Here is a 230058-nt window from a genome sequence, read left to right as displayed (position 1 = left end):
CGCTGTGCCTCGTCGGCCTTGGCAATGTTGCCTTCGATCGCCTCGGCACGCTGGTCGAGCATGACCTGCATCTTCGGCAGTCCGAACTTCCAGAAGAAGAACAGGATGATGAAGAAGCAGACGGCCGACCAGATGATGTCGTACATCTCCGGGATAAGCGGGTTCTTAGCCACTTCCTCGGTTGCAGTTGCGAGCACTGCGTGAAGCATCAGGCCTCCTTAGAGAGCGAAAAGAGGATTAGAAGCCGAAGATGAAGGCGGTAGCGATACCGATGAAGGCGAGCGCCTCGGTGAAGGCGATACCGATCCACATCAGAACCTGCAGGCGGCCGGCGAGCTCGGGCTGGCGGGCGACACCCTCAATGGTCTTGCCGACGACGATACCAACGCCGATGGCCGGGCCGATTGCTGCGAGGCCGTAGCCGACCGTCGCGATGCTGCCGCTGATCTCGGCGAGAACGGTTGTTGCGTCCACGTTTGTGTTTCCTTCCGTTGGGCGAATTCGGCGGTTGCCGAGTTCGTTTTAGTGTTCTTCTGCGACCGCGAGCTGGATGTAGACCGCGGTAAGTAGGGCAAAGACGTAGGCCTGGAGCACGGCGACCAGGATCTCGAACAGCGTGAACGCGAGTCCGAATGCGAGGGAGCCGACACCGAGGATTGACCACAGCCCGCCGGCTGTGAAGAAGAAGAACTGGGTTGCCGCGAAGAACAGCACCAGCAGCAGGTGGCCGACCATCATGTTCATCAGAAGACGAAGGCTGAGCGTGACCGGGCGGATGATGAACGTCGAGATGAACTCGATCGGCGTCACGATGATGTACACCGGCAGCGGAACGCCGGCCGGGAACAGCGAGTTCTTGAAGAACTTGCCCGGGCTCTTCTTGATACCGGCGTAGATGAACGTCACGTAGGCGACGATCGCAAGCACGATCGGAACACCGATAACCGCGGTTCCGGCGATGTTGAGGCCGGGGATGATTCCCGTCAGGTTCATGAAGAGGATCATGAAGAAGATCGTCGTCAGGATCGGCAGGAAGCGCTTGGCGTCCTTGCGACCCAGCAGGTCTTCGGCGATGTTGACGCGGACGAGGTCCAGGCCCATCTCGATGAGGCTCTGGAATCGGCCGGGAACGATCTGCATCTTGCGCGTGCCGAGCCAGAACAGCAGCAGCAACACCGCCATCGCGAGGAAGCGCACCAGAATGATGCGGTTGATCTCGAACGGGGTGCCCGCCAGGAAGATTACTTCAGGAAAGAATTCGTCGATGGACGGAGCGTGGAAGCCGCCATCATCGGTTGAGGATGTGACCAGCAGGTTCACAGCGGTAGCTAACAGCGCTATCTCCTGTTTCGGGGCGGGGAGCTCTGCTCTCGCGGCGACGAACGGTGGGAACGGATTTCAGACACGATCAAGCCGCATCGAAAGCCGGGGGGAACTGCACTTACTCTAGCAAGAGATGCGGCTGAGACCGAATCGAGATCTAGGGTTATGGCAATTATTTGTTGTCTGATTTATTCTCGGCGGCCGGCGCCTCGGGCGACTGGTTCGGCAGCACGACATCGCTGACGTATGGCATGCGCGACTTGAGCATGACCATGACATCGACGACGAGCGAGCCGATGACTCCAGCGATCAGCGAGAGGAACAACACGACCGGGTTGATCCAGCTCTGGTCCTTGAGGACGATCACGACGACGAGGAACACGATGAACTTCAGCAACCATCCGCCGAGGACGATGCCGAAGAACGCGCCGACGAACATGTCGGAGCCGCTGAACCGGTTCGCGAGCAGGATCGTCGCGGCGGTGACGCCCATGAAGATCACGGCGAGGGCCGTGCCGATCAGCGCACTGACGAGCCCGACTCCCCCGTCGACGACCCAGCCGATGATGCCGCCGACCACCGCGATCCCGAGGGCGACGAGACCGCCGAGCACGAGCGCGCGGCGCAGCACGGGGTTCGACGACGGCGTGTTGTTGGCTGGCTGGCTGGCTGGCGTTGTGCCGGTCATGATGGGTCCTTGGATGTCGATGATGTGGCGATGGCGTCGAGGGCTTCCGATGCCTCGTCGAGTGGGTCAAGCGATGCGGATGCCGCGGCATCCGGAGAGTTGGCAGGCGCGGCCTGGCTGGCCACCTCGAGCGCCTTGCGCTTGCTGAGCGGGGCCAGGGTGACGACGGCGCAGACGACGAGGCCGATGACGATGAAACCGGTCGCGTACATGGTCGACAGGCCGAAGTAGACCGGGAGCACGAAGTAGAGCAGGCAGCCGATGGAGGCGACGGCCGTCCAACCGTAGAAGATCAGCACGGCGTGCAGGTGCGAGTGGCCCATGTCGAGCAGGCGGTGGTGGAGGTGCTTGCGGTCGGCGCTGAACGGCGACTTGCCTGCCCGCAGCCGGCGGAAGACGGCGAGGCTGAAGTCGAGCAACGGGATCAGCAGGACGGCGAACGGCAGGATGATCGGGATGAACGCAGGCAGCAGCTCGGATCCGGCGAGCGAGGCGGGGCTGATCTGCGCGGTGACGGCGATAGCGGATGTCGCCATCAGCAGGCCGATCAGCAGCGCGCCGGCATCCCCCATGAAGAGCCGCGCCGGGTGCCAGTTCAGCGGCAGGAAGCCGACGCAGGCGCCGACGAGCAGCGCGGCGATGAGGGAGGCGAGGTTGAAGTAGTTGCTCGGCGAGGTCTGCTGCACGAGGAGGTACGTGTACAGGAAGAACGCGCCGTTGCCGATCAGGGCGACGCCGGCGACGAGGCCGTCGAGGCCGTCGATGAAGTTGATGGCATTCATCACGAGGACGATCGCGAAGACGGTCATCAGCAGCGAGATCCACGAGGAGCCGATGGCCGTCACCCCGCCGAGCGGGAGCGAGTAGACCTGGACGCCCTTCCACGCGATGAGCCCAGCGGCCAGGAACTGCCCGGCGAGCTTGGTCATCCAGTCGAGATCCCAGATGTCGTCCGCGACGCCGATCGCGACGATCAACAGTGCCGCCCCGAGGATCGCGAAGATCTGCTCCGGATTGTCGAAGATGATCTTGAGCGGCGGGAACTGTGCGGAGATCAGCCAGGCGACGAGGAAGGCGATGACGATGCCGAGGAACATCGCGATGCCGCCGAGCCGCGGGGTCGGCCGCGTGTGCACGTCCCTGGCCCGGATCTTCGGGTAGAGCTTGTAGCGGTGCGCCAGCCGGTAGACCAGCATCGAGAGCCCGAAGGTGACCAACGCCGAGATCAGCGAGAGCACCACGAACAGCGTCACGCGCTCGGCTCCCGGGCCTCTGGGGTTGCGGGCTCGTCGTCGGGTATCGCCTCAACGGGCGCCACATCCTCGGGTGCTGCGTCGGCGGGCGCCTCGTCGGCTGGCACCGCGGGCACTGCTGGCGCCTCGGCATCCGGGTCGGCGAGGAGATCGCCGACGACCGCGCGGATCTGTTCGCGCGAGATGACGCCTGCGCGCACGATGCGGAGCTGTCCGCCCGGCTCGCCGAGGCGGGTCGCGTCGACGATCGTCGATGAGGTGTCGCCTGCACGTTCACCGATCGCCTCGTAGTCGGCGCCGGCCTCCCCTCCATCGAGGTAGACGTCGACGCTCTCCTCGAGCATGGCCGCTGCGCCTGCCGCGTCCGTCGCGGCCGGCATGCCGGTGAGGTTGGCGGAGGAGACGGCGAGCGGGCCGGTCTCGCTGAGCAGTTCGAGGGCGATGGGGTTGCGCGGCATCCGCAGCGCAACCGTGCCGCGCGTCTCGCCGAGATCCCAGCTGAGGGACGGCTGAGCCCGGAGGATCACGGTGAGTCCGCCCGGCCAGAACACGTCGACGAGCTCACGGACGGCCTGCGGCACTTCGGCGGCCAACGCATCGAGCGTCGCCACCCCGGGGATGAGCACGGGTGGCGGCGAGCTCCGCTCACGGCCCTTGGCGTCCAGGAGTCGCTGCACGGCGTCGCGGTTGAAGGCGTCGGCGGCGAGGCCGTACACCGTGTCGGTGGGCATGACGACAAGCGCGCCACGGCCGATCGCCGAGCGCGCCAGCCGCATTCCGGACATGAGTTCGGTGTCGACCGAGCAGTCGTAGATGTGTGGAGCCATTTCCGACGATTCTACTGCAGGCTTGCTGCAGGCTTGCTGCAGCGCAGCTCGGCGCCAGGCGAGCCTGCTGCATCCGCTCGCCGAACCCGAAGAATCGGTCGCTTTTCGCGCCGACAGGCAGCAGGACCGTCGAGTTCGGGGACGAGCAGCCGTCAGCGCAACGCGGTTGTGGCCCGGTCGCGCGTCGTGAAGTCCCGGTGCGAGGCGACGGCGCGCCAGCCGTCGGCCGTGAGCAGGGCGGCGATCTCCGCGGCTTGCAGCTCGCCGTGCTCGATCACGAGGGTGCCGCCGGCGTGCAGCAGGCGCAGCGCGGTCTGCGACACGTGACGGACGACGTCCAGCCCGTCTTCTCCGCCGTAGAGCGCGTGTTCGGGGTCGAACAGCCGCACCTCCGGGTCGCGCGGGATGGCGTCCTGCGGAATGTACGGCGGATTCGAGATGACAACGCTCACCGTGCCGTCGAGCTCGTGCAAGGCGTCGGCGAGGTCGGCGAACTGCAGGGTGGCGTTGTCGGCATCCGTCTCACGGAAGTTGCGGCTCGTCCAGACGAACGCCTCCGGCGAGTTCTCGACCGCCCAGATTCGTGCGCGCGGCACTTCGGTGGCCATCGCGAGGGCGATGGCCCCGCTGCCCGTGCCGAGGTCGACACCGATCGGGCTCTGGACCGCTGCCGCGTGCAGCGCGTCGATGGCCAGCTGGGCGACCTGTTCGGTCTCCGGTCGCGGCACGAACACGCCAGGCCCGACAGCCAGCTCGAGCGAGCGGAACGGAGCAACACCGGTGATGTGCTGCAGCGGCTCCCGTGCGGCGCGGCGCTCGACCATCTGCTTGACGGTCGCCGCCTCCGTCGCGCCCAGGGTGGAATCGGTGACGATGCGCGCCTGCAGTTCGCCGCGCGAGAGGCCGAGCACGTGACCGATCAGCAGTTCGGCGTCGATATGAGCGTCGAGGATCCCCGCGGCGCCGAGCCGCGCGGCTGCGGTGTCACGCAGCTCTCTGAGGATACGGGCGGCGTCATTATCGGAAACATTCACGTTAGGGAATGTAACGCACTCGCCTGTGTTGACTCAGAGGCCTAGTGTTGATCGCGCTGTGCCGATGATGGCCCGGCGCTGTGTAACTCCCTGTTCCGCCCGTGGTTTCTCCCCCGTGCTCTCCCCGTCGAATCTGCACCGAAAGGCCCAGCTCATGGCATCCCGAATTTATGACAGCATCGTCGACACCATCGGCAACACACCTCTGGTGCGCCTCAACCGGATCACGGATGGCGCAGGCGCCACCGTGCTGGCCAAGCTCGAGTTCTACTCGCCGGCCGCCAGCGTGAAGGACCGCATCGGCGTCGCCATCATCGACGCGGCCGAGGCCTCCGGCGAGCTGCTGCCGGGCGGAACCATCGTCGAGGGAACGAGCGGGAACACGGGCATCGCGCTCGCGCTGGTCGGCGCCGCCCGCGGCTACCGCGTCGTGCTCACCATGCCGGAGACGATGAGCAAGGAGCGCCGCGTGCTGCTGCGCGCATACGGGGCCGAGGTCGTTCTCACCTCCGGCGCCGACGGCATGCGTGGTGCGGTCGAGAAGGCCAACGAAATCGTGGCCGCGACGCCTGGCGCCATCCTCGCCAGCCAGTTCGCCAATGCCGCCAACCCGGCCATCCACCGTGCGACGACCGGCGAGGAGATCTGGGCCGACACCGAGGGATCCGTCGACATCTTCGTGGCCGGCATCGGCACAGGAGGAACCATCACCGGAGCCGGCGGCCTGCTCAAGGAGCGCAACCCCGACATCCAGATCATCGCCGTCGAGCCACTCGACTCCCCGATCCTCAGCGGCGGCACCCCCGGCCCGCACAAGATCCAGGGCCTCGGCGCCAACTTCGTTCCGGCGATCCTCGACACAACCGTCTACGACGAGGTCATCGACGTGGCCACCCCGGATGCCATCGCAACCGCCCGCCGCCTCGCCACCGACGAGGCCATCCTCGGCGGCATCTCCTCCGGCGCGGCCGTGTGGGCCGCCCTCGAGGTCGCCAAGCGCCCGGAGAACGCCGGCAAGACGATCGTCGTGATCGTTCCCGACTTCGGAGAGCGCTACGTCAGCACCGTGCTCTACGAAGACCTGCTTGACTAGGCAGATGACCTTCTTCGCAGCGCTCCGGGAAGACGTGGCAACGGCCAGGGCCCACGACCCGGCTTCCCGGAGCAATGCGGAGGTGTTCCTGGCCTATTCCGGCCTGCACGCCGTGTGGAGCCACCGGCTCGCACACCGGCTCTGGGAGGGCGGGTTCCGCCTGCCGGCCCGGCTGCTCTCGCAGTTCACCCGCTTCCTGACGGGCATCGAGATCCACCCAGGCGCAACGATCGGGCGCCGGCTCTTCATCGACCACGGCATGGGCGTCGTCATCGGCGAGACGGCGGTGCTCGGCGACGATGTGATGCTGTACCACGGGGTGACGCTCGGCGGAAAGAGCCGCCACGGCTTCATGCCAGGGCAGAAGCGGCACCCGACGCTGGAGGACGGCGTGACCGTCGGCGCAGGCGCGAAGGTGCTCGGCGACATCGTGATCGGCGCGTGGAGCACGGTCGGCGCGAACGCGGTTGTGAGCAAGGACGCTCCCCCGCACTCCCTGGTCATCGGCATCCCTGCACACATCCGACCGGTCAAGCCCGAGACGACGGATGCCGCCCGCGGCGTGCACGACTGGAGCATCTAGCCCGAGGGCCCGCCAGCGGCATCCGCCCGCCGCGCGTCCGCGCCCGAGTCTGAATCTCGGGGCCCGCGTTCTGTGCACGGGCCAGGTGAATACCCCGGGCCGGCGCGCAGAATCCGGGCCGCGAACGCCATTCGCGTGGCAGCTGACGCGGTGGCGCTGAACGCAGCAGTGGCGCAGAGCGGCCTGAGCCGTCTGCGCCACTGTCTGGAGTGTTGCGCGGGTGCGTTGCTGTTTAGCCCTGGTCGCCGATGTCGGCCAGGCGCGCCTCCTCGTCGGCGTGGATCGCCGATTCGATGACGGGCTCGAGCGCGCCGTTCATGACGGAGTCGAGGTTGTACGCCTTGTACCCGGTGCGGTGATCCGCGATGCGGTTCTCCGGGAAGTTGTACGTGCGGATGCGCTCTGAACGGTCCATAGTGCGGATCTGCGTCTTGCGCTTGGCGCTGTCCAGCTCTGCCTGCTCCTCCTGGCGGCGGGCCAGGATGCGGGCGCGCAGCACGCGCATGCCTGCCTCGCGGTTCTGCAGCTGGCTCTTCTCGTTCTGCATGGCGACGACGATGCCGGTCGGGAGGTGGGTGATGCGCACGGCGGAGTCGGTCGTGTTGACCGACTGGCCGCCTGGGCCGCTCGAGCGGTAGACGTCGATCTTGAGGTCGTTCGCGTGGATCTCGACCTCCTCCGGCTCGTCGACCTCTGGAAAGACGAGGACGCCGGTGGTGGAGGTGTGGATGCGCCCCTGCGTCTCGGTGGCCGGCACGCGCTGCACGCGGTGCACGCCGCCCTCGTACTTGAGGTGCGCCCAGACGCCCTGCGACGGGTCGGTCGCGTTCGACTTGATAGCGATCTGCACGTTCTTGTAGCCGCCGAGGTCGCTCTCGTCGCTCTCGAGCATCTCGGTCTTCCAGCCCTTGGATGCCGCGTACTGGATGTACATGCGCAGCAGGTCCGCGGCGAACAGCGCGCTCTCCGCGCCGCCCTCGCCACCCTTGATCTCCATGATCACGTCGCGGCCGTCATCCGGGTCGCGCGGGATCAGCAGACGGCGCAGCTTCTCCTGCGCGGTCGCCAGCTGCTCCTCCATGGCCGGGAGCTCCTCGGCGAAGGCGTCGTCCTCCTTCGCCAGCTCCTTGGCCGCGGCGAGGTCTTCCTGGGCCTGGACCCAGCCCTCGTGCGCCGCGACGATCTTCGACAGCTCGGCGTAGCGCCGGTTCACCTTCTTGGCGCGCGCCGGGTCCGCGTGCAACGCGGGGTCGGCGAGCTGCTCCTGCAGTTCGGCGTGTTCCTTGAACAGAACCTGGACAGATTCAAACATGACTTCCTCCGTGACTCATTCTCTCTCAACGGCAAGAACCCGCCTGCGCCAGCGTGTGCACGATCGTGCACATGGTGGCCCAGACGGGTTCTGACGGAGAGCTAGCGGTGGTCGTTCTCGTGGCTCGCGCCACCGGCCGGCATCGTCTTCTGCACCTGCATGAGGAACTCGACGTTGGACTGGGTCTCCTTGAGACGGCCGAGCACGGCCTCGAGGGCCGCCTGCTGGTCGAGACCAGCGAGGGCGCGACGCAGCTTCCAGGTGATCCGGACCTCGTCAGCGCTCATCAGCATCTCTTCGCGGCGGGTGCCGGACGCGTTGACGTCGACGGCCGGGAAGATGCGCTTGTCAGCGAGCTGACGCGAGAGGCGCAGCTCCATGTTGCCGGTGCCCTTGAACTCCTCGAAGATGACCTCGTCCATCTTGGAGCCGGTCTCGATGAGCGCGGTCGCCAGGATGGTGAGCGAGCCACCGTTCTCGATGTTGCGGGCAGCGCCGAAGAAGCGCTTGGGCGGGTAGAGCGCCGAGGCGTCGACACCGCCGGAGAGGATGCGACCGGATGCCGGGGCAGCCAGGTTGTACGCACGGCCGAGGCGCGTGATCGAGTCGAGCAGCACGACGACGTCGTGGCCGAGCTCGACGAGGCGCTTTGCACGCTCGATGGCGAGCTCCGCGACGGTGGTGTGGTCCTCTGCCGGGCGGTCGAAGGTGGAGGCGATGACCTCACCCTTGACGGTGCGCTGCATGTCGGTGACCTCTTCGGGGCGCTCGTCGACCAGAACGACCATGAGGTGGACTTCGGGGTTGTTGATGGCGATGGCGCTGGCGATCTGCTGCAGCACGATCGTCTTACCGGCCTTCGGCGGCGCGACGATCAGGCCGCGCTGGCCTTTGCCGATCGGGGCGACGAGGTCGATGATGCGCTGCGTGAGCTTGCCCGACTCGGTTTCGAGGCGCAGGCGCTCCTGCGGGTAGAGCGGGGTCAGCTTCTGGAACTCGACGCGGGCGGCAGCCTCGTCGACGGTCTGGCCGTTGATCGAGTCGACCTTGACGATCGCGTTGTACTTCTGTCGACCGCTGGCGTCACCCTCGCGCGGCTGGCGGATGGAGCCGACGACGGCGTCACCCTTGCGGAGGTTGTACTTCTTGACCTGGCCGAGCGAGACGTAGACGTCGCTCGGTCCCGGCAGGTAGCCGCTGGTGCGCACGAAGGCGTAGTTGTCGAGCACGTCGAGGATGCCGGCGACGGGAACGAGCACGTCGTCGTCGCTGAGCTCCGGCTCGAAGTCCTCGTCGCTCGCTCCGCCGCGACGCTTGCGGTCACGGTAACGGCTGCGGCCGCCGCGCTCACCGTCGAGCAGCTCGCGCTGCTCGCGGGCGCTGTCACGCTCGCCGCGGTTCTGACCCTGCTGGGCGCCCTGGCCGTCCTGCTGCTGGCCGCGCTGACCGCGCTGGTTGCCCTGACGCTCGCCCTGCTGACGGTCGCCCTGCTGGCGCTCGCCCTGCTGGCGGTCCTCCGACTGCTCTGCGTTGTTCTGCTGCTTGTTGCGGTTGCGGTTGCGACCGCGGCCCTGGCGGGGCTCCTCGGCTGCCGGCGCCGCGGCGTCCGATTCGGCCGGCTCGGCTGCGCCGGCGGCGTCGCCTGCTGCCTCTGCGGCGGGTGCTGCCTCAGCGGTTGCCGTGGCATCCGTTGCGCGGCCGTTCTTGCGACGGTTGCGACCGCCACGCTCGTTCTGGCCGGCCGGCTTCTCTGCGGCTGCCTCGCCCGACTCGGTTTCTGCGGCCTTCTCGGTCTGCTCGACCTTCTGGGCCTGCTCGACCTTCTGGGCCTTGTTGGCGGCGACGGCGTCGAGCGCGGGCACGAGGCTGTCGAGCCCGGTCCCGCCTTCGATGTTGATGTGGCCGGCTGCCGCGGTCGAGGTGCTCGCGCGACGCGGTCCACGCTTGGCGCGGGCCGGCTGCACTGCCGGAACCTCGTCAGCGGCCGGAGCGGCGGGCGACTCTGCGTGAGCGGCCGGAGCCTCAGCGACGACCGGTGCGGCGACCGGTGCGGCCGGGGCCTCCACCGGCGCGGAGGCCGCTGCGGCCTGCGACTCGGTGATGGCGTCGACGAGCTCGCCCTTGCGGAGCTTGCCTGCGCCGCTGATGCCGAGCTCGTTCGCCAGAGCCTGGAGCTCGGCGACGCGCAGGGCGTTCAGTGCGGTGCGGGTGTGGGCGCCGGTGGCGCCGGGTGTGACATCAGTCATGGGGTTGTGGTCCTTCCGCCTGTGCACAACATGAGGGAGTGCCAGGGAGCTGATCGTTCGAGCTTCTGAAAGCGAGTATCAAGAGAGATGACGCGCAGAGCAGTGGGCGCGAGCGGAAGCAATAGTTGCTAGAAATACACCGGGTTCTGGTTCGCTTGTGAGCGTCGTTTACCGGGTGCGATGTCAGCCTAGCACCCCGAACCGGGCGTTCCCGCACAGCGGCTCTACGTGGAACATCCGGCGTGTCGCGCAGCGACACGAAAGGCGGCAGCCCATCCCAACGAAACCCACGAAACAGATACCGATGCTCGCCACGCTGTGACTCGCACCCGCCAGCAACCGCGAGAACCGGCCCGCAGAGACGAGACGAGCGGATGCCGGCAGCGCGAGGCTGCGGCATCCGCTCGAATCTGCAACACGTGCAGTGTGACGCTGGGCGGTGCTAGCTGACGCTGAGCACCGTTCCCTTGACGTCGACGGCGAGCATGCGCGCCTGCCACGGGGTCTCCGCGTGCTGCGCGACGAGCTCCGCCGCAATCAGGCGCTGGCTGGGGTCGCTCGCCAGCACCAGAATCGATGGACCAGCACCGGAGACGACGGCCGGGAGGCCAGCCTCACGCAGCAGCGAGATGAGACGGTTCGTCTCCGGCATCGCGGCCGCACGGTAGTTCTGGTGCAGTTTGTCTTCTGTGGCCGCGAGCAGCAGCTCGGGGCTCTGGATGAGGGCCGCGATCAGCAGTGCCGAGCGCGAGACGTTGAACACGGCGTCCTCGTGCGGGACGGACTCCGGCTGCAGGCTGCGCGCCAGCGCCGTCGACATCTCGGCCTCCGGAACGAAGACGACCGGCGAGACGCCGCGGTGCACCATCAGCTTCTTGTGCTGCGGTCCCTCTGGCGTCATCCACGCGATCGTCAGTCCGCCGAAGAGGGCGGGCGCGACGTTGTCTGGGTGGCCCTCCAGCTCGGTGGCCAGCACCAGCGCGTCGGCATCGCTCATGTCGACGATGCCGGCGAGCAGACCGCGGGCGGCGATGACGCCGGCCGAGATCGCCGCACCGGAGGATCCGAGGCCACGACCGTGCGGGATCGTGTTGTGCGCCTCGAGGTGCAGACCGGGCAGGGCGTAGCCGTAGTGCGCCAGCGAGTGCGCGATGGCGCGGACGACGAGGTGCGATTCGTCGGTCGGCACCTCGCCGGCACCGACACCGCTGACATCGACGGAGACGCCAGGGGTCGCGGATGCCGTGACGACGAGGTCGTCGTACTGGGCCAGCGCCAGGCCGAGGGTGTCGAAGCCGGGGCCGAGGTTCGCGGTGGTGGCCGGAACCTTGACCTCGACGCGGCGGCCGTCGATGAGTGCGCCGAGCTCGGTCAACGGAGTGTTCCGCTGCGCGTTCTCGGCGCCGGGCATGTCGCCGCTCGTCATGCCTTGGCCAGGCCGAGCACGCCGGCGATCTCTGCGGTGTCGACCGGGACGATCGTGGGCTGGACGGCCGAGCCGTCTGCGGTCTGCAGTGCCCACTGCGGGTCCTTCAGGCCGTGTCCGGTGACCGTGAGCACGACGGTGGCGCCGGCGGGGATCTTGCCGGCATCCGCCTGCTCGAGCAGGCCGGCGACGCTGATGGCGGAGGCCGGCTCGACGAAGATGCCCACCTCGCCGGCGAGGATGCGGTACGCCTCGAGGATGCGCGCGTCGTCGATGGCGCCGAAGTAGCCGTTGCTGACCTCACGCGCGTTCAGGGCGAGCTCCCACGATGCCGGGTTGCCGATGCGGATGGCGCTCGCGATCGTCTCGGGGTTCTTGACGACGTGGCCGAGCACGAGCGGCGCGGAGCCCGCGGCCTGGAAGCCGAACATGCGCGGCAGCTTGCTGGTTGCGCCACGCTCGAGCTCTTCGCTGTAGCCGCGGAAGTATGCCGTGTAGTTACCGGCGTTGCCGACGGGAACGATGTGGAAGTCCGGGGCGTCGCCGAGCGCCTCGACGACCTCGAATGCCGCCGTCTTCTGGCCCTCGATACGGTCGGGGTTGACCGAGTTGACCAGGTGCACCGGGTAGTTGGCCGCGAGGTCGCGGGCGATGTCGAGGCAGTCGTCGAAGTTGCCCTGCACCTGCAGCAGCTGTGCGTTGTGCACGACCGCCTGGCTGAGCTTGCCCATGGCGATCTTGCCCTCCGGCACCAGCACGGCGGCCGTGATGCCCGCGTGGGTGGCGTACGCGGCCGCGGATGCCGAGGTGTTGCCGGTCGACGCGCAGATGACGGCCTTGGCTCCGGCCTCGACGGCCTTGGAGATGGCCATGGTCATGCCGCGGTCCTTGAACGAACCGGTCGGGTTCATTCCCTCGAACTTGACCCACACCTGTGCACCGGTGCGGGCGGAGAGCGCCGCGGCCGGAATGAGCGGGGTTCCACCCTCACCCAGGGTGATGACGGGGGTGGCATCCGTCACGTTCAGGCGGTCCGCGTATTCACGCAGCACGCCGCGCCATTGCCGTGAAGTGGGGCTGGGCTGGGCGTTCATGGGCGCTGGGCTCCTTCAACTCTGATGACGGATGCGACGGATGTCACAACACTGTTTGACGACAAGGCGTCGACCGTTGCGGCGAGGGCCGCCTCGGGGGCTTTGTGGGTTCCGATCACAAGGGTAGCCGTGCCGGAGTCTCCGCGGACCGACTGCTCGACGAGCTCGACCGAGACACCGTGCTCGGCGAAGACGCCGGCGATCGTTGCGAGCACACCGGACTCGTCGGCGACCTCGAGGCTCACCGAGTAGCGCGTGCTCACGCTGCCGATGTCGAGGATCGGGAGTTCGGAGTGGGTGGATTCGCCGAGGCCGGGGCCTCCCGCGACGTGGCGGCGGCCGAGCGAGACGAGGTCGCCGAGCACCGCGGATGCCGTCTCGACCCCACCGGCGCCAGCACCGTAGAACATCAGGCTGCCTGCTGACTCCGCCTCGACGAAGACGGCATTGTTGGCGCCGCGCACGGCGGCAAGCGGGTGCTCGCGGGGAACCATGGCCGGGTGCACGCGGGCGGAGACGCCCTCAGCGCCGGTGGCCGGATCGGTGACCCGCTCGCACACGGCGAGGAGCTTCACGACGTAGCCGGCCTTCTGCGCCGAGGCGATCTGCTCGGCCGACACCTCCGTGATGCCCTCGCGGTAGACCGATTCGATCGGAACAGTGGTGTGGAAGGCGAGGCCGGCGAGGATCGCGGCCTTCTGCGCCGCGTCGAAGCCGCCGATGTCCGCGGTCGGGTCGGCCTCGGCGTAGCCGAGTTCCGTCGCCGTGGCGAGGGCGTCCTCGAGCGTCGCGCCTGTCGAGTCCATCTGGTCGAGGATGAAGTTCGTCGTGCCGTTGACGATGCCGAGGATGCGGTGGACGGTGTCACCGGCGAGGCTGTCACGCAACGGCCGGATGATCGGGATCGCGCCGCCGACGGCTGCCTCGTAGTTGAGCTGGGCGCCGACCTGCTCCGCCAGCGCGAACAGTTCGGGGCCGTGCGTTGCGATCAGCGCCTTGTTGGCTGTGACGACGTCGGCTCCGGAGCTGAGCGCCTGCAGGATCAGCGTGCGGGCCGGCTCGATACCGCCCATCAGCTCGATCACGACGTCAGCGCCGAGGATCAGGGACTCGGCATCCGTGGTGAAGAGCTCCTGCGGGAGGTCGACCGTACGCGTGGCGGTGACGTCACGCACGGCGATGCCGATGAGCTCGAGCTTGGCGCCGACGCGCAGTGCGAGCTCGTCCTGCTCTTCGAGCAGCAAGCGGGCCACCTGGGCGCCGACGGAGCCGCCGCCCAGGAGGGCGACGCGCAGGGAACGGTAGGCGATCATCGGATGCGCTCCTCGTTGGTTGTTGTTGGGGCGACACCGGTGTCGCGGGCCAGCAGGTCGGTCTCGGTCTCGCCGCGCACGATCACGCGGGCAACGCCGCGTCGCACGGCGACGACGGGCGGGCGGCCGAGGTAGTTGTAGTTGCTCGCGAGCGAGAAGCAGTATGCGCCGGTCGCGGCGACGGCCACGAGGTCGCCTGGGGCGACGTCGCCTGGCAGGTAGTCGGCATCGACGACGATGTCGCCGGACTCGCAGTGCTTGCCGGCGACGCGCACGAGGCGCACGGATGCCGCAGGCGCCCGATTGGCCACCCGCACCGTGTAGTCGGCGCCGTAGAGCGCTGGGCGGGCGTTGTCGCTCATGCCGCCGTCGACGCTCACGTAGAGGCGGGTGACATCGTCACCGTCGTTCGACGCGGCATCCGGAACCGTCACCTGCTTGGTCGTGCCGACCTCGTAGAGCGTGATGCCGCCTGGACCGACGATGGAGCGGCCAGGCTCGATGGCGATGTGCGGCAGCGGGATCTGCAGGCGCGCGCACACGGCGGCGACGGCCGCCGCCATGCCGGCTGCGAGCTCCTCGAGCGGGGTCGGGGTGTCTGCGGCCGTGTACGCGATGCCGAAGCCGCCGCCGAGGTTGAGCTCGGGGACGGGGCCGTCGGCCAGCAGCTCCGCGTGCAGGGAGAGCAGGCGGGCCGCCGACTCGGCGAAGCCGGCCGCGTCGAAGATCTGCGAGCCGATGTGGCAGTGCAGGCCACGGAAGTCGAGGCTGCTCTGTGCCCGGATCGCGGCGACGAGCTCGGCGGCGTCGGCGAGCGTGATGCCGAACTTCTGGTCCTCGTGGGCGGTCGCCAGGAACTCGTGGGTGTGCGCGTGCACGCCGCTGTTCACGCGCAGGCGCACGGCCTGCGTGCGGCCGAGCCGCGTGGCGGCCGCGGCGACGCGCTCGATCTCGATCGCGCTGTCGATCACGATGGTGCCGAGGCCGAGGCCGACGGCGCGCTCGATCTCGGCGATCGACTTGTTGTTGCCGTGGAAACCGAGCTGGGCGGCATCCGCGCCACCGGCGAGGGCGACGGCCAGCTCGCCGCCGCTGCACACGTCGACGCGGAGGCCGGCCTCGCGCACCCAGCCGACGACGGCGGTGCTGAGGAAGGCCTTGCCCGCGTAGTAGACGGAGACAGTGGTGCCGACGGCTGCGAAGGCGGACTCGAATGTTACGCGCATGTGCTCGGCGCGCGCGCGGACGTCGTCCTCGTCGAAGACGTAGAGCGGGGTGCCGAACTGGGCGGCGAGCTCGGAGGCGCTCACCCCGGCGATGCTGATCTCACCGCTCGCGGTGCGCTCGGCGTTCTCCGGCCAGATGGCTGGATCGAGCGCATTGGCGTCGACCGGAACGGTCAGCCATTCGGGGGCAAGGGCGAATATGGCCACGGTGAAGACCTCACGAAGAGAACGAGTGGGAGTCACACTGCGCGGCGAGCGAACCCGGATTGGTCCCTGAAGCCAGCAAACAGACAACGCCGCCGACGGTGGGGCGAGGTACCGCAAATACTAGCGAGAACAGCGCGGCCCCAGCGAATCGGTTACGGCGTGCAACTCCCGAGCGTCTCGAGCGTGTTCTCGTCGATCACGAGATCGCTCGCGGCCAGGCGCACGGTGACGCTGCCGGGGGCGACGTCGATGTCGGCGACGTCGACGCCCTCCGGCAGGTACTGCGCAGTGCACACGCTGACCGGGTCCGAGCCGACGATCATCTCGACGAGGTTGCTGAGGTCGAGATTGCCCCCGCCCGCCGTGACATCGGCACCCGTTGGCGTGATGAGCACGTGGTCGCCCGCCGCCTCGAGCTCGCCGGTGACCCGGTAGCCGACGGTGAAGCCGAAAAAGGTCGCGGATGCCGCGTAGCTCAGTTCCCCATCGCCGAGCTGCACGGCCGAGTTCGGCGCCGTCCGCTCGATCAGCTGGTTGAGGGCGTCCTCGCTGAGCGTCGCCGTTCCGCTCACCGCCGTCACGGGCTGGCTGTCATCGACGGGGTAGCCGGTGGCGTGCAGGGTGACATCGGCCGGAATGCCGTCGAGGACGGCATCCGGGGCCGAGATCGTGATGTCCTCGAAGCTGCCGCCGAGGTACTGCGCGATCACGCTGGTGCCGCCGATGGTGACGGTCGGGGTTGCCGTGACGTTGTCGGGGAACTGGCTGACGATCTCGTCGGCGACCCGCTGTTCCGCGACGCCGCGCACGATGGCGTCGGCGACGAAGAAGAGCCCGATGAGCACGGCGATGCCGACGACGATGCTCACCACGATCACGAGCGGCCGTCGGCTGCGCGTCACACCGCCCGCCTCGGCCGGCGTCACTGTGTTCGCCTCCATGTTGCCTCCCCCAGACATGTTGCCTCCCCCAGACACTGTGTTACATCCGTTCCGGTGCGCTGACGCCGAGCAGGCCGAGCCCGTTGCGGATGACCTGGCCCGTCGCGTCGTTCAGCCAGAGGCGGGTGCGGTGCACATCGGCCACGGGCTCGTCGCCCAGAGGGGTGACGCGGCAGTTGTCGTACCAGCGGTGGTAGAGGCCGGCCAGCTCCTCGAGGTAGCGGGCGACACGGTGGGGCTCTCGCAGCGTGGCCGCCTGGGCGACGATGCGCGGGAACTCCTGCAGACCGCCGAGCAGCGCGGACTCCGTCTCGTGGTCGAGCAGCTCGGGCGCGAACACGCTGCGATCGACGCCGGCGGCCAGTGCATTGCGCGCGACACCCGTGGTGCGGGCGTGCACGTACTGCACGTAGAAGACCGGGTTGTCGTTGGTGCGGCGCTGCAGGATCTCCGGGTCGATCGTCAGCGGAGAGTCGGCCGGGTAGCGGCCGAGCGTGTAGCGCAGGGCGTCCGTGCCGAGCCAGGCCTGCAGGTCGTCGAGCTCGATGATGTTGCCAGCGCGCTTGGACAGCTTGGCGCCGTTGATGCTGACGAGCTGCCCGATGAGCACCTCGACGTCCTTCTCCGGGTCGTCTCCTGCGGCGCCGGCGAGGGCCTTGAGACGGTGCACGTAGCCGTGGTGGTCGGCGCCGAGCAGGTAGATCTTGTGCTGGAACCCGCGGTCGCCCTTGTCCAGGTAGAGGGCGGCATCCGCGGCGAAGTAGGTGTAGATGCCGTTGCCGCGGCGGATGACACGGTCCTTGTCGTCGCCGAAGTCGGTCGTGCGCACCCAGACAGCGTCGTCCTCCTCATAGACGTGGCCCTGGGCGCGCAGGCGCTCCACGGCGGTGTCGATGTCGGAGAGGCCGTCCTCGCCCGTGGCGTGCAGACGGCGCTCACTCGTCCACACGTCGAACTCGACGTTGAAGCGGTCGAGCGAGGCCCTGATCTCGGCGAGCTGCAGCTCGTAAGCGATCTCGGTGGCGGTGTGCAGGGCGATGGCGTCGTCGAGCTCGAGCAGCTTCGGCTCGCGTGCGAGCACCTGCTCGGCCAGCGTGGCGATGTACGCGCCGGGGTAGCCGCCCTCCGGAGTCGGCTCGCCCTTGGCCGCGGCGAGCACCGATGCGCCGAAGTTCTGCATCTGGTTGCCCGCGTCGTTGATGTAGTACTCGTTGGCGACGGTCGCGCCGGCGGCGCGCAGCACGCGGCCGATCGAGTCGCCGAGGGCCGCCCAGCGGGTGTGGCCGATGTGCAGCGGTCCGGTCGGGTTGGCCGAGACGAACTCGAGGTTGATGGTGTTGCCGGCGAGCGAGTCGCTCGTTCCGTAGGCGACGCCGGCCTCGACGATGGTCTTCGCGAGCACACCGGCCGCGGCGGCGTCGATACGGAAGTTGATGAAGCCGGGCCCGGCGACCTCGGCACTGGCGATGCCGTCGATGCCAGCTGCGGCCGCGGCGATCTCGGTGGCGAGCTCGCGCGGGTTCACGCCGAGCGGCTTGGCCAGCTTCATGGCAATGTTGGACGCCCAGTCGCCGTGTTCACGGTTCTTCGGGCGCTCGAGGACGACGTCGGCCGCGCTCAGTGCTGGCGCGGCATCCGCTGCGGTCTCGCCGCTGTTCTCGCCACCGCGCTCGCGTCGGGCGTCGACGATGTTCTGAACGATGCCGACGAGGGACTGGGAGAGTTCTGCGGGAGTCACGAGGCTCAATCTTAGTCGCGCCTCCTGATTGCTAAAGTCGCCTACATGCCTCTTGCCTCCACTGCCGCTGGCCGCGCCCGCCTGCGCCCTGTTCTCACTGTCGGATCCCTTGCACTCCTGGCCGTCATCGGCCTCTCCGGGTGCGCCGCAGAGGCGAGCCCGAGCCCGGATCCGAGCACATCGGCCAGCGCAGAGCCGACGGCTGCCCCGAGCACGGAGCCCACCGCCGAGCCGACCGAGACGGCCGAGCCCGGCACCCCGATCGCGCTCAGCTGCGAGGAGCTGCTGACGCCGCAGGACGTCTACGATTTCAACCCGAACGTCAGCACCGACCCCGGCTTCGCGCCTGCGGAGGGTTCGCTCGCCGCCGCTGCGGTCGCCGACAACGGCATCGCGTGCGGCTACCTGCACCAGACCAGCGGCGAGCTGATGACCTTCGCGGTGTCACAGCCGAGCCCCGAGCAGCTCACGCTCGCGCTGAACGCCGCGGCCACCGCGAGCCAGCCGGTTCCGACCTATGGTGCTCCGCCCGCCGTGACCGGCTTCTTCCGGGTCGTCGGGGGTGCTGGCGAGGTGCAGGTGTTCACGCCGACGTTCTGGCTGACCGCGAGTTCCACCATGTTCTTCGAGCCGGGCGACGCCGACACGCTCGTGCGCGCGGCTCTCTCCCACCTGCCGCAGTAGCCAGTCGGGCTCGGCGGCCGACCGTGGTCTCGCCGCCCTGCCCGAATGGGGTAATCTCGTTCAAGCGCCTCCGTAGCTCAGGGGATAGAGCGCCGGTTTCCGGTACCGAAGGTCGGGGGTTCGAATCCCTCCGGGGGCACAAGCACGCAAGCGGTTCACGACAGTGGGCCGCTTTCGTCGTTAACGCATCCACTCGCCAGAGAAGGTTGAGAACCAGGCTGGTTCTGAGCCTTCTCTGGCGAGTGGACGAGGCGTTGCCCGCTTCGCTTAGAAGACGAAGAGCTGGCCGAGCACGAGAATCAGGATGATGAACACGGCGATGATGGCGCCGGCGATCGCGAGCCCCTTCGAGCTCAGCTTGGCGATGCCGAAACCGACGAGGAACGGCAGCGAGGCGATGAGCAGGACCATCAGCCACCAGAACAGCGAGTAGCCGAACTGCGACGTCTCCTCGAGCCGGCCACCGAAGAGCTTCTGCGAGGTCGGGTGCGTTGCGAAGGCCCACGCCGCCGAGAGCGGGAAGGCGATCAGCACCGCGACGATCAGGCCCGCGAACGCACCCCAGAGACCCTGCTTGCTCCGCATGCTCTCGGAGTCGGCGATGGAGTCCTCGTTGTGGCTGTTGGTGGTGTGGTGGCCGTTGTTGTGGTTGTTGTTGGATTTGCCGCTGGACATCGGATTCCTTGCAGTAAAGGCCGCGCGGAGCTGGGCTCTCGCGGACACGAACGGGCGAACAGTGACGGTGGGCGGCTGGCCGCCATAATTCGAAACTCTAGCGGCGGACGGCATCCGCGGGCCACGGACAGGACGAGGTCGCGCAGATTTCGCTTGTGGGTCATTTGACCCAGACGCTTGACTTACTTCCCGGTATCGACCAGCCTCGTAGCAGCACACCCCGGACACCGCCGTCGAGAGGTCACCAATGAACCAGCCGCCCACCCTGCCCCTTCTGCCGAGTGACTTCCTCTGGGGCGTGTCGACGGCCGCATATCAGATCGAGGGCGCCGTCGCCGAAGACGGCCGTGGGCCGAGCTCGTGGGACGCGTTCTGCGCCGAGCCCGGTCGGGTGCTGAACGGCGACAGCGGCGAGGTGGCCTGCGACCACTACCACCGCTACCCGGAGGACATCGCGCTCATGGCGGGGCTCGGCGTCGACGCCTACCGCTTCTCCTTCTCGTGGAGCCGCATCCAGCCGGCCGGCTCCGGCGCCGTCAACCCACTCGGCCTTGACTTCTACGACCGCCTCGTCGACGGACTGCTCGCGGCAGGCATCACGCCGTCGCCGACGCTTTTCCACTGGGACACCCCGCTGCCGCTCGAGCAGGCTGGCGGGTGGCTGAACCGCGAGACCGCGCTGCGCTTCGGCGAGTACGCCGGCATCGTCGGCGAGCACTTCGCCGACCGGATTCCGCGCTGGATCACGATCAACGAACCGGTCGTGCTCACGATGCTCGGCTACGGCGCGGGCATCCAGGCCCCCGGCCTCCAGCTCGGCTTCGATGCGCTGCCTGCCGCGCACAATCTGCTCCTCGGCCACGGCCTGGCCGTGCGGGCACTCCGTGCGGCCGGTGCGTCGAACATCGGCGTCGCCAACAACCACGCCCCGAGCTGGGCCGCCAGCGAGTCGCCTGCCGATCAGCAGGCGGCCGGCCTCTACGACAACATCGCCAACTGGATCTTCGCCGACCCGATCCTCACCGGCCGCTACCCGGAGGCCCTGGCCGGCCTGCTGCCCGACGCACCGGCCGAGGTGCTCGAGCACGACCTCGCCATCATCTCGAGCCCGATCGACTGGTACGGCATCAACTACTACAACCCGACCATGGTCGCCGCCCCCGGCCACAGCGCGAGCCAGGGCGACGGTCCGGCGCTCATCGACGGCCACGAGCTCGATGCGAGCCTGCCGTTCGAACTGGTCGACATCGACGGTTACCCGCGCACCGACTTCGACTGGCCCGTCGTGCCCGACGCGTTCACCGAGCTGCTCGTGTCATTCAAGGAGCGCTACGGCGACGCCCTACCGCCCGTGTACATCACCGAGAACGGCGCGGCCATCAACGACGGGCCGGATGCCGCAGGCCGCGTCGAGGACCAGCGCCGCATCGACTACACCGACGCGCACCTGCGCGCCATCGCCGATGCGATCGATGCCGGTGTCGACGTGCGCGGCTACTTCCACTGGTCACTCATGGACAACTTCGAATGGGCGGTGGGCAATTCACAGCGTTTCGGGCTCGTGCACACCGACTTCGACACGCAGAAGCGCACGCCCAAGGACTCCTATCACTGGTACCGCCGGGTGATCGAGGCCAACCGCGGCCAGGCGTAACGCGCGAGGCTGCGGCCGTAGCGCGGCCGGGCAGCCGGTGCTGTACTGGAGGGGTGAGCGAGTTCGCGTCTCGGCGGGCGGAGATGCTCGAGTGGCAGCTAGCCCGCCGCGGCATCCGTGACAGATCGGTGCTCGAGGCCATGGGCTCCGTGCCCCGCGAGGAGTTCGTGCGGCCGCGCGACATCGACGATGCCTACGGCGACCACCCGCTGCCAATCGGCGACGGGCAGACGATCTCGCAGCCGTACATCGTCGCACTGATGGCCGAGGCCGCGCAGATCGGCCCGCGCAGCCGGGTGCTCGAGGTCGGCACCGGTTCCGGCTATGCCGCGGCCGTGCTGGCCGCGATCGCCGCGGAGGTGTGGAGCGTCGAGCGGATGCCGGAACTCGCCGCGACGGCATCAGAGCGGCTCGCACGCCTCGGCTACGCGAACGCCCACGTGCTCTGCAGCGACGGGAGCATCGGCCTGGCGGCCGAGGCCCCGTTCGACGCGATCATCGTCTCGGCCGCCGGTCCGACGCTGCCCGCCGCGCTCCGCGAACAGCTCACCGACCGCGGCCGGCTGGTGATGCCCATCGAGGAGCGCCGCGGCTGGCAGGAACTGGTCGCGGCGAGCAGACACGGCGACGCGTGGCGTCGTGAAAGCCTCGGCGCGGTGCGCTTCGTGCCGCTGATCGGCGAGCAGGGCTGGGCGCCGCGGCCCGCTCCGCGGCGCTGATGCCCGGCATCCCCTGACCGGGCTCGGCCCACGCGAGAGCAGCGGCGAAAATCTTCGGCTGATCGCTTTCTATTAAGAAACTTTCCTGTTACATTCATCTCACGGCGCCGGTGGCGGCCCGCCAGCGAAAGCGGCACTCGCGTGCAAGACTCGCAGCGGAACCCCGCACCGGCACAGCACTCACAGGAGAGATCGTGGCAAGCAAGAACGCCCAAGGCACCCCCGGCTGGCTCGGCGCCGTCAACGACCGCACGGCCATGACGCTCCTGCTCGACCACGGCGTGCTCACCCGCAACAGGATCGGCGAGCTCTCCGGCCTCTCCAAGCCGACCGCCGCGCAGATCGTCTCCCGCCTCGAGGAGGCCGGCCTCATCTACGAGGCCACCCAGATCTCCGGGGGGCGCGGTCCGAATGCCGCCGCCTACTCCGTGCACACCGACAGGGCCATCGGCGTCGCGGTCGACATCACCGCGACGGCGATCAACGCGACGGTCGCCGATGTCAGCGGCGCGGAACACCCCGTCGTCACACTCTCCGTTCCGCGCTCAGGCGGCGAGCGCAGCGCGCTCGGCGACATCCGCTCCGCCATTGACGCCGCCTGCGCGGTGGCCGGCTTCGAGCCGAGCGCCGTTCGCTCCGTGCTCATCGGCGTGCAGGGGGCCGTCGACCCCCGCACCGACGAGCTGAGCTTCGCCGAGTCCCTCCCGGGTTGGCCGCGCCGCGGCCTGCGCGCCCACCTCGAGGAGCATCTCGGCCTCACGGTCGGCATCGACAACGACGCAAACCTGGCCGCCATCGCCGAGCGCACCAGGGGCGCCGGCGTCGACTCCCCCGGCTTCGCCCTGCTCTGGATGGGCAACGGCCTCGGCGTCTCCATCGACCAGAACGGTGCGCTGCTGCGCGGTGCGGCCGGCGGTGCCGGTGAGATCGGCTACCTCCCCGTGCCGGTCACCGCGGCGGCGATCGACCCCGCGGCCAACGACTTGCAGGATCTGATGGGCGGCCCAGCCGTCTCCCGTCTCCTGCGCACACACGGCGTGCAGGGGCGCACGCTCGGCGACCGACTCGACAGACTCGTTACGGCCACCTCGGCCGTGCGCTCCGCCGTGTTCGCCGAACTCGCCCCCCGCATCGCTCACGGCGCGCTTCCGGTGCTCGCCGTGCTCGACCCCGGCACGATCGTGCTCGGGGGCCCGATCGGCACGGCAGGCGGCAGCCAGCTGGCCGAACTCGTCCGAACCCACATCCGCAGAAGCAGTCGCTGGTCTCCGGATGTCGTCGCGACGACCGTTGGGGCGCATCCGGTGCTCCGCGGTGCTCACGACGCCCTCGTCGCGGATGTGCGCACATCCCTGCTCGACGACATCACCGCTCTCTCCGCCTAAGCGTTCCTCTGTCCGCCCGTTCCACGGGTGCACGATCGCCCGCGCCCGCCTTCGGCGAGCGCGGTCATCCGGCGTGCGCTCGAACGACCCAATTTCCGGCAACCGCCGACACCACGCCCAGCACAACACAGCCACAACACCCACCGCCACCACGAGAAATGAGATCAACGATGCCTCTCCACTCCTCCCAACACGCCCGCCGGCTCGCCGCCGTCGCCGCGCTGGCGACCGCAACAGCGCTGGCACTCTCCGGCTGCAGCGCCGGTGAGACAGGCAGCGACTTCGAGGCGAGCACACCGACCTCGCTCGAGGGCACCGTGTCGTTCTGGCACTTCTTCTCCGACCGCGAGGCCGGCGTCATCCAATCGGTCGTCGACGACTTCGAGGCGGCCAACCCCGGCGTGACCGTCACGGTGCACGAGGGCCAGGACGACGAGAAGCTCCGCAAGGCCATCGCGACCGGCGACAAGGTCGACCTCGGGCTCAGCTACTCCACCGACATCGTCGGCAACTTCTGTTCCACCGGAGCCTTTCGCGACCTCGGCGAGGTGATCACGCGGGACAAGGTCGACCTCGATCAGTTCTCCGACACCGTGCGCAGCTACACCGAGTTCGACGGCGTCCGCTGCACCATGCCGGTGCTGGCCGACGTCTACGGCCTCTACTACAACAAGGATCTGCTCGCGGCCGGCGGCTACACCGCGCCGCCGACGACGCTCTCCGAGCTGCAGGACATGGCGATGAAGCTGACCACGTTCAATGACGACGGCTCCATCAAGACGCTCGGCTTCAACCCCATGATGGGCTGGTACGAGAACTCGGCTGCCCACCTCGGTCCGCTCGGCGCCGCCGAATGGCTGAACGCCGATGGCACATCCGCCATCGCCGGATCGCCGGGCTGGACAGAGCTGATGGAGTGGCAGAAGGGCTTCATCGACGAGCTCGGCTACGACAAGGTCAACGCCTTCACCGCCGGTCTCGGCCAGGAGTTCTCCGCCGACAACGCGTTCCAGCGCGGCAGCGTCGCGATGAACCTCGACGGCGAGTACCGCACGGCGTTCATCGCGGACCAGGCGCCAGAGCTCAACTACGGCACGGCGCCGATGCCCGTCATCGACAGCGACCCCGGGCTCTACGGCGGCGGCTACATCACCGGAAACATCGCTGGCATCTCCAAGGGTTCGAAGAACCCGGAGTTGGCCTGGGCGCTGCTCAAGTACCTGACCACCGACACGGATGCCGTCGTCAAGCTCTCCAACGGTTTGAAGAACGCCCCGACGACGGCAGACGCCCTGGCGTCACCCGACCTCGAGGTCTCCGAACAGTTCCAGACCTTCCTCGACATCATGGGAGACCCGAACTCCGCCACGACCCCGCCGAGCCCGCTCGGCGCCGGCTACCAGCAGACCTTCGAGGACTTCTGGCACAGCTACCAGAGCGGAGCGGTCGACGATCTGCCGGCGGGCCTCGCTGAGGTCGACACCCAGATCAACGATTCGCTCAGCCTGGTCAGCGGTCCCTGATGAGCTCAACGACCACCACAGCGGGGCAGCCGGTTCCGGCCGGCCGCCCCGCGCCACCCCGCCCTCCGCGCCCGCCTGCCGGCCGTCTTCGCGCCAGCCGTTCCCGCCGCAGACGCACCCTCACCGTGCTCGCGCTCCTCGCCCCGGCGCTGCTCGGCCTCGCGATCTTCTTCGTCTACCCGCTGATCGCGTCCGTGTACTACTCGTTCACCCGTTACGACCTCGTCTCGGCCCCCGAGTGGATCGGCCTGCGCAACTACGAGTACCTGTTCACCCAGGACCCGAAGGTGTGGATCTCCACGCTGAACACGCTCTGGTTCGTCGTGTTCCTCGTGCCGATCAAGATCATCTTCGCCCTCGGTATCGCCGGCCTGCTCGTGCGGGCCAAGCGCGCCAGCGGCGTCTGGCGCACGGTGTTCTACCTGCCGGCGCTCGTGCCGCCCGTCGCATCCGTCGTCGCCTTCGTGTTCCTGTTCAACCCGGGAACCGGCCCGGTCAACCAGATCCTCGGCTTCTTCGGCATCCAGGGTCCGCTCTGGTTCAACGACCCGGCCTGGTCCAAGCCGTCGCTCGTGATCCTCGGGATCTGGGTGATGGGCGACATCATGATCATCTTCCTGGCCGCGCTGCTCGACGTCCCGCGCGAGCAGTACGAGGCCGCGTCGCTCGACGGGGCGAACGGACTGCAGCAGCTGCGCTACGTCACCTTCCCGAGCATCACCCCCGTGCTGATGTTCGCCGTGATCACGGGTGTGATCGCCGCGCTGCAGTACTTCACGGAGGCGGCGGTGGCCTCCGGCGTCGCCAACGGCAAGGCCGTCGTCGGCGAGGGAACGGGCGCGGCGCTCGGCTACCCGGGCAACTCGCTCCTCACCTACACGCAGTGGCTCTACGTGCGCGGCTTCAGCAATTACCAGCTGGGCTACGCCTCCGCGCTGGCCGTTCTGCTCTTCGTCGTGGCGAGCATCTTCTTGATTGTGTTGTTGCGCCGGTTCAAGGCGTTCACCCCGGAGGGAACCTCGTGATGCGCCGCACCCTGTACTGGATCGGAGAGAATGCGATCCTCCTGGCGCTGGCCGTCATGTTCGTCTCCCCCATCGTCTTCGTCGCGCTCACCTCGCTGATGTCGAGCAATCAGACGCTGACGGCCGCGCTCTGGCCGCAACCATTCGAGTGGTCCAACTACGCCACCGTGTTCACGCAGGCGCCGCTGCTGCGCTGGTTCGCGAACTCGGCGACGTACGCCGTGCTGGCCACGGTGTTCATGCTGCTCTCCAGCGTTCCCGCCGCCTACGTCCTGGCCAAGATCAAGTTCCGCTTCGCGAACGTGATCTTCACGGCGATCATCATCGCGATGCTGCTGCCGCCGCAGGTGACGGCGATCCCGATCTACGTGATGTGGTCGAACCTCGGCCTGACGGGAACGCTGTGGCCGCTGATCCTGCCGAACCTGCTCGGCGACGCGTTCTCGATCTTCCTGCTGCGCCAGTTCTTCCTCACCATCCCGAGCGAGTACGCCGACGCGGCACGCATCGACGGGAACGGCGAGGTCGGCGTGCTGACCCGCGTCATGGTTCCGATGGCCAAGCCGGGCATCGCCGCGACGGGCATCTTCATGTTCTTCCACTCCTGGAACGACTACTTCGGGCCGCTGCTCTACACCTCGGAGAATGCGGATGCCTGGCCCGTCGCATACGGTCTGGCCTCCTTCCGCGGGATCCACGGCACCGATTGGGGCCTCACGATGGCGATGACGATCCTCGTCACCGTGCCCGTCGTGCTCATCTTCTTCTTCGCCCAACGCGTCTTCGTCGAGGGCATCACACTGACCGGAGTCAAGGGATAGCAATGAAACTCACTGTGATCGGTGGCGGTTCCACCTACACCCCCGAACTGATCGACGGCTTCGCCAGGCTGCGGGATGTCCTGCCCATCGACGAGCTCTGGCTCGTCGACCGCGACCCAGAGCGTCTCGCGCTCGTCGCCGGAATGTCCCAGCGCATGTTCGCTGCGGCCGGCCACCCTGGCCGTATCGTGCCGACCACGGACCTGATTGCCGGGGTCTCCGATGCCGACACCGTGCTGCTGCAGCTACGGGTGGGCGGTCAGGCCGCCCGGCACGGGGATGAGACCTTCCCGCACGAGTGTGGGTGCATCGGCCAGGAGACGACGGGGCCAGGCGGCTTCGCCAAGGCGCTGCGCACGGTGCCGGTCGTGCTCGAGGTGGCCGACGCGGTGCGCAGGCACGCGAAACCGGACGCCTGGATCATCGACTTCACCAATCCCGTCGGGATCGTGACCCGGGCCCTGCTGAACGAGGGCCACCGCGCGGTCGGACTGTGCAACGTCGCCATCGGCTTCCAACGCCGCTTCGCCGCGATGCTCGGCGTCGACCACCGCGACGTCGCGCTCGACCACGTCGGCCTCAACCACCTGAGCTGGGAACGCGGGGTGCGGGTGCGCTCGGCATCCGGCCAGCTCGACCGGCTGCCGGAGCTGATCGCCACCCGGCTCGACGAGCTCGCCGACGACGTCCATCTGCCTGCCTCGCTGATCGGGATGCTCGGCAGCGTGCCCAGCTACTACCTGCGCTACTTCTACGCCCACGACGTCGTGCTCGGTGAGCAGCGCGTCGAACCGACGCGCGCGCAGGCCGTGCTCGAGGTCGAGCGTTCACTGCTCGAGCTCTACGCCGACCCGACGGTCACAGGCAAACCCGCGCAGCTGGAGCAACGCGGCGGCGCCTTCTACTCCGAGGCGGCCGTCGAGCTCATCGCGTCGCTGCTGAGCGATCGCGGCGACGCCCAGGTCGTCAACATCGCCAACAACGGCACCCTGCCGTTCCTGCCGGATGACCACGTGATCGAGGTCCCGGCGACCGTGCGCAGCTCCGGGCTCGTCGCCCTGCCCGTCGCGCCCCTGCCCGACGACATCGCCGGGCTCATCGCGAACGTCGCCGGCTACGAACGGCTCGCACTCGACGCCGCCATCCACGGCGGTCGCGAGCGGGTGCTGCGGGCCATGATGGCGCACCCCCTCGTGCTGCAGTACGACCGCGCGGAGAAGCTCACCGATCTGCTGCTCGCTGGCAACCGCGAGCACCTGGCCTGGGCCCGATGACCCGGGTGCTCATCGCCGTCGACGGCGGAGGGTCCAAGACGGATGCCGTCGCGCTCAGCGCGGACGGGGAGGTCCTCGCGCGCGCGTCCGGACCGAGTTCAAGCCCGCAGAATCTCGGCCTCGGCGCGGCCGTCGACGTGCTCGACACCGTGGTGCGCGAGGCGATCAGTGCCGCTGGCTCACCGCCGGAGCACGTGGCCTGCTACCTCTCCGGCCTCGACCTCCCCGAGGAGATCGACGACTTCACCGCGGCGATCTCCGGGCTCGACTGGGCGCGGAACACAGCACGGCCGCCCGTCGTCGACAACGACCTCTTCGCCCTGTTGCGGGTGGGGACGGGCGAGCCGAACGCGGTCGCCGTGGTCTGCGGGACCGGTATCAACGCCATCGGCGTCCGGGAAGACGGCGCCACCGTGCGCTTTCCGGCGCTCGGTTCGATCTCCGGCGACTGGGGCGGCGGGGGCCACCTCGGCCAGGAGGCGCTCTGGCACGCTGCCCGCGCCGAAGACGGGCGAGGGCAGGAGACCGTGTTGCGCACCGCCGTCCCCGAGGCGCTCGGGCTGCCGACGGTGCGCGCCGTGACGGAGGCGCTGCATTTCGGCCGCCTTCCGGGCGCGGCTCTGGCCTCGCTGCCGCCCGTGGTGTTCGCGGCGGCCGACGCCGGGGACAAGACCGCGCTCGCGCTGCTCGATCGCCAGATCGAGGAGATCGTGGTGATGGCGGTGACCGCGCTGCGACGGCTCCGGCTGCTGCAGAGCCCGGTGCCCGTCGTGCTCGGCGGTGGCGTCATCGCGGCTGGCAACGCACGGCTGCTCTCCGGCATCCGGAGCGGGCTGGCCGAGGCGGCGCCGCTGGCCAGGCCGGAGGTCGTCATGGCGCGCCCGGTCGTCGGCGCGAGCCTGCTCGTTCTCGACCAGATCGGGGCGGATGCCGCAGCGCACGAACGGGTGCTGGCCACGCTGGCCTGAGGCGCGCAGCCTGCCGCGGCCGCCGAGTTCCGATCGGTCAGACGGACGCGTGCGCGGCTTGCTCGGCGCGTCACGGACGCGGGGGTCGCGCCGCGCGACGGTATGCTCGTCAGGACTCCTTACAAGACGGCCACGGCCGCACGAAAGCACGAAGGCGGCCCCCGTGGCAGTGAACTCCTCACAGGGAACTCCTGCATGGCTCGGAGCGGTGAACGACCGCACGGGGCTGGCCATGCTGCTGGAGCACGGACCACTGACGCGCAACCGCATCTGTGAGCTGGCCGGCGTCTCCAAGCCGACCGCCTCGCTCATGATGACCCGCCTGGAACAGTCCGGTTTCATCGTCCAGGCCGGACGGCAGACCGGCACCCCCGGCCCCTCCCCGATCATCTACGCGGCGCGCGTGGACGGCGCCATCGGTGTTGCCATCGACCTCGACGCCGATGAGATCCGCTCGAGCGTCGTCGACGCGGCCGGAACACCGCACCCCGTCGTCTCCGCGCCTCTGCCTGCCGACCTCACCGAACGCGATCCGGTGCGCGACGTGCGCGGTGCCATCGAGCGTGCCTGCGCGGCCAGCGGCGCAGACCCGGCGGCCGTGCACAAGCTGTGCATCGGAATCCCCGGCTACGTCGACCCGCGTCACGACGATGAACTGTTCACCGAGGCATTGCCGAAATGGCCGGTCACCGGCGTGCGCGAGCTGCTCGAGGCGGAACTCGGCGCACAGGTGCGCATCGAGAACGACGTGAACCTGGCGGCAACGGCCGAGCGGGTCGCCGGTGCCGGCCTCGGCCGCGAGGTGTTCGTGACGATCTGGCTCGGAAACGGCGTCGGCGCCGCGTTCGACATCAACGGTTCCCTCCACCGCGGAGCATTCGGCGGAGCGGGCGAGATCGGCTTCACGCCGATCCCCCACGCGGCCAGCCACTACGGCGAGTCGCTGCGCGAGGTGCAGGACCTGATCGGCGGTCGCGCCGTGCTCGCCCTCTTCAACAGCTACGGGATCACCGGCGACGGCTTCGCCGCCACACTCGCGGCGCTCGACGCCGCGCCGAATCGCCGTGCGGTGCTCGAGGATCTCGCACCGCGCATCGCGCTCTGCCTGACCCCGCTGCTCTCGGTGCTCGACCCGGAGCTCATCGTGCTCGGCGGGCCGACGGGCAGTGCCGGTGGGGCCGACATGGCGGAGCTCGTGGCCGAGCACATCCGCACGGTGAGCCGCTGGTACCCGGAGGTCGTCGCGACCACCGTGCGCGACAACGCTGTGCTGCAGGGTGCACGCGAATTGCTGGTGACCGAGGTCAGGGCCGAGTTGCTCGATCGCGTCGCCCTCGTCGGCGGCTGAGTGAGTCGCGGCTGACTCACAGCTTCCGTCTAGACTCGCCGGACGCGCTCACCCTAGACTGCGAAGACTGCTCCGCAACGGGTGGTTTTCGGTGCTTCTACGTGGGGGCGTTCACACCGGATGAGACGGCGTAGAGGAAAGTTGGCTGATGCGAACTCGCTGGGTTGCCGGGGCCGCGATGGCAGTCATCGCCCTGGTTTTCGGAGCTCCGCTTGCGGCATCCGCGGCCGAGCCCGTCTCGTTCGGGGCCGGCCAGATCGTCGACACCGTCGACGCGCTCGGCAACCGCACCGGCGAGGTTGAGAAGGCGATCGACACCCTCTACGAGAAGGAGCGCATCCAGCTCTACGTCGCCTACGTCGACACCTTCACGAACCCGAGCGACGCCGTCGCGTGGACAGAGGACACGGCCAACGCCAACGGCATGGGCAGCAACGACTACCTGCTCGGCGTCGCCATCGACGGCCGCACCTACTACCTGTCCGCCGCGCCGGATTCTCCGCTCAGCGACGAACAGCTCTCGGAGATCGACCAGAACTACATCGAACCCGCCCTGCGCGACGGCGACTGGGCCGGGGCGGCCATCGGCGCCGCGACCGGGCTCGAGCGCGCGGCGGGCGGGGGGTCGCTCGATGGCTCCACCTCCGGCGGCGGCTCCGGATTCGTGTGGTTCGTCCTGATCGCCATCGTCGTCGTCGGTGTCGTGCTGTTCGTCGTGTTGCGCCGCCGCACGAAATCGCCCGCGGCCGGCGGGCAGCCAAGCGAGGGAATCGGCGCGCTCAGCACCGCAGAGCTCAAGCAGCGTGCCGGCAGCGCACTGGTGCGAACGGATGACGCTGTCAAGACGAGCGAGGAGGAGCTCGGCTTCGCGATCGCCTCGTACGGCAGCGAGGCGACCTCCGGATTCCAGCAGGCGCTGGCCGATGCGAAGGCCCAGCTCTCCAACGGCTTCACTCTGCAGCAGAAGCTCGACGACTCGGAACCGGACACCGAGGAGCAGCAGCGCAGCTGGTACGCCCAGATCATCGAGCTCTGCGAGAAGGCGAACGCTGTGCTCGACGAACAGGCCGAGGCCTTCGACGCGCTCCGCGCGCTCGAGAAGAATGCCCCGCAGGCCGTCGCAACGACGCGGCAGGCGGCCGCGACGCAACAGGCACGGCTCGACGGCGTGCGTGCGGTTCTCGCCACGCTCTCCGCCCACTACACGGATGCCGCGCTCGCCACGATCGCCGACAACCCGCAGCAGGCAGAGGACCGTCTCGGCTTCGCGGCGCAGGCGCTCACCGAGGCCGAAGCTTCACTGACCGCCGGCAACACGAGCGAGGCCGCCGTGGCCATCCGCGCCGGCGAGGAGGCCGTCGACCAGGCGAAGCTCCTGCTCGACGCCATCGACCGGCTCGACCACGACCTGACCGAGGCCAGGGCCAGCTTCTCCGCCGCGATCAGCGATCTGCAGCGCGATGTCGCCGAGGCGAAAGCGCTGCCGGCCGGGGCAGACAGCTCAGGCCGACTGGCCGCCGTCGTCGCCTCGACGGAGCAGGTGCTCGCCGACGTCACCGCGAAGCTCACGGCCGACCGGGTGAACCCGGTCGAGGTCGTGCAGCGTCTAGAGGAGGCGAACACCCAGATCGATTCCGTGCTCGGCAGCGTCCGCGATGCGCGGGCGGCCGAGCAGCGGGCAAGCGCGGCCCTCTCGCAGACTCTGCTCGCGGCGCGCAGCCAGGTGTCGGCGGCCGAGGACTTCATCACGGCGAGGCGCGGGGCCGTCGGAGCCGAGGCCCGCACCCGCCTCGCCGAGGCCGGGCGGCTCATCGTGCAGGCGGAGTCGATCGCCGGCGCAGACCCCGTGCAGGCACTCACCCAGGCGCAGCGCGCGAACCAACTCGGCGCGGAGGCCATCCGGCTCGCCCAGAACGACGTCGGCGCATTCGGCGGTTCGGCCGGAGGAGCCGGCGACCTCGGCGGCCTCTTCGGCGGCGGCTCCGGCGGTGGGTCCGGCGGCAATGTGATGGGCGCCGTCCTCGGCGGAATCCTGATCAACTCGGTGCTCGGCGGCGGCGGAAGCTCGCGCGGTTCCGGCGGCGGCAGCATCTTCAGCGGAGGCGGCGGCGGCGGAGGACGTCGCAGCCCTGGCAGCTTCGGCGGCAGCGGGACGCGCTCCCGCCGAGGCTCTGGAGGACGCTTCTAGGCCGCGCCAGCGGCGAGCACGTCATCCGCACGACCCATCCGGCACGACGACCCAGCAGTACCGCAACGAACCACACCTTGGGAAGGGAACACACAATGGCTAAGCAGTCCATCTTCGGTCGCATCGCCCAGCTCGCGAAGGCGAACATCAACGCTCTGATCGACTCGGCAGAAGACCCAAAGCTCATGCTCGACCAGATGGTGCGTGACTACACCAACAGCATCGCCGACGCCGAGAGCGCGATCGCGGAGACGATCGGCAACCTCCGACTGCTCGAAGACGACCACCGCGAAGACGTGGAGGCCGCCAGGGAATGGGGCAACAAGGCCATCGCGGCCAGCCGCAAGGGCGACGAGCTGCGTGCGGCAGGCGACGCGGCTGGTGCGGACAAGTTCGACGCCCTCGCCAAGGTCGCGCTCGGGCGTCAGATCACCTCGGAGAACGAGGCCAAGGCCGCAGAGCCGCAGATCGCCTCGCAGACCGAGATCGTCGACAAGCTGAAGTCCGGCCTGAACGCGATGAAGGACAAGCTGGGCCAGCTTTCGTCCAAGCGCGATGAGCTGATCGCCCGCTCCAAGACCGCCGCGGCGCAGGCGCAGGTGATGGACGCCGTCAAGAGCATCGACATCCTCGACCCCACCAGCGAGGTGTCCCGCTTCGAAGAGAAGATCCGCCGCGAGGAGGCGAAGGTGCGCGGCGCCAGCGAGCTCGCCGCCTCGAGCCTGGACGCCCAGTTCAACGAGCTCGAGGACATCGGTGAGCTCACCGAGGTCGACGCCCGCCTGGCGGCGCTGAAGGCCGGCGGTTCAGCCGGCGCGATCGGCCAGTAGGCGGCCAGTCGCCCAACATCGCGAGCGGCCGGACGTTCGCCCCACCACAAGTGGGGTGGGTGTTCGGCCGCTTCCGTCACCGTTCTGCACCCGTCGGGAGGATACTGAGATCGTGGCCGTGACTTTTCTTGTGGTTCCCCAGTGGCAGGGCTCCGTTTCAGCCCGCGCGATGCGCCTGGCCGACGGGGCCGAGGCCATCCGCGGTGATCTCCCCACGTCGTCGACGGTGATCGTCGATGTGCCCGTCGAGAGCGGTGAGGCACTCGATTCCGGGATCCTGCGCTTCTCCTCACTGTTGCGGGTGCGCGAGCGCCAACTCCATGCCCTGAACCACGTACCGGACTGGGCTCTGACGATCGGCGGCGACTGCGGGGTCTCGCTCAGCTCGATCGAGCACGCCGTTGGGCGCGCCTCCGACGATCTGGCCGTCGTCTGGTTCGACGCCCACCCCGATCTGAATGCGGCGGAGGACTCGCCGTCCGGTGCGTTCACGGGCATGGTGCTCCGCGCCCTCTGCGGCGAGGGCGCGTTGGCGCCGGATGCCGCGCACACCCTCGATCCCGCGAAGCTCGTGCTCGCCGGCATCCGTGACATCGACCCGGGCGAGGAGCGCTTCATCGCAGAGAAGCGGCTCACCCAGATCGACAGCGCGGCCCTGGAGACGCCGGCGGCGCTCGTCGAGGCGGTGCGGGCGACGGGCGCCGGCAGCGTGTACCTGCACATCGACCTCGATGTGCTCGACCCCGCCGTCATCTCCGGGCTCGCCAACCCGCTGCCGTTCGGCCTGACGCTGGAGCAGCTGACCGGGGCGATCACCGCGCTGCGCGCCGAGTTCACGCTGGCAGGGGCCACCATCGCCGGATTCTCCCCCGTCTCCCCGCTCGACGCCGAGGACGATCTGCCGAGCATTCTGCGCGTGATCGGCTCACTGACGCGCTAGCCGTCTGCGCGCAAGGCGTGGCCGCGCGGATGGGCAGCGTCTAGGCTGCCGCCATGACGCAGCGCGACTATGACGTGATCGTGATCGGTGCCGGCCCCGTCGGCGAGAATGTCGCTGACCGTGCGACGGCCGGCGGCCTGAGCGTGGTGATCGTCGAGGCCGAGCTGGTCGGCGGCGAGTGCTCCTTCTGGGCATGTGTGCCGTCGAAGGCGCTGCTCCGGCCGGCGGCCGCGCTCAGCGCCGCCCTGGCCGTGCACGGCGCGGCTGCCGCCGTCACGGGCACGCTCGACGCGGCAGCGGTGCTGCGCCGCCGGGATGAGTTCGTGGGCGACTGGGACGATTCCTCCGGCGAGGACTGGCTCAGGCAGACGGAGATCGACCTCGTCCGCGGCCACGGCCGCATCAGCGGTGAGCGCACGGTGGTCGTGAGCCAGGCGTCGAGTGCGGATGCCGAGAGCCCGGACGGCGCGTCGATCACGTTGCGCGCCCGCCACGCCGTCGTCGTCTGCACGGGCACCGATCCCGTGATCCCCGACATCCCCGGTCTTGCAGAGGCCGCTCCGTGGACGAGCCGTGAGGCGACCTCCGCCGGGGAGGTGCCGCGGCGGCTCGCCGTGATCGGCGGCGGAACCGTCGGCTGCGAGATGGCGACCGCGTTCCGCTCGCTCGGCGCGGAGGTGACCCTGATCGCGCGCGGCGGGCTGCTCGGCGGCATGGAACCCTTCGCGGGCGATGCGGTGCGGGAGGCGCTCGTGGCCTCCGGCGTCACGGTGATGAACGGCACATCCCCCACCGCTGTGCGCCGGGGTGCCGGCGGTGTCCGGATCGACGTCGGCGCCGACGCGCGGGATGGGCAGGAGGCGGCCAGGCAGCGTGCCGTGGTCGAGGCGGACGAGGTGCTCGTCGCCACCGGGCGGAAACCGCGCACCGGCGATCTCGGCCTCGACTCCATCGGCCTCGAGCCGGGTTCCTGGCTGGCCGTCGACGACACGATGCGCGTGGTGGTCGATGGCAACTCCGCCCTGGCCGGCGGCTGGCTCTACGCGGTCGGCGACGTGAACCACCGCGCCCTGCTGACGCACCAGGGCAAGTACCAGGCGCGCGCCGCCGGCGATGTGATCGCGGCGCGGGCGAACGGCACGCGGGTCGACGACGGGCCCTGGGGCGCGCACGTCGCGACGGCCGACCACGCAGCGGTGCCGCTGGTCGCGTTCACCGATCCGGAGGTCGCCGCCGTCGGGCCGACGGCCGCGATGGCGGCCAAGGAGGCGGAGACGGTCGGCCGCGGCATCCGGGTGATCGACTACGGGCTCGGCGGCGTCTCAGGTGCGACGCTGCACCGCGACGGCTACACGGGGCGGGTTCGCGCCGTCATCGACGTCGAGCGTGAGGTTCTCATCGGCATGACGCTGGTCGGCCCGGATGTCTGCACGCGGCGACGATCGCCGTGGTCGGCGAGGTGCCGATCGCCCGGCTCTGGCACGCGGTCCCCGCGTTCCCGACGATGAGCGAGTTCTGGTTGCGGCTGCTCGAGGAGTACGGCCGGCCGAGCGTGCGCTGAGACTCGTCTACGCGTGGCGCGGATCGCGTCGGTGCTGCGGCTACGCTGAGGCTGTGCGCACGCTCCTCCTGGACTCCCCCTTCAGCCGGCTCGGCTACCTCTACGCGACGGCCGTCGGCCTGGTCTGGGGCTTCATCTGGAGCACCGGACGCGTCGAGCGCGTCGATGGCCTCTTCGTCTTCCGCGGACTGCCGAAGTGGGCGTTCGGCCGCGGCGGCTCCTGCGTCGGTGCCTGCTACCTGACCGACCACAACGTGACGGCTGACGTGCTCGAGCACGAGGTCGTGCACAAGCGGCAGTGGCAGCGGTACGGCATGCTGTTCCCGCTGATGTACCTGCTGGCCGGTCGCAACCCGTTGAGGAACCGCTTCGAGATCGAGGCCGGGCTGGAGAAGGGCGGCTACCTGCGCACGCGGGGCCGCTCCTCCGTTGGCTCACAGCGGCCGCAGCAGCCCTAACCGGCCCTGCTCAACCGGCCTGACTCAACCGGCCCGGCTCAGCCGCCGTGGTTCAGCCGGTCCAGCAGCGCAGCGCGGTCGACGGGCAGCGCCGCCAACAGCGTCGCGGCCGGATCGGGCTCGTTCCGCTCGAGCAGCGCCAGCATGATGTGCCGCGAGGTGATCTCCTTCGCCTTCTCGGATACCGCGGCGCCGAGGGAGTGCTTGAGCACTGTCTTCGCGCCTGACGTCATCGACGCCGTGTGTCGGGTGGAGCGGCTGAGCGCGATGTGCCGGAAGTCCCCCATTGTGAGTCCGACGGCGGCCAGCGCCGAGCGGTCCAGCCGGTCGACGGCCTCGTTCGCCGCCGACGCGTCGACACCGACGATTCGCGCCAGGTCATCGTCGGCCAGGAGGGCGAGCAGCAGGTGCTCCGTGCCGATGCGGCGGTCACCGCGCCGGCCTGCCTCATAGACGGCATCCTCGACGGCCGCCCGTGCCGATCGGCTGAATCGCTCAAACATTGCTCTCTCGCTTCCCGTGCTTCGCGTGCACCGACTGGCGGGTGACGCCGAGGGCGTCACCGATCTGCTCCCACGACCATCCGGCTCGTCTCGCCTCAGCGACGTGGGTCGCCTCGACGCGTTCTGCGAGTCGATGCAGCGCCGTCACGGCGCGCAGTCCGGTCACCGGGTCGGCGGTGCGCAGCTGGTCAAGATCCAGTGGTTCCATGCCTGTCAGTCTGAACTGACAAACGGAATTTGTCAATCCAAACTGACAGAACCGTCGCGACACCCCGGCTTCGTTGACTCTGGGAGAGCGTGCCGGCCCTAGTTCTCGGAGCGGCCGAGCTTCCAGTAGCCCATGAACGCGACCTGCTTGCGGTCGACACCACGCTCGCGCACGAGGTGGCGGCGGAGGCCGGTGATGGCCCCGGCCTCGCCGGCCAGCCAGGCGTAGAGGTCGGCGGATGCCGCCTGCTCCGGCACCTCCCAGAGGATCTCGTACTCCGCGCCCTCCGCGTTCTCCGTGCCCGGGGCCTCCTCGGCGCCTTCGAGGGGCTCGACTGGCGCCCACTCCGCGGCCCAGGCGTCGACCCAGGCGGTGACGGCGGGGACGAGCGCCTCGCCGTAGGCCAGCTCCTCGCGGGGCAACCAGTTGATCTGCACACCGGCCGGGGCGTGCAGCGGCAGGGTGTCGCCGGAGCTCGGCACCTCGAGGAACACGTGGCCCGTCGCATCCGCCGGGAGCCCCTCCAGGATCACGGCGACGGCCGGCACGGCGGTCTCGTCGGCGGCGAGCAGCAGCGTGCGTGCGTCGCCCGGCCGCCAGACGTAGCCGTCCGGCTCCGCACCGCTCGTCGCATCCGGGCCGATCAACCCAAGTGCGTCACCGACGACGGCAGCGGCCAGCCACCGCGTCGCCGGGCCGGTGAGCCCGTGTGAGACGAAATCGACGTCGACCTCGCGCATCGCGGGGCGCGCGGCGCGGATCGTGTACGTGCGCCAGATGTCGCCGGGCAGGACGACCTTGATGCGCTGGTCGGCGCCGAACCACCCCCACTCGTGCAGATCGGGTCCCGTGAACGTCACCCGCGTGAAGTGCGGGCTGAGCGGGCGGATGCTCGCGACGGTGACGTCGAAGAGCCGGTAGCTGGGCTTCATGATGTTCTCCTTGAACGCCAGAGCAGCCACACGAAGTATGGTGCGCCGACGACGGCGGTGAGCAGGCCGGCCGGCAGTTGGCCGGGGGCGATGACGGTGCGACCGAGGGTGTCCGCGACGCAGACGAGCAGGGCCCCGAGCAGGGCGGACATCGGCAGCACGAGAGCGTGCCTGCCGCCGACGAGGGCGCGGGCGGCGTGCGGGGCGACGAGCCCGACGAATCCGATCACGCCGACGGCGGCCACCGCGGTGGCGGTGAGCACAACGGCGACGCTGAGCAGGCCGAGCCGGGTGCGACCGAGTGGGACTCCGAGGATGCGCGGGGTGTCGTCATCCTGTGCGAGCACGTCGAGGTCGCGGCGCGCACCGACGAGGATCGGTGTGGCGACGATGATCGCGATCAGCACGGGGATGAGCTGCGGCAGGGTGCGGCCGTAGGTGGAGCCGGACATCCAGGTGAGGGCCTTCGCGCCATTGTACGGATCGGTGGAGATGATGAGCATGCTCACGATCGCGCCGGCCGCTGCCGACACACCGATACCGATGAGGATGAGCCTGCTCTGCGCGAAGCCGCCGCGGGCGGCGAGCCCGAAGACGATGACGGCCGCCGCGACCGCGCCGAGCAGACCGCCGGCCGTGACCGCCCAGAAGCTGGCGAGGGGCGCGACGGTGATGATCAGCACTGCGCCGACTCCGGCACCGCCCGTGACGCCCAGCAGGGCCGGTTCCGCGAGCGGATTGCGCGAGACAGCCTGCACGACGGCTCCGGCGACGGCGAGGGCCGCACCGGCGAGGATCGCGGCGAGCACGCGCGGCATCCGCGTGTTGAGCACGAATTCGGTGACGGGGCCGGCCTGCCCGGTGAGCCAGTTGAGCAGGTCGCCGGCGAGCAGCTTGGCGTCGCCGAGCAGCAGCGAGACGAAGGCGACGGCGACGAGCAGCACCGCGGCGCCCACGATGAGCAGGCGACGGGTGCGCGGGCTGGCCGTCGAGCTGAGCGCGAAGGCGGCGGCGGAGCCGGTCGCCCCCGTGTCGGTGAGCTTCCGCGCGAGGATGACGAGGAACACGGCCCCGAACAGGGTCGTGACGACGCCGGTCGGCACCTCGACGCCCGCGGCACCGCCGAAGATCAGGCGCAGCAGCACGTCGGCGCCGAGGACCACGATCACGCCCATGATGGCGCTGGCCGGGATGAGCGCTCGGTGCCGCTGCAGCCCCGGGATGCGGACGGCGAGCAGGCGAACGATCGCGGGCGCCGCGAGTCCGACGAAGCCGATGGGGCCGGCGACGGTGACGGCGGATGCCGAGAGCAGCACGGCCAGCACGATCGCGATGGTCTGGGTGCGGCGCACGCGCACGCCGAGCACGGCGGCGGTGTCGTCGCCGAGGGCGAGGATGTCGAGCTTGTGCGCGAACAGCATGAGCACGAGAACGGTCGCGAGAACGACGGGGCCGAGTTGGGCGACGCCGTCGAGGCTGGTCTGGCCGAGGGTGCCAGCGCCCCATGCAAACAGCCCGGTCGTCTCCTCGGCGAAGAGCAGGAGCAGCATGGTGGTCAGCGCGCTGAAGGCGAGGGCGATGGCGGAGCCGGCAAGCACGAGGCGGACGGTGCCTGCACCGTTGCCGTTGCCACCGCCGCCCGCGGCCAGGCCGAGCACGAGCGCGGCGGCGGCGAGGCCGCCGAGGAAGGCGATGAGGCTGCCGGTGAGCAGTGGGACGCTGATGCCGAACGCGGTGACGGCGACCACCGCGAGGTAGGCGCCGGCGTTGACGGCGAGGGTGTCTGGCGATGCCAGGATGTTGCGGGCGACGGTCTGCATCACGATGCCGGCGACGCCGAGGGAGACTCCGACGAGCAGCCCGGCGAGCAAGCGCGGAACGCGGGAGGCGACGAGCACGGCCGCGGCCTGGTCGTCGCCGTTGCCCGTGATGACGTTCCACAGGTCGACGACGTTGACGGAGGACGAGCCCTGCGTCACGTGGATCGCTGCGAGCACGGCGACGAGCACCAGGCCGGCGGCCAGGGCGGCGAACAGTGTCGCCTTCCTGGCCGCCGGAGCCGCGGCATCCGTGGCGCTCGGAGCGCTCTGGAGGGTGGTCACCGCTGTGTTAGTTGGCGGCGGGTGCGACGGCCGCGATGACGGCGTCGACGTAGTCGTTCATCGACGACGGGCCGCCGAACATCCAGATGCCGTCGGCGAGGCGGTGGACGTTTCCGCTCTGCACGAAGGGAAGCGAGGTCCAGACGGCGTTCGTCGCGAGCTCGTTCTGGTACGGGTCCATGCCCTCGGTCGCGACGTAGAAGAAGCTCACGTCACCGAGTGCGGTGAGGCCCTCGACGTCGGTCGAGCCGAGGCCGTAGTCGGCGTCGCCCTCCTCGGTCCAGGCGTTCTTCATGCCGAGCTCCTCGGTGATCTCGGAGAGCAGCGCACCCTGGGCAAACGGGCGGATGGAGACCTGGCCGCTGGAGGCCCAGGCGTCGCTCATGAAGAACTCGGTGCCGGTGAGGCCGGCCGCCTCGATGGCGTCCTTGCCCTCCGCGATCTTCGCGTCGAAGCCCTCGATCAGCTCGGCGGCCTCGTCTTCGGTGCCGGTCGCCGTGGCGATGTTGTTGAGGTTCTTCTCCATCTGGCCGATGGCGTCGCTGGCGTTGGCGCCGCGCACGACGAGCACGGGGGCGAACTCCTCGATCTGGGCGATGGCGCTCTCGCTGAGGTCGGTCGTGGTGAGGACGAGATCGGGGGCGAGGCCCGCGATGGCGTCGATGCTCGGCTCGCCGCGCTGGCCGACATCGGTGACGCTCTCGTCGAGCTTCTCCGCCTTGACCCAGGTGGCGTAGCCCTCGACATCGGCGACGCCGACGGGCATCACGCCGAGTGCGACGAGGTTCTCGGCGGTGTTCCACTCGAGTGCGACGACCTTGGTCGCCGGGGCGTCGAGCGCGATCGTCTCGCCGCGGTCGTCGGTGATGGTGATGGCCGCATCACTTCCGGATGCCGCAGGCGTCGTGTCTTCGGTCGTGCCGCAGCCGACGAGGAGGACGGCGGTCGCTGCCGCGGCGATGGACAGGGCGATGGTGCGCGCGGTTCTGATTGGCATTGTCATGGATTCCTTGGGGTGGGGAGGCGGCGAGGTGAGTCGCCAGGGGTGATGCGGGGGTCTGGTGGTGGCGGTTCCGAGTGCCAGCGGGCACGCTGACGCCCGGCCGATGTCGACCGATGGGCCGCCGATGCCTGCGCTAGGCCAGCGCGAGCTCGAGGACCGGGCGAGATTCCGCTGCGCTGGTCGCCGTTCTGGCCTTGGCGGAGTTGTGACGGCCGATGGCGCGGGTGCGCACGTGCCCGCTCGCCTCGTCGTTGTGCACGTCGACGCGAATGCCGTATGCGTCGCTCAGGAGTTCGGAGGTGAGCACCTGCTCCGGGGAGCCGGAGGCCTGAACGCGGCCGCCTGCCAGCAGCACGACGTGGTCGGCGATCGCGGCTGCCTGGTCGAGGTCGTGCAGCACGACACCGATGGTGACGCCGTGCACCTCGGCGAGGTCGCGGATGAGGTCGAGCAGTTCGACCTGGTAGCGGAGGTCGAGGTAGGTGGTCGGCTCGTCGAGCAGGAGCACGGCTGTGTCCTGTGCGAGGCAGCTGGCGAGCCAGACGCGCTGCAGCTGGCCTCCGGAGAGCCGGTCGACCTGGCGCTCGGCGAGTTCGGCGACCCCGGTGATGCTCATGGCGTTCTCGACAACGGCAGCGCCGTCGGCGTCGCCGCGTGTCCAGCGACCGCGGTGCGGGTGGCGGCCGAACTCGACGACCTCGCGCACCGTGAGTCCGGCCGGCGTCGGGCGGCTCTGCGCGAGCAGCGTGACGCGGCGGGCGAAGTCGCGGTTGCTGAGGCTCAGCGCGTCGATCGGCGCTGCGTCGCTCGGTGCGACATCCGCAGTGTCAATGCCCTCTGCCGGCAGCTCGATGCGCCCGGACTCCGGTGCGTGCAGACGGGCCAGCGTGCGCAGCAGGGTGGACTTGCCGCTGCCGTTCGGACCGACCAACGCGGTGACCCGGCCGGGCGCGAGTGCGATGTCGGCGCCGTGCACAACGGGGGTGCCGTTGTAGGCGAGGGTGAGGTCGATTCCGAGCATTCCCCCATTTTAGGTAAGCCTTAGATAACCTTGTCAAGTTCAAGTGAGGATTGCCTAACCAAACGGCACCCTGTTCCCCATGTGCCCTCGACGATCACCAGCCCTGCGGATGCCGGCGCTCCCAGTGCACGCGGCGCTCGAGCTGCGCTCCGAGGGCGAGCAGCGTCGCCTCGCCGCCAGGGCGCCCGATGATCTGTACGCCCATGGGCAGCCCGGCATCCGTCTCGGATATCGGCAGCACGATCGCGGGCAGACCGCTGACGTTGAGCATCGAGGTGAACGGCGTGTACTGCACCTGCTGGGCGAAATTGCGTTCGCCGTCCTCGGAGTCGTACCAGCCGATCGGTCGCGGGGTGAGCGCGAGCGCCGGGGTGAGCACGGCGTCGAAGCGGGAGAGCTGGCGGATGAGCGAGCGCTCATAGGCCGCGAGCGTCTTGAGCGCCTCGGCGAGGGTGCGTGCGCTGAGCTCGCGCCCACGGTGCATGAGCCAGCGCGTGAGCGGCTCGAGCAGTTCCTCCTGCTCCGGGGTCTCGGCGGGGATCGAGGCGGCGCCGGCCTGCCAGATCGTGCGGAACGCCGGCGCGAAGCTATCGTCGGGTTCGAGTGCAGTCTCCTCGATGCCGTGGCCCATCGTGGAGAAGGCGGCGACGGCGTCGGCGAGGGCCTGCCGCGCCTCGGGAGCGATCGTGATGTCGTATGCGCTGTCCCAGGCGGATGTCGTCATCACACCGAGCTGGAAACGGCCCTCGCCACGCACCGCCGCGGCCAGGAACGGGCCGTCGTCGCCTGGCGCACGCAGGGCGTAGTGGTGGTCGACCGGGTAGCCGCTCGGAGCGATCATGGCGTCGAACAACAGGGCCGCGTCGGAGGCGGTGCGGGCAAGCGGTCCGGGCACCGCGAGGCCGGCGAGCGAGTCGATCGCGCTGCCGCCCGGCACGCGTCCGCGGGAGGGTTTCAGCCCGACCAGGCCACATGCCGCTGCGGGAATACGCACGGATCCCCCGCCGTCGCTGCCCGGCGCGAACGGCAGCATTCCCGATGCCACGGCCACAGCGGCACCGCCGCTCGAGCCCCCGGAGCCGAGCGTCGGATCCCACGGGTTGCGGGCAGGCGGCCCGGCCAGGCTCTCGGTGTAGCTCGGCAGCCCGAACTCGGGCGTGGCCGTCTTGCCGAGGCTCACGCCGCCGGCGGTGTCCAGCGCCTCAACGATCTCGTCGGAGATCGGCGGCACGAAGTCGGCGAAGAGGCGGGAGCCGAAGCGGGTCGGCACGCCGGCGCGCATCTCGAGGTCCTTGTCGCCGAACGGGAGGCCCCAGATCGGCGCTGTGCACGGCACGGACTGCTCGACTTCCGCGGCACGGGCGCGGGCGGCATCCGGTGTCACCGTGACGAAGGCACCCAGCTCGGGGTTCAGGCGCTCGATGCGGGCGAGGTAGTGCTCGGTGAGATCGAGCGGCGAGAACTCGCCCTTCTGCAACGCCTGCCATTGGTCGAGCGCGGTGAGGTCGTGCAGTTCAGCCATCCCCCGAGCCTATTGCGGACGCCGCTCGGCTCGACACTCCACGACTCACTCCGCCGTGACGAAGAACTCCGCCGCCGATCGTGGATCGAACTCGGCGCCGAAGTCGCGCTCGTTGGGAATCCACACATCTCGCCACAGCGACTCATGATTACGGCCCAACGACTGGTCTCGCGCCATGCCGCGCTCAGTCGCGACCGTCAGGTCGACGTCCATCCAGAACGTCACATCGAGGTGCTTCAACGCCTGCGGGTGGAAGAGTCCGATCAGATCGACCAGGAGAACGTCGGCCAGAGGCAGCCTCTCAACGGCGCCGAGTTCGCGCCTCGACCAGTCATAGCGTTGGAATTGCGAGGCACGGGATTCTTGAAAGGGCGCAAGAACGTCCGTGACGAGCCGTTCGCGCTCCACCCCATCCCAGTCATGGGATCGCTGGTGGGATCGAGCTGGGTCAAGAAAGTCGTCACCGCGCATTCGTAGGCTGCCTGGGATGACAGCGGCGAGGTGACGCGCGAGCGTGGACTTGCCCGAGCCGCAGTACCCCGAGATGCCGACTGTGATCGGGCGACCGGCTCTCCGGCGCTCGTCCTGAATCAACTCCGGCAAGTCTTCGGCGGTAACCATTGTCCGACGATAGCGGAGCGTCTGACCGGTGAGGCGTGTGGCGACAGCCATGGCAGGGCGGCGCGGCTACGCTGAGCGAAAAGCACTCCGCGACGGCGAGGAAGCAATGAAGCGACTCTGGGACATCCGCATCACCCGGTGGTACACGAAGCTGCTCTACGTGCTCGGTGCACTGTCGATCAATTTCGCAATCGGGGCGCTGTTGCGGGGGCTCGGCACACCGATGCTCGTCGCCAGCGTGCTGAACTCTCTCGTCACGATCGTTAGCTTCCTTGTTGGCGCTCGACTGTTCCGCGCCAGGGGCGAACCGGTCCCGCCCCGACGCGCATGGTGGAGGATGACGGCTCGACCTCGACTGAGTTGGGTGCTCGGCATCCTCTTCACGTATGTCGTGCTGTCCTTCGCCCTGTCCCCCGTTCTCGACCCCGAAGGCGCTCGGCCGTCCCAAGGCGTCGCGGTCACGATCATTGACAGCATCGGCTTCGCCACACTGGCCTATCTGTACTTGAACTCCGCGATTCGGCTTCGCAAACTGCCCGCCCTGATCCGGGAGCCGAAGTTCCAGACGCCGGCGAATCTCCGGTAGCGCGGCGGCGCTCACGGCGGATAAGGGAGCGCAAGCGACCCAAGCCCTGAGCGCTTGGGCACGCTGGATCTCAAGGCTGCAGTGCGGGCGGGTCCGCTCGGGGCTTCGCGTGCGTCGCTGCTCCTTCGTCGCGGCGCCGCTCGCTCGAGCCAGCGTGGGGATGCGCGTTCATATGCACGCTGGCTCGAGGGAGCAGCCGAGGAACGAGGCCGCCCCCGAAGCCCTGAGCGCCTGACCGGATCGGGTTGCCGGATGCCGCAGCCGCCGTGTCGGTGGGTCCGCTCAGGGCTTCGCGTGCGTCGCTGCTCCTTCGTCGCGGCGCCGCTCGCTCAAGCCAGCGTGGAGATGGGCGTTCATATGCACGCTGGCTCGAGGGAGCAGCCGAGGAACGAGGCCGCCCCCGAAGCCCTGAGCGCCTGACCGGATCGGGTTGCCGGATGCCGCAGCCGCCGTGTCGGTGGGTCCGCTCAGGGCTTCGCGTGCGTCGCTGCTCCTTCGTCGCGGCGCCGCTCGCTCAAGCCAGCGTGGAGATGGTCGTTCATATGCACTCTGACTGGAGGGAGCGCCAGCGACCGAAGCCCTGAGCGTCTGACCGGATCGGGTTGCCCCGGATGCCGCAGCCGCAGTGTCGGCGGATCCGCTCGGGGCTTCGCGTGCGTCGCTGCTCCTTCGTCGCGGCGCCGCTCGCTCAAGCCAGCGTGCAGGCGGCGTCTCGCCCACGCCCACTCTCACGCTGGCTTGAGGGAGCAGGCGAGGAACGAGGCCGCCCCCGAAGCCCTGAGCGCCTGACCGGATCCGGTCGCCATGGATGCCGCAGACCAGTCGGCGGATCCGCTCGGGGCTTCGCGTGCGTCGCTGCTCCTTCGTCGCGGCGCCGCTCGCTCAAGCCAGCGTGGAGATGGGCGTTCGTGTGCGCGCTGGCTTGAGGGAGCAGCCGAGGAACGAGGCCGCCCCCGAAGCCCTGAGCGTCTGACCAGATCGGGTCGCCCGGATGCCGCAGCCGCAGTGTCGGCGGATCCGCTCGGGGCTTCGCGGGCGTCGCTGCTCCTTCGTCGCGGCGCCGCTCGCTCAAGCCAGCGTGGGGAGTGGCGCCGTTTGCTGTTCTTGCTGAAGCAGATCAGCTTGTTGGGTGCGGGACTTGGTCGATCTTCGCCAGGGGGTGTCGGCGTCGGAGCGTCCGTTCCGCAGCCAGGGCGGCGGTTTCACGTGCGGGACGCCGTCGATCATGAGGATCTGCCAGCCGTTGGTCTCGATCGTGCGGTGATGGAACCAACAGAGCAGGACTCCGTTGCACGTCTCGGTTTCGCCACCATCCCGATACGCCTTCACGTGGTGGATCTCACTCCACGCGGCCGGGATCGAGCAGCCCGGGATGATGCAGCCACCATCGCGGAGGGTGATCGCCCGCCGCTGGGTGGCATTGAAGACCCGGTCGTTGCTCCCAATGCAGTTGATCGTGCCGTCCGGGCCGATCACCACATGTTGCTGCCCACCGGCGCACACGAACTGCTCCACCGCCCGCATGGAAATCGGGGCCTCACAGCCCTCAACGAACCCGACCCCGGTACCGGCGTCGAGGTCGGCCTGCCGCACCGAGACGAGTACCGTCGGCGCCGCCCCACCGATCGTCGGTGCAGACGCACTCCGGGCGGCCCCATCGATCAGGCTCGCGAACACATCGTGGCGGGCCTGCGCGCTCGCCCGGGGGTCTTTCGGCGCATCTGGGTCGGGGTCGTTGAAAGACGGTTTACTGCGCGGGTTCAGATACGCGTTCAGCAGGGTTTCGAACTTGGCGTCGATCTCGGGCAGCAGGGTCATCTTGCGGTGCACGACCCCGTCCCGGGTCACCCCGGCGCTGATACCGCGCGCCAGCATGGCCCGCTCCTCCGCCGGGACGGTGCCGTCCTCATCGAGCACGGTCTCCCAGACCCGCGCCTGGCCGCGAATCTCGTCGGCGGCGAACGGCACCGGTGATTCGACCGTGGGCCCGGTGGCGGCGGCGACGAGCGCCGTCTCGGCGTGCGCCACGTTGAGGTCGCCGACTCGACCCCGGATCGGGTCCAGGGTGTCGATGATTGCCGCGGCACTGTCGTAACCAATGGATCCCGTGCCGAGAGCGTCGGCGATCCGGTCGAAGCGGGCCGGCATCGTCTCGCCACTCAGGGCCAGTCTGGGACGGGTCGCTTCGCCAAGCCGCATCCGCTGCGTCAGGGTGCGTTCCGAGGCGAGGCTGATCCGGGACAGGAGTTCAACCGCGTTCCGGCACCCCTTCTTCGCCGAGAGCCGGTCCTCGCCGAGTTCGGGGCGGGAGTGGAACGCGACCTCGGCGGCGGCCTGGATGCGGAGAGCGTCGACGGCGCGGCCGGCAGCCTCGGCCGCGGCGGTGAACTCCAGCAGGGCGTCGTTGCGCAGCAGTCGAACATCGGTGTCAGCGAGGGCGGAGAGCAGCAGGCCGTGTGCCTCGTTGACTGCGTCCGTCGGCGTTCCCATGGGTTCAATTTTACCCCGGCGAGAGGTGAGCGCCTAGGAAAAAGGCCTGATGTGGATAACTTTCCGGGAACCGTTGCCTGTGCACAACAGGTGGTCGCGGATCGACGCCGCACCAGCATCGGTGGCGGTTCCCGGGGTTGCCTGGGAGTCGGCTGCCGCCTTTCGCAACGCTGCGCGTCGCGCTACTCGACCAGCGGGGTGGGCGGATACGGCGGGGTTTCGACAAGCTCAACCAGCGGGCTTCGACAGCTCACCCAACGGGTTTCGACAGGCTCAACCAGCGAGGGGTAGGCGGGGGTTCGACAGGCTCAACCAGCGGGTTTCGACGGACTCAGCCAGCGGAGTTTCGACAAGCTCCACCGGCGGATCGCTTGACAAACGGGGATCGACGTAGTTGGTTAGTTACATGGGTAATGAACCGACGAAGCCGGGCGTGATTCGAGGCCTGCGGTGATCAGCGACGATCGCCCGATCTTCGTGCAGATCGCCGAGCGCGTCGAGGACGACATCATCGCCGGTGAACTGGCGGAGGAGAGTCAGGTGCCGTCGACGAACGAGTTCGCGGCGTTCTATCGGATCAACCCCGCCACCGCCGGCAAGGGCGTGAACCTGCTCGTGGATGACGGCATCCTCTACAAGAAACGCGGCATCGGAATGTTCGTTGCGGGCGGGGCCCGCGAGCGCCTGCTCGAGAAGCGGCGAGCGCGATTCAGCCTTGAGTACCTCAGGCCGCTGTTGGCCGAGGCATCCAAGCTCGACATCTCCCCCACCCGACTCGGCGAACTGCTGCTTGATGAGGCGGCCGCCCTGGCATCCGACAACTGGGTCGACGCTCAGCGGACGACCTCGCAACGAGCCGCCCCGCAACGCGCACACGCATCGCTCACAACCGACAGCCCGACACACGCACAGCCGAAAGAGGCACACTCATGAACCCAACGACAGCAGGCGACGTCGTCTCGGTCGCCAACCTCAGCAAGCGTTTTGGCCAGGTCACCGCGGTCGACGACGTGAGCTTCACCGTGCGCGAGAACACGATCTACGGCCTGCTCGGTCGCAACGGCGCGGGCAAGACGACGCTGATGCAGTTGCTCACCGGCCAGGATTTCGCCACGTCCGGCACGATCGACGTCTTCGGCGCGAGCCCTGTCGAGAATGCCGCGGTCCTCAGGAACATCTGCTTCATCAAGGAGAGCCAGAAGTACCCGGACGAGTTCCGTGCCAAGCACGTCTTCCGCAGCGCACCCTGGTTCTTCAAGAACTGGGATGCCGCCTTCGCGGAGCAGTTGATCGAGGAGTTCGGCGTTCCGCTGAACCGAGCGATGAAGAAGCTCTCCCGCGGCCAGCTCTCGGCAGTCGGCGTCATCGTCGGCCTCGCCTCGCGTGCGCCGCTCACCTTCTTCGACGAGCCGTACCTCGGTCTCGACGCCGTCGCCAGACAGATCTTCTACGATCGCCTGCTCAGCGACTACGCCGAACACCCGCGCACCGTCATCCTCTCCACCCACCTGATCGACGAGGTGAGCAACCTGCTCGAGCACGTGCTCGTGATCGACCACGGCCGCATCATCATCGACGAGGAGGCCGACACCCTGCGCGGCTCGGCCACGACCGTCGCGGGCACCCGTGCCGCCGTCGAGCGCTTCACCGCCGGCCGCGAACTGTTGCACAGCGAGAGCATCGGCGGGCTGGCATCCGTCACCATTCAGGGGCAGCTGAACGCGTTCGAACGCGCGGATGCCGCAGAATCCGGCCTCGAGCTGCTGCCCGTCTCGCTGCAGCAACTCATCGTGCGCACAACCAACACGTCCGCCCACGAGTTCCAGGCCTCGGCCTGAGCGGCCCAGAAACAACAGAGTAAGGACACCAACCATGACTCGCATCTGGAACGTCGTGCGCTTGCACCTCGTGAACCGCTGGACCTACATCGTGCTGCCGTGGATCATCATGGGCACGGCCTTCGCCATGACCCTCGCGATCTGGATGATCCTGCGCTCGGTCGGCGTGACCGGCATCGGCGTCGCAAGCGGCGCCGTCGGCTCGATCTTCATCTACCTGATGGTGGCGGCGATCATGTCGATCAACCTCACCTTCCCCTTCGCGCTCGGCTTCAGTGTGACCCGCCGCGACTTCTACCTCGGCACCGCGCTCACCTTCGCCCTCATCGGCGCGGGCAACGCACTGGTGCTGACCGCGCTGGCGGCGATCGAGATCGCCAGCGACGGCTGGTGGCTGAACGGCACGATCTTCACCGTGCTCGGGCCGGACGCGAGCCCACTCGCCTACTGGTTCCTGTTCTTCACGCTGCAGCTGTTCTGCTGCTTCGTCGGCGCCGCCATCGCCACGATCTACATGCGCTGGCGCGTCAACGGCATGGTGTTGTTCTGGGTGCTCGGCGGCGTCGCGCTCGTCGGCGGCTTCGCGCTCATCACCTACACGAACAGCTGGGCGGCCATCGGCGCCTGGGCCACGGAGAGTGGAGCGATCGGCCTCGCCGCGTGGTCGCTGGTGCCGACCGTGCTCGCCGGGGTCGCCGGCTTCGCCGTGCTCAGCAAGGCGACGACGAAGAACTAGCTGCTCGGCCGCTCCGCCTCGTCGGCCCCAGCCTCGGGGTGGAGCTCGGCCTCGATGTCGCTCAGCAGCGCATGGAAGCCATAGGGCGCGTCGGCGAGCACCCTGCGCCCGGCGATCGGTCCGGCCCAGTGCCAGCTCTGCGCGACGTTGACGATCTCGTACTCGAGCCGGGTTCCGGATGCCGCAGCGCCGGCCTCGGTTCCGGCCTGGGTGGCGTCGCCGTCATGATCGCTCGGCTCCGCCATCACCCGGTACTCGCCCCGGTACCACCAGCCGCCCTGCTGCGCGATCTCGCGTGCGGCGGCGTCGACCGCGACGCCGGGAGCGCCCTGCATCCGCTCGACCAGGGCCGCGAAGACTCCGGCCGGATCGGCGTCGAGGTGCCCGGCGAAGGAGCGCAGCACGGTGTGCCGCCCCGGACGGATCGACGGAGCGGCTGGCGCTGATTCGGATGGTGCTGGGGAGGACTCGGAGGGCATCCCTCGATCCTAGGTTCTGCGCGGCCGGGCGGTGCCCCGCACGTGCAGCGTGCCTCGGCATGGCGGGTGCCGGCCCGCAGGGAGGCGTGCTTCGGTTAGGAACTCAGGCAGAACTCACGGCGCACCAGCACCGCCCTTGAGTACTCGTCGCTTCGAGCACAGACGCTGTGGGCCTGCCTGAGTTACCAACCGCTCGGGCGGTCGAACGCTGACGGCCGGACGCGCGGCGACGAGCACGGGGCCCGATTCCCCCGCACGCGGACACAGTGATCGGGTCTAGCCTGAATCCATGTCTCGTTTCGTCTTCAACCCCATGGGCACGACCGTTCTGATCACCGGGGCGAGCAGCGGCCTCGGTGCGGAGTTCGCACGTGAGTTCGCGGCTCGCGGCGCAGACCTCGTGCTGGTGGCTCGCCGCCAGGATCGCCTGGAGGCGCTGGCCGTCGACCTCGCCGAACGTTTCGGCACGGTGTCGACCGTGATCCCGCTCGACCTCACGGCCCCCGGCGCGGTGGCCGTGCTCGTCTCGGAGCTGGAGCAGCGCGGCATCCGCGTTGCCAGCCTCGTGAACAACGCCGGTTTCGGCAGCTACGGACACTTCGGTGCGATCGACGCCGAACGGGTGCGCCAGGAGGTGACGCTGAACGTGCTCGCGCTCACCGAGCTCACGCGCGCGTTGTGGCCGGAGCTCATCGCGCACGGCCGCAGCGCGCCTGCCACAGGCGCGCTGATCAATGTGGCCAGCACGGCCGCGTTCCAGCCGGTGCCCTTCATGTCGGTATACGGGGCGACCAAGTCCTACGTGCTGAGCTTCACAGAAGGCCTCTGGTACGAGGCGAAGGGCAACGGCCTCAAGGTCGTCGCGCTCTGCCCAGGGCCGACCGCGACGGAGTTCAAGACGGTTGCCGAGAACGAGGAGGTCTTCTTCGGCAACCCGCAGAGCGCGACCCAGGTGATCGAGACGACCTTCCGCGCGCTGGATTCCCGTTCGACGCCGCCCCGCATCGTCAGCGGATTGGGCAACGCCTTCGCCGCGCGCGCCGTGCGGCTGGTGCCGCAGCGCTCGCTGCTGACCGTGCTCGGCCGCAACACGACGCCGGGCAGGCGCCGCTAGTTCCGTTGAGAGCGGTCAAATGGCCGCTTGGAGTGCCCAAAAACGGCCATTTGACCGCTCTCAATGGACGTCGAGCGGCGGGGTGGGCTACTTGAGGGAGAGCTGCAGCATCACGATGCCGAGCCAGCGCTCGAACTTGAATCCGACCCGGCCCATGCGGCCGATCTCGTGGAAGCCGAACTGCTGGTGCAGCGCGAGCGATGCGTCTGCGCCCTGATCGGCGATCACGGCAATCATCTCCTTGAGTCCAGCCTGCTTCGAGCGGGCGATGAGCTCGGCGAGCAGCACACGGCCCAGCCCCTTGCCGGTTGCCGCCGGCCCGAGGTAAATCGAGTTCTCCACGGTGAAGCGGTACGCCCGCTTCTGCTTCCACGGCGCGACGAGGGCGTAGCCGAGGATCTGGCCGCTCGGGGAGACCGCGACGATGAACGGCATGCCGAGCTTGGTGAGGTACTCGAACTTGTCACGCCACTCCGCCAGCGTCATGGCGTCCTCGTCAAACGTCACCGTCGAGTTGGCGACGTAGTAGTTGTAGATCTCGCGGATGTGCGGCAGATCGGCCGCGGTCGTCTCGCGCAGCGCGAACTCAAACGGCGCCTCCGGCGCCTCCGTCTTCTGCAGGTGCCTGGGCAGTGTGCGCCGCGGCTGGTATTCCTCTTCGAGCATGATTCCAGATTAACCCGGCGCTGTTACCAGAGCATTTCGAGCGTCGGATGTGGCTCGTCCACCGCTCCGAGCGACCAGTCGACGGGCGGCGCGCCCTGCTGGGCGAGCGCGGCATTCGCGCGGCTGAACGGCCGGGATCCGAAGAAGCCGCGCCTGGCCGACAGCGGGCTCGGGTGCGCGGAACTGATCACAGTTGCGCCGCCCAGCAGCGGCACGAGCGACTGCGCGTCGTTGCCCCAGAGGATCACCACGAGTGGCTGCGCAGGATCACGCGCGACGATGGAGCGGATCAGCTCCTCCGTCACCGCCTCCCACCCGCGCCTCCGGTGCGAGCCGGCCTCGCTCGGCCGCACGGTGAGCACGCGGTTCAGCAGCAGTACGCCCTGTTCCGCCCACGCGCTCAGATCGCCATGCGCCGGCGTCGCGATCCCGAGGTCGTCGCGCAGCTCGGTGTAGATGTTGGCGAGGCTGCGCGGCAACGGCCGCACGTGCGGCGCGACCGAGAACGCGAGCCCCATCGAGTGCCCGGATGTCGGGTACGGGTCCTGCCCGACGATGAGCACGCGCACGGCGGCCGGGTCTCCCCTGAGTGCGCGCAGCACGGCATCCGGGGCAGGCAGGAAACCGGGCTCGTCCGCGAGGAAACGCTCGAGCCCGGCCAGCTCCGGCTCCACCGCGGCGAGCGCGCTCGCCCAGCCGGGGTGGACCTGCGAACGGTCGAACGCCGGGCCTGTTCCCGAGTCGCCGCCGGATGCCGTCACGACGCCGCGCGGGCTAGACCGCGACGGGCGGCAGCGCCGACCACGGGAAGACGATCCAGCCGGCCGTCTTGCGGTAGTAGAAGTTGGGCTCGAGCACCGTGTGCGGCTTGGTGTAGAGCGTCGCGGTGCGCACCTCCGCGCCGTTCTCGGCGAGGATCCCGAGCACCTTCACGAGGGTGTGGCCGGAGTCGGAGACGTCGTCGACGAGGAGCACGCGCTTGCCGGCGAGGGCCGGCGCGTCGAGCATCGGCGCGGCCAGCTGCGGCTCGGGCAGGCGCTCGTTGACGCCGGTGTAGAACTCGACGTTGATCGAACCGCAGTTCTTGGTGCCGAGCGCGTAGGAGATCGCGCCGGCCAGCAGCAGTCCGCCGCGGGCGACCGCGATGACGACCTCGGGAACGAAGCCGCTCTCCAGCACTTCCCGCGCGAGATCGCGCGAGGCGTCCGCGAATTCCGACCACTCGAGAATCTCCTTCTCGATGGTCTCGTTGCCTGCTGCTGAATCGTCTGCGTCAAATGCCATGAAGTAAGGGTAATCGCACTCTGCCCCTCAGCTGCACGTCGGAGCGAATTGCGGATGCCGCAGGCTGTAGCATCCGAGGATGACTTCAGCACCCACTGCGCAGCGTGGCGCACGGAACGTTGCGGGGGTGACCGCGGCCATCGTCGGCTGGCTGTTCCTCGTCGAGATCACGAGCGGAATCCTGCAGGGCTACTACGTTCCCCTGATCCCGGATCTCGTCGACCACCTCGGCATCCACGACGCCGACTTCAACTGGTTCGAGGCATCGCAGCTGCTGCTCTCCGCCCTCGTCGTCCCGTTCCTCGCCAAGCTCGGCGACATGTTCGGGCACAAGCGGATCCTGCTCGCCACCACCGTGCTCACCGCTGGCGCCAGCTGGTGGCTCGCCTTCGCCGGTGACTTCTGGAGCTTCCTCGCCGCCTGGGCGCTGCAGGGCTTCTACGTGGTCTGGCTGCCGCTCGAGGTCGCGCTGATCTTCGATCGCGGCCGCCGCAGCGGCCACGGGCCGTCGCAGACACGGCGCGCGGCCGGGTTGCTCGTCGTCGCGCTCGAGGCCGGCGCGATCATCGGCGCCCTGAGCGCCGGACGTGTCTTCGCGGCCCTCGGCGAGAACATCACGCTCACGCTGTTCGTGCCGGCGATCGCCGTGACCCTCGTCTTCTTCGCGATCCTCTTCGGTGTTCCGGAGTCGGAGCCGGGAACCGAGAAGCGCACGCTCGACGTCGTCGGCTTCACCCTGCTCACCGTTGGCCTGCTCCTCATCACCTCCGGTCTCACCTTCCTGCGCATCAACGGGCCGGAGACATGGTGGGTGTGGGCGCTCATCGCCATCGGCCTGCTGAGCTTCTGGCCGTTCGGCAAGTGGGAACTCAAGCAGGCCGACCCCGCGATCGATCTGCGGGTGCTGCGCCAGCCGAACATGTGGCCGGTGCAGCTGACGGCCGGCCTCATCGGTATCAGCCTGCTCGGCGCCCAGGCGCCGCTCGCCACCTACGCCGGCACCGACGCGGTGAACGGCTACGGCCTGGGGCTGGAGGCCTCGGACATCTCGACGCTGATCGGCACCTACCTGATCTCGATGATCATCGGCGCCCTGCTGTTCCCGATCGCATCCAAGCGGCTCAGCCCCCGGATCGCGCTCATCGCGGCCGCATTCCTGGTCGCGATCGGCTACCTGCTGTTCATCCCGTTCCACCTCGAGGTGTGGCAGGTCTTCCTGAACATGTTCATCGCCGGCCTCGGTTCCGGCGCGCTCGTCGGAGCGCTGCCTGCCGCCGCGGCCGCGGCAGCCCCGCGCGGGCAGACCGGTGTGGCATCCGGCCTCACCAACACCACGAAGACGATCGGTGGCTCATTCGCCTCGGCCATCTTCGGTGTCGTGCTGCTGGCCGGGGCCGCCTCCGCCGTCACCTCGACCGCCGCCAGCCTGGCCGGCTACATGGTCGTCTGGACGGTGTGCGGTCTCGGCGCTCTGACCGCGGCGGTGCTGCTGTTCTTCGTGCCGAAGCTCGCTTTCGCCGACCCGAGCGTCGCCGACGAGCTGGCCGCCGTCGCCGCGGTGCCCGAGTAACGGCGCCGCGCTACACGCGTGGTGCGAGCGCGCCCTTCGCCACGAGGTGGGGAGCGGACTGTGCGACCGGCTTGATCACGATCAGGTCGAGGTCGACGTGGGGCGGCCGCGTGAGCGCGTGCACGATCTCGTCTGCGACGTCGTCGGCGACGAGCGGGTCCGGGACATCGGCGTAGACGGCATCAGCCCTGGCCTGGTCACCGCCGAAGCGCACGAGCGAGAACTCCTCCGTGTGCACCATGCCCGGCGCGACCTCGATCACCCGGATCGGCTCGCCGTTCAGCTCGAGCCGCAGCACCGCCGTCATCGCGTGCGCGGCGAACTTGGCCGCGTTGTATCCACCCCCGCCCGCGTAGGCGACGTGTCCGGCGATCGAGGTGACGTTCAGGATGTCGGCAGAGCCGCCGTCGGCCAGCACGGTGGCGCGCAATTGCGGCAGCAGGGCGGTGATGACGCGCTTGACGGCGACGACATTGATCTCGAACATCCACTGCCAGTCGTCGGCCTCCGAGCCCTCGACGCTGGCCAGGCCCTTCGCGCCGCCTGCGTTGTTCACGACGGCGTGCAGCGGTCCCGTCGCGGCCAGGTGCGCGGCGAGCGCGTCGACGTCGGCCTGCTTGGTGAGGTCGGCGACGAAGAAACTCGCGCCGGTCTCCGCGGCGAGCGCCGCCAGTCGATCCTCGCGCCTGGCGACGCCGACCACGTCCCAGCCGGCGGCGCGCAGCCCGCGCACCGTGGCCGCGCCGATCCCGGAACTCGCGCCGGTCACAACCGCACGCCTCACAACTGCACCAGCCACATCTGCACCCGTCTCACTCATGGCTCCATTGTGCCGGGTGCCGGGGCGGCGCGTGCAAACCGAGCGGGCAACGCCGGCTGCGGGGCAGAATGGTTCTCGATGACTTCACTCGCCGCCAGCAAGGCCAAGCGCCGCGTGCCCCTCTGGGACAACGCGCGCTGGATCGCCATCACCCTGATGGTTGTCGGTCACGGCATCCTCAAGCTGATCAGCGAATCGGATGCCGCCTACTCGACCTATCTGTTCATCTACGCCTTCCACGTCGGCGTCTTCGTGACGGTGAGCGGCTACTTCGCGAAGTCGGGCACGCCGAACGGGCGGCAGATGAAGCGCGTCGTCACCGACATCTTGTTGCCGTATCTGATCTTCGAGACGATCTGGACCGTGATCCGCTGGGTGAGCGGCGGCGAGTTCTGGCTGGACTACTCCAGCGCCAGCTGGACCCTCTGGTTCCTGCTCGCCCTCGCCGCCTGGCGCATCGTGCTGCCCTACCTCGTGCTGCTGCGCTGGCCGTTGCTCATCGCGATCGCCATCTCGATCGGCGCAGGCTACTTCGCCAACATCGACTCCCTGTTCGCCCTCTCCCGCACCCTCGGGTTCCTGCCCTTCTTCGTGTTCGGCTGGAGCCTGCGCCAGTGGCAGGTCACCGGTCGCTGGCTGAGCATGGGACCCGCCGCGATCTGGCGGTGGCGCGCGGCGGCGATCGCCCTGTTCGCGGCCCTCGCTGTCGCGGTCGCGCTCGGCATCGACACGTGGCGCGGCATCAAGATCCGCCGCTTCCTGCTCTACGACGAGTCGTACGCGAGCATCGGCTACAGCGAATGGTGGGCGGGCGGCATCCGCCTCGCCGTCATGCTGCTCGCCTTCGGCCTCGTGCTTGCCTTCCTCATGCTGATGCCGCGCCGCACGACCTGGTTCACGGGCCTCGGCGCCGCGACGATGTACATCTACCTGCTGCACACCTTCCTGCTGTACCCGATCAGGGAGGGCGGCATCCTGGCCGGCCCGCAGCCGTGGTGGGTGCTGCCGGCCGTCATCGCGTTCTGCATCGCGGTGTCGATCGTGTTGTCGATGCCGTTCATCCGGAAGGTGTTCCGCCCGCTCGTCGAGCCGCGCGCGGATTGGCTGTTCCGCAGGGAGGACAGCACGGCCACCGGAACGATCGTGCTGCCGAAGGACGCCCCGCGCTAGAAAACACGGAATTCCCGGCTCCCCCGCGCAGGAACTACACCCGGATTTCCAGTGTTACGACGCGTTTCGGGGTGTGTTGGCACCGTTTGGCGGAGCCCATAGGCTCACTCTCGAGCGGTGGATGGTCCAGACGCTCTAAGGAGAACCCACCCTCATGAGCGACAACACCGCAAGCTGGAAGTTCGAAACCAAGCAGGTCCACTCCGGCGCACGCCCCGACCCGGTGACGAATGCCCGCGCGACGCCGATCTACCAGACCACCTCCTACGTCTTCAACAACTCCGACCACGCCAAGAACCTCTTCGCGCTGGCCGAGTTCGGCAACATCTACACCCGCATCCAGAACCCGACCCAGGATGTCGTCGAGCAGCGCGTCACCGCCCTCGAAGGCGGTACCGGCGCACTGCTGCTCTCCTCCGGCCAGTCCGCTGCGACGATCGCGGTTCTGAACATCGCCCAGGCCGGCGACCACATCGTGTCGTCGAGCTCGATCTACGGCGGAACCTACAACCTCTTCAAGTACACGCTGGCCAAGCTCGGCATCGAGACGACCTTCGTCGAGAACCAGGACGACGCAGACGAGTGGCGCCGCGCCGCACGCCCGAACACCAAGCTGTTCTTCGCCGAGACCATCGGCAACCCGAAGATCAACATCCTCGACATCGCGCTCGTCGCCGACGTCGCCCACGAGAGCGGCGTCCCGCTGGTCGTCGACAACACGATCGCCACCCCGTACCTGATCCAGCCGTTCCAGCACGGTGCCGACATCATCATCCACTCGGCCACGAAGTTCCTCGGCGGCCACGGCACCGTGATCGGCGGCATCATCGTCGACGGCGGCACCTTCGAGTGGTCCAAGAACGTCGAGAAGTTCCCCGGCCTCACGCTGCCGGACCCCAGCTACCACGGCGCGAGCTACACGGCAGCGGTCGGCGACGGCCTCGCCTACATCATCAAGGCCCGCGTGCAGCTGCTGCGCGACCTCGGTGCCGCGATCGCCCCGGCGAGCGCCTGGCAGCTCATCCAGGGCATCGAGACCCTCTCGCTGCGCATCGAGCGCCACGTGCAGAACGCCCAGGACGTCGCAGAGTGGCTCGACAACCACCCGGACGTCGCCTCGGTCAACTACTCCGGCCTGCCATCCAGCCCCTGGTACGCCGCCGCAAACAAGTACGCCCCCAAGGGCGTCGGCGCCGTCCTCTCCTTCGAGCTCAAGGGCGGCGTCGAAGCCGGCCGTGCACTCGTGGACAACCTGGGCCTGTTCAGCCACCTCGCCAACATCGGCGACGTGCGCTCGCTCGTCATCCACCCGGCATCGACCACGCACTCGCAGCTCTCGCCAGAGCAGCAGCTCACCGCCGGCGTCACGCCCGGCCTCGTGCGCCTCTCCCTCGGCATCGAGAACATCGCCGACATCCTCGCCGACCTCGAGACCGGCTTCGCCGCGGCCCGCGCCGTCACCGACGCCGCGAACGCGAACGCGTAACAGCGGTTCACCCCTTCCCAGCGATGCCTCGCCCGGTCCTCCGGGCGAGGCATCGTCGTTTTCAGAGCTCAGCCTGTCGAAACCCCGCGAGCATCGGCGAGAGTTGCCGAGTTTGCCTGGTGGATGGCTGCCGCCTTTCGCGACGCTGCGCGTCGCGCTGTAACAAACCCCGGACCCCGCGGCCGGCACGGCACAATTGAGGCATGGACTGGCAGACTTCGGCGGATGTCGCGCCCTCGAGCTTCATCACAGAGGCCCAGGCGCGCACGCTGCTCGGCAAGGCCCCGGCGACGGGGGCATGGCGCGAGGGCGACCCCGTCGGCAACCGCCGTTTCGTCGGCATCGGCGAACGGCGCTTCGAGGCCGGCGGCCGGCTGCCATACGCCCGCATCGCCTACGAGAGCTGGGGCGAACTCAACGCCGCAGCCGACAACGCCGTGCTCGTGTTGCACGCGCTCACCGGTGACAGCCACGTCGTCGGCGACGCCGGTCCTGCACATGCGACACCCGGCTGGTGGGGCGACATCATCGGCCCAGGCAAGGCGATCGACACCGATCAGTGGTTCGTCGTCGCGCCCAACATGCTCGGAGGATGCCAGGGCTCGACCGGGCCGGCCTCCCTCGCGCCGGACGGCAGCGAGTGGGGCACCCGTTTCCCCTTCCTCACCATCCGCGACCAGGTCGATGCGCAGGCCGCCCTCTCCGACGCGCTCGGTGTCGAGCGCTGGGCCGCCGTCATCGGCGGGTCCATGGGCGGCATGCACGCCATCGAATGGGCCGTTGGCCGCCCGGAGCGGGTTCAGCGACTCGCCGTGCTCGCCGCTCCCCCGGTGACGACCGCCGATCAGATCGCGCTGAACTCGGTTCAGATCGAGGCGGTCCGCACCGACCCGCTGTTCCAGGGCGGCGACTACTACGACGCCGTCGCCGGCGACGGCCCCACCAGGGGGCTCGCCCTCGCACGGCGGATGGCCATGCTCAACTACCGCAGCCACAGCGAACTCAACGAGCGCTTCGAGCGCAGCTGGCAGAGCGACATCAGCCCGCTCGGCGCCGGGGGCCGCTTCGCCGTCGAGAGCTACCTCGACTTCCACGGCAACAAGTTCACGAGGCGATTCGACGCCAACAGCTACATCACCCTCGTCGAGGCAATGAACTCGCACGACATCGGCCGTGGGCGCGGCGGTGTCGCGGCCGCCCTCGGCCTGGTGACGGCACGAACGCTCGTTCTCGGCATCGACAGCGACCGGCTGTTCCCGCTCGAGGGGCAGCGCGTGATCGCCGCCGGCATCGCCGGCAACATCGATGGCGACGTCCCCGTCGAGCTCGTCTCCGAGTACGGCCACGACGGCTTCCTGATCGAAACCGACATCGTGGCGGCCGAGCTGCAGCGCCTGCTGCACGGCGAAGAGTCGGCAGGATAGTCTGGGCCTGTACCCCACTCGTTCACACCACCGGCAGGATCCATGCAGCGCATTCTGAAGGAGCGTGACCGTCTGCTGCGCAGGACCGTGCGCTACTCCGGCCTCGGTTCCTGTGTGTTCGCGGCGGTCTGTGTGCTGTTGCCCGGTGCGGTGTCGATCCTCACGCTCGCCGCGACCTTGGCCCTGCTGGCCATCACGGCCATTGCGCACTACTTCATCGGCGAGCGCGGAACGCCGCTCTGGAGCGCGATCTGCCTCGTCTCCGGCAACTTCGCGATCCTGCTGCTCGGCATCGATCCCGGGGAGTCCGGCATGATCGGCGTCGACCGTGACCCCAGCATCGCCGCGGTCGCTGCCATCTCGGTGATCGGCGCCGGCGCGCTCGGCGCGCTCGCGCTGATGGCGACGGTGAGCCTACCCCGGCTGCTGCTGCTCGGCCTCGGCTTCCTCGTCACCTGCGCGAGTGTCATGATCTCCACCGCTCCGCGCGCCTTCCCGGACTCGACACCGCTCCAGCTCACCATCGCCGCCTGGATCGCGATCGGGGCAGCCGGGTGGTGGATCGCGCAGAGCGTTCCGCGCGTGATGCAGCGCATCGCCAGCATCGGTCGCGCCCACCATGCAGAGCGCCTCGCCAGCGAGGCGGAGGCCCAACGCAGGCAAGACGCCCGCCTGCTCCACGACACGGTGCTGGCGACCCTCACCCTGCTCGCTCACTCCGGCGTCGGCGTCAGCGCTGCTGCCCTCCGCCATCAGGCGGCGGATGACGCCAGGCTGCTGCGTCAGCTGCGCCTCGGTGGGGTGCCGACACCGCAACGGTCAGGGGCATACACGCTCGAGCCGGTCGCAGAGTCGGCCCTCGGCAACACGCTCGAATCGGTCAAGCAGCGCTTCGGCCGGATGGGCCTCGACGTCAAGTGGCACGGCAGCGGTCAGGTGTTGCTGCCGAGCGACGTGCTCGACGCCTTCCTCGGTGCGCTCGGCGAGTGCCTGGAGAATGTGCGCAGGCACGCCCAGGTGACGGAGGCCGACGTCACGATCACCGATGACGAGCACACCCTCCGCGCCATGATCACCGATGCGGGTGTCGGGTTCAACCTCGGCGACGTCGACCCGGCACGCCTCGGCTTCGCCGAGTCCGTTGTCGGTCGCCTGCGCGAGGTCGGCGGCAACGCCCGCCTGTTCTCCTCGCCGGGGGCAGGGACGACCGTCGTCCTCGAGGTGCCGAAGAACGACGAGGTCTTCGGGCACGAGCAGTTGCGATCGGACGGTGCACGATGATCGGCAGGCGACGCTCGGCATCCGGCGGTCGGCACGGCACGACGGGCGAATCGAGCAGCGGCATCGAGGAGAACACCCTCGGCGTGATCGTCGGGCGCGAACGCAAGCAGCGCGACCCGTCGCTCACCTTCCGCCGCGCAGAGCGCACAGTGTCGACGACGAGGGCGAACCAGCGCGGCCTCGGCGGCCGCGATCTCGCGGGCGGCATGATCGCCGGCAGCATCGTGATGGCGCTGTTCCTGCTCTGGCGCAGCGTGGACCAGTGGAGCGAGTACCCGTCGCCGCTGCTCGTCCTCGCGGCCTGGGTCGTGCTGCTGCTCACGGCGGCCGGCGCCCTCACCGGTGTCGCCATGCACGGCGGTGTCATGCCGCGGTGGCTGTTCGCCGTGACACTCGGCGGCATGGCCGTCGCCGTGCTGCTCGACCTCTCCGCGGTGTGGGGGCTGGCCGATCAGAGCATCTACCCCACGGCCGCCGTCGCAGCCGGCGTCATGATGACGCCGCTCGTGAGCGTGCGGGAGACGCGCGAGGTGATGGCCGCAACGGCCGTGCTCGGCGGTGTGCTGCTGCTCGCGGCCATCGCGGAGGGCCGCAGCGACATCCTGACGCTGGCTCCTGAGCTCGTCGCCATGGCGATCGCCGTCTGGCTCCCCCTCATCGCCATCTCGGTCGTGCGCGCGTTCCGACGCATGGTGCAGCTCGAACTCGACCTCGTGCTCGTCAAGAGCGCCGTCGACGCCCCGCGCCTGGCCGTCGGCATGCTGGCATCCGAGGAGCTCGTTCGCCTCGACTTCGACGCGGAACAGCTGCTCGACGACGTCGCTGAGGGGCGGACCCCGCTTCCTCTGCATCCGGATGCCGCGAGCGCCGCATCGCAGCTGGCCACGCAGCTACGGCTCCACCTCGTCGAGGGCCGCAAGAAGACCTGGCTGCACAACGCCATCACCGAGTCCGAGTTCTTGGCCCCAGCAGTCTCGATCGACGACCCGGCGAGCCTGGCCGGTCTGCTCTCGCGCGCACAACGCGACGCCATGCTGATCGCCATCTGGCTGTTGGTCAGCGACACCGAGCGACGTGACGTTATGTTGCACATCGAGATCGGTCCGCGGGCCCCGGTGACCCCGCAATCGCATCGAAAGATCCGCTTTCCGATCTTTCTTCACGCCACGGGTGTGCCACGGCGCAAAGTAGACCCCGCGACGTGGGAAGCTATCTCTAGTGTTGGCCCACATTCGGAGTACACACGCAAGGGAGACCTGCATGTGGAGATCGAATGTGCGGTCGACAATCCGGTGGATGCGTAGGGCATCAGTGCACCGTGACGTGCCTGTGCACAAGGAGGAATGAGTGGGAAACCCGGCCAACAAGATCCGTTTGGCACTTGTCGACGACCACAAGATGCTGCTCGGAGCCCTCACCGAATGGATCCGCGGAGCTGCGGATGACATCAACCTCGTCGTCTCGGCGACGACGTGGCCCGAGCTCCTCTCGCACCCGCAGTTCCCGGTCGACGTCGTGCTGCTCGACCTCGACCTCAAAGACAACATCCCGATCTCGCTCAAGATTTCAACGCTGAAGACGACGGGCGTCAAGACGGTGCTCATGAGCACGTACTCCGAGCCGGCCGTCGTGCGTGAGGCACTCGCCGCCGGTGCGCTCGGCTACCTCGTCAAGACCGAGGAGGCCGACATGATCGTCGAGGCCATCCGCGCGGCGAACAAGGGCGAGTCCTACATCTCGGAGGAGCTCGACCTCGCGCTGACCTCGGGCAACCGCGGCGACACCCCGCGCCTCAGCGCCCAGGAGCGCCGCGTCATGGCGCTCTACGGCGCAGGCGAGCCGGTGAAGGCCGTCGCCTTCCAGCTCGGCATCTCGGAGGAGACCGCGAAGTCCTACCTCAAGCGCATCCGCGAGAAGTACCGCGTCGCCGGCTTCGACGTCGGAACCAAGGTGGCGCTGCGCAAGCGCGCCATCCAGGACGGAATCCTGCTGCAGACCGACTAGTTCGTGCATGCGAAATGGGCGGGTGGCTTCGGCCACCCGCCCGTTTCGCGTTTCCCGCACTCCGCTGGTCCTCTCGAGACCGGGCGGATTACAAGGAGATAGTGCGATTGCGAGGATGCCGGGCGGGAACGCGTCCTTGCAATCCCGCTTTATCCTTGCAGCGCCGCGTCCGCGCAGCCGGGTGCGGAGCGGTCAGCGGACGGTGACCGTCTGGATCAGCTCCGTGCCGTAGCCGAGCACCTCGCCGCGGCGGCGGCGCAGGCCGTCCCACGAGAAGCTGAGCACGGCGATCATGAGCCCGAGCGCGGTGAGTCCGAGGCCGATCCACACCGGCGCGACGTAGCCGAAGCCCGCGGCGATGGCGAGGCCGCCGAGCAGCGCGCCCAGCGCGTTGCCGATGTTCAGCGCGGAGTGGTTGAGCGCCGCGGCGATCGATTGACTGTCGCGCGCGACATCCATCAGCCTGGTCTGGATGGTCGGCGAGAGCGCCGACGCCGCCCCGCCGACGAGGAAGACGAACACGAGCAGGCCGACGACGTTCTGGGCCGTCAGCGCCAGGCCGAGGAGCGCGACCAGCATGACCGCGTAGAAGCCGAACATGCTGCGGCGCACGCTCTTGTCCGCCGCCCAACCGCCGGCGAAGTTGCCGATGGTCATGCCGAGCCCGATCACGATCAGCACGAGCGGAACCGCTGAGGCGCCGAGCCCGGTCACCTCGGTGACCAGCGGGGCCACGTAGCTGTAGACGGCGAAGAGCCCGCCGAATCCGATCGCGCCGATGCCGAGCGCGAACCAGACCTGGGCGCGGCCGAAGGCCTTGAGCTCGTTGCGCATCGTCGCCGTCTTGTCGCCCGGCTGGAACGGCACCGAGAGCAGCACGGCCAGGAAGGTGAGCGCGAAGATCGCGGTGACGGCGATGTACGCGATGCGCCACCCCGCGAGCTGGCCGAGCCAGGTGATCGCCGGGACGCCGATCACATTGGAGATGGTGAGGCCGGAGAGCACCAGGGCGACGCCGCGGGCGCGCTTGCCCGGGCCCATCAGGCTGGCCGCAACGAGCGAGGCGATGCCGAAGTAGGCGCCGTGCGGCAGCGCGGCCACGAAGCGGGCGGCGAGCACCCAGCCAAAGGTCGGCAGCAGGGCGGATGCCAGCGTGCCCAGCGTGAACGCGGTCAACAGCACCAGCAGCAACTTCTTGCGCGGCCAGCGGGCGGCGGCGGCCGCGATGGTCGGGGCACCGACGACGACACCGAGGGCGTACGCGCTGATCAGCCAGCCTGCCTGGGCGTTGGCGGCGGCCGGATCGCTCGCGTAGACGCCGGGGATGAGGTCGGCGGCCAAGTTCGGCAGCAGCCCCATCGCGACGAACTCTGTCGCTCCGATGCCGAAGCCGCCGAGGGCGAGGGCGAGCAGCGCGAACCGCACGCGCGCGGGCGAGAGGGTGGGGGCGTCTGCCGCCAAAGCGTCTGAGTTCTGCTGGGTCACTGAGCCAGTGTACGCGGAATCGAATCGATTCGATACCGCGTTTCCGGCCGCCGCCGCAGAGCCTCGGCGACGCGCTCCTCGGCTACTCGGCCGCGGTGCCGCGCTCCAGCGCGGCCTCGAGCCGCTCGACCTTGCCGGTGATCTCGCCGGAGTAGCCGGGCCGGATGTCGGCCTTCAGCACGAGGGACACGCGCGATCCGTAGGCCGCGACGGCATCCGTGGCCTTCTTGACGACGGCGAACACCTCGTCCCACTCCCCCTCGATCTCGGTGAACATCGATCCGGTGTGGTTCGGCAGTCCGGACTCGCGCACAATGCGCACGGCGGCCGCGACGGCATCGTGCACCGAGCCGTCGGCGTGACCGGTTCCCGACGGGGCTACAGAGAAGGCGACAAGCATGATTACTCCAGGATGGTGTGGTGTGGGCGGGGCGCGCGGGAGCGCGCGAGTGCATACACGGCCCAGCCGAGCAGCACGATCTGCAACAGGTTGCGCAGGGTGAGCAGCAGCACCATGGCTGGTGTCGCCGCGAGCAATTCGCCGTAGAGGTAGGGGTAGATGAGCTGGGTGAGCCCGGCCAGCGCGAGGCCGAGCACGGCCGGCGGCAGCCACTGTCGACCCCGGTAGATCAGGCCGAGCACAATCGGCGCGGCCAGCCAGGTCATGAACTGCGGCGAGCCGACCTTATTGAAGACGATCAGCACCAGCACGAGTGCGAGCGCGAGCGGCGGGAAGACGCGAGCGAAGTGCGCACCCTCTCGCATCCGCAGTGCGCCGAGCAGCACGACCACCGCGGCGGCGATCGCCATGAGCGGCGTCATCAGCGTGCTCGCCAGCGCGGTTCCGTCACCGGTGACCTGGTAGGTGAGGATGTCGTGGTCGTAATAGACACCGGCATGGGGCACGCCCATCGCGGCCTGCCACATCCAGATGGTGCTGACCGGGGACTCGATTTGCAGGCCGCGCCCTGTCTGCTCGGTCACGAAGCTCAGCACATAGCCCGCCCCACCGAGCACCATGCTCACCGCGATCACGATGATGCACACGCCGGCCGCACTCTGCAGCACGCGCAGCCGGGCGCGGGAGGCCACGAGCAGGGCCACGACGAGCGCGGCCGGCCAGACCTTGACCCACGCCGCGATCGTCAGCAGGGCAGCGCCGACCGCAGGGCGTCCGGCCACGAGCAGCAGCGCGATGATCGACAGCGGCACGGTGACGGCATCGATGCGCGCCAGCGCGATCGGGCCGAGCAGCAGCAGGAACGCGAGCCACCACCACGCGGCGGTCACCCGCCAGCGCGGGCGGGCACGCCGCGGGCGCAGCCCGCCGCTGAGCACGGCGAACGCCGCGGCGTTCAACAGGGTGACGAGACCGAGCCAGACCTGCGCGTAGAGCGCCGGCCCGAGCAGATTCGCCAACGCCATCGGGATGTAGGCGAGGATCGGGTACACCCAAGGCTCGTCGATGCCCACCTGGCTGCCGCCGTTGGCCGACTGAGCGACCCAGAGCTTGTAGACGGCCTCGATGTCGCCGAGCGGCCACCCCGGCGCGTGCAGGCAGAGCAGGATCAGCACCGTGTGGACGATCGCGAATGCCGCCCAGAGGGTGAGCGGATGCCGGAGCAGCTCCTCGCGGCCGGCGCGCGTCACGGCGTCATCAACCGCCGGCGGCCCGGCATGCTGTCCAACCGGTTCTCCGCGCTGCGGCTGCGAATCCGGGCTGGAGCCCCGAGCGGGATCCGGATCGGAATCCGCGGCTCCGAGGAGTGACGCGGAGGGATCGGACATGCTGGCCATGCTACCCGTGCATGTCGAAATGCGTCGCGCCTCTGTTCCTGCCAGCCATGCCGGCGACAGAATGGAGATTCCGCACCCGTCAGGAGTCCTCATGTTCTCACGCAGCGCCCGCACCCTGTCGATCGTCGCCGCCTCCGCGACACTGCTCGCCCTGACCGCGTGCGCCGGCGGAGGTGCCGGCAGCGCCGGGAGCGATGCCCCATCCGACTACGTGGCGGAGGGCAAGCTGACGGTGGCGACCGGCGAACCCGCCTACTTCCCGTGGGTGCTCGACAACGCTCCTGAGTCGGGCGAGGGCTTCGAGGCCGCCGTCGCGTACGCCGTCGCCGACGAGCTCGGATTCGACAAGGACGACGTCGTCTGGGTGCGCAGCACATTCGACCAGGCGATCGCGCCGGGCCCGAAGGACTTCGACTTCAACCTGCAGCAGTTCTCGATCACCGAGGAGCGCGCGCAGACGGTCGACTTCTCCAGCCCGTACTACGAGACAACGCAGGCCGTGATCACCGTCGCCGGCTCCCCGGCCGAGGGCGCGGCCTCGATCGCCGAGCTGAAGGACCTCCTCATCGGTGCCCAGACCGGAACGACCAGCTTTCAGGCCGTCGAGAGCGAGATCGCTCCGACGCAGGGCGCCCAGGCGTTCAACACCAACGACGACGCCAAACTCGCCCTGCAGAACGGCACCGTTGACGCGATCGTCGTTGACCTGCCGACGGCCTTCTACCTGACGGGTGTCGAGCTCGACGGTGGCTCCATCGTCGGGCAGCTGCCGAAGACCGAGGGCAGCACGGGAGACCAGTTCGGCCTCGTGCTGGCCAAGGACAGCGCACTGACCGCCGACGTCACCGCAGCGGTCGACGCGCTGCGCGAGAACGGCACGCTCGACGCCCTGGCCGACGAGTGGCTGGCCAGCGGCGCCTCGGCGCCCGTGCTGCAGTAGTGCCGCAGCGGCCGGCCCGTGTGCGGGTCCGGCCCCCGGCATCCGCTAGTTTGATGCGGTGGGAACAGATCGATGAGCAGCGCAGTGCGTGAGAACGACGCCCACGTTCCGAGCGAGATCGAGCTCGGGCGACGGGCCTACCGGCGACGCCAGAACGGCACATCGGTCGCGATCGCCTTCGCCAGCACCCTGGTGTTCGCGATCCTCGTGTGGGTCTTCGTCGTCAACACGCCAGGCTGGACCGCGGTGCAGCAGAGCTTCTTCAACCTGGATGTCGCCATCGAGGCGTTCCCGCGGGTGATCGAGGGCCTCTGGCTCAACATCCGGGTGCTGTTCTTCGCCGCGATCGGCGTGCTGATCTTCAGCGTCGCGCTCGCCCTGCTGCGCACCCTGCGCGGGCCGATCTTCTTCCCGCTGCGCGCACTCGCGACCGGTTACACCGATCTGTTCCGCGGCATGCCGCTGATCATCGTGCTCTACCTCGTCGGCTTCGGCATCCCGGGGCTCGGCATCTTCCCGCGCATGCCGAGCGAGTTCTGGGGCACGATCGCCCTGATCCTCACCTATTCGGCGTACGTCTCCGAGGTGTTCAGGGCCGGCATCGAGGCCGTGCACCCCTCGCAGCGCCTCGCCGCTCGAGCCCTCGGGCTCAGCCACGGGCAGACGATGCGCAAGATCGTGATGCCGCAGGCGGTGCGCAAGGTGACGCCGGCGCTCATGAACGACTTCGTCGCCATGCAGAAGGATGTCGGCCTGATCTCGGTGCTCGGGGCGATCGACGCCGTCCGTGCCGCCCAGATCGAGACCGCTGCCACCTACAACTTCACGCCGTACGTGCTGGCCGGGCTGCTCTTCGTGCTGCTGGCCTGGCCGATGATCCGGTTGACGGACTGGTACACGGCGCGCATGCGCCGCCGCGAGCAGATGGGGAGCATCGTATGAGCGAGCACCGGTCGAGTGAGCACCCATCCGCCGGCACGGGCCCCGTGCTCAGCCTGCGCGGCATCCGCAAATCGTTCGGCGACACCGAGGTGCTGCGCGGCATCGACCTCGACATCGACAAGCACGAGGTCGTCGCGCTGATCGGTGCAAGCGGTTCGGGCAAGTCGACCCTGCTGCGCACGGCGAATCTACTCGAACCGATCGATGACGGCCAGGTGTTCCTCGGCGGCACGGATGTCAGCGACCCGCGGGTCAAGCTCGACGCCGTGCGTGCGCGCATCGGCGTCGTGTTCCAGCACTACAACCTGTTCCCGCACCTCTCCGTGCTCGACAACGTGACGCTCGCCAGCCGTGCCGTGCAGCGCACGAGCAAGGCGCGTGCTGAGCAGCGCGGCCTCGAGCTGCTGGCCCAGGTCGGCCTGGCCGACAAGGCCCGCGAGTTCCCCGACCGCCTCTCCGGCGGCCAGCAGCAGCGGGTCGCCATCGTGCGCGCCATCGCCACCGATCCGGAGCTGCTGCTGCTCGACGAGATCACGAGCGCGCTCGACCCCGAACTCGTCGGCGAGGTGCTCGAGCTCGTGCGCACGCTGGCCGAGGGCGGGTCGACGATTCTGATGGCCACGCACGAGATGGCCTTCGCGCGGGATGTCGCGCACCGCGTCGTCTTCCTCGACGGCGGGCAGATCGTCGAGCAGGGCCCTTCTCAGCAGATCCTTAAGCACCCGGTACAGGATCGAACCAGGGAGTTCCTCACGCGGTTCACCGCACCCGGCCTCCTCGGTCCCGATCCAGCGTGAACCGCGCAGCCCCTACCTCCTGAGGAATCCGTGAAGAAGAAGACCATCGTCATCCTGTCCGTCGCGGCCGTCGTCGCGATCGGCGCCGTCGCCATCGCCGGTCCGATCATCTACCGCGACCTCATCGTCGGACCGGCGGAGGCGGCACCGACCGTGCAGGCCCCGACGCCGGATGACGCCGCAAGCACGGAGCCGAGCGACGACCTGAGCGGCGCGTGGAGCGTCGCGGCTGACTCCTTCGCCGGCTACCGGGTCGACGAGGTGTTGAACGGCACCAACGTCACCGTGGTCGGGCGCACGACCGAGGTGTCCGGCAGCTTCGACGTCGAGACGCTGACGCTGACCTCGGCCGAGGTGAGCGTCGACGTGGCCTCGATCGAGACGGACTCCGCGAACCGCGACAACTACTTCCGCAGCAGCGCGGTGAACGTCGCCGAGTTCCCCGATGCGACCTTCCGCCTGCTCGAGCCCGTCAGCGCGGCTGCACCGCCCGTCGGCGGCGAGGTGCAGACCGTGTCGGTGCGCGGCGAGCTCACCCTGAACGGCGAGACGAAGCAGGTGGATGCCGAGGTCCAGGCCGTGCTCGCCGGCGACGGCGGCCAGGTGAGCGGCAGCGTGCCGATCACCTTCGCCGACTTCGGCGTCGAGGCCCCCAACCTCGGCTTCGTCTCGGTCGAGCCGAGCGGCTCGATCGAGTTCCTGCTGAACATCGAGCCCGCCTAGCTCGACGCAGTGGGACTTGCCGTTCGCGTTGGCACAACAGGCAAGCTGCGCATGCGGTGACCGCCCGTGCCTGTTTTGGGTCCCCCAACGCGGTTGTGCCTGTTCTGGCGACGGCCCGATACCCGGCGGGGCGGAGCGCGGGTCAGTCGCCGGCGGGATGCGCGGGTCAGTCGCCGGCGAGCATCGCGGCGATCGTGGCCGGCACCGCCTCGGCGACGTCGAGCGCGACGATCGGTCCGCCCTGGGACGCCCGCCGTGCCGCGAGGGCGTGCACGAGCACCGCGGTCGCGGCGATCGGCGCGATCGCCGCGGCATCCTGCGCGATGGTGCTGTGGCGCGTCGCCAGCAGCGCGCCGAGGATTCCGCCGAGCACGTCGCCGGTTCCGGCCGTTGCCAGCCAGCTGGGGATGCCGGACACCGTGAATCGCGCGCCATCCGGGCCGGCGATGTAGGTGACGGAGCCCTTGAGCAGCACCGTCGCCCCCAGCTGCTCGGCCGCACGCACCGCCCACAGTGCCGGGCGGGCCGCGATCTCCGCGGCCGTCGGCGGGCTGCCGTGCTCTGCGCGTGCCTTACCTGCGGCGTGCCCGGCGCGGCGGTCCGTCTCGGCGAGCACCTCGGCGAGCTCGCGGTAGTGCGGGGTGAGCACGACGGAACCGCGCGCCTCGTGCACGAGGTCGAGCGCGCCGGCGTCCAGCACGGTCGGAACGCCCTGCGCCGTCGCCTGGGCGAGCTCCCCGCCGAGGATCAGGGTGCGGCGGGAGCTCGTCATGCCCGAGCCGATCAGCCAGGCCTGCACGCGGCCGCCGACGCCGACGATCTCCGGGCGGCGCGCGAGCACGAGCTGGCGCACGGAACTCGGCCCCGTGTAGCGGACCATGCCGACGCCGGTGCGCATGGCGGCCTCGACGCCGAGCACGGCCGCGCCGGGGTAGTCGTGCGAACCCGTGAAGACGCCGAGCACACCGCGCGAGTACTTGTCGTCACCCGGTCTCGGAACGACCAGCCATTCCCGCGCCCGCGCGACATCCCACTCCAGCCACTCCGCCGAGTTCTCCATGCCTTAACGATAGGCCTCGGCCGGCTCAAACGCCCTACGCGGTGCGTTCGGAGACCGCGATGATGTTCCGCTCGCTGTCGACGAACCACGCGCCGCGCTCCGAGCCCATCTCGGCAACGCCGTTCTCCGTCTTGAGTCCGGGCAGGTCGTACTCCTCGAAGACGACTCCCCGACCGCGCAACTCGGTCATGGTGGCCGCGAGATCGCCCGTCTCCAGCGTCAGCGCGGTGTTCTGGGCCGTGCCGGCGAAGCTCGTCTCGTAGAGCAGGATGCGGTTGCCTGCCACGTTGTAGATCAGTGCACCGTCCTCGCTCATCTCGGGTTCGAGGTCCAGCTTGTCTTTGTAGTAGCCACGTGCCCGCTCCAGGTCACTCGCGGGAAGGACGGCCATGGCACTCGTGAAGCTCAACATGAGGATTGCTCTCTTCTCCCCCGATCGAGGCTACGCCGCAGGATGCCGGCGGGGCAAGCCGCCGGCATCCGTTCGTGGCGATCAATCTCAGGCGCGCCGTGTTGCGTCCTGCACCTCGCCGACGAGCTCCTCAATGATGTCCTCAAGGAAGAGCACGCCGATCGCCTGACCGTCCGCGTCGAAGGCGCGGGCCAGGTGGGCGCCTGTGCGCCGCATGGCGGTGAGCGCGTCCTCCAGATCGGTGCCCTCGAAGATCGAGGCGAGCTGCCTGATGCGCTTGGCCGGAACCGGCTCGTCCCACACCGGCGTCGTCGCATCCGGGATCAGGTCGAGGTCGATCACGTCCTTCAGGTGCAGGTAGCCGCTCGGCTCTCCGCGCTCGTCGAGCATGACGTAGCGCGAGAAGCCGTGGCGGGCGACGGCGCGTTCCAGGTCGGTCGGGGTCGCGCCGAACGGCAGACTCACCAGCGCCGAGATCGGCACGGCGACGTCGCGCACCTTCTTCGTCGTGAACTCGAACGCGGCGCTCAGGGCTCCCGTGCTGTCGCGCAGCACACCCTCGCGGGTGGACTGGCTCACGATGGTGGCCACCTCGTCGAGCGTGAACGTGCTCGTCGTCTCATTCTTCGGCGTCACCCCGAAGAGGCGCAGCACGCCGTTGGCCACCGCGTTCAGCGCGACGATCACGGGCTTGAAGATGCGCGCGACGAGCACGAGCGGCGGGGCGAGCAGCAGCACGGCCCTGTCTGGAACCGAGAAGGAGAGGTTCTTCGGGACCATCTCGCCGAACACCACGTGCAGGTAGGAGACCAGCACGAGCGTGATCGTGAACGCGAGACCGCTGATCACGGCCTCCGACCAGCCGGTGAGGCCGAGCGGGATCGCGAGCAGGTGGTGGATCGCCGGCTCCGACACGTTCAGGATCAACAGCGAACAGACGGTGATGCCCAGCTGGCTCGTCGCCAGCATGAGCGTCGCGTGCTCCATCGCCCAGAGCGCCGTCTTCGCGCTCGCCTTGCCCTGCTCAGCCAGCGGCTCGATCTGGGAACGGCGCGCGGAGATCACGGCGAACTCCGCGGCGACGAAGAACGCATTCCCGAGCAGCAATACGACCAGCCATGCCAGTCCGGCCCAGTCGCTCATCGGCTTCCCTCCGCTCGGGTCGACGCTTCACTTGCGGCCGCCTTGCGAGCGGCGGATGCCGCGCGCCGCGCGATTGGGCCGGTGGCTGTGCCTGGGGCAGCCGCGGCATCCGCCGCAGCGTCGTCGACCGGCTCCGGCTCCGGCGTGAAGCGGATCCTGTCGATGCGGCGCCCGTCCAGGCGCTCGACCCGCAGCTCACCGCCGTCGATGAGCACAGTATCTCCGACGACGGGAAGCCGGCCGAGCTCACTCATCACGAAGCCGGCGACGGTCTCGAACGGGCCGTCATCAGGCACCTTGACAGCGGTGCGCTCGAGCAGCTCGTCCGGGCGCAACAGCCCGGGGAAGGTGAGCGAGTCAGACTGGCGCACAACGCCGGCACGGGTGCGGTCGTGCTCATCGGCCACCTCACCGACAAGCTCCTCGACGAGGTCCTCGAGGGTCGTGACTCCGGCGGTTCCGCCGTACTCGTCGACGACGACCGCCATCTGGAATCCGCGGCCGCGCAGCTCGCCGAGCAGGGTGTCGAGCTTCATCGTCTCCGGCACGCGCAGCGCATCGGACTGCAGCGCGGAGACCGGGACCTCGCCGCGCTTGGAGCGCGGGACGGCCATGGCCTGCTTGACGTGCACGACGCCGACGACGTCATCGACGCTCTCATCGACGACGGGGAAGCGCGAGAAACCGGTTTGAGCGGTGAGCTCGATCACGGCCTGCGCACTGTCGGTGCGGGCGATGCTGGCGATCCGCGGGCGTGGCGTCATCACATCGGATGCCGTGTGCCCGGCGAAGCGCAGGGTGCGGTTCAGCAGCGTCGCCGTGTCGGCCTCCAGCATGCCTGCACTGGCGGATCGGCGCACGAGCGACGAGAGCTCCTCCGCCGTCCTGGCGCCGCTCAGTTCCTCCTTCGGCTCGATGCCGAAGGAACGCAGGATCGCGTTCGCGCTGCCGTTCAGCAGGACGATCGCCGGCTTGAACACGGCGGTGAAGCCGGTCTGGAACGGGATGACGAACTTCGCGGTGGCCAGCGGCAACGCCAACGCGAAGTTCTTCGGCACGAGCTCGCCGAGGATCATCGAGAGCAGCGTGGCCAGCACGATCGCGATCGTCGTCGCGAGCACGGGGATGATCGGGGCCGGAATCCCCCAGTCCGTGAGCGTGGGCGTGAGCAGGCTCGTGATGGCCGGTTCCATCGTGAAACCGGTCAGCAGCGTCGTCAGCGTGATGCCGAGCTGGGCGCTGGAGAGGTGCGTCGAGGTGATCTTCAGCGCGGCGATGGTCATGCCGAGCTTGGTCTCACCACGCTCGCGCCTGGCTTCGAGTTCGGCGCGATCGAGGTTCACCAGCGCGAACTCGCTGGCGACGAAGAGGCCCGTTCCCACGGTGAGGAGGAGTCCGATGCCGAGCATGATCCACTCAGACAACGCAATCACCCCCGCGGGTCACGGGCATGGGTTTATGAGAGGGCGAATTGGCAGGAGGAGGGTCGTCCATTGTGGTGCCAGTATATGTGAGTCGGCTACCAGCTGACTGGGAGCGCCTTGCCCTCCTCGTAACCCGCGGCCGATTGGATGCCGACACGCGCCCGCTGCTGGAACTCCGTCACGGTGCGCGCACCCGCATAGGTGAACGAGCTCCGCACGCCGGAGGTGATCATGTCGAGCAGGTCCTCCAGCGAGGGCCGCTGCGGGTCGAGGAAGATCTTCGAGGAGGAGATGCCCTCCGCGAAGAGGGTCTTCCGCGCCAGCTCGTAGGCGTCCAGGCGCTCGAAGCGTTCCTTGACGGCCTTGGTCGACGCCATCCCCCAGCTCTCCTTGTAGAGCCGTCCCGCCGGATCCGTGGCGAGCTGGCCTGGCGCCTCGATGGTGCCGGCGAACCACGACCCGATCATCACGGATGCCGCACCGGCGGCCAGCGCGAGCGCGACGTCGCGCGGGTAGCGCACACCCCCGTCCGCCCAGACGTGCGCACCGAGTTCCCGCGTGGCCTCCGCCGTCTCGAGCACCGCCGAGAACTGCGGCCGCCCGACGGCCGTCATCATGCGGGTCGTGCACATGGCGCCGGGCCCGACACCGACCTTGATGATGCTGGCGCCCGCGCCGACCAGGTCGCCGACGGCATCCGCCGTCACGACGTTGCCTGCGACGAGAGGGATGCCGAGGCCCAGCCCGCTCACCGTCGCCAGCGCGCGCAGCATGCCCTCCTGGTGTCCGTGCGCGGTGTCGAGGACGAGCACGTCGACCCCCGCCGCAGCGAGCGCCTGCGCCTTCGCCGCGACGTCACCGTTGATGCCGATCGCCGCGGCGACCGCGAGACGGCCCGATGCGTCGACGTTCGGCTGGTAGATCGTCGCGCGCAGCGCGCTCGTGCGGCTGAGCGTTCCGACCACGGCGCCGTGGTGCATCACCGGCGCGAATTCCAGGTCCGCGGCCGCCATGACGTCGAATGCGCGGCGGGCGGTGTCGACGTCGTCGGCGTCGAGGGCGGTCAGCTCACCGTGGAGCAGATCGCCGAGCCTGGCATCGCTCGGGGCCGTCGCGAGCCTCGCCGCCTGGATGCAGCCGCGGTATGCGCCCGCGTCGTCCTGCACGAGGATGCCGTGGCCGGGCACGGCAGGCACCTGGCGCAGCGCCTCGGAGACGGTGGCGTCCGGCGAGAACAGGAACGGGGTGTCGAAGCGCACCGACTGGTCCTTCACCCAGCGGATCGCCGCGTCCAACTGCTGCAGCGGCATGTCCTGCGGGAGAACGCCGAGGCCGCCGCGGCGGGCGAGGGAGGCGGCCAGTCGCGGCCCGGTGACGGAGTTCATGTTCGCCGCGACGATCGGGATCGTCGCGCCCGTGCCGTCATTCGGGGCCAACGACACGTCGAGGCGGCTGGTGATGGCGGAGCGGCTGGGAACCAGGAACACATCGGAGTAGGTGAGGTCGTGGCTCGGCGCTGTGCGGTAGAACTCCATGTCGCCAACGCTATCCCCGTTGTGTGGGCGAGCGCACCTGTCATGTTCGAGCGCTGCGGAGCACCGCTCCTGGCTGCGCCGCACAGCCGCGCCGCACACCGTTGCGCACAAAAGGGGATTAGGCTTGAACCCTGCTGCGGGTATCCAGAAGACGCCCGCGCATCCCAGTTCCAGAATCAACGAAGAGAGTGGGCGATCGGCTGTGTCGAGCCAGTTGACCGGGTCGGGTTCCGACGAAACAACGTCGGAAGAATTTGGGGCCAATGAATGGCTCGTCGACGAGATGTATGAACGATTCCTCGTCGATAAGAATTCGGTCGACCAGTCGTGGTGGTCGATTCTCGAGAACTACACGCCCAAGGCGGCGCAGGACGCCGAGGCGCCCGCCGCAGCAGCGGTCGAGCCGCGCCCCGTCACCGCACCGATCTCCGTGATCGGCAGCCAGCCGGCGGCCAAGACCACCTCCGTCGCCCCGAAGCCGGAGCCCGTGCCGGCCGACGCGCCGATCACGACCCCGCAGCAGGTGATCGCCACCGAGCAGCCGGCGAGCACCCCCGACGAGATCGTGCCGTTGCGCGGCATGGCGAAGACCCTCGCCGTGAACATGGACGCCAGCCTGAGCGTGCCGACCGCGACCAGCGTCCGCACCATCCCGGCGAAGCTGATGATCGACAACCGCATCGTCATCAACAACCACCTCAAGCGCGCCCGCGGCGGCAAGATCTCCTTCACCCACCTCATCGGCTGGGCGCTGATCCAGGCCCTCAAGGTGTTCCCGAGCCAGAACGTGTACTACACGGAGGTCGACGGCAAGCCATCGGTCGTCAAGCCGGCACACGTCGGCCTCGGCATCGCCATCGACATCCCCAAGCCCGACGGCTCGCGTGCCCTCTTGGTCCCGGCCATCAAGCGCGCAGACACGATGACCTTCAGCGAGTACCTCGCGGCCTACGAAGACCTGGTCAAGCGTGCCCGCGGCAACAAGCTCACCGCCGACGACTTCAACGGCGCATCGATCTCGCTGACCAACCCGGGCGGAATCGGAACCGTGCACTCTGTGCCGCGTCTGATGAAGGGCGCCGGCTGCATCATCGGCGCGGGTGCGCTCGAGTACCCCGCCGAGTTCCAGGGTTCGAGCGAGAAGACCCTCGCCAACCTCGCCATCGGCAAGACCATCACGCTGACCAGCACCTACGACCACCGCGTCATCCAGGGTGCCGGCTCCGGCGAGTTCCTGAAGATCGTGCACGAGCTGCTCACCGGCCAGCGCACCTTCTACAGCGACATCTTCGCCGCCCTGCGCATCCCCTACGCCCCGATCGAGTGGGCGCCCGACATCAGCGTCGACCTGGCCAGCGCCATCGACAAGACCGCCCGCGTGCAGGAGCTCATCAACGCCTTCCGCGTCCGCGGTCACCTGATGGCCGACATCGACCCGCTCGAGTACGTGCAGCGCTCGCACCCCGACCTCGACATCGCGACCCACGGGCTCACCTTCTGGGACCTCGACCGCGAGTTCGTCACCGGCGGCTTCGGCGAGAAGCGCTCCGCACTGCTGCGTGACATCCTCGGCGTGCTGCGCGACTCCTACTGCCGCACGACCGGCATCGAGTACATGCACATCCAGGACCCAGTGCAGCGTCGCTGGGTGCAGTCGAAGGTCGAGCGCAAGTACGAGAAGCCGACGCACGACGAGCAGCTGCGCATCCTCGGCAAGCTCAACGAGGCCGAGGCGTTCGAGACCTTCCTGCAGACCAAGTACGTCGGCCAGAAGCGATTCAGCCTCGAGGGCGGCGAATCGACGATCGCCCTGCTCGACGCGATCCTCGCCGGCGCTGCAGAGGCCGGCCTCGACGAGGCCGCCATCGGCATGGCCCACCGCGGCCGCCTGAACGTGCTCACCAACATCGCGGGCAAGACCTACGGTCAGGTGTTCCAGGAGTTCGAGGGCACCGCAAGCAACAAGAACGTTCACGGCTCGGGCGACGTCAAGTACCACCTCGGCACTGAGGGCGTCTTCCGCAGCAGCACGGGCGCCCAGATCCCGGTGTACCTGGCAGCCAACCCCTCGCACCTCGAGGCCGTCGACGGCGTGCTCGAGGGCATCGTCCGCGCCAAGCAGGACCGCAAGCCGATCGGCACCTTCTCCACGCTGCCGATCCTCGTGCACGGTGATGCGGCCATGGCCGGTCAGGGCGTCGTGCTCGAGACCCTGCAGATGTCGCAGCTGCGTGCGTACCGCACGGGCGGAACCATCCACGTGGTCGTGAACAACCAGGTCGGTTTCACGACGCCTCCTGGCGAGGCACGCACCTCCGTGTACTCGACCGATGTCGCCAAGACGATCCAGGCCCCGATCTTCCACGTGAACGGCGATGACCCTGAGGCCGTCGTGCGGGTGGCCGAGCTCGCGTTCGAGTACCGCCAGGAGTTCAAGCGGGACGTCGTGATCGACCTCATCTGCTACCGCCGCCGCGGTCACAACGAGGGCGACGACCCCTCGATGACGCAGCCGCTGATGTACAACCTGATCGAGGCCAAGCGCTCGGTGCGCAAGCTCTACACCGAGGCCCTCGTCGGCCGCGGCGACATCACCGAGGAAGAGTACGAGGCATCGCACCGCGACTTCCAGGACCGCCTGGAGCGCGCCTTCATGGAGACGCACGCCGCACAGACTGGTTCGATGACCGTCGTCAACCCGATGAGCAACGGCGAGACGGATGACGCGGTCGGCGTCCCAGAGGTCACCGGCGTCTCCGAGGCCGTCGTGCACCTGATCGGTGACGCGTTCAACAACAAGCCGGCCGGTTTCACCGTGCACAACAAGCTGCAGCAGCTGCTGCAGAAGCGTCTCGACATGAGCCGCAACGGCAACATCGACTGGGGCTTCGGCGAGCTGCTCGCCCTCGGCTCCCTGCTGCTCGAGGGAACCCCGGTTCGCTTTGCAGGACAGGATGCCCGCCGCGGCACCTTCGTGCAGCGCCACGCCGTTCTGCACGACCGCGTCAACGGCCAGGAATGGCTGCCGCTGGCCAACGTCAGCGACAACCAGGCCCGGTTCTGGATCTACGACACGCTGCTCAGCGAGTACGCCGCCCTCGCCTTCGAGTACGGCTACTCGGTTGAGCGCGCAGACGCCCTCGTGCTCTGGGAGGCCCAGTTCGGTGACTTCGCCAACGGCGCCCAGACCGTCATCGACGAGTTCATCTCCTCCGCCGAGCAGAAGTGGGGCCAGCGCTCGAGCGTCGTCATGCTGCTCCCGCACGGCTACGAGGGCCAGGGTCCCGACCACTCCTCCGCACGCATCGAGCGCTTCCTGCAGCTCTGCGCGGAGAACAACATGACCGTCGCACGCCCGTCGACGCCCGCGTCGTACTTCCACCTGCTGCGCCGCCAGGCCTACCAGCGCCCGCGCCGTCCGCTCGTCGTCTTCACTCCGAAGGCCATGCTGCGTCTGCGCGGCGCATCCAGCGAGGTCGCCGACTTCACCAGCGGTGCCTTCGAACCGGTGATCGACGATGCCCGCATCACCGACAAGGCCGCGGTCAAGCGCGTGCTGTTCATGGCGGGCAAGATCTACTACGACCTGCGCAGCGAGCTCGAGAAGAACCCGAACGACCAGATCGCCCTCGTGCGCATGGAGCAGTACTACCCGCTCCCAGCGGCCGAGCTCAAGGCGGTCGTCGAGCAGTACCCGGACGCCGAGCTGTACTGGGTGCAGGACGAGCCGGAGAACCAGGGCGCATGGCCGTTCTTCTGCCTCGAGACGGCCAAGATAGGCCAGCGTCCCGTCGGTGTCGTGTCGCGCCCGGCATCCGCCTCGCCCGCTGCCGGCTCGGCCAAGCGCCACGCGGCCGAGCAGGCCGAACTGCTGCGCGCCGCCCTCACCCTGGAGTAGCGCGGAGCAGCAGCGCGATCGCACGAAGGCCCGCCCCGACCATCCGGTCGCGGCGGGCCTTCCGCTGTGCCCTGGCAGCGTCGCCGAGGGTCGCACAGAACCCGTCGCTGGATGTCATTCGCACAGGCGCGCGTCGTAGGCTGTGCGCATGAGCGAGCAGAGCAGCGCGAGGCGCGTCGGAGCGGCGTTCGGGCGCGCCACGAGCACGGCCGCGCACGGCGCACGGCGCGTCATCCGGAGCAACCAAACCGTGAATTCGGTCTACCGGACGGGGGTTGGTGTCGTCGGCGGTGGCACGGTCGCGCTCGGAATCGTTCTGATGCCGCTGCCGGGGCCCGGTGCCCTGATCGCTCTCGGCGGCCTGGGCATCCTCGCGACGGAGTTCGAGGGCGCCAAGAAGGTGAGCCGCACCGCGAACACGGCCGTCGGCAAGGGCGTCGCCGCCGCGAAGGCGGCGAAGGCCCGCAGGGACGCGTCCAGGGCGTCAGCGGCGCGACCAGCGCCGGAGTAGCGGGGACGTGCTCGGCGCCGCCCTCGCGGCTCCGGGCTACCGCTCGGTCGGTGAGCGATCGGCGGCGTCGAATCGCGGCGTCTCCGGCATCCGGGCGAGGGCCGACGGCCACCAGATGACACGCCCCATGTCGTATGCCAGAGCCGGAATGAGCAGGGAACGCACCAGGAAGGTGTCAAGCAGCACGCCGAACGCCACGATGAAGGCGAGCTGGACCAGGAACAGGATGGGCAGAACGCCGAGGGCGGCGAAGGTCGCGGCGAGCACGAGACCAGCCGAGGTGATGACGCCGCCGGTGACGATCAGGCCGCGCAGGATCCCCTCACGCGCTCCGTGCACCGCGGTCTCCTCACGCACCCGTGTCATGAGGAAGATGTTGTAGTCGACACCGAGCGCCACCAGGAAGACGAATCCGAAGAGCGGCACGACGGGGTCGGCCCCCGGGAACCCGAACACCCCGTTGAACACGAGCGCCGACACACCGAGGGCGGCCGCGAAGGAGAGCACGACGCTGCCGATCAGCAGGAGCGGCGCGACGACGGCGCGCAACAGCAGCATCAGGATCAGCATGATCACGACCAACACCAGCGGAATGACGAGGTTGCGGTCATGGATCGCCGCGGTGTTTGTGTCGAGAGCGACCGCCGTGGTCCCGCCGACGAGGACCGGGTCCGCCGTCGTTCCGACCCCGGCGAGCTCTGCACGCAACTCTCGGACGAGCGCCTCGGCCTCGAGCGAGTCACCGGCGTGGACGAGGGTCGCCTGCAGCAGCACCCGTCCGTCGACGACGGTCGGCTCACCCGGCGCGCTGCCTGGAGCGCCGAGCGCCTGGACTCCGTCGCTCGTCACGGGCAGGGCGCCGCTCGGAGAGTCGGCCGAGAGCACGCTCACCGAGTCGACGCCGTCGGTGGCGAGCAGCACGTCAGCCGTCTCCTGCAGCGAGTCCTCCGGGGCGATCACGACGGCCGGGGTCCCCGAACCGCCGGGGAAGTGCTCTGCCAGCAGTGCCTGACCGTCACGGGACTGGGACTCCCCGAGCACGAACTCGCTCGACGAGACGCCGTCGGCCTTGAGCTGCGTCATGCCGAGGGCCATGACGACCAGCAGGAGCGTCGAGCCGATCCAGATCACGCGCGGGCGGCGGCGGATGAGGCGGGCGAGACGCGGCCAGACGCCCTTGGCTTCGATGCCCAGCTCGCTTGGACCGGTCTGGCCGAGCTGCGGCCGGCGCGGCCAGAATGCCGTGCGTCCAGCCCAGAACATGAGGGCGGGCAGCAGGGTGAGCGAGGCGAGGAGCGCGAACACGATGCCGATCGCGGCGACGGGACCGAGGATCTTGTTGGAGTTGAGATCGCTGAACAGCAGGATCAGCAGGCCGGCGATGACCGTGCCGCCGGATGCGAGGATCGGCTCCCACGAGCCGCGCAGCGCAGCCCAGGTCGCCGTCCACTTGCTCTCGTGCACGTGCAGGGCCTCGCGGTAGCGCGCGATGTAGAGCAGCGAGTAGTCGGTTGCCGCCCCGATCACGAGGATGAAGAGGATGCCCTGGGTCTGGCCGTTGATCAGCAGGATGTCGGCCCTGGCCAGCTGCACGACGGTGAAGACCGCGGCGCACAGCGCGGTGAGACTGGATCCGAGCATGATCAGCGGCAGCAACGGCGAGCGGTACACGATGACCAGGATGAGGAACACGGCGGAGAGCGCGACGATCAACAGCAGCCCGTCGATGCCGGCGAACGCCCCGGAGAGATCGGCGGTGAATCCGGCCGGGCCGGCGAGATAGCCGGTGAGCCCGGCGGTCTCCGCCTCATTGAGCTGCGCGCGCAACTCGGCGACGACGTCGGCGACCTCTGCCCCAGTGTCGATCTGCACGAACAGCTCGGCGGCCTCGCCGTCCTCGGAGGGGATCGCGGGCGAGACGCCGTCGGCGAGCACGCCGTCCGTCTGCTGGAACTGCGTGGCCAGTTCGGTGATCGCCGCGGTGTCCGCCTCGCTCAGCCCACCGTCGCGCTGGACGATCACGATGGCCGGGATCGCCTCGTCGCCGCGGAAGTCCGCCTGAAGCTCCTGAACCTTGGTGGCCTCGGAGCTGGCCGGGAGGAACTGTGCCTGATCGTTGGTTGACACGTCGCTGATCGCACCGAACGACGCGCCGCCCAGGCCGAACAGGGCGAACCAGACGAGGATCAACGCGGCGGGGATCAGTACCCGCAACCAGCGGGGAACACGCGATGTCGGGTGCGGCTGGACGGGGGGTGCGTCGGAAACGGCTGTCTTCACTCCGCCTACGTTACCCAATTATCTAGCCAGGCGAGCAATCGACGGCACATCGGCTCCGAGCGGTCGGCCTAGGCGTGCTGCTGGCTGAGGCGCAGACGCGCGAGAACCTGGTCGCGCAGGTCTTCCGGCGCGCTCTCCTTGCACGCCCGCTGGACGGCCTCGGTCAGGACCTGGCCGACGAGGTGCTCCGTCGTGCACTCTGCGCAGTTCGCGAGGTGCTCGCGGATGTCTGCGGCATCCGTGCTGCACAACTCATTGTGCAGATACTCCTCGAGTTCAGCCTTGGCTTTCTCGCATCCGCAATCGGTCATTTTTTGCTCCTTGGCGCTGTGGCACCGGTGTCTGTTGTGGCGCGGCCGATGCCCTGCTCGAGGGCGTAACCGGCCAGCATCTCGCGCAGCATCCGTCGGCCGCGGTGCAGGCGGCTCATGACGGTGCCGATGGGGGTCTTCATCATGTCGGCGATCTCCTGATAGGAGAAGCCTTCGACGTCGGCGAAGTACACGGCGAGGCGGAAATCCTCCGGCAGCGACTGCAGCGCGTCCTTCACTGCGCTGTCAGGCAGGTGGTCGATCGCCTCGGCCTCCGCCGAGCGGCTCGAGCTGGCGGTTGTCGACTCCGCGCCGCCCATCTGCCAGTCTTCGAGGTCGTCGATCGTGCCCTGATACGGCTCGCGCTGCTTCTTGCGGTAGGTGTTGATGAACGTGTTCGTCAGGATCCGGTAGAGCCACGCTTTGAGGTTCGTGCCCTGCTCGAACTGCTTGAACGCAGCGAAGGCCTTGACGAAGGTCTCCTGAACGAGGTCCTGCGCGTCGGAGGGATTCTTCGTCATCCGCAGAGCAGCACCGTAGAGCTGGTCGATGAACGGAAGTGCCTGCTCTTCGAACAGCGCGCTGAGGTCAGGAGTTGCCGCGCCGAGCGCCTCGGCGCCAGCGGAATCGGCTTCAGTGGAGTCGGTGGTCATCACCGGCAATCCTAGAGCGTCCGAACTGTGCAGAGCGTCTGAACCGTATAGCTCTGAACCGTGCAGGGCGTCCTGCCCGCGCATGGCCGCCGGGCCGTGCACATCTGAGAGCGCGAGCGCCCCTATCGGGCGATCGAGCACCGCGGTCTCCGCCATCGTTCTCCTCGTCATCAGCCTGCGCCATGGAGCGGCACCGACTACTCTGATAACCAATGCTGATCTCGAGATATTCCAAGCCCGACTTCGATCCGTACGGCGAAAACAGCCCGGAGCCCGAAGACACGCTCTGGCCCGCGCCAACGGCGTCGGTGCCGACGAGCGCGGTTCTCTCGCTCCCCGGCTCCAAGTCACTGACCAACCGCGAGCTCGTGCTCTCCGCCCTGGCCGACGGTCCCTCGCGGCTGCGTGCACCGCTGCACTCGCGCGACAGCGACCTCATGGTCGAGGCGCTGCGCGAGCTCGGCACCGTGATCGAGACCGTGGCAGGCGATGGCGAGTACGGTCCAGACCTCCTCATCACCCCAGCCGAGGAGCTCAGCGGCAGCACAACGATCGACTGCGGGCTCGCCGGAACGGTGATGCGCTTCCTGCCTCCGCTGGCCGGTCTCGCGCTCGGACCGACGACCTTCGACGGTGACGAGGCCGCCCGCCGCCGCCCGATGGCCACGACGATCAGCTCGCTGCGCGCGCTCGGCGTCGACATCAACGACGACGGCCGCCCCGTCCTGCCGTTCACCGTGCACGGATCCGGCCACATCGAGGGCGGCGAGATCACCATCGACGCCTCGCTGTCCAGCCAGTTCGTCTCCGGCCTGCTGCTGGCCGCCGCCCGGTTCGACAACGGCCTCACCCTCAGCCACTCCGGTGAGCGCCTGCCGAGCATGCCGCACATCGAGATGACGATTCAGACGCTGGCCGCGCGCGGCGTCACGGTGGACTCCCCCGCACCCGGCACGTGGATCGTGGCCCCCGGCCCGATTGCCGCCGCGGATGTCGCCATCGAGCCCGACCTGTCCAACGCCGCGCCGTTCCTGGCGGCAGCCCTCGTCACAGGTGGCTCCGTCACGATCACGGGCTGGCCGAGCGAGACCACCCAGATCGGCGCGCGACTGGCCGATCTGCTGCCACTGTTCGGCGCCACCGTGAGCCGCGGCGGCGACCGTCTCACCGTGACCGGTGGCGACGGAATCCGCGGCGTCACCCTGGATCTGCCGGAGGGCGGCGAACTCGTGCCGAACCTCGTCGCGCTCGCCGCGCTGGCGTCCGAGCCGAGCACGATCACCGGAATCGGGCACATCCGCCACCACGAGACCGACCGGCTCGCCGCCCTCGTCACCGAGATCAACAAGCTCGGCGGCAACGTCACCGAGCTCGAGGATGGCCTGCACATCGAGCCGGCCGAGCTGCACGGCGGCACCTGGCTGAGCTACGAAGACCACCGCATGGCGACGACGGGCGCGATCATCGGGCTGGCCGTCGCGGGCGTCGAGATCGAGGACATCGGCACGACCAGCAAGACGCTGCCGCAGTTCACCGAGCTCTGGCACGCCATGCTCAGCGGTCACGGCGCCTGAGATGACGACGCTGCGAATGGGGTCGGCCGCATGAGCTGGTGGAGCGATGACGCCGACGATGACGAGCCCGAGTTCGATGAATCCGCCGTGCGGGTTCGCCCCAACCGCAAGGGCAACCGCCCACGCACCAAGACCAGGCCGGAGCACAACGACGCCGTGACCGGCCGCGTGCTCGGCGTCGACCGCGGCCGTTACACGGTGCTGCTCGACGAGAACACGCCGGACGAGCGCCAGGTCACCTCCGCGCGCGCCAGCGAACTGCGCAAGAAGGCCGTCGTCACCGGCGACCGCGTCGACATCGTCGGCGACACCTCCGGCGCGGAGGGCAGCCTCAGCCGCATCGTGCGCATCCAGCCCCGCGTCACCCTGCTGCGCCGCAGCGCAGACGACACCGATGCCGTCGAGCGCGTGATCGTCGCCAACGCGGACCAGATGCTCATCGTCGTCGCTGCGGCCAACCCGGAGCCGCGCATCCGCCTCGTCGACCGCTACCTGGTCGCCGCCTACGACGCCGGGATCACACCGATCCTCTGCATCACCAAGACCGACCTCGCCGATCCGGCCGAGTTCCTGGCGAACTTCGCCGGGCTCGAGTTCCAGGTGTTCACGAGCCGGAGTGACGAGATGCCGCTCGACGCCATCGGCGCGGCCCTCGTCGGCCACGACACCGTGTTCGTCGGCCACTCCGGCGTCGGCAAGTCGACGCTGGTCAACGCGCTGGTCCCCGACGCCAAACGCGCCGTCGGCGTCGTCAACACCGTCACGGGGCGCGGCAGGCACACCTCCTCCTCGACGGTGTCGCTGCGCCTCGAGACGGATGCCGGCCGCGGCTGGGTCATCGACACCCCCGGCGTGCGCTCCTTCGGGCTCGGCCACATCAACACGGACAACATCCTGAAGGCGTTCACCGACCTCGCCGCCATCGCCGAGGACTGCCCGCGCGGCTGCAGCCACCTGCCCGACGCGCCGGATTGCGCGATCATGGAGGCCGTCGAGGCCGGGCGCCTCGGCGACGCCGGTGCGGCGCGCCTCGATTCGCTGCAGCGCCTGCTGGCTACCTTCGCCCCGTCGAACCGCACGGTCAGCACCGAACGCTGACCGTGCGCACTGGCGGGCTCGCGCCAGCGGCTACGGTGGAAGCATGACCGAATCTGTGCGCCTCGAGCCCGGCCAGCCCGCCCCCGACTTCACCCTCGACGACCAGAACGGTGCTCCGGTCTCGCTGTCCGCGTACCGCGGCCAGAAGGTGGTGCTCTACTTCTACCCGGCAGCGATGACTCCGGCATGCACCACCCAGAGCTGCGATTTCCGCGACAGCCTCGGCTCGCTCGCGGCCGCCGGCTACCAGGTGATCGGCGTCTCCAAGGATTCGGTCGCGACGCTGGCCGAGTTCGCCGAGCGCGATGCGCTGACGTTCCCGTTGCTCAGCGATGAGGACCTCACGGTGCACACCCTCTACGGCGCGTGGGGTGAGAAGAACAGCTACGGCCGGATCGTCACAGGCACGCTGCGTTCCACCTTCGTGATCGACGAGGACGGGCGCATCTCGCACACCTTCTACAACACCAAAGCCACGGGCCACGTGGCGATGCTGCGCAAGCGCCTGAAGATCACGAGCTGACGTTCGACGCCGCCCGGGCGGCGTCTCAGCTCGCGTCGTGGGCGAACTGGTTGCGGATGCCGGGCGCGAGCAGTAGCACGATGACGATGAGCGATGGCGCGAGCAGGGCCCAGCCGAGCTCCGGCCGGGCGTAGATGCCCTGGAAGCAGCCGACAGCGACGGCGACCTGCATCAGCTGCCAGCTGATCGCGGCGCCCCGGATCCAGGAGCGCCTGCGCACGGCTCCGATCGCGATGGCGGTGACGAACACGAATGCGACGATCGTGAGGACGAGGATCGCGACGGCGCTGACGAACGAGGCCGGCTGCTCCGTGAGCAGCTCGAAAACGAGCCACATCACGGCCGCGAGCATGAGGGCGGCCTCGGCGAACAGCAGCGCGAACAGCAGCACCATCCCGCGTGACGGACGACGCCGGAATGGGGGGTACATTCCCCGGTTTTCAGGGGTAGACAGCTCATTACTCACAGGGGAATCCCATACAAAACTATTGATTTGACACGCCCACTATGGGAGCATATTTGAGGTCAAGTTGACGCTCACAGGGACGTGAGCTGATCATGTCAGATCCTACTTCCTGCAACCTGACCGTTCCTCGCATGTCAGCCAATCGGCTCTGCGAAACTTCCCCCGCAATAAAGGAGCACCCCCATGGATTGGCGCGATAAAGCTGCCTGCCTCACAGCCGACCCCGAGCTGTTCTTCCCCGTTGGGAACACCGGACCGGCCGTCGACCAGATCGAGAAGGCGAAGACCGTCTGCGGTCGATGCAATGTGACCGAGATCTGCTTGCAGTACGCGCTCGAGACCGGTCAGGACTCCGGCGTCTGGGGTGGCCTCAGCGAAGACGAGCGCCGCGCGCTCAAGCGCCGCGCCGCACGCGCACGCCGCGCCTCCTAGACCGCGCACTCACACGCACCAACGCAGAAGCGCCGCACGAGAAATCGTGCGGCGCTTCTACGTTGTTGACGTACTAGTTCTGGCGTTTGTCGAGCCAGCGCAGCGGGATCTCGATCGTCACTTCTGTGCCGCTGCCGAGAACGGTGTGCCAGTCGATGGTTCCGCCCAGTTCGCCCTGGATCAGCGTGCGCACGATCTGGGTACCGAGGCCGGACCCGACCTTGCCCTCCGGAAGACCGGAGCCGGTGTCGCGCACCCGCACGGTGAGCGTCTCCTCATCCCGCTCTGCGATGATCTCGACCTCGCCCTCGCGACCCGCGAGGCCGTGCTCGACCGCGTTCGTCACGAGCTCGGTCAGGGCGAGGGCCAACGGCGTCGCATACTCGCTCGGCAGCACGCCGAATGTGCCGCTCGATTTGGGGTGGACGGTGGTGTTGTGGGCCGAGGCGACCTCGGCGACGAGCAGCAGCACGCGGTCGAATACGGCGTCGAAGTCGACGTTCTGGCTGAGCCCCTCCGAGAGGGTGTCGTGCACGACGGCGATCGCCGCGACGCGGCGCATGGCCTGGGCCAGCGCCTCCCTCGCCTCCTCCGAACGCCCGCGACGGGCCTGGATGCGCAGCAGCGACGCGACCGTCTGCAGGTTGTTCTTCACCCGGTGGTGGATCTCACGGATTGTGGCGTCCTTGGTGATCAGCTCGCGTTCCTGGTGCCGCAGCTCCGTCACGTCGCGGCAGAGCACGATCGCGCCGATGCGCTCCCCCCGGTTGCGGATCGGGATCGCCCTGAGGCCAACGGTGACCCCGCGCGCCTCGATGTCGGTGCGCCACGGTGCCCGGCCCGTGACGACGAGCGGCAGCGACTCGTCGACGACGAGCTTGCCGGGAAGCAACTTGGTCGTGACCTCGGCCAGCGACTCGCCCTCGAGCTCGTCGACGAAGCCCATGCGGTTGAACGCCGAGAGGGCGTTCGGGCTGGCGAAGGTCGTGATGCCGTCGACGTCGAGCCGGATCAGCCCGTCCGATGCACGGGGCGCCCCACGCCTCGGCCCCGTCGGCGCGCCGAGGTCGGGGAAGTCCCCCGTTGCGATCATCGCGAAGAGCTCGCTGGCGCAGTCGTTGAAGGTCAGCTCCTGGCGGCTCGGGGTGCGGGCCTCGCTGAGGTTGGTGTGCCTGGTCATCACGGCGACGGGGTCGGGTGCGACGGCCGAGCCGGATGCCGAGAGGCGGCGCATCACGGGGATGGCCTTCACGCGGGTCGGTGTCTCCTCGTACCAATCCGGTGCGGTGTTGTCGACGATCTGCGCCGTCTCGAAGGCCTCCGTCACCTGCTTGCGCCATTCGGCCTTGATCTCCTGACCGACGAAGTCGCGGTAGAACAGCGTCGCGGCGCTGGAGGGCCTGGCGTGGGCGACGGCGACGAAGCTCCCCGTCTCCGTCGGCACCCACAGCACGATGTCGGCGAAGGCGAGGTCGGCTATGAGCTGACCGTCGGCCACCAACATGTGCAGCCAGTCAACATCAACTTGGCTGCTGCGGCCCTGGGCAAGTACGAGATCACTGAGCGTCGACACGGCATCCAGCGTACCTTCACTGCGCGGGCGACAACGCCGCGGCCGCTGCCCGCCGTGCTCGCGGCCGCCACGATGGGCGGCGCTGCGGCGCGGGTGCAGGAACGAACTGCTCAAGCACGAGGGCGGCAAGCGCTGTGCGCACCGGCGAGCGCGGCGCGGCATCACGCAGCGTCCGGCCGTCGAGCACGGCCGCGTCGAGCGCATTCAGATCGTGCGGCACGAGGGTGGCCTCCTCGATCCCTCCGAAGCGGCGCAGCGTGTTGCGCAGTTGTGCATGCGGGTCCAGGCCGATCGCGCTGGCGCGCACCCGGTTCAGCAGCACGGTGATCTGAGCGTTCGCCGCGGCCTCGCCGAGGGCGGGGACTGCGCGCAGGAAGCGGGACAGACCGAGCGGATCGGCCAGCCCGACCGCGACGACCCGATCGGCTGCCGCGAGCACCGCGAGCGTCGCCGCGTTCCGGCGCGGGGCGAACAGATCGCTCGAGATCTCCTCGTCGTCCTCCAGACAGAATCCGACGTCGACGACGACATACTCGCGCCAGTTCCGGCAGGCCTCGATGCTCGCTGCGACCCTGTCGGCCCCGAGTTCCGGCCAGCGCGCGGCACGACCGATCCCGGTGAGCACAGCGAACGAGCCATGGGGCGAGTCGTAGCGCTGCGCGATACGCTCCAGTTCGGCCCCGCTCAGGCTGCCGGTGCCGCCCAGCCTGCACGCGGCCGCGAAGCCGGGGGCCTCATCGAGCATGCCCAGAAGAGGCGCGATGCTGCCGCCGTAGCTGTCGGCATCGGCCAGCACGACGGAGTGCCCGCTCGCCGCGATCTCGGCGGCGATGTTCACGGCGATGGTGCTGCGCCCTGGTCCACCGGCAGGCCCCCACACGGCGATCACCGTTCCGCGCCCGCGCGCGGGATGCTCGGCGGCCGCCCGCAACGGCACCGGGATTCCCGCGCCCAGCAGCTCCTCGACCTCCGGCCACGCCGCATCGGCGGCGACGACCTCGTGCAGGCCGAGCACGGCGGCGTGTCGACGTTCGGCGGCGTCGGCGGCGAGCGCGATCACCCGGATGCCGCGCCGATCACAGGCAGCAAGCAGATCGGACCCCAACGTCATCCGGGTCGCGGAGACGATGACGGCATTCGGCCGGTGCTCATCGAGGGCTGCGATGATCTCGCGCGCGGAGCCGAGCCTGGCCGCGACGCTGTGGCCGTGCTCGATCATGTCCGCCAGGAGGCGGTCTTCCGCCCTGGCGTCGAGCCCGAGCACGAGGCTGGCCATGGCTAGCCGGCGCCGAGCTCGGCGCCGGGGCTGGCCGGCACCAGTGAGAGCGCATCCCCGTTCGCGACAGCCTGCAGCACCGCGGCAACGGACGATGTCGGCAGGCGCAGCTCGACCGATCGTCCGGCCGAGCCGAGGAGCCCGCCGTCCTCGAGCACCCTGACGACTTCGGCGGAGGAAACGATGACGCCAGGCGGCCCGAATCGGCCGTGCTCCAGCTGTTGCGCCGCCCACAGATCGACCGGTGCCCCCGCCGCCACGGACGCCGCAATATCGCCGGAGAGGGCGACGACGACTCCTGTCCGGCCGAGCTCTGCCGTGTCGCTGACCGCTGTGAGCGGGATCAACTCACCGGCGGCGACAGCCCGGGTGAGCACGAGCCCTCCTTCCGGCAGCCCTGCCGGATCCAGATAGCGCGACTCCGCGGTTCCGAGCCGAACAGCGGTGGGCTCCAGCTCGGCGGCAGTGATCGTTGTCCCCGCGGGCATCGTCGTGCGGGCAACGTACATCTGGGCGCTGTCATCGACGCTCGCGACGACGGCGGTGACACCGATGATCGACCCGAGCACCAGCACGACGCCGACGGCGAAGCGCGGGTCGAACCACAGCGGCCGCTTGGCACCTGCCCCGGCTGTCTTCTCCTGCCCCATGCGTGGCGCCTTCCCTCTGTCGCGTCGCCGTGGCTCCCATGATCGCAAATCTCGTCGATGCCCGAGAAAGTTATCCACAGCCGCGATCCCCCGGCACCGTCGCCGGTGCGCGAGGCCATAATCGAACTATGTCCGCAGCCGCCCCCGATGACGCACTCGGTCGATTCCTGACCCTCGGCGACACCGCCGAGATCCTCACGGTGAGTGTCGACGATGTGCTTGCCCTGGTGCGCTCTGGCGAGCTTCCGGCGATCAGGGTCGGGCGCACGGCCGACGCGAGCGGCGGCGCGAGCATGTGGCGCGTCGAACGGGTCGTTCTCGAGGGCTACATCGAGGCGAAGTACGAGGAGACGCGGCGCATGGGGCTCTGGAATCAGGCCGAGTACGCCAACATCCCCGAGCTCTCCGGCGGCACGATCGTGCGCAGCGGCCAGCCGTCCCCGCCGAAGCCCCCGCAGGAGTGAGCGTCCAACAGCACTGAGTGCGCGTCACACCGTGACGCGCACCATCATGAGCTGATCGAACGGCACGATCCGGTACCCCGTCACGAGCGCGCTCCGACGCGGGACGCCAACGTCGTGCATGGCGAGGTCACAGTGGTCACGCCCGACCCTGTCGATGGTGCCGTGGAGCACCCGTGCGGCGCCGGAGACGTTCACGCCGCAGTCCAGCTCGACGGCGGCCCGACGCCGGCAGAGGTCGCGCAGCACGAAGGCGAGCCCGATCCGCTCGGCCAGGTGGGCCGGTGCGCTCGACTGTTCGCGCAGGCTCCGTTCGACAGCGCCGCGGTCAAGCAGCACCCCACTGATCGCCGACAACGGGATGACACACTGCGGGCGGCGCAGCCCTGCGGCGACGAGTTCGCCTGCAAACCAGTCCTTGCCGAAGGTGAGCGCGCGCACAGTCACCAGCGCTCCGCTGCGCAACTCGATCCGCAGGACGCCGGCCGAGTCGGCCGCAGCGAATCCCGGAGCCCCCTCGGGGCCGGCCGCGAGTGCGCTCAGTCGTGCGCGCAGCGAGAGCCGCCCGAGTCGCAGCCGCTCTTCCTCGGCCGCGAGCTGTGCCTCCTCCGCGCCGAGCTCGTGCTCGAGCTGACCCTCGAGGTCGTCGAACAGGCTGTCCCAGCGCATGTGCACACGTTAGTGCTTCCGCGCGGAGCGCAGAAAAGTTATCCACAGTGCGATCTGACTCTAGACAGACAACGGCGCCGAGTGCTTTCATGTGCGACAGGCAATACCCCCAGAACGGGGCACAAATTCATCCTGGTGTGGCGACGTGCTCTCGCGCCCCCGAAGCGGAGATGTCATGTCAGAACCCGAGCAGGCAGACACGGCGGCGGTAACCGATGGGCGCACGAGTGCGCTGACCGCCGTCGACCCGGACGACGATGCCTTCACGAGGCAACGGAGCGGCCGAAGGGAGCTGCCGGATCCGGAGCCGCTGCTGATCAACCTCACCCGCTGCGTGCTGGAGATCCTCGGCGGCATCCGCGACCTCGAACAGATCGGACGCTGGGTCACCGACGAGGTCTACATGGCGTTGAGGACACGTGCGGGCATCGCGGCACGGGCACGGGCCGTCAAGCGGATTCCCGCTAACCGGCCGGTCGTGACGATCGCGCGCGTGCTCATGACCGAACCGTGCGACGGCATCATCGAGGCCGTCGTGATCGTGCACGGCCGGGCGAGGAGCCGTGCGGTTGCCATCCGCCTGGAGGGCCTCGATCACCGCTGGCGCGCGAGCGCCCTCAGCATCCTGTGACGGAGCGTCGACTCAGAGCGCCGGGGCCTTCGCGGCGGCCAGCACCTTCGGCCGGAGGGCAACGAAGTAGAGGACGAGGCTGATCAGCAGCAGGATGTGGCCCATGCCCGCGATGCCGGCGATCGCCGCGGTGCTCTCCTCCCCCAACACGGTGAGCGAACCGTGGGCGACCATGGCGCCCGTGGTGATCAGCAGCCCGGCACAGTAGAGCCAGAAGAACCAGCCGAACAGCGGGCTCTCCGCGACCGTGAAGAGCTTCTCGAGTGCCAGAAGGATGAGGAAGACGGTCATTCCGAGCGCGAGCAGGTGCGTGTGCACCAGCGCGAGCTGGGTGTCACCGACGAAGTCGTTCGCCTTGGTGAACTCGCGATAGAACAGCCCGGAGAGCACCCCGAGCAGCATCGATGCGAACGCGGCGTAGAACAACCTCTTCATGATGACAACTTTCTCCCGGGCTCGATCGACACCGGGAGTTCCATCCTGCCCCAGGCTCCCCGTTCGGCGCATCAACCCAAAGGTTGGTGCTGCGGAGCGGTCGCGGACAGAAAGAGGATGCCCCGGCGCAGCGCCGGGGCATCCTCTGTTGCTGGGTTGCGTTACTTCTTGCCCTGCGCGCGGCGCTCGGCGCGGTTCACGGGAGCGGCACCGCCGGTGTTCTGTCCGAACGCTCCGCGCCCGACCTGCGGCTCGGCGGCATCGGCCGCGTCATCCGGTTCGACCTGGCTGGCCGCCACCTGGCGACGGGCACGGTCGGTCGCCGCCTGCTGGATCTGGCCGCGCTGATTGCGCACCTCGACGTCGCCGGAATCGCTCGGCGCGATGTAGCTCAGCTTGTCGGTCGGCGCCTCGGAGCGCGCGAGGCCCTTCGCGGCGACGCGCGGTGCGCCGATCTCGCCTGGAGCCTGCGTCACCTCGACCTCGAGGTTGAACAGGAAGCCGACGGTCTCCTCGCGGATCTGCCCCATCATCTGCTGGAACATCGTGTAGCCCTCACGCTGGTACTCGACCAGCGGGTCGCGCTGCGCCATGGCGCGCAGGCCGATGCCGTCCTTGAGGTAGTCCATCTCGTAGAGGTGCTCACGCCAGCGGCGGTCGATCACCGAGAGCACCACGCGACGTTCCAGCTCGCGCATCGCGGGAGAGCCGAGCGACTCCTCGCGCTTCTGGTAGGCGAGCTTGGCGTCGGAGAGGATCTCGCGGCGCATGAAGTCGGGGTTGATCTTGCCCTTGTTGCCGGCCTCGGCAACGACCTCGTCGATGGTGATGCCAACGGGGTAGAGCGTCTTCAGCTCCGTCCACAGCGCGTCGAAGTCCCAGTCGTCGCCTGCTCCCTCGCTGGTGTGCTGCGCGAGCACATCGTCGATCACGCTCTCCAGGAACGCCTGAGTGCGCTCGTGCAGGTCGTCGCCCTCGAGGATGTGGCGGCGGTCGCTGTAGATCGCCTCGCGCTGACGGTTCAGCACGTCGTCGTACTTGAGCACGTTCTTGCGGATCTCGGCGTTGCGGGCCTCGACCTGCGACTGGGCGCTGCGGATCGCGCGGCTGACGACCTTGGACTCGATCGCCATGTCATCTGGCACACCACTGCGGCCCATCAGGGCCTCAGCGGCACCGGCGTTGAACAGGCGCATCAGGTCATCGGTCAGCGAGAGGTAGAAGCGGCTCTCTCCCGGGTCACCCTGACGGCCGGAACGACCGCGCAGCTGGTTGTCGATGCGGCGCGATTCGTGCCGCTCGGTGCCGAGGACGTAGAGCCCGCCGGCCTCGATGACCTTGGCGGCCTCCTCGTTGACCGTGGCCTTGACCGTCTCGAAGACGTCATCCCACGCGGTCTCGTACTCATCCGGGGTGTCCACCGGGCTGAGGCCCCTGGCGTTCAGCTCGGCGACGGCGAGGAACTCGGCGTTGCCGCCGAGCATCACGTCGGTACCGCGGCCGGCCATGTTGGTTGCGACGGTGACCGAGCCGAGACGGCCGGCCTGCGCGACGATGGCGGCCTCGCGGGCGTGGTTCTTCGCGTTCAGAACCTCGTGCCGGATGCCCTTCTTCGCCAGCAGCCGGGAGAGGTACTCACTCTTCTCGACCGAGGTCGTTCCGACGAGAACGGGCTGGCCGTTCTTGTTGCGCTCGACGATGTCCTCGACGACCTGTCCGAACTTGGCCTCCTCGTTCTTGTAGACGAGGTCGGGCTGGTCGATGCGCTTCATCGGCTTGTTGGTCGGGATCGTCACGACGCCGAGCTTGTAGGTCGACATGAACTCGGCCGCCTCGGTCTCGGCGGTACCGGTCATACCGGAGAGCTTGGAGTACAGACGGAAGTAGTTCTGCAGTGTGACGGTGGCCAGGGTCTGGTTCTCGGCCTTGACCGCGACGCCCTCCTTGGCCTCGATCGCCTGGTGGATGCCCTCGTTGTAGCGGCGTCCCATCAGGATGCGGCCCGTGTGCTCGTCAACGATGAGCACCTCGCCGTTCATCACGACGTAGTCCTTGTCGCGCTTGAACAGGGCGTTGGCCTTGATGGCGTTGTTCAGGAAGGAAATCAGCGGGGTGTTCGCGGACTCGTAGAGGTTGTCGATGCCGAGGTAGTCCTCGACCTTCTCGATGCCGGGCTCCAGCACGCCGACGGTGCGCTTCTTCTCGTCCACCTCGAAGTCGGTGCCGGCCGTGAGGCGCTTGGCCAACTGCGCGAACTCGGTGAACCAGCGGTTGGCCTCACCGGATGCCGGGCCGGAGATGATCAGCGGCGTGCGCGCCTCGTCGATGAGGATCGAGTCGACCTCGTCGACGATGGCGAAGTAGTGACCGCGCTGCACCATGTCGCTCGTCTGCCATGCCATGTTGTCGCGCAGGTAGTCGAAGCCGAACTCGTTGTTCGTGCCGTAGGTGATGTCGGCGGCGTACTGCTCGCGGCGCACCTCGGGGGTCTGACCGGAGACGATGCAGCCCGTCGTCATGCCGAGGGCGCGGAACACGCGGCCCATCAGCTCCGACTGGTAGCTGGCGAGGAAGTCGTTGACCGTGATGATGTGTACGCCGCGGCTGGTGATGGCGTTGAGGTAGGCGGCCGTCGTGGCGACGAGCGTCTTGCCTTCACCGGTCTTCATCTCGGAGATGTTTCCGAGGTGGAGCGCCGCTCCGCCCATCAGCTGCACGTCGAAGTGACGCAGGCCCAGGGTGCGGCGGCTGGCCTCGCGGACCGCGGCGAAGGCCTCGGGGAGCAGGTCGTCGAGCGATTCGCCGTTCGAGTAGCGCTCGCGCAGCTCGACGGTCTCGTGCTTGAGCTCCTCGTCGCTGAGGTGCGTGAAGTCGTCTTCAAGCGCGTTGATCGCCTTGGCGTAGTTTTCGAGGCGCTTGAGCGTGCGCCCCTCGCCAACGCGCAGGACTTTTTCGAGAATTGAGGCCACGGATTGTCTCCAGTTGTCTGAGGGCTCGGGGTCGTGCCGCCGTGGCGTGTGCAACGGGGCGCGTCAGCGCGCGGCCGACTCCACTCGGCCACGATAGCAAGCGTATCGGGGTGCGCACTGTGAATACCGACACCGGGTTCGCTCACAGCGGAGCGTGTGTGCCACCGCCGACCCCGAGACGGCACCGGGCCCCACATCAGTGACTGATGCGGGGCCCGGGCAGTCCGGCTGACGGTTACGCCGAGATCGCCTCGCGCTCTGCGTCGCCGAGGCCGATCACACCGTAGTCCCAGCCCTTGCGGCGGTACACGACGCTCGGACGGTCGGTCTCGATGTCGTGGAAGAGGTAGAAGTCGTGGCCGACAAGCTCCATGTTGTAGAGGGCGTCGTCGATCGTCATCGGGATCGATGCGAAGAGCTTGCGGCGGATCACGACGGGCGAGTACTCGGCCTCGATCTCTTCGCTGTTCTCGTCGTTCACGACGGGGATCGACCCGGTGCGCACCTGTTCGAGGATCTCGGCGTCGGCCGGTGTCATGTGCACGGCCTCGAAACCACCGGTGCTCGCCTCGCGCAACGACGTCGGGCGATGGTTCCCACGGTGTACCTTGCGTCGGTCCTTGGCTCTGCGCACCCGTTCGAGCAGGCGGCCGAGTGCGACGTCGAACGCGGCGTACTTGTCTGAGCCCTCGGCTTCAGCGCGCACGAGAGGCCCCTTGCCGATCAACGTCAGCTCGACGCGGTCGCTCCGCACGGTTCCGGTGACCTGGTTCTGGCGGCTGACCTTGATCTCCAGCGCCTGTGCCTTGTCGGCAAGAGACGCGACTTTGTCTGCCTTGTCCGTGGCGTATTCACGGAAGCGATCAGTGATTCCCAGGTTGCGTCCGACGATGTTTGTTTCCATGACGACCTCCCAGATAGGCGTGCCGCCCGGCATCTACAGGGCGGACCTTTCTCGCCTTTGAGCCAACCGTAGCCGTTGTCCGATGGAAAGTCACCGGCTATTCATCCGAACTTCCTGTGACCGTGCTTGGGCGTCTGCGCGCAGTCTGGTATCCGCCAGAACGGCGCATCCGCAGACCTCTGCCCCCGCGCTCCTGAGCGCCCGTGCGGCCTCCGCGATCGTTGATCCGGTTGTCAGGATGTCGTCGACGATGAGAACGCGCAGCCCGACCACGGAGCCGGCTCCTGGGCGCACGCGCAGGGCACCGGCCAGGTTGCGTGCCCGCGCCTCGCGGTCGAGCCCGGCCTGATCGAGGTGCGCAGAACCATGGCCGAGCAGGGCCGTGCTGCGCAGCCCGGCCGCGGCGAGCAACGTGTTGACGGGGTGGAAACCCCGGTGCATCGCGGCGGAGCGGTCGGAGGGGATCGTGACGATGCGGATGCCGCCTGGGCCATCCGCATCGGCGAGCGCCGCCGTGAGCGCGGCGATGACCGCACGGCGGAGCGGTACGCTCAGCGCACCAGCCGCCTCAGTGCGTCCGGCATCTTTGAACGCCAGCAGGGCGCGTCTGGCGGCGCCGGCGTAGTCGAGGCCGCACCAGACCGTCTCGCCGAGGCGCACCGTGCTGTGCGGGGTCTCCGCCGCGAACGCGGTGGCGCAGTCGCCGCAGACTCCCCTGTCGTGACGCCCGCAGCCGACGCAGTCGCTCGGCGCCCACACGGCGAGCGCGCCGGAGAGCGCGTCGGAGAGCGCCGCGAGCAGCACCGACCGTGACGATTCCATGCCTCGAGCCTGCTCCAGAGCGGCCGCGGCCGTCATCCGCGTTCGCCGGCTGTGCAGAACCGCCCCGATCACACGCCCTGTGCGGGACAGCTCTTGGCGCACGGGAGCGCTCCGCTCAGGCCAGCGCCGCCAGCACTCAGAGCCCGATCGAGATGCCCAGCACGCCGACGCCGTCGATGCGCGGCTGCCACGAGAGGCCTCTGCGCTGCAACAGCTCACCAGCCGCGCTCAGCAGGCGCAGCTCACGGCTCGTGTTGCCGCCGCTCAAGGTGAGCGCGTCCGGCGCCCCCTCGATCTCGCTGCTCGGACCGCCGATCTGCTGGGCGGTGATGAGCGTCTCCTCGGCCGGCCCTTCCGTCAGGGTCGCGACGGTCAGCTCGTTGACCCAGGCCGTCGCCAGCGGCGCCTCGGCCGGGACGGCGAGCTCCAGCGGCGTGCCGAGCCGCTCAGGCACGTTGCGTCCCTCGCCTTCCTGACGCAGGATGCCGGTCGCGACCAGCCGGGTCGCGTCCCCGGCCTCGTAGAGGGCGATGAGCCGGGTGCCGTCGCGCGAGAGCGCGATGGAGGTGATGCTCGTCGCATCCGTCCAGCTCGTCCCGACGGAGGTCCTCGTGCCGTCGGGGGCGAAGGCGAAGAGCTCACCCGGTGCGTCTCGCGGCACAGACCACACGTAGCCGAAGACATCGACGACCGGCGCGATCAGGCCGGCCCGTTCATCGAGCAGCCGCGCCTCGCTGCCGGATCGCACGACGCTCACCCCCTGCTCACCGCGGACGGCCGCCGTGTTGCCAGAGCCCTGCTGGACCCCGACGCTGACCGCGCTCGGCTCCAGCGCCACGATCTGTTCGGAGAGGTCGATCGGGGTGACGGTGTCTCCACTCGCCGCCAGGTGCCCGAACTCACCGTCGCGCAGGATCAGCGCGCGTGGATCGACGTGCGGGTCTTGAATCACGGGGGCGAGGGTGTCGGAGATCTGCTGTTCGATCTGGTCGACGGTGATCGTGACCCCGGTGATCGACGACACCCCCTGCAGGCTCTCCCGCAGCTGCAGCTGCATCCGCTGGAGCGAGATCGCCTCGGTCTGCAGCACGCTCGGGCTGAGGTCGACGATGGCACTGCGGGTGACGACGCGCACGGAGGCCGTCGTCAGCGCCGTCCCCTCCGGGAAGGCGGAGCGGACCGCGCCGTCCAACCACTCACTCGGTCCACTGAGCAGCGCATTGACGATCACCGTCGGCGTCGAGGTGCGTCGGGGGAACCAGCGCAGATCGGGAACGAGGTAGCTGAAGGTGGGGTCGAAGAAGTAGAGCGGGTAGCTCCCGAAGACGAGCGAGAAGGTCGGCTGGTCGACGAGGATCCCCTGCGGGGCCCTGCTGATGCGCCACTCCCCCTCGATCTGGGTGAACTCGTAGCCGAGCACCTGGGTCGTCGGCGACTCGCGCTGCATGTACTCACCGCTGACGCCGACATCCGCCAGCGCCGACACCGTCAACGTCATGGCGTTCGCGTTCAGGGTCTGCGGGCTGCGCTGGATGCCGCCGTCGATGAGCGCGCTGGCATCGGGATCCCACTCGGTGCTGAACGCGGGGGTGAGGAACTCCCTGGCGACCGCATAGCGGTCCTGCGGGCTGGCCGCCGCCTCCACGAAGCCGAGCAGGATCTCCTCCTGCGTCGCACCCGGCTGGGGGCTGCGGGCGAGGAAGTCGAACTCGGGGCTCGCCTCGCTCTCCACCGCCTGCCCGGCATGCACGGAGCCGGAGCTCGGGATGCCGGCACAGCCGCTGAGGAGCAGCGCGCCGAGCGTCGCCACGGCCGTCAAACGCGCGGCCAGGCCTCGGCCGGTGCGGTGGCGTCTAGACATCTGCGGCCTCCTCAGCCTCATCGACCGGCCGGACGGGTGGCTCGGCCGGGCGCGTGGCTCCGGCATCCTCAGGGGGCAGCGGCACCGGGGATTCGCCCATCGGCCGCCCGTGCACCCGCGGCAGCGTCACGCGGAATGCCGATCCGGCCCTGGGCGCGGACCAGACGTCGATCGTGCCGCCGTGCAGCAGGGCGTCCTCGAGCGAGATCGGCAGTCCGAGTCCCGTGCCGCCGATCGTGCGTTTGCGAGACGGGTCTGCGCGCCAGAACCGGTCGAAGACGAGCGCGGCCTCGTGCTCCTTCATACCGACGCCGTAGTCGCGCACGGTCAGCGCGACCGCGGTGGACGTGCTGTCGACGGTGACGATGATCGGCTTCCCCTCGCTGTGCTCGATCGCGTTGCCGAGGAGGTTGCTCACGATGCGGCGGATGCGGCGCGGGTCGAGCTCGGCCGGCAGGTGCCCGCCCGGCGCCACGAGGCGCACCTCCGTCCCGTTCTGTTCGGCCAGCCCGCTCATCGTCTCGATCGTCTCTTCCGCGATGTGCACGAGGCTCGTCGCCTCGAGGTCGAGCCCGACGGAGCCGGCGTCGTAGCGACTGATCTCGAGCAGATCCGCGAGCAGCAACTCGAAGCGCTCGACCTGGGTGTGCAGAAGCTCGGCCGTGCGCTCCGTCGCCGGTGGGAAGCTGGCGCGCTGATCGTAGAGCACGTCGCCGGCCAACCGGATCGTGGTGAGCGGGGTGCGCAGCTCGTGCGAGACATCGGAGACGAAGCGCTGCTGCACCTCGCTGAGATCGGCGAGTTTGCTGATCTGGGCCTGCAGGCTGTCGGCCATGCCGTTGAAGGAGCGCGCGAGCGTCGCGATGACGTCCTCGCCCTTCTCCGGGATGCGGACCTCGAGTTCGCCCTCGGCGAGGCGCTCACTCGTCTCCGCCGCCACCCGGATCGGGGTGACGACGAGGCGCACGACGACCCAGGTGACCGCACCGATCAGGAGCAGCAGCGCGATCGCCGCGATCCCGGCCGTCTGTTGCACGAATCCGAGCGTCTGTTCGGCGTCGGCCAGGCTGTATGCGATGTAGATCTCGTAGCGGCCGGCCGTCGGCAACACGAGCTGGGAGCCGACGACGATGCCTGGCACCGTTCCGCCCTCCGGCGTCTGCAGGCTCACCGACTGCCAGAACTGCTCATCCGGGTGCTCGCGCACGCTCTCTCTCAGCTCCGGTGTGATCACACCCGAGCGCAACGAGGACGGCACGAAGTCCAGCGGGGCGACGGAACTCGGCTCCTGCCCTGGCACCCGGAATCCGGCGACCTGCCGGCTGGCCGCACCGGTGCTCATCGCGTTGCGCGCGCTGTTCATCACGCCGAGCACGGCGGCGCGGTCGGTCGCGTCAGAGGCGTCGACGAGTTGCTGGGCCGATGCGACGGCGCGCGCCGAATCGCCGAGGACCTGTTCCAGCCTGGCCTGGAACAGGTTGTTGCTCACACTCGTCGACAGGTAGATGCCGGTGAGCAGGATTGCGACGCTCGAGAGGCCGAGCGAGATCAGCACGGTGCGGAACTGCAGCGACTGCCGCCACAGCATCCCGAGCTGTTGCGGCCAGCTGCGCCAGGAGCGCCACTCGAAACGCCGAGCGCCGGCGCGGACGGCCATGGCTCAGCTGACGGCGCCGGCCCGGTAGCCGACTCCGCGCACGGTCATGACGATGCGGGGATTGTCCGGGTCGTGCTCGACCTTCGCGCGCAGTCGCTGAACGTGCACGTTCACGAGGCGGGTGTCTGCCTTGTAGTGGTAGCCCCAGACCTGTTCGAGCAGCATCTCGCGCGTGAACACCTGCTGCGGCTTGGAGGCCAACGCCAACAGCAGATCGAATTCGAGCGGCGTCAGGTTGATGCGCTGGTCGCCCCGCCTGACCTCGTGGCCGGCGGCATCCACGACGAGGTCGCCGACGTGCAGCGACTCGGATGCCGCGGTGCTCGGCCGCAGCCTGGTGCGGATCCGGGCGACGAGCTCCTTCGGGTTGAACGGCTTGACGATGTAGTCGTCCGCACCCGATTCAAGCCCCTTGACGACATCCGTCGTGTCGGACTTCGCGGTCAACATGATGACGGGGGTGCCGGACTCCGCACGGATCTGCGTGCACACCTCGATGCCGTCGCGGCCGGGCAGCATGAGGTCGAGCAGCACCAGGTCGGGCTTGTACTGCCGGAAGGCGTCAAGCGCGAGCGCTCCATCCGCGCAGAAGCTCGGCTCGAAGCCCTCGCTTCGCAACACAATGCCGATCATCTCCGCCAGGGCGGTGTCGTCGTCGACGACCAAAATCCGTGCGCTCATGATTCCGTTCCCGCTGGGGCCGCGTTCAGCAGATCACGCGGCGGCATACTTTGGGACAACAGTAGCCGAGTCGTGCGCGATTCGGCGCGATTCGCCGCGCGGCCACAGGCGGGTGAGTGCCTCCCGGTCCCCCTGCGAATCGTGCCGATTGCGTTGGGCGGTGCTTGCCGATTGAATGAGGCGATGTCTGAGGCCAACGCACCGTCGTCGCCACCCAAACTCGTGCCAGGCGATCGGGTGGCTGTTCTGTCGCCGTCATTCGCGGCCCCCGGATTCGCGCCGGCGGTCCACGAGCAGGCGATGCGTCGCCTCATCGCGGCAACCGGGCTGGTCCCCGTGGAATATGCGACGACCCGCAGGCTCGGCGCCACGCCGGAGGATCGGGCGGCCGACATCAACTCGGCCTTCGCCGACCCCAGCATCCGTGCGATCCTCGCGACGATCGGCGGCGATGATCAGATCACGGTCATCCCCCACCTCGACGCCGGCCTCGCCGCGTCGAACCCCACGATCTTCCTTGGCTACAGCGACAACACCAACCTCCTGAACTGGCTGTGGTCGCTCGGGGTGGCCGGATACTACGGCGGATCGACTCAGGTCCATCTCGGTGCGGGTCCGCACATCGATGCTGTTCATCTCGCGTCGCTGACGGCGGCGCTGTTCACGGGCGGAGAGCTGGAGATCGTGGAGCCGGGAGAGTCGGAGGACTTCGGCCCCGACTGGGAGTCTGCACGCGCTCTGACCGAATTCGGCGACAGGGAGGCCACCGAACCGTGGACATGGGCAGGCCCCGAGCGGGTGGTCACCGGTCGCACATGGGGTGGCTGCTTCGAGGTCGTCGATCAACTGGCGGTGGCCGGCCGGTTGCCGTCGCTGGGGGATCTGGAGGGGACGATCCTGATCCTCGAGTCCAGCGAGGAAGTGCCGCCGGCCGTGTGGGTGAAACGGTGGGTTCGCGCACTCGGAGAGCGGGGCGTCCTCGCCGCGGTTGCCGGCGTCCTCGTTGCCCGGCCTCCCGTGAGCAGCCACGAGCTGGTGCCGTCGGCGGAGGAGCGCGCGCAGCGTCGCGCCGCTCAGCGTGATGCCGTCATCGACGAGATCACCCGGTACAACGCGGAAGCGGTGGTCTGCGTCGGAGTTCCCTTCGGGCATACCCGGCCGCAGTGGATTCTGCCGTACGGCGGCCACGTTCGCCTCGACGCTCTGGCACGCACCGTCACAGCGGACTTCGGCTGATCATGTGCGGCGCGTGAGAACCGGGCAGCGGGCCGCCAATATGGCAGCATGGGTGGCATGACCGACGAGCAGAGCTGGCAGTCGCCATCGGGGGCGCGCCCTGCCGAGCCCGCGCCGGCTCCCGCTCAGCCCCCGTATGGCCAGGCCCCATACGGCCAGGCCCCATACGGCCAGGCCCCATACGGCCAGGCCCCGTACGGGCAGGCCCCGTACGGGCAGGCACCGTACGGGCAGGCCCCCTATGGCCAGCCGCAGTACGGCCAGGCCCCGTATGGCCAGCAACCGGCGTGGACGCCCCCGCCCAAGCCCGGGCTCATCCCGCTGCGCCCGCTCAGCTTCGGGACCCTGCTCGGAGCCCCGTTCCAGGTGCTGCGCCGCAACCCCAAGGCCACGTTCGGCAGCGCGCTGATCGTGCAGTCCCTCTCCGTGCTCGTCTCGCTGCTCGTGCTCGGCCCGGCGACGTTCATCGCGCTCGACCGCATTGAGAGCGCGAGCGCAGCCGAACGTGAGGCCGTCACGGCCGGCAGCACCGCCGCCATCCTCCTGGCCGCGCTCATCCCCGTCGTGTTCACCATCCTGACGTCCGCTCTGCTGCAGGGCGTGATCGTGCTCGAGGTCGCCAGGGCGACCCTCGGCGAGAAGCAACGCCTGTCCACGCTGTGGAAGACGGCCGCCCGCCGCATCTGGCCGCTGCTCGGCTGGATGGGCCTGCTGATCCTCGGCTACGCCCTCGGCATCGCCGTCGCGGTCGGCATCGTGATCGTGCTCGCCGTGCAGGGGCCGAGCTGGCTCGGCGCGACGATCGGCGTCGGCATCCTGCTCGGGCTCGGACTCGTCGTCCTGTTCGTCTGGCTGACCGTGAAGACCTCGCTCGTTCCCTGCCTGATCGTGCTGGAGAGGCAGGGCGTCACCGCCGCGATCGGCCGGTCCTGGACGCTCACCCGCGGCTACTTCTGGAAGACATTCGGCGTGCAGTTCCTCGTCGCGTTCATCGTGAACGCGGTGAGCCAGATCGTGACGCTGCCGGTATCGCTGGTCTACGGCTTCGCGGCGACGTTCATCGACCCGAACAACGTGCTCGGAACCGTCGGCCCGGCGATCGCCTCCTACCTCCTGCTCATGCTCGTCACGCTCATCATCGGTTCCATCGCCATCGTCGCCCAGTCGGCGACGGTCGCCCTGATCTACATCGATCTGCGCATGCGCAAGGAGGGCCTCGACCTTGAGCTGATGCGCTTCGTCGAAGCGCGGGAACTGGGCGATTCCGACGCCCAGGACCCCTACCTGCTGCCGCGCGGCACCGCCGCAGCCGCATGACGGGCGGCCTCTGGGCCGTCGTCACGGCGATCCCCCTCGACCCGGATGCCGAGGAAGCCCGTCGTCTGCTGCGCGAGGAACTGGCCAAGCCGCCGTACCGGGCGGCCGAACCGAGCTGGTTCGACCTGGCCTCGAAGGCCTTCTTCGACTGGTTGGCCTCGCTGTTCTCCGGTGCGGACGGTGCGGGCGGCGGCTGGCTGCCCCTCGTCGCGACCGTCATCATCGTCGGCATCCTCGTGACCGCCCTGCTGATCTGGGGCGTGCCGCGCCTGAACCGGCGGCGGACGGCCACGACGGCGCTCTTCGGCGAGCACGACGGGCGCAGCGCGGAGCAGATGCGTTCAGCCGCGAGCGCCGCCGCGGCATCAGCCGACTGGTCGCTCGCGATCGCCGAGCAGTTCCGCGCGCTGGCGGCCGGGCTGTCCGAGCGCACGGTCGTCGCCGTGAGCCCAGGCACGACCGCGACCGACTTCGCCCGCGCGGCCGCCAGGGCGCTGCCGGCCGAGAGCGCCGCCCTCCGTGAGGCCGCCGGCGCCTTCGACGAGGTCCGCTACCTCGACCATCAGGGCAGCGAGGCCGGCTACCGTGCCGTGCGCGCGCTCGATGATCGCGTTCGCCAGGCCAGGCCGGCCCTGCCGGAGCCCGCGGAGCTGCACGCCGGATCGAGCGATGGGGCACTCTCGTGAGCGCCCAGCTGGCCCAGCCGGAGCAGTCCGTCCGGCCGGCACCGGCGATCACGCCGACGCTGCGTTCAACGGGCAGGCGGGCCGCGTTCTGGGTGATCGCCGGCGCCGGCGCGCTCATCGTCGCGCTGATCGCGATGGTGCTGAGCAACGCGGCGGCCGTCGGCGGTCCTCCCCTCGGCGCCGAGAACCCCGCGCCGGCAGGCGGCATGGCGCTGGCCGAGGTGCTCAGCGCCCAGGGTGTCGACGTGGTCGTCGCAGACAGTCTCGACGCGGCCCTCGAGGCGAGCGCGGCCGCGCAGGCGGCCGACGGGGGTGTGACCCTCTTCGTCTCGGACCCTGGCGACATCCTCGACGCCGCGCAGATCGCGCGCCTGGGCGTCGCCGAGCACACGGTGGTCGTCGACCCGAGCTTCGCCTATCTGCAGGAGCTCGCGCCGGAGATCGGCTTCGGCGGGGTCGGAGCCGATGGGCCCATCGCCGCCGGCGCCGGATGTGCGCTCGCGGCGGCGGAACGCGCAGGCAGCGTTGCCGGGTCCGACGACGCGGCCCTGAAGACGCTGAGCGTTCCCTCGGATGCCGCTGGCTACGCGGCCTGCTGCGGCGATGCGGCCAGCGGCTCCTCCGTGCTCGTACAGCGCGGCGGGCCCGGTGCGCTCACCCTCGTCAGCGACGAAGCGATCTTCGCCAACGCCTCCATCACCTCCGCGGGCAACGCGGCTCTCGCCCTCGGCCTGCTCGGCGAGCAGCCGACGCTGGTCTGGTACCTGCCGACACTCGCCGACGTCGCGGTCGGAACGCCGAGCCTCGCCGAGCTCACCCCCGGCTGGGTGACGCCCGTGATGGTGTTGCTCGTGCTCTGCGGCCTCGCGGCGGCGGTCGCGTACGGCCGCCGCTTCGGACCCCTGGTGATCGAGAATCTGCCCGTCACGGTGCGCGCCAGCGAGACGATGGAGGGGCGGGCCAGACTCTATGCGCGGAACTCGGAGCGGCTGCGCGCCGTCGATGCGCTGCGCATCGCCACCGTCGGGCGCATCGCCACGGCGCTCGGACTGGCGCGCACCGCGTCGCTCGACGAGGTCGTGGGGTCCGCGGCATCCGTCACCGGCTCAGACCCGAGCCGCGTGCTGGCCACGCTGCTCGGCGACGAGCCGCAGAACGACGCCCAGCTGCTCGCCCTCTCCGACCGTCTCCTCGACCTCGAGCGTGCGGTGCAGGCCGCCACCAGGCCAGGCGGCGCCACCGGCACAGCACCGTCCAGCACCCACGACTCCCGCACCGAGAGAATGGAACCATGACAGACACCGGTCTTGACAACGTTGCCGCGCCGCTGCGAGGCATGCACGAGTCCATCGACGCGGCCTCGGCGGCCGAGCTCCGCCAGGCGCTGGCGAGGGTGCGCGCGGAGGTGGGCAAGGCCGTCGTCGGTCAGGATGCCGCCGTCACCGGCCTCATCATCGCGCTCCTGGCCCGCGGGCACGTGCTGCTGGAGGGTGTGCCTGGTGTCGCGAAGACGCTGCTCGTGCGCAGCCTGAGCGCCGCGCTGAACCTGCAGACCCACCGGGTGCAGTTCACCCCGGACCTGATGCCTGGCGATGTGACGGGGTCGATCGTCTACGACGTCAAGGCCGGAGAGTTCGAGTTCCGCGAGGGCCCCGTCTTCACGAACATCCTGCTCGCCGATGAGATCAACCGGACCCCGCCGAAGACGCAGTCGGCACTGCTCGAGGCGATGGAGGAGCGCCAGGTCTCCGTCGACGGCGTCTCCCGGCCGCTGCCCGACCCGTTCATCGTCGCCGCGACGCAGAACCCCGTCGAGTACGAGGGCACGTACTCGCTGCCTGAGGCACAGCTCGACCGCTTCCTGCTCAAGCTCGTGCTCGATCTGCCGGAACGCGACAGCGAGATCGAGGTGTTGCGCCGGCATGCGGCCGGGTTCGATCCGCGCGATCTCGCGGGTGCAGGGGTCACCGCCGTGCTGGATGCCGGGAAGCTGGCCGCGGCGCAGGCCTCCGTGGCATCCGTCGGCGTCAGCGCCGACGTGCTCGCCTACGTCGTCGATCTGGCCCGCGCCACCCGCACGAGCCCATCGGTCAAGCTCGGTGTGAGCCCGCGCGGCACGACGGCCCTGCTCGCCTCGGCCAAGGCGTGGGCCTGGCTGAGCGGTTACGACTCGATCACGCCAGACCACGTGCAGGCGATGCTGCTGCCCGTCTGGCGGCACAGGGTGCAGCTGCGCCCAGAAGCCGAGCTCGAGGGCGTCGCCGTCGACGCGATCCTCCGCTCGATCGTGCAGCAGGTCCAGGTTCCGATCTGACGATGGCCATCACGCCGAGATTCGTGCTGCTCCTCGCCATCGGCGCGGTGCCGATCGTGCTGCTCGGCGGGGAGTCGCTCGGCACCGCGGCGGCGGTGCTCGGCGTGTGGCTGCTGTTCGCCCTCGCGCTGCTCGGCGTGGACCTGCTGCTCGCCGCCTCGCCGCGGCAGCTGGCCGCCGAGCGCGTGATCCCCGCGCGGGTGCGCCTCGGAGAGAGCGTCGACGCCCGCTTGTTCCTGACCAACACCGGAACGCGCGCGCTCCGCGGGATCGTGCGCGATGCCTGGCAGCCATCGGCCGGGCCGGAACGCAACAGGCTCGGTGTCGCGCTCCCACCGGGTGAACGCCGTGCGTTCAGCACCGTGCTCACCCCGTTCCGTCGGGGCGAGCGCCGGGTGGAGCAGATCACCGTGCGGTCCGTCGGCCCGCTCGGTCTCGCCGCCAGGCAGGCCACCCTTCTCGCGCCTGGCCGCGTGCGTGTGCTCCCCCCGTTCAACGCCCGCAAGCACCTGCCGTCGCGCCTGGCCCGGCTGCGCGAGCTCGACGGCCGCACCACGGTGATGGTGCGTGGCCAGGGCACGGAGTTCGACAGCCTGCGCGAGTACGTGCGTGGCGACGACGTGCGCTCGATCGACTGGCGCGCGACCGCACGCCGCAGCGGACCAATGCTGGGTGCGGGCGCGCAGTCCGGCACGACGACGATGGCGCCGAACCTCATGGTCCGCACCTGGCGCCCAGAGCGTGACCGCCGCGTCGTGATCGTGCTCGACAGCGGGCGCACCTCCGCCGCGCGGGTCGCCGACGAGCCCCGCCTCGACACCGCGTTCGAGGGCGCGCTCCTGCTCGCCGCGCTCGCCTCACACGCCGGCGACCGGGTCGACTTCCTGGCCTACGACCGACTTGTGCGCGGCCGGGTGCAGGGTGCGACCGGCGCGGAACTGCTCAGCCGCATGGTCGATTCGATGGCGCTGATCGAGCCGGAACTCATCGAGATGGACTGGAACGCTGTGCCGTCGCTCGTGCGCGGCGTCACCAGCAGGCACGCGCTGGTGGTGCTGCTCACCGCGATCGAGGCGCCTGGGGCGGCATCCGGGCTGCTGGCGGTGCTGCCGCAGCTGAGCAAGCGGCACACGGTCATCGTCGCCTCCGTCACCGACCCCGCCGTGCTCGCCGCGACGGCCGAGCGCGGCAGCCGGAGCGAGATCTACCGGGCGGCAGCGGCCGAACGCGCGTTGCTGGACGTGGCCAGGGTCTCGGCCGCCATCCGTCAGTCGGGGGCCGAGGTCGTCACCGCCGCCCCGGCCGATCTGCCGCCGGCCCTCGCCGACCGCTACATCGCCCTCAAGGCCGCTGGCCGACTCTGAGCCATTCGCGCGTCATGCGGCGCAATCTCGCGACTCTCTGTGTCGATTGCACCCCATTCCTGTGTGGAGGACGATAACCTCCTGAACGTCAGACGGTCGCAGCGCTGCGCCCGTGTCAGCACACACGGAACAAGGGGATTCATCATCGTGACTGGAACAACTTCCGCGCCGAGCACCGGTGCACGTCTCGCGGCCGAGGCCGTCGGTACCTTCGTACTCGTCTTCGGCGTCATCGGCACCGCGCTCTTCGCCGCCGGATTCAACGCGGGCGAGGGCGGCCTCAACGTCGGCTTCCAGGGCGTCGCACTCGCCCTCGGGCTCACCGTCGTCGTCGGCGCCTACGCCTTCGGCCCGGTCTCCGGCGGTCATTTCAACCCGGCCGTCACGATCGGTCTCGCCGTCGCCGGCCGTTTCGCGTGGAAGGACGTGCTCGGCTACGTACTCGCGCAGTTCGTCGGCGGCATCGTCGCCACGACGTTGCTGCTCGCGATCCTCAGCAGCAGCAAGAACTTCGAGGTGCTCTGGTTCCAGAGCGCGTCAACGGGCTGGGGAGTGCTTTCTCCCGGCGGCTACAGCTTCGTCTCCGTGCTGCTCATCGAGATCATCACGACGGCGATCTTCGTCTACGTGATCCTCGGCGTGACGAGCTCCCGCGCGGCGGCCGGCTTCGCCCCGTTGGCGATCGGCCTCACCCTCACCCTGCTCGCCCTGATCGCGATCCCGGTCTCCAACGCGTCCTTCAACCCGGCCCGCTCACTGGCCACCGCGATCTACGGCGGCCCGGAGGCGCTCAGCCAGGTCTGGCTCACGCTCGTCGCCCCGGTCATCGGCGCCATCATCGCCGGCGCGACGTTCTCGCTGCTCTTCGACCGCACCGTCGCACTCAGCGGCGACGCTCAGCCGGTGAAGGTCAGCGCCTGACCTCCAGCGCCTGACCTCCACGCACGCGAACGGCGGGTACCCGACTCGGGTACCCGCCGTTTCGGCGTTGGGATCAGGCGGCGGCGATCGTCCGGGCCCCGGCGGCGAACTCGTCGAGGTCACCCGTCTCACCCGCGCGCGCCGCACGACCGCCGAGCACGAGCATGTAGACGAGGAACGCGGCAAGCGCGAGCGCCCCGATGCCGATCTTCACCGGCCACGGCCAGGGCGCCGGCGTGACGAAGCCCTCGATGATGCCAGACACGAACAGGGCGATGGCCAGTCCGATCACGACGGTGAACATGGCGCGACCCTCCGCCGCCAACGCCTGCCCGCGCGTGCGCGCACCCGGGGCGATCCAGGACCAGAAGATGCGGGTGCCGGCCGCCGCGGCGACGAACACGCTGGTGAGCTCGAGCAGGCCGTGCGGGGCGATGTAGAGCAGCATCGTGTCGCCCTCGCCGTGTGCGAACATCACGGCGGCCGTCACGCCGAGGTTCTGCGCGTTGCTGAAGATCACCGCGGGAACGTAGACGCCGAGGATGCCGAAGGCGATGCACTGCGCGGCGATCCAGGCGTTGTTCGCCCACACCTGTCCGGCGAAGGACGCGGCCGGGTTCGCGGAGTAGTAGTCGACGAAGTCCTCGTCGGCGAGCTGGGCCAGCTGCTCCTTCGAGCCGAAGTTCGCGAGCACCTGCGGGTCGCCGAGCGCCCAGAGCGCGTAGAGCGTCGCGATGACGATCGTGGCCAGAGCGTAGACGAGGGTCAGCCAGCGCAGCCGGTACAGGGCGGCCGGAAGCTGCACGACGAAGAAGCGGGGCAGCTGGGCGAGCAGATTGTCGCCGGTTCCGGTGAATCGCAGCCGCGCCCGCGACAGGCTCACCGAGAGCCGGTCGCCCTGGAGCGTGGATCCGGCCGTGGTCTTCAGCTGCGAGAGCTGCGTCGCCCCCGACTGGTAGAGATCGACGAGCTCGTCGGCCTCCGCTCCGCTCAATCTGCGCTGCGCCGCCAGGGCGTCCAGACGCTCCCACCGTTCACGGTGGGCGGCGGAGTAGGCGTCGAGATCCATCTGATTGAATACTAACCATGGTCGAGCCGAGTGCGCTGAGCGAACAGCATCCAGACGCCGACACCGTTTTCACCGGCGAGGCGGTCGCCCTCGACGTGCGCCCGGCCAGCGTGATGATCCGCGCGGCAGGCGCGATGATCGACGCGGTCGTCTACCTCGGCGGTTTCGCGCTGCTGGCCTGGATCGTCGCGGCGGCGGCCGGCGACGGCATGGACCAGTCCATGGCCACCGCGCTGTCGATCATCGGGCTCGTGACGGCGCTCGTCATCGCCCCGACGATCGTGGAGACGGCCAGCGGCGGGCGCTCGCTCGGCAAGCTGGCCATCGGCGCCCGCATCGTGCGTGACGACGGCGGAGCCATCGCGATGCGCCACGCCTTCGTGCGCGCGCTGCTCGGCGTGCTCGAGATCTACATGACGCTCGGCGGGCTGGCGGCAATGGTGGCGCTGCTGAACGCGCAGGGCAAACGCCTCGGCGACATCCTCGCCGGCACGCACTCGCAGATGGAGCGCGTCCCCCGCTACACGGCGCCGGTCTACGGCGTTCCACAGCCGCTGCTCGCCTGGGCAGAGCTCGCCGACGTCGCCACCCTGCCCGACCGCCTGCAGCGGCGCATCGCGCAGTTCCTGCAGCAGGCGCCCCGGCTCTCGGATGCCGCACGCACCCGCCTCGCCGGCGAACTGGCGCGCGAGGCATCCGTCTACGTCTCGCCCCTGCCGCAGATCGAGCCGGAGCTCTTCCTCGCCGGGGTCGTCGCCATGCGCAGGGAGCGCGATGCCGCCGCGCTGGAACTCAGCAGGCAGCGCCTGGCCAGGCTCGACCCGGTGCTGACGAGCCTGCCGCACGGCTACCCAGAGCGCTGAGCACGCGGCGATCGGCTGCACGCCGTCGGGGTGCTCCTGGCTTCAGTAGCGGTAGTGGTCGACCTTGTACGGCCCCTCGACGGCGACGCCGATGTAGGCGGCCTGCTCAGGGGTGAGCGTCGTCAGCTGCACGCCGAGTGCGTCCAGGTGCAGGCGGGCGACCTTCTCGTCGAGGTGCTTGGGCAGCACGTAGACGCCGACCGGGTACTTCTCCGGGTAGCACCACAGCTCGATCTGGGCGAGGACCTGGTTGGTGAAGGAGTTGCTCATCACGAAGGAGGGGTGCCCGGTGGCGTTGCCGAGGTTCATCAGACGGCCCTCGCTGAGCACGAGAACGCTGCGGCCGTTCGGCAGGCGCCACTCGTGCACCTGCGGCTTGATCTGCACCGACACGGCGCCGGGCAGCTTCTCGAGCGAGACCATGTCGATCTCGTTGTCGAAGTGGCCGACGTTGGAGACGATGGCGAGGTGCTTCATGGCGAGGATGTTCTCGACGGTGATCACGTTGAAGTTGCCCGTGCAGGTGACGAAGATGTCGACGTCGCCGACGACGTCATCGAGCTTGGCCACCTGGTAGCCGTCCATGGCCGCTTGCAGCGCGCAGATCGGGTCGACCTCGCTCACGATCACGCGGGCGCCCTGGCCGCGCAGCGCCTCGGCCGCGCCCTTGCCGACGTCGCCGTAGCCGACGACGAACGCGACCTTGCCGCCCATCAGCACGTCGGTGGCGCGGTTCAGGCCGTCCGGCAGCGAGTGGCGGATGCCGTACTTGTTGTCGAACTTGCTCTTCGTGACCGAGTCGTTCACGTTGATGGCGGGGAACAGCAGGCCACCGGCCGCCGCGAGCTCGTAGAGGCGGTGCACTCCGGTCGTCGTCTCCTCCGTCACACCCTTGATCTCCGCTGCGATGCGCGTCCAGCGGTCGGTGGAGAGGTCGAGCGAGCGGCGGAGCGTGTCGAGCACGACACGGTACTCGCTGCTGTCGGCATCCGTCGTGGCAGGGACGGCGCCTGCACGCTCGAACTCGCGGCCCTTGTGCACGAGCAGGGTGGCGTCGCCGCCGTCGTCGAGGATCATGTTCGGGCCCGACCAGCTCTCACCGGCGGCTGCGGCCTCTGCGCTCCAGTCGAAGATGCGCTCCGTGCACCACCAGTACTCCTCGAGCGTCTCGCCCTTCCACGCGAAGACGGGGACGCCGGCCGGCTCGGCCTCTGTGCCGGCCGGCCCGACGGCGATGGCCGCGGCGGCCTCGTCCTGGGTGGAGAAGATGTTGCAGCTGGCCCAACGCACCTGGGCGCCGAGGGCGGTGAGGGTCTCGATCAGCACGGCGGTCTGCACGGTCATGTGCAGGCTGCCCGCGATGCGCGCGCCGGCGAGCGGCTTGGACTCCCCGAACTCGGCGCGCAGCGCCATCAGGCCCGGCATCTCATTCTCGGCCAGCCGCAGCTGGTGGCGACCGGCCTCGGCGAGACCGAGATCGGCGACCTTGAACGACAGGGCAGAAGAGGGCGCGAGAGTCATGTCGCTATTGTCGCAGTTTCCGGCTGTCCGCGCCGCCCTGTGCCGTCGCGTTACTCGCTCTGGCGCTGCCCGGCATCGGAGACGAGGCTCATGTGGCGCACGACCTGCCAGCCGACGGGGGCGGAGAGTCGTTCGGCGTGCCTGGCGCAGAGGTCGTAGCCGTGCGGCTCGGCCGTGGCGCTCAGCGGGCCGAGCACCGCCATCGAGTCGGCATAGTCATAGGTGAGAGTCGCGACGGCCTGACCTTGGCACGCGATCTTGGAGCAGGGCCTGTTCATGTCGACTCCAGCGTATCGCCAGTGCCCGACACCGCGTGCTGCAGACCTGCCCGCGGCCTAGGATTGGTGCTATGCCTCGTTCGCGCCGTACCTCGTCTGGCCGTGCCTCGGTTGGCGGCTCCGCTCGGCGCGGCATCCGCGACCGTCACGGGCGTGGCCTGCGTTCCTCGGTTGCCGGCCCGTACCTGCCGATGTTGAACGGTCGCATCGACATGTTCGAGCAGACGATCCTCTCGACCGCTGAGTACCTGCGCGGAGTGTGGCCGGCCGAGCTGTCGACGGTGCGCTTCGAGGTCGCCGCGGCGCCGGAGCAGGCGCTGCACGGTGACCACATCGACCGCTGGAGCGTCGATCCGCAGCAGGGACGCATCGTGTTCTACCGTGTGCCGATCCAGCGGATGAGCAAGCTGCACCACAACGACGACATCCACCGCCGCATGATGGTGGAGAGCTGCGTGTTCCGTGCCGTCGGCGACCTGCTCGGCAAGGACCCGTGGGACCTGGCGCCAGACCGCTTCCGCCACTTCTAGGCGACGGGATTCGTCAGGGTCGTCAGTGCGTGTAGACGGCGATCGCGCGGGCGAGCGGCCCCGGCGGGTTGAGTGCGAAGGACGAGAGCGCCGCTCCGCCCTGGTAGCTCACGCTCGCCACGACGCCGCCCGTCTCGCTGCCGCCGAGGGTGTACGTGGACCCGGCTGTGAGGGGAACGCTCACCGCCCCCGCAGCGGGCAGGTTCACCGTCAGCGGTGTGCCTGAGCCGTCCTCCAGGGTGACGCGCTGGGCATTGCCGTGCGGATTCGCCAGACGCAGCGTCGGCGCTGGGCCGTCCGCGACGACGATGGCGCTGTCGTCGAGGAGTGCCTGGGACGCGACGAACCAGGCGAAGTCCTCGCTCGTCGCTGACTTCTCCGTGCTGCGCGCGGCGGCCACGATCGGCTGATCCGCGTTCATGCGTACCGTGTAGCTGCCGGCGGCGAGCTCGCTGAGCGGGACCTCAGATGCGACGCCCGGCTCCAGCGTGACGGTGATCGATGTGCCGTTGCCGCCGTCGTCGGACGTCGCGCTGACGGTGAGCTCAGCGGCATCCGCCCCGGTGTTGAGCACACGCACGGCCGCATCGTCATCGTGGAAGTGGCTGTCGTTGCTCTGGGTCTCGTCGACGAGGTGCGCTGGCACGATGAACCCGGCGATCAGCTGCTCGAGGGCCGGCGGCGCGGTGGTGCCTGCGAGCTCGATGCCCCCGGGGTTCAGCCCGTCGATGACGCTCTGCTGCAGTGACGCGACGACCTGGCCACCTCGTGTTGTCACGTGGACGACGGGCGAGTTGAGGTTCGGTGCGAGACCGGCCAGCGGGATCACGCGCTGCGAGTGGGGCTGCACGAGGATTCCGGTCGACCCCGGCGCATCGACCAGGCCGCCCTCGCCGTAGAGTGCCAGATCGACCGACGCCGCGACGTCGCTCGGGTTGCTGAGCAGCAGCAGGCTGGTCTGGCCGATCGCGGTGGATCCGGCGACCAACCAGCCGTCGGATGATGCCTCGGCACAGCCGGCTACTGCGAGGCCGCTGAGCGTCTCCGTCCCGGCCGTCTGCGACTGGGCACCGGCGATGAGCGGAGCGGAATCGGCGGCAGGAACGCTCAGCAGCAGCGGCGTTCCCGCAACATCGCCGGCGACGTTGTCCGGCACGGCGAGTGGGCTCACCATCGGCTCGGATGCAAGGGCTCCTGGACGCCCGGCCGCATAAAGTGTGTTCGCGCTGCCGATCGAGGAGGCGGAGGAGGCCGCACTCGCGTCGGCGGCGAGGGCGAGCAGCGGGCCGGGGCAGACGCGCTGCTGTTCGCTGGCGGCCGGCGTGACGAGCTCGCCGCTCGGCTGCACGATGTGGCTCGGCCACGGGAGCAGGGTCGCGGCGCCGACGGTGGCGACCGCCGCGGCGATGCCGAGCAGTCCGGTCATGGCACGGGCGCCGGCCAGCGCCCATCGGCGGCTAGCGCTCATCGCTCTGCCCGCTTTCTTCCGTGTCGTTCTGGATCGGTTCGACCGCGTCGCCGTCCGGCTGCGCGTCCGGCTCCGCCTGCGTCACGTCATCTGACCTGGTGGGCTCGAGCGGTGCGGCCGGCTCGGCGGAGTCGGCCTTCGCCCTCCTCCGCTTCGCGGGCTTCCGCGCGGATTCCGGTTGCGGCAGAACGGTCGCGGGAACGGCCGCCCGCCCGCCCGGCACGTCTCGACCGGCTCCGGTCGGGATCGAGAGCAGCACGACGAAGCCGAACACGGCCAATTGTGTCCACATCACGGCCTGGCCGAACCAGCCGCTGGCGTCAGCCGGGATCGCGGCGGCGTCGGCCGCGGCGACGTCGCTCTGGTAGCTCCACAACGTGCCGAAATCGGTCTCGCCGACCGGAACCAGGAGCGCGTTGCCGTCGAGCGAGCTCGCCGTGCGCCGCGCGGTGTCTGCGGCATCCGCGCTGACGTTGGCGCCGGGTGCGGCACTGGCCGGGGCCAGCAACACAAAGCGGATCGCCAGCGCGTCGAGGCTCGGCTGGGCGTCGAAGCCGCTGCGCGAGCTGAGGTTGCCCGCCAGCTCGGCCAGCATGGCGTCGTCCTCGCTCAGCTCGGTCTGGGTCGCGAAGAGCGTCGACTGGTCATCGAGTGTCGTGCCGGAGCCGCGCTGCAGCTCGGCGAGCACGCCGCCATCCGACTGCGGGACGAGCACGAGCGTTCCCGCACGAGGATCGGTCTGTGCTTCGGCGGTCACGAAGGCGGGGAGCATGCGCGCGTCGCCGGCGTGGACGGCTGCGGGGTTCGGTGCGGCCGCGCCGAGGGCGATGGAGCCGGCAAGCGGGACGACGGCCATGGTCAACGCCAGACCGGAGATGATCGCCGGTGCCGTCGCGGCGCGGCCGAGCGCGTTCAATCCGATGACGGCGGCACCGATGAGACCCGCCCAGTAGAGGCTGAGACCGGCACCCGGCCAGACGGGGATGCTCTGATCGCCGAGCGTCGCGACGGCGATCTGGGCCGCCGCGATGGATGTCGCGAAGCCGAGCAGCGCGGCGACGAGCCCGAACAGCGCCGAGCGCGAGCCGGGCAGGAAGAGCGCGAGCAGGGCGAGCACGGCGAGCGGCGCGAGCAGGATCGGCACGATGATGTCCGCGGTCACGCCGGGCAGCGCGAGCGACTCGACGAGCGCGCCCCAGCCACCGAAGTCGCCGTTGGGAAATCCGAACAGCAGCTGCCAGCTCGAGGCCTGCTCCGCGGGCAGCGGGACGCCGGGGTCTGCGACGAGCGCCAGCCAGTTGCCGCGCAGCTGCTGGTCGAGCAGCAGGGGTGCCGCGAGCACGAGCGCCGGAATCGGGATGCCGATGAAGCGCATGACCGAGCGGCCGCTGAACAGCACGGCGAGGAGCCAGAGCACGAGCAGCGCGGGGGTGAGCGACGGCACGCACGCGGTGATCGCCGCGAAGAGCAGAGCGGATGCCGCAGACGCCGACCAGGAGCGTGCGGCCGCGGCCGCGGCGAAGAACAGCCACGGCAACAGGATGTGCGCGATCATCGGTGCCGGTCGGCCGTCGGCGATCGCGCTGAGGAAGGTCGGTGCGAGCATCCACAGCACGGCGGCCAGCGCCCGCAGTGCCCCGCGGTTGGTGAGCCGGGCGGCGGCCAACCACGCGCCGAGCGCGGCCAACGGCAGTGCGGCGAAGTACAGTGCGAGCAGCAGGGCGGATGGCGACCAGAAGGTGATCGAGCCGAGCACGGCGAGCACGGCGGCGAATGGGTCGGCCGCCCCGACGAAACCGGTTCCGATGTCGCGCCAGCCGTAGCCGATGTTCTGCCAGAGCACTGCTGGGGCGTTCACGGGCAGCAGGCCGCCCCCGGTCAGCGCCGTCGCGCCGAGCAGCGGCGCGAGAATCGCGACGCCGGCGACGGCCGCGACGATCAGCGTCCAGGCTCCCCCGCTGCTGAAGAACGCGAGTTCGTGGCGTGATCCGCGCACCAGGGAGCGCCGCTGTTCGCGCACGAGCGCCCGGCGGCGGCGCACCTCGGCGCTCGGCATCCGCAGCGACGCGATCGATCCCCAGCCCAGGGTGCGCGTGGTCTTCAGCCGGCGCCGGGAGTTCGAGACGCGGATGCCGGAGAACGCCGCGCCGAATGCGGCACCGAACTCGGCGCCGATCGAACCCGGTTCCTTCTGCATCAGGCGCAGGAACGCCCGCACGAAGGCCAGCGGAACGAGCGAGAGCCAGTGCAGCACGAGCGCGGCGGCCGGCGCGTAGACGAGCCTGCGGTGCAGTTGGGCCTGCCGGCGCAGCCTGACCCGCTTGCGACGCTCGCTGCCCTTCTGCGAGCTGCCGGCTCCGGCGATGCCGTCGCCGGCCACGGCCACACGGGCGGCGGGGACGAGCGCGACGCGGTGGCCGGCCAGGCGGGCGCGCACACAGAAGTCGAGCGCGTCATCGACGACGGGCAGGGCGGGGTCGAAACCCGCCAGCGTCTCCCAGAGTCGGTGGCGCACGAGCATGCCGGCGGAGCCGACGGCCAACACATCGCTGAGGCCGTCGTGCTGGGCCTGATCGAGCTCCGCCCCGACGACCGGGACGGTTGCGCCGAAGCGGGTGATCGTCTCGCCGAATTCGCGGATGTAGTCCGCGCGGTCCCAGTCCATCTGCTTGGGTCCGGCGACGGCGACAGACGGCGCGATCTCCAGCGCGTTGACGAGGGCGGCGAGTGCCCCCGGTTCCGGCGCCGTGTCCTGGGCGAGCAGCCAGAGGAACTCGTCGTCGGCTTCCGGCGGCGCGGTGACGCGAACGGCGGTGGCGATGGCATCGCCGAAGCTCAGCTCTTCGCCGGCCGAGATGAGCTGGGTCGGGCCGTAGCCGGCGAGCAGCTGTGCTGTGGCGTCCGTCGACCCGCAATCGACCATGATCACGGAGTCCGGCCGACGCGTCTGCGCCGAGAGGGCCGCCAGAGTTCGAGCGAGATGCTGGGCGCCGTTGCGCGCGATGAGGATGGCGGTTACTCGGGGAGACATATCGGAACCAGCCTAGGTTGCGTGCGCGCCAACGGGCACGAGGCTACAGGCGCGCCGCGAACTAACTTGCGCGCTTGCGAAGCTTGCGACGTTCCCGTTCGGACAGGCCACCCCAGATGCCGAAACGCTCATCGTTGGAGAGCGCGTAATCGAGGCATTCCGAGCGCACCTCGCACGATCCGCAGATCTTCTTGGCGTCCCTGGTCGAGCCGCCCTTCTCCGGGAAGAACGCCTCTGGGTCGGTCTGCGCACAGAGCGAATCCGTCTGCCAGGCCAAGGGGTTGTCCCCGTCGATGTGCTGCCTGACGCCGGGAACACCCAGCCTGACAGGATCGACGAACCAATCCTCGGGTACCCCCGGACGATACTCAGATTCAGCCATATCGTCTCCCACCCTTCTTGTCCACGCACCGGCCCGGCGCGTCCGAACTAATTACACCGTTGTCATTAGGGTGGCGTCAAGTCGCAGATCGTAAACCCTCAACTCAATATCGAGAGTTCACGACGCGCCGGAGTGCACGCATCGGAACTTACGCGGCGGCGCGTCGCGCGTCCCACGCACTCTGCACCATCGCCGAGAGGCTGTGCCGCATCTCCCAGTTCAGGTCGCGCCGCGCCAGCTCGCCCGAGGCGACGATGCGGTCGGGGTCACCGCTGCGGCGGGGCGCGATCTCCGGGGTGAACGGGATGCCGGTGACCGCGGACATGGTGCTCATGATCTCGCCGACCGAGACGCCGTCGCCGCTGCCCAGGTTGTACACGGGCTCGATCGCATCGCCGGCCTGGAGGCGCTCGGCCGCCGCGACGTGCGAACGGGCGAGGTCGGCCACGTGGATGTAGTCGCGCACGCACGTGCCGTCCGGCGTGTTGTAGTCGTCACCGTTGATGCGCGGGGTGCGCCCGTCGAGCAGCGCCTCGAAGACGAGCGGGAAGAGGTTGTGCGGGCTGGTGTCGTAGAGGCCGTCGTGGCCGGAGCCGACGACGTTGAAGTAGCGCAGCGAGGTGTGCGCGAGGCCGGTGGCGATGCCCTCGTCGCGCAGCAGCCACTCGCCGATGAGCTTGCTCTCGCCGTATGGCGATTCCGGGGACTTCGGCGTCGCCTCCGTCACCAGGTCGGTGTCAGGGGTGCCGTACACGGCGGCGCTGGAGGAGAAGACGATGCGGCCGACGCCGGCGTTCTGCATCGCCTGGAGCAGGACCGTTGTCGCGGTGACGTTCTGTTCGTAGGTGTGCAGCGGTCGCTGCACCGAGACACCGGCGTACTTGAAGCCGGCGACGTGGACGACGCCGTCGATGGCGTTCTCGGCGAAGAGACTGGCCAGCAGCTCGGCGTCCAGGATGCTGCCGCGGTAGAACGGCACCTCGGCCGGAACGAAGTCGGCGTGGCCGCTGGAGAGGTCATCGACGATGACGACGTCGATGCCGTCGGCCAGGAATGCCCGCACCACGTGCGAGCCGATGTATCCCGCGCCACCCGTTACCAACCACGCCATTGCTGCCCCATCTCCAGTGAGTTCCGCGGCGCCTGCCGCAGGCCAGCCTCCACTGTATTGCAGCGGCCGTAGCCGTCGCGCCGCATGACGATGACCGTTCGGACGATGGCCCAGATCACGAGGGCCAGGAGAGGAATGAGAATCAACATGGCAGAAAGTCTTGCTCTTGCGTTTTTCTGCCGCGAGTGGCAGCATTGACAGCATTCGTCGAGTTCCTGCCATCTCCGCTTCCCGGGCGCTCGACCCGTTCGACGGAGGGTGACATGCTCAAGAAGGTCGTCTGCATCGCGTTGCCTGGAATGGCGCCATTCGAGTTCGGCGTCGTCTGCGAGGTCTTCGGCATCGACCGCTCCGCCCAGGGCGGCCCGACCTTCGACTTCACGATCGTCGCGGCGGAGCCGGGGCCGATCCGCATGAAGCTCGGCTTCGACATCGTGATCTACAACGATCTGTCCGCCGCCGCCGACGCCGATCTGGTCGTCGTGCCCGCCTACATGGACGCCTCGATCAGTTCGGAGGGCGCCCCGGCCGTGCACCAGGACATCCTCCGGGTCGTGCGGGAGGCCGAGGCGCGCGGCGCCTGGGTGCTCAGCGTCTGCAGCGGCGCATTCGTGCTCGGCGAGGCCGGGCTGTTGGACGGCAGGCGCAGCACGACGCACTGGCTCTATACCGACAAGCTGGCCAAACGTTTCCCTGGCACCACCGTGGACGCCGATGTGCTCTACGTCGAGGACCGCCACGTCGTCACGGGTGCAGGCACCGCCGCCGGAATCGACGCCGCGCTGCACATCGTGCGCAGGGAGCTCGGGGCATCCGCGGCCAACATCATCGCCAGGCGCATGGTCGTGCCCCCGCAGCGCGACGGAGGGCAGTCCCAGTTCATCCAGCTGCCGGCCGCGACGGCGCCGGACGATTCGCTGGCCGTGGTGACCGACTGGATGCTGCAGCACCTCGACCAGGAGCTCACCGTCGACCAGCTCGCCCGCACGGCGCTGATGTCGCCGCGCACCTTCGCCAGGCGCTTCCGGGCAGAACTCGGGACGACGCCGACGGCCTGGCTCAACCGTCAGCGCCTGCTGCGCGCGCAGCAGCTCCTCGAGGAGAGCGAGCTCGGGCTGGAGATCATCGCGGGCGACACCGGCTTCGGCACCGCAGCGGTCATGCGGCACCACTTCGTCAAGGTGCTGCAGACGACGCCGACGGCGTATCGACGCACCTTCGGCTCCCGCGGGAGCGCCCGCGAACTGCTCGAGACGCGCTAGCCGAGAGCCTTTCCGGACGGCTCTGTCAGCCGACCGTGGCGATGAAGAGTGAGCCAGCGCCGGCGACGCCGAGCACGCCCTCCTCCGGTGTGATGAAGACGGACTCGCCGCGGGCGATCTCACTCGCGGAGCTCCCGCCCGTCAGCTGCAGCGTGCCCGCCGTGCAGAGCGCGATCGCCGCACCGCTCAGCGTGATCTCCACCGGCGCATCGGCCTCGGACCGCTCGATCGCGTACAGCACGAAGTCGGTGACATCCGGCCGGTAGACGCGCACGCCGTCGGCCGGGCGCTCCGGCTCCAGCCGCGGCACGGGGACCGGGTCGAAGCGCAGCACCTGCAGCAGCTCGTCGACGTCGATGTGCTTGGGCGTGAAGCCGCCGCGCAGCACGTTGTCGCTGGCCGCCATCAGCTCGACGCCGAGGCCGTCGAGGTACATGTGGATGTTGCCTGCCGGGAGGTAGAGCGCCTCCCCTGCCCGCAGCGTCACCCGGTTCAGCAGCAGCGCGAGAACAATGCTCGGGTCGCCGGGGTAGGCATCGGCGAGCGTGCCGACCGTCGCGAACTCGGCGGCGTAGGGGCTGTCGGCGAGCTCGGCGGATGCCGCGAGCGCCACGACCCGCTCGACCAGCCACTCCACCTCTCCGCTGTCCTCGCCCCGGCCGTCACGCAGCAGCCACTCGACGGCGTCCCGCAGGCCCTCGCGTCCGCGCAGCACCGCCTCCAACGCCTCGAGCGGACTCGGCTGCGGCTCGGCGGTCGCGGCATCCGCCCTGCGCAGCTCAGCGACGAGGTCGAGGGTCTGTGCGAGCTCCCGGAAGCCACAGAGCGCGTCGAAGCGCTCGCTCAGCGCCACGATCAGCTCCGGCTTGTGGAAGGCGTCCTTGTAGTTGCGGTCAGGCGCATCGATGGCGATGCCCGCCTCGTTCTCAAGCGCGAATCCGGCGCTCGCCTGCTCGGGCGACGGGTGCGCCTGAAGCGACAATGGCCCGGCGGCGGCCAGGACCTTGAGCAGGAACGGCAGTCGTTCACCGTGCTCGGCAATGCTCCGCTCCCCCAGCACGCCGACCGGGTCGGCCAGGACGAGCTCAGGCAGGGTCGCGGCGGATCCCGACCCGGCACCGACGATCCGGCTCGGCGATGCTGGATGGGCACCCAGCCAGAGTTCGGCCTCAGGGGTTCCGCTCGCCGCGTGCCCGAGCAACTCGGCGATCGCGGTGCGCGATCCCCAGGCGTAATCGCGCGGGGTGTTGGTGATTGCTACAAACATCGTGGGGTCCCGTCCTGCTGGCTTGAGACCAAACTACCAAGTGCATACACGCCCGGCCGTGCAGCCACCTAAGCTGAGCGGGACATCACCGACAGGCCCCTGGCGACAGGGGTCTCCGTTTGCAATGGAGCGCCGTCATGACCTTCGAGCCCCTCATCTCCGACTTCTACAACTACGAGTCGCTGCTCAGCGAGCAGGAGAAGGAGGCGATCATGGCGCTGCGCAACTACCTCGACTCCGAGGTGCGGCCCATCGTCGGCGGCTACTGGAATCGCGCGGAGTTCCCCACCGAGATCGTGCGGCCGCTGGCCGAGCTCGGCCAGTTCAGCTACGCGTGGGATGAGACCAGGCCGTTCGAGAACTCCGCCGTGTTCCGCGGCTTCCTCGCATTCGAGCTGGCCAGGGTCGATGCATCGGTCGCGACCTTCGTCGGCGTGCAGAACGGGCTGAGCTGCGGCTCAATCTCCGTCTGCGGCTCGCCGGAGCAGCGCGCGGAATGGCTGCCGCGACTGGCATCCGGTGAGATCATCGGCAGCTTCGGCCTGACCGAGCCGCAGAGCGGTTCAGACAGCGCCCAGGGCCTCCGCACCACAGCCAGGCGCGACGGCGACAACTGGGTGCTGAACGGGGCAAAGCGCTGGATCGGCAACGCCACCTTCGCCGACATCACCGTGATCTGGGCGAAGGATGTCGCGGACAACCAGGTCAAGGGCTTCATCGTGCCGACCAGCACGCCCGGGTACACCGCGAGCAAGATCGAGGGCAAGGTCAGCCTCCGCGCCGTGCAGAACGCCGACATCACGCTCGAGGACGTCGTCGTGCCCGAGTCGCTCCGGCTGGCGAACGCCAACTCGTTCAAGGACACGGCGAGCGTGCTCCGGCTGACCCGTGCAGAGGTGGCCTGGGCCGCCGTCGGTGTCGCGGCGGGCGCGTACGAGGCCGCCGTCGCCTACTCGAAGGAGCGGATGCAGTTCGGCAAGCCGATCGGCGCCCACCAGCTGGTGCAGGACATGCTGGCGAAGAGCCTCGGCAACATCACGGCGTCGCTCGGCATGGTCGTGCGGGTGTCGGAGATGCTCGACCGCGGCGAGCAGCGCGACGAGCACTCCGCCCTCGCCAAGGCCTTCACGACGGCCCGTATGCGGGAGACCGTTGCCTGGTGCCGCGAACTCTTCGGCGGCAACGGCATCGTCATCGACTACGACATCGCCCGCTTCTTCGCCGATGCCGAGGCGCTGTACTCGTACGAGGGCACGCGCGAGATGAACACCCTCATCGTCGGGCGCAGCATCACCGGGCAGGCGGCATTCGTCTGAGATCGCACGTGCGGCGGTGGGGCGGCCGTGCTGCGCGGTCCGAGTTCGATAGCCTTGGAGCATGAAGCCGGTCCGTAGCCGTTTTGCCGTGCGCGCACTGGCCTCCCTGCTGCTGTTCACGGCCATCGCAGGCCAGTTCTGGCGCAACCTCCTGAGCTGGTGGGGCTGGGGAGCACTCGCCGTGCTGCTCGTCGTCGCCTGCGTCATCGCGCTGATCCGGCTGCGCCCAGAGTGGTCGTGGCGTCGGATGCCGAAGAGCCTCTGGCTCTTCGTCGGCCTCTCCGTGCTGTCGCTCGTGTGGTCGTTCTACCCCGGCGCGACCGCCGTCGGGCTCGCGGCCCTGCTCACGACGACCGTCGCAGCACTCTTCCTCGGGCTGTGCCTGAGCTGGGTCGAGTTCCTGCGCACGCTGGGCGTCGCGCTGCGCTGGGTGCTCGGGCTCTCGATCCTGTTCGAGATCTACGTCGCCGGCGTCGTCGGCGGCCCGGTCCTGCCCTTCTTCACCGACTACGAGGGCAAGGTCCCCGCCGCCTTCTACTGGTCTCGCGGCCTGCTCTTCGACGGGGGCCCGATCGAGGGCATCGTCGCCAACCGCAATCTGCTCGCGGCGGCCGCGCTGCTCGCGCTCATCGTGTTCGGAGCCCAACTGGCCGCTCGCACTGTGCGCAGGGGGCCCGGCATCTTCTGGCTGGCAACGGCCGTCGTCACGCTCGCCCTCACCCGCTCGGCCACCGTGATGATCGCCGTCGTCGTCGTCGCGATCGCGCTCGGCTTCGCGCTCTGGGCCCGCAGGGTCGGGCCGGAGGGGCGGCGACCCGTCTACCTCACCGCCGCGGGCCTGCTCCTGCTCGGCGGGGTGCTGCTCGTGTCCCTCTGGGGCCAGCTCTTGGCCCTGTTCGGCAAGAGCGAAGACCTGACCGGCCGCTTCGACATCTGGGCATCGGTCACCGTTCTTGCAGCCGAGCGTCCCGTCGCCGGCTGGGGCTGGGTCGGCTACTGGGTGCCGTGGGTCGAGCCGTTCGAGGGTCTTGCCGTGCGCAAGGGCGTCACCTATCTGCAGGCGCACAACGCCTGGCTCGACGTCTGGATGCAGCTCGGCGTGATCGGCGTCGTGCTGTTCGCGGCGCTCGTGATCGGAACGCTCTGGCGCAGCTGGTTCCTGGCGGTCGACCGCCCGCGGGACGCCCTGGACGACAACCGGCCCTATGCGGCATCCGCCCTCGTGCCGTTCCTGCTCATGGTCGCCTTCATCGTGCAGAGCGTCGCGGAGAGCCGGATCCTGATCGAGAGCGGCTGGATGCTGCTCGTCGCGCTCGCCCTCATCACCAAACGCAATCTCGGCCGCGTCGAGACGATGCCCTGACGCATGGATGCCGCACGACACCCCGTGTTCCCGCCCGCCGTCGCCCACCTCTTCGGCTCGGCCCGCTTCGCCTCCGCCCTGACGCTGTGCATCCTCGGCGCCGCCTTCAGCACGCACCTGTTGCGGGCGACGATGGGGTGGCCGGGGCTGCTCGCCATCCTCGTCGCGCTCGTCGCGCTCGCCACCCTCTCGCTCCTCGCCCGCAGGCAGGCGATCGACTGGTACGGCCTGCCGCCGATCACCCTGCTCGTCTTCCTCGGCTGGGCCATCATCTCGGTGTTCTGGAGCACGACGACGGTGCTGAGCGGAGCCCGGGTGCTCTACCTGCTGCTCTTCACGGCGCTCGGCGTCTATCTGACGCTCGTGCGCGACACCATCCAGCTCGTGCGCGGCCTCGGCGACGTGCTGCGCGTCCTGCTCGGCGTCTCCCTCGCGCTCGAGGTGCTCTCCGGTGTCCTCCTCGACCTGCCGATCGCCTTCCTCGACATCCAGGGCAACCTGACATCGCTCGGGCCGCTGCAGGGCATCTTCGGCAGCCGCAACCAGCTCGGCCTGATCGCGCTGATCGCGCTGATCACCTTCTCCATCGAGTTCATGACGCGGTCGGTGCCGCGGATGCTCGGCGCATTCTCGATCGGGCTCGCGACGCTCTGCGTGCTGCTCTCCGGCTCCCCCGTGACCATGGGCGCATTCATCGTCGTCGTCCTCGCCGCGCTGGCGCTCGCCGGCATCCGCCGGGTGCCGAGCGCGACGCGGATGTACTGGCAGCTCGGCCTGCTCGCCATCGTGGCGATCACCGCAGCCGTGCTCTGGCTGACGCGCTCCAGGATCCTCGAGCTGCTCAACGCCGGAAGCGAATTCGAGGTGCGCATCGCCGTCTGGCGCGAGATCGTGCGTTACTCGCAGATGAACACGCTGCAGGGTTGGGGCTGGGTGGGTGCATGGCCGCCGATCGAGCCCCCGTACATCTGGATCAACCTCGCCACCCGCGGCACTCAGAGTTCGGCGCTCAGCGCCTTCTACGACGTGTACTTCCAGCTCGGCATCGTCGGCGTCATCAGCTTCAGTGCGCTCATCGGCTTCGCGCTCGTGCGCTCGTGGCTGCTCGCCAGCGAGAAGCGCAGCTCCGTCTACGTCTGGCCCGCACTCATCGTTGTCGCGCTCACCGTCACCTCCTTCGCCGAGAGCACGGTGCTCGGAGAATACGGCTGGATGCTGCTCATCGTCTGCGCCATCAAGGCCTCGCAGAGCATGAGCTGGCGCGACGCCCTGCGTCGGCACGAGCCGGAGCCGGTTCCGGAGGAATAATCACCGAGAAGTGCTTCGGTGAGCTACGTTCAATTCGTGGGAGTTGCTGGAGACGGCGTCGCTGATGCGCACCGCCCGCGGACCAAGCGGGTCGTGCTGATCGTGTTGCTCGCGGTCGTGCTTCTCGCACTGGCCGCCTCCGGGTGGCTCGCGATGCGGGTGCTGAACGCGAAGTCGGCACTCGAACAGGCAGAAGTGCTGATGCGCACCGTCGCTGCCCAGCTGGCCGACGGAGACCGGTCAGGCCTACCCGCGGCATCCGAGGAGCTCAGCGCACTGACCGCGATGGCGCTCGAACAGACGCAAGACCCCATCTGGAGCGCGGCCGAGGCCGTGCCGATGCTTGGCGCGAACCTCGGCGCGGTCCGCGCGATCGCCGAGTCTGCCGAGCTGATCGCACGGGATGCCGTTGCACCGCTTGCCGCCGCGGCCGACACCCTCACGCTCGACGTCATCAAACCCGTCAACGGCCGGATCAATATGGAGTCTGTCCGCCACCTCGCAGACATCGCGGGCCCGGCAGCGGCAGCGATCCGCTCCGCAGCGCGGACCATCGACGCCGTCGACTTCGATCAGACGCTGCCGCCGCTCTCGGCTGCCGGTCGCAGTCTCGCCGAACAGCTGGCCGGAGCGTTGCCGGTCGTCGACGAGCTCGACACGGCGCTGCAGCTCGCGCCAGACATGCTCGGTTCTTCTGGACCGCGCAGCTATGTTCTCGTGTTCCAGAATCTGGCCGAGTCGACCGCACTCGGTGGCACGGCCGCCGCTCTGACGGAGCTGACGATCGACGACGGCGTCATCTCCATCGGCAGGCAGGCATCCAGCCAGTCGTTCGGGCGAGACCTCAACGTGCCTGTGCTCCCCGTCGATCCCGGCGTGGCCGCCGTGTTCAACCCCTACATGTACGCAACGCTCAACCTGGCGACCAGCCGCCCCGACTTTCCGACCGCGGCCCAGCTCGCCGCCGCGTTCTGGTCACGCGACATCGGGGGCGCACCAGACGGAGTCATCGCGGTCGACCCTGTGGCTCTCTCGTACATCTTGAAGGCGACGGGCCCCGTCGCGCTCAGCAGCGGTGATCAGCTGAGCGGGGAGAACGCCGTCGCACTCCTCCTGAACGGGATCTACCTGCGCTACCCGGGCGAAGACGGCCCCGACCTGACGGACGCATTCTTCGCGGAGGCCGCGCGTGCGGTGTTCACCGCGCTGACTCAGTCCACCGGCGACACCGCCGCGCTGGCATCCGCGGTCACACGGGGCGTCGACGAGCACCGGATCATGATGTGGAGCGCACACCCCGAGGAACAGGCCGCGCTTGCACGCACGCCGTTGGCCGGCATCCTGCCAAGCGACAACACGGCGGAGAGCGTGACCGGGGTCTTCTTCCGCGACATGTCGGTATCGAAGGTCGACTTCTATCTGCAGACGGCTGCAACCCTGACGAGCGACGCGTGCACTGCTGCTTCTCCGACGTTCACGACCGATGTTGAACTGCATTCGATGCTCACCCAAGAACAGGCGGACGCTTTGCCGCCGTTCGTTGCCAGCGGAGTGTGGAGGGGCGAGAAGTTCAAGACTCAAGTCTTCGTTTACGGGCCGCCGGGAACGACGCTGACCGGTGCGACGATCACGCTCGGCGGCGATGCCGAGACGTTCGTGGGCGATGCCGGCACCGACCTCGGTCGCCCCGTCGCGACATACTGGGTGATGCTGAGCCCTGGTGAGACGGTGGGGCTGCGCGCGACGTTCGCAGGGCCAGAAGGTGTCTACGGCCCTCCGGGCCTCCGCACGACCCCGATGCTCAACGCGACGACGACCACCGTCAACGCCGAGGGTTGCCCTGCGGGATAGTCCAGTCGCCTGTCGGTTCGGCCGGCGACGCCCCGTCTGGGCTGTGCCTCAGCAAGTTCCCATTGCGCATACGCTACGGTTCGTACGGTGATCGAAACAACTCGTGGTCGAGGCCGGCGCGCTCGTTCCCGTGCAGACGCGTCCAACGCTCCAGCGAACCGCACGGTGCGGACATCGGATGCCGTCCGTCATGCGCGCCGCCAGCGCGGCGCAGCAGGCAGGACCGTTCTCATCGCGACCGCGGGAGTTCTCGTCTTGTTCGTCGCCGGCGGTGCCTGGTTGGCCACGAAGGCCCTCACTGCGAAGGATGCTCTGGAAGAAGCCCAAGGCCTCGTCGGAACGGTCAAGGACCAGGCCGGCAGCTTGGATTTCAACGGGATCGGGCAGACGGCCGAACGACTGTCAGTACTCACAGACACCGCCGTACAGCAGACGGCCGATCCGGTGTGGCGCGCAGCCGAATACATCCCGGTCGCCGGAGCCAATCTGAAGGCTGTTCGACAGCTCGCCGAGTCGGTCGACTCGCTCGCCACCGACACGATTGCGCCGCTGGCCGCCGTCGCGTCTGGGCTCAGCGTCGAGGCGCTCAAGCCCGTCGACGGCAAGGTGAACCTTGAGCCGATCGTGCAGTTGAGCAATGCCATCGGGCCGGCGTCGGCCGCGTTCCGCCAGGCCAGGGCAGACGTTGCATCGATCGAGTTCGACGGCACCGTCAGTCAGGTGAGTGCCGCCGGCGACAAGCTGAACGGCATGCTCACCACCGCCGAGCCCCTGATCGACCAGGTTGAAGCGGTCTTGACAGTGGCTCCGGGCATGCTCGGTGCAGACGGCCCGCGCAGGTACGTCCTGATCTTTGAGAACTTGGCGGAGACGACGGCGCTCGGGGGCACGGCCGCCGCACTGTCTGAGGTGACGCTCGACAACGGCGCGATCAGCATCACACGGCAGGCGTCAAGCCAGGACTTCCCGTGGCGGGTGGACAACCCCGTGATTCCGATCGACCCCGCGGTGTCCGCGGTGTTCAACGGCAACATGTATCTGATGTTGAACCTGGCCACGAGCCGACCCGATTTCCCCACCGCCGCCCAGATCACCTCCGCCTTCTGGGAGCAGGACATCGGCGGTGTCCCTGACGGCGTGATCTCAATCGACCCCGTGGCACTTTCCCACATCCTGGGCGCAACCGGACCAGTGTCGCTGAGCACCGGCGACCAGCTCAGCGCGGACAACGCCGTGGCGCTTCTTCTCAACGAGATCTACTTCCGATACCAGGGAGAAGATGGCCCCGATCAGACTGACGCCTTCTTCGAGGAGGCCGCAAAGACCTTGTTCGGCGCGCTGACAAGTTCCAGCGCGGATCCGAAGGCGCTCGTTGAGTCACTCATGAAGGGCGTCAAGGAGCACCGGATCATGGCCTGGAGCGCGCACCCGGAGGAACAAGCCGTGCTCGCGACTTCGCCGGTCGCCGGCGTCCTGCCGACGACGAATGAAGAGAACTCGACAACCGGGGTCTTCTTCCGCGACATGTCCGTGTCGAAGATGGATTTCTACCTGAAAACCGCGGCGACGCTGACGACCGACGTCTGCACCGCGGCGACGCCCACCTTCACGACGACCGTGGATCTGCATTCGGATCTCACCGAGGAGTTGGCCGACGAGCTCCCGGCCTACGTGGCGAGCGGCGTCTGGAAGGGCGAGAAGTTCAAGACCCAGGTTTTCATCTACGGCCCGCCGGGCACCACACTGCTGGAGAACTCCGTCATCGGGGGCGGGGATGACGAGACATTCGTCGACGCGCCCCAAAGCGACCTCGGGCGGCCGGTGTCCACGTTCTGGGTGATGCTGAAGCCCGGCGAGACCAAGTCGGTCACCGCAACCTTCACCGGCGCGGCCGGAGAGTACGGGTCCCCGGCGCTCTGGCCGACCCCGATGCTGAACCCGACAACGACCACGGTCAACGCCGCGGGATGTCAGGCGAAGTAGTTCGCGCTCCGTCGGGTCAGGCCGTGGTGACGCGCTCGCGAAGCGCGACGCGGATGCGCACCAGGTGCCATGCGATGCCGACGATCGGCCCGACGGACAGCGCCAAGGATGCCCGGAATTCCAGCGGCAGCGGCACAAAGAGCACGGCGAGAGCGACGACGGAGGCGATCACCCAGCCGAGCGCGTAGTCACGGTGCTTGTCTAACGCGAGCAGGGCCGGACCGGTGACACAGAGCATTCCGATGAACCCGGATGAGACGACGAGCGGCACCAGTGCTGCCGTCGACAGGTTCAGGTCCGGCCGCACGAACGTCACAAGTGCCCAGTATCCCCAGAGCCACGTGACGACGGCGAGAACGGCCATGGTGGCTGCGATCGCTCCCATCGCCTTGAGCATGAATGCCCAGAGTGCGTCACGGTCGTTCGTGAAGCGGGTGACCAGATAGCTCTGCAGCGCCATCATCGGAACCAGAATGGGCGCGCGCGTCAGCGTGATTGCAAAGATCAGCGCTCCGAGGGTCTCCTCCTCGCCACTCTGTGCGTAGAACGCGAGCACCAGCGGGAAGCCGTTGATCAGGACTGCCGTCGCAGAGGCAGCGATCACGGTGTGCATGGAGTTCCTCGCGAGCGTGCGGTATCCGAACGGCGAGTGCCCAAGGCGGCGCAACACCCGCGGCGCGCAACAGAAGACGATGGTGATCGCGAGAGGGAACGGCAGCACGATCGCCCATGCGAACATGGTCGGGTCGCCGGTCACGGAAAGCACGAGCGACACAGCCAACAAACGGATGAGTGCGTCGAGCAAGATGACGGCGGCCAGCAGCTTCCAGCGCTGCGCTCCCGCCATGGCCCCGCTCATCGTCGCGACGACGGCGTTGGCTGCCGAGCCGACCGCGACCTGCACGGCCAGGGCGGAGTTCTCCTCCCCCAGCGAGCCCGGGGCCCAGAGCGGGCTGGTTGCCAGCACGATGACCCCGACGATCACGCCGGCCCCTGCACCGAAGAGCCACAGCGAGCTCCGGCGCACCGGCCTCGCCGCCGACCGCAGCGCCTCAGCTGTGGCTCTGGTCGTCTCCTGTTGCAGGCCAAAGAGTACGCCGACCACGAGGAAGAGTGCCGACCAGAACACACCGAACACGACGTAGTCGGCTTGGCCGAGCACCCGGATCGCGTTCCACATCACGAGGTATCCGGCGACACCGGCCACGAGCGTGGCTGCGAGCATCCACTTCACATCGCCGCCCGGCCCGAGGCCTGACGCCTCCGGCACGTCCGGAAGCGCGGCGTCCGCTGCCTCGTGATCGCGCACGGTGTCTCCTTCTGCTGCCACGTTCAGCGGATCCCTTCGATTGCTCTGCGGGCGATTGCTAGGCTGGATGGACGCTCCGGCGCCTGTGCAGAGCCCTGCCCGCCGCGTCTGCAGCGTTTCGCTCGACCTACCGTCGGGCACCGACCAAGCACCGTGTGCAGAAGAGTTCCCCAATTATGTCATCTCCCTCATCCGCCACCGCCGTGAGCATCGACATCGTCATGCCGTTCTACGGCAGCTTCGATCTGCTGCGCGCCGCCGTGTTGAGCGTGCAGGCGCAGACCGATCCGGACTGGCGGCTGACGATCGTCGATGACAGGTACCCCGATCCGGAGCCGATGGCGTGGGCGCGAACGCTCAACGATCCGCGCATCACCGTCGTGGAGAACGCTCACAACCTCGGCGTCAGCGGCAACTTCACGCGCAGTGTGGAGCTCGCCGACGCCGACTTCGCCATGATCATCGGCTGCGACGACATCCTCTTGCCCACTTACATCAGCAGGATGCGTGAGCTCGCTGCGCGCTTCCCCGATGCCGCCTATCTGCAGCCGGGCGTGGAGGTGATCGACGCGGACGGAACCGTTGTGCTCCCCCTCGCCGACCGTGTCAAAGGCTATTACCGGCCTACGGTCTCTGGGCCACGATCGTTGAGCGGAGAGACGCTCGCCACGAGCCTCCTGCGCGGAAACTGGACCTACTTCCCCTCCATCCTCTGGCGTACGGAGGTGCTGAAGAAGCACGGCTTCCGTTCCGACCTCGACGTGGTGCTCGACCTTGCCCTGCAGATCGAGATCGTCACAGACGGTGGCATCCTCGTCCTCGACACCGTGCCCACCTTCCGTTACCGGCGACACCAGGCCAGTGTTTCGTCGTGGAAGGCCAGCGACGGGAGCCGCTTCCGTGAGGAGCAGCGCTACTTCCTTGAGGCCGCAGCGGCGATGCGTGAGCTCGGCTGGCGCCGCGCGGCGGGTGCAGCCACCCGCCACGTCACCAGCAGACTCAACGCCGTGACCCGGCTGCCGTCAGCGCTCTCTGCGCGCGACCGTTCTGGCATCCGCAGCCTGCTCGGCCATGCTCTGAGCATGCGCACCTCACCGCGGAATCAGCTCTGAGCAAGCGCGGAGTTCACGATTGCTAGGATCAAGCTCATGTCTGAACGCCTGAACCGAACCCTCATCGTCATGCCGGCGTTCAACGAGGAAGAGGCCGTCGGTGCTGTGGTGCGCGAAGTGCTGCAGACGCTTCCGGGCGTTCACTGCCTCGTCGTCAACGATGGATCGCGAGATGAAACGACGGCGCGTGCCAGGGAGGCCGGAGCCACGGTCGCCGAGCTTCCGTTCAACCTCGGCGTCGGCGGCGCGATGCGCCTCGGGTTCCGCTACGCGCTTGAGCACGGCTTCGATAACGTCGTGCAGCTCGATTCCGACGGCCAACACGACCCGCGGAGCGTTCCCGCGCTACTTGCGGCACTCGACAACGCAGATCTGGTGATCGGTGCACGATTCGCAGGCGAGGGCGACTACGAGGTGCGCGGCCCGCGCAAGTGGGCGATGCGTTTCCTCGCCTCAACGCTCAGTCGCACGGCGCACACCACGCTGACAGACACCACGTCCGGCTTCAAGGCGATGGGCCCACGCACCGTCGCGCTCTTCGCGCAGCACTACCCGGCCGAGTACCTCGGCGACACGATCGAGGCGCTGGTCATCGCGGCCCGTGCCGGCTGCGTCATCACCCAGATACCGGTGTCGATGCGCCCAAGGGCTGGCGGCAAGCCGTCGCACAACCCGTTCAAGGCAGCGGCCTACCTCGGCCGCGCGTTCCTTGCCCTCGGCTTCGCCCTGATCAGACCACCATCGAACATTCGACACGAGGCCGCAACAGCATGAGCGTCACCACATACATCCTCGGCATCGTGGCCGCACTGTTCACGCTTGCCGTCGTCATCGAGATGCTGCGACGCCGGAGTCTGCGTGAGCGTCACGCCGTCTGGTGGCTGATTGCCGGATTGCTCGCGCTTCTGATCGGCATCTTCCCCGGGATCCTCGAGTGGGCGGCGACACTCGTCGGCGTCGATGCCCCGACGAACCTCATCTTCTTCGTCAGCATCGCGATCCTCGTCCTTGTCTGCGTCCAGCACAGCGCAGAGCTCACGACTCTCGAGTCAAAGACTCGCGCGCTGGCCGAGGAGGCCACCCTGCATGATCTGCGCTTGCGCCAGCTTGAAGCTCTCGCCGATGCGGCGCAGGGGCGCAGCAAGTAGCATCACTCACTCGCCGGGTGGTGGAACGCACGCTGCGCTACACAGCGGGAGTTTCCTCCGTCATTCGCACGGTGATCTCGGCGTCGGTGCAGGCCGTCAGGAGTTCGTCCTCGAGCGCGGGGTCGGCCGTCTCGATCACAACCGGGCCGTTCCAGTCTCGCGCGGCGGCACAAAGCTGTCCGACATCGTCGGCGTCCAGCGTGTACGAGTGGTCACGGATCGGATCGGCACTCGAGTCCGCCTGGAGTTGCAGCAGCCAGCCGTTCACGAAGGCGTCTTCACCGGGGGCGCCGAGTCGCGCAACAATCGTCTTGCTGCCGTCATCCGCGATGCGGAACAGTCGGTCGCTGCGCACGGTATCAGCTCCGCGGGCCTCTGACAGTGCAACCTTATTGAGCGGGAGTGCGCTGCCGAGTCCGGCTGGCAACGGAACGGCTCGCAGGCTCGAGACGGTCACGACCAGGCAGGCCAGGACGATCGCTGCACCCAGCAGCCCGCGGGCCTGTGCATGGCCGAGCCACTCGAGAATGATGGCGGCGAGCAACACCGTGACGAAGATGCACAGCAGCCACGCCAGTTTCACAGGGTAGTAGCCCCACAGACTGGCGACACCCATACGCTGGACGAGCAGGTAGGCGAGTGCGATACCACCCGTGAGCAACACGACAACGACCCCGGCGAATTCGTGGCGACGGCCCATGCCGACCGCCGTCACAACAGCCAGGGTGAACAGCACCATCGCCGCCGTGGCAACAGAGTTCGCCGTGATCAGAGGGGTAGCCCCGTCTGCACTCAGTGCGGCGCCGTCTTTGGCGAGGTCGGGGAGCGTGACGATCAGCACATAGGCGGGCAGTTGCAGAGCGGCGCACCACCACAACGCGGCGACGCGGCCACGGAGAGCGATGAAGAGCCTCCACCGCGTCAACACGCCGACTGCGGCGAGCCCGATGGGCAGCGCGGCGAGCGGCGCCCACGCCGCGAGCATCAGTGTCGTCGTCAGAAGCAGAATCGCGCTGGCCATCACCGGTCGCGCCGGCAGTTCTTTCCATGTCAGCCACGCGACGAAGAGCAGCGAGACGGCTGCCATCACATTGAGGAATCCGAACTCGATCATCGAGCCCGTGGCGTACCAGCTGAGCGGAATCGCTGAGCCCAGGAGGCCGGCCGCGAAACGCAGAGCCCTCCGCCTCGCCGGCACGGCACGTGCGACGATCAGGCCGGCCAGAGCGGCGGCGAGCAAGGTGAGCAGAATCCACAGTTCAGCCTGTCGCGCGACGTCATGCCTGAGCATCTCGGGCGCTGCGGATCGTCCCGGCGCGATCCAGCTGGCAACGAGGGCGTTCATCAACGGAGAAGGATTGGCGTGTGCGGTGCCGACGATGCCGCCGTCACCGAGGATGAATCGGCCGGCGACGGTGTTCCAGACCATGTCGTTGTTCATGGCCCACGCGTAACCGGGTTGCCCGAGTAGGAACGCGCCGAACACCATCGCCCCGCTCAGCAGCGGCAGCGTCAGCGCCGCGGCCGCCGTGAGTCGCTGGGACCTGTCTGGCACGGCCAGCGCATTCGCGGGTGTGCGGATGAGGAGCACCAGAAGCCCGATGCCCGCGAGCACGAGCGCCGCGATCCCAGCCACCCCGTAGTCCCAGCCGACCAGGGGAAGTGTTCGACTGAGGATCGTGTGCCCACCGAGCAGCAGCACCAGTGCGGATGCCGCGCTCAAAGCCCATGAGAAGGAGCGTGCCAGCGCCCAGCTGCCGAGCAGGAGCACGGTGAGCACAAGGAGCGCCGGACTGCCGCCCGCCGCAGCGACGGCGCTTCCGACGGTGAGCAGGGCGGCGCCGACACCAACGGCGATGCGCTGGCCAGGTAGCCGGGGCACCCGCACCGTTCGCCTGGGGCGCGGCGGAGCCTGAACCGGCGGGATGACCACATCGAGCGGGTCGACTTCGCTCGGTTTGGGCTCATGCGGGCCTGAGTCAATCGCGGTCGTCACCGGGCAATTCTAATCACTCGCACCTGTGCGTCCGCGCCGCAGGCTCCGGCGCGCTGCGCACGGGTAGATCTGTACAGTGGAGCGGGGGCAATCGCCGCCGCCGAATCTGATTACCGTGTAGAGGCTCCGACAATGCCCCATCCCGCCATGCCAGCCGCGCGCCAGGTAGCGCCCTCTGGCCGTATGCCACGCCCTCGAACGCTGTTCTGGGTGAGTTGGCTGCTCGCGAGCCTGCTCAGCATCGCCTGGGCGATCGCGACGCCGATCTCGGCGTCGCCGGATGAGCCAGCGCACATGGTGAAAGCGGCATCAGTTGTGCGGGGACAGCTCGTCGGAGAACCCTCCGCTCTCGGCCATGTCGTGCAGGTTCCGGCGTATGTCGCCGCGACACACGCGGAGACCTGCTTCGCGTTCCACCCGGCGGTGACCGCAGACTGCGTCGACGCCCTCGCCGGCGACGGCAACGCGCTCGTCGACTCCACGACGACTGCCGGCCTGTACAACCCCGTGTATTACGTTCTGGTCGGCTGGCCAAGCCTGATCTTCCAGAACGAGGCGGGACTGTACGCGATGCGGGCTGTGAGCGCCGTGTTGTTCTCCCTTTTCCTCGCTCTCACCGTGCTCACGGTGTCTGGGTGGCGTCGTCCGGCCCTCCCGCTGGCCGCACTCGCGATCGCGGTCCCGCCGATGCTCATCTTCCTCGGAGGCTCCGTCAACCCGAACGCCGTCGAAACCACTGCGACGCTGGCGGCGTTCGCCGGCATGCTCGGCGTCGCGCTACATCCCTCTCGTTCACTTCTCGTGCAGCGGAGCATGATCGTGTTGGCCGGCAGCGCAATGGCGGCGAACACCCGCGGTCTCTCACCGCTCTGGGTGTTGCTCGCCATCGCCATCCCCTTGCTTCTGATCGGCTGGAGCGGCATCCGGGAGCTCCTGCGCCGTCGCCCGGTGCAATGGGCGATCGCAGGCACCGCGGCCGCGGCCCTCTTCGCGCTGTCGTGGTTGTTTGGCAGCAGCTCGTTGACAGCCGCCGTCGAACAGGAAGACAACTTTCAGACCTTCCCCGGGGTCGGCACCCACCCGCTCGCCGGTTTCGTGATGACCCTGCGCGAGACCTTCGGCTATGCGCAGGGCATGATCGGCAACTTCGGCTGGCTCGACACCCCCGCGCCACTCGGCACCTACGCACTCTGGGCAGCGCTCAGCGGGGCAATCGTGCTCGCGGCTTTCTCGATACTCCGCGGCCGCTCGGCCCTGTTCGCCGCCGTCCTCACGGCGTGCTTCGTGTTCCTGCCCCCCATCATCCAGGGCATCTACATCACCGCGGGCGGGCTCATCTGGCAGGGCAGGTACAACCTTCCACTCTTTGCCATCGCCGTGCTCGGCATCGTTGCGGTGCTGTCATCCGCGCGCAACACTGCATCCCCCGTCGAGGAACGGCCTCAGACCCGCAGTGCCTTCAACCGGCTCACGCTCCTCGTGTGGGCGCTGTGGGCCGCCGCGCAGTTCGCGTGCTTCGCCGAGGCATTGCGGCGCTACGCGGTCGGCTCAACCGGCTCGTGGAAGAAGCTGGTACTCGATCCGGAGTGGGCGCCACCCGGAGGGACAGCGCTCTGGCTGACGGCTAGCGCCCTGCTGCTCGGATCCACCGCCTGGCTCGCGTGGACGGCCGGGCGCCGTCTGGACGCCAACTCACCCGTTGTGGCAGCGACAGAGACCATCCGGGCCGACAAGCTCCGGGCCGGATGAGTCTCAGGCCGGCTGAAAGAGGTCGCGCACCACGTCGGTCATGCCTTGGCTGGCGTAGCGGCTGTAAGCGCCGCTGCTGAGCAGCCGGATGACGCCGGAGATGCGCATCCAGCGCCGAGGCGGGAGCGCCGCCCTGGCACCTTCGAAGGCGCTCTTCTGCTCGGCGGCGAGGCGGTCGGCCGCGCTGAATCCGGATTCCGAGAGTTTTGCGGCGAGGAGCGCTGAGCGTTGCGCCAGCTCGCGATTGCGTGAGCCGCGCGGCTGAAGCACCCGGCGCACCTTGTTCCCGAGCGTCGGAGTCCTGACCCCGATCTGATTGCTTCCGTGTTGACGGTAGTCGACGACGGGTTGTTCGAGCAGCGTGATCTGCCCGCGCGCGGCAGCCATGATCGCGAGCCATTCGTCGTGCACCCACTCTGCCGGGAACGGAAGGGCGGTCGCCAACAGCTCCCGTCGGAACACGACGGTCGCACCCGTCACCAGATTGCGCCGCAGCAGTGTCCCGAATGGATGCCGGCGCAGCTCGTCGCGCGTGTGCTCGGTCACCTCGAGCGTCTCGAGGAGCGTCGCCCCGAGCGGGTCTCCTCCGGCATCGACGAGGCGCGCATCGGCGGCGAGCAACAGCAACTCCGGGTTGGCATCGAATTCGGCCAGCTGAAGCTGGAGCCGCCCGGGAAGCCACCGGTCGTCCTGGTCACTCAACGCGATCAGCTCGGAGCGGCACGCCGCGACGGCCCGCTCGAAGTTCTTGGTGACACCGTTGCCGCCGGCACCGTCGAGCACACGTACCTCGATCGTCGACCCTGCGGCGCGCAGCGCCTGTGCGAAAGCCGCGACACGCTCCAGGGTGTCATCGCGCGAGCCGTCATCGGCAACGACGATCTCTGCGACGAGCTGGCCCTGTTCAGCTATGCTCCACAGTTGCTCGTCGATGTACGCTGCGCCGTTGAATGTGCACAGGGCAACTGAGACTCGCGCCGTCAGCATGGTCACCTGAAACGTCGACCGAGGCGGCTCTTGACCTTCTTCACCACGACCTGGGGCCCTCCCGTGCGCATGTAGTGCACGAAGAGCCCAACGTCGTGACGGAAGCCGTGCTTGCGCGTGCGCGGCGCGACGCGGCGCTCAGCGGCGCCGGATGACGCGCGCACAGCCCCGCTGGCGACGAGGTCGGCGGCATGGCTCGGCGCGGCGACGAAGTCGACCAGCGGCGCGAGCACGCTCGCCCACTCGTACTGCTTCCGCACCCGGCCGATGTTGCGGCGCGTGCTGGCGGCGAACTTCTCGTCGAAGAGCACCTTCTCCAGCGCGTCGGCCAGGGCGATCTCGTCGGTCGGCGGCACGACGACGCCGAGCTTCTCCGAGGCGATCAGCTCGGCGAAGTGGTCGCCCTCCGTCACCACCATCGGCAGCGAGGCCCAGAGGTAGTCGAGGATGCGGGTGCGGAAGGAGAAGGTGGTCTCGACGTGGGCGTAGTGCGTGGAGACGCCGGCATCCGCCTCGCCGAGGTAGTTGTGCCGCTCGGCGTAGTCCACCCAGGAGTCGTTGAAGAACACGGCCGTGTCCAGTACCCCGAGCTCCTTGGCCAGCGCCCGGGACTCCGCGACGATGCCCATCTCCGGCACGCCGGGGTGCGGGTGCTTGGTGCCCTGGAAGAACAGCCGCACATTATCGTGCGTCTCGCTGAGGCGGGCCACGGCCCGGATCAGCGTCTTCGGGTCGAACCAGTTGTACAGCCCGCCGCTCCAGAGCAGCACCTTGTCGTCGGCGCCGATGCCCGGCAGCACGCCCTTGAGGACCGGCTTGGTCGGTGCGGGGAACACCGGGTTCAGGCCGAACGGGACCACGCTGATCAGCTTGGTCAGGTCGGGGTCGTCCGCGTAGTTGGCCGGGTTGATCCGGCCGAGGGCGGCCAGCTGGCCGAGGTAGAAGTGGCGCTGGCGCTCGGAGGCGCAGAGGAAGAAGTCGCCGCGGAGCAGCTGCTCGTTGAGCACCTCGGTGGCGTCGACGACCTGCTTCTCCCACTGCACGGCGCCCTGCTCGCGTCCCTGCTCGAGCTGTTCGAGGTGCATCGGGTCGTAGATGTCGGCGACGATGATCTTGTCGCTCTTGCGCAGCGACTCGAACAGCGCCATCGCCAGGCCCTGGAACACGATGACGTCGGACTCACGCTCGAGCTTGCGCATCGCCTTGTCGTCGCCCGGGCGCACGTGCGCGATGGAGAACGGGGCGGCCATGTCCTCGGCGCCGGCAAGGGTGACCAGGGTGACCAGGTTGTCCTTGGAGAGCGCCTCGGCCATGTTCCAGGCCCTGATCGCGGGGCCGGCCATCTTGGCGCCGAGCGGGTCGCCGGTGATGATCAGCACGCGGTTGACCTGCGGCGCCTGGGTCACGGCGAAGGCGTTGACGAGGTTGTCGTAGCCCTCGAGGTAGTGGTCGTTCTGGAACGAGGGCGCGTCGGTGTCGCCGAACAGCGTCCACAGCCGGTTGTCGCTGACGACGCGCGAGGCCTGGATCTCGGCGCGCGAGCGCTGCAGCGACGGCAGCAGCTCGACGAACTGGTCGATCGCGAAGATGCCGGCGACGGTCTGCTTGGAGACCTCGATGGTCGGGCCGTCATCCGCCCCCTTGCGCAGGTCGAAGGCCGTGGAGTCCAGCTCGCCGCGGGCGACGGCCCGGCGGACGCCGAGCGCCAGCGTGGCGGGCAGTGCCTCGGCCAGCGCCTCGTCGCCGAGATTCTTGTACTGCGTGAACAGGGCGTTCCGCTCGAGCAGGTAGCTCTCCTTGAACGAGCCGAAGGCCGACATCGACGCGTGGTGCTTGTGGTACGCCAGCGACGCCGGCTCGTAGACGAAGCGGTAGCCGGCGAGGTTCAGCCGCCAGCCGAGGTCGACGTCCTCGAAGAACATGAAGTAGCGCTCGTCGAAGCCGCCGAGCTGGTCGTAGACGTCGCGGCGCACGAACATGGCGGAGCCGGTGCCGAACAGCACGTCGTGCACGCGGTCCGGCTGCTTCGGAACGGGCTGGGCGGTGAGCGGCTTGTACCCCTGACCGAACCAGGTCATGGCCGAACCGATGTAGTCGACGAGCTTGCCGTCCCAGTCCAGCACCCGGCTGGCGACGGCGCCGACCGACGGGCTCTCGGCGAAGCGGTTCACAGCGGCGCGCACCCAGCCGGCATCCGGCTTCGCATCGTTGTTCAAGAGTGCGATGTACTCGCCACTTGACTCCTTGACACCGAGGTTGCAGCCGCCGGCGAAGCCGAGATTGGTCTTCGATTCGACAAGGTTCACGTGCGGCGCGGCCGCGCGAATGCGAGCACTGCTGTCGTCGCCGGACGCGTTCTCGACGACGACGATCTCGAGCAGTTCTGCAGGCCAGTCCAGCTTGCCGAGTTTGTCAATGGCTTCAATGGTGTCGTCGGTTCCTCTGAAGTTCACGAGGACAACGGAAACGACACCGGGTCGCAGCTTGGGCATGCGGGCCTTTCTATAGAAAACGGCAACCACAACCCTAGCAAGTGCCGCTTCGGCTCAGCCGGGGCCCCGGCGCGGCTCACTGTCAGGACACAGTGACCCGTTCGCAGCGCAGCAGCTCCTCCGTGCCGTGAACGCAGACCTCATAGTTGCCGGGCGGCTTGGGGATGGTGATGTCAAATCCGTGGTTCGGCCCGCTGCCAGGGTAGTAGCGGTCAAACCAGCTCAGAGGCGCATCGGCCTTGTATGGGCCGCCTGTCCCGTTGAAGTTGACCCACAGCCATGACGGGGCAGACGTCGTCAGGTCGACGGACCAGCCGCGCAATCGCACACCGCCTGCCACGGCCTCGATCGAATCGACGTGACCGTCTGCAGCCTTGGCGACGGTGACGGTTTCACAGCGCAGCAGGCTGACAGCGCCATACACGCAGACCTGGTGAGCGCCCTTCTTGGCCGGCACCTTGACGTCGAAACCGTTGTTCACCCCGATACCCGGCAGCAGGTTCGGCAGCCACGTCTTGGCGGTGTTGGTGCGGAACGGCCCACCGACGCCATCGACGTTGACCCAGATGAAGGAGCTCGCCGGCGACGTGTAGTCGGCCGACCAACCGGATGCCACGACGCCACCGGTCACCGGGACGACTGAGTCAAGCGCGCCGGTGCCGCGCGGCACCACCACGTTGCTGCACGAGATGAGCTGGCTGCGCGTGCCGTAGACCCCGTAGACGCAGACCTCCCGCGGGCCGGGCGCTGCGGGTACCGTGACGGAGAAGCCGTGGTTCGATCCAGCGCCGGGGAAATACGAATTGATCCAGGGCAGCTCCCCTGCGGCGAGGTGCGCTCCCCCGACGCCATCGACGTTCACCCAGATGTATGCGGGAGCCGTCGTCGCGTGGTCGACGGCCCAGCCCGTGAGAGCGACGCCGCCCCAGGTTCCCGTCGCGGTGTCAACGGAACCGTTGCCGTACGGCACCGTCACCCACTTGCAGGCCAGCACACCCAGCGTGCCGTACACGCAGACTTCGTGGTCCCCCACCGAGGCGGGGATCGTCTCGGAGAATCCGTGGTTGGCACCGTAGCCGGGGAAGAGGGTGTTGAACCAGCCCAGCGGCTTGTTGGCGACATACGGGCCACCTTGGCCGTCGATGTTCACCCAGATGTATGACGATGCGGTCGTGGCCGGGTCAATCGACCAGCCTCCGATCTGGATCCCCTTGTAGACTCCCGTCGCCGAGTCGAGGCTGCCGTAGCGCGGCGCGACTGTGGAGCCGAACCAGTCCGTGTACATGCGCCAAAAGTTGCGGTTTCCGTATGCCCCGCAGGCGTCACCGGTGCCGTACAGGTTGGCGAGCGCGGAGGCGTTCGGCTGGTAAGGCGTGTAGTAGTACAGTGCTGCAGTCGCAGCGTTGCGAATGCGCACGGGCGACGAACCACAGGCCGCGTTCGGGTGGTAGGCGACATTCGTCGTCGCGCCGACGGGGTACCAGGTGTACGTCTTGTTCGTTCCCGGCGGGTTCGCGTAACGCTTGAACTGCCATGCCGATTTGTAGACCTGATTGTAGAAGCCGAAGAACGCGGTGTCACAGTCGGCGGTGTCGGGGCAGGCGTATCCCATCGCCCTGTCGTACTTGGAGGTCGAGGCAATCCTCGTCGAGACGAGGCCCTGTTCCTTCTCGAGGGTGACGAGGAGCACACGCGGGTTGATACCGCACGCTGTGGCCACCTTGGCGATCACACGGGCGGCACTCTCGTTCCCAGCTCCGGAGTATGAGGAGCACATTGCGTCGGCCGAGCGCGTATACGTGTTGACACGGTAGTCCTTAAGGCACGTGTAGCCGCTGGCGCACCCGTTGCTCTTGGCATTGAGGAAGCTCTGGATCTCCCCCTCGGTCATCGCGGAACCGGCGTAGAAGTTCTCGTCGCTGATGATGTAACCCGGGTCGAACTCCGCCGCGGAGGCGGCCGCTGCGGGCTGAAGGTCCGCGCTGATCGTCACGGGAACAAGCACTCCGACCGCCAGCGCGAGCGCCGCCAACATCCCCACAAACGTCCTCATGCCAACCAATCCTCGTGACAGCGCGCCGATTCGCGGCCGCTCCGAGCGTACGGTGCGTGGCGCTAACAGGCGGCCATCACAGTCGGGGTGTCCTGCAATGGGCAACGCAAACGTTCAGGATCCACGCGCTATCATCGTGAGGTACTTCGAGGCAAGAGATCGGTCACAATGCCAAAAGAACCCACTCAGACAACAGCCCAGACGGCAGAGGCGAACGAGCTCCGCGAAGCCCGTCTTGAGATCCAGGCCCTACGCAGCGAACTAGCCCGCGTCGCCCCGACTATCGACGATCTCAAGCGTCAGGTCGCGGCAGCGCGGCGACAGGGCGAGCGCTACCGTTTCCAGGTTGAGACGCTGAGGCGCTCATCGTCGTGGCGCATCACGAAGCCACTCAGGCTGCTCCGCCGCAGGCAACCGCACTCCCTCGGATAGGGGCGCCCATGACCGAACGTGTTCTACCTCTCGTCCTGCCGACGGCTCGCATTGAAAGCGGCCCTCGCGCCCTGCCTGCCACCGACCGGGTTGCGATTGTCGCCAGCTTCGCCACCGATGACACCATCAGCCGTTCCCTCGTCGCGCTGACTGAAGAACTCAGCCGTGGGGGCTACGCCGTCGTCATCGTGCGAGCCTCGGATGACGAACGCCCGCTGCACTGGCCCGCCAGCTCCCTCGCCACACCGACCATCGTGCGCAAGTCGAACATCGGATACGACTTCGGATCATGGGCGGTCGGCTTGGCGATGTTTCCCGAGACGCGCCGCAAGCCTTACGTCATCCTCGCCAACGACAGTCTGGTCGGTCCATTCGCAAGCCTCGATCCGCTGCTGTTGGACTTCGAAGCGTGCACGACTGACGTCTGGGCCGCAACGAATACCCTGCAGATGCGCCCCCACGTGCAGAGCTTCTTCGTTGGCTATCGCGGTGGAGTGCTCTCGGACAGTGCACTGAAACAGTTCTGGACCGGTCTCGTGGTCGAGAAAGACAAGCAGCGCATCATCGAGCGCTACGAATTCGGGTTGAGCCAGCTGCTCTTCGCCGAAGGATTCACGACTTCTGCGGCGTTCGACTCTGAACGGATTGTGTCTGAAACGGAGAATCCAACCGTGGAGGGGTGGAAGAAGCTGCTCCGACTTGGATTCCCGTTCGTCAAGCGTGAGCTCCTCACGAACCCCACGGTCGTTCCGGATGGGGCCGCTGTGCCTGGAGTCGTGAACACGATGTTCGGCACCGACCCCTTCGACTGGCTCCAGGGCCTCCCCGCGCAGAAAGTCACCACCACGGATGAGAGATAAGACCCTGAGCCGAATCAAGCGTGGGGCCGGTCGTGGGTTCGCTGTGCTCGCGAACGCGCTTGCCGAACCGCCCGCTGCCCAGCCGGACACGTCGCACCCCGCCGATTTCACGAAATGGGTGGAGCGGCGCACGGGGCGCCTGCGCGCCAAGGTGCCCTTCCATTGGGCCTCGAGCGTGACCGTGCCGAGCAACCCCGAGCGGGTCGCCGTCTTGCTGCACGTCTATTACACCGATCTCGTTCCCGGCATTCTCGACGAGCTTGAATCACTTCCGGTTCCGTTCGATCTCATCGTCACAAACGCCAGTGGCGAACCGCTCGAGCTGGACACCAGCTCGCTTCCGCTGCTGAGCCATCTCGTCGTCCTCGACATCGAGAACCACGGTCGCGACATCCTCCCCATGATCGCAATCGTGAACACTGGAATGCTCGACCCTTACGAACTCGTGCTCAAGGTGCACACCAAAAAGAGTGAGTGGCGGGAGGGTCACTCGGAACTCTCCGGTAGCGGCGATGAGTGGCGCCAGGAGTTCTATTCCGCCCTGCTTGGCTCGCGGGAGAACGTGGAGTCGATCCTCAACGTCTTTGCCGAGAATCCGGCTGTCGGGCTCATGACGTCGCCAGGCAACGTCGTCGGACCCGAGTTCTGGGGCGGCGACAAGCAGCTCACGGCCGAGCTCTTGCGACGTCTGGAGCTCGAGCTCGACGAAGAATCGCTGCGCTTCGCCTCCGGGTCGATCTACTGGGTTCGGGGATTCCTCCTTCAAGGCTTGAGGGCCTTGAACCTCGATTCCGACGATTTCGACGTCGAGGCTGGTCAGGTTGACGGCACGACTGCACACGCGATCGAGCGCATCCTCGGCATTCTCACCATGGAGGCCGGCTACACGCTTGCGGAGACGACAACTCTGAGCCCCGCCGGCGATCACGGCGCGTGGCAGCGGTTCGGCCCGACACACGAACGCAGTCCTCGCGCTCGAGTCGTACCCTTCTATTTGCCGCAGTTCCACACGTATCCGGAGAACGACGCGTGGTGGGGGCATGGCTTCACCGAGTGGTCGAACGTCGCGGCCGCACAGCCCGTCTTCCTCGGGCACAACCAACCGTTCCTGCCAGCCGATCTGGGCTTCTACGATCTGGCGAGCGACGACGTGCGCGGTAAGCAGTACGAGCTCGCAACAGAGGCGGGCATCGAGGGCTTCATGTATTACTACTACTGGTTCGCCGGCAGGAAGCTCATGAACATGCCCGTCGAATCGCTGCTTGACGGCGATGCCGATGAGCCGTTCTGCATCATGTGGGCCAATGAGAACTGGACCAGACGGTGGGACGGTGGAGAAAAGAACGTTCTCATCGGCCAGGACTACGACAAGGTGCCGGCCACCCAGTTCATCCACGACGTGCTGCCGCTGATCACTGACCCGCGCTACATCCGAGTCGACGGCATGCCGCTGCTGGCCGTGTACCGGATCACCCAGATTCCTGACTTCGAGTCTGTGATCAGCTACTGGCGGGAGGTCGCGGTCGCGGCAGGCCTGCCCGGTCTGACTCTGGTCACCGTCGACGTTGGTAAGAGCATGGACGGAATCGAGGGCGACCTTGCTGCACACGGCCTGGACGCCTTCCTTGAGTTCGCGCCGCACAACCGCAAGTGGACGGCCCAGCGCCGTGAGGATCTCGGCGTAGATCCGCGCCTCCACGGGAACATCCTGAGCTACCGAGACATGGTGAGCGACTCCGAGCTCGTGTTGCGCGAACCGGTGGACGCCAACCGGTTCCCGGGCGTCATGGTGAACTTCGACAACACGGCCAGACGCCAGTGGCAGCCCGACCTGTGGTACGGATCGAATCCGTACACCTTCAGGCGTTGGCTGAATTCCGCGGTCTCCGCTGTCTCCGACCGCGATCGCGACCGCAGACTCGTCTTTCTCAACGCGTGGAATGAGTGGGCGGAAGGGGCGGTCCTCGAACCCTCCCAGCGCTTCGGGCACACCTACCTCCTGGCTGTCAGAGACGTCCTGTACAGATAGCCCATGGCGTGCCGCCACCGCGCTAAGGTTGGCCATTCATCCAGACGCCAGTGAAAGGCATCAGCGACCCGATATGAAACTTGCCATGACAGTGATGGTCCGCGACGAGGCGGACATCATCGCTCCCATGCTCGACCACCACATCCGCCAGGGAATCGATGTCTTCATCGTCACCGACAACGGCTCCGTGGACGGCACCACCCAGATTCTCGAGGAGTACGCGGCGCGGGGCATCATCGAGCTCCGCCACGATCCGGTCCACCGCAAACAACAGAGCGTCGTCGTCACTCAGATGGCACGCGACGCAGCCAGCGTCTATGGCGCGGACTGGGTATTGAACGCGGATGCCGACGAGTTCTGGGGCCCGGTGAATCCGGAATTGACGTTGCGTGATGCATTCGAGCACATCGACAAGGGCATCCAGTCGTTCACGGTGAACGTGACCGACCTGATCGGCGAGCCGGCGCTCCGCGGCAGCGGGCTGCAGCGCCTCGTTTACCGTGATGTGCGCACGACGGCCGAATTGAACCAGGTCGGCTTGCACGCGCATGCGACCCATGACGCCGTGCACATCGGCGATCCAGAGATCGACGTGATCCAAGGCAACCACTTCGTGAGCCTGGAAAGCCTTGGTGCACCGCCGAGCGAGTATGCCATTGAGGTACTGCACCTCCCGTGGCGATCGTGGGCACAGTACAGCCGCAAGGTCGAGAACGCCGGCCGTGCCTACCTCGCCTCTGACGGGCTGAAACCAAGTCCAAACCACCACGGCATGCGCGATTTCCGGCGGTTGCAGGAGAACACACTGTTCCCCTCCTATCTGGTTCGCCATCCGACCGCTGAAGACATCGTCGCTGGTCTCGCCTCCGGCTCGCTCGTGCGGGAAGACCGTCTGGCGACGTCCCTGCCCTCACCCATTGCCGATGTCCCCGTCGACCCGACCGCTGCCGCGCACGACCGTGCCATCGGATCCGTCATTGGGGGTCTCGAGTTCCGTGTCAAGCAGTTGGAGGCCGAACTCGTCCAAGCCGCTGAAGCGCGCGACGAACTCGAGAAGGCCCAGGCCGAACTCGGCGCGACGCTGGCAGACGCACGCTCCCACACGACGGAACTGGAATCCGCTGTCACGGCGCTGAAGAACCGCCGGCTGGTCAAAACTGCCGACCGGATATCCAATCACCTCCGGCGCAAGCCCTGATGCTCCGCGGGGCCGATCGGCGCCCGTGCAGGCTTCGCGCAGACCCCGGTGACTATACTTGCCAAGTCCAGTTCCCCCTCGGAGATTGAATTTTATGACTGCCCAAGACCGATTCGCCGCACTCTCACAAGAGAAGCTGGTGACGGTGGGATCGGGATCAGCATCGGGCCGCGGATTCTTCAAAGCGGTGAGGGAGATCATCCAGCACCGCGAGATGCTCGGGCTGCTGGTTCGCCGCGATCTCAAGTCCCGCTACAAGGACAGCACGCTCGGCTTCGTCTGGTCCCTCATCCGGCCACTCACCCAGCTGCTCATCTACTACGTGGTGATCGGTAAGTTCCTCTCGGCCGAGAGAGGAATTCCCGATTTCGCCATCTTCGTCTTCACCGGATTGACCGCGTTCGGACTGATCAGCGAGATGATCGGCGGCGGAACGGCGTCGATCGTCGGCAACAGCGGGCTGATCAAGAAGATCTACCTTCCCCGCGAAGTGTTCCCCCTCGCCAGTGCAGGGTCGGCGCTGTTCAACTTCGCCATCCAAATGGGCATCCTGCTCTTGGCGACGCTCGCGCTCAACGCGTTCCCGCTCGGCCCGGGACTCATCTACCTCATTCCCGCAATCCTGGTGCTGGTCGTCTACGGAATGGCCTTCGGCCTTCTGCTCGCCGCCGTCAACGTCTATCTGCGCGATGTGCAGTACCTCGTCGAAGTCCTCCTGATGCTTCTGATGTGGGCTTCCCCCATCGTCTACTCCTGGGGGATGGTCAAGGACATCCTCGGCGACGGGACAGCTCTGGCCATCTACACGAACAACCCGATCACGCTCGCAGTGCTCGGTTTCCAGCGCGCTCTCTGGACTGCTGGAGACGGCGTGGCCGAGTACCCGCCGGACCTCATGCTCAGGCTCGGGATTGCGTTCGTCGTCGGCGCGGTGCTCCTCGCCGTGTTCCACCGCGTTTTCGCCAAGCTCCAGGGCAACTTTGCCCAAGCCCTCTGATGCGATGACGTTCTGACACGAGCATCGATGACAATCACCACGAAGAAGACGAACGGCAGCGACCCTCCAATGAGCTCATCCCCCGATATCGTTCTGATCGACAAAGTCTCCAAGCGGTTCATGCTGCGAAAAGACAACTCGCTCAAGGAACGCCTGATCACCTTCGGGCGCGCAGGCCGTCGCCACAGCGAGGAGTTCTGGGCGCTCAGGGACGTGAGCACCACCATCCAGGCCGGCCACACGGTCGCTCTGATCGGGCACAACGGCTCGGGCAAGAGCACACTGCTCAAAGTCATCGGCGGCATCATCGACCCGACATCGGGCAGTGTGAAGCGGCGCGGCCGCATCGCTGCCCTCCTCGAGCTCGGCGCCGGGTTCCACCCCGACCTGACCGGTCGTGAGAACGTGTTCCTGAACGCGTCTATCATGGGCCTGAGCCGCGCGGAGACCGAGGCACGGTTCGACGACATTCTGGCCTTCTCCGGCATCGGCGACTTCATCGACACCCAGGTCAAGTTCTACTCCTCGGGCATGTACGTGCGCCTCGCCTTCGCGGTTGCCGTGCACACCGACCCTGACCTCCTCCTCGTCGACGAGGTGCTGGCGGTCGGTGACGAAGCCTTCCAGCGCAAGTGCCTCGACAAGATCCGATCCTTCCAACAGGAGGGACGAACAATCGTCCTGGTCACGCACTCGCTCGGCCAGGTCGTTGAGATGTGCGACCGGGCGATTCTCCTGAACAAGGGCGAGGTGGTCTTCGACGGCGAGCCCCGTGACGCAGTATCGCAGTTCCGCGACATCCTCGAAGACCGTCGCGTCGCGGACAACGTTGCAGCCGCCGCACCGGTGCAGCGAGAGGTCAACATCATCGGGGCGAGCGCTCACGCGGACACCGCGGACAATTCTGAGCTGCTCCACACGGGCGATGACCTCATCATCGACATTGAGTTGGAACATCTCGTCGAGGCCGATGACTGGACGTGCGCCATCCAGATCGACAGCACTCTCGGCCAACCGGTGTACGGAACCTCGACTCGTCTTCTGGGTATTCCGCTGAGATCTACCAGGGGCCCCCGCACCATGCAATTCCGCATCAAGGACACACGCTTCGGCGCCGGAAAGTACTTCGTGAATGTGTCCGTTCTCGACCCTGCGAACCGTCACGTTGCAGATCTGCCCCAGGCTTGTTCGTTCAACGTCGCGTACAATCCGCTGGCGGTTGGCACAACCTACGCAACTCCGGAGTTCAGCGATCTGGGCTCCATCGCGTAGAGCTGGAGCCGCGCTGCCCCGTGCGGCCCGCTAGCTGTGAAAGGCATGATGTCCCGTTCCGTACTCGTCGTCACGGTCACCTACAACTCCGGTGACACATTGAGGACCTTCCTCGAATCGCTTCACTCTGCGAGCTCGCAGCGTGAACTCGACGTGGTGGTGGTGGATAACGCATCGCCACATCTCAGCTCCGAGCGGGAAGCCGCAGACCAGTTCAACGCGCGGTTCCTCTCGCTGCCAGAAAACCTGGGCTACGGAGGTGGAATCACCGCTGGAGTGCTGGCTGCGCACAGCGATTCCGAGTACATCCTCATCACGAACCCCGACGTGACATTCCGCGCTGGCGCCATCGATGTGCTCGCCGACGCCGCCGACCGGCTCGCCGACGCCGGCGCGGTCGGACCCACAATTCTTGACGAGGACGGAACCGTCTACCCGTCCGCCAGAAACGTGCCATCACTTCGCAACGGCATCGGTCATGCACTCTTCGCCCGGCTGTGGCCTCAGAACCCCTGGACCAAGCGCTACCGCGCTGATGCGGAGCACGCAACGGGCCAACGGGAGGCCGGCTGGCTCTCAGGTGCGTGCCTTCTTGTCCGCAGGGAGGCATACGACGCCATCAACGGCTTCGACCCGAGCTTCTTCATGTACTTCGAGGATGTCGACCTCGGCACCCGGCTCGGCAAGGCCGGCTGGAAGAACGTCTACGTTCCCGAGGCGGTCGTGGTTCACACCGGTGCGCACTCGACGGTGAAGAGCGCTTCGCGCATGGAGCGCGCTCACCACGACAGCGCATACCTCTACCTCTCCCGGAAGTACTCGGCGTGGTACCTCGCCCCACTCCGCTGGGCCCTTCGTATGGGCTTGAATGCGCGACGATGGTGGGTAACCCGGTGACGGCAGACGAGAATGAGGTAACAGGCGTGTCAGTCCGAGAGAGCTCCTCCCCGCACAACATCCTGATCGTCACGCCCGACACGCTGGGTGAACGCATGGCCGGCCCGGCCATTCGCGCATGGGAGATCGCCAAGGCTCTATCTCCTGTCGGCAACGTCCGGCTGGTCTCCACGATCGGGGCGACAACAACGCACCCGGCGTTCGGCGTGCACTTCGCCAGCCGTGCCGAGCTCAAGGATCACGCCGCCTGGGCCTCGATCGTGATCACCCAGGGTCACATCTTGCGGAGCCAGCCCTGGCTCAAAGCCCTCGATGTGATCCTCATCGCCGATATCTACGATCCGCTGCACCTGGAACAGCTTGAACAGGGCAAGGATCTGCCTGAAGCCGATCGATATGCCGTTGCCATCGACAGCGTCGAAGTCATGAACGATCAGATGGAGCGGGCAGACTTCATGCTCTGCGCGTCAGAGAAGCAGCGAGACTTCTGGCTCGGACAGCTTGCGGCACTTGCCCGAATCAATCCGGCGACCTACGACGATGACCCCAGCCTGCGGTCGCTGCTTGACGTCGCGCCCTTCGGCGTCGCCGATGCTTTGCCCGTCCAGACGGAGCATGGGATCCGCGGGCGTGTTGCAGGCATCGATGCCGAGGACAAGGTCATCATCTGGGGCGGCGGAATCTACAACTGGTTCGACCCGATCACGCTGATCCGCGCCGTGTCGGTGCTTTCCGAACGCTACGACAACGTCCGTCTGTTTTTCCTCGGCGTCAAGCACCCCAATCCCGACGTCCCACAGATGGAGATGGAACGCCGCGCGAGGGAACTATCCGACGAGCTGGGCCTGACGAACAGGTTCGTGTTCTTCAACGAGACCTGGGTGCCATACGAATCCCGCGCCGATTTCTTGCTGGACGCCGACGTTGGCGTCAGCACGCACTTTCCCCACATCGAGACGGAGTTCAGCTTTCGAACCCGGATTCTCGACTACCTGTGGGCCTCGCTCCCGATCGTCAGCACGGACGGCGACAACTTCGCTGCACTCATCCGCGAGCACGATCTGGGCGTCGCGGTTCCGGCCGAGGACGTCGACGCATTGGTCGAAGCCTTTGAGCGGCTCCTCTTCACCGACGACCCCGCCACACAGAAGCTGAGGTCCCAGCGGGTGGGCGAGCTGGCCAGAACGATGACATGGACACAGACCCTTGCTGCGCTCATCGCCTTCTGCGAGAACCCGCGCAAGGCCGCCGATCGGGAGCGGGGCGTGATCTCTCAGCGCAACCAGATCGTTGCCGACCTCAACAAGAGGATCATTGGCATGGAAGCCAGCTCTTCCTGGCGCTCCACCGCCTGGATGCGGGCACTCGGATCGGCGCTGAGACGACGATAGCGGGAGTCAGCAGGCTAGCGCCCCGACTGTCCTCCCACGACGATCTGACAGATGAGCGTCGCGAAAGCGTCCGATATGACGTCTGGGTGGTGGGCCTCCGCGAAACGAATCGCGGCCGCGCGGATGTGCCCGCGATCGCCAAAGTCGCGCACAGCCGTCAGCATCGCTTCCGCAATATCATCCCGTCCCAGCCCCTGCGGGATTGGGACCACCCAGTCCTCCATGCACAAACCCTCGGTGGCCGGGACACTCGTGACCACAGCAGGGATCCCGAACGTCGCAGCCAACATCAGCGCACCCGTGTTCAGCAGATGCGTATAGGGAAAGACCGCGAAGTCAGCTGCATTCATCCAGTGCTGTATCTCCGCGTCACTCACGTAGTCCAGGCTGTACCGGGCTCCCACTGCGTCGAGGGCTGCCTCAAGTGCGCTCCGGTCGGCGCCCGGGCCGAGCTCGCCGCCTACGAGTAGCCGCAGACGGGGCTCGTCGCGCTGTGCACGGCCAACGGCGGCAGCCAACCGCTCGATGTTCTTGTATGGCCGGATAGCTCCAAGCGAGAGCACAACGATGTCGTCCTCGTCAAAACCGAAACGTGCGCGAGCACCAGTCCGGTTCTGTTCGTTCGGATAGTGGCCGAGGTAGCTGGGGTGGTCGATGAGTACGACCGTGGCAGGGTCGATGTCGACGACTGCCGATATCTCGGCCACAGTCGCTGGGTTCATGATCACGATCCGCGATGCGCGGCGCGCGAGCTCACTCAACAGGTGAATCTCGGGGAGCAGATACCTGATCTCATGCGGAAGCACGTTGTGGATCGTCCAAACGAGGTGACCACCGCCCGCCAGTATTTGGTCGGCCACCCCGAGGAATGCCGATACGCGCCTCATCGACTCCAGAACGTCGTCACCGATCTGCGTGACAGCGCCCGTCCAGTTCACATGGAGCACGAATCCGCTCCAGTCTGGCGACGTCTCACCGAGCCGCAGCAGGTCTTCGAGTCGGGGGATGGTGACTATCGTCGCCCCCTGTGCCTCCACCTCCCGGTAGAGCAAACTCTGCCAGGGATTGTTCGGATAGTGCGGGAAGGCACCGACCGTGATCCCATGTGCCCGACCGACTCCCTCTGCCCCGCGATCAACCACGGCCGGTCCGACGCAGACCCCTGGCCAGCCGATCAGTCAGGCGCACGACGCGCCTGTTTGAGATGTGCTCGAGCTGGGTCCGGAGTCGTTCATTCTCCGCCCGCAACTCCTCGTTGAGGGTGGAGGCCTCGCCCAGTTCGCGGAGCGCTGCCGCCCGCTCCGTCGCCAGCTGGGAGGTGAAACGTCGCAGCATTGTGTCGGATTCCGTGCTCACGGTCTCAGTCCCGCCAGAGCCGTGCGGAGAGTCGACGGGCATCTCTGACATGTCGCTTCCTACGAGGCCAGCAAAGTCTGCAGGTACGAGCCGTATCCGCTTTTCACAAGCGGCGCGGCGAGGACTGCCAGCTGGGCATCATCGATCCACCCGGCACGCCATGCGATCTCTTCGATGCATCCGACCTTGAAGCCCTGGCGATCCTCGATCACTCGCACGTACTCTGACGCCTGCATCATCGACTCGAATGTGCCGGTATCAAGCCACGCGGTGCCGCGGTCGAGAACCTGGACCTGCAGCTTGCCCGCCTCGAGATAGCGCTCGTTCACGGTCGAGATCTCAAGCTCACCGCGAGCGCTCGGCTCGATCGTCTTGGCAACGTCGACGACCGAGTTGTCGTAGAAGTACAAGCCGGGAACCGCGTAGTTGCTCTTCGGCTTCGTCGGCTTCTCCTCGATCGACAGCGCCGTCATGCTCTCGTCGAACTCAACGACGCCGTACGACGTCGGGTTGCTCACGTGGTACGCGAAAATTCGCGCACCCTCGATCTCGGTGTTCCCGCGCAGCGAGGAACCGAGGCCGGCCCCGTGGAAGATGTTGTCGCCGAGAACCAGCGCGACACTCTCGTCGCCGATGAACTCCTCGCCGATGATGAACGCCTGGGCCAGGCCGTCCGGCGATGGCTGCACGGCGTACTCGAGCCGGATCCCGAGGTCAGCACCGTCTCCGAGAAGGGCACGGAACTGCTCGTTGTACTCGGGCGTCGTGATGATGAGGATCTCCTTGATGCCCGCCATCATGAGCGTTGACAAGGGGTAGTAGATCATCGGCTTGTCGTAGATGGGCATGAGCTGCTTCGAAATGCCCTTGGTGATCGGCCAGAGTCGGGTTCCCGAACCTCCGGCCAGAATGATTCCGCGCATGATTAACCCTTTGCGTTCAATGTCTCGTAGTAAGCCCTGGCCGCTTCCCAGCTGGGCAGAAGGCCGGATGCTGCGGCCTCGGCGAGGCTCGGAGCCTCTGTGTCCTTGGGCGAGAGCAGCGCCTCGCTGAGATCGATGCCGAACGCCAGGCCAATCTCGGGGTCGAGCGGGTTGATGCCATGCTCTCGGCCGGGATTGAATGTGTCGGTGACGAGGTAGCTGACGGTCGCGTTCTCGGTGAGTGCGACGAAGCAGTGGCCGAGGCCCTCCGCGATGTAGATCGCGCGGCGGTCGACGTCATCCAGCAGGACAGAGTCCCACTGCCCGTATGTCGGCGATCCGACCCGGATGTCGATCACGAAGTCCAGAACGGCACCGTGCGGCGCAGTGACATACTTCGCCTGGCTCGGCGGGATGTCGGCGAAGTGGATGCCGCGCACGGAGCCACGCTTGGAGACCGAGGTATTGGCCTGCTTGAGGTCGATCGAATGGCCGACAACCTCTTCGAGCTTGTCGAAGCGGTACCACTCAAGGAAAACGCCGCGGTCATCGCCGAACTGCTTGGGCGTGATCTCGTAGCTGTCAGGAATGCTCAGTTCACGAATTTGCACGCCTGAGAGTCTAGCAATTGGTGCCTGAGAGCCCGCGCAGACCGCGATGGCCTGCCTTCAAGCCGCCCGATCATCAGGCGCTCCGGTCTCGCCCGCAGTGGCGTGCGCCTAAAATGGGCCTCATGCGATACCTGATCACCGGTGCGTCCGGCATGCTTGGAACCGACCTGCAGAAGGCCCTCGCCGGCCGGGAGGTCACCGCCCTCGGGCGCGCCGACCTCGACGTGACCGACCTCGATGCCGTGCGTGCAGCCGTCGCGGGTCACGATGTCGTGATCAACGCCGCCGCCTACACCAAGGTTGACGATGCAGAGAGTAACGAGGATGCCGCATACGCCGTGAACGCGACCGGCGCCAAGAACCTTGCCATCGCCGCACGTGAGGCAGGCGCCAAGCTGATCCAGGTCTCCACCGACTACGTCTTCGACGGAGCAGCGACGAGCCCCTATGAGGAAACCGCACCCCGCGCGCCGATCTCCGCATACGGCCGCACCAAGGCCGCCGGTGAGGAGCTCGCCACCGCCGAGCACCCCGATGGCACCTACATCGTGCGCACCGCCTGGCTCTACGGCCAGCACGGGCCGAACTTCGCGGCGACCATGCTCCGCCTGGCCGGCAGTCACCCTACCGTCAGCGTCGTCGTCGATCAGCTCGGTCAGCCCACCTGGACCGCCGACCTGGCCAGGCAGATCGTACTGCTCGCCGAGTCGGATGCCCCCGCTGGCGCCTACCACGGCACCAACTCCGGCCAGGGCTCGTGGTTCGACTTCACGAAGGCGATCTTCGCTGAGGCCGGCCTCGATCCAGAGCGCGTCCTGCCGACCGACAGCACCGCCTTCGTACGTCCGGCGCCCCGCCCGTCGTACTCAGTGCTCGGCCACGACGGCTGGGCCGCAGCCGGCCTGCCGGAGATGCGGGACTGGCACGACGCGCTGACCGAGGCCATGGCCACCGGCGCTGTCGCCAAGCCGGCAGAGTAGCGCGCGGCGCGCTCTCGGCATCCGCTCGGCAAGCTCTGGCTACAATGACGGGGTGTCTAGACTTCTTGTGACCGGCGGCGCCGGCTTTATCGGTTCGAACTTCGTCCACTACGTGCTGGCCAACACGGAGCACTCCGTGACCGTGCTGGACAAGCTCACCTACGCCGGCAACCTCGCCTCGCTCGACGGCCTTCCGGCCGACCGCTTCACCTTCGTCGAGGGTGACATCTGCGACGCGGCACTCGTCGACGCGCTCTTCGCCGATGCGGACGCCGTCGTGCACTACGCCGCGGAGAGCCACAACGACAACTCGCTGGACGACCCGCGCCCGTTCCTCGACACCAACATCATCGGAACGTTCACGCTGCTCGAGGCCGCACGTAAGCACGACGTGCGCTTCCACCACATCTCCACCGACGAGGTCTACGGCGACCTCGAGCTCGATGACCCGAATCGCTTCACCGAGAGCACGCCGTACAACCCGTCGAGCCCGTACTCCTCGACCAAGGCAGGCAGCGACCTGCTCGTGCGTGCCTGGGTACGCTCCTTCGGCGTCAAGGCCACGATCTCCAACTGCTCGAACAACTACGGCGCCTACCAGCACGTCGAGAAGTTCATCCCGCGCCAGATCACCAATGTGCTCCGCGGTGAGCGGCCCAAGCTCTACGGCAGCGGCGAGAACGTGCGCGACTGGATCCACGCCAACGACCACTCCTCCGCCGTGTTGACGATCCTCGACAAGGGGCAGATCGGTGAGACCTACCTCATCGGTGCCGACGGCGAGAAGAACAACAAGGAGGTCGTCGAGCTCATCCTGACGACCCTCGGCCAGCCGGCCGACGCCTACGACCACGTCGTCGACCGTCCCGGCCACGACCTGCGCTACGCAATCGACTCGACGCGTCTGCGCACCGAGCTCGGGTGGACCCCGCAGTTCTCTGACTTCGAGGCCGGCCTGGCCGACACGATCGCCTGGTACCGCGACAACGAGTCGTGGTGGGCACCGCAGAAGGACGCAACCGAGGCCCGCTACAAGGCCCAGGGCCAGTAAGCGCCACCCAACATGACAACTCTGCGCGTCGTCGTCGATCAGATCATCGCCCCGGCCCCTGGGCCGATCGGCCTGTACAGCGAGGAACTCACTCGTTCACTGATCGCGACGGCACCCCGCGGTTGTGACGTCGAAGGCATCGTCTCGGCTGCGCAGCGCGAGAAGTACGAGCGTCTCGAGTCGACGCTGCCCGGCCTCCGCGGTCTGTACACGACGACGCTGCCGCGCCGGGAGCTCGCCGCGGCCTGGCAGCTGGGCATCACGACATCCAACGGCGGCGGCATGATCCACGCTCCCGGACTTCTCGCTCCGCTGCGCCGCCACGACCGGGTGAATGACGGCGCGCAGATCGCCGTCACCGTGCACGACATGCTGGCGTGGACGCATCCGGACTCGCTCTCGCCTGCCACCGTCGCGTGGCACAAGTCGATGATGCGACGCGCCCGCAAGCACGCCGATGCCGTCGTCGTTCCGACGCACGTCCTGGCGGAGCAGCTGCTCGAACGCTTCGAGTTCGGCGATCGCGTGCGCGTGATTCCCGGTGCCGCTCGCTCCGGTCTCGTGCTGCCTGCGGACGCCGATGAGCGCGCCGCCGCGCTCGGGCTGCCTGAGCGCTTCATCCTCACCGCTGGCACCCTCGAGCCCCGCAGGGGCGTGCTCGCGCTGATCGAGGGTCTGGGTGGCGCCCAGGCCCCCGACCTGCCGCTCGTCGTGCTCGGCCCCTCCAGCTGGGGCGACGTCGAGTTGGCGGCCGTGGCCGATGAGGCCGGCCTCGCAGAAGACCGGGTGCTGGCGCTCGACAAGCTCTCGCCTGCCGATCTCGCCGTCGTGCTCTCACGCGCCGCCGTATTCGTCTACCCGAGCCTCGCTGAGGGCTTCGCGGCCCGGATCATCGAGGCCTTCCAGTTCGGCCTTCCCGTCGTGCACTCCGACGCTCCTGAGCTCCTCGAAGTGGCCGGGGACGCCGGCGTCACCGTCGAACGCGCGGATGCCGCCGGCTACCCCGAGCGCCTCGCCGCCGCCGTCGCGAAGGTCCTCGACGACGACGTCCTCGCCGGACGGCTGAGCGTCTCCGGCCGCGACCGTTCCCGCGCGTTCAGCTGGCGCGATGCCGCCGAGCGGGTCTGGCAGCTGCACGCCGACCTCTAGGGCAGCAGGGCCGACCGACCGCAGGGCCGCCCGACCGCGTCGTGTCAGGGCTTCGGGGGCTGCCTCGTTCCTCGGCTGCTCCCTCGAGCCATCGTGAGCATGCCCGCTGGCCTCTAGCCCGACCGCGTCGTGTCAGGGCTTCGGGGGCTGCCTCGTTCCTCGGCTGCTCGCTCGAGCCAGCGTGAGATCGCACGCCATCGGGAGAAAGGCACGCTGGCTCGAGCGTACGAGCCGACGAAGGAGGCCCGCTCGCGAAGCCCCGAGCCTTCACCCGGCCCGGCTGCTCCCCGACTCAGCCGGTCCTGAGCGCCGAGTCGCCTACTCGGCCGGGGCCGGCTCCTCCGTCGGCGGCGGCGCGAGCGCCTCGGCGATCAGCTGACGGATGTAGTCGTAGTCGGGGTCGAGTGGATCAACGCCGTTGTCCGGCACCAGCTCGACGTTGATCATCGGCAGTTCCTTCGTCTTCATCGCCAACTGCGTGAAGTAGCCGAGCATGCTCTGCGGGATGTCGGTGTTCACGACCTTGGTGCCCGCCTTCGCGATCTCCTGGAACTTGGAGAGCACATTGGCCGGGTTGAACTGCTGCAGCACGGCATCCTGCAGCTGACGCTGCCTGGCCATGCGGTCATAGTCGCTGGTGTCGTGGCGGGAGCGCGCGTACCAGAGCGCGTGGTAGCCGTCCAGGTGCTGCTCGCCGGCCGGGATCCACTCGGCGACCGTCGTGAAGGTCTCGTCGGCGTGGATGGGCACGTCCTCCGGCACGTTGATCGTCACGCCGCCGAGGGCGTCGATCAGGTCGGAGAAGCCCTGCATGTCCACGAGCGCGTAGTACTGGATCGTGAGACCCGTGATGCCCTCTGCCGCTGAACGCATGCCCTCGACGCCGGGCTCGCTGCCCTCGTTGACGGCGTTCGGGTACATCTCGGGGCTCACGAGGTCGACCTCGCTGTACACCCAGTTGAGCTGGCAGCCGTCTGGTTCGCCGACCTCGCAGCCGTCGATCGCGCCGTAACCCTCCGGGTACACGGCCGCGAGCGGTGAACCCTCTGGGAACGGGAAGTACTTCATGTCGCGAGGCAGGCCGATCGTCACGGCCTGGCCGGTCTCGGCGTCGATGCTGACGACCGAGATGCTGTCCGGTCGGGTGCCCTCGCGGTCGGCACCGGTGTCTGCGCCGAGGAGCAGGATGTTGTAGCGCCCGTCGATCGGGTCCTCAGTCGGGCCGGCGACGAAGACCGACGACAGGAAGCTGCTCGTCGTCGTCGCCACGAACGCGCCGTAGGCCGCGGTGCCGGAGAGCGCGATCATCGCGATGGTGGTGAGACCGGCGATCCAGCCGCGCGCAGAGGGCTTGGTGCGCACGAGTCGCACCAGGCGCAGGGTGTCGAGCGAGAGCACGACCCAGACCACGGCATAGAAGACGAGGAGCAGCGCGGCGATCCACAGCGTGATCGAGTTCGTGGCGACCGTGAGCAGCGTGTCCGGCCAGATCAGCCAGACGACGAGGGCGAGCACAGCCAGCGCCCACAGCGTGAGCGTGCATCCCAGCCCGAAGCGGCCGAGCCTGCGGTTGCCCGCCAGCACCTGCGGGGAGCCTGGAATCAGGAAGTTGAGGACGACGAGCCACCAGGCGCGCCGCGTCATGACGGTCGAGGAACCGGCATCCGGGAAGCGCATCGGGCTCGCGGCACTCGATGCGTTGGCAAAACTCGGGTAGGCACTCATAGGCGGGCTTGCAGAGCTGCGTTCTTCTGTTCGACGAGCTCGGCGAGGTTCTCGGCGTACTCCGCGAGCGCATCGCTCAGCCTGTCGTCGGCCGTCGCGAGGATCTTCACGGCGATGAGGCCGGCGTTCTTGGCGCCGCCGATCGAGACGGTGGCAACGGGCACGCCGGCCGGCATCTGCACGATCGAGAGCAGAGAGTCCATGCCGTCGAGCAGCCCGAGCGGAACGGGGACGCCGACGACGGGAAGGGTGGTGACGGATGCCAGCATGCCGGGCAGGTGCGCCGCGCCGCCGGCCCCGGCGATGATCACGCGGATGCCGCGCGCGTGCGCCGACTTCCCGTATGCGATCATCTTCTCCGGCGTGCGGTGCGCGGAGAGCACCTCGACCTCGAACGGCACGCCGAACTCGCGCAGCAGCTCGGCCGCCGCGCTCATGACGTTCCAGTCGGAGTCGGACCCCATGACGACGCCGACTAGCGGCGTGGGCACGGTGTCGAGAGCTGGGTCGTCGTTCACGAGGTCATTGAGCACGCAGACAATGTTATTGCTCAGTCCTGAAAGAACGCCGCAGCGGCTCGCGCTTGGTAGCTCACATCGTCGAGATCGTTGCCGCCGGCGTTCACGTGACCGACCTTGCGGCCGGGGCGCGGGTCCTTGCCGTAGTTGTGCACCTTGACGGTGGGGTGAGCCGCGAGCATCGACGCGTAGCGGTCGGCGAGGCTGCCCGATGCCGGCCCGCCCAGGATGTTGACCATGACCGTCCACGGGTCGCGCGTTCCGGTGCCGCCGAGCGGCAGGTCGAGCACGGCGCGCAGGTGCTGCTCGAACTGACTCGTCGTGGAGCCGTCCTGCGACCAGTGCCCGCTGTTGTGCGGGCGCATCGCGAGTTCGTTGATGAGCAGGCGCTCGTCGGTGGTCTCGAAGAGCTCGACCGCGAGCACGCCGGTGACTCCGATGCCGTTCGCGATCGTCACGGCGATCTCTGCCGCGACATCCGCCAGCTTGCCTGCCGAGTGCGGCGCGGGTGCGATGACCTCGCTGCACACGCCGTCCAGCTGCACGGTCTCGACGACGGGCCAGGCCGCGATCTCGCCGGACGGGCGTCTGGCGACGAGCTGTGCCAGCTCACGCTTGAACTCGACGAGCTCCTCGACGAGCAGCGATCCGCCTCGACCGTCCTCGGCGAGCGCCTGGAACCAGTCGTCGACCTCGTGCGCGGCACGAACGACGCGCACGCCCTTGCCGTCGTAGCCGCCGCGCGGGGTCTTCACGACGGCACGGCCGCCGTGCGCCTCGAGGAAGCTGCCGAGCTGCTCCGCGCTCTCGATCGCCGCCCAGTCCGGCACGGGCAGGCCGAGCTCCGAGAGCTTGGCGCGCATCGTCAGCTTGTCCTGTGCGTAGAGCAGCGCGTCGGGCCCGGGGTGCACGGGCGTGCCCTGTTCGATCAGCGCCCGCAGGATGTCCTGCGGAACGTGCTCGTGGTCGAAGGTGATGACATCGACGGTCTGCGCGAAGGCGAGCACGGTTTCGCGGTCGCGGTAGTCGCCGACGCCGGTGGCCGCGATCTCGGCAGCCATGCCCTCGGTCTCGGCGAGCACACGGATCTCGATGCCGAGGTTCACCGCGGCGGGAACCATCATCCGGGCCAGCTGGCCCCCACCGATCACTCCAACAATCATGGAATCGCACTCTCTCAAAGTCTGCAGGTGAATCACGGATGCCGCGCAGCACGCATTCAGCATCACGCGATCGCATGGCCGTAAACTGCCCTGCGCGTCGTTCTACTATCTTTGCTCATTACCCGGCGCTCAGAATTCAGTGCGTTCCATTTCCGAACACAACCGACGGGATCCGATCATGGCCCAGCTGCCGGCACGGTTCACCCGGGCTCGCATCCAGGCGTTCGCCGTGCAGGCCGCGAAGTTCGGTGCCGTCGGTGCCGTCGGCCTCGTCGTGGATGTCGCGGTGTTCAACGTGCTGCGCGCGACCGTGCTGAGCCCGGAGCACCTGGCATCCGGTCCGATCATCGCCAAGGTCATCTCGACGGCCGTCGCGATCCTCGTCAATTGGGTCGGCAACCGTTTCTGGACCTTCGGCAGCCAGCGCACCGGTCGCACCGTGCGCGAGGGCGTCGAGTTCTTCGCCGTGAGCATCGCCGGCATGGCCATCTCGGTCGGATGCCTGTGGTTCTCGCGGGAGGTCCTCGGTTACACCTCGCTACTGGCCGACAACATCGCGTCGAACGTCATCGGGCTCGCGCTCGGCGCCGCGTTCCGCTTCCTGATGTACCGGTACTGGGTGTTTGCGCCGAGCAGGGCGCTTCTCGGCGGCGAGCGCCCTGCGCCACAGCTCACCGGCAGCTAGCGCTGCCCCCACGCGATGGTGTGGTCGCCCGGCGTGGCCTGATCCTGCTGGCGGCGCGCGGCGATGTAGCTCTGGTTGGCCTCCATCAGATCGTGCAGGGTGCGCTGCACGAGGTCGGCGTTCGGAACATCCCGGAGCACGATCGGCTTCTCGAGCCCCGTGTTGATCAGGATGTCCCCCGTGCGGAAGGCGCTCTGCAACCACGAGCGGCGCACGCTCACGTCGTAACCCCGACTGTGCATGAGTTCCTGGCGCACCTGCACGAAGAAGCCGTGCCGCACGATCACGCGCCGCGTTGTGATCGTGTAACGGCGGCTCAGCCAGGCCAGCAACGGCAGAACGAAGCCGAGCAGCACGAGCAGCGCGGCCCCGGCGAGGATGGCGATGCTCTGCCACTCCTCGTCCATCTGGCCGGCGTAGTAGCCGGCAGCCCCGCACACGGCGATCAAGAGGATCGACGGCCAGAACAGCATCCGGCCGTGTCGGCGCACGCGCGCGACGACGTGCTCAGCCGGCGCGGCGATCTGCTGCCCGCCCGCGGGCGCGGGCATCCCGCCCGGCGCGGGCAGTCCAGCTCCACCGACGTTCGTCATAGCCCATTAATACCGCAGATGCGTCACATCTCCAGCCGCGACAGACGTCTCATCGCCACTGCGCTGCTCCCGAACGCGCAGCCGGCCGTCCGATTCGATCGCGGTCGCCGTGCCCAGAAGTTCTCCACCGCCAGGCAACTCGACCCGCACATCCTGGCCGAGCGTGCCGCAGAGCGCGCTCACCTCGGCGTGCAGGCCGCTGGCGACGGCGTCCCCACCCGCAGCGAGGAAGGCTCGGTAGAGCTCGCCGAGCTCCGTGAGATACGCCGCGAGCACGGCATCAGGGCTCACCGGCCTGCGCGTGACGAGGGTGAGCGATGTCGAGGTGAGCGTCGGCAGGTCGTGCTCATCGAGCGAGACGTTGAGCCCGGCACCGAGCACGACCCCTGCCGCATCCGGCAGCAGCTCGCTCAGGATGCCGCTGACCTTGTACCCCGAGATCTGCACGTCGTTCGGCCATTTCAATCGAACAGCCGGTGCCTCGGCGACGTCGCTCTCTCCGGCGGCGACCGCCTCGGCCACCCTCAACTCGTGGGCGGAGTCGACGACGGCCCTGACGGCCCGCGTCATCGCGGCACCGGCGAGCAGCGGGAACCAGCCGAAGTGCTCGAGCGGCAGGGCGCCGCCGGCCACGACCGGGCGGAGCAACACGGAGATCGCCAGCGACTTGCCCGTCGGCGCGAGCCAGGTACGACCGAGGCGTCCGCGCCCACGCGTCTGGTTGTCGGTGACGAGCACGGCCAGATCCGGCCATTCAGCCGCCTCGGCACCGCTGGCCCGTTCGACGAGTTCATCGTTGGTCGAGCCGGTCTCGGCCAGCGCCTCGAAGCGGGGGACGGCGGCGGCGCTGCGCGGAAACGCCGCCGCTGCCGGAGCGGCGCTGTGGTCGTTCTGCATGGAGGTCTCCTCTTGTATGCGGTCTGGGCTCTGGCCATTGTGCCCGAGCGGGAGCGCCACCGACCACGGGTGGGGGCGTGTCTGTCGACAAGCTCTGCGGGCAACCTTGTAGGGAATCGTCAAAGGAATGCGCAGTGGCGTGCACGATAGAGTGAACCGCGTGACCGAGAACTCCAGCACTGCGGCCCCCGACATGTACACGACGGCGGGCAAGCTCGCCGACCTGAAGCGTCGTTACCACGAAGCCGTGACGGCCAGCGGCGAGGCCGCGATCGCCAAGCAGCACGCCAAGGGAAAGATGACGGCGCGCGAGCGCATCGAGCAGTTGCTCGACCCCGGCTCCTTCGTCGAGCTCGACGAGTTCGTGCGCCACCGCACGCACGCGTTCGGTATGGAGGCCAAGCGTCCATACGGCGACGCCGTCGTGACCGGAACCGGCACCATCCACGGCCGCCAGGTTGCCGTGTACTCGCAGGACTTCACGATCTTCGGCGGCTCGCTCGGCGAGGTCGCGGGCGAGAAGATCATCAAGGTGATGGACCTGGCGCTGAAGACCGGTGTTCCCATCATCGGCATCCTCGACTCCGGCGGAGCCCGCATCCAGGAGGGCGTCGTCGCCCTCGGCAAGTACGGTGAGATCTTCCGCCGCAACACAGCCGCCTCCGGCGTCATCCCCCAGATCTCCATCATCTGCGGCCCGGCCGCCGGTGGAGCCGTCTACTCCCCCGCACTCACCGACTTCGTCATCATGGTCGACAAGACCAGCCAGATGTTCGTCACCGGCCCCGACGTCATCAAGACCGTCACCGGCGAGGACGTCGGCATGGAGGAGCTCGGCGGTGCGCTCACGCACAACAAGATCTCCGGCGTCTCGCACTACCTCGCCAGCGACGAGCCGGACGCGCTCGACTACGCGCGCACGCTGATCAGCTTCCTGCCTGACAACAACATGGCCGAGCTGCCCGTCTACGAGAGCCACGTCGAGCTCGAGGTGACGGATGCCGATCGCAAGCTGAACACGATCATCCCCGATTCGCCCAACCAGCCCTACGACATGAAGACCGTGATCGAGCACGTCGTCGACAACGGCGACTTCCTCGAGGTGCAGCCGTTGTTCGCGCCGAACATCGTCGTCGGATTCGCCAGGGTCGAGGGACGCTCGGTCGGCATCATCGCCAACCAGCCCAACGCCATGGCCGGCACGCTCAACATCGACGCCGGCGAAAAGGCCAGCCGATTCGTGCGCTTCTGCGACGCCTTCTCGATCCCGATCCTCACCCTCGTCGACGTCCCCGGCTACCTGCCGGGCACCGACCAGGAGTGGACCGGCGTGATCCGGCGCGGCGCGAAGCTGCTCTACGCCTACGCCGAGGCGACCGTTCCCCTCGTGACCGTCATCACCCGCAAGGCATACGGCGGAGCGTACATCGTGATGGGCTCGAAGCAGCTCGGTGCCGACATCAACCTCGCCTGGCCAACTGCCGAGATCGCGGTGATGGGCGGCCAGGGTGCAGTCAACATCCTGTACCGCCCCGAGCTCAAGCGTGCAGAGGAGGCGGGCGAAGACGTCGCGGCCGTGCGCACCAAGCTCGCCAACGAGTACACCTACAACGTGGCCAGCCCGTTCCTCGCCGCGGAGCGCGGCGAGCTGGACGGCGTCATCGAGCCGGCCGCGACGCGCGTCGCCGTGGTCAAGGCCCTGCGCGCCCTCCGCACCAAGCGTGCCAGCCTGCCGCCCAAGAAGCACGGGAACATCCCGCTCTGATGGCTGAGCACACCGCACACGAGACCGCAGGAACGAGTGGCGAGCCGGCGAGCCTGCGCTTCGTCACCCGTCACGTCTCCGAGCCGGAGCGCGCGGCCGTCACGGCCGTGCTCGGCTCCGTGCTCGAGCAGGAATCCGCGATGCTCGGGCAGGCGCCGGGCCGCGGGGCCTCGGCCTGGCAGCGCAGCCAGCGTGCGCTGCGCACGCCGATCGAGCCCGGTCAGGGGCGTTGGTCCCGCCCGGCGCTCTGACGAGCATGCCGATCCGGTCGCTGTACCCCAGAGCAGCCGCGATCGGCCCCGCGCCGCTGGCGCACTGTCGCACCCTGTCCCCCACGAATCGCCCGTTTTGTACCCCAATGTCCCCCTAAAAGCCGACTTTCAGAGGGTGGGGCCCTGCGGCAATATAGTTCTTGCTAGGTGTCTCTCATTGAGTTACACCACCAATCACTCGTCGACTAGGGTAAGCAGGCGAGTGCTTTGGGGGCGAGTCAGGGTTACATTCGGGTTGTCGCCCTGACTCGGATGCCGAAAGGGAGTCGATCTGAGATCGGCTCCCTTTCGGCCTTTAAGCACACCGTCACCGGTGCCCGCTCGGCCGGTGCGGCGAGCAGACCCCCGGCGCGCACGCGGCGTCAGCGGCGATCAGCGGCGATCAGCGCTGACGCGGGATCTCGAGCCAGAGTTCGACCTCGTCGTCGAGCTCTTCCTGGCCCAGCGCACTCGCACTGCCGCCGTCGCTCTGGCTGAGGCCGACGACCGTCACGGCCGTCTCCGAACCGTCCGAGACCGTGCGGGCGATGATCTTGTTGGCCGCGCTGCCGCGGATGGCGGCAGCCAGCGCGTCCAGCACGCGCTCGCGCTCATCGTCGTCCAGCTCGTCGATGCCGCCCTCGTCGAGCAGCGTCACGATCGCGCCGCCGCTGCGGGCGCCACGCACCGCTGAGCGCACACTGTCGTTCAGCAGCATCCTGCCGCGGATCTCGTCGCGGATGGCCGCCTCGAGGTTGCGGCACTCCTGGCGCTGCGCGTCGTTCAGATCGCCGCCGAGATCGGCGATGCGGCGGAGCATCGGAGCCGCGATGCGGTTGGTCTGGGCGAGCCGGAAGCGGCGCTCGTAGAGGTGGGCGTCCTGCGCGGCCTGCCACTCAGTGGCCTCGCGCTCCGCGCGCACGAAGTGGTTGGCGTCCCGGCCGGCCTTGGCCAGCTGGCGCCCGAGCATATGCGCGACGGCGACCCAGACGATGCTGCCGACGACGCCGATGCCACCGAGCGCACCCGGTCCGGCCCAGAGCATGGTCTGGACCGCCAGGAAGCCGACGCCGATCCACGCGACGGCCAGGCGCCGCCTGGCGGCGGCGATCGTCATCAGCGTTCCGACCGCCGCGACATACCAGGTGGCGTAGCCGTTGTCGGCGTTGGGGTCGAGCTGGCTGGTCACGATCAGCGGCAGGGCGATCGCGGTGGCGAGGTCGAATCCGGCCAGCCAGAGCGGCATCCGGGTCGGGCTGCTCGGCCACAGACTGATCAGGGTGGCACAGGCGTAGAGGCCCATGGCCACGATCGACGGCCACGGCGAGATCGGCACGGCGAGGGCGTAGAGGCCGAGCACGATGTGGTAGCCGGAGAACAGCGCGGCCAGCGCGAGGATCAACAGTCGGGGAATCGTGATCATGCTTCGGCCCCCTGCTCGACAACGGCGTTTTCGGCCGGCCACTCGAGAACGATCGTCGTGCCGGCACCCGGGGCGCTGCGCACGCTGGATTCGCCGCCGACGGCCGCGATCCGCTCGAGGATCGACACTCGGAGGCCGATGCGCGCCGACGGCATCTTCTCGACGTCAAAGCCGACGCCGGTGTCGGCGATCTCGAGCCGGACGCCACCGGATTCGCGGGCCGCGAGGCTGAGAGAGCGCCGGATCGGCCGCCACACGGCCGGCTCCGTCGACGCGCCGCCCGCGTGCTGCATGCTGTTGACGAGCGCCTGCACGGCAGCGGAGTAGAGCGCCTCCGTCACCTGCGCGGGAAGCCGCAGGCCCTGCGTGTGGCGCACGCTCACGCTGACCGGCGCGGAGAAGGCGGCGATCGCCGCGCGCAGCCTGCGCTCGAGCTGCTCGACGGGCACCACGCGATCGTCCCCGGGGATCACCGCGCCCGCGGCATCCAGTCGGGCGATCGCCTCCGTGGCCATGCTGGCGGCGAGCGCCTCGTCGGCCGGCGTGCGTGCGTTGGCGGCCGAGAGCAGTGTGGTCAGCACGCTGTCGTGCACGATGGCGTCGACCTCGATGCGTTCGAGCTCTGTTGCGTGCTGCCGCACGGCTGTCGTGTATGTGCTCAGGGCGGCGGCCTGGGCGAGGTCGACGGCGGCTGCCGCCTGCCGCAGCATTGTGATGATGATCAGCACGACGAGGCCGAGCATGATCGCGTAGACGGCGTCGAGTGCGGCCAGGGCGGTGTCGACGTTTCCGCCGGAGGGGAACGTGCGCAGCGCGCCGTACACGATGGGTACGAGCAACGTGTATGCGGCGGCCCAGCCGACGGGGAACGCAACGGCCGCGCACGCCGTCGCCACCGTGCAGAGGAACCAGAGCCAGGGCTTCTGGTCGGTGAAGATCGCGGCGTCGACGACGGTCAACGGCCAGACCAGGAGTCCGAGGAGATAGGCGAAGGCGACCCAGCTCGTCGTCAGCCGCACGAAGCGATTGAACAACGTCGCGATGGCAACCAGGATCAGGCCGCCGAAGATGGCGATGTTGACGGCACCCGCCCAGACCGGGTCGAGGTCCGGCAACTGGCCGTACATGATCGGCACGCTCTGCAGACCGAAGACGACGCCGAGGACGCCGACTGCGCGGGCAACGATCGTCTCGATCTTGGCGGCGCTGACCGCCTTGATGCCGTTGGCCCGCATCAGCGGCGGCGCAGGCCGAGTGATGTCTCCCTCGGCCGCTACGGCGTCAGCCGCGGCCATCCTCGCCGTCCTGGTCGAGCCCGGGGAGGATGCCGTCTTCGACGGCGCGCCGCAGCAGATCGACCTTGGTCGGCGCGGGGCGCCCGACCTCGACGTACTTCACACGGATGCGGTCGAGGTACTCACGCGCGGTCGAGTGTGCGATTCCCAGCTGGCCGGCGACGAGCTTGAGCGGGAGGCCGGAGGCGTAGAGGTGAAGCACATCGCGCTCGCGCCGGCCGAGTTGGGCCTTGGCGAAGTCGCGGTCGGCGTCGATCGCCGTCGCCCATTCGAGGTTGTTGAGCACCTCGCCGCGCGCCACGGTGGCGATTGCCGCCATGACCGTCGTCGTCGGGGAGGACTTGGGGATGACGCCGGCGACACCGGCAGCGAGCGCCTCGCGCACGCTGGCGACGCGGTCGGCGATGCTGTGCACGAGCACGGCCGCGCCGGTCGCCTGCGCCAGTTTGACGTTGTCGGTCACCCGTGATCCGTCGCCGAGCGAGAGGTCGAGCACCACGACGTCGACCGGGCGGCCGTCGATCACATCGATCAGGCCCTGCGCCGTCGCCGCCGTGTTGACGACCTCGTATCCTGCCGCCTCACAGGCCGCCTTGATTCCAAGCCGTACCGACTCGTGGTCGTCGACGATCGCCACGCGTACGAGCTTCTGCTCGACCGCCACCTCTTGACCCACGGTCATCCTGCCCTTCGTCGTCCCGACGCCAACGATAGTTGAGCGCGGGTTCATCATGCGAGTATGCGAAACCGGACTCAGCGTGTCGGCACCAGTCGGGCGACCGCCTCGACGTGGTGGGTGTTCGGGAACAGATCGTAGGCGTTCAGGCTGGCGAGCTCGTAGCCGTGCCCGGCGAGCAGGCCGATGTCACGGGACAGGGCGACGGGGTCGCAGGCAACGTAGATCAGCTGGCGCGGGCGCAGGGCCGCGAGCGAGTCGATGACCGCACGGCCGGCTCCGGCGCGGGGCGGGTCGAGCACGACGGTCGCCGCCTGCAGCCTGGCGCGCTCTGTTGCGCTGGCGTCACGTCCGATGCGGGCCAGGTAGCGGTCGACGCGGTCGGTGATCGCGGAGGCGCCCACCCACTCCGCGAGGTTCTCGGCCGCGTGGTCGGTTGCGACGGCATCCGACTCGACGGTCGTGATGCGCACGGTCTCGCCGAAGCGGTCACCGACGGCCGCCGCGAGCAGGCCGACGCCGCCGTAGAGGTCCAGGTTGGCGGCCCGCGGGTCGAACTCGGCCTCATCGATGCTCGCCTGCACCGCACGGTAGAGGGTGTCCGCCGCGTTCGCGTGCACCTGCCAGAAGCCACCGGCCGAGAGCCCGAACGTGCGCTCGTTCACGACCTCGTAGACGGTTTCGGATGCCGACCGCGCCGGTCGCCCCTTGGCATCGCGCTCGACGACGACGATGCGGGTGGCGTCGGCGCTCGGCGCGATCACATCGACGTAGGCCGCACCGGGGAAACGCTGCGTGAGGGGGGCGGTCTCGGCGACGCTCGAGGTGGCGAGCGGGAGGGAGTCGACGTGGACGACATTGTGCGAGCGGGACGCGTACGGGCCGACACGGCCGTCCCCGTCGACCTGGAGCCGCACGCGGGTGCGCCAGCCGGTGCCGTCCTCAGCCGCATTCGCCGGGGCGTCGCTGGCAGGGGCGATGGTCTCGACGGTGATCGCGTCGGTGACGTCGCTGCCGAGCTTCGCGAAGCGCTGCAGCGAGTCGACCAGCACGGCGCGCTTCAGATCGCGCTGCTTGTCCATGGTGATGTGGCCGAACTCGGCGCCGCCCGCTCGCTCGGATGGGTCGCGGCTGAGTGCGGCCTCGGCCCAGATGTGCTCGCGACGCTCCGGCGCGGCGCTCAGCACCTCGACCGTCTCCGCACGCCAGAAGCTGGCGTGGCCGTCATCCGTGATGCGTGCGCGCACCGTCTCGCCCGGGAGGGTGTCGCTGACGAAGATCACCCGGCCCTCGCTGCGGGCGACGAAGACGCCGCCGTGGGCTACGTTGGTGACGTCGAGCTCGACCTCGGTGCCGACGTTCGGCCCGGCCGGCTTGCGCTCGGCTCGAGTGCCGGGCGACGCTGCGCCCTTCGGCCGTGCGGATGCTGCGGAACGTGCTCGATTACCCATGTATTGATCGTCCCACACCGCGACCATTCGAAAGGCCCCCGATGCGCCTCTATCTCGCTTCGACCTCGCCAGCCCGCCTGGCCACGCTGCGCGCCGCGGGCATCGAGCCGCTCACACACTCCCCCGGCGTCGACGAAGACGCGCTCGTCGCCAGCGTCGAAGCCGAGCGCGGCCCGCTGCCGGCCTCCGAGATGGTGCAGCTGCTCGCCAGGGCCAAGGCCGAGGCGATCGTCGGGGCGGATGTCGGCGGCGCAGCCATCGACGGGCTCATCCTCGGCGGCGACTCCGCCTTCCTCTTCGGCGGGCAGATCTTCGGCAAACCGCACCGCCCCGAGGTCGCCCGCGAGCGCTGGCTGGCGCAACGCGGCAAGAGCGGCGAGCTCTGGTCCGGCCACTGGCTGATCGATCACCGCGGCGGGCAGCTGCACGGTGCGGTCGGCCGCGCCGACATGGCCACGGTCAGCTTCGCCGAGCCGGATGAGGCCGAGATCGACGCCTACATCGCCAGCGGGGAGCCTCTCGCCGTTGCGGGCGCGTTCACGATCGACAGCCTGGGCGGCCCGTTCATCCGCCGGGTCGAGGGCGACCCGAGCACCGTCGTCGGGCTCTCGCTCTCGACGCTGCGCGATCTGGTGCGCGAGCTGGGCGTCAGCTGGCCCAGTCTGTGGAACCGCGGCTGACGATCGGCACGCCCCGCCGTTGTCGACATCCGCAGCGTTCACAGCGCATGTTTGTCGATACCGACCAAAGGCGGGCGCGGCCGGGGCAATAAGCTAGGGAACTATGTCGCGCATAACCAAGGTCCTCGTCGCTAACCGAGGCGAAATCGCCGTCCGCGTCATGCGAGCCGCTCGCGACCACGGGATCCTCTCCGTCGCCGTCTACGCCGACCAGGACCGCGACGCCCAGCACGCCAAGCTCGCCGACGAGGCGTACGGCCTCGACGGCACCACCAGCGCGGAGACCTACCTCGTCATCGACAAGCTGCTCTCGATCGCGCGCCGCTCCGGCGCCGACGCCGTGCACCCCGGCTACGGCTTCCTCGCCGAGAACGCCGACTTCGCCCGCGCCGTGATCGGAGCCGGCCTGACCTGGATCGGCCCGAGCCCCGAGGCCATCGAGAAGCTCGGCGACAAGGTCTCGGCCCGCCACGTGGCGGAGAAGGTCGGCGCACCGCTGGCCCCCGGCACCCTGAACCCCGTCGCGGATGCCGCAGAGGTGCTCGCCTTCGTCGACGAGCACGGCCTGCCCGTCGCCATCAAGGCCGCCTTCGGCGGCGGCGGCCGCGGCCTCAAGGTCGCCCGCGAACGCGGCGAGGTCGCCGAGATGTTCGACTCGGCCACCCGCGAGGCGATCGCGGCATTCGGCCGCGGCGAGTGCTTCGTCGAGAAGTACCTCGACCAGCCCCGCCACGTCGAGACGCAGTGCCTCGCCGATGCGCACGGCAACGTCGTCGTCGTGTCGACCCGTGACTGCTCGCTACAGCGCCGCCACCAGAAGCTCGTCGAGGAGGCCCCCGCGCCCTTCCTCACCGATGAGCAGAACGCCGAGCTGTACCGCGCGTCCAAGGCGATCCTCAAGGAGGTCGGCTACCTCGGTGCCGGCACCTGTGAGTTCCTCATCGGCAAGGACGGCACCGTCTCCTTCCTCGAGGTGAACACGCGCCTGCAGGTCGAACACCCGGTCTCGGAGGAGATCACCGGCATCGACCTCGTGCGCGAGCAGTTCCGCCTCGCAGAGGGCGGCGTGCTCGACTACGAGGACCCGGCCCCGCGCGGCCACTCCTTCGAGTTCCGCATCAACGGCGAGGATGCCGGGCGCAACTTCATGCCGGCGCCGGGCCCCATCCACGTCTTCAAGCCGGCCGGCGGCCCCGGCGTGCGCGTCGACACCGGCGTTCAGGCCGGCGACGTCATCTCCGGCTCCTTCGACTCGCTGCTCGCCAAGCTCATCGTCACCGGTGCCACCCGCGACGAGGCCCTCGAGCGTTCCCGTCGCGCCCTCGACGAGTTCGAGGTCGCCGGACTGCCGACCGTCCTGCCGTTCCACCGCGCCATCGTCAACGACCCGGCCTTCGCACCGGCCGACGGCGCGCCGTTCAGCATCTACACCCGCTGGATCGAGACCGAGTTCGAGAACACCATCGAGCCGTGGAGCGGAACGGGCGAGGAGGCGGCGGCCCCTCAGGCCCGCCACAGCGTCGTCGTCGAGGTCGACGGCCGCCGCATCGAGGTCACCATCCCGACGCGTCTGCTCCCCGGTTCCGCCGAGCACACCGCCGGCCCGGCGCCGCGCCGTCGCGCGGGCCACGCCGTCGACACCTCCACCGGTGAGAGTGTGAAGGCGCCGATGCAGGCGACGATCGTCAAGCTCGCCGTTGCCGAGGGCGACAAGGTCGTCAAGGGCGACCTCATCGTCGTGCTCGAGGCGATGAAGATGGAGCAGCCGATCACCGCGCACCGCGACGGCACCATCGGGCCCGTCAACGCCTCCGTCGGCGCGACCGTCAGCTCCGGCCACCTGCTGATGAGCATCGTCGACTAGCCGGCAACACTCTGACGGCGGCACCGCGCACTGCGCGGTGCCGCCGTTCTGTCTCCCGCTGACACGCCGAGCAACGAATCCAATGCTCGACAGCGGCGCCGCCACGGGCAAGACTGGGTACGCGGCGACGATGCCCAGAAGGCTCTCGCCGCGCTCCGGTGCGCACTCTCCGCGCCCCGGGACACCGTGCGGCGCTGCATCCGGCGCCGCCTGGCTGGGAGGACCCACGTGATCCAGGACTACGACGTTTCAGAGCCGCTCGACACCGACTTCTATCGGGTGTTCGACGACATTCCGACTGCCGACCGTGAGGTATGGCAGCGGGCCCGCGGCTTCGTCGAGGAGATCTGGCCGACGGTCAATGAGGCGTGGGAGAACGCTGACTACCCACTCGAGCGCGTGCGCCGCATGGGCGAACTCGGGCTCCTCAACGACGGCGTCTCCGGCGACGGCCTCCGCACGCTCTCGCCGCTCGGCGCCGGGCTCGTGACCATGGAGGTCTCGCGCGGCGACGGCTCGCTCGGAACGATCATCGCCATCCAGGGAGGCCTCGCGCTGCGCACGATCGCCCTGCACGGCAGCCCCGAGCAGAAGGCCAAGTGGCTGGTCCCCGTCGAGCGCGCGGAGGTGCTCGCCGCCTTCGCGCTCACCGAGCCGTTGCACGGTTCTGACTCGGTCGCCCTGGAGACCACGGCGGTGCCGGATGCCGACGGCTGGGTGATCAACGGAACGAAGAAGTGGATCGGCCACGGTCTCGGCGGCGCCGTGACCATCGTGTGGGCCAGGGTGCCGAGCGCCGACAAGCACGGCGGCAGCGTGCGCGGCTTCCTCGTCCCCCAGGACACCCCCGGCTACAGCGCAGAGGTGCTCACAGGCAAGGTGGCCCTGCGCTCCGTGCACCAGACACGGATCACGCTGGAGAACGTGCGCGTTCCCGCCGACGCCGTGCTGCCGGGCGCGCAGAGCTTCAACGACACCTCGACGGTGCTCTACGCCACCCGGCTCGGCGTCGCCTGGTCGGCGCTCGGCCACGCGATCGCCTGCTACGAGGCGGCGCTGAACTATGCGACGCAGCGCGTGCAGTTCGGCCGGCCGCTTGCCCAGTCCCAGCTCGTCCAGGAACGCCTCACGAAGATGCTCTCCGACGTGACCTCGATGCAGCTGCACTGCATGCACCTGGCGAAGCTCGACGAACGCGGCGAACTCGACCCCGTGATGGCGTCGATGGCGAAGTACACCTGCACCCGCAAGGCGCGATCCGTCGCGGCCATCGCCCGCGACATGATGGGCGCCAACGGTGTGCTGCTCGAGAACCACGTGATCCGGCACCTGGTCGACATGGAGGCCGTGCACACCTACGAGGGCACGGAGAGCATCCAGGCGCTGCTGATCGGCCGCAGGATCACGGGCGAGAGCGCCTTCAAGTAACGACAGTTGAAACCCCGTCGATTGGGCCTGTCGAACTCGGCTTTCGACAGGCCCAACCGACGGCGACCGCGTTACTTGTCGACGATGTGCAGCGCGCGGGCGGCATCCGAGATGGAACCGCTGAGCGAGGGGTACACCGGGAAGGCGTCGGCGATCTGGTCGACCGTCAACCGGTTCTCAACGGCAAGGGCGAGGGGGAAGATCAGCTCGCTGGCCTTCGGTGCGACGATCACGCCGCCGATCACCGTGCCGGTGCCGCGGCTGGCGAAGAGCTTCACGAAGCCCTCCTTGATGCCCATCATCTTGGCTCGCGGGTTCGAGGCCAGCGGCAGCTTGTAGATTTCGCCGCGACGGATGCCCTCTTCGATCTGCTTCTGCGTCCAGCCGACGGTCGCGATCTCCGGCTGGGTGAAGATGTTGGACGTGATGTTCTGCAGCGCGGGCGGGTTGACGGCGTCCCCCATGGCGTGGAACACGGCGGTGCGGCCCTGCATCGATGCGACGCTGGCCAGCGGCATGAACGTCGTGCAGTCGCCTGCGGCGTAGATGTTCGGCATCGAGGTGCGGGCGACCCGGTTCACCCGGATGTGGCCGCTCTCATCGAGCTGCACGCCGGCCTCCTCGAGTCCGATGCCCGCCGTGTTCGGGATGGCGCCGACGGCCATCAGGCAGTGGCTGCCCTCGACGGTGCGCCCGTCGGAGAGCGTGGCGACCACGCCATCCTCCGTGCGCACGACCGAGTCGGCGCGCGACTTGCTGAGCACGCGCATGCCGTTGCGCTTGAAGGCGTTCTCGAGCACGTGCGCGGCGTCGGCGTCTTCGCCTGGCAGCACCTGGTCGCGGCTGGAGATGAGCGTGACCTTGGCACCGAGTGCGCGGTAGGCAGACGCGAACTCGGCCCCCGTGACACCGGAGCCGACGACGATCAGGTGCTCAGGCACGGTCTGCAGGTTGTAGAGCTGGGTCCAGGTGAGGATGCGCTCGCCGTCCGGAACCGCGGATGCCAGCACACGCGGACTCGCGCCGACAGAGACGACGATCGTGTCGGCCTCAATGCGGTCGAAATCGGTTCCGGCGTCGCCCTGGGCCGTCGAGACGATGATCGCGCCTGAGCCGTCGAGACGGCCATCGCCCTGCACGAGCCGGACACCGGCACGCAGCAGATTGGCCTTCATGTCTTCCGACTGCTGGCGCGCCAGGCTGAGGAGGCGCTTGTTCACGGCGGCGAGGTTGATGGCGACCTCCGGCCGCACAGGCACGCCGTCATCGCCACGGGTGAAGAACTGCACGCCGAGGTCGGCGGCCTCTTTGATCGAGTTCGAGGCCTCTGCTGTCGCGATCAGCGACTTGGACGGCACGACATCCGTGAGCACGGCCGCACCGCCGACACCGACGCGCTCGACGAGCGTGACCTCCGCACCGAGCTGCGCACCGGCGAGTGCCGCTTCATAACCACCGGGCCCTCCACCGAGTACTGCAATTCTGTGGGTGCGTTCGAACTCATAGGCCATTGCCCCATTCTCCCCTGCCGTCTCACACGCAGCAAATGAGCACACCCTGAGCTGCATATGAGCAAAATCTGCTGCGCGGGCGCATCCGTCATTAGAGTTGAGGCATGTCTGTACAGAACCCACTTGACCTGCCCGATTCTGACCCGTTCGACGTCGCACGGATCGCCGCAGAGCAGATCGCCGAGAAGACCGGCGTCGAGCACCACGACATCGCGCTGACCCTCGGCAGCGGCTGGGGCAAGGCCGCCGAGCTGCTCGGCGAGACGACCGCCACCATTCCGGCCCACGAGATCATCGGCTTCAGCAAGCCGGCACTCGAAGGCCACGTCGGAACCCTGCGCTCCGTGCTGCTGCCCAGCGGCAAGCGCGCCCTCGTGATCGGTGCACGCACCCACTACTACGAGGCCCACGGGGTCCGCCGCGTCGTGCACAGCGTGCGCACCGCCGCCGCGACCGGCGTGAAGACGATGATCCTGACGAACGGCGCCGGCGGCATCAAGGAGACGTGGAAGCCCGGCACTCCGGTGCTGATCAGCGACCACATCAACCTGACCGCCGATTCACCGCTCGAGGGCGCGACGTTCGTCGACCTCACCGACCTCTACTCGAAGCGGCTGCGCGATCTCGCCCACTCCATCGACAGCACGCTCGACGAGGGTGTGTACTGCCAGTTCCGCGGCCCGCACTATGAGACGCCGGCCGAGGTGCAGATGGCGAAGATCATCGGCGGCCACATCGTCGGCATGTCGACGGCGCTCGAGGCGATCGCCGCACGCCAGTCGGGCATGGAGGTGCTGGGCATGTCGCTCATCACCAACCTCGCCGCCGGCATCCAGAAGACACCGCTCAGCCACGCAGAGGTGATCGAGGCCGGTCAGATGGCCGAGCCCGTGATCAGCGCCCTGCTGGCCCGCATCGTGGCGGCGATCTGATGAGCTCGGATGCCGCTCTGCTCGAGACGGCGCGGGCCTGGCTCGCCCAGGACCCCGATGCCGAGACCCGTGCAGAGCTGCAGCAGCTAATCGACGCCGCGGCCGGCGGCAGCGCGGACGCCTCGTCCGAGCTGCACGACCGTTTCGACGAGCGGCTCGCGTTCGGCACCGCCGGGCTCCGCGGCGAGATCGCCGCTGGCTCCAACCGGATGAACCGCGTGCTGGTCTCGCAGGCCGCGGCCGGGCTCGCCGGCTACCTCCTCGAGGTTGCTGCGCCCGGCGAGGTGCCGTCCGTCGTGATCGGCTACGACGGCCGCAAGAACTCGGACATCTTCGCGCGCGACACGGCCGAGCTGATGGCCGGGGCCGGGGTGCGGGCGATCCTGCTGCCCCGCCTGCTGCCGACCCCCGTGCTCGCCTTCGCCGTGCGCCACCTCGATGTGAGCGCCGGTGTGATGGTGACGGCCTCGCACAACCCGCCGAACGACAACGGCTACAAGGTGTACCTGGGTGGCAGCAACGAGGGCTCCCAGATCGTCGCCCCCGTCGACGCCGCGATCGCGAGTCACATCCTGCGCGTCGCCGCGGAGCAGAACGTGCTCGAGCTGCCGCGCGGAGCGTTCGAGACGGCGGAGGAGGGTGTCGTCGACGCCTACATCGCCGCCACGGCCGCCGTGGCATCCGAGGCGCCGGATGGCGGCCGCGCCGAGCTCTCCGTCGTCTACACCGCCATGCACGGCGTCGGCTGGGAGACCGCACGCAGCGTCCTGGCCGCGGCCGGATTCTGCGCCCCACACATCGTCGCCGCGCAGATCGATCCGGACCCGGCGTTCCCGACGGTCGCATTCCCGAACCCGGAGGAACCGGGCGCGATGGATCTGGCGATCGAGACGGCGCGCGCGTTGGACGCAGAGCTCATCATCGCGAATGACCCGGACGCCGACCGCCTGGCCATCGCGATCCCCTCCGCGACGGATGCCACCGGCTACCGCCGTCTGAGCGGCAACGAGCTCGGCGCACTGCTCGGCTGGCGCGCCGCTGAGCGGGCCGTGGCCGCCGCGTCGGGCGACAACGGGGCGACGGGCACCCTCGCCTGTTCCATCGTGTCCTCGCCGGCCCTCAAGGCCGTCGCGGCACACTACGGACTCGAGTTCGCCAACACGCTCACGGGCTTCAAGTGGGTCTCGCGCGCTCCCGGGCTGGTCTTCGGCTTCGAGGAGGCGCTCGGCTACCTGGTGAACCCGGAGACCGTGCGCGACAAGGACGGCATCTCCGCAGCGGTCGCGCTGCTCGACCTGGCCACGTCGTTGAAGGCGTCCGGTCGCACGATCGCCGACCACCTCGAGGAGTTCACCGCGACGTTCGGTGCATACGCCTCCAGCCAGGTCTCCGTGCGTGTGACGGATCTCTCGCGCATCGCCGAGGTGATGTCAGCGCTGCGCGCCGACCCTCCGGTCGAGATCGGCGGCATCCGCGTCGAGCAGATCGACGACCTCGGCGAGGGCTTCGGCGCACTGCCGCCGAGCGATGTGCTGCGCATCTGGCTCGCGGGTGGCGCCCGCGTCATGGTGCGCCCGAGCGGCACGGAGCCCAAGCTCAAGGTGTACATCGACGCCTCGTCGACCGACGGCACCGTCGTCGAGCGCGAGGCGGCCGCCGCGGCGACCGTCGCAGCCCTCGAGACCGGGATGCGTGCGCTGGTAAACGCGTAACAGCCAACTAGAACAAACGGCCCTGTCTGCAGCTGCAGACAGGGCCGTTTCTTCGTGTTCGGGTGCGGCTACCAGCCGAGCGCGCCCTCAAGCTTCTCCATGATCTCCTCGAGATCGAAGTAGTTGTTGATCACCACGATGTCGGCGTTGGTCGCCCCGATGTGGGAGACCAGCTCCGGCGAGGTGAGGATCACCTGCGCGTCGGCGGCGGCGACGGCGAGGCTCGCCACATCGGATGCCGAGACCTCGGCCTCGATGTCGAGCCGTTCGAGGGCGCGCTCCGCGTTCACCTTGAGGATCCCAGAGGTGCCGATGCCCGCACCGCAGATCGCGACGATCTTCACGCGTCGACCCCGAGCAGGCCGCGCACCGTCGCGGCGTCCGGTGCAGCGGCCAGCGCCGGGATCACGCTCTCGTCGTTGAACACGTTCGCCAGCGCGGCGATGGAGTGCACGTGCTCGTCTGAGCTCTTCACCGCGAGACCGATCAGCACGCTGACCGGGTCGTTGTGCGGGTGCCCGAAGACGACGGGCTCCGCCAACGTGACGACGCTGAGGCCTTCGCGCAGCACATCGGGACCCGGCCGTGCGTGCGCCAGAGCGAGCCCGGGGGCGATGACGATGTACGCACCGAACTCGTCGATCACCTGCACCATGCGCCCCGTGTATCCGGCGCTGGTGGCGCCGGAGCGCTGCAGGGCCTCACCGCACAATTCGACGGCTGCACGCCAGTCGTCGGCGCGCACGGCGATGTCGATGGCCGAGTCAGGCAGGGGCGGGAGAGTCATCGGTGTCTTTCAGAGTGGTGGTACGCGAGGGTGGTGCGAGGTGGAGGTTCAGACCTCGGCGTAGGCGTCGGCGATGTCCTCTGCGAGTTCTTCGCGCTCCTCAAGCGGGAGGAACGCCGCGGCGACGGCGTTCTGCTGGAACTGCTCGAAGTCGTCGACGTCGTAGCCGAAGGCGTCGCTCAGCAGGCCGAGCTCCTTGCTGATCGTCGTGTTGCTCATCAGGCGGTTGTCGGTGTTCACCGTCACGCGGAAGCCGAGCTGGTAGAGCAGGTCGAATGGGTGGTCGATGAGCTCATCGCCCCATGCCGCGATGGCCCCGGTCTGCAGGTTCGACGACGGGCTGAGCTCGAGCGTGATCTGGCGGTCGCGCACCCAGCGGGCGACCGGGCCGAGCGTGACGTAGCTGTTGTCGTCGTCCTCGCGCTCGATCGTGACGTCCTCGGCCAGGCGGACGCCGTGGCCGAGGCGCAATGCGCGGCCGTCGAAGAGCGCGCCGCGGATGCTGTCGATGCCGTCCGCCTCGCCGGCGTGCACGGTGACGGGGAAGTATTCCTTGGCCAGGTAGTCGAACGCGGCGCGGTGGTTGCCGGCCGGGAAGCCCAGCTCGGCGCCGGCGATGTCGAAACCGACGACGCCGCGGTCACGGTGGCGCACGGCCAGTTCGGCGATCTCGAGTCCGCGGTCGGCGTGGCGCATGGCCGTGACGAGCTGGCCGACGCGGATCTCGCGGCCGGAGGAGAAGACGTCGTCGATGCCGGCCTCGATGCCCTGCTGCACGGCTTCGACGACCTGGTCGAGGCTGAGCCCACGGGCGAGGTGCTGCTCTGGTGCCCAGCGCACCTCACCGTAGATCACGCCGTCGGCGGCGAGGTCTTGGACGAACTCGCGCGCGACCCGCTCGAGCCCCTCGACGGTCTGCATCACGCTCGTGGTGACGTCGAAGGTCTTGAGGTACTCGACGAGGGAGCCGGAGTTGGCCTGATCGGCGAACCAGGTGCCGAGCGCGGCGGCATCCGTTGTCGGTACATCGATGCCGATGGCATCGGCGAGTTCGATGACGGTCTGCGGCCGCAGACCACCGTCGAGGTGGTCGTGCAGGGAGATCTTGGGCAGCGCTTCGATGCTGATGGCGCCGCCGGGCAGAAGGTGCTCGCTCTGAGAGGTGTTCACCCTTACAAATCTAGTGGTCGGACGGCCAGGATGTCTCGGCAGATTCGCAGCAGCCGCGGCAAACGCCCACTGGTTGAGCCTGTCGAAACCGTCCTGCGGGGTTTCGACATGCTCAACCAGCGGAACAGCGCCGCTGGGCGCGCTTGTCAGCGGCCGATGCGCTCGGCGATCAGCGGCCCGCCGTCGAGCACGGGCTCACCGGGGTCGCCGATGCGCCATGCACCGTCGACGGCCTCGAGCGCACGGGCGAAGCGCTCCGGCTCGTCGGCGCTGAGCGTGAACAGCGGCTGGCCTTTCCGGATCGTGTCGCCCGGCTTCGCGTGCAGGTCGATGCCTGCGGCGTGCTGGACGGGGTCCTGCTTGCGGGCGCGACCGGCGCCGAGGCGCCAGGCACCGATGCCGAACGGGAGCGCCTGCTGTTCGACGAGCACGCCGTCTCGGTCGGCGAGCACGGTGTGCGTTTCGCGCGCGACGGGCAGCGCGGCATCCGGGTCTCCGCCCTGGGCGCGGATGACGTCGCGCCACTTGTCCATGGCGCGGCCGTCCGTGAGCGCGGCTGCCACGTCGACGTCGACGATGCCGACGAGCGCCAGCATCTCCTCCGCCAGGGCAACCGTGAGCTCGACGACGTCGCGCGGGCCGCCACCGGCCAGCACCTCGACGGATTCGCGCACCTCGTTGGCGTTGCCGATGGCCAGGCCGAGCGGCACGTTCATGTTGGTCAGCAGCGCGGATGTCGCGACGCCGGCATCCTCACCGAGCGCGACCATCGTCTGCGCCAGCTCGCGGGAGCGCTCGATGTCCTTGAGGAATGCGCCGGACCCGAACTTCACGTCGAGGACGAGCGCTCCGGTTCCCTCCGCGATCTTCTTCGACATGATCGAGGAGGCAATCAGCGGGATCGCCTCGACCGTGCCCGTGATGTCGCGCAGGGCGTAGAGCTTGCCGTCGGCTGGGGCCAGCCCGCTGCCCGCTGCGCTGATCACGCCGCCGTGCTGCTGCAGCTGCGTGAACATCTCCTCGTTCGTGAGGTTCGCGCGCCAGCCGGGGATCGACTCGAGCTTGTCGAGGGTGCCCCCGGTGTGGCCGAGGCCACGCCCGGAGAGCTGCGGAACCGCGGCGCCGAACACGGCGACGAGCGGCATCAGCGGCAGGGTGATCTTGTCGCCGACGCCGCCGGTCGAGTGCTTGTCGGTGGTCGGCTTGCCGAGATCGGCGAAGCTCATCCGCTCACCGCTGGCGATCATCGCCATCGTCAGGTCACGGATCTCGCTGCGCGACATCCCGTTCAGGAAGATCGCCATGGTCATGGCGGCCATCTGCTCGTCGCCGACGTAGCCGCGGGTGTACGCGTCGATCAGCCAGTCGATCTGCGCCGTCGTGAGAACGCCGTTGTCGCGCTTCGTGTGGATCAGGTCGACGGCGTCGAATGCCTCGATGGTGCTCATGATGCTCCTTCTGCGAATGCGACGAGGGTACGCGGCCCGAAGGCGTCGGGCAGGACCTCGTCGATCGTCTTGATTCCCGAAACCGTCTGGAGCAGCATGCCGGGTGCCGAGTGCTCGAACAGGAGCTGGCGGCAACGCCCGCATGGCATCAGCGCGCCGCCGTTGCCGTCCACGCATGTGAAGGCAACGAGCTGCCCCCCGCCCGTCATGTGCAGCGACGACACGAGCGCGCACTCCGCGCAGAGCGTGAGCCCATAGGAGGCGTTTTCCACGTTGCATCCGCTGATCACGCGGCCGTCGCTGACCAGCGCGGCCACACCGACGGGGAACTTCGAGTACGGCACATAGGCCTTCTTCATCGCGTCGAGGGCGGCGGCGTGCAAGCCGTCCCAGTCGATGTTCTCGGATGTCGCGGCGTTCACATTCGTCTCCTGACCCAGAGCTTCGCTCCTTGCGGCTGAATTACTTGATGTACGGCTTGCCATCGGCTGCCGGCGCCCGAGAGACCCCAACCAGACCGGCCACAGCGAAGATCGTGACGACGTAGGGCAGCATGAGCATGAACTCGCTCGGTACGGGCGAGCCGATGATCCCCAGCACGTTCTGCAGGTTCGTGGCGAAACCGAACAGCAGCGCGGCGAGGGTGGCCTTGATCGGGTCCCACTGGCCGAAGATCACGGCGGCCAGCGCGATGAAGCCGGCTCCGGCCGTCATCTCTTTGTTGAACGCTCCAACGGAGCCGAGGGTGAAGAAGGACCCACCGATTCCGGCGATCGCGCCGGCGAGGGCGACGTTCCAGAAGCGGGTGGCGTTGACCTTGATGCCGACGGTGTCCGCGGCCTTCGGGTGCTCGCCGACCGCGCGCAAGCGCAGGCCCCACTTGGTCTTGTACAGTGCATAGGCCACGGCGGCGACGGCGATGTACATGACATAGACGATGATCGTCTGCTTGAACAGCACCGGCCCGATGATCGGGATGTCGCTGAGCAACGGGATCTCCAGGCGGGGAAAGCGCGGCGGGGTGTTGAGTAGCGCGGCGTTCGGCGCGAGCACCTGCGAGAACAGGAAGCTGGTCAGGCCCGTGACGAGCACGTTGAGCACCACACCGACGATCACCTGGTCGACGAGGTACTTGATCGCGAAGGCGGCGAGCACCATTCCGACCAGCACGCCGGCGACGAGCGCGGCCAAGACGCCGAGCAGGAGCGACCCCGTGGACGTGGCCACGACGGCAGAGGTGAAGGCACCGGCCAGCAGCTGTCCCTCGATGGCGATATTGACGACACCGCCACGCTCCGAGATGACGCCGCCGAGCGCACCGAAGATCAGCGGCACGGCGAGGCTGACCGAGCCGAACAACAGGCCGGTGACCGGGATGGAGGATCCTGCGGCAGCCCAGCTCAGGAAGCCGACCATGAACAACAGCGCGAACAGCACCGTCAACCAGATCGAGGTCTTCCGCCGCGAGATCACGGCCAGGGCCGAGGCCGCGGTGATCAGCAGCAGGGCGAGGAAGATGACCCATCCCGTCGTCGCGGAGTTCACGACGACATCGGGCAGCTGGAAGGTGTCGCGCTCTGACGAGAGGCGGAAGGTGGTCTCGCCCGGGCGGGCGTTGAGCACGAACATGACAAAGGCGATGACCGTGAAGATGCCGAATGCGATCGGCGCCTTCCAGCTCTTGATCACGGTGCTGTCGAGCGCGATCGGCTCGGAGGACGGCATGACGACGGCGGGTGAGGTGCTCACTTCGCTGCCACCTCCTTGGTGACGATCGGGCGCTGTCTACGGGGTGTGGAATCCGGCGACGGCAGGCGGAAGATCGCGCGCACCAGCGGCGGCGCGGCGATGAAGAGCACGATGAGCGACTGCACGACGACGATGATCTCGACGGGAATGCCCTCGGCTGCCTGCATCGAGAAGCCGCCGGCCTTGAACGCACCGAACAGGATGCCCGCGGCGAAGATGCCCCAGGGCCGCGAGCGGCCGAGGAGGGCGACCGTGATGGCCTCGAAGCCGATGCCGGCGTCGATGCCCGCACTGAAGCCCGTGGTCACGGTGCCGAGCACCTGGCTGACTCCGGCGAGACCGGCAAGTCCACCGGCGAGAAGCATGGCGTAGACGTACATGTTCTTGACGTTGATTCCGGCCACGCGCGCGGCGTTCGGGTTCTCGCCGACGGCACGGAACTTGAAGCCGAGGTTGGAGCGGGTCAGCAACCACCAGACGAAGATTGTGGCCCCGATCACCAGCAGGAAGCCGATGTGCAGGTTGTAACGCGGGCCGAGCAGCGAGGGGAACACCGCCGTCTCCATCATCGGAGCCGTCTTCGGGTTGGTCGAACCCGGCGCCTGCAGCAGCCCCTGGGTGCGAAGCGCGTAGGAGATCAGATAGAACGCGATGTAGTTGAGCATGATCGTCACGATCACCTCGTGCGCGCCGGTGCGGGCCTTGAGCAGGCCGACGATGGCACCCCAGGCGGCACCGCCGAGCACACCGGCGAGCAGCGCGACGATCATGTGCAGTCCCCACGGCAGCTCGACCGCGAAGCCGACCCAGCCGGCGCATGCGGCGGCGATGAGCATCTGTCCCTTGGCACCGATGTTGAACAGGCCGACTCGGAAGGCGAGGCCGACACCGAGGCCGGCGGCGATCAGGGGGGTCGCGAAGACCAATGTCTCGGTCAGCGGCTTGATGCCGTCGAGGAAGCCATCACGTCGGAAGTTGTAGACAGATCCTTGGAACAGGGCGGAGTACGCTCCGGACACCGACTGCCAGACGGCGCCGAGCATGTCGCCGGGCCTCGCGAAGAAGTAGACGGCCGTTTCCTGAACCCGCTCATCGGTGAAGGCGATCATGATCGCGCCGACCAGCAGTGCGAGCAGCACAGCCAGGACCGAGATGATGGCGTTGCCGGTGACGATCTCGTGGAAGGCCTTCTGCCACCTGGACGGCTCCGTGCCCGGCACGGTGCCGGACTGCTCGAGCCCGGACGGTGTCTGAGTGGCACTCATGCCGCTGCTCCTTCGTTGTTCGGCGTTTCGCCGGCCATCATGAGACCCAGCACATCGCGCGGGGTATTTCCTGGGACGATTCCGACGACCTTGCCGCGGTACATCACCAGAATGCGGTCGGCGAGGGCAGTGACCTCGTCGAGTTCGGTGGAGATGACGATCACGGGCACACCGGAGTCTCGGGTCGCGACGATGCGCTTGTGCACGAATTCGATCGATCCGACGTCGATTCCGCGGGTCGGCTGAGCGGCGAGGAACAGACGCAGATCGCGGCTGAGCTCACGGGCGAGTACGACCTTCTGCTGGTTGCCGCCCGAGAGTCGGCCGACCTTGGTGTCGATGCCCTGAGAACGCACATCGAACTCGGTGGACTTCTCCTGGGCGAACTCGGCCAGGTAGCCGAGCTGAAGGTTGCCGGCCTTGACGAACGGTGCCCCGTCCGATCGGTCGAGCATGAGGTTCTCCGCGATGGTGAACTCGCCGACGAGGCCATCCTCGGTGCGATCCTCCGGCACGAAGCCGACGCCGGAATCGAGGATTCGTCGCACGCTGAGTGTGCTGATCTCCTTGCCGTCCAGCACGATGCTTCCGGTCACGCGGGGCTGCAGGCCGACGATGGCCTCGGTGAGCTCGGTCTGGCCGTTGCCCTGCACTCCGGCGATGGCGAGGATCTCGCCCCGCTGCACCTCGAAGCTCACATCGTTCACGACGAGCTGGCCGAGCGGGTCGATGACGGAGAGGTTGCTGACCACGACGGCGGGACCGCGCAGCTGGGCCGGGCCCTTCTGCACGGTGAGCTCGACGGCGCGGCCGACCATCAGCGAGGCCAGCTCGGCGTTTGTCGCGGTGGGCGATGCCTCGCCGACGACCTTGCCCAGCCGGACGACCGTGATCCGGTCCGCGACCTCGCGGACCTCGCGGAGCTTGTGGGTGATGAAGACGATCGAGGTGCCGGCGTCGCGCAGCTGGCGCATGATGACCATCAGCTCGTCGGTCTCCTGCGGCGTGAGCACAGCCGTGGGCTCGTCAAAGACAAGCACCTTGGCGTCGCGGGACAGCGCCTTGATGATCTCGACACGCTGCTGCACCCCGACGGGCAGGTCACCGACGATGGCGTCCGGGTCGACGTGGAAGCCGAAGCGCGCGGAGATTTCCTTGACCTTCGCGCGCGCGGCCGGGAGATCGAGCCGCCCGCCGAACTTCGTGGACTCGTTGCCGAGCATGACGTTCTCGGCAACGGAGAACACCGGGATGAGCATGAAGTGCTGGTGCACCATGCCGATTCCGGCCGCCATGGCGTCGCCGGGGCCGGCGAAGTTCTGCACAACATCGTTCAGCAGGATCTCGCCCTCCTCGGCCTGGTAGAGGCCGTAGAGCACGTTCATGAGCGTCGACTTACCGGCACCATTCTCGCCCAAGAGGCAGTGGATCTCGCCGGCCTCGACAGTGAGGTCTATATGGTCGTTGGCGACCAGGGCACCGAATCTTTTCGTAATGCCGCGAAGTTCGAGCTTCATGTTCCCGATTCTATTGATTGCCTGCGCAGAAGTGGGGCTTGTGCACAAAGGTTGTCGGCATCCGTGCGGATTGCTCATATGTTGCGAGCAGGCTCCATTCGAGCACGGATGCCGGGGCTTAACGTCACGCGGGGAGGCCAGCGATTGCTGGTCTCCCCGTGTGATTCAGTTCTGATTGATCAGTGCAACCTAGCCAGCGAGGTAGGACGTGACCGGGATCGAGCCGTCGATGATTCCGGCCTTGATCTCGTCAAGCTCACCCTGCAGCGAGGGGTTGACCTTGCTCTCGAAGTCGTGGAACGACGCCAGGCCCACGCCCTCGTTCTCGAGCGTGCCGACGAACGGCGCCGCGTCGAAGTTGCCCTTGCCGGCGGCGAGGATCGCGTCGTAGGTTCCGACGTCGATCGCCTTGCGGATCGAGGTGAGCAGCAGGTCGCCGACCGAGGGGTCGGTCTCGAACACGTCGGCGTCGACACCGATGAGCGCGATCTCCTTTCCGGAGTCGCGGATGGCGGCAGCGGCGCTCTGGTAGATCGGGCCACCGACGGGCAGGAGCACGTCGACGTTCTGGTCGATCAGACCCTGAGCGATCTGGCGGGCACCGTCGTTGGCCTCGAAGCCACCGGTGAAGGAGCCATCCTGTGCGGCGGTGTCCCAACCGAGGACCTTGACATCCTTGCCCTTGGCCGTGTTGTAGTACTCAACACCCTGGGCGAAGCCGTCCATGAAGATGGAGACCGTCGGGAAGTTCATGCCACCGAAGGTGCCGACAACGCCGGTCTTCGAGAAGTCAGCCGCGGCGTAGCCGGCCAGGAACGCTGCCTGGGCGGTGTCGAAGATGATCGGCTTGATGTTGGGCTGGTCGGTCTTGCCATCGAAGTCCTGGTCGACGACGTCGTCGATGCTGACGTACTCGATGTCAGGGTTCGCTGCTGCAGATTCGCCCGCGGCGGCCGCGAGTGCAAAGCCGACGGTGACGATGGTGTTGCAGCCCTGGTCGACGAGGTTCGTCAGGTTCGGAGCGAAGTCAGTCTCAGAGTCGGACTGGACCTTCTTGTACTCGACGCCGAGCTCGTCAGCAGCCTTGACCATGCCCTCGTAGCCCAGCTGGTTGAAGGACTTGTCGTCGAATCCGCCTGCGTCGGAGACCATGCAGGGGAGGTAGTCGGGCGAGGCTGCCGAGCCATCGGTGGAGCCACCGCTGGATTCGGGCGCGGACGCACAACCCGCGAGCAGGGCGGCGACGCCAAAAATGGCAAGACCGGCGAGGCCAGCCTTACGAGTTGTGATAGTCAAGGTGACCTCCAAGGTGCTGCCCCGACGGAGTTCGGGGCCTCTATGCAAGTCACGTTACCGAATATTTCCCCGCTCAAAAGGGCAAAGTCCGCTCAGGGCCCAAAGGTTATGAATTCGCGATGTTCTGCTCATATGAGCAGACTGGAGGCTCCGCTACTCTGGTGTGCTCGGCGAGCTGACAACGATGCTGCCATCGATGATGGCCTGTCGAATGCCGTCGACCTCTGCCTCAAGCGCTGGCGACACGAGCGAGGCCCGGTCGTGGAACGGCGCAATCTCGACGCCGCCGTTCTCGAGGGTTCCGACGAACGGCGCGTTGTCGAAAACCCCGGCGGTGTCGTCGCCGACGATCTTGACCACTGCGTCCTCCATGTTCTTCAGAACACTGGTCAGAACGAGCGGGCGGAACTCGGCAGGCAGGGTCTCGTAACCGTCGTTGTCGACCCAGATGATCGAGACTCCCCTGTTCTCACTCGCCGCGGCCGCAGCGCCCTCGCCGACCTGGCCAGCGACTGGGAGGATGACGTCCGCACCCTGATCGATGAGGCCCTGACTCAAGGTCTTGCCCTTCGCGACGTCCTCGAAGTCGCCGGTGAAGGAGCCATCCTGGTTCTCCTTGTCCCAGCCGAGTGCCCGCACCGTGGTGCCATGCACCCGGTTGTACTCATCGACGCCGTCGACGAATCCGTCCATGAAGAGTGTGACCGGTGGCTGGTTGCCGCCGCCGAAAGTCGCCACGACGCCGGTCTGGGTGACACCGGCCGCAAGGTATCCGGCCAGGAAGGCCGCCTGAGCCGTGTCGAAGACGATCGGCTTGATGTTGCGGCCGTCGACCCGCTCGTCGACGATCGCGAAGTGCACATCCGGGTTGGCCTCCGCCTCAGAGATCGTGGCGTCGGCGAGCTCCCAGCCCACGGTGAGGATGAACTGGCATCCGGTGCCGACAGCCTGCGCGACATTCGGCGCCAGATCGGTCTCGGAGGTCGAGACAATGGCGTCCACGTCGATGCCGAACTGGGCGCTCGCCTCCTGGAGCCCCTCCCAGCTTGACTGGTTGAACGAGCGGTCCTCGAGGCCGCCGGAGTTCGTGACCATGCGCGCACAGTATTCGGAGGCGCTCGAGCCGCCGCCCGCCTCGGGGGCGGAGGCGCAGCCGGCCAGGAGCAGGGCAGCGCCGGCGAGCAGTGCGAGGTGAGCGGTGATTCGCGTCATGGTCATTCCCGATCCCTTGAGGGTGTCGTGCTTACAGAACGTCGGTGCGCCCGGAGAGCTTCAGCGCGTCGACGACGGCCTTCACCTTCTGGGCGTTCGCACTGGTCGTGACGAGCAGCGCGTCAGGGGTGTCGACGACGACGATGTCTTCGACGCCGATGAGAGCGATCGTGCGACCACCCTCCGAGATGACGATGCCGCTGGAGGAGTCGGCGAGCACGCGCGCGTTCTCACCGAGGATGGCGAGGTCCCTCTTGCGCCCGCCGGAGTGCAGCTTGGCAATCGAGGCAAAATCGCCGACGTCGTCCCAGTCGAAGCGGCCGGGGATGACGGCGAGCCTGCCTGCTGCCGCCGCCGGTTCGGCCACCGCATAGTCGATCGCGATCTTCTTCAGCCCGGGCCAGATGCGGTCGACGGCGGGGCCCCTGGTTGTCGGGTCGTCCCAGGCGGCGGCGAGTTCGAGCAGTCCGGCCAGCAGCTCCGGCTCCGAGTTGCCGATCTCCTCGAGGATCCGGTCAGCGCGCGCGATGAACATGCCGGCGTTCCAGAGGTAGTGCCCGCTGGCCACATACTTCTTCGCGGTGGCCTGGTCCGGCTTCTCGACGAAGGACTTGACGGTCAGTGCGCTCGGGGCACCATCGACGACGAGCTTCTCGCCGGAGTGGATGTAGCCGAAGCCGATGGCCGGCTCTGTCGGGCGGATCCCGAGAGTCACAATGTAACCGGCATCCGCGACCTCGACGGCCTCAGCAACGGCCGAGCGGAAGATGTCGTCGCGGTGGATCACGTGGTCGGCGGCGAAGGAGCCGATGATGACGCCCGGCTCACGACGTTCGAGGATCGCGGCGGCCAGGCCGATGGCTGCGGCCGAGTCGCGTGGTTCGCTCTCGAGCACGACGTTGTGATCGGCCAACTCCGGCAGCTGTTCCTCGACGGCCTTGCGGTGCGCCCGCCCGGTGACGACCATGATGCGCTGCTCACCGGAGAGCGGCGCGAGCCTGATCCAGGTGTCGCGCAGGAGCGTCTGGCCCGAGCCGGTCAGGTCATGCAGGAACTTGGGCGCGTCGGCTCTGGAGAGCGGCCAGAGCCGCGATCCGATGCCGCCGGCCGGAATCACACTGTAGAAACGGTCGAGCGCAGTAGGAGTACTCACCCTGTCAGCCTAGGCCAGCAGGCAGCCACGCCGGCGGTCAGCGCAGCGCACTCGCACCGGCGCTCGAACTTAGGCATGCCTAACCGGAAAATCGCTGAGAGTGAGGAATAGGATGAGTGCACATGCTCATTGAGCACTTCGGGCCAGCGACTGGCCACATTTCAGCCAGGGAGGGTTGTTCATGCCACAGCAATCGGCAGGAACCCTGACAGCAGCCAAGAAGACCACGACATCACGACGCCCGGCGGGAACCCTCTACCGGGGCCGCGAAGGCATGTGGTCGTGGGTTCTGCACCGCATCACCGGTGTCGCGATCTTCTTCTTCCTGCTCGTCCACATTCTTGATACCGCACTCATCCGCGTCAGCCCGGAGGCGTACAACGTCGTCATCGGCACCTACCAGACGCCGTTGATGGGTCTCGGCGAGGTTGCGTTGGTTGGTGCGATCGTGTTCCACGCCTTCAACGGCCTCCGCATCATCCTGATCGACTTCTGGGCAGGCGGCGTGAAGCACCAGAAGCTGATGTTCTACGTCGTCATCGCGCTCTGGGTGATCACGATGCTCGCCTTCACCCCGCGCCACCTGATCAACGTCTTCAGCCACTAGGAAAGGGGAGCACATCATGTCTGCAACAACAATCGAAGCCCCCCGCTCCCCCGCACGCCAGGCGCCCAAGCGCGGCGTGAACTGGGAGAAGTGGGGCTGGATCTACATGCGCGCGTCCGGCGTCGTGCTGGTCGTGCTGATCTTCGGCCACCTGTTCTTCAACCTCGTGCTCGGCGAAGGCATCTCCGGCATCAACTTCGGCTTCGTCGGCGGCAAGCTGGCCGACCCGTTCTGGCAGTGGTGGGACGTGGCCATGCTGTGGCTCGCGCTGATCCACGGCGGCAACGGCATGCGCACCCTGATCAACGACTACGCGACGCTGCCGATGACCCGCGGCGTGCTCAAGTCGGCGGTTCTGGCCGCCGTCGTCGTGCTCATCGTGCTCGGCACCCTCGTCGTCTTCACCTTCGACCCGTGCCCCCCAGGGTCGCCGGCCGACCTGCTGCCGTCCTTCTGCGCAGCGCAGTAAACCCCCATCACCACAAAGTACGGATGCCACTGTGACCCAGTCCTCATCGTTCGACAGCGCCGACCACACCATCGTTGACGGCGTGCACTACCACCAGTTCGATGTCGTGATCGTCGGCGCCGGTGGCGCAGGCATGCGCGCGGCGATCGAGGCCGGTCCGCACGCCAAGACCGCCGTGATCTCCAAGCTGTACCCGACGCGCTCGCACACCGGTGCGGCGCAGGGCGGCATGGCTGCTGCGCTCGCCAACGTCGAGGAAGACAACTGGGAGTGGCACACCTTCGACACGATCAAGGGTGGCGACTACCTGGTCGACCAGGATGCCGCAGAGATCCTGGCCAAGGAGGCCATCGACGCGGTCCTCGACCTCGAGAACATGGGCCTGCCGTTCAACCGCACGCCTGAGGGCAAGATCGACCAGCGCCGCTTCGGCGGTCACACCCGCGACCACGGCAAGGCGCCCGTGCGTCGTGCCTGCTACGCGGCCGACCGCACCGGCCACATGATCCTGCAGACGCTGTACCAGAACTGCGTCAAGCACGGCATCAACTTCTTCAACGAGTACTACGTGCTCGACCTCGTCATGACGAACGTCGACGGTGTCGACCAGCCGTCGGGCGTCGTCGCCTACGACCTCGCCTCCGGCGAGCTGCACGTGTTCCAGGCCAAGGCGATCATCTTCGCAACCGGCGGCTTTGGAAAGATCTACAAGACGACCTCCAACGCACACACCCTCACCGGTGACGGCGTCGGCATCATCTGGCGCAAGGGCCTCCCGCTGGAGGACATGGAGTTCTTCCAGTTCCACCCGACCGGCCTGGCAGGCCTCGGCATCCTGCTCACCGAGGGCGCCCGCGGTGAGGGAGCGATCCTCCGCAACGCCAGCGGTGAGCGTTTCATGGAGCGCTACGCCCCCACCATCAAGGACCTCGCCCCGCGCGACATCGTCGCCCGGTGCATGGTCCAGGAGGTCGCGGAGGGCCGCGGCGCCGGCCCGCACAAGGACTACGTCTACCTCGACTGCACCCACCTGGGTGCAGAGGTGCTCGAGACCAAGCTGCCGGACATCACCGAGTTCGCGCGCACCTACCTCGGTGTCGACCCGGTGACAGAGCCCGTTCCCGTGATGCCGACCGCGCACTACGCGATGGGCGGCATCCCCACCAACGTCGCCGCCGAGGTGCTGCGTGACAACAACACCGTCGTTCCCGGCCTCTACGCCGCAGGCGAGTGCGCCTGCGTCTCGGTGCACGGCTCGAACCGCCTCGGCACGAACTCGCTGCTTGACATCAACGTCTTCGGCAAGCGCGCCGGCCAGAACGCCGTCGAGTACTCCAAGACCGCGGAGTTCACCCCGCTTCCCGCCGACCCGGCCGCGGCCGTGCGCGGGCTCATCGACAGCATCCGCACCTCGACGGGAACCGAGCGCGTCTCCGTGCTCCGCAAGGAGCTGCAGGACATGATGGACGCCAAGGCACAGGTGTTCCGCACCGACGAGTCTCTGGCCGAGGTCACCCAGACCATCCACGGCCTGCGCGAGCGGTACAAGAACGTGGCGGTGCAGGACAAGGGCCACCGCTTCAACACGGACCTGCTCGAGGCCGTCGAGCTCGGCTTCCTGCTCGACCTGGCCGAGGTGGTCGTCTTCTCCGCGCGCAACCGCAAGGAGAGCCGCGGCGGCCACATGCGCGACGACTACCCCAACCGCGACGACGAGACGTACATGAAGCACACCATGGCGTACCTCTCCGGCGACCCCCACTCGGCGGATGCCGCCGACCACATCCGTCTGGACTGGAAGCCCGTCACCATCACGCGCTACCAGCCCATGGAAAGGAAGTACTAATCGTGAGCAGCACGACGATTGCCGCCGACCGCCCGGGCAACGCAGACCCGGCCGTCACCCCGTTCACGGTCACGTTCCTGATCCGCCGCTTCGACCCCGAGGTGGACGAGGAGCCGCGCTGGCAGGACTTCGACGTCGAGATGTACGCCACCGACCGCGTGCTCGACGCCCTGCACAAGATCAAATGGGAGCAGGACGGCTCGCTGACGTTCCGCCGTTCCTGCGCGCACGGCATCTGCGGCTCTGACGCCATGCGCATCAACGGCCGCAACCGCCTCGCCTGCAAGACGCTGATCAAGGACCTCGACATCTCGAAGCCGATCTACGTCGAGGCCATCAAGGGCCTCCCGCTGGAGAAGGACCTCATCGTCGACATGGAGCCGTTCTTCGCGTCGTTCCGCGAGGTGCAGCCCTTCCTCATCGCCAACAAGGCGCCGGAGGGCGGCAAGGAGCGCCTCCAGACCGTCGCCCAGCGCGAGCGCTTCGACGACACCACCAAGTGCATCCTCTGCGCAGCCTGCACCTCGAGCTGCCCGGTGTTCTGGACGGACGGCCAGTACTTCGGCCCGGCCGCCATCGTCAACGCGCACCGCTTCATCTTCGACTCCCGTGACGAGGACGCCAAGGTTCGCCTCGACATCCTGAACGACAAGGAAGGCGTGTGGCGCTGCCGCACCACCTTCAACTGTTCAGAGGCATGCCCCCGCGGCATCCAGGTGACCCAGGCCATCGCCGAGGTCAAGCAGGCCATCATGCGCGGCAAGCCATAGCATCCGCCGCGTGAACGAGGCCCCCTCTGGATTTCCGGAGGGGGCTTCGTCGTGCGCGCCGGCGTTTCGCCGAGGTCCGCTGGTTGAGCCTGTCGAGACCATTTCCAGGCCCGGGAAAATCGCGCCGGCCCGGCAAATACCCCGTGCCGGTGCACACAATCCGGGCCCGCGCTCAGACGGACGCACCGGGAACCCCGTTGGTTGAGCCTGTCGAAACCCGGTACGCCGGCCGAACGCCGCGCAACCCCCGCTGGCTTGAGGGAGCGCCAGCGACCGAAGCCCTGATCCCTCGCCGGCCGAACGCCGCGCAACCCACGCTGGCTTGAGGGAGCGCCAGCGACCGAAGCCCTGAGCCCTCGGCGGGAACTCCGTTGGTTGGGCCTGTCGAAACCCCGCGACGACCGCACCGGTGGGGCGTGCCGAAACCGCACCAGCATCGGTCACGGTTTTTGAGGTTGCCTTAGTATGGGCTGCCGCCTTGCTTGGCGCTGCGCGCCAAGCCTTTCGCGGCGCTGCGCGCCGCGCCGCTAGGGTGAGACTGTGAGCCGTGACGAGAGCAGCCCCGCCGCAGGGCAAGAGGCCGAGCGGCATCGCTGGGAGTCTCTCGACGCTTTCGGCGAGCCGCTGCGTGAGCGCTTCGGCGAGCCGGTGCAGCGGGTGACCGAGATCACCCAGAAGACGCTTGCGCTGTTCCCCGTCCGTGTGTGGCGGCACTTCCTCGCCCGAAACGGCTTCCTGCTTGCCGCTGGCATGAGCTATCAGGCACTCTTCGCCGTGTTCGCCGCCGTCTACGTCGTCTTCTCCGTCGCGGGCATCTGGTTCGCGAACCGCCCCGGAACGATGCAGGCACTCGAGGACCTCATCAACACCTATGTGCCCGGTCTGATCGGCGAGCAGGGTGCGATCAAGCCCAGCGACCTCGCCGCGTTGGCCGACTCATCGACCTTCCTCCTCAGCTGGACAGGCATCATCGCGGCCGCCGGCTTGATCTGGACCGCCATTGGCTGGGTCACGTACTCGAGGCTCGGCGTGCGCAGCGTGTTCGGGCTCCCGAAGGACACCCGCTCCTACGTTCTGCTGAAGGCCAGGGACCTGCTCGCGGCACTCGTATTCGGTGTGGTGCTGCTGTTCGCCTCCGCACTCACCGTCGTGAGCACGGCCGCGGTGAGCTGGATGTTCCAGGTGCTCGGAATCTCGAGTGACTCGTTCTGGTACAGGGTGGCCGGTGGCTCCGTCGGCCTCCTGCTCGTACTGATCATCAACACCGGGGTGCTCGCGGCGATGTTCCGCTTCCTCTCCGGTGCCAGCGTGCCGTGGCGCAGGCTCTGGGGCGGATCGTTCCTCGGTGGCGGCGCGCTCACCGTGCTCCAGGTGCTCGGCGGCACCCTGATCGGGAGTGTGACGAACAACCCGCTGCTGGCGACGTTCGCCGTCTTCGTCGGTCTGCTGCTGTGGTTCAGGCTCACCAGCATCGTCACCCTCGTCGCCGCCGCGTGGATCGCCGTCGCAGCCGGCGACCGGGGCATCTCGCTGCGCAGCGTGACGCAGGAGCAGCTCGCGGCCGAGCGCAGGGAAGCCGAACGCCGTGCGGTGCGTCTCGCCGCCGAGGTTGAGCTTCGTGATGCCAAGCGCGCCCACGACACGGCCCCGTGGTTCCGCCGCCCCGCCGCTGCCCTGCAGCTCAGGATCGCGAAGCAGCACTACGACCAGGTCCTGCGAGAGCAGAGACACGAACGGGCACCGGATGCCGCGGCATCCGCCCCGGCTCGGCACGGCCGTCAGGGCGACGCCTCGCGCGGCAATCTAGACTGAGGTCATGTCTTCTGCGTCGTCGCCACTGCGTATTGCCTCTGTCAACGTGAATGGCGTGCGCGCCGCCTACCGCAACGGGATGGGCGACTGGCTGGCCGGCCGCGACGTCGACATCCTGGCGCTGCAAGAGGTGCGCGCAGACACCAGCCACCTCGAGGAGCTCCTCGGCGACGAGTGGAACATCCTGCACGACGCGGCAACGGCCAAGGGCCGCGCGGGCGTCGCGCTCGCCAGCCGCCGCAACGCCGAGATCCACCGCGTCGAGCTCGGCGCCGTGGACTTCGACAGCGCCGGGCGCTGGCTCGAGGCCGACTACCGCGTCGGCGACAGCATCATCACCGTCGTCAGCACCTATGTGCACTCCGGCGAGGCCGGCACCGACAAGCAGGTCGAGAAGTACAAGTTCCTCGATGCCATGGAGGCCAGGCTGCCAGAGCTCGCCGCGCACTCGCCGTACGCGCTCGTGCTCGGCGATCTGAACGTCGGACACCGCACGCTCGATATCAAGAACTGGAAGGGCAATGTGAAGCGCGCCGGCTTCCTGCCGGAGGAGCGCGCCTACTTCGACCGCTTCGTCGGAGCAGAGAACGAGGCTGACTACAACAGCGGCGCCGGCCTCGGCTGGGTCGATGTCGGACGCAAGTGGGCCGGCGAGGTCGACGGCCCGTACTCCTGGTGGTCCAACCGCGGTCAGGCATTCGACAACGACACCGGATGGCGCATCGACTACCACCTGGCGAGCCCTGCGCTGGCTGCGACTGCCGTGAACTACACGATCGACCGCGCGCCGTCGTACGCAGAGCGATGGTCCGACCACGCCCCCGTCGTCGTCGACTACGCCATCTAGACACCCCGTGTTCGCCGCCGATCGGCGGCGCACGGCCTTTCTCACCACAGCCTTGAAATGAGCACTATGACTTCCCTCCCCCGCCTGTACTCGGGCATGCAACCATCGGCGGACTCGCTGCACGCCGGCAACTACATCGGCGCCCTGCTGCAGTGGAAGCAGCTGCAGACGACCCACGACGCACTGTTCTCCGTCGTCGACATGCACGCCATCACCGTGCCGCAGGACCCGGCCGAGCTGCGCGAGAAGACGCGCCGCACCGCCGCGCAGTACATCGCGGCCGGCATCGACCCGGAGAACTCGACCCTCTACGTGCAGTCGCACGTGCCAGCCCACGCGGAACTCGCCTGGATCCTCAACACCATCACGGGCTTCGGCGAGGCCGGTCGGATGACGCAGTTCAAGGACAAGTCGAAGAAGCAGGGCGCGGACGCCACCTCGGTCGGCCTCTTCACCTACCCGGTGCTGATGGCGGCCGACATCCTGCTCTACCAGAGCGAGGTCGTTCCGGTCGGTGACGACCAGAAACAGCACGTCGAGCTCACCCGCGACCTCGCGACCCGCTTCAACGCCCGTTTCGGCGACACCTTCACCATTCCGGAACCGGTCATCCAGAAGGAGACGGCCCGCATCTACGACCTGCAGAACCCCGGGTCGAAGATGTCGAAGTCCGGCGAGTCCCCCGCGGGCATCCTGTGGCTGCTCGACGAGCCAGGCGCGATCAAGAAGAAGATCATGCGCGCGGTGACCGACGACGAGGCCGTCGTACGCTTCGATCGGGAGAACAAGCCCGGCGTCTCGAACCTGATGACGATCTTCCAGGTGTTCTCCGGGCGCTCGCTCACCGAGATCGAGGATGCCTTCGCGGGTCGCGGCTACGGCGACTTCAAGAAGGAGCTCGTCGAGCTCGTGGTCGCGGAGTTCTCGCCGATCCGCGAACGGGCGACCGCGCTTCTCGACGACCCGGCCGAGCTGGACCGCGTGCTGGCCGGCAACGCCGCTCGCGCCTCGGCGATCGCCGACACCACGCTCGAGACCGTCTACGACCGCATCGGCTTCCTGCGGCGCGTCCGCTAGGGCAGATCATGCAGCCGTTCGAGTTGCGCACGACCCGGCTGGTCCTGAACCAGCCGGGTCCGGACGACGTCGACGCCATCGCCGAGTACTGCACCGACGCCGCCTTCGAGAAGTACCTGCCGACGCCGTGGCCGTACACCCGCGAGCACGCGGTCGGGTTCGTCTCTGACTTCGTTCCAGCCGGCTGGCGCGACGACTCGGAGGCGACGTGGGCCGTGCGCCTGCACGACGGGCGGCTGATCGGCATGCTCGGCCTCCGGCTTCGGCGCCACGACCTCGGCTTCTGGCTCGGCGCGGAGCACCGCGGATTCGGCTACATGCCGGAAGCGGTGTCCGCCGTCTCCGACTGGGTCTTCGACGGCGGCATCCCCGACGCCTCTGAGGTGCTCTGGGAGGCGATTGTGGGCAACATCGCCTCGGCCCGCGTCGCCAGGAAGTCCGGCTTCCGCTACATCGGTGTCGCACCGGCGAGCGACCCGGGGCGCGACGGCACGGTCCCCCAGAGCTGGCACGCCACTCTGGCCCCCGGCATCCGCTCCGTGCACCACGGCTGGCCGCAGGAGGTGGTCGACGCATGAGCGACGCCCGGACGAACCCCGACGGCGCTGAGCCCATCGGCGCGGTGCCCATCGGCGCGGTGCTCTTCGACCTCGACGACACCCTGTTCGCCCACCGCACGGCGGTGGCCAGCGGCATCCTCGCGCACATCGACCAGCTCGGCGGCTTCGACGGTGTGCACACCCCGGATGCCGTCGCCCTCTGGCACGCGCTCGAGGAGAAGCACTACCACTCCTACCTCGAGGGCACCCTCGACTTCGAGGGGCAGCGCAGGGCCCGCGCCCGCGACTTCGCCGCCGCCCACGGCGTGCACCTCGGAGACGCGGCAAGCGGCGCCTGGTTCGACGAGTACTTCGAGCACTACACGGCGGCCTGGACGCTGCACGAGGACGCGCTCCGCTGCCTCGACGCGCTCGACGCTGCGTTCCCTGGCGTCGGGCTCGGCATCATCACGAACGGCGACCCCGCCTTCCAGCAACGCAAGCTCGACCGCGTGGAGTTGACCTCCCGCATGGGCCTGGACGTGCACCCCGAGCGCTTCGTCGCCTCGGGAGCCCTCGGCGTCGCGAAGCCGGACCCGCGCATCTTCGAGGCGGCCTGTGCCGCCTTCGGCGTTGCGCCCGCCTCCGGCGTGTACGTCGGCGACCGCCTCCGCACCGACGCGATCGGCGCGGCAGGCGCCGGGCTCACCGGCGTCTGGCTGAACCGCGACGGCATCTCCCCCTCCCCCGAGGATGCCGCGGACGCCGCCGCCCTGGGCGTGCTCGAGATCGCCACGCTCGACGAACTCACCCCGGCTCTCCTCGCCCGCTGACCCGCCGGCCGCTGGCCGCTGGCCGCTGGCCGCTGGCCGCTGGCCGGAACGGCCTGCCACACCCGGCCCTCCTGGGGATCCGGGGTGTTGCGGGGTGTCGAGTTATGACGGCGAAGCTTGGGCCCCACCCGCAGAAAATCGCAAGCGATCTGCAGGTCCGGGGCCCGAGCTTCGCCGTCATTGTTTGAGCTGAGGAGCAACATCTCGGATCCCAGCACGGACGGGAGCAGCAAGAAGCCCCGCACTCAGTCGAGTGCGGGGCTTCGGGGTTTCGACAAGCTCAACCAGCGGAGGCTTGCTCAACCAGCGGGTGGCTCAACCAGCGGCAGTCTGATTACTTGACGTCGTCGTCGACCCAGTCGAGCGTCTTCGTGACGGCCTTCTTCCAGTTGCGGTAGAGACGGTCACGCTCGCCGGATTCCATGTTCGGCTCCCAGCGCTTGTCTTCCTGCCAGTTCTTGGCGAGGTCGTCCAGGTCGCTCCAGAAACCGACGGCCAGGCCGGCGGCGTAGGCCGCACCGAGGGCCGTGGTCTCGGCGACGACGGGGCGCACGACGGGAACGTTCAGGATGTCGGCCTGGAACTGCAGCAGCGTGTTGTTCGCCGTCGCACCGCCGTCGACCTTGAGCTCGGTCAGCGGCACGCCGGAGTCGGCGTTGACCGCGTCGATGACCTCGCGGGTCTGGAACGCGATCGCCTCGAGGGCGGCACGCGCGATGTGTCCCTTGTTGACGTAGCGGGTCAGGCCGACCAGTGCGCCGCGGGCGTCTGCACGCCAGTGCGGGGCGAAGAGGCCGGAGAACGCCGGCACGAAGTACGCGCCACCGTTGTCGTCGACGGTGTTCGCGAGCGCCTCGATGTCGGCAGCCGACTCGATGATGCCGAGGTTGTCGCGCATCCACTGCACGAGCGAGCCGGTGACGGCGATCGAGCCCTCGAGCGCGTAGTGCACCGGCGCATCGCCGAGCTTGTAGCCGACGGTCGTCAGCAGACCGTTCTTGGAGTGGACGATCTCCTCACCGGTGTTGAAGATGAGGAAGTTGCCGGTGCCGTAGGTGTTCTTGGCCTCGCCGGTGGCGAAGGCGGCCTGGCCGAAGGTCGCGGCCTGCTGGTCGCCCAGGATGCCGGCGATCGGGGTCTCGCGCAGGAGCGAGTGCTCGTCGGCGTGACCGTAGACCTCGGAGGAGGACTTGATCTCGGGCAGCATCGAACGCGGAACACCGAAGATCGCGAGGATCTCGTCGTCCCACTGCAGCGTCTCGAGGTCCATGAACAGGGTGCGCGAAGCGTTCGTGACGTCCGTCGCGTGCACGCCGCCCTCGACGCCGCCGGTCAGGTTCCAGAGAACCCAGCTGTCGGTGGTGCCGAACAGGAGCTCGCCGGCATCCGCAGCCTCACGCGCACCGGGAACGTTCTCGAGGATCCAGACGATCTTCGTGCCGGAGAAGTAGGTGGCCAGCGGGAGGCCGACCTTGTGCTTGAAGCGCTCGGTGCCGCCATCGGCCGCGAGGCGGTCGACGATGTCCTGGGTGCGGGTGTCCTGCCAGACGATGGCGTTGTAGACGGCCTCGCCGGTGTTCTTGTTCCACACCACAGCGGTCTCGCGCTGGTTCGTGATGCCGACGGAGGCGATGTCGTGACGCGTCAGGTTCGCCTTGGACAGTGCCTGGCCGATCACCTCACGGGTGTTGTCCCAGATTTCCTTGGGGTTGTGCTCGACCCAGCCGGCCTGCGGGAAGATCTGCTCGTGCTCGAGCTGCCCGGTCGAGATGATCGATCCGGCCTTGTCGAAGACGATGGCACGCGAGCTCGTGGTGCCCTGGTCAATGGCGAGTACGTAGTCAGCCATGGTGATAACTCCTTTGCTATCGGGTGAAGGGGTTGGCGGAAGTCGCTTAGGTGAGGATCGGCAGCAGCACGAGTGCTGACCAACCGGCGATCAGACCACCGAGCAGCGGGCCGACGACGGGGACCCAGGAGTAGCTCCAGTCGGAGCCGCCCTTGCCCTTGATCGGGAGCACGGCGTGCATGATGCGCGGGCCGAGGTCACGGGCCGGGTTGATGGCGTAGCCGGTCGGGCCACCGAGCGAGGCGCCGATACCGATCACGAGCAGGGCGACGGGGAGCGCGCCGAGGGCTGCGAGGCCGCCACCGTCACCGTTGCGGCCGAAGCCGATCACGACGAAGACGAGCACGAAGGTGCCGATGATCTCGGTGACGAGGTTCCAACCGTAGGAGCGGATGGCCGGACCGGTCGAGAAGACACCGAGCTTGTTGGCGGCATCCGGCTCACCGTCGAAGTGCTGCTTGTAGGCGAGCCACACGAAGGTGGCGCCGAGCATGGCACCGATCAACTGTGCGGCGATGTAGGCCAGCACGGAGACCGCGGAGACCGCGACCGTCGTGCCGAGCGCCGCGTTGCCGAACTCGGTCGCGCCGTTGGCGACGAGGCCGACGGTGACGGCCGGGTTGAGGTGGGCACCGGAGGCGTACGACACGATGACACCGGCGAAGACCGCGAGGCCCCAGCCGATGTTCACCATCAGGAAGCCGCCACCGAGCCCCTTGTTCTTGGCCAGCGCGACGTTGGCGACGACGCCACAGCCGAGCAGCACGAGCATGGCGGTTCCCACCAGCTCCGAGAGGAACACAATTCCGAGGTTGTCCACGTTGACCTTCCAGTTTGTTTCGTGACTCTTCGCGTCGGTGAGTTCCTCTGCGAAAGGGGTGGATTCAGCGAATCCTGTAGAACCGTATCCGGCTCCGGCCTAGCGAGGCAGCCGTTTCGCATGCACATCCGTGCATTCTCCCGGCCGCCTCGCTGGACGTCTCGCCCGTTCTCGGGCGGGTGGATCAGACTCCGGCGAGGCTCGAGGTGGGCGTCGCCGTGCCGAGTCGCACGCCGTGAACCTCGGCGAGTTCTGCGCGGGTTGCGGCGATCTCCGTCGCCCTGCGGGTCTCGTCCCAGCCGAGTCCTGCGGCCATGATGTCCGCCAGCTCGGTGAGCAGGTCGGCGCTCAGCGCGCCGACGAAGGCGAGGCTGGTGCGGCGCAGCACGAGGTCGATCAGGTGGACGGGCTGCTCGGTGGCGACGATGTAGGCGATCTCGCGGCGCGAGTAGTCCTGGGCGCCGGCGAGGGCGGCATCCGGGGCCCCGTCGCCGTTGACCAACTCGTCGATCATCGGCTCTGCACGCGTGCCGTAGCGGGCCAGGAGCTGGGCTGCGCGCTCGCGACCGAGCTCCTCGCCGTTGCTCGCGAGCCAGACCTGGGTGGCCGCGTCGGTGGTCGGGAAGCCCTTGCCTCCACCGATTGCGAGACCCTCGGTGCTCTGGGTGCGCGTGCCGCCGATGATGCCGATGATGTCGGTGCTGAGGTGCTCGGCGAGAGCACGGAACGTCGTCCACTTGCCGCCGACCAGGCTGAGCAGGGTCGTGCCAGGCAGCTCGGTGAGCGGGGTCTGCTCGATGCGGTAGTCCCGCGAGACGAATCCGGGCGCCTCGTCGTCGTGGCGGGGCAGCGGGCGCACGCCGGAGAAGCGGAAGACGATCTCCGAGCGGTCGACGGGGATGGTCGGGAAAACGTGCGCGACGAGTTCGAAGAAGTAGTCGACCTCTGCCTCTGTGCAGCGGATCGGCTGCGTCATGTCGTGCTCGAGGTCGGTCGTTCCGACGAGCACGCGACCCTTGAGCGGGTAGATCAGCACGATGCGGCCGTCCTCGTGCTCGAAGAAGATCTCGCGCCCGTCCGTCGCCTCAAGCAGGGCCGGGTTGTCGAGCACGATGTGCGAACCCTTGGTGCCGCCCATGTAGCTGCTCGGGCGGCCGAGTGCCTTGTTGGTGAGGTCGGTCCATGGACCGGTGGTGTTGACGATCACGTCGGCGGTCATGCTGAACACCTCGCCACCGACGGTGTCGCGCAGGCGCACGCCGTCCTCGTCGATGCCGACGGCTTCGACGTAGTTGGCCGCGCGGGCGTGCGGGCCGGCGGCGAGACCGTCGTGCAGCACGTCGAGGGCGAGGCGCTCCGGGTCGTGCATCGACGCGTCGTAGTACGTCGCCGTGTACTTGAGGTCGGGGTTCAGCGCCGGGAGCTGGCGCAGCGACTCCTTGCGGCCGCGGAACTCGTGCCGGGGAACGCTGCCGCCGTCGCGCGAGAAGGAGTCGTAGAGGCTGAGGCCCATCTTGATGAGCAGCGCGCCGCGCTCGGTCGGCTTGCCCGACTTGTGCGTCAGGAAGCGCAGCGGCGCCGAGAGGATGCCGGAGAAGGTCGAGAAGATCGGCACCGTGGTCTTCAGCGGCTTGACGTAGTGCGGGGCGATCTTGATGAGGCTGTTGCGCTCCTCGACCGACTCCTTGACCAGACGGAACTCGCCGTTCTCGAGGTAGCGGATGCCGCCGTGGATCATGTGCGACGAGGCGCTGGACGCACCGGAGACGTAGTCGCCGCGCTCGACGATGGCGACGTCCACGCCCTGCAGGGCGAGATCGCGGAAGGTGGCAATGCCGTTGATGCCCGCACCGATGATCAGGACGCTGGCGTTCGGGCGCTGCTGCAGCGCCGCGACGGTGGCCCGCGCGTCAGGGGTGTGCTGTGCGGAGTTGGCCTGTGCCGACATCTCGATCTCTCGCTTTCCGACTCGCCGATCGCTCGGCGTCGTTCCTCAGATTCAGCTGCACGTGTTCAGCGTGCAGGGCGGGTTGCATCTTTGCCACCCCGTGTGTATGAATACATCTTGAACACATCCGCACAATCTTTCAAAGCTGCTGCACATATGTGCAGGGCGGATGCAGGGAGATGAAGACCAGCAATGAACGAGCTCGACGCGGCATCCGAAACCGCCAAGACCCGCGACGCCCTCCGCGCCGCGCACCTGTATTACATGCAGGACCTGACGATGGACGCGATCGCACACGAGCTGCACACCTCGCGCTCCTCGGTGTCCCGCCTGCTCAGCCACGCCAGGGCGAGCGGCCTCGTCGACATCCAGATCCGCTCCCCGCGGGACATGCCTGGCCGCATCGAAGAGGCGATCCGTGAGCGGCACGGCATCACCGCGCACGTCGTTCCCGTTCCGGAGAACGCCAGCGACGTCGACAGGCTCGAACGGGTCGCCCTCTCCGCTGCACGAATTCTCGGCCAGTTCTTCGACTCGAACATGTCGCTCGGCATCGCGTGGGGGTCGACGATGAGCGCGCTCAGCCGGCACCTCACGCCCAAGCAGACCCACAACTCCCAGATCGTGCAGCTGAACGGTGCGGGCAACATGCGCACGACCGGCATCCTCTACGCCTCCGAGATCCTCCGCCGCTTCGGTGATGCCTACGGCGCCCACGTTCAGCAGTTCCCCGTTCCGGCGTTCTTCGACGATCCAGCCACGAAGCAGGCCATGTGGCGCGAGCGCTCGACCCAGCGCGTCGTCCAGATGCAGGGCAGCATGGATGTCGCCCTCTTCGGCATCGGCTCGCCGTTCGCCGAGGTGCCGAGCCACGTCTACGCCGGCGGCTACCTGGAGCCGGAGGACTTCCAGTCGCTTAGCCGCGACGGCGCGATCGGCGACGTCGCAACCGTGTTCTACCGCGGGGACGGGTCGACGGACGGCATCGCGCTCAACGAGCGCGGCACCGGGCCGAGCTTCGAGGCGCTGCGGCGCACGCCGAGGCGGGTCTGCGTCGTTGCCGGCCTGTCGAAGCTGCCGAGCCTCCGCGGGGCGCTCCGCGCCGAGCTCGTGACCGACCTGATCGTCGACGAGTCGACCGCGCGGGCCCTGCTCGACTAGGCGGGAGGGGGGCGCGCTGCTGTCGGCAACTCAGGCACGGTGCCGACCCATCACCGCAGCGCCCCCGGTTCCCCGCGGAAGTCGTCCCGGCCGCCCGCAGCACTGCCTGAATTACTGACCGGCGGCACCCGGCCGCACTCCGGCATGTGCCGCGAGCAGTCCGCGAATCGCAGCTTGCACGCCAGCCGCGTCGTACATGATGTCCCGGTAGAGCAGCCTGAGCGTCAGGTAGCCTCGGCTGGCGAGCACGCGATCTCGGGTGCGATCGCGGACATGCTGCTCCCACTCCTTGTGGTGGGCTCGACTGTCGGCTTCGACCACGAGTACCCCGGCGATCACCATGTCGACCCGCCCGACGCCGTCGATGCTGACCTGGATCTCGTAGTCGAGACCCATCTCCTCCACGATCATTCGCAAGACGCTTTCCTGGCCGGACTCGCTCAGGGCGTTCACCTTGCCCTGGAGCGGGGCGAACCGCTGCGGAACGTGTGCGAAGATCGCGGCCAGCGCGTCCGCATCGATCAGCCCGGCGTGCATCGCACCGTCGAGTGCGGCAACCGCACAGGGTGCCGACTGGCACCGAATGATCTGGGCGAGTGCGTCACGCAGTCCGACGCTGTACTCGGTGCCGTCCATTGGGTCGAGCACGGGCGACCAGTGAAGCAGCAGCCCGTCGCGGTTCATCGAGTTCAGAGGGCGCCGTCGATTCTGTGGCGTGCGCATGCGCGAGCTGCTGTGCTCCAGATGGACGTGCAAAACGCTCGCGTCAAACACGAAGACGCCGTACAGCGCCGCGGCCGAGACGCACGCGAGACGCCCTCCAACCCTGACCGCGCCGAGCACATGTGCAGCAGTGCCGGCGGGCGCATAATGACCGCGCCGCACGCGGACGAGTGAACCGGATCGCACCGCCTCGGTGAGGTCGCGCGCACTCGCCCCACCGCGGAGGAGCTGCTGAGTGCTCGCCACCGCCACGCCCATTCTTTGGAAGTACTCTGCACAAGACATGCGAGAAACGCTGGCCCTCCGTGGAGCCGTCGGAGCGGGTCTGGCCCAATCTGTGGAGAGCGCGTCATCCGGTGGCGCCTGTGCGCAACACAGGCAGAACGGACGCGGGCAGCGAGCGAGCGGCGGCGGCAGGCCGGGCCGGGACGCCGCACGCGTGCGTCGCCTGACTTACTCACGGCGGACGGCGTGCTGCGTGAGACTGGGCGCGCATCGATCGCTGTTCCCGAGGCTTCCGTGCTTGGGGCTGCCGCCTTTCGCGATGCTTCGCATCGCGCGGGAATAATCCGCGCGGTACGGCGTTGGCCTAGACTCAGAAGCAAGAAACGTGCTCCGGGGTCGGTGAGAATCCGAACCGGCGGTGAAAGTCCGCGAGCCGTGACGTGACTGCCTGGTGTACACCGGGCAGGAGCGGAGCGGTTGAGCCGGTGAAACTCCGGCACCGACGGTTAAAGTCCGGATGGGAGGATGCACGCGTCGATTGTCGAACGCGTTCGGATCGCTCCGAACGCGCGGCAGGAGACGAGTTTCGAGCCTGCTCGAAACCCTTCACCCACCCCCGGAGCGCCTTGATGACAAGGATCGCCATGGGAATGCACTCGCCGAGCAGCGCGCTCGACCAGCTGATGCGCCGCGCCTTCGCGCTGGCCGCTCGCGGTCCCGCCCGTGGCGTGAACCCTCAGGTTGGCTGCATTCTGCTGGCGGATGACGGCAGCGTGCTCGCCGAGGGCTGGCACCGTGGAGCAGGCACCCCGCACGCAGAGGTCGACGCGCTGTCGAAGCTCGCGCCGGGCGCCGCACGCGGCGCCACCGCCATCGTCACCCTGGAGCCGTGCAACCACCATGGCCGCACCGGCCCGTGCGCCGAGGCCCTGATCGAGGCCGGCGTCGCGACCGTGTTCTACTCGGTGTCCGACCCCGGCCCCGCCTCGGCGGGCGGCGCTGAACGTCTGCGCGCCGCGGGAATCACGGCAACGGGCGGCGTCCTCGCCGCGGAGGGGGAGCAGCTGCTCGGCGACTGGCTGCCTGCTGCCCGTCTCGGCCGGCCCCTCGTGACCGTCAAGTGGGCCTCGAGCCTGGACGGCCGTGCAGCGGCATCCGATGGTTCCAGCCAGTGGATCACCGGCCCCGACGCCCGCAGCGACGTGCACAGGCGCCGCGCCGCCGCCGACGCCATCGCCGTCGGCACGGGAACCGTCCTGGCCGATGACCCATCGCTCACCGCCCGCGACGAGCACGGCGCGCTGCTCCCGGAGCAGCCCGTTCCCGTGGTGTTCGGCCGGCGCCGGACGGCACCGGATGCCACCGTCTTCTCGCACCCGCACGCCCCGCTCTTCTACGACGGCGTCGATCTGCCCGCCCAGCTGGCGGAGTTGCACGCGCGCGGCATCCGTTCGCTCTTCGTCGAGGGTGGCCCGACGCTGGCCAGCGCGTTCATCGCGGCCGGCCACGCGGACGAGCTGCTGATCTACCTGGCTCCTGTGTTGCTCGGCGGCCCGAAACTCGCGCTCGGCGAGCTCGGCATCCCCTCGATCGAGAGCGCCATCCGGCTCGAACTGTTGAGCGTCGAACGCCTCGGCGCCGACCTTCTGCTCGTCGCCGCCCCCACCACTCCCCCCACTGCCCAGCCGGCCACAGCCGCGAAAGGACACTGACGTGTTTACAGGAATCATCGAGGAGCTCGGCCGCATCGAACGCGTCGAACGTTCAGGCGACGCCGCCCGCCTCACGGTGCGCGGCCCGCTGGTCGTCAGCGACGCCGGCCACGGTGACTCCATCGCGGTGAGCGGGGTCTGCCTGACCGTCGTCGCCAGCGACGCCGACACCTTCACGGCCGACGTGATGGCGCAGACCCTCACGATGAGCACGCTGAAGGATGCCGCGGCCGGCCGTGCCGTGAACCTCGAGCGGGCGGCCGAGGTCGGCGACCGACTCGGCGGCCACATCGTGCAGGGCCACATCGACGGCACGGCGACAGTGCTCGCGATCACGCCGGGTAGCGCGTGGCGCGTCGTGCGTTTCAGCCTCGATGCCGCGCTCGCCCCCCTCGTCGTCGACAAGGGATCGATCGCGGTCGACGGCGTCTCGCTCACCGTGAGCAACATCAGCGATGCCGCCGCGGCTGAGCAGTGGTTCGAGGTGTCACTCATTCCGGAGACGCTCGTGGCGACGACGCTCGGCGAGCGCGTCGTGGGCGACCGCGTCAACATCGAGACCGACATCTTGGCCCGTCACGTTGCACGGATGTTCGCGCTGCAGAGCGCGGCATCCGCCGAATCAGTAAGGAGCGCCTCATGAGCCTGTCGACGATGCCGGAGGTGATCGCGGCACTGCGCGCTGGCAAGCCCGTGATCGTGGCCGATGACGAGGGCCGCGAGAACGAGGGCGACGCCATCCTCTCGGCCGAGCTGGCCAGCCAGGAGTGGATCGCGTGGATGGTGCGCAACACCAGCGGCTTCCTGTGCGCGCCGATGCCGGCCGACTTCGCGGACCGATTGGGCCTGCCGCTCATGGTCGAGGCCAACGAGGACGCCCGCAACACCGCGTACACGATCACCGTCGACGCCGCGGAGCGCGTGACGACCGGCATCAGCGCCGGTGACCGGGCCCGCACGCTGCGGGTGCTCGCCGACCCGGATTCTCAGCCGGCCAGCCTGATCCGCCCCGGTCACGTGCTCCCGCTGCGCGCCGTCGCCGGCGGAGTGCGCGAACGTGCAGGCCACACCGAGGCCGCCGTCGACCTCATGCTGATGGCCGGGCTCAGCCCCGTCGGCGTCATCGGCGAGCTCGTCGCCGACGACGGCGAGATGATGCGCCTGCCCGGGCTGCTCGAGCTCGGCGAGCGCGAGGGCCTGCCGGTGACAACCGTCGCCGCGATCGCCGAGTGGCTGCACACACAGCACGACGACGAGGCGGATGCCGCGGCATCCGTCGTCGAGAATGTGCGCGTCATCTTCGAGGTCGAGACCACGATCCCCACGACGCACGGACCGTTCCGGGTGCGCGCCTACCGCGACCGCACGAGCGGCGCCGACCACGTGGCCATCATCGCCGGCGAGCCAGGCACGCAGGCTCCGCTCGTCCGGGTGCACTCGGAGTGCCTGACCGGTGAGGCCTTCGGCTCACTCAAGTGCGAGTGCGGGCCACAGCTGGACGCGGCCCTCGCGACGATCCAGCGCGATGGCGGAATCGTCATATACCTGCGCGGGCATGAAGGCCGCGGCATCGGCCTGATCAACAAGCTGCGCGCCTACCGCCTGCAGGAGGACGGCCTCGACACGCTGGACGCGAACCTCGCGCTCGGCCTGCCCGCCGACTCCCGCGACTACGGTGCGGCGGCCGCGATCCTCGACGATCTCGGCATCGACGCGGTGCGCCTGCTCACCAACAACCCGGAGAAGGTGCGCCAGCTCGAGCTGCACGGCGTGCGCGTCGGCGAGCGGGTTCCGCTCGTCGTCGGCGTCGGCGCGTTCAACGAGGGCTACCTCGAGACCAAGCGCGACCGCATGGGTCACAGCATCAACGACCAGCAGTTGGCCGATGCCAACAGCGACATCCCCATTGAAGAACTTCTAGAAGGGCACGCATCATGAGCGGAGCAGGATCCCCAACGGCAGCACTCGGCGCGACGATCGACGGCAGCGGGCTGCGCATCGTGATCGTGGCCGGGCAGTGGCACGAGGTCATCACCGACGGACTGATCGCCGGCGCGGAGCGCGTGCTCACGGCATCCGGGGCCGACTACGAGATCGTGCGGGTTCCCGGCAGCTTCGAGCTGCCCGTCGTCTGCAAGGCCGCCCTTGAGGCCGGTGCCGATGCGGTCGTCGCGCTCGGCGTGATCATCCGCGGCGGAACCCCGCACTTCGAGTACGTCTCCGCCGCGGCAACGGACGGCCTCACCCGCGTGGCGCTCGACACGGGCAAGCCCGTCGGATTCGGCGTGCTCACCCTCGACGACGAGCAGCAGGGACTCGACCGCGCCGGCCTCCCCGGCTCGAAAGAGGACAAGGGCGAGGAGGCCGCGACGGCCGCCATCGCGACCGCGAGGGCCCTCTCGGCGCTGCGCGCCTGATTTCGACAGGCTCAATCAACGAGTCAGACAGGATCAATCGACGAAGCCCTGAGCGTTTCAGCGAAACGCCCAGGGCTTCGTTCGTCGGCGCGAGCCGGCGTGATGGTGTTACGGCTTCCAGACCATGAGGACGGTGACGGCGACGAGCAGAAGCGCAACGACGCCACTGCCAGCGGCGATTGCCGGGTACTTGACCGGTGCGGCAGCGGTGGTCGTGCCGTCGTTCGCCTGCAGCGCCTCAGCGGCCTTGCGCATGGTCGGGACGACGACGAACAGCGAGATGCCGAGCGCGACCAGGTAGAGGATGATCGACCAGAGGACCCACGGGGTGGTGACGGACAGGTCGTACTTCGGGTCTGACATGCCCATGACGCCGAAGCCGAACACGACGACGATCAGCGAGAGCAGGCTCATCAGGTTGGTGGACTTGGCCAGCACCGCGACCTGGGCGCCGTTTCCCGCACGGACAGCACGCATGGCGGTCATGGGCAGGATGGCCATCGGGCCGACGATGAAGACGGCACTGACGACGTGCAAAATGCTGAACAGAGTATCCATATCCCCAGCCTAGTCAGCGGCCGGGTTGAAACAATCAGTCTTTCGATGGGTTCCGGCCCGGATCACGGCCGGTTCGGCGTTGAACCCCGCGTAGGCTTGATTGGTTGCCACAAGCGACACCTCTCGCCTCACCACCGTGGCCCCGTGCGCCCGATCGACGCTCACACCCCGTGGATTCGCATTTCCGCGCCACTGATCTCTGCACCATTGGCGCGCCCATCGGAGCTTTTCACGCATGTCTGCACCATCCCCGTCCCCCACCCCTCAGGCCCCACCGGCCGCATCGAGCTCGTCGGCGCCGGCTAACCCGCGCAGCCGGGTGATCCTCGCCAGTCTCATCGGCACGACGATCGAGTTCTACGACTTCTACGTCTACGCCACGGCCGCCGTGCTCGTCTTCCCCCACCTCTTCTTCCCCGCCGGCGACGCGACGACAGCACTCCTGCAGTCCTTCGCCGTCTTCGGCGCCGCGATGGTCGCGCGCCCCATCGGCGCCGTCATCTTCGGCCACCTCGGCGACAAGCACGGCCGCAAGGCCACCCTCGTCGGGGCCCTGCTCACAATGGGTATCGCGACCTTCGCGATCGGCCTGTTGCCGACCTATCTCATGGTGGGGTGGCTCGCCCCGCTGCTGCTTGTGATCCTGCGCATCGCCCAGGGCTTCGCGCTCGGAGGCGAGTGGTCGGGTGCAGCGCTCGTCGCCACCGAGAACGCGCCGAAGGGCAAGCGTGCGTGGTACGGCACCTTCCCCCAACTCGGTGCGCCGATCGGCTTCATCATCGCGAACGGCCTGTTCCTGATCATCGCGGCCGCCCTCCCGTCTGACGACCCGTCGATGCCGTCGGAGGCGTTCCTCGAGTGGGGTTGGCGAATCCCGTTCCTGTTCTCGGTCGTGATGGTCATTGTCGGCCTCTGGGTGCGTCTGCGCCTCGTCGAGTCGACCGCGTTCTCGTCGGCATCCGCGGCGGGCAAGCTCACCAAGCTGCCGCTGGCCACCGTGTTCCAGAAGCACTGGCGCCAGCTGGTGCTCGGCACCTTCTTCATGCTCGCGACCTACGTGCTGTTCTACCTGATGACGACGTTCTCGCTCAGCTACGGCCGTTCGCCGGTGACCCCGGAGGACCCGACCGTGCAGCCGGGTCTCGGCTACTCGTACAACACCTTCGTGCTCATGCTCATCGCAGGCGTCGTGTTCTTCGGCATCTTCACCCTCATCTCCGGCCCGCTCGCCGACAGGTGGGGCCGCCGCAAGACGCTGATCTGGGTGACGCTCGGCATCATCGTCTTCGGCCTGCTCTGGGTGCCGCTGCTCGGGGCGGGCACCGTCGGGGTCATGGCCTGGCTCGTGATCGGGTTCTCGCTGATGGGTCTCACCTTCGGCCCGATGGGCGCGCTGCTGCCCGAGCTGTTCCCGACCAACGTGCGCTACACCGGCTCCGGCATCAGCTACAACGTGTCGTCGATCCTCGGCGCGGCCGTCGCGCCGTTCATCGCGGTCGCGCTGTGGAGTGCCGGCGATGGCAGCCCGTTCTGGGTCGGCGTGTACCTCGCCGTCATGGCCGTGCTCACCCTGATCGCGCTGATCCTGTCCACGGAGACCAAGGACGTCGACATCGACGCCTGACCCTGCTCGCGGCCAGCCTTTTCACAGGCCAGCCGGCCGGATGCCACGCGCCACTGAAATAGAGTTGAGCGCGTGGCATCCGTCGTTTGAGAGGCAGCAGTGAGCAGCACAACAAGGCCGACAGCATCCGGGCCGGCAGCACCGAATCAGGCAACGCCGAAACAGGCAACGCCGAAGCAGGCCGTGACGTCGGCGACGCCGGGCCGTCGCGGTTTCGGCCGCAGGGGCGCAGCGGTCGAAACGGGCCCGCGCGCGAAGTTCAGCCAGCTGCTGCCGTATCTGTTCGAGCACAAGGCCGTGCTGAGCGTCGTGGTCGTGCTCAGCATTCTCGGCGCGGCCGCGAGCCTCGCCCAGCCGCTGCTCGTCGGCAAACTGATCGAGGTCGTGCAGGCCGGCCAGCCGCTCGGCATGCTGGTGTGGGCGCTCGTCGCCCTCGTCGTCATCGCCGCGCTCATCAGCGGCTACCAGCACTACCTGTTGCAGCGCACCGGTGAGGGCGTCGTGCTCTCCAGCCGCCGCCAGCTCGTCGCCCGCATGCTGCACCTGCCCATCGCCGAGTTCGACACGCGCCGGACCGGCGACCTCGTCTCGCGCGTCGGCAGCGACACCACCCTGCTCCGCGCGGTGCTCACCCAGGGCCTCGTCGACGCCGTCGGCGGCGTGCTGACCTTCGTCGGCGCGCTCATCGCGATGCTCATCATCGACCCCGTGCTTCTCGGCCTCACCCTGCTCGTGATCGTGATCTCGATCGTGACCGTCGTCCTGCTCTCTGCCCGCATCCGGGTCGCCAGCCAGCAGGCGCAGACCAAGGTCGGCGACCTGGCCGCCAGCGTCGAGCGCGCCATCAGCGCCGTTCGCACCGTTCGGGCGTCCAACGCCACCGACCGCGAGATCGCGGCCGTCTCCGACGAAGCCAAGGGGGCATGGGAGGCCGGCATCCGGGTCGCCAGCATCTCGGCGCTCGTCGTGCCCGTCGCCGGCATCGCGATGCAGGTGTCGCTGCTCGTCGTGCTCGGTGTCGGCGGCTTCCGTGTCGCCAGCGGCGCCATCTCGGTGGCCGACCTCGTCGCGTTCATCCTGTTCCTGTTCATGCTGATCATGCCGCTCGGCACGGCGTTCGGGGCCATCACCTCCGTCAACGCGGCGCTCGGCGCGCTCGGGCGGATCCAGGAGATCATCGAGCTCCCCACCGAGTCCGCGAACGACCGCGAGATCGCCCCGCTCGCCGGCGTCTCGCCCGACGAGCTCAGAGCGCTGCTGGCGACGGATGACAGCGCGCTCGAGTTCGACGACGTGCACTTCGCCTACGCGCTCAACGACTCAGATGAGGCTGACCCCGCCAACGAGAGCGTCGACGAGCACCAGCCCGAGGGCAACGTCACCGACCGGCAGCCGGTGTTGCACGGCGTCTCCTTCGCCGCCCCGCGCGGCAAGCGCACCGCCCTGGTCGGCCCGTCCGGAGCGGGCAAGAGCACGATCCTGGCGTTGATCGAGCGGTTCTATGACCCGAGCGTCGGTGTGGTGCGGCTGGCGGGCCTCGACATCCGCGGGCTCTCGCGTACCGAGCTGCGCGCGCAGATCGGCTACGTCGAGCAGGATGCGCCCGTGCTGGCCGGCACCCTGCGCGAGAACCTCAAGCTGGCGACACCGGATGCCAGCGACGAGGAGTGCGAGCGGGTGCTCCGCGCCGTCAACCTCGGCGAGGTGCTCGAGCGCAACCCGCTCGGACTCGGCGCCCCGGTCGGCGAGGACGGGGTGATGCTCTCCGGTGGCGAACGGCAGCGCCTCGCCATCGCGCGGGCCCTGCTGGCTGCTCCCCCGATCCTGCTGCTGGACGAGTCGACGTCGAGCCTCGACGGCGTGAACGAGCAGATGATGCGCGCCGCGATCGATGCCGTCGCGGAGGGGCGCACGCTCATCGTGATCGCGCACCGGCTCTCGACGGTCGTCGACAGCGACCAGATCGTGGTGCTCGACCACGGCGAGGTCGTCGGAGTCGGCACCCACTCGGAGCTCGTGCAGTCCACCCCGCTCTACAAGGAGCTCGCCAAGCACCAGCTCCTGGTCTAGGCGGGCGGTTCGACCGCCGTCGGCGTTCCCCCCGTGACCCGCAGCAGCTCGTCGTAGCTCGTCGCGAACACGGTGTGGGCGTGTCCGGCCGCGGCCCAGACGACGTCGTAACCGGCCAACGCGGTGTCGACCAGTGTGCGCACGGGGGCCGGGTGCCCGAGCGGTGCGACACCACCGATCACCTGACCCGTCGCCTCCTTCACGGTCTCCTTGCTCGCCCGCGCGATGTGGCCGCCCAGCTGCTCGCCGAGCCACGCGGTGTCGACGCGGTGCGCGCCGGAGGTGAGCACGAGCAGCGGCTCGCCGTCGAGCGTGAAGACCAGCGAGTTCGCGATCTGTCCAAGTTCGATGCCGATGGCGTCCGCAGCGGCCTGCGCGGTCGGCGTCGCCTCGTCGAACCAGCGGATCTCCGGCGTGACTCCGTGCGCGGCCAGCGCCTCGCGCACGCGGTCGACGGCGGGGTGTTCTGTGTTGACCATTCCCCGATCCTAGAGGCGTGGGCGGCCGGGTCGGCGGTTAGGCTGTCGGCATGAAGATCGATCCCCTGGCCAAGGTGCTCACCCTCAACGGCATTCCCGCACCGGATGTCGCAGACTCCGCCTTCGTCGCGGCCGGTGCCGTGCTCGTCGGCCGCGTGATCCTGGCCGAGGATTCGAGTGTCTGGTACAACGCGGTGTTGCGGGCGGAGCATGAGCCGATCGTGATCGGCGAGGGCTCGAACCTGCAGGACAATGTGTCCTGCCACGTCGATGCCGGCTTCCCGCTCACCGTTGGGCGCAACGTCTCGGTCGGCCACGGCGCCGTGCTGCACGGCTGCACGGTCGAGGACGACTGCCTCATCGGCATGTCGTCGACGGTGCTGAACGGCGCCGTCATCGGCGCGGGCTCGCTCGTTGCGGCCGGCGCCGTCGTGCTCGAGGGCACCATCGTTCCGCCCGGCTCGCTCGTCGCCGGCGTGCCGGCGAAGGTGCGGCGGGAGCTGACGGAGGCCGAGCGGGACGGCATCCGCAGCAACGCGGCCGGCTACCTGCGCCACGTCGAGCTGCACACGACCGCCGTCGACTGAGACACCCGCTGATCGAGTCTGTCGAAATCTGTTGGGTTTCAGGGCCTGCTGAGGCTCAGCTCGACCCGCACGGGCGCCGGATCGGCGCAGCAAGCATCGCCGCCCGCATCACCGGCATCGTCCGTGTTGCACACCCCGGTCTCGGGAAGCACGAGCTGCACGAGGCGCGCGGACTCGTGGTCCCCGGCGAGGCGCGCCACCACCGAGCGCACCTGCTCGTAGCCGGTGGCCAGCAGGAAGGTCGGCGCGCGGCCGTAGCTCTTCATGCCGACGATGTAGACGTCGCCCTCCGGATGCCGCAGTTCGGCCTCCCCGTGCGCGGGAACGCTGCCGCAGCTGTGCAGATTCGGGTCGATCAGCGGCGCGAGGGCTCGCGGAGCCTCGACGATGTCGTCGAGCTCGATGCGCAGCTCCCTGAGCACGCCGAGATCCGGCCGGAAGCCCGTCGCGGCGACGAGCCGATCGACGTCGAGCGTGACGGGCTCCCCCGCCCGCCTGCCGTGGACGCGCAGCGCGCCGTCCAGCTCCTCGAGCGCGGTGATGCCGAAGCGCTCGTGCAGGGTGATGGCCCCGCTCTCGACGAGCCGCCGCAGCCGCGAACCGATCGCGCCGCGTGCCGGCAGCTCGTCGGCGTCCGATCCGTAGCTGCGCGCGGCCGATGCGCCGCGAATCACCCAGTGCAGTCGCGTCTCCGGCTCGTCCCTCGCGAGGGTCGCCAGGGCGAGGAGCGTGTTCGTCGCTGAGTGGCCGGAGCCGACCACCGCGACAGAGCGACCCGCGAACCGCGCACGGGCCGGCCCGAGCACGTCGGGCATCGCCGTCTCGAGCAGCGCGGACACCCCGTCCGCCTCGCTGCCGAGCGGCGGCAGGCCCCCTGCACCGATCGGGTTCGGCGTTCGCCAGGTGCCGGAGGCATCGATCACGGCCCGGGCGGCGAGCTCCTCGACGACGCCGTCCGCGTCGCGCACGCGCAGCACGAAGGGCGAGCGGTCACGGCGGCGCGAGCGCGTCTTGTCCGCGCCGTCCCTGGTGACGGCGAGCACCTCGGTGTTCAGCCGCAGCGCGGCGGCGATGGCGGGCAGCGCGGCGAGCGGTTCGAGGTAGTCGGACACGAGCTCGTGGCCGAACGGCAGCGCCGCGGCATCCGGGGCCGGCCAGCCCGTCGCCTCGAGCAGGCGCACCGCTGCGGAATCGGTGACGATGCTCCACGGGGAGAAGAGGCGCACGTGCGCCCACTCGCGCACGGCGGCCGCGACGGTCGCGCCGGCCTCCAGCAGCACGAAGGACTCGCCGCGCTCGATCAGGTGTGCAGCGGCGGCCAGACCGACCGGGCCGGCACCGATGACGACGATCGGCAGTCGCGCGCGGTCTGCGGCCGCTCCGGCGACGCTCATACGGCACCCCCGGCCGGAAGGAGTTCGCCGAGCAGCGCCTCGATGCGGGCCTTGATGTCGTCGCGGATGGGGCGAACGGCGTCGATGCCCTGCCCGGCTGGGTCGTCGAGTTCCCAGTCCTCGTAGCGCTTGCCGGGGAAGATCGGGCAGACGTCGCCGCAGCCCATGGTGATCACGACGTCGGATTCCCGCACGGCGTCGACAGTCAGCACCTTCGGCTGTTCGCCGGCGATGTCGATTCCCAGCTCGGCCATGGCCTCGATCGCGGTGGGATTGATCTGATCGGCGGGCAGGGAGCCGGCTGAGAGCACGGTGACGCCTCCGCCGGACAGCTCGCGCAGGAAGCCGGCGGCCATCTGTGAGCGCCCTGCGTTGTGCACGCAGACGAAGAGCACGGTCGGATTCTGCGGGATGTCAACGTTCATGAGAGCAATCACACTTCATCCATCGACGTTTGTCAATATAGACGCTAATCTATGTATATGACGTCGATCGAGCTGCTGCCCCTGCGCGATGTGAGCGAGAGCTGTGCTCCGCAGATCGTCGATGCGATCACCTCCGAGGCCGCAGATGGTCTCGCCCGCCAGCTCAAGGCGCTGGCCGATCCGACGCGGCTGCGGCTCGTCTCGATGGTCGCGGCACATCCGGCGGCCGAGGCGTGCGTGTGCGATCTGCAGGAGCCGCTCGGCCTGAGCCAGCCGACCGTGTCCCACCACCTCAAGACCCTTGTCGATGCCGGCTTCCTGCACCGCGAGAAGCGCGGGACGTGGGCCTACTACTCACTGGTGCCCCGCGCCCTCGATCGCGTCGCCGGATTGATCACGACCGTCTGAGCCGCGTCGCCCCACCGGGCGACCGAACGACGGATGCCGCGTGCGCCGGCCTGAGGCTGGCGCACGCGGCATCCGGTGCAACGCGTTGTTCGTCAGTGCGAGCGCAGGCGCCTCTCGGCGGCCTGCACGACGTTGCTCAGCAGCATCGCACGGGTCATCGGGCCGACCCCGCCCGGGTTCGGCGAGAGGTGACCGGCGACGGCGGCGACGGCCGGGTCGATGTCGCCCGTGAGCTTGCCCTTGCCCGTCTCCTCGTCGTGCACGCGCGTGATCCCGACGTCGAGCACCGCTGCGCCCGGCTTGATCCAGTCGGGCTTGATCAGGTGCGGAACACCGACGGCGGCCACGACGATGTCGGCCCGGCGCACCTCGGCGGCCAGGTCGACCGTGCGGGAGTGCGTGAGCGTGACGGTCGCGTCGATGCCCTTGCGGGTGAACAGCAGGCCGAGCGGCCGGCCGACGGTGAGACCGCGGCCGACGACGACGACGTGCCTGCCCTGCATCGGCACGTCGTAGCGGCGCAGGATCTCGACGATGCCTGCAGGGGTGCACGGCAGCGGTGAGTCCATGGCGCCGTCGACACCGAGCACGAGCCGACCGAGGTTGGTCGGGTGCAGGCCGTCGGCGTCCTTGGCCGGGTCGATGAGCTCGAGCATGGCGTTCTCGTTGTGCCCGGCGGGCAGCGGCAACTGGATGATGTAGCCGGTCACCTCCCGCGCCGAGTTGAGATCGGCGATAGCCCGCTTCACATCGGCAGTGGTCGCCGAGCTCGGCAGGTCGACGCGAATCGACTCGATGCCGACCTCGGCACAGTCACGGTGCTTGCCCGCGACGTAGCTGCGCGAGCCGGGGTCGTCGCCGACGAGAAGCGTGCCGAGCCCCGGCACGACGCCATCGGATCGGAGCGCGGCGATGCGGTCGGCCAGCTCGCCCTTGATGGCGGATGCCGTCGCGACGCCGTCCAGTGTGATGGCCGTCATTACTGCTGCAGTCCCGGGTAGAGCGGGAACGCGTCGGTGAGCGTCTTCACGCGGGCGCGGAGAGCGTTGATGTCGGCGTCCGGCTTCAGCGTCTCGGCGATGACGTCGGCGACCTCGGTGAACTCGACATCGCCGAATCCGCGCGTGGCGAGGGCCGGCGTGCCGATGCGCAGGCCGGAGGTGATCATCGGCGGACGCGGGTCGAACGGCACCGAGTTGCGGTTGACCGTGATGCCGACGGCGTGCAGCGCGTCCTCGGCCTGCTGTCCGTCGATCGGCGAGTTGCGGAGGTCAGCGAGCACGAGGTGCACATCGGTTCCACCGGTGAGCACGTCGACGCCGGCGGCGCGGGAGTCATCGGCGACGAGTCGCTCGGCCAGGATGCGTGCGCCGCTGAGGGTGCGGGCCTGGCGGTCGGCGAACTCGGGCTGTGCTGCGAGCAGGAAGGCGGTGGCCTTGGCCGCGATCACGTGCATGAGCGGTCCGCCCTGCTGGCCGGGGAAGACGTTGGAGTTGAGCTTCTTGGCCAGCTCCATGTCGCGGGAGAGGATGAGGCCGGAGCGCGGGCCGGCGAGCGTCTTGTGCACGGTCGTCGAGACGACATCCGCGAAGGGGACGGGCGAGGGGTGCAGGCCGGCGGCGACGAGGCCGGCGAAGTGCGCCATGTCGACCCAGAGCTTGGCGCCGACCTCATCGGCGATGGCGCGGAACGCGGCGAAGTCGAGCTGGCGCGGGTAGGCCGACCAGCCGGCGATGATGACCTGCGGGCGGTGCTCGAGAGCCTTGTCGCGCACGACGTTCATGTCGACGAGGAAGGTCTCGGGGTCGACGCCGTAGGAGACGGCGTTGTAGAGCTTGCCGGAGAAGTTGAGCTTCATGCCGTGGGTGAGGTGGCCACCGTGGGCCAGCTCAAGGCCGAGGATGGTGTCACCGGGGGTGGCGATCGCGCTCAGCACGGCGGCGTTGGCCGTCGCGCCCGAGTGCGGCTGCACGTTGGCGTACTCGGCACCGAACAGGCTCTTGGCGCGCGAGATCGCGAGCGACTCGGCGATGTCGACGTACTCGCAGCCGCCGTAGTAGCGACGGCCGGGGTAGCCCTCGGCGTACTTGTTGGTGAGAACCGAACCCTGCGACTGCAGAACCGAGACGGGAACGAAGTTCTCGCTCGCGATCATCTCGAGGTAGTCGCGCTGGCGGCCGAGCTCCTGCTCGAGCACGGCGGCGATCTCGGGGTCAACGACCTCGAGGGGCTGGTTGAACGTAGACGGTACAGACACTGGCAACTCCTTGAGAGGGGTACCGGTTCAGGGTCCTGAACACGGTGAACGAGCGGATGCTTGTATCTCGCTGAACGCAGGGCAAAGCGAGTCGTCGTGGCCCAGGCGTGCGGCCACTAACCGTGTCAGTCGCTCCCCGATGGTGAACCATCCGAACGCCAGTTGCGACCCATTCAGCCTAGTCGCTCGCCCGGTCGGCCGAAACCCTGCGAGCACGCTCCGCTCACTTGCGCAGTAGTAAGGAACCCTGCCAGACTCGCGGGATGTCCAGCATCTCAGTTGTGCCGGCGCCGGTCTCGCTGACCGAGCGAGCCGGTGACCCGTTCCGCCTCGACGCCGCCAGCGCGATCCACGCGCGCGGGGAGGCCGCGGCCGTCGGCGACTACCTGGCCGGGCTGCTGCGGCCGCGGACGGGGTTCGCGCTGCCGGTTGGCTCCGACGAGGTGGATGCCGCCGGCATCCGTCTCACGATCGAGCCGGACTCGGCGGATCCCGATGGCTACACGCTGCTGAGCGGCCCCGACGGCGTCACGATCACCGCGGCGAGCGCCGCCGGTCTCTTCCACGGCGTGCAGACGCTGCGCCAGCTCTTCCCCGCCCCGATCGAGGCGCCGCTCGCGGGCGACACCGACGTCGTCGGCGTGGACTGGGCGGTGCCAGCCGTGCACATCACCGATGCACCCCGCTTCGCCTATCGCGGTGCGATGCTCGACGTTGCCCGCAACGTGTTCTCCGTCGCCGACGTCAAGCGCTACATCGACGCGATCGCGCTGCTCAAGCTCAACCACCTGCACCTGCACCTCAGCGACGACCAGGGCTGGCGCCTGCAGATCGACAGCTGGCCGCGCCTCACCGAGATCGGCGGATCCACCTCGGTGCTCGGCGGCGGGGGCTTCTTCACGAAGGCCGACTACGCCGAGATCGTCGAGTACGCGGCCGGTCGCTTCGTCACGATCGTGCCGGAGATCGACCTGCCCGGTCACACGAACGCCGCGCTCGCCAGTTATGCGGAGCTCAACATCGGCGGCGTCGCCACCTCGACGTACCGGGGCATCGAGGTGGGCATGAGCACCGTCGACACCACCGCGGAGGCCACGTGGCGCTTCGTCGACGACGTCGTGCGCGAGCTGGCGGAGATGACACCCGGCCCGTACCTGCACCTCGGCGGGGACGAGTCCCTCACCCTCAGCGCAGAGGACTTCGCGCGTTTCGTCGCCCGCGCCAGCCGTGTCGGCGCGGCCAGCGGCAAGACGGTGATCGGCTGGCACGAGATGGGCCAGTCGGGCGATCTGGCGCCCGGCACCATCGGGCAGTACTGGGACTACCTCGTGCCGCGGGCCGACGCGGCCGCGCACACGCTGAGCTTCGTCGAGCAGGGCGGCAGCGTCATCCTTTCCCCCGCCGACGTCAGCTACCTCGACATCCACTACCCAGACAGCGACCGCCTCGGCCAGGACTGGGCCGACGGCCCCACCTCGGTCGAGCAGGCGTACTCGTGGGATCCGGCCGCAATCGTGCCCGGCTTGGCGGAGGAGGCGGTGCTCGGCGTCGAGGCGGCGATCTGGACCGAGACCATGCTGGGCATGGGAGACGTCGAGTTCATGGCGTTCCCGCGCATCGTCGCGGTCGCCGAGATCGCCTGGTCGCCCGCCCCGTTCGGCACGCCTGGCGCCGCCCCGGATGCCGCAGAGCGTAGCTTCGCGGAGTTCTCGCCCCGCCTCACGGCGTTCGCGGAGCGGCTCGACGCACTCGGCATCCGCTACCACCGCACCGCGGAGCTCGCCTGGCGGTAGCCCCGCCGCCCCGCCGCCGCCCAGCCGCCGCCCCGCCGTTTGTAAGGATTTCGCGGGCTCGCAAGGACGTTTCCGCTGATTCAGTCCCTGGAACCGCACTATCTCCTTGCGCGGGCGTCAACGAGATGCAGCCGCTGTGCGAGAGCGCGCAGGATTTCGGCCTCGACGCGTGGCCACTCGAACAAGATCTCCTTGTAGTCGTAGCGGAACACCGTGTAGCCCCGAAGCGTGAGCAGGCGATCGTGCGCGATGTCGGAGCGCCGCTGCTCGGCAGTGGAGTGGAAGCCGAAGCCGTCGATCTGCAGCACGAGTCGATCCCCGATGAGTCCGTCGACGCGGTGCCCTCCAACAGGATCTGCTGCGCGACATGGATGCCGCTCGCCGCGAGTCTCACGACGGGCAACGTCTCGAGCCCTGAGTCGGCAAGCCCGGAGCACACCGCCTGCACGGCTCGGGCCGCCGCGCTCCGCAGATGTAGCCGCGTCAGTGCCGCCTCGCTGACCCGCCGCTGATTCAGTGCGGAATCCCACACCACGAGGGCATTCTCGAACGGCTGACACTCGGCGATGTGCACGAGCGCGTTCTCGATGGGCTCGACGAGGGCGAAGCGCGTCAGCGGTATCGGCCCTTCGCCCCAGTGAAGGCGGACACCTCTCGACGCTGGCACCACCGCGTTGCGCGCCACGCTGACGTGTTCCAGCCCGTCGTCCAGGTGCCACAGGCCGAGTCTCTTCGCGACGCCGAGACAGGCAACGCGCCCGCCGAGCCCCGCCGCCAATCGCACATCGTGCGGTGCTGTCGACATGGCGAGCCAGTCACGCCGGATGCGGGAACAGACTCCGCTGTCGACGCTCGCGCGGATCGCGTAGCGGGTGAAGCCCGCAGCGAGCGCCTGTCTTGTGTGCGCGATCCCGTTGTGCTGTGCCAGCCAGTAGCCGAGTTCCATGCCAGCAGTCTTGCCGCCGGCATCCGCCATGGCCCCTGTCTCCTTCCGAGCTGTGGACAGCGACTGCACCCGCCGCAACTGTGCACAACACACGTCTCCGGCCGCGCACGCCGCAATCGACTCCGGCCGCGCACGCCGCAATAAGGACAAAGTGAGGTTGCAAGGCCCCAATGCCGCGGGGCGTCATTGCCAACTCACTATGTCCTTGCAATCCGTGCCGAGGAGGGGCGCCGGGCGGTCAGAGACCGTCGTCGTCGTGCCAGTGCTCCTGCCAGCGCCAGTCGATGGGCTCGCCGGCGCGCTGGTAGCGGATGTCGGTCGAGAGCCGCATGCGGCCGCCCGTGTCGGTGTTGTCGAGGCTCGCGTGCACGATGTGGGCCGAGTGCACCATGACGTCGCCCGCCGTGTAGTCGGTGATCAGCCAGCGGGTGTCGTGGCGTTCGGCCAGTCCGGGCAGATCGGCAGTGATGGACGCCGCCGGTCTGCCGAGCCGACCCTCGCGCTCCTCAGCCAGCACCCAGCGGTGGCTGCCCTCGAGATAGACGAGGCCGCCGAGGCCGAGCGGGATGTCACCGAGCGGGATCCACATCGAGAGCACCCTGTCGCTGCCCTCCCGCAGGTAGACGAGGTCGTAGTGGGCCTGCGTCGCCGTGCCGATCCCGCGCTCGTCCGGCGCGATGTGCCTGATGATCTTGCGCCGGTGCAGGTGCACGTCGTCGTTGAAGAACCAGGCGAACCACTCGGCGATGAGCGGGTTCCCGCACAGCGCCTCGTACTCGGCGCTCGGCACGATCGAGTCGAAGAGCGTCTCGCGGTAGGCGCCACGATCGAGCGGCCCACCGCCCGCAATGCCGTCGACGGGGTCGCTGCCCGGCTGGACCAGCCCGGTGTGCGCCAGCGCCGCGAAGTAGTAGCGGCGGAACTCGACGACGAGCGCGGGGTCGAGGTGCCCGCTGAGGTAGAGGTAGCCGTCGCGGCGCAGGCGGTCCCAGAGCGCATCGCGGTCAGTGCGCTCCGCCTTCGGAACCGGTTGCAGGCGGGCGAGCCGCTCGGGAGTCTCAGCAAGGACATAGCCGTTGGACGTGAACATGCAGCAACTCTGACGGGCCACGCGCCCCGGATCCATGCACATCGCTACACTGTGACTTGGATTCTTCTGACGACCACGTCACGACAGGGAGCACCGGTGGACGACTGGGCCGAGTACACCAATCCGCTCGGTGTTCTCCGTGATTTCGGGCTCAGCTGCCTGGGGGCCGGCGAACAGGCGGACGCCACCGCCGGCTTCGAGAGTCGCCACTTGGATTCCCATGCGCTCGTGATCATCACGAGCGGCTCCGGCAGCTACCGCGATCGGCGCACCGGAGCGGCCGGCATCGCCGTGCACGCCCCGGCCATCCTGTCGATCACGCCCGGCACCGAGCACGGCTATGCCCCGGATGCCGCAGGCTGGAGCGAGAGCTGGCTGCTCGTCACGGGCAGCGGCGTGCAGCCGTACACGCGGCTCGGGCTGTTCGACCGGACGCGCCCGGTGCTGCCGCTGCGGGAACTGCCTGCACTCGGCACCGAGTTCGCCGAGCTGCGCGCGGCGCTCGGTGCGGCCGACCCGATCGCGCCGTTCGCGGCATCCGCGCTCTGCCACCGGATTCTCGTGGCCGTCGCCGCGTCGATCCGGCCCGCTGACCCGACGGCGGCCGCCGCGCGCGCGACCGCCGCCTTCGTCGAGTCCGCGACCCTCGAGATCTCGATGGACGAGCGCGCACGCCGGCTCGGCCTCGGCATCGCCGAACTGCGCGAGGCGGTGCGCACGGTGACGGGGAGCACACCGATCGAGCTGCTCGTGCAGTCCCGCATCCGCATGGCCCGGCAGCTCCTGGTCGACACGGAGCTGCCGGTCTCCCGCATCGCCGAGCTCGTCGGCTACGCGGATGCCGCCTACTTCAGCCGCCTGTTCGCGCGGCGAACCGGGGTCTCCCCCAGCCGCCACCGCGCCCAGTTCACGCGCGGGCGGACCACCGCATAGCGCTACTTCACGCTGCCTGCTGTGAGCCCGCCGACGAGGCGCTTCTCGATCAGCATGAACAGCACGACGACGGGGATGATCGCCACGATCGAGACGCCGAAGACGTACTGCCAGCTCGTCTCGTACTGCCCGACGAACTTGGTCAGTGCGACGGAGAGCGGCTGGTTGCCCGCGGTGGAGAGGATCACGAGCGATGCCGCGAACTCGTTCCAGCAGGCGACGAAGGTGAAGACGATCGCCGTGACGATGCCGGGCCAGACGAGGGGCAGGTTGATCCTGAACAGCACGGTCAGTCGGCCGGCGCCGTCGATCTGCGCCGCCTCATCGACCTCCTTCGGGATGCCGGCGAAGAAGCTGTGCATGATCCACACCGCGAACGAGAGGTTGAACGCGGCGTTCACGAGGATCATGGCCAGCCAGGTGTCGGAGAGCCCGAGGGTGACGAACTGCCGGAACAGACCGGATGTCAGCACGGCCGGCTGCAGCATCTGGGTGACGATCACCAGGAAGAGGAAGATCATGCGACCGGGGAAGCGAGCCCTCGCCGTGTAGTAGGCGGCCGGCAGCGCGACGAGCAGCACCAGCAACGTCGCGAACACCGAGATGACGATCGTCGAGATGAGGTTCTGCACCAGCGGGGTCTCCGGTGTCGACCACATGGTGATGTAGTTGTCCCAGTGCCACTCCGTCGGGAAGTAGGTCGGGTCGACGGAGCGGATCTCCGACTTGGACTTGACCGAGCCGAAGAACATGATGACGTACGGCAGGATGAAGATCAGCAGCACGGCGAGACCAGCGGCCATGCGCCAGGCGACACGGCCGGCCGAGACCTGGTCTTCCGTGTAGCGGCGCTTGCGCGTGATCGGCGGGCGGGAGGCGTTCTGCGTCTCTGACGCGCGGTCCGGCGTGGTTGTTGCAGTCACGATCAGACCTCCTTCATGGGCTTGACGACCTTGACGTAGATCGCCACGATCACGATCACGATCACGAATGCGACGACGCTCAGCGCACTGGCGACATCGATCTTGTGCTGGTTCTGGATGTATTTGAAGATCATCGTCATGATGGTGTCGGCGTCGTAGCCGGGTATCGATCCCGTCATCACCTTGAGGATGGGGAGCGAGTTGAACACGTTGATGATGTTGATCAGCACGGCGACGGCGAGCGCCCCGCGCAGCTGAGGCAGCACGATGCTGAAGTAGGTGCGAGAAGGGCTTGCGCCGTCCATCTTCGCCGCCTCGATGGCGTCGCCGGGAATCGTCTGCAGCCCGGCGAGGATCGTGTAGGTCGTGAACGGCAGCGACACGAAGACGGCGATCACGATCGACCAGGCGAACGCCGTGTCGGCGTTCCTGGTCCAGCCGTAGCCCTCCGGGGTGTCGATGAGGCCGATGTCCACGAGGAACTTGTTGATGATTCCGAAGTACGGCTCGAGCCCGTAGTAGACGACCATCGTCGTCATGACGACGGATGCCGCCCACGGCACGATCACGGCGAGACGCACCAGCTGGCGACCCGGAAAAGCCTTGTTGAGCAGCTGGGCGAGTCCGAGCGAGATCAGCACGGTCAGCACGACGACGGCGACCACCCAGACGATGGTGCGGCCGAAGATCGGCCAGAAGTAGGCGAAGTTGAAGACCTCGAGGTAGTTGGCGAAGCCGACGGAGCCCTTGTCGACCCCGCTCTGGCTGATGTCACGCGTGGAGTTGAAGAACATGACGCCGGCGGGGAAGAACACCACTCCGACGATCAGTATCAGTACGGGACCGATCCACGGCAGCGCCGCCACCAGGTCCTTGCCGCCCGCCCCGGCGCGGGGGCGGCCGGTGGCCGCCCCCGCGGGGATCGATGTTTTCTTGTGTGTTGCGTTGCTCATGTCACTGCCTTCATCGATCCCACGGGTGTTGGTTCTGTCGCCTAGCCGGCGTCGGACTGAGCCTGGATCTCCTGGAGAACCGTCGCGGCGTCCTTGCCCTGTGCGAGCTGGCCGAAGAGCGCCTTGAACGCGGCGTCGGTGGCCGACCAGTTGGGGTTCGTGCTCGGGTAGAACTGTGCGGCGGGCAGCGCGTCGAGGAAGGGCTTGAGCGCCTCCTCGCCGTTCAGCGCCTCTGCACCGGACTTGGTGGTGGGCAGGAAGCCCTCCGTCTGCACCCACGGCACGTAGACATCGGGCGAGAAGTAGTAGTCGAAGAACTTCGTGATCGCTTCCTGCTTCTTGCCGTCGTTCTTGAACGCCATCAGGTGGTCGGCGACGCCGACGGTCAGCGCGCTGCCGTCCTTGGTGGGGATCGGGGCGATCGTGTAGTTCAGGTCCGGGTTGCCGTCCGCGATCTGTCCGACTGTCGGCGGGAGGCCGACCTGCATGCCGATCTTGCCCTGGACGAAGATGTCCATCAGCGGGCTGCGGTCGGTCGAGCCGGCGTCGGCCTGCGTCGCGCCCTCTGAAACCATCTTCTGGATGAACTCGGCGCCCACGAGGTTCTCGGGGGTGTCGATCGTGATCTCCTGCGCGTCACCGAAGGTGCCGCCGCCGCCCCACAGCCACACGGCTGCCTCGGCCTGTGCCTCTTCCGAACCGAGCGGCATGCCGTAGCCGGCAACACCGTTGCCGAGCGCCGAGACCTTCTTGGCCGACTCGAGGAGCTCGTCCCAGGTGGTGGGGATCGTCGCGCCGGCCTGCTCGAGCAGGTCGTTGTTGACGAAGAGCGCGCGTGCGGAGGCGATCAGCGGGAGGCCGTACGCCGTGCCGTCGACCGAGGCGTTCTTGATGAAGGTGTCCTGGAAGTCCGAATAGGTGTCGGGCGAGACGACCTCTTCGGTCGTGTAGAGCAGGTCATCCGCTGCGAAGCCGGCGAATGGACCACCGTTGTAGATGTCGGGAGCCTGGCCGCCGGAGACCTTGGTGGTGATGACCGAGTCAAGGTTGTCCCACGACTGAACCTCGAGCTTGACGTCGATGTCGGGGTTCGCCTCTTCGAACCCTGCGATGACGTCTTCCCAGAGGCCCTGGGTGTTGTCGGAGTAGCTCGGGACGAGAAGGTTGAGCGTCGTGCCGGAGCCGCTGCTGTCACCGCCCTCGTTCGAACCGCCGCCGAATCCGCAGGATGCGAGCGTCATGGTGGCCAGTGCCGCGGTGGCGACCATGGCACCGACGCGCAGAGTCTTCTTCATAGTGCTTCCTCACTCTTGTTGGGATGCTCTGTCGCCGAAGGACCATCACGCGACAGTGCGTTTCGCCGGAAACATTGGATCGAGCGTGCTCGTCTGATGTTTCGTGACTGTTTCATCCTGTAAACAATCAAGACCGTTCACTGGGTGATCGAAATCATTACTCGCAATGGCCGCCCCGTCAACACCTCGTCCGAATCGTTACCGGGTGTTTATAAACCGTCCTTACAAATCAGCTTTCTGGAAAGAACCCTGCATTTCGAGCGTTGAACTGATCACTTGACAGCAGATAGAGTCAGAAGCAATCATTTTGAGTGTCATCGTGAGCACATCGTCGAGGCGGCTGCTCAGGCGCAACCTTCGAGGAGATCCCATGCCCCAGAGCACCCCCGCACAGACCGAACACATGGCCCTCGAGCTGGCGTCGCAGCCAGAGGTCTGGGCACGCGCCGTCGCGCTCACCGCCGAGCAGGCGCTGCTCCCCGCCGCGGGCCAGAAGGTCGCCATCGTCGGCTGCGGCACCTCGTGGTTCATGGCGCAGGCATACTCCGAACTGCGTGAGCGGGCCGGCCTCGGCCTGACCGATGCCTATGCGGCATCCGAGGCCTTCGTCGACCGCGACTACGACGCGATCATCGCTCTCACCCGCTCCGGCACCACCACGGAGGTGCTCGAGCTGGTGAACGCCCAGCGCGGCAAGAAGCGCATCATCGGAATCGTCGGCGACGTCAACTCGCCGTTCGTCGACAACGTCGATGACCTCGTGAAGCTGCCGTTCGCCGACGAGCAGTCGGTCGTGCAGACCCGCTTCGCCACCACGGCCCTGGCATTCCTGCGCGCATCCCTCGGCGAGAACCTCGACGCCGCGATCGCCGACGCGCAGACCGCCGTAGACGCCGAGCTCGACGAGGAACTCCTCACCGCAGAGCAGTACAGCTTCCTCGGCCGCGGCTGGACCGTCGGCCTCGCCCACGAGGCCGGCCTCAAGATGCGCGAGGCATCGCAGTCCTGGACCGAGTCGTACCCCGCCATGGAGTACCGTCACGGCCCGATCGCGATCGCCGCACCCGGCCGCGTCACCTGGATGTTCGGCGAGGCCCCCGTCGGCCTGGCGGCGGATGTCGCCCGCACCGGCGCGCGCTTCGAGAACAGCTCGCTCGACCCGCTTGCCGACCTCATCCGCGCGCAGCGCGTCTCGCTCGAGCGTGCCCGCGCCAAGGGCCTGAACGCCGACCAGCCGCGCAACCTCACGCGATCTGTCATTCTGGGCGCGTGATCACACTGAACTCCCCGCTTCCGCTCGGTCACGGCGACGCCGTGCTCGCCTTCGACGTCGGCGGCACCGACATGAAGTCGGCACTGTTCGCCGGCGATGGCACGATGCTCGGTCTCACGCGCACCCCGACGCCGCTCGCCGGCGCCGAGACGCCGCAGGCCGTCGTCGCGGTCGCCCGCGAGATCGCTGCCGGCTACGCCGCGCGCTTTCCCGAGGTGACACCGCGCGCGGCCGGCATCCTCGTGCCAGGGCTCGTCGACGACGAGAACGGGATCGGGGTGTTCTCCAGCAACCTCGGATGGCGTGACGCGCCGTTCAGGCAACTCGGCGAGGCCGGCCTCGGCATGCCGGTGGCGTTCAGCCACGATGTGCGCGGCGCAGGCGAGGCGGAGTTCCGGCTCGGCGCGGCACGCGGGGCGCTGGATGCCGCGGTCCTCGTGATCGGCACCGGCATCGCCGGCGCGTTCTTCATCGACGGCAAACCGCACCTCGCGGGCGGCTACGCCGGCGAGATCGGGCACTCGATCGTCATCCCCGACGGCCCAGAATGCCCGTGCGGCGGCCGCGGCCACCTCGAGATGCTGGCATCCGCCGGCGCCATCGTGCGCCGCTACGCGGAGCTGAGCGGCGAGACGCTCGACGGCGCCCGCGCCGTGCTGCAGCGCGCCCAGGCCGGAGACGCGACCGCCCAGGCCGTGTGGGACGGCGCGGTGTACGCCCTCGCCCTCGGCATCAGCCAGGTCGTCACGATCATCGCACCAGAGGTCGTGGTGCTCGGCGGTGGGCTGGCCCAGGCCGGCCCAGCGCTCTTCGAACCGCTGGAGCGGACCCTCGACGGCATGCTCACTTTCCACCGCCGGCCCCGCCTGATCGGCGCCCAGATCGGAGAGGACGCCGGCCTCCTCGGCGCCGCGCTGCGGGCACGGGACCTCTCCGCCACGACGGAGCACGGCGCATGATCCTGACCGTCACCCCGAACGCGGCAC

The 230058-nt window shown here is 68.4% G+C and carries 207 protein-coding genes, 1 tRNA gene, 1 pseudogene and 2 riboswitches (2 of these 211 only partly in view); of the genes and pseudogenes, 102 read left to right on the top strand and 107 right to left on the bottom strand.

Annotated elements, in window-relative coordinates; translation table 11 throughout:
• The 7 genes from EV379_RS03820 to prmC all read right to left on the bottom strand — a co-directional run.
• Positions 1 to 209: the 5' end (the start) of a F0F1 ATP synthase subunit B gene (locus EV379_RS03820; RefSeq protein WP_130504973.1), read on the bottom strand. 358 nt of this gene lie to the left of the window's left edge; 209 of the gene's 567 nt are visible here — the first part of the coding sequence; the start codon lies at positions 207 to 209; its stop codon lies beyond the left edge, outside the window.
• Between the two features lie 28 nt (positions 210 to 237).
• Positions 238 to 474, bottom strand: coding sequence for an ATP synthase F0 subunit C (atpE, locus tag EV379_RS03815; RefSeq protein WP_130504972.1), 237 nt, complete (start codon positions 472 to 474; stop codon positions 238 to 240).
• 48 nt (positions 475 to 522) lie between these two features.
• The gene (gene atpB, locus EV379_RS03810; RefSeq protein ID WP_130504971.1) at positions 523 to 1320 is read right to left on the bottom strand and encodes a F0F1 ATP synthase subunit A; all 798 of its coding nucleotides are present in this window, start codon (positions 1318 to 1320) and stop codon (positions 523 to 525) included.
• Positions 1321 to 1495: 175 nt separating this feature from the next.
• On the bottom strand, positions 1496 to 2011 hold the full coding sequence (locus tag EV379_RS03805) for a Cg1360 family ATP-synthase-associated protein (RefSeq protein WP_130504970.1): 516 nt from the start codon (positions 2009 to 2011) through the stop codon (positions 1496 to 1498).
• On the bottom strand, positions 2008 to 3264 hold the full coding sequence (locus tag EV379_RS03800) for an MraY family glycosyltransferase (RefSeq protein WP_130504969.1): 1257 nt from the start codon (positions 3262 to 3264) through the stop codon (positions 2008 to 2010). The genes EV379_RS03805 and EV379_RS03800 overlap by 4 nt, the downstream gene beginning before the upstream one ends.
• The gene (locus tag EV379_RS03795; protein ID WP_130504968.1) at positions 3261 to 4091 is read right to left on the bottom strand and encodes an L-threonylcarbamoyladenylate synthase; all 831 of its coding nucleotides are present in this window, start codon (positions 4089 to 4091) and stop codon (positions 3261 to 3263) included. Before EV379_RS03795 ends, EV379_RS03800 begins: the two co-directional genes overlap by 4 nt.
• Before the next feature lie 152 nt (positions 4092 to 4243).
• The gene (gene prmC, locus EV379_RS03790; RefSeq protein ID WP_130504967.1) at positions 4244 to 5125 is read right to left on the bottom strand and encodes a peptide chain release factor N(5)-glutamine methyltransferase; all 882 of its coding nucleotides are present in this window, start codon (positions 5123 to 5125) and stop codon (positions 4244 to 4246) included.
• A gap of 154 nt (positions 5126 to 5279) precedes the next feature.
• Between prmC and cysK the strand changes: the two genes are divergently transcribed.
• On the top strand, positions 5280 to 6218 hold the full coding sequence (gene cysK, locus EV379_RS03785) for a cysteine synthase A (protein WP_130504966.1): 939 nt from the start codon (positions 5280 to 5282) through the stop codon (positions 6216 to 6218).
• 4 nt (positions 6219 to 6222) lie between these two features.
• Positions 6223 to 6801 carry a serine O-acetyltransferase EpsC gene (gene epsC, locus EV379_RS03780; RefSeq protein WP_130504965.1) on the top strand — a complete coding sequence of 193 codons (579 nt, stop codon included), beginning with the start codon at positions 6223 to 6225 and terminating at the stop codon, positions 6799 to 6801.
• Positions 6802 to 7033: 232 nt separating this feature from the next.
• Here the strand turns inward: epsC and prfA are convergent, their stop codons facing one another.
• From prfA to EV379_RS03740, 8 genes are all read right to left on the bottom strand, one after another.
• A complete protein-coding gene (prfA, locus tag EV379_RS03775; protein WP_130504964.1) occupies positions 7034 to 8113 on the bottom strand; it encodes a peptide chain release factor 1 in 1080 nt (359 codons plus the stop codon).
• Between the two features lie 101 nt (positions 8114 to 8214).
• Positions 8215 to 10359: a transcription termination factor Rho gene (gene rho, locus EV379_RS03770; RefSeq protein WP_130504963.1), complete on the bottom strand. Its 2145-nt coding sequence runs from the start codon at positions 10357 to 10359 to the stop codon at positions 8215 to 8217.
• Positions 10360 to 10801: 442 nt separating this feature from the next.
• The gene (gene thrB, locus EV379_RS03765; RefSeq protein WP_130504962.1) at positions 10802 to 11770 is read right to left on the bottom strand and encodes a homoserine kinase; all 969 of its coding nucleotides are present in this window, start codon (positions 11768 to 11770) and stop codon (positions 10802 to 10804) included.
• Between the two features lie 11 nt (positions 11771 to 11781).
• Positions 11782 to 12879, bottom strand: a complete 1098-nt coding sequence (thrC, locus tag EV379_RS03760) for a threonine synthase (RefSeq protein ID WP_130504961.1) — start codon at positions 12877 to 12879, stop codon at positions 11782 to 11784.
• Positions 12876 to 14192, bottom strand: coding sequence for a homoserine dehydrogenase (locus EV379_RS03755; RefSeq protein ID WP_130504960.1), 1317 nt, complete (start codon positions 14190 to 14192; stop codon positions 12876 to 12878). Before EV379_RS03755 ends, thrC begins: the two co-directional genes overlap by 4 nt.
• A complete protein-coding gene (gene lysA / locus EV379_RS03750) occupies positions 14189 to 15619 on the bottom strand; it encodes a diaminopimelate decarboxylase (protein ID WP_130507281.1) in 1431 nt (476 codons plus the stop codon). Before lysA ends, EV379_RS03755 begins: the two co-directional genes overlap by 4 nt.
• 158 nt (positions 15620 to 15777) lie before the next feature.
• Positions 15778 to 16566 (bottom strand): LmeA family phospholipid-binding protein, encoded by a 789-nt coding sequence (locus EV379_RS03745; RefSeq protein ID WP_165397278.1) that lies wholly within the window; start codon positions 16564 to 16566, stop codon positions 15778 to 15780.
• A 40-nt stretch (positions 16567 to 16606) separates the two neighbouring features.
• On the bottom strand, positions 16607 to 18304 hold the full coding sequence (locus tag EV379_RS03740; protein ID WP_130504958.1) for an arginine--tRNA ligase: 1698 nt from the start codon (positions 18302 to 18304) through the stop codon (positions 16607 to 16609).
• A gap of 45 nt (positions 18305 to 18349) precedes the next feature.
• Here EV379_RS03740 and EV379_RS03735 point away from each other — a divergent pair, with 45 nt between their 5' ends.
• Both EV379_RS03735 and EV379_RS03730 read left to right on the top strand, forming a co-directional pair.
• On the top strand, positions 18350 to 18988 hold the full coding sequence (locus EV379_RS03735; protein WP_130504957.1) for a hypothetical protein: 639 nt from the start codon (positions 18350 to 18352) through the stop codon (positions 18986 to 18988).
• 66 nt (positions 18989 to 19054) lie between these two features.
• Positions 19055 to 19127, top strand: a tRNA-Arg gene (locus EV379_RS03730).
• A 128-nt stretch (positions 19128 to 19255) separates the two neighbouring features.
• Here EV379_RS03730 and EV379_RS03725 read toward each other — a convergent pair.
• A complete protein-coding gene (locus EV379_RS03725; protein ID WP_242616222.1) occupies positions 19256 to 19663 on the bottom strand; it encodes a hypothetical protein in 408 nt (135 codons plus the stop codon).
• 247 nt (positions 19664 to 19910) lie between these two features.
• Here EV379_RS03725 and EV379_RS03720 point away from each other — a divergent pair, with 247 nt between their 5' ends.
• The 14 genes and pseudogenes from EV379_RS03720 to EV379_RS03655 all read left to right on the top strand — a co-directional run bounded on the left by EV379_RS03720 (position 19911) and on the right by EV379_RS03655 (position 36357).
• Positions 19911 to 21317 carry a GH1 family beta-glucosidase gene (locus tag EV379_RS03720; RefSeq protein ID WP_130504956.1) on the top strand — a complete coding sequence of 469 codons (1407 nt, stop codon included), beginning with the start codon at positions 19911 to 19913 and terminating at the stop codon, positions 21315 to 21317.
• 53 nt (positions 21318 to 21370) lie between these two features.
• The gene (locus tag EV379_RS03715) at positions 21371 to 22036 is read left to right on the top strand and encodes a protein-L-isoaspartate(D-aspartate) O-methyltransferase (RefSeq protein ID WP_242616221.1); all 666 of its coding nucleotides are present in this window, start codon (positions 21371 to 21373) and stop codon (positions 22034 to 22036) included.
• A gap of 194 nt (positions 22037 to 22230) precedes the next feature.
• Entirely contained in the window at positions 22231 to 23421 is a 1191-nt protein-coding gene (locus EV379_RS03710) for an ROK family transcriptional regulator (RefSeq protein WP_242616220.1), read from the top strand.
• A gap of 170 nt (positions 23422 to 23591) precedes the next feature.
• A complete protein-coding gene (locus EV379_RS03705) occupies positions 23592 to 24944 on the top strand; it encodes an extracellular solute-binding protein (protein ID WP_130504955.1) in 1353 nt (450 codons plus the stop codon).
• The gene (locus EV379_RS03700) at positions 24944 to 25969 is read left to right on the top strand and encodes a carbohydrate ABC transporter permease (protein ID WP_130504954.1); all 1026 of its coding nucleotides are present in this window, start codon (positions 24944 to 24946) and stop codon (positions 25967 to 25969) included. The genes EV379_RS03705 and EV379_RS03700 overlap by 1 nt, the downstream gene beginning before the upstream one ends.
• A complete protein-coding gene (locus EV379_RS03695) occupies positions 25969 to 26790 on the top strand; it encodes a carbohydrate ABC transporter permease (RefSeq protein WP_130507277.1) in 822 nt (273 codons plus the stop codon). Before EV379_RS03700 ends, EV379_RS03695 begins: the two co-directional genes overlap by 1 nt.
• A gap of 2 nt (positions 26791 to 26792) precedes the next feature.
• The gene (locus tag EV379_RS03690; RefSeq protein ID WP_130504953.1) at positions 26793 to 28064 is read left to right on the top strand and encodes a 6-phospho-beta-glucosidase; all 1272 of its coding nucleotides are present in this window, start codon (positions 26793 to 26795) and stop codon (positions 28062 to 28064) included.
• The gene (locus tag EV379_RS03685; protein ID WP_130504952.1) at positions 28061 to 29032 is read left to right on the top strand and encodes an N-acetylglucosamine kinase; all 972 of its coding nucleotides are present in this window, start codon (positions 28061 to 28063) and stop codon (positions 29030 to 29032) included. The genes EV379_RS03690 and EV379_RS03685 overlap by 4 nt, the downstream gene beginning before the upstream one ends.
• Positions 29033 to 29195: 163 nt before the next feature.
• A complete protein-coding gene (locus EV379_RS03680; RefSeq protein ID WP_242616219.1) occupies positions 29196 to 30380 on the top strand; it encodes an ROK family transcriptional regulator in 1185 nt (394 codons plus the stop codon).
• A gap of 148 nt (positions 30381 to 30528) precedes the next feature.
• Entirely contained in the window at positions 30529 to 32568 is a 2040-nt protein-coding gene (locus EV379_RS03675) for a TPM domain-containing protein (protein ID WP_130504951.1), read from the top strand.
• Positions 32569 to 32663: 95 nt separating this feature from the next.
• Positions 32664 to 33398 carry a PspA/IM30 family protein gene (locus EV379_RS03670; protein ID WP_130504950.1) on the top strand — a complete coding sequence of 245 codons (735 nt, stop codon included), beginning with the start codon at positions 32664 to 32666 and terminating at the stop codon, positions 33396 to 33398.
• Positions 33399 to 33516: 118 nt separating this feature from the next.
• The gene (locus EV379_RS03665) at positions 33517 to 34338 is read left to right on the top strand and encodes an arginase family protein (protein ID WP_341273522.1); all 822 of its coding nucleotides are present in this window, start codon (positions 33517 to 33519) and stop codon (positions 34336 to 34338) included.
• Positions 34339 to 34391: 53 nt separating this feature from the next.
• Positions 34392 to 35899 (top strand): annotated as a pseudogene (locus tag EV379_RS03660) (dihydrolipoyl dehydrogenase family protein).
• 53 nt (positions 35900 to 35952) lie between these two features.
• A complete protein-coding gene (locus EV379_RS03655) occupies positions 35953 to 36357 on the top strand; it encodes a Fe-S oxidoreductase (RefSeq protein ID WP_130504949.1) in 405 nt (134 codons plus the stop codon).
• 38 nt (positions 36358 to 36395) lie between these two features.
• On the opposite strand, the gene EV379_RS03650 is transcribed toward EV379_RS03655, so the two are convergent.
• The 8 genes from EV379_RS03650 to EV379_RS03615 all read right to left on the bottom strand — a co-directional run bounded on the left by EV379_RS03650 (position 36396) and on the right by EV379_RS03615 (position 44269).
• Positions 36396 to 36860, bottom strand: a complete 465-nt coding sequence (locus EV379_RS03650) for a Clp protease N-terminal domain-containing protein (protein ID WP_130504948.1) — start codon at positions 36858 to 36860, stop codon at positions 36396 to 36398.
• The gene (locus EV379_RS03645) at positions 36853 to 37068 is read right to left on the bottom strand and encodes a helix-turn-helix domain-containing protein (RefSeq protein WP_130504947.1); all 216 of its coding nucleotides are present in this window, start codon (positions 37066 to 37068) and stop codon (positions 36853 to 36855) included. Before EV379_RS03645 ends, EV379_RS03650 begins: the two co-directional genes overlap by 8 nt.
• A 98-nt stretch (positions 37069 to 37166) precedes the next feature.
• On the bottom strand, positions 37167 to 38000 hold the full coding sequence (locus EV379_RS03640) for a siderophore-interacting protein (protein ID WP_130504946.1): 834 nt from the start codon (positions 37998 to 38000) through the stop codon (positions 37167 to 37169).
• Positions 37997 to 40102: an iron ABC transporter permease gene (locus EV379_RS03635; protein ID WP_130504945.1), complete on the bottom strand. Its 2106-nt coding sequence runs from the start codon at positions 40100 to 40102 to the stop codon at positions 37997 to 37999. Before EV379_RS03635 ends, EV379_RS03640 begins: the two co-directional genes overlap by 4 nt.
• A 7-nt stretch (positions 40103 to 40109) precedes the next feature.
• Positions 40110 to 41099: an ABC transporter substrate-binding protein gene (locus tag EV379_RS03630; protein ID WP_130504944.1), complete on the bottom strand. Its 990-nt coding sequence runs from the start codon at positions 41097 to 41099 to the stop codon at positions 40110 to 40112.
• A gap of 139 nt (positions 41100 to 41238) precedes the next feature.
• Positions 41239 to 42126 carry an ABC transporter ATP-binding protein gene (locus EV379_RS03625; RefSeq protein ID WP_130504943.1) on the bottom strand — a complete coding sequence of 296 codons (888 nt, stop codon included), beginning with the start codon at positions 42124 to 42126 and terminating at the stop codon, positions 41239 to 41241.
• Positions 42127 to 42220: 94 nt separating this feature from the next.
• Positions 42221 to 43648, bottom strand: a complete 1428-nt coding sequence (locus EV379_RS03620) for an amidase (RefSeq protein WP_130504942.1) — start codon at positions 43646 to 43648, stop codon at positions 42221 to 42223.
• A 45-nt stretch (positions 43649 to 43693) separates the two neighbouring features.
• Entirely contained in the window at positions 43694 to 44269 is a 576-nt protein-coding gene (locus EV379_RS03615; RefSeq protein ID WP_130504941.1) for a uridine kinase family protein, read from the bottom strand.
• Between the two features lie 106 nt (positions 44270 to 44375).
• On the opposite strand from EV379_RS03615, the gene EV379_RS03610 reads away from it, so the two are divergent.
• Positions 44376 to 44855: a hypothetical protein gene (locus EV379_RS03610; RefSeq protein WP_130504940.1), complete on the top strand. Its 480-nt coding sequence runs from the start codon at positions 44376 to 44378 to the stop codon at positions 44853 to 44855.
• A gap of 1068 nt (positions 44856 to 45923) precedes the next feature.
• Here EV379_RS03610 and EV379_RS03605 read toward each other — a convergent pair.
• Positions 45924 to 47345, bottom strand: a complete 1422-nt coding sequence (locus EV379_RS03605) for an HNH endonuclease signature motif containing protein (RefSeq protein ID WP_130504939.1) — start codon at positions 47343 to 47345, stop codon at positions 45924 to 45926.
• 450 nt (positions 47346 to 47795) lie between these two features.
• On the opposite strand from EV379_RS03605, the gene EV379_RS03600 reads away from it, so the two are divergent.
• Genes EV379_RS03600 through EV379_RS03590 form a run of 3 tightly spaced genes read left to right on the top strand, consistent with a single transcriptional unit; the run spans position 47796 to position 49919 of the window.
• Positions 47796 to 48278 (top strand): GntR family transcriptional regulator, encoded by a 483-nt coding sequence (locus EV379_RS03600; RefSeq protein ID WP_130504938.1) that lies wholly within the window; start codon positions 47796 to 47798, stop codon positions 48276 to 48278.
• A complete protein-coding gene (locus EV379_RS03595) occupies positions 48275 to 49183 on the top strand; it encodes an ABC transporter ATP-binding protein (protein ID WP_130504937.1) in 909 nt (302 codons plus the stop codon). Before EV379_RS03600 ends, EV379_RS03595 begins: the two co-directional genes overlap by 4 nt.
• A gap of 34 nt (positions 49184 to 49217) precedes the next feature.
• Positions 49218 to 49919, top strand: coding sequence for an ABC transporter permease (locus EV379_RS03590; protein ID WP_130504936.1), 702 nt, complete (start codon positions 49218 to 49220; stop codon positions 49917 to 49919).
• On the opposite strand, the gene EV379_RS03585 is transcribed toward EV379_RS03590, so the two are convergent.
• On the bottom strand, positions 49916 to 50398 hold the full coding sequence (locus EV379_RS03585; RefSeq protein ID WP_130504935.1) for a hypothetical protein: 483 nt from the start codon (positions 50396 to 50398) through the stop codon (positions 49916 to 49918). The genes EV379_RS03590 and EV379_RS03585 overlap by 4 nt on opposite strands.
• A gap of 289 nt (positions 50399 to 50687) precedes the next feature.
• Between EV379_RS03585 and EV379_RS03580 the strand changes: the two genes are divergently transcribed.
• Complete coding sequence (locus EV379_RS03580) at positions 50688 to 51512, top strand: SDR family NAD(P)-dependent oxidoreductase (RefSeq protein WP_130504934.1); 825 nt, start codon at positions 50688 to 50690, stop codon at positions 51510 to 51512.
• Between the two features lie 87 nt (positions 51513 to 51599).
• Here the strand turns inward: EV379_RS03580 and EV379_RS03575 are convergent, their stop codons facing one another.
• The 3 genes from EV379_RS03575 to EV379_RS03565 are packed head-to-tail and all read right to left on the bottom strand — an operon-like array spanning position 51600 to position 53462.
• Positions 51600 to 52178, bottom strand: a complete 579-nt coding sequence (locus EV379_RS03575) for a GNAT family N-acetyltransferase (RefSeq protein ID WP_130504933.1) — start codon at positions 52176 to 52178, stop codon at positions 51600 to 51602.
• Between the two features lie 23 nt (positions 52179 to 52201).
• Positions 52202 to 52939 (bottom strand): uracil-DNA glycosylase, encoded by a 738-nt coding sequence (locus tag EV379_RS03570; protein WP_130504932.1) that lies wholly within the window; start codon positions 52937 to 52939, stop codon positions 52202 to 52204.
• Positions 52940 to 52952: 13 nt separating this feature from the next.
• Positions 52953 to 53462 carry a phosphoribosyltransferase gene (locus EV379_RS03565; RefSeq protein ID WP_055834042.1) on the bottom strand — a complete coding sequence of 170 codons (510 nt, stop codon included), beginning with the start codon at positions 53460 to 53462 and terminating at the stop codon, positions 52953 to 52955.
• A gap of 79 nt (positions 53463 to 53541) precedes the next feature.
• On the opposite strand from EV379_RS03565, the gene EV379_RS03560 reads away from it, so the two are divergent.
• On the top strand, positions 53542 to 55032 hold the full coding sequence (locus EV379_RS03560) for an MFS transporter (protein WP_130504931.1): 1491 nt from the start codon (positions 53542 to 53544) through the stop codon (positions 55030 to 55032).
• Positions 55033 to 55042: 10 nt separating this feature from the next.
• Here EV379_RS03560 and EV379_RS03555 read toward each other — a convergent pair whose 3' ends face one another.
• Positions 55043 to 55852 carry an SDR family NAD(P)-dependent oxidoreductase gene (locus tag EV379_RS03555; RefSeq protein ID WP_130504930.1) on the bottom strand — a complete coding sequence of 270 codons (810 nt, stop codon included), beginning with the start codon at positions 55850 to 55852 and terminating at the stop codon, positions 55043 to 55045.
• A gap of 78 nt (positions 55853 to 55930) precedes the next feature.
• On the opposite strand from EV379_RS03555, the gene EV379_RS03550 reads away from it, so the two are divergent.
• The 6 genes from EV379_RS03550 (at position 55931) to EV379_RS03525 (ending at position 63217) form a co-directional block, all read left to right on the top strand.
• Positions 55931 to 57022 (top strand): acyltransferase family protein, encoded by a 1092-nt coding sequence (locus EV379_RS03550; RefSeq protein WP_130504929.1) that lies wholly within the window; start codon positions 55931 to 55933, stop codon positions 57020 to 57022.
• A 154-nt stretch (positions 57023 to 57176) separates the two neighbouring features.
• Entirely contained in the window at positions 57177 to 58508 is a 1332-nt protein-coding gene (locus EV379_RS03545) for a bifunctional o-acetylhomoserine/o-acetylserine sulfhydrylase (RefSeq protein ID WP_130504928.1), read from the top strand.
• A gap of 203 nt (positions 58509 to 58711) precedes the next feature.
• Positions 58712 to 59932: a homoserine O-acetyltransferase MetX gene (metX, locus tag EV379_RS03540; protein WP_130504927.1), complete on the top strand. Its 1221-nt coding sequence runs from the start codon at positions 58712 to 58714 to the stop codon at positions 59930 to 59932.
• A 42-nt stretch (positions 59933 to 59974) separates the two neighbouring features.
• The gene (locus EV379_RS03535) at positions 59975 to 61213 is read left to right on the top strand and encodes a sensor histidine kinase (RefSeq protein WP_130504926.1); all 1239 of its coding nucleotides are present in this window, start codon (positions 59975 to 59977) and stop codon (positions 61211 to 61213) included.
• On the top strand, positions 61210 to 62517 hold the full coding sequence (locus EV379_RS03530; RefSeq protein ID WP_130504925.1) for a hypothetical protein: 1308 nt from the start codon (positions 61210 to 61212) through the stop codon (positions 62515 to 62517). Before EV379_RS03535 ends, EV379_RS03530 begins: the two co-directional genes overlap by 4 nt.
• Before the next feature lie 43 nt (positions 62518 to 62560).
• Positions 62561 to 63217, top strand: coding sequence for a response regulator transcription factor (locus EV379_RS03525; RefSeq protein WP_278044017.1), 657 nt, complete (start codon positions 62561 to 62563; stop codon positions 63215 to 63217).
• Positions 63218 to 63409: 192 nt separating this feature from the next.
• Here the strand turns inward: EV379_RS03525 and EV379_RS03520 are convergent, their stop codons facing one another.
• The 3 genes from EV379_RS03520 to EV379_RS03510 all read right to left on the bottom strand — a co-directional run bounded on the left by EV379_RS03520 (position 63410) and on the right by EV379_RS03510 (position 66490).
• A complete protein-coding gene (locus EV379_RS03520; protein WP_242616217.1) occupies positions 63410 to 64702 on the bottom strand; it encodes an MFS transporter in 1293 nt (430 codons plus the stop codon).
• 82 nt (positions 64703 to 64784) lie between these two features.
• A complete protein-coding gene (locus EV379_RS03515) occupies positions 64785 to 65102 on the bottom strand; it encodes a thiamine-binding protein (RefSeq protein WP_130504924.1) in 318 nt (105 codons plus the stop codon).
• A 2-nt stretch (positions 65103 to 65104) separates the two neighbouring features.
• Positions 65105 to 66490, bottom strand: coding sequence for a glycosyltransferase 87 family protein (locus tag EV379_RS03510; RefSeq protein WP_130504923.1), 1386 nt, complete (start codon positions 66488 to 66490; stop codon positions 65105 to 65107).
• A 100-nt stretch (positions 66491 to 66590) separates the two neighbouring features.
• On the opposite strand from EV379_RS03510, the gene EV379_RS03505 reads away from it, so the two are divergent.
• The 4 genes from EV379_RS03505 to EV379_RS03490 all read left to right on the top strand — a co-directional run bounded on the left by EV379_RS03505 (position 66591) and on the right by EV379_RS03490 (position 69901).
• Positions 66591 to 67439 carry an ABC transporter substrate-binding protein gene (locus EV379_RS03505; RefSeq protein ID WP_130504922.1) on the top strand — a complete coding sequence of 283 codons (849 nt, stop codon included), beginning with the start codon at positions 66591 to 66593 and terminating at the stop codon, positions 67437 to 67439.
• A 72-nt stretch (positions 67440 to 67511) separates the two neighbouring features.
• Positions 67512 to 68381, top strand: coding sequence for an amino acid ABC transporter permease (locus EV379_RS03500; protein WP_130504921.1), 870 nt, complete (start codon positions 67512 to 67514; stop codon positions 68379 to 68381).
• Entirely contained in the window at positions 68378 to 69178 is an 801-nt protein-coding gene (locus tag EV379_RS03495) for an amino acid ABC transporter ATP-binding protein (RefSeq protein WP_130504920.1), read from the top strand. Before EV379_RS03500 ends, EV379_RS03495 begins: the two co-directional genes overlap by 4 nt.
• A gap of 30 nt (positions 69179 to 69208) precedes the next feature.
• Entirely contained in the window at positions 69209 to 69901 is a 693-nt protein-coding gene (locus EV379_RS03490; protein WP_130504919.1) for a YceI family protein, read from the top strand.
• A 166-nt stretch (positions 69902 to 70067) separates the two neighbouring features.
• On the opposite strand, the gene EV379_RS03485 is transcribed toward EV379_RS03490, so the two are convergent.
• From EV379_RS03485 to guaB1, 5 genes are all read right to left on the bottom strand, one after another.
• Positions 70068 to 70961: an ADP-dependent NAD(P)H-hydrate dehydratase gene (locus tag EV379_RS03485; protein ID WP_130504918.1), complete on the bottom strand. Its 894-nt coding sequence runs from the start codon at positions 70959 to 70961 to the stop codon at positions 70068 to 70070.
• A gap of 34 nt (positions 70962 to 70995) precedes the next feature.
• The gene (locus EV379_RS03480; RefSeq protein ID WP_242616216.1) at positions 70996 to 71352 is read right to left on the bottom strand and encodes a VOC family protein; all 357 of its coding nucleotides are present in this window, start codon (positions 71350 to 71352) and stop codon (positions 70996 to 70998) included.
• 108 nt (positions 71353 to 71460) lie between these two features.
• Entirely contained in the window at positions 71461 to 72516 is a 1056-nt protein-coding gene (locus EV379_RS03475; protein ID WP_130504916.1) for a hemolysin family protein, read from the bottom strand.
• Positions 72513 to 73925, bottom strand: a complete 1413-nt coding sequence (locus tag EV379_RS03470; protein WP_130507272.1) for a hemolysin family protein — start codon at positions 73923 to 73925, stop codon at positions 72513 to 72515. Before EV379_RS03470 ends, EV379_RS03475 begins: the two co-directional genes overlap by 4 nt.
• Positions 73926 to 74035: 110 nt before the next feature.
• Positions 74036 to 75475, bottom strand: coding sequence for a GMP reductase (guaB1, locus tag EV379_RS03465; RefSeq protein WP_130504915.1), 1440 nt, complete (start codon positions 75473 to 75475; stop codon positions 74036 to 74038).
• Positions 75476 to 75677: 202 nt separating this feature from the next.
• Between guaB1 and EV379_RS03460 the strand changes: the two genes are divergently transcribed.
• Entirely contained in the window at positions 75678 to 79373 is a 3696-nt protein-coding gene (locus EV379_RS03460) for a multifunctional oxoglutarate decarboxylase/oxoglutarate dehydrogenase thiamine pyrophosphate-binding subunit/dihydrolipoyllysine-residue succinyltransferase subunit (RefSeq protein ID WP_130504914.1), read from the top strand.
• Positions 79374 to 79521: 148 nt separating this feature from the next.
• Positions 79522 to 79884, top strand: coding sequence for a PGPGW domain-containing protein (locus EV379_RS03455; RefSeq protein ID WP_130504913.1), 363 nt, complete (start codon positions 79522 to 79524; stop codon positions 79882 to 79884).
• 36 nt (positions 79885 to 79920) lie between these two features.
• Here the strand turns inward: EV379_RS03455 and EV379_RS03450 are convergent, their stop codons facing one another.
• The 3 genes from EV379_RS03450 to EV379_RS03440 form a co-directional block, all read right to left on the bottom strand.
• Positions 79921 to 82164: an MMPL family transporter gene (locus EV379_RS03450; RefSeq protein WP_130504912.1), complete on the bottom strand. Its 2244-nt coding sequence runs from the start codon at positions 82162 to 82164 to the stop codon at positions 79921 to 79923.
• 68 nt (positions 82165 to 82232) lie between these two features.
• A complete protein-coding gene (locus EV379_RS03445) occupies positions 82233 to 82475 on the bottom strand; it encodes a zf-HC2 domain-containing protein (protein WP_130504911.1) in 243 nt (80 codons plus the stop codon).
• Positions 82472 to 83128, bottom strand: a complete 657-nt coding sequence (locus tag EV379_RS03440; RefSeq protein WP_130504910.1) for a sigma-70 family RNA polymerase sigma factor — start codon at positions 83126 to 83128, stop codon at positions 82472 to 82474. Before EV379_RS03440 ends, EV379_RS03445 begins: the two co-directional genes overlap by 4 nt.
• Before the next feature lie 212 nt (positions 83129 to 83340).
• On the opposite strand from EV379_RS03440, the gene aroA reads away from it, so the two are divergent.
• The 3 genes from aroA to bcp are packed head-to-tail and all read left to right on the top strand — an operon-like array spanning position 83341 to position 86323.
• A complete protein-coding gene (gene aroA / locus EV379_RS03435) occupies positions 83341 to 84702 on the top strand; it encodes a 3-phosphoshikimate 1-carboxyvinyltransferase (protein ID WP_130504909.1) in 1362 nt (453 codons plus the stop codon).
• Positions 84703 to 84732: 30 nt separating this feature from the next.
• Positions 84733 to 85800, top strand: a complete 1068-nt coding sequence (gene rsgA, locus EV379_RS03430) for a ribosome small subunit-dependent GTPase A (protein ID WP_130504908.1) — start codon at positions 84733 to 84735, stop codon at positions 85798 to 85800.
• Positions 85801 to 85843: 43 nt separating this feature from the next.
• Positions 85844 to 86323: a thioredoxin-dependent thiol peroxidase gene (bcp, locus tag EV379_RS03425; protein WP_130504907.1), complete on the top strand. Its 480-nt coding sequence runs from the start codon at positions 85844 to 85846 to the stop codon at positions 86321 to 86323.
• 25 nt (positions 86324 to 86348) lie between these two features.
• On the opposite strand, the gene EV379_RS03420 is transcribed toward bcp, so the two are convergent.
• On the bottom strand, positions 86349 to 86753 hold the full coding sequence (locus tag EV379_RS03420; RefSeq protein ID WP_130504906.1) for a hypothetical protein: 405 nt from the start codon (positions 86751 to 86753) through the stop codon (positions 86349 to 86351).
• Between the two features lie 219 nt (positions 86754 to 86972).
• On the opposite strand from EV379_RS03420, the gene EV379_RS03415 reads away from it, so the two are divergent.
• Positions 86973 to 87221 (top strand): WhiB family transcriptional regulator, encoded by a 249-nt coding sequence (locus tag EV379_RS03415; RefSeq protein ID WP_047407066.1) that lies wholly within the window; start codon positions 86973 to 86975, stop codon positions 87219 to 87221.
• Between the two features lie 73 nt (positions 87222 to 87294).
• On the opposite strand, the gene EV379_RS03410 is transcribed toward EV379_RS03415, so the two are convergent.
• Genes EV379_RS03410 through EV379_RS03400 form a run of 3 tightly spaced genes read right to left on the bottom strand, consistent with a single transcriptional unit; the run spans position 87295 to position 90720 of the window.
• Entirely contained in the window at positions 87295 to 88794 is a 1500-nt protein-coding gene (locus EV379_RS03410; RefSeq protein WP_130504905.1) for a sensor histidine kinase, read from the bottom strand.
• 16 nt (positions 88795 to 88810) lie between these two features.
• Positions 88811 to 90070, bottom strand: a complete 1260-nt coding sequence (locus EV379_RS03405) for a CpaE/TadZ family protein (RefSeq protein WP_130504904.1) — start codon at positions 90068 to 90070, stop codon at positions 88811 to 88813.
• A 2-nt stretch (positions 90071 to 90072) separates the two neighbouring features.
• Positions 90073 to 90720, bottom strand: coding sequence for an SAF domain-containing protein (locus EV379_RS03400; RefSeq protein ID WP_130504903.1), 648 nt, complete (start codon positions 90718 to 90720; stop codon positions 90073 to 90075).
• Between the two features lie 128 nt (positions 90721 to 90848).
• Between EV379_RS03400 and EV379_RS03395 the strand changes: the two genes are divergently transcribed.
• A complete protein-coding gene (locus tag EV379_RS03395) occupies positions 90849 to 91184 on the top strand; it encodes a helix-turn-helix domain-containing protein (RefSeq protein WP_130504902.1) in 336 nt (111 codons plus the stop codon).
• A 24-nt stretch (positions 91185 to 91208) separates the two neighbouring features.
• Here the strand turns inward: EV379_RS03395 and EV379_RS03390 are convergent, their stop codons facing one another.
• Positions 91209 to 91850 carry a hypothetical protein gene (locus tag EV379_RS03390; protein WP_130504901.1) on the bottom strand — a complete coding sequence of 214 codons (642 nt, stop codon included), beginning with the start codon at positions 91848 to 91850 and terminating at the stop codon, positions 91209 to 91211.
• Positions 91851 to 92025: 175 nt separating this feature from the next.
• Between EV379_RS03390 and EV379_RS03385 the strand changes: the two genes are divergently transcribed.
• Positions 92026 to 92481, top strand: coding sequence for an Rv3235 family protein (locus tag EV379_RS03385; protein WP_242616215.1), 456 nt, complete (start codon positions 92026 to 92028; stop codon positions 92479 to 92481).
• Between the two features lie 12 nt (positions 92482 to 92493).
• Here EV379_RS03385 and EV379_RS03380 read toward each other — a convergent pair whose 3' ends face one another.
• The 7 genes from EV379_RS03380 to mtrA form a co-directional block, all read right to left on the bottom strand.
• Entirely contained in the window at positions 92494 to 92916 is a 423-nt protein-coding gene (locus EV379_RS03380) for a DUF2871 domain-containing protein (protein ID WP_130504900.1), read from the bottom strand.
• Between the two features lie 161 nt (positions 92917 to 93077).
• The gene (secA, locus tag EV379_RS03375; RefSeq protein WP_130504899.1) at positions 93078 to 95885 is read right to left on the bottom strand and encodes a preprotein translocase subunit SecA; all 2808 of its coding nucleotides are present in this window, start codon (positions 95883 to 95885) and stop codon (positions 93078 to 93080) included.
• 235 nt (positions 95886 to 96120) lie between these two features.
• Positions 96121 to 96789, bottom strand: coding sequence for a ribosome hibernation-promoting factor, HPF/YfiA family (gene hpf / locus EV379_RS03370; protein ID WP_130504898.1), 669 nt, complete (start codon positions 96787 to 96789; stop codon positions 96121 to 96123).
• 90 nt (positions 96790 to 96879) lie between these two features.
• Positions 96880 to 97611, bottom strand: a complete 732-nt coding sequence (locus EV379_RS03365; protein WP_165397277.1) for a ComF family protein — start codon at positions 97609 to 97611, stop codon at positions 96880 to 96882.
• A gap of 136 nt (positions 97612 to 97747) precedes the next feature.
• A complete protein-coding gene (locus EV379_RS03360) occupies positions 97748 to 99472 on the bottom strand; it encodes an LpqB family beta-propeller domain-containing protein (protein WP_165397276.1) in 1725 nt (574 codons plus the stop codon).
• Positions 99465 to 101129, bottom strand: coding sequence for an MtrAB system histidine kinase MtrB (gene mtrB / locus EV379_RS03355; protein ID WP_130504895.1), 1665 nt, complete (start codon positions 101127 to 101129; stop codon positions 99465 to 99467). The genes EV379_RS03360 and mtrB overlap by 8 nt, the downstream gene beginning before the upstream one ends.
• A 3-nt stretch (positions 101130 to 101132) precedes the next feature.
• A complete protein-coding gene (mtrA, locus tag EV379_RS03350; protein ID WP_055834137.1) occupies positions 101133 to 101810 on the bottom strand; it encodes an MtrAB system response regulator MtrA in 678 nt (225 codons plus the stop codon).
• A 183-nt stretch (positions 101811 to 101993) separates the two neighbouring features.
• Between mtrA and EV379_RS03345 the strand changes: the two genes are divergently transcribed.
• From EV379_RS03345 to aqpZ, 7 genes are all read left to right on the top strand, one after another.
• Complete coding sequence (locus tag EV379_RS03345; protein ID WP_130504894.1) at positions 101994 to 103046, top strand: S66 family peptidase; 1053 nt, start codon at positions 101994 to 101996, stop codon at positions 103044 to 103046.
• A gap of 57 nt (positions 103047 to 103103) precedes the next feature.
• A complete protein-coding gene (locus EV379_RS03340; protein ID WP_130504893.1) occupies positions 103104 to 104363 on the top strand; it encodes a DUF7847 domain-containing protein in 1260 nt (419 codons plus the stop codon).
• Positions 104360 to 105049, top strand: a complete 690-nt coding sequence (locus EV379_RS03335) for a DUF4129 domain-containing protein (RefSeq protein WP_130504892.1) — start codon at positions 104360 to 104362, stop codon at positions 105047 to 105049. Before EV379_RS03340 ends, EV379_RS03335 begins: the two co-directional genes overlap by 4 nt.
• The gene (locus EV379_RS03330; protein ID WP_130504891.1) at positions 105046 to 106344 is read left to right on the top strand and encodes a DUF4350 domain-containing protein; all 1299 of its coding nucleotides are present in this window, start codon (positions 105046 to 105048) and stop codon (positions 106342 to 106344) included. The genes EV379_RS03335 and EV379_RS03330 overlap by 4 nt, the downstream gene beginning before the upstream one ends.
• Before the next feature lie 41 nt (positions 106345 to 106385).
• On the top strand, positions 106386 to 107363 hold the full coding sequence (locus EV379_RS03325; protein WP_130507270.1) for an AAA family ATPase: 978 nt from the start codon (positions 106386 to 106388) through the stop codon (positions 107361 to 107363).
• 2 nt (positions 107364 to 107365) lie between these two features.
• A complete protein-coding gene (locus EV379_RS03320; RefSeq protein ID WP_130504890.1) occupies positions 107366 to 108727 on the top strand; it encodes a DUF58 domain-containing protein in 1362 nt (453 codons plus the stop codon).
• 147 nt (positions 108728 to 108874) lie between these two features.
• Positions 108875 to 109648: an aquaporin Z gene (gene aqpZ, locus EV379_RS03315; RefSeq protein ID WP_130504889.1), complete on the top strand. Its 774-nt coding sequence runs from the start codon at positions 108875 to 108877 to the stop codon at positions 109646 to 109648.
• 73 nt (positions 109649 to 109721) lie between these two features.
• Here aqpZ and EV379_RS03310 read toward each other — a convergent pair whose 3' ends face one another.
• A complete protein-coding gene (locus EV379_RS03310; RefSeq protein ID WP_130504888.1) occupies positions 109722 to 110717 on the bottom strand; it encodes a stage II sporulation protein M in 996 nt (331 codons plus the stop codon).
• Between the two features lie 17 nt (positions 110718 to 110734).
• On the opposite strand from EV379_RS03310, the gene EV379_RS03305 reads away from it, so the two are divergent.
• The gene (locus EV379_RS03305) at positions 110735 to 111580 is read left to right on the top strand and encodes an RDD family protein (protein WP_130504887.1); all 846 of its coding nucleotides are present in this window, start codon (positions 110735 to 110737) and stop codon (positions 111578 to 111580) included.
• Between the two features lie 42 nt (positions 111581 to 111622).
• On the opposite strand, the gene ahcY is transcribed toward EV379_RS03305, so the two are convergent.
• A complete protein-coding gene (gene ahcY, locus EV379_RS03300; RefSeq protein WP_130504886.1) occupies positions 111623 to 113101 on the bottom strand; it encodes an adenosylhomocysteinase in 1479 nt (492 codons plus the stop codon).
• Between the two features lie 50 nt (positions 113102 to 113151).
• On the bottom strand, positions 113152 to 113379 hold the full coding sequence (locus EV379_RS03295; protein ID WP_130504885.1) for a DUF3499 family protein: 228 nt from the start codon (positions 113377 to 113379) through the stop codon (positions 113152 to 113154).
• A gap of 71 nt (positions 113380 to 113450) precedes the next feature.
• Between EV379_RS03295 and EV379_RS03290 the strand changes: the two genes are divergently transcribed.
• Positions 113451 to 113909, top strand: a complete 459-nt coding sequence (locus tag EV379_RS03290) for a metallopeptidase family protein (protein ID WP_130504884.1) — start codon at positions 113451 to 113453, stop codon at positions 113907 to 113909.
• A gap of 22 nt (positions 113910 to 113931) precedes the next feature.
• Here EV379_RS03290 and EV379_RS03285 read toward each other — a convergent pair whose 3' ends face one another.
• The 5 genes from EV379_RS03285 to EV379_RS17120 all read right to left on the bottom strand — a co-directional run bounded on the left by EV379_RS03285 (position 113932) and on the right by EV379_RS17120 (position 120050).
• Positions 113932 to 115377: a DUF5719 family protein gene (locus tag EV379_RS03285; RefSeq protein WP_130504883.1), complete on the bottom strand. Its 1446-nt coding sequence runs from the start codon at positions 115375 to 115377 to the stop codon at positions 113932 to 113934.
• Positions 115367 to 118408, bottom strand: a complete 3042-nt coding sequence (locus EV379_RS03280) for a glycosyltransferase family 2 protein (RefSeq protein WP_130504882.1) — start codon at positions 118406 to 118408, stop codon at positions 115367 to 115369. The genes EV379_RS03285 and EV379_RS03280 overlap by 11 nt, the downstream gene beginning before the upstream one ends.
• 61 nt (positions 118409 to 118469) lie before the next feature.
• Positions 118470 to 118790: a WhiB family transcriptional regulator gene (locus tag EV379_RS03275; protein WP_130504881.1), complete on the bottom strand. Its 321-nt coding sequence runs from the start codon at positions 118788 to 118790 to the stop codon at positions 118470 to 118472.
• A 148-nt stretch (positions 118791 to 118938) separates the two neighbouring features.
• Positions 118939 to 119901: a UDP-glucose 4-epimerase GalE gene (galE, locus tag EV379_RS03270; RefSeq protein WP_130504880.1), complete on the bottom strand. Its 963-nt coding sequence runs from the start codon at positions 119899 to 119901 to the stop codon at positions 118939 to 118941.
• Positions 119886 to 120050 carry a hypothetical protein gene (locus tag EV379_RS17120; protein ID WP_158592880.1) on the bottom strand — a complete coding sequence of 55 codons (165 nt, stop codon included), beginning with the start codon at positions 120048 to 120050 and terminating at the stop codon, positions 119886 to 119888. The genes galE and EV379_RS17120 overlap by 16 nt, the downstream gene beginning before the upstream one ends.
• 36 nt (positions 120051 to 120086) lie before the next feature.
• Here EV379_RS17120 and EV379_RS03265 point away from each other — a divergent pair, with 36 nt between their 5' ends.
• Positions 120087 to 121163, top strand: coding sequence for a GlxA family transcriptional regulator (locus tag EV379_RS03265; protein ID WP_423203233.1), 1077 nt, complete (start codon positions 120087 to 120089; stop codon positions 121161 to 121163).
• A 25-nt stretch (positions 121164 to 121188) separates the two neighbouring features.
• On the opposite strand, the gene manA is transcribed toward EV379_RS03265, so the two are convergent.
• Positions 121189 to 122430, bottom strand: coding sequence for a mannose-6-phosphate isomerase, class I (manA, locus tag EV379_RS03260; protein WP_130504879.1), 1242 nt, complete (start codon positions 122428 to 122430; stop codon positions 121189 to 121191).
• A 137-nt stretch (positions 122431 to 122567) separates the two neighbouring features.
• Here manA and EV379_RS03255 point away from each other — a divergent pair, with 137 nt between their 5' ends.
• The 5 genes from EV379_RS03255 (at position 122568) to EV379_RS03235 (ending at position 130251) form a co-directional block, all read left to right on the top strand.
• Positions 122568 to 123746 (top strand): acyl-CoA dehydrogenase family protein, encoded by a 1179-nt coding sequence (locus EV379_RS03255; protein WP_130504878.1) that lies wholly within the window; start codon positions 122568 to 122570, stop codon positions 123744 to 123746.
• A 61-nt stretch (positions 123747 to 123807) separates the two neighbouring features.
• Positions 123808 to 125109, top strand: coding sequence for an O-antigen ligase family protein (locus EV379_RS03250; protein ID WP_130504877.1), 1302 nt, complete (start codon positions 123808 to 123810; stop codon positions 125107 to 125109).
• A 3-nt stretch (positions 125110 to 125112) separates the two neighbouring features.
• Entirely contained in the window at positions 125113 to 126417 is a 1305-nt protein-coding gene (locus tag EV379_RS03245) for an O-antigen ligase family protein (RefSeq protein ID WP_130504876.1), read from the top strand.
• A gap of 36 nt (positions 126418 to 126453) precedes the next feature.
• On the top strand, positions 126454 to 128268 hold the full coding sequence (locus tag EV379_RS03240; RefSeq protein WP_130504875.1) for a DUF4012 domain-containing protein: 1815 nt from the start codon (positions 126454 to 126456) through the stop codon (positions 128266 to 128268).
• A gap of 87 nt (positions 128269 to 128355) precedes the next feature.
• Entirely contained in the window at positions 128356 to 130251 is a 1896-nt protein-coding gene (locus tag EV379_RS03235; protein ID WP_130504874.1) for a DUF4012 domain-containing protein, read from the top strand.
• A 16-nt stretch (positions 130252 to 130267) separates the two neighbouring features.
• Here EV379_RS03235 and EV379_RS03230 read toward each other — a convergent pair whose 3' ends face one another.
• On the bottom strand, positions 130268 to 131581 hold the full coding sequence (locus tag EV379_RS03230) for a lipopolysaccharide biosynthesis protein (protein WP_130504873.1): 1314 nt from the start codon (positions 131579 to 131581) through the stop codon (positions 130268 to 130270).
• A gap of 155 nt (positions 131582 to 131736) precedes the next feature.
• On the opposite strand from EV379_RS03230, the gene EV379_RS03225 reads away from it, so the two are divergent.
• The 3 genes from EV379_RS03225 to EV379_RS03215 are packed head-to-tail and all read left to right on the top strand — an operon-like array spanning position 131737 to position 133820.
• A complete protein-coding gene (locus EV379_RS03225) occupies positions 131737 to 132672 on the top strand; it encodes a glycosyltransferase family 2 protein (protein ID WP_242616214.1) in 936 nt (311 codons plus the stop codon).
• A gap of 36 nt (positions 132673 to 132708) precedes the next feature.
• Positions 132709 to 133446: a glycosyltransferase family 2 protein gene (locus EV379_RS03220; protein WP_130504872.1), complete on the top strand. Its 738-nt coding sequence runs from the start codon at positions 132709 to 132711 to the stop codon at positions 133444 to 133446.
• Positions 133443 to 133820: a DUF2304 domain-containing protein gene (locus tag EV379_RS03215; protein WP_130504871.1), complete on the top strand. Its 378-nt coding sequence runs from the start codon at positions 133443 to 133445 to the stop codon at positions 133818 to 133820. The genes EV379_RS03220 and EV379_RS03215 overlap by 4 nt, the downstream gene beginning before the upstream one ends.
• A 37-nt stretch (positions 133821 to 133857) precedes the next feature.
• Here EV379_RS03215 and EV379_RS03210 read toward each other — a convergent pair whose 3' ends face one another.
• The gene (locus EV379_RS03210) at positions 133858 to 135816 is read right to left on the bottom strand and encodes a hypothetical protein (RefSeq protein WP_130504870.1); all 1959 of its coding nucleotides are present in this window, start codon (positions 135814 to 135816) and stop codon (positions 133858 to 133860) included.
• 183 nt (positions 135817 to 135999) lie between these two features.
• Between EV379_RS03210 and EV379_RS03205 the strand changes: the two genes are divergently transcribed.
• On the top strand, positions 136000 to 137565 hold the full coding sequence (locus EV379_RS03205; protein ID WP_165397275.1) for a DUF2142 domain-containing protein: 1566 nt from the start codon (positions 136000 to 136002) through the stop codon (positions 137563 to 137565).
• 3 nt (positions 137566 to 137568) lie between these two features.
• On the opposite strand, the gene EV379_RS03200 is transcribed toward EV379_RS03205, so the two are convergent.
• From EV379_RS03200 to EV379_RS03190, 3 genes are all read right to left on the bottom strand, one after another.
• The gene (locus EV379_RS03200) at positions 137569 to 138552 is read right to left on the bottom strand and encodes a glycosyltransferase (protein WP_130507267.1); all 984 of its coding nucleotides are present in this window, start codon (positions 138550 to 138552) and stop codon (positions 137569 to 137571) included.
• Positions 138553 to 138554: 2 nt separating this feature from the next.
• Positions 138555 to 141044, bottom strand: a complete 2490-nt coding sequence (locus tag EV379_RS03195; protein WP_130504868.1) for a glycosyltransferase — start codon at positions 141042 to 141044, stop codon at positions 138555 to 138557.
• 82 nt (positions 141045 to 141126) lie between these two features.
• On the bottom strand, positions 141127 to 143097 hold the full coding sequence (locus EV379_RS03190; protein WP_130504867.1) for a hypothetical protein: 1971 nt from the start codon (positions 143095 to 143097) through the stop codon (positions 141127 to 141129).
• A gap of 440 nt (positions 143098 to 143537) precedes the next feature.
• On the opposite strand from EV379_RS03190, the gene EV379_RS03180 reads away from it, so the two are divergent.
• The 7 genes from EV379_RS03180 to EV379_RS03150 all read left to right on the top strand — a co-directional run bounded on the left by EV379_RS03180 (position 143538) and on the right by EV379_RS03150 (position 152173).
• Positions 143538 to 144389: a rhamnan synthesis F family protein gene (locus EV379_RS03180; protein WP_130504865.1), complete on the top strand. Its 852-nt coding sequence runs from the start codon at positions 143538 to 143540 to the stop codon at positions 144387 to 144389.
• On the top strand, positions 144379 to 146418 hold the full coding sequence (locus EV379_RS03175; protein WP_130504864.1) for a glycoside hydrolase family 99-like domain-containing protein: 2040 nt from the start codon (positions 144379 to 144381) through the stop codon (positions 146416 to 146418). The genes EV379_RS03180 and EV379_RS03175 overlap by 11 nt, the downstream gene beginning before the upstream one ends.
• 73 nt (positions 146419 to 146491) lie before the next feature.
• Positions 146492 to 147616: a glycosyltransferase family 2 protein gene (locus EV379_RS03170; protein WP_242616213.1), complete on the top strand. Its 1125-nt coding sequence runs from the start codon at positions 146492 to 146494 to the stop codon at positions 147614 to 147616.
• A gap of 94 nt (positions 147617 to 147710) precedes the next feature.
• Positions 147711 to 148613 (top strand): ABC transporter permease, encoded by a 903-nt coding sequence (locus tag EV379_RS03165; protein ID WP_130504863.1) that lies wholly within the window; start codon positions 147711 to 147713, stop codon positions 148611 to 148613.
• A 27-nt stretch (positions 148614 to 148640) separates the two neighbouring features.
• Positions 148641 to 149885 (top strand): ABC transporter ATP-binding protein, encoded by a 1245-nt coding sequence (locus EV379_RS03160; protein ID WP_242616212.1) that lies wholly within the window; start codon positions 148641 to 148643, stop codon positions 149883 to 149885.
• Positions 149886 to 149933: 48 nt separating this feature from the next.
• Complete coding sequence (locus tag EV379_RS03155) at positions 149934 to 150782, top strand: glycosyltransferase family 2 protein (protein WP_242616211.1); 849 nt, start codon at positions 149934 to 149936, stop codon at positions 150780 to 150782.
• On the top strand, positions 150779 to 152173 hold the full coding sequence (locus tag EV379_RS03150) for a glycosyltransferase family 4 protein (protein ID WP_242616210.1): 1395 nt from the start codon (positions 150779 to 150781) through the stop codon (positions 152171 to 152173). The genes EV379_RS03155 and EV379_RS03150 overlap by 4 nt, the downstream gene beginning before the upstream one ends.
• A 14-nt stretch (positions 152174 to 152187) precedes the next feature.
• Here the strand turns inward: EV379_RS03150 and EV379_RS03145 are convergent, their stop codons facing one another.
• From EV379_RS03145 to EV379_RS03130, 4 genes are read right to left on the bottom strand one after another with little or no spacing between them, the layout of a single operon-like run.
• On the bottom strand, positions 152188 to 153315 hold the full coding sequence (locus tag EV379_RS03145) for a glycosyltransferase (RefSeq protein WP_130504860.1): 1128 nt from the start codon (positions 153313 to 153315) through the stop codon (positions 152188 to 152190).
• Positions 153308 to 153580 carry a hypothetical protein gene (locus EV379_RS03140; protein ID WP_130504859.1) on the bottom strand — a complete coding sequence of 91 codons (273 nt, stop codon included), beginning with the start codon at positions 153578 to 153580 and terminating at the stop codon, positions 153308 to 153310. The genes EV379_RS03145 and EV379_RS03140 overlap by 8 nt, the downstream gene beginning before the upstream one ends.
• An 8-nt stretch (positions 153581 to 153588) precedes the next feature.
• Positions 153589 to 154452, bottom strand: a complete 864-nt coding sequence (gene rfbA / locus EV379_RS03135) for a glucose-1-phosphate thymidylyltransferase RfbA (protein ID WP_130504858.1) — start codon at positions 154450 to 154452, stop codon at positions 153589 to 153591.
• A 2-nt stretch (positions 154453 to 154454) separates the two neighbouring features.
• On the bottom strand, positions 154455 to 155063 hold the full coding sequence (locus EV379_RS03130; protein WP_130504857.1) for a dTDP-4-dehydrorhamnose 3,5-epimerase family protein: 609 nt from the start codon (positions 155061 to 155063) through the stop codon (positions 154455 to 154457).
• A gap of 122 nt (positions 155064 to 155185) precedes the next feature.
• Here EV379_RS03130 and rfbD point away from each other — a divergent pair, with 122 nt between their 5' ends.
• From rfbD to EV379_RS03115, 3 genes are read left to right on the top strand one after another with little or no spacing between them, the layout of a single operon-like run.
• Positions 155186 to 156043: a dTDP-4-dehydrorhamnose reductase gene (gene rfbD, locus EV379_RS03125; RefSeq protein ID WP_130504856.1), complete on the top strand. Its 858-nt coding sequence runs from the start codon at positions 155186 to 155188 to the stop codon at positions 156041 to 156043.
• A 52-nt stretch (positions 156044 to 156095) separates the two neighbouring features.
• Positions 156096 to 157094 carry a dTDP-glucose 4,6-dehydratase gene (gene rfbB / locus EV379_RS03120; protein WP_130504855.1) on the top strand — a complete coding sequence of 333 codons (999 nt, stop codon included), beginning with the start codon at positions 156096 to 156098 and terminating at the stop codon, positions 157092 to 157094.
• Between the two features lie 12 nt (positions 157095 to 157106).
• The gene (locus tag EV379_RS03115) at positions 157107 to 158243 is read left to right on the top strand and encodes a glycosyltransferase family 4 protein (protein WP_130504854.1); all 1137 of its coding nucleotides are present in this window, start codon (positions 157107 to 157109) and stop codon (positions 158241 to 158243) included.
• Positions 158244 to 158561: 318 nt separating this feature from the next.
• Here the strand turns inward: EV379_RS03115 and EV379_RS03110 are convergent, their stop codons facing one another.
• From EV379_RS03110 to EV379_RS03100, 3 genes are all read right to left on the bottom strand, one after another.
• Positions 158562 to 159968 carry an LCP family protein gene (locus tag EV379_RS03110; RefSeq protein ID WP_242616209.1) on the bottom strand — a complete coding sequence of 469 codons (1407 nt, stop codon included), beginning with the start codon at positions 159966 to 159968 and terminating at the stop codon, positions 158562 to 158564.
• Positions 159965 to 160432: a 5-(carboxyamino)imidazole ribonucleotide mutase gene (gene purE, locus EV379_RS03105; protein ID WP_130507263.1), complete on the bottom strand. Its 468-nt coding sequence runs from the start codon at positions 160430 to 160432 to the stop codon at positions 159965 to 159967. Before purE ends, EV379_RS03110 begins: the two co-directional genes overlap by 4 nt.
• Before the next feature lie 86 nt (positions 160433 to 160518).
• Entirely contained in the window at positions 160519 to 161649 is a 1131-nt protein-coding gene (locus tag EV379_RS03100; protein WP_130504853.1) for a 5-(carboxyamino)imidazole ribonucleotide synthase, read from the bottom strand.
• Positions 161650 to 161827: 178 nt separating this feature from the next.
• Between EV379_RS03100 and EV379_RS03095 the strand changes: the two genes are divergently transcribed.
• A complete protein-coding gene (locus EV379_RS03095) occupies positions 161828 to 162334 on the top strand; it encodes a GtrA family protein (protein WP_130504852.1) in 507 nt (168 codons plus the stop codon).
• Here EV379_RS03095 and EV379_RS03090 read toward each other — a convergent pair.
• The gene (locus EV379_RS03090; RefSeq protein ID WP_242616208.1) at positions 162331 to 162927 is read right to left on the bottom strand and encodes a PH domain-containing protein; all 597 of its coding nucleotides are present in this window, start codon (positions 162925 to 162927) and stop codon (positions 162331 to 162333) included. The genes EV379_RS03095 and EV379_RS03090 overlap by 4 nt on opposite strands.
• A gap of 6 nt (positions 162928 to 162933) precedes the next feature.
• Positions 162934 to 163824, bottom strand: coding sequence for a biotin--[acetyl-CoA-carboxylase] ligase (locus tag EV379_RS03085; protein ID WP_130504851.1), 891 nt, complete (start codon positions 163822 to 163824; stop codon positions 162934 to 162936).
• A 193-nt stretch (positions 163825 to 164017) separates the two neighbouring features.
• Here EV379_RS03085 and EV379_RS03080 point away from each other — a divergent pair, with 193 nt between their 5' ends.
• Both EV379_RS03080 and EV379_RS03075 read left to right on the top strand, forming a co-directional pair.
• Positions 164018 to 165589 (top strand): acyl-CoA carboxylase subunit beta, encoded by a 1572-nt coding sequence (locus tag EV379_RS03080; RefSeq protein ID WP_242616453.1) that lies wholly within the window; start codon positions 164018 to 164020, stop codon positions 165587 to 165589.
• Entirely contained in the window at positions 165589 to 165840 is a 252-nt protein-coding gene (locus tag EV379_RS03075; protein ID WP_130504849.1) for an acyl-CoA carboxylase subunit epsilon, read from the top strand. The genes EV379_RS03080 and EV379_RS03075 overlap by 1 nt, the downstream gene beginning before the upstream one ends.
• A 403-nt stretch (positions 165841 to 166243) precedes the next feature.
• Here EV379_RS03075 and EV379_RS03070 read toward each other — a convergent pair whose 3' ends face one another.
• The 4 genes from EV379_RS03070 to EV379_RS03055 form a co-directional block, all read right to left on the bottom strand.
• The gene (locus EV379_RS03070) at positions 166244 to 167263 is read right to left on the bottom strand and encodes a hypothetical protein (RefSeq protein WP_130504848.1); all 1020 of its coding nucleotides are present in this window, start codon (positions 167261 to 167263) and stop codon (positions 166244 to 166246) included.
• Positions 167260 to 168558: a sensor histidine kinase gene (locus EV379_RS03065; RefSeq protein ID WP_130504847.1), complete on the bottom strand. Its 1299-nt coding sequence runs from the start codon at positions 168556 to 168558 to the stop codon at positions 167260 to 167262. The genes EV379_RS03070 and EV379_RS03065 overlap by 4 nt, the downstream gene beginning before the upstream one ends.
• Entirely contained in the window at positions 168545 to 169240 is a 696-nt protein-coding gene (locus tag EV379_RS03060; RefSeq protein WP_130504846.1) for a response regulator transcription factor, read from the bottom strand. Before EV379_RS03060 ends, EV379_RS03065 begins: the two co-directional genes overlap by 14 nt.
• Positions 169241 to 169311: 71 nt before the next feature.
• Positions 169312 to 170685, bottom strand: coding sequence for a class I SAM-dependent RNA methyltransferase (locus EV379_RS03055; RefSeq protein ID WP_130504845.1), 1374 nt, complete (start codon positions 170683 to 170685; stop codon positions 169312 to 169314).
• A 41-nt stretch (positions 170686 to 170726) separates the two neighbouring features.
• Between EV379_RS03055 and EV379_RS03050 the strand changes: the two genes are divergently transcribed.
• The 3 genes from EV379_RS03050 (at position 170727) to EV379_RS03040 (ending at position 174657) form a co-directional block, all read left to right on the top strand.
• Positions 170727 to 171365, top strand: a complete 639-nt coding sequence (locus EV379_RS03050; RefSeq protein ID WP_130504844.1) for a Maf family protein — start codon at positions 170727 to 170729, stop codon at positions 171363 to 171365.
• A 103-nt stretch (positions 171366 to 171468) separates the two neighbouring features.
• The gene (locus EV379_RS03045; RefSeq protein WP_130504843.1) at positions 171469 to 173229 is read left to right on the top strand and encodes an acetyl/propionyl/methylcrotonyl-CoA carboxylase subunit alpha; all 1761 of its coding nucleotides are present in this window, start codon (positions 171469 to 171471) and stop codon (positions 173227 to 173229) included.
• Between the two features lie 228 nt (positions 173230 to 173457).
• Positions 173458 to 174657: an acyl-CoA dehydrogenase family protein gene (locus EV379_RS03040; RefSeq protein ID WP_242616207.1), complete on the top strand. Its 1200-nt coding sequence runs from the start codon at positions 173458 to 173460 to the stop codon at positions 174655 to 174657.
• Positions 174658 to 174728: 71 nt separating this feature from the next.
• Here EV379_RS03040 and EV379_RS03035 read toward each other — a convergent pair whose 3' ends face one another.
• Positions 174729 to 176168 carry an NAD(P)H-quinone dehydrogenase gene (locus EV379_RS03035; protein ID WP_130504842.1) on the bottom strand — a complete coding sequence of 480 codons (1440 nt, stop codon included), beginning with the start codon at positions 176166 to 176168 and terminating at the stop codon, positions 174729 to 174731.
• 104 nt (positions 176169 to 176272) lie between these two features.
• Here EV379_RS03035 and EV379_RS03030 point away from each other — a divergent pair, with 104 nt between their 5' ends.
• Complete coding sequence (locus EV379_RS03030; protein WP_130504841.1) at positions 176273 to 177100, top strand: purine-nucleoside phosphorylase; 828 nt, start codon at positions 176273 to 176275, stop codon at positions 177098 to 177100.
• On the top strand, positions 177100 to 178812 hold the full coding sequence (locus tag EV379_RS03025) for a phospho-sugar mutase (RefSeq protein ID WP_130504840.1): 1713 nt from the start codon (positions 177100 to 177102) through the stop codon (positions 178810 to 178812). Before EV379_RS03030 ends, EV379_RS03025 begins: the two co-directional genes overlap by 1 nt.
• A 68-nt stretch (positions 178813 to 178880) precedes the next feature.
• Here the strand turns inward: EV379_RS03025 and EV379_RS03020 are convergent, their stop codons facing one another.
• The 11 genes from EV379_RS03020 to EV379_RS02970 all read right to left on the bottom strand — a co-directional run bounded on the left by EV379_RS03020 (position 178881) and on the right by EV379_RS02970 (position 190409).
• On the bottom strand, positions 178881 to 179156 hold the full coding sequence (locus tag EV379_RS03020) for a PTS sugar transporter subunit IIB (RefSeq protein WP_055834302.1): 276 nt from the start codon (positions 179154 to 179156) through the stop codon (positions 178881 to 178883).
• On the bottom strand, positions 179153 to 179599 hold the full coding sequence (locus tag EV379_RS03015) for a PTS sugar transporter subunit IIA (protein ID WP_130504839.1): 447 nt from the start codon (positions 179597 to 179599) through the stop codon (positions 179153 to 179155). The genes EV379_RS03020 and EV379_RS03015 overlap by 4 nt, the downstream gene beginning before the upstream one ends.
• Before the next feature lie 48 nt (positions 179600 to 179647).
• The gene (locus EV379_RS03010) at positions 179648 to 180769 is read right to left on the bottom strand and encodes an adenosine deaminase (protein WP_207226186.1); all 1122 of its coding nucleotides are present in this window, start codon (positions 180767 to 180769) and stop codon (positions 179648 to 179650) included.
• A 146-nt stretch (positions 180770 to 180915) separates the two neighbouring features.
• The gene (locus tag EV379_RS03005) at positions 180916 to 182217 is read right to left on the bottom strand and encodes a thymidine phosphorylase (RefSeq protein ID WP_130504838.1); all 1302 of its coding nucleotides are present in this window, start codon (positions 182215 to 182217) and stop codon (positions 180916 to 180918) included.
• The gene (locus tag EV379_RS03000) at positions 182214 to 182639 is read right to left on the bottom strand and encodes a cytidine deaminase (protein ID WP_278044016.1); all 426 of its coding nucleotides are present in this window, start codon (positions 182637 to 182639) and stop codon (positions 182214 to 182216) included. The genes EV379_RS03005 and EV379_RS03000 overlap by 4 nt, the downstream gene beginning before the upstream one ends.
• A gap of 40 nt (positions 182640 to 182679) precedes the next feature.
• Positions 182680 to 183942 (bottom strand): ABC transporter permease, encoded by a 1263-nt coding sequence (locus tag EV379_RS02995; protein WP_130507259.1) that lies wholly within the window; start codon positions 183940 to 183942, stop codon positions 182680 to 182682.
• Positions 183943 to 183962: 20 nt separating this feature from the next.
• Positions 183963 to 185231 carry an ABC transporter permease gene (locus EV379_RS02990; protein ID WP_130504836.1) on the bottom strand — a complete coding sequence of 423 codons (1269 nt, stop codon included), beginning with the start codon at positions 185229 to 185231 and terminating at the stop codon, positions 183963 to 183965.
• Positions 185228 to 186748: an ABC transporter ATP-binding protein gene (locus EV379_RS02985; protein ID WP_130504835.1), complete on the bottom strand. Its 1521-nt coding sequence runs from the start codon at positions 186746 to 186748 to the stop codon at positions 185228 to 185230. The genes EV379_RS02990 and EV379_RS02985 overlap by 4 nt, the downstream gene beginning before the upstream one ends.
• A gap of 189 nt (positions 186749 to 186937) precedes the next feature.
• Positions 186938 to 188044, bottom strand: a complete 1107-nt coding sequence (locus tag EV379_RS02980) for a BMP family lipoprotein (protein ID WP_130504834.1) — start codon at positions 188042 to 188044, stop codon at positions 186938 to 186940.
• A 153-nt stretch (positions 188045 to 188197) separates the two neighbouring features.
• Positions 188198 to 189262, bottom strand: coding sequence for a BMP family lipoprotein (locus EV379_RS02975; RefSeq protein WP_242616206.1), 1065 nt, complete (start codon positions 189260 to 189262; stop codon positions 188198 to 188200).
• A 25-nt stretch (positions 189263 to 189287) separates the two neighbouring features.
• Entirely contained in the window at positions 189288 to 190409 is a 1122-nt protein-coding gene (locus EV379_RS02970) for a mannose-1-phosphate guanylyltransferase (protein ID WP_130504833.1), read from the bottom strand.
• A gap of 181 nt (positions 190410 to 190590) precedes the next feature.
• On the opposite strand from EV379_RS02970, the gene sdhC reads away from it, so the two are divergent.
• The 9 genes from sdhC (at position 190591) to EV379_RS02925 (ending at position 199209) form a co-directional block, all read left to right on the top strand.
• Positions 190591 to 191016 carry a succinate dehydrogenase, cytochrome b556 subunit gene (sdhC, locus tag EV379_RS02965; protein ID WP_082492059.1) on the top strand — a complete coding sequence of 142 codons (426 nt, stop codon included), beginning with the start codon at positions 190591 to 190593 and terminating at the stop codon, positions 191014 to 191016.
• A gap of 16 nt (positions 191017 to 191032) precedes the next feature.
• Positions 191033 to 191485 carry a succinate dehydrogenase hydrophobic membrane anchor subunit gene (locus EV379_RS02960; protein WP_130504832.1) on the top strand — a complete coding sequence of 151 codons (453 nt, stop codon included), beginning with the start codon at positions 191033 to 191035 and terminating at the stop codon, positions 191483 to 191485.
• 31 nt (positions 191486 to 191516) lie between these two features.
• Positions 191517 to 193331, top strand: a complete 1815-nt coding sequence (gene sdhA / locus EV379_RS02955; protein WP_130504831.1) for a succinate dehydrogenase flavoprotein subunit — start codon at positions 191517 to 191519, stop codon at positions 193329 to 193331.
• 17 nt (positions 193332 to 193348) lie between these two features.
• A complete protein-coding gene (locus tag EV379_RS02950; RefSeq protein WP_242616451.1) occupies positions 193349 to 194101 on the top strand; it encodes a succinate dehydrogenase iron-sulfur subunit in 753 nt (250 codons plus the stop codon).
• Between the two features lie 540 nt (positions 194102 to 194641).
• The gene (locus EV379_RS02945; protein ID WP_242616205.1) at positions 194642 to 195913 is read left to right on the top strand and encodes a YihY/virulence factor BrkB family protein; all 1272 of its coding nucleotides are present in this window, start codon (positions 194642 to 194644) and stop codon (positions 195911 to 195913) included.
• Positions 195914 to 195917: 4 nt separating this feature from the next.
• Positions 195918 to 196760, top strand: coding sequence for an exodeoxyribonuclease III (locus EV379_RS02940; RefSeq protein WP_130504829.1), 843 nt, complete (start codon positions 195918 to 195920; stop codon positions 196758 to 196760).
• Between the two features lie 66 nt (positions 196761 to 196826).
• Positions 196827 to 197837 (top strand): tryptophan--tRNA ligase, encoded by a 1011-nt coding sequence (gene trpS, locus EV379_RS02935; protein WP_130504828.1) that lies wholly within the window; start codon positions 196827 to 196829, stop codon positions 197835 to 197837.
• 8 nt (positions 197838 to 197845) lie between these two features.
• The gene (locus EV379_RS02930; RefSeq protein ID WP_130504827.1) at positions 197846 to 198415 is read left to right on the top strand and encodes a GNAT family N-acetyltransferase; all 570 of its coding nucleotides are present in this window, start codon (positions 197846 to 197848) and stop codon (positions 198413 to 198415) included.
• Positions 198412 to 199209 (top strand): HAD family hydrolase, encoded by a 798-nt coding sequence (locus EV379_RS02925; protein ID WP_130504826.1) that lies wholly within the window; start codon positions 198412 to 198414, stop codon positions 199207 to 199209. The genes EV379_RS02930 and EV379_RS02925 overlap by 4 nt, the downstream gene beginning before the upstream one ends.
• 334 nt (positions 199210 to 199543) lie before the next feature.
• Here EV379_RS02925 and glpK read toward each other — a convergent pair whose 3' ends face one another.
• The 3 genes from glpK to EV379_RS02910 all read right to left on the bottom strand — a co-directional run bounded on the left by glpK (position 199544) and on the right by EV379_RS02910 (position 203826).
• Positions 199544 to 201058 carry a glycerol kinase GlpK gene (gene glpK, locus EV379_RS02920; RefSeq protein ID WP_130504825.1) on the bottom strand — a complete coding sequence of 505 codons (1515 nt, stop codon included), beginning with the start codon at positions 201056 to 201058 and terminating at the stop codon, positions 199544 to 199546.
• Positions 201059 to 201104: 46 nt separating this feature from the next.
• On the bottom strand, positions 201105 to 201830 hold the full coding sequence (locus EV379_RS02915) for an MIP/aquaporin family protein (RefSeq protein WP_242616450.1): 726 nt from the start codon (positions 201828 to 201830) through the stop codon (positions 201105 to 201107).
• Between the two features lie 232 nt (positions 201831 to 202062).
• Positions 202063 to 203826, bottom strand: a complete 1764-nt coding sequence (locus EV379_RS02910) for a glycerol-3-phosphate dehydrogenase/oxidase (protein ID WP_130504823.1) — start codon at positions 203824 to 203826, stop codon at positions 202063 to 202065.
• Between the two features lie 192 nt (positions 203827 to 204018).
• Between EV379_RS02910 and EV379_RS02905 the strand changes: the two genes are divergently transcribed.
• Positions 204019 to 204987, top strand: coding sequence for a sugar-binding transcriptional regulator (locus EV379_RS02905; RefSeq protein ID WP_130504822.1), 969 nt, complete (start codon positions 204019 to 204021; stop codon positions 204985 to 204987).
• Between the two features lie 111 nt (positions 204988 to 205098).
• Here the strand turns inward: EV379_RS02905 and EV379_RS02900 are convergent, their stop codons facing one another.
• Positions 205099 to 205710, bottom strand: coding sequence for an endonuclease domain-containing protein (locus EV379_RS02900; RefSeq protein WP_242616204.1), 612 nt, complete (start codon positions 205708 to 205710; stop codon positions 205099 to 205101).
• A 607-nt stretch (positions 205711 to 206317) separates the two neighbouring features.
• Positions 206318 to 206469, top strand: a riboswitch (FMN riboswitch).
• A 110-nt stretch (positions 206470 to 206579) separates the two neighbouring features.
• On the opposite strand from EV379_RS02900, the gene ribD reads away from it, so the two are divergent.
• From ribD to ribH, 4 genes are read left to right on the top strand one after another with little or no spacing between them, the layout of a single operon-like run.
• Positions 206580 to 207647 (top strand): bifunctional diaminohydroxyphosphoribosylaminopyrimidine deaminase/5-amino-6-(5-phosphoribosylamino)uracil reductase RibD, encoded by a 1068-nt coding sequence (gene ribD, locus EV379_RS02895; RefSeq protein WP_423203232.1) that lies wholly within the window; start codon positions 206580 to 206582, stop codon positions 207645 to 207647.
• Position 207648: 1 nt separating this feature from the next.
• Positions 207649 to 208290 (top strand): riboflavin synthase, encoded by a 642-nt coding sequence (locus tag EV379_RS02890; RefSeq protein WP_130504820.1) that lies wholly within the window; start codon positions 207649 to 207651, stop codon positions 208288 to 208290.
• On the top strand, positions 208287 to 209585 hold the full coding sequence (ribA, locus tag EV379_RS02885) for a GTP cyclohydrolase II (protein ID WP_130504819.1): 1299 nt from the start codon (positions 208287 to 208289) through the stop codon (positions 209583 to 209585). Before EV379_RS02890 ends, ribA begins: the two co-directional genes overlap by 4 nt.
• Positions 209582 to 210064: a 6,7-dimethyl-8-ribityllumazine synthase gene (gene ribH / locus EV379_RS02880; RefSeq protein WP_130504818.1), complete on the top strand. Its 483-nt coding sequence runs from the start codon at positions 209582 to 209584 to the stop codon at positions 210062 to 210064. The genes ribA and ribH overlap by 4 nt, the downstream gene beginning before the upstream one ends.
• A gap of 108 nt (positions 210065 to 210172) precedes the next feature.
• Here the strand turns inward: ribH and EV379_RS02875 are convergent, their stop codons facing one another.
• Positions 210173 to 210622 (bottom strand): DUF2269 family protein, encoded by a 450-nt coding sequence (locus EV379_RS02875; RefSeq protein ID WP_130504817.1) that lies wholly within the window; start codon positions 210620 to 210622, stop codon positions 210173 to 210175.
• A 235-nt stretch (positions 210623 to 210857) separates the two neighbouring features.
• On the opposite strand from EV379_RS02875, the gene EV379_RS02870 reads away from it, so the two are divergent.
• Positions 210858 to 212246 (top strand): MFS transporter, encoded by a 1389-nt coding sequence (locus EV379_RS02870; RefSeq protein WP_130504816.1) that lies wholly within the window; start codon positions 210858 to 210860, stop codon positions 212244 to 212246.
• A gap of 183 nt (positions 212247 to 212429) precedes the next feature.
• Positions 212430 to 214316, top strand: a complete 1887-nt coding sequence (locus EV379_RS02865; RefSeq protein WP_130507255.1) for an ABC transporter ATP-binding protein — start codon at positions 212430 to 212432, stop codon at positions 214314 to 214316.
• On the opposite strand, the gene EV379_RS02860 is transcribed toward EV379_RS02865, so the two are convergent.
• Positions 214313 to 214795 carry a YbaK/EbsC family protein gene (locus EV379_RS02860; protein ID WP_130504815.1) on the bottom strand — a complete coding sequence of 161 codons (483 nt, stop codon included), beginning with the start codon at positions 214793 to 214795 and terminating at the stop codon, positions 214313 to 214315. The genes EV379_RS02865 and EV379_RS02860 overlap by 4 nt on opposite strands.
• A 50-nt stretch (positions 214796 to 214845) precedes the next feature.
• Between EV379_RS02860 and EV379_RS02855 the strand changes: the two genes are divergently transcribed.
• Entirely contained in the window at positions 214846 to 215382 is a 537-nt protein-coding gene (locus EV379_RS02855) for a gamma carbonic anhydrase family protein (protein WP_130504814.1), read from the top strand.
• Between the two features lie 38 nt (positions 215383 to 215420).
• Here the strand turns inward: EV379_RS02855 and EV379_RS02850 are convergent, their stop codons facing one another.
• Together EV379_RS02850 and EV379_RS02845 are read right to left on the bottom strand one after the other, a co-directional pair.
• The gene (locus EV379_RS02850) at positions 215421 to 216776 is read right to left on the bottom strand and encodes an FAD-dependent oxidoreductase (RefSeq protein WP_130504813.1); all 1356 of its coding nucleotides are present in this window, start codon (positions 216774 to 216776) and stop codon (positions 215421 to 215423) included.
• Positions 216773 to 217201, bottom strand: a complete 429-nt coding sequence (locus EV379_RS02845) for an arsenate reductase ArsC (RefSeq protein WP_130504812.1) — start codon at positions 217199 to 217201, stop codon at positions 216773 to 216775. Before EV379_RS02845 ends, EV379_RS02850 begins: the two co-directional genes overlap by 4 nt.
• A 57-nt stretch (positions 217202 to 217258) precedes the next feature.
• On the opposite strand from EV379_RS02845, the gene EV379_RS02840 reads away from it, so the two are divergent.
• Positions 217259 to 217609: an ArsR/SmtB family transcription factor gene (locus EV379_RS02840; protein ID WP_130504811.1), complete on the top strand. Its 351-nt coding sequence runs from the start codon at positions 217259 to 217261 to the stop codon at positions 217607 to 217609.
• A 92-nt stretch (positions 217610 to 217701) separates the two neighbouring features.
• On the opposite strand, the gene EV379_RS02835 is transcribed toward EV379_RS02840, so the two are convergent.
• The gene (locus tag EV379_RS02835) at positions 217702 to 218589 is read right to left on the bottom strand and encodes a bifunctional methylenetetrahydrofolate dehydrogenase/methenyltetrahydrofolate cyclohydrolase (protein WP_130504810.1); all 888 of its coding nucleotides are present in this window, start codon (positions 218587 to 218589) and stop codon (positions 217702 to 217704) included.
• Positions 218589 to 219866, bottom strand: a complete 1278-nt coding sequence (gene glyA, locus EV379_RS02830; protein ID WP_130504809.1) for a serine hydroxymethyltransferase — start codon at positions 219864 to 219866, stop codon at positions 218589 to 218591. Before glyA ends, EV379_RS02835 begins: the two co-directional genes overlap by 1 nt.
• A gap of 92 nt (positions 219867 to 219958) precedes the next feature.
• Positions 219959 to 220042, bottom strand: a riboswitch (ZMP/ZTP riboswitch).
• Between the two features lie 87 nt (positions 220043 to 220129).
• Here glyA and EV379_RS02825 point away from each other — a divergent pair.
• Positions 220130 to 221659, top strand: coding sequence for a beta-N-acetylhexosaminidase (locus tag EV379_RS02825; RefSeq protein WP_207226184.1), 1530 nt, complete (start codon positions 220130 to 220132; stop codon positions 221657 to 221659).
• 98 nt (positions 221660 to 221757) lie between these two features.
• On the opposite strand, the gene EV379_RS17115 is transcribed toward EV379_RS02825, so the two are convergent.
• Together EV379_RS17115 and EV379_RS02815 are read right to left on the bottom strand one after the other, a co-directional pair.
• A complete protein-coding gene (locus EV379_RS17115) occupies positions 221758 to 221967 on the bottom strand; it encodes a DUF559 domain-containing protein (RefSeq protein ID WP_165397273.1) in 210 nt (69 codons plus the stop codon).
• A gap of 876 nt (positions 221968 to 222843) precedes the next feature.
• Positions 222844 to 223695: a phytanoyl-CoA dioxygenase family protein gene (locus EV379_RS02815; protein WP_130504807.1), complete on the bottom strand. Its 852-nt coding sequence runs from the start codon at positions 223693 to 223695 to the stop codon at positions 222844 to 222846.
• Between the two features lie 96 nt (positions 223696 to 223791).
• Between EV379_RS02815 and EV379_RS02810 the strand changes: the two genes are divergently transcribed.
• Positions 223792 to 224628, top strand: coding sequence for an AraC family transcriptional regulator (locus EV379_RS02810; protein WP_165397272.1), 837 nt, complete (start codon positions 223792 to 223794; stop codon positions 224626 to 224628).
• A gap of 2 nt (positions 224629 to 224630) precedes the next feature.
• On the opposite strand, the gene EV379_RS02805 is transcribed toward EV379_RS02810, so the two are convergent.
• The 3 genes from EV379_RS02805 to EV379_RS02795 are packed head-to-tail and all read right to left on the bottom strand — an operon-like array spanning position 224631 to position 227799.
• Complete coding sequence (locus tag EV379_RS02805; RefSeq protein WP_242616203.1) at positions 224631 to 225551, bottom strand: carbohydrate ABC transporter permease; 921 nt, start codon at positions 225549 to 225551, stop codon at positions 224631 to 224633.
• A 2-nt stretch (positions 225552 to 225553) separates the two neighbouring features.
• Positions 225554 to 226504: a carbohydrate ABC transporter permease gene (locus tag EV379_RS02800; RefSeq protein ID WP_130504805.1), complete on the bottom strand. Its 951-nt coding sequence runs from the start codon at positions 226502 to 226504 to the stop codon at positions 225554 to 225556.
• 41 nt (positions 226505 to 226545) lie between these two features.
• Positions 226546 to 227799, bottom strand: coding sequence for an extracellular solute-binding protein (locus tag EV379_RS02795; protein WP_130504804.1), 1254 nt, complete (start codon positions 227797 to 227799; stop codon positions 226546 to 226548).
• A gap of 370 nt (positions 227800 to 228169) precedes the next feature.
• Here EV379_RS02795 and EV379_RS02790 point away from each other — a divergent pair, with 370 nt between their 5' ends.
• The 3 genes in view from EV379_RS02790 to EV379_RS02780 are tightly spaced (each overlapping or abutting the next) and all read left to right on the top strand, a layout consistent with a single transcriptional unit that may run on beyond the window.
• Positions 228170 to 229072, top strand: a complete 903-nt coding sequence (locus EV379_RS02790) for an SIS domain-containing protein (protein WP_130504803.1) — start codon at positions 228170 to 228172, stop codon at positions 229070 to 229072.
• Positions 229069 to 230031 (top strand): ROK family protein, encoded by a 963-nt coding sequence (locus tag EV379_RS02785; protein ID WP_278044015.1) that lies wholly within the window; start codon positions 229069 to 229071, stop codon positions 230029 to 230031. The genes EV379_RS02790 and EV379_RS02785 overlap by 4 nt, the downstream gene beginning before the upstream one ends.
• Positions 230028 to 230058, top strand: partial view of a 1-phosphofructokinase family hexose kinase gene (locus EV379_RS02780; RefSeq protein ID WP_130504802.1) — the 5' end (the start) only. Its footprint extends 962 nt past the window's final position; only the first 31 of its 993 coding nucleotides appear in the window; it begins with the start codon at positions 230028 to 230030; its stop codon lies off the right edge, out of view. Before EV379_RS02785 ends, EV379_RS02780 begins: the two co-directional genes overlap by 4 nt.

It is taken from the genome of Microterricola gilva (assembly GCF_004217495.1).
GTDB lineage: Bacteria > Actinomycetota > Actinomycetes > Actinomycetales > Microbacteriaceae > Microterricola > Microterricola gilva.
This window is presented reverse-complemented; position numbering and strand designations above follow the sequence as displayed.

Coding starts and splice junctions, on each gene's coding strand:
- rsgA (WP_130504908.1), top strand. CDS start 84,733: ATGAGCTGGTGGAGCGATGACGCCGACGATGACGAGCCCGAGTTCGAT.
- EV379_RS03630 (WP_130504944.1), bottom strand. CDS start 41,099: ATGCCAATCAGAACCGCGCGCACCATCGCCCTGTCCATCGCCGCGGCA.
- EV379_RS03590 (WP_130504936.1), top strand. CDS start 49,218: ATGACTCGCATCTGGAACGTCGTGCGCTTGCACCTCGTGAACCGCTGG.
- EV379_RS02815 (WP_130504807.1), bottom strand. CDS start 223,695: ATGTTCACGTCCAACGGCTATGTCCTTGCTGAGACTCCCGAGCGGCTC.
- EV379_RS03625 (WP_130504943.1), bottom strand. CDS start 42,126: ATGCTCGGAATCGACCTCACCCTCGCCTACAACGGCACCCCCGTTGTG.
- EV379_RS03535 (WP_130504926.1), top strand. CDS start 59,975: ATGCAGCGCATTCTGAAGGAGCGTGACCGTCTGCTGCGCAGGACCGTG.
- EV379_RS02940 (WP_130504829.1), top strand. CDS start 195,918: ATGTCTTCTGCGTCGTCGCCACTGCGTATTGCCTCTGTCAACGTGAAT.
- EV379_RS03580 (WP_130504934.1), top strand. CDS start 50,688: ATGTCTCGTTTCGTCTTCAACCCCATGGGCACGACCGTTCTGATCACC.
- EV379_RS03025 (WP_130504840.1), top strand. CDS start 177,100: ATGAGCTCGGATGCCGCTCTGCTCGAGACGGCGCGGGCCTGGCTCGCC.
- EV379_RS03495 (WP_130504920.1), top strand. CDS start 68,378: ATGAGCGAGCACCGGTCGAGTGAGCACCCATCCGCCGGCACGGGCCCC.
- EV379_RS03595 (WP_130504937.1), top strand. CDS start 48,275: ATGAACCCAACGACAGCAGGCGACGTCGTCTCGGTCGCCAACCTCAGC.
- EV379_RS03075 (WP_130504849.1), top strand. CDS start 165,589: ATGGCTGAGCACACCGCACACGAGACCGCAGGAACGAGTGGCGAGCCG.
- EV379_RS03165 (WP_130504863.1), top strand. CDS start 147,711: ATGACTGCCCAAGACCGATTCGCCGCACTCTCACAAGAGAAGCTGGTG.
- EV379_RS03585 (WP_130504935.1), bottom strand. CDS start 50,398: ATGCCCTCCGAGTCCTCCCCAGCACCATCCGAATCAGCGCCAGCCGCT.
- EV379_RS03470 (WP_130507272.1), bottom strand. CDS start 73,925: ATGCTCGGCATCGGACTCCTCCTCACCGTGGGAACGGGCCTCTTCGTC.
- aroA (WP_130504909.1), top strand. CDS start 83,341: ATGCTGATCTCGAGATATTCCAAGCCCGACTTCGATCCGTACGGCGAA.
- EV379_RS03340 (WP_130504893.1), top strand. CDS start 103,104: ATGACCGACGAGCAGAGCTGGCAGTCGCCATCGGGGGCGCGCCCTGCC.
- EV379_RS03805 (WP_130504970.1), bottom strand. CDS start 2,011: ATGACCGGCACAACGCCAGCCAGCCAGCCAGCCAACAACACGCCGTCG.
- rfbA (WP_130504858.1), bottom strand. CDS start 154,452: ATGCGCGGAATCATTCTGGCCGGAGGTTCGGGAACCCGACTCTGGCCG.
- EV379_RS03095 (WP_130504852.1), top strand. CDS start 161,828: ATGGCCCAGCTGCCGGCACGGTTCACCCGGGCTCGCATCCAGGCGTTC.
- EV379_RS03250 (WP_130504877.1), top strand. CDS start 123,808: ATGAAGCCGGTCCGTAGCCGTTTTGCCGTGCGCGCACTGGCCTCCCTG.
- EV379_RS03055 (WP_130504845.1), bottom strand. CDS start 170,685: ATGGGTAATCGAGCACGTTCCGCAGCATCCGCACGGCCGAAGGGCGCA.
- EV379_RS02910 (WP_130504823.1), bottom strand. CDS start 203,826: ATGTCGGCACAGGCCAACTCCGCACAGCACACCCCTGACGCGCGGGCC.
- EV379_RS03180 (WP_130504865.1), top strand. CDS start 143,538: ATGACCGAACGTGTTCTACCTCTCGTCCTGCCGACGGCTCGCATTGAA.
- EV379_RS03720 (WP_130504956.1), top strand. CDS start 19,911: ATGAACCAGCCGCCCACCCTGCCCCTTCTGCCGAGTGACTTCCTCTGG.
- EV379_RS03725 (WP_242616222.1), bottom strand. CDS start 19,663: ATGTCCAGCGGCAAATCCAACAACAACCACAACAACGGCCACCACACC.
- EV379_RS03685 (WP_130504952.1), top strand. CDS start 28,061: ATGACCCGGGTGCTCATCGCCGTCGACGGCGGAGGGTCCAAGACGGAT.
- EV379_RS03190 (WP_130504867.1), bottom strand. CDS start 143,097: ATGAGGACGTTTGTGGGGATGTTGGCGGCGCTCGCGCTGGCGGTCGGA.
- EV379_RS03065 (WP_130504847.1), bottom strand. CDS start 168,558: ATGGCCGCGGCTGACGCCGTAGCGGCCGAGGGAGACATCACTCGGCCT.
- EV379_RS03670 (WP_130504950.1), top strand. CDS start 32,664: ATGGCTAAGCAGTCCATCTTCGGTCGCATCGCCCAGCTCGCGAAGGCG.
- EV379_RS03140 (WP_130504859.1), bottom strand. CDS start 153,580: ATGTCAGAGATGCCCGTCGACTCTCCGCACGGCTCTGGCGGGACTGAG.
- EV379_RS03050 (WP_130504844.1), top strand. CDS start 170,727: ATGCGCCTCTATCTCGCTTCGACCTCGCCAGCCCGCCTGGCCACGCTG.
- EV379_RS02995 (WP_130507259.1), bottom strand. CDS start 183,942: ATGCCGTCCTCCGAGCCGATCGCGCTCGACAGCACCGTGATCAAGAGC.
- thrB (WP_130504962.1), bottom strand. CDS start 11,770: ATGCCCGGCGCCGAGAACGCGCAGCGGAACACTCCGTTGACCGAGCTC.
- galE (WP_130504880.1), bottom strand. CDS start 119,901: ATGGCGTGGTTGGTAACGGGTGGCGCGGGATACATCGGCTCGCACGTG.
- EV379_RS03705 (WP_130504955.1), top strand. CDS start 23,592: ATGCCTCTCCACTCCTCCCAACACGCCCGCCGGCTCGCCGCCGTCGCC.
- EV379_RS03015 (WP_130504839.1), bottom strand. CDS start 179,599: ATGACTCTCCCGCCCCTGCCTGACTCGGCCATCGACATCGCCGTGCGC.
- metX (WP_130504927.1), top strand. CDS start 58,712: ATGGACTGGCAGACTTCGGCGGATGTCGCGCCCTCGAGCTTCATCACA.
- EV379_RS03755 (WP_130504960.1), bottom strand. CDS start 14,192: ATGATCGCCTACCGTTCCCTGCGCGTCGCCCTCCTGGGCGGCGGCTCC.
- mtrB (WP_130504895.1), bottom strand. CDS start 101,129: ATGGCCGTCCGCGCCGGCGCTCGGCGTTTCGAGTGGCGCTCCTGGCGC.
- hpf (WP_130504898.1), bottom strand. CDS start 96,789: ATGGAAACAAACATCGTCGGACGCAACCTGGGAATCACTGATCGCTTC.
- EV379_RS03080 (WP_242616453.1), top strand. CDS start 164,018: ATGTACACGACGGCGGGCAAGCTCGCCGACCTGAAGCGTCGTTACCAC.
- EV379_RS03155 (WP_242616211.1), top strand. CDS start 149,934: ATGTCCCGTTCCGTACTCGTCGTCACGGTCACCTACAACTCCGGTGAC.
- EV379_RS03700 (WP_130504954.1), top strand. CDS start 24,944: ATGAGCTCAACGACCACCACAGCGGGGCAGCCGGTTCCGGCCGGCCGC.
- EV379_RS03160 (WP_242616212.1), top strand. CDS start 148,641: ATGACAATCACCACGAAGAAGACGAACGGCAGCGACCCTCCAATGAGC.
- EV379_RS02925 (WP_130504826.1), top strand. CDS start 198,412: ATGAGCGACGCCCGGACGAACCCCGACGGCGCTGAGCCCATCGGCGCG.
- EV379_RS03440 (WP_130504910.1), bottom strand. CDS start 83,128: ATGACCACCGACTCCACTGAAGCCGATTCCGCTGGCGCCGAGGCGCTC.
- EV379_RS03620 (WP_130504942.1), bottom strand. CDS start 43,648: ATGGCTGAACTGCACGACCTCACCGCGCTCGACCAATGGCAGGCGTTG.
- EV379_RS03510 (WP_130504923.1), bottom strand. CDS start 66,490: ATGTCCGATCCCTCCGCGTCACTCCTCGGAGCCGCGGATTCCGATCCG.
- EV379_RS03695 (WP_130507277.1), top strand. CDS start 25,969: ATGCGCCGCACCCTGTACTGGATCGGAGAGAATGCGATCCTCCTGGCG.
- EV379_RS03090 (WP_242616208.1), bottom strand. CDS start 162,927: ATGACGAACGTCGGTGGAGCTGGACTGCCCGCGCCGGGCGGGATGCCC.
- trpS (WP_130504828.1), top strand. CDS start 196,827: ATGACTTCCCTCCCCCGCCTGTACTCGGGCATGCAACCATCGGCGGAC.
- EV379_RS02790 (WP_130504803.1), top strand. CDS start 228,170: ATGCCCCAGAGCACCCCCGCACAGACCGAACACATGGCCCTCGAGCTG.
- EV379_RS03795 (WP_130504968.1), bottom strand. CDS start 4,091: ATGGCTCCACACATCTACGACTGCTCGGTCGACACCGAACTCATGTCC.
- EV379_RS02870 (WP_130504816.1), top strand. CDS start 210,858: ATGTCTGCACCATCCCCGTCCCCCACCCCTCAGGCCCCACCGGCCGCA.
- EV379_RS03475 (WP_130504916.1), bottom strand. CDS start 72,516: ATGAGCGACTGGGCCGGACTGGCATGGCTGGTCGTATTGCTGCTCGGG.
- EV379_RS03610 (WP_130504940.1), top strand. CDS start 44,376: ATGAAGCGACTCTGGGACATCCGCATCACCCGGTGGTACACGAAGCTG.
- EV379_RS03545 (WP_130504928.1), top strand. CDS start 57,177: ATGAGCGACAACACCGCAAGCTGGAAGTTCGAAACCAAGCAGGTCCAC.
- EV379_RS03275 (WP_130504881.1), bottom strand. CDS start 118,790: ATGGCTGAATCTGAGTATCGTCCGGGGGTACCCGAGGATTGGTTCGTC.
- EV379_RS03400 (WP_130504903.1), bottom strand. CDS start 90,720: ATGGGGCAGGAGAAGACAGCCGGGGCAGGTGCCAAGCGGCCGCTGTGG.
- EV379_RS03220 (WP_130504872.1), top strand. CDS start 132,709: ATGTCTGAACGCCTGAACCGAACCCTCATCGTCATGCCGGCGTTCAAC.
- EV379_RS02990 (WP_130504836.1), bottom strand. CDS start 185,231: ATGAGTGCCACTCAGACACCGTCCGGGCTCGAGCAGTCCGGCACCGTG.
- EV379_RS03390 (WP_130504901.1), bottom strand. CDS start 91,850: ATGCGCTGGGACAGCCTGTTCGACGACCTCGAGGGTCAGCTCGAGCAC.
- EV379_RS03060 (WP_130504846.1), bottom strand. CDS start 169,240: ATGACCGTGGGTCAAGAGGTGGCGGTCGAGCAGAAGCTCGTACGCGTG.
- EV379_RS03170 (WP_242616213.1), top strand. CDS start 146,492: ATGAAACTTGCCATGACAGTGATGGTCCGCGACGAGGCGGACATCATC.
- glpK (WP_130504825.1), bottom strand. CDS start 201,058: ATGGCTGACTACGTACTCGCCATTGACCAGGGCACCACGAGCTCGCGT.
- ribA (WP_130504819.1), top strand. CDS start 208,287: ATGAGCCTGTCGACGATGCCGGAGGTGATCGCGGCACTGCGCGCTGGC.
- purE (WP_130507263.1), bottom strand. CDS start 160,432: ATGGGGTCCGACTCCGACTGGAACGTCATGAGCGCGGCGGCCGAGCTG.
- EV379_RS03100 (WP_130504853.1), bottom strand. CDS start 161,649: ATGATTGTTGGAGTGATCGGTGGGGGCCAGCTGGCCCGGATGATGGTT.
- EV379_RS03110 (WP_242616209.1), bottom strand. CDS start 159,968: ATGAGTGCCTACCCGAGTTTTGCCAACGCATCGAGTGCCGCGAGCCCG.
- EV379_RS02930 (WP_130504827.1), top strand. CDS start 197,846: ATGCAGCCGTTCGAGTTGCGCACGACCCGGCTGGTCCTGAACCAGCCG.
- EV379_RS03640 (WP_130504946.1), bottom strand. CDS start 38,000: ATGAAGCCCAGCTACCGGCTCTTCGACGTCACCGTCGCGAGCATCCGC.
- mtrA (WP_055834137.1), bottom strand. CDS start 101,810: ATGAGCGCACGGATTTTGGTCGTCGACGACGACACCGCCCTGGCGGAG.
- EV379_RS03650 (WP_130504948.1), bottom strand. CDS start 36,860: ATGTTTGAGCGATTCAGCCGATCGGCACGGGCGGCCGTCGAGGATGCC.
- EV379_RS02795 (WP_130504804.1), bottom strand. CDS start 227,799: ATGAAGAAGACTCTGCGCGTCGGTGCCATGGTCGCCACCGCGGCACTG.
- EV379_RS03445 (WP_130504911.1), bottom strand. CDS start 82,475: ATGACCGATTGCGGATGCGAGAAAGCCAAGGCTGAACTCGAGGAGTAT.
- EV379_RS03480 (WP_242616216.1), bottom strand. CDS start 71,352: ATGGCCGTCCTTCCCGCGAGTGACCTGGAGCGGGCACGTGGCTACTAC.
- EV379_RS03345 (WP_130504894.1), top strand. CDS start 101,994: ATGTCTGAGGCCAACGCACCGTCGTCGCCACCCAAACTCGTGCCAGGC.
- ribD (WP_423203232.1), top strand. CDS start 206,580: ATGGGAATGCACTCGCCGAGCAGCGCGCTCGACCAGCTGATGCGCCGC.
- EV379_RS03575 (WP_130504933.1), bottom strand. CDS start 52,178: ATGCTCGAAGAGGAATACCAGCCGCGGCGCACACTGCCCAGGCACCTG.
- EV379_RS03255 (WP_130504878.1), top strand. CDS start 122,568: ATGACCTTCGAGCCCCTCATCTCCGACTTCTACAACTACGAGTCGCTG.
- cysK (WP_130504966.1), top strand. CDS start 5,280: ATGGCATCCCGAATTTATGACAGCATCGTCGACACCATCGGCAACACA.
- EV379_RS03325 (WP_130507270.1), top strand. CDS start 106,386: ATGCACGAGTCCATCGACGCGGCCTCGGCGGCCGAGCTCCGCCAGGCG.
- EV379_RS02905 (WP_130504822.1), top strand. CDS start 204,019: ATGAACGAGCTCGACGCGGCATCCGAAACCGCCAAGACCCGCGACGCC.
- EV379_RS03070 (WP_130504848.1), bottom strand. CDS start 167,263: ATGATCACGATTCCCCGACTGTTGATCCTCGCGCTGGCCGCGCTGTTC.
- EV379_RS03085 (WP_130504851.1), bottom strand. CDS start 163,824: ATGCAGAACGACCACAGCGCCGCTCCGGCAGCGGCGGCGTTTCCGCGC.
- thrC (WP_130504961.1), bottom strand. CDS start 12,879: ATGAACGCCCAGCCCAGCCCCACTTCACGGCAATGGCGCGGCGTGCTG.
- EV379_RS02875 (WP_130504817.1), bottom strand. CDS start 210,622: ATGGATACTCTGTTCAGCATTTTGCACGTCGTCAGTGCCGTCTTCATC.
- EV379_RS03420 (WP_130504906.1), bottom strand. CDS start 86,753: ATGTACCCCCCATTCCGGCGTCGTCCGTCACGCGGGATGGTGCTGCTG.
- EV379_RS02845 (WP_130504812.1), bottom strand. CDS start 217,201: ATGAACGTTGACATCCCGCAGAATCCGACCGTGCTCTTCGTCTGCGTG.
- EV379_RS02825 (WP_207226184.1), top strand. CDS start 220,130: ATGTCCAGCATCTCAGTTGTGCCGGCGCCGGTCTCGCTGACCGAGCGA.
- EV379_RS02985 (WP_130504835.1), bottom strand. CDS start 186,748: ATGAAGCTCGAACTTCGCGGCATTACGAAAAGATTCGGTGCCCTGGTC.
- EV379_RS03485 (WP_130504918.1), bottom strand. CDS start 70,961: ATGGAGAACTCGGCGGAGTGGCTGGAGTGGGATGTCGCGCGGGCGCGG.
- EV379_RS03675 (WP_130504951.1), top strand. CDS start 30,529: ATGCGAACTCGCTGGGTTGCCGGGGCCGCGATGGCAGTCATCGCCCTG.
- EV379_RS03245 (WP_130504876.1), top strand. CDS start 125,113: ATGGATGCCGCACGACACCCCGTGTTCCCGCCCGCCGTCGCCCACCTC.
- EV379_RS02800 (WP_130504805.1), bottom strand. CDS start 226,504: ATGAGCAACGCAACACACAAGAAAACATCGATCCCCGCGGGGGCGGCC.
- ribH (WP_130504818.1), top strand. CDS start 209,582: ATGAGCGGAGCAGGATCCCCAACGGCAGCACTCGGCGCGACGATCGAC.
- EV379_RS03030 (WP_130504841.1), top strand. CDS start 176,273: ATGTCTGTACAGAACCCACTTGACCTGCCCGATTCTGACCCGTTCGAC.
- EV379_RS17120 (WP_158592880.1), bottom strand. CDS start 120,050: ATGTTGATTCTCATTCCTCTCCTGGCCCTCGTGATCTGGGCCATCGTC.
- EV379_RS03290 (WP_130504884.1), top strand. CDS start 113,451: ATGCCTCGTTCGCGCCGTACCTCGTCTGGCCGTGCCTCGGTTGGCGGC.
- EV379_RS03380 (WP_130504900.1), bottom strand. CDS start 92,916: ATGAAGAGGTTGTTCTACGCCGCGTTCGCATCGATGCTGCTCGGGGTG.
- EV379_RS03385 (WP_242616215.1), top strand. CDS start 92,026: ATGTCAGAACCCGAGCAGGCAGACACGGCGGCGGTAACCGATGGGCGC.
- EV379_RS03005 (WP_130504838.1), bottom strand. CDS start 182,217: ATGAGCACCATCGAGGCATTCGACGCCGTCGACCTGATCCACACGAAG.
- EV379_RS03500 (WP_130504921.1), top strand. CDS start 67,512: ATGAGCAGCGCAGTGCGTGAGAACGACGCCCACGTTCCGAGCGAGATC.
- rho (WP_130504963.1), bottom strand. CDS start 10,359: ATGACTGATGTCACACCCGGCGCCACCGGCGCCCACACCCGCACCGCA.
- EV379_RS03690 (WP_130504953.1), top strand. CDS start 26,793: ATGAAACTCACTGTGATCGGTGGCGGTTCCACCTACACCCCCGAACTG.
- rfbD (WP_130504856.1), top strand. CDS start 155,186: ATGCGATACCTGATCACCGGTGCGTCCGGCATGCTTGGAACCGACCTG.
- sdhC (WP_082492059.1), top strand. CDS start 190,591: ATGCCACAGCAATCGGCAGGAACCCTGACAGCAGCCAAGAAGACCACG.
- EV379_RS03225 (WP_242616214.1), top strand. CDS start 131,737: ATGTCATCTCCCTCATCCGCCACCGCCGTGAGCATCGACATCGTCATG.
- EV379_RS03320 (WP_130504890.1), top strand. CDS start 107,366: ATGGCCATCACGCCGAGATTCGTGCTGCTCCTCGCCATCGGCGCGGTG.
- epsC (WP_130504965.1), top strand. CDS start 6,223: ATGACCTTCTTCGCAGCGCTCCGGGAAGACGTGGCAACGGCCAGGGCC.
- EV379_RS02855 (WP_130504814.1), top strand. CDS start 214,846: ATGAAGATCGATCCCCTGGCCAAGGTGCTCACCCTCAACGGCATTCCC.
- EV379_RS03035 (WP_130504842.1), bottom strand. CDS start 176,168: ATGGCCTATGAGTTCGAACGCACCCACAGAATTGCAGTACTCGGTGGA.
- EV379_RS02975 (WP_242616206.1), bottom strand. CDS start 189,262: ATGACCATGACGCGAATCACCGCTCACCTCGCACTGCTCGCCGGCGCT.
- EV379_RS03615 (WP_130504941.1), bottom strand. CDS start 44,269: ATGGTTACCGCCGAAGACTTGCCGGAGTTGATTCAGGACGAGCGCCGG.
- EV379_RS03335 (WP_130504892.1), top strand. CDS start 104,360: ATGACGGGCGGCCTCTGGGCCGTCGTCACGGCGATCCCCCTCGACCCG.
- EV379_RS03115 (WP_130504854.1), top strand. CDS start 157,107: ATGACAACTCTGCGCGTCGTCGTCGATCAGATCATCGCCCCGGCCCCT.
- EV379_RS03550 (WP_130504929.1), top strand. CDS start 55,931: ATGACTTCACTCGCCGCCAGCAAGGCCAAGCGCCGCGTGCCCCTCTGG.
- EV379_RS03530 (WP_130504925.1), top strand. CDS start 61,210: ATGATCGGCAGGCGACGCTCGGCATCCGGCGGTCGGCACGGCACGACG.
- EV379_RS03305 (WP_130504887.1), top strand. CDS start 110,735: ATGGTCGAGCCGAGTGCGCTGAGCGAACAGCATCCAGACGCCGACACC.
- EV379_RS03310 (WP_130504888.1), bottom strand. CDS start 110,717: ATGGATCTCGACGCCTACTCCGCCGCCCACCGTGAACGGTGGGAGCGT.
- EV379_RS03455 (WP_130504913.1), top strand. CDS start 79,522: ATGAGCGAGCAGAGCAGCGCGAGGCGCGTCGGAGCGGCGTTCGGGCGC.
- EV379_RS03515 (WP_130504924.1), bottom strand. CDS start 65,102: ATGCTTGTCGCCTTCTCTGTAGCCCCGTCGGGAACCGGTCACGCCGAC.
- EV379_RS03415 (WP_047407066.1), top strand. CDS start 86,973: ATGGATTGGCGCGATAAAGCTGCCTGCCTCACAGCCGACCCCGAGCTG.
- EV379_RS03360 (WP_165397276.1), bottom strand. CDS start 99,472: ATGTCTAGACGCCACCGCACCGGCCGAGGCCTGGCCGCGCGTTTGACG.
- EV379_RS03195 (WP_130504868.1), bottom strand. CDS start 141,044: ATGCCCAAGCTGCGACCCGGTGTCGTTTCCGTTGTCCTCGTGAACTTC.
- EV379_RS02915 (WP_242616450.1), bottom strand. CDS start 201,830: ATGCTCGTGCTGCTCGGCTGTGGCGTCGTCGCCAACGTCGCGCTGGCC.
- ahcY (WP_130504886.1), bottom strand. CDS start 113,101: ATGACTCTCGCGCCCTCTTCTGCCCTGTCGTTCAAGGTCGCCGATCTC.
- EV379_RS02835 (WP_130504810.1), bottom strand. CDS start 218,589: ATGACGGCCATCACACTGGACGGCGTCGCGACGGCATCCGCCATCAAG.
- prfA (WP_130504964.1), bottom strand. CDS start 8,113: ATGTTTGAATCTGTCCAGGTTCTGTTCAAGGAACACGCCGAACTGCAG.
- bcp (WP_130504907.1), top strand. CDS start 85,844: ATGACCGAATCTGTGCGCCTCGAGCCCGGCCAGCCCGCCCCCGACTTC.
- EV379_RS03605 (WP_130504939.1), bottom strand. CDS start 47,345: ATGGGAACGCCGACGGACGCAGTCAACGAGGCACACGGCCTGCTGCTC.
- EV379_RS03365 (WP_165397277.1), bottom strand. CDS start 97,611: ATGGAATCGTCACGGTCGGTGCTGCTCGCGGCGCTCTCCGACGCGCTC.
- EV379_RS03405 (WP_130504904.1), bottom strand. CDS start 90,070: ATGGCCAGCCTCGTGCTCGGGCTCGACGCCAGGGCGGAAGACCGCCTC.
- EV379_RS03280 (WP_130504882.1), bottom strand. CDS start 118,408: ATGTCTCCCCGAGTAACCGCCATCCTCATCGCGCGCAACGGCGCCCAG.
- EV379_RS03285 (WP_130504883.1), bottom strand. CDS start 115,377: ATGAGCGCTAGCCGCCGATGGGCGCTGGCCGGCGCCCGTGCCATGACC.
- EV379_RS03205 (WP_165397275.1), top strand. CDS start 136,000: ATGCCACGCCCTCGAACGCTGTTCTGGGTGAGTTGGCTGCTCGCGAGC.
- EV379_RS03745 (WP_165397278.1), bottom strand. CDS start 16,566: ATGGAGGCGAACACAGTGACGCCGGCCGAGGCGGGCGGTGTGACGCGC.
- EV379_RS03045 (WP_130504843.1), top strand. CDS start 171,469: ATGTCGCGCATAACCAAGGTCCTCGTCGCTAACCGAGGCGAAATCGCC.
- EV379_RS03295 (WP_130504885.1), bottom strand. CDS start 113,379: ATGAACAGGCCCTGCTCCAAGATCGCGTGCCAAGGTCAGGCCGTCGCG.
- manA (WP_130504879.1), bottom strand. CDS start 122,430: ATGTTTGTAGCAATCACCAACACCCCGCGCGATTACGCCTGGGGATCG.
- EV379_RS03395 (WP_130504902.1), top strand. CDS start 90,849: ATGTCCGCAGCCGCCCCCGATGACGCACTCGGTCGATTCCTGACCCTC.
- EV379_RS03175 (WP_130504864.1), top strand. CDS start 144,379: ATGAGAGATAAGACCCTGAGCCGAATCAAGCGTGGGGCCGGTCGTGGG.
- EV379_RS03560 (WP_130504931.1), top strand. CDS start 53,542: ATGACTTCAGCACCCACTGCGCAGCGTGGCGCACGGAACGTTGCGGGG.
- EV379_RS03645 (WP_130504947.1), bottom strand. CDS start 37,068: ATGGAACCACTGGATCTTGACCAGCTGCGCACCGCCGACCCGGTGACC.
- EV379_RS02850 (WP_130504813.1), bottom strand. CDS start 216,776: ATGAGCGTCGCCGGAGCGGCCGCAGACCGCGCGCGACTGCCGATCGTC.
- EV379_RS03735 (WP_130504957.1), top strand. CDS start 18,350: ATGCCTCTTGCCTCCACTGCCGCTGGCCGCGCCCGCCTGCGCCCTGTT.
- EV379_RS03200 (WP_130507267.1), bottom strand. CDS start 138,552: ATGCTGACGGCGCGAGTCTCAGTTGCCCTGTGCACATTCAACGGCGCA.
- guaB1 (WP_130504915.1), bottom strand. CDS start 75,475: ATGGAGTTCTACCGCACAGCGCCGAGCCACGACCTCACCTACTCCGAT.
- EV379_RS03505 (WP_130504922.1), top strand. CDS start 66,591: ATGTTCTCACGCAGCGCCCGCACCCTGTCGATCGTCGCCGCCTCCGCG.
- EV379_RS03215 (WP_130504871.1), top strand. CDS start 133,443: ATGAGCGTCACCACATACATCCTCGGCATCGTGGCCGCACTGTTCACG.
- EV379_RS02860 (WP_130504815.1), bottom strand. CDS start 214,795: ATGGTCAACACAGAACACCCCGCCGTCGACCGCGTGCGCGAGGCGCTG.
- EV379_RS02960 (WP_130504832.1), top strand. CDS start 191,033: ATGTCTGCAACAACAATCGAAGCCCCCCGCTCCCCCGCACGCCAGGCG.
- EV379_RS02840 (WP_130504811.1), top strand. CDS start 217,259: ATGACGTCGATCGAGCTGCTGCCCCTGCGCGATGTGAGCGAGAGCTGT.
- EV379_RS03565 (WP_055834042.1), bottom strand. CDS start 53,462: ATGGCATTTGACGCAGACGATTCAGCAGCAGGCAACGAGACCATCGAG.
- EV379_RS03555 (WP_130504930.1), bottom strand. CDS start 55,852: ATGAGTGAGACGGGTGCAGATGTGGCTGGTGCAGTTGTGAGGCGTGCG.
- EV379_RS02900 (WP_242616204.1), bottom strand. CDS start 205,710: ATGCGCACGCCACAGAATCGACGGCGCCCTCTGAACTCGATGAACCGC.